Origin of the sequence: Xanthomarina maritima (genome assembly GCF_008084905.1) — a bacterium.
Lineage (GTDB): Bacteria > Bacteroidota > Bacteroidia > Flavobacteriales > Flavobacteriaceae > Xanthomarina > Xanthomarina maritima.
In genome coordinates, this window is sequence record NZ_VSFC01000002.1 from 33,912 (window position 1) to 207,076 (window position 173,165).

Annotated in this window: 149 protein-coding genes, 1 tRNA gene and 2 pseudogenes; 88 read left to right on the forward strand and 64 right to left on the reverse strand. The window is 31.2% G+C overall.

All coding sequences use genetic code 11. From position 1 onward, the window contains the following. On the reverse strand, nt 1-2,012 hold a 2,012-nt coding region (locus FVF61_RS00190), incomplete at its 3' end, for a fumarate reductase/succinate dehydrogenase flavoprotein subunit (RefSeq protein ID WP_148452307.1). Nucleotides 2,013-2,026: 14 nt separating this feature from the next. Next, complete coding sequence (locus FVF61_RS00195) at nt 2,027-2,698, reverse strand: succinate dehydrogenase cytochrome b subunit (protein ID WP_148452028.1); 672 nt, start codon at nt 2,696-2,698, stop codon at nt 2,027-2,029. 266 nt (nt 2,699-2,964) lie between these two features. On the opposite strand from FVF61_RS00195, the gene FVF61_RS00200 reads away from it, so the two are divergent. Beyond that, entirely contained in the window at nt 2,965-4,254 is a 1,290-nt protein-coding gene (locus tag FVF61_RS00200) for an aminopeptidase P family protein (protein WP_148452030.1), read from the forward strand. A 159-nt stretch (nt 4,255-4,413) separates the two neighbouring features. Further along, complete coding sequence (locus tag FVF61_RS00205; RefSeq protein WP_148452032.1) at nt 4,414-5,454, forward strand: DUF481 domain-containing protein; 1,041 nt, start codon at nt 4,414-4,416, stop codon at nt 5,452-5,454. On the opposite strand, the gene brnQ is transcribed toward FVF61_RS00205, so the two are convergent. Further along, a complete protein-coding gene (brnQ, locus tag FVF61_RS00210; RefSeq protein WP_148452034.1) occupies nt 5,437-6,738 on the reverse strand; it encodes a branched-chain amino acid transport system II carrier protein in 1,302 nt (433 codons plus the stop codon). The genes FVF61_RS00205 and brnQ overlap by 18 nt on opposite strands. A gap of 42 nt (nt 6,739-6,780) precedes the next feature. Here brnQ and FVF61_RS00215 point away from each other — a divergent pair, with 42 nt between their 5' ends. Both FVF61_RS00215 and FVF61_RS00220 read left to right on the forward strand, forming a co-directional pair. After that, nucleotides 6,781-7,557: an alpha/beta fold hydrolase gene (locus FVF61_RS00215; RefSeq protein WP_148452036.1), complete on the forward strand. Its 777-nt coding sequence runs from the start codon at nt 6,781-6,783 to the stop codon at nt 7,555-7,557. A gap of 59 nt (nt 7,558-7,616) precedes the next feature. Then, on the forward strand, nt 7,617-7,886 hold the full coding sequence (locus FVF61_RS00220) for a hypothetical protein (protein ID WP_148452038.1): 270 nt from the start codon (nt 7,617-7,619) through the stop codon (nt 7,884-7,886). Here FVF61_RS00220 and thiL read toward each other — a convergent pair. Beyond that, nucleotides 7,876-8,922 carry a thiamine-phosphate kinase gene (gene thiL, locus FVF61_RS00225; RefSeq protein ID WP_148452040.1) on the reverse strand — a complete coding sequence of 349 codons (1,047 nt, stop codon included), beginning with the start codon at nt 8,920-8,922 and terminating at the stop codon, nt 7,876-7,878. The two genes, FVF61_RS00220 and thiL, sit on opposite strands and share 11 nt — an antisense overlap. 269 nt (nt 8,923-9,191) lie before the next feature. On the opposite strand from thiL, the gene FVF61_RS00230 reads away from it, so the two are divergent. From FVF61_RS00230 to FVF61_RS00315, 18 genes are all read left to right on the forward strand, one after another. Beyond that, nucleotides 9,192-10,673 carry a choice-of-anchor B family protein gene (locus FVF61_RS00230; protein ID WP_148452042.1) on the forward strand — a complete coding sequence of 494 codons (1,482 nt, stop codon included), beginning with the start codon at nt 9,192-9,194 and terminating at the stop codon, nt 10,671-10,673. Nucleotides 10,674-10,687: 14 nt separating this feature from the next. Beyond that, nucleotides 10,688-12,025 carry a hypothetical protein gene (locus FVF61_RS00235; protein WP_148452044.1) on the forward strand — a complete coding sequence of 446 codons (1,338 nt, stop codon included), beginning with the start codon at nt 10,688-10,690 and terminating at the stop codon, nt 12,023-12,025. A gap of 1 nt (nt 12,026) precedes the next feature. Beyond that, nucleotides 12,027-12,809 (forward strand): MbnP family protein, encoded by a 783-nt coding sequence (locus tag FVF61_RS00240; RefSeq protein WP_148452046.1) that lies wholly within the window; start codon nt 12,027-12,029, stop codon nt 12,807-12,809. Next, nucleotides 12,809-13,876, forward strand: coding sequence for a cytochrome-c peroxidase (locus tag FVF61_RS00245; protein WP_148452048.1), 1,068 nt, complete (start codon nt 12,809-12,811; stop codon nt 13,874-13,876). The genes FVF61_RS00240 and FVF61_RS00245 overlap by 1 nt, the downstream gene beginning before the upstream one ends. Nucleotides 13,877-13,884: 8 nt before the next feature. Further along, on the forward strand, nt 13,885-14,367 hold the full coding sequence (locus FVF61_RS00250; protein ID WP_148452050.1) for a DUF4251 domain-containing protein: 483 nt from the start codon (nt 13,885-13,887) through the stop codon (nt 14,365-14,367). 164 nt (nt 14,368-14,531) lie between these two features. After that, nucleotides 14,532-14,861, forward strand: coding sequence for a HesB/IscA family protein (locus tag FVF61_RS00255; RefSeq protein WP_148452052.1), 330 nt, complete (start codon nt 14,532-14,534; stop codon nt 14,859-14,861). A 9-nt stretch (nt 14,862-14,870) separates the two neighbouring features. Then, the gene (gene sufB, locus FVF61_RS00260; protein WP_148452054.1) at nt 14,871-16,319 is read left to right on the forward strand and encodes a Fe-S cluster assembly protein SufB; all 1,449 of its coding nucleotides are present in this window, start codon (nt 14,871-14,873) and stop codon (nt 16,317-16,319) included. 27 nt (nt 16,320-16,346) lie between these two features. Continuing rightward, complete coding sequence (locus FVF61_RS00265) at nt 16,347-16,730, forward strand: hypothetical protein (protein ID WP_148452056.1); 384 nt, start codon at nt 16,347-16,349, stop codon at nt 16,728-16,730. Between the two features lie 76 nt (nt 16,731-16,806). Beyond that, complete coding sequence (sufC, locus tag FVF61_RS00270) at nt 16,807-17,559, forward strand: Fe-S cluster assembly ATPase SufC (RefSeq protein WP_148452058.1); 753 nt, start codon at nt 16,807-16,809, stop codon at nt 17,557-17,559. 9 nt (nt 17,560-17,568) lie between these two features. Then, the gene (sufD, locus tag FVF61_RS00275) at nt 17,569-18,882 is read left to right on the forward strand and encodes a Fe-S cluster assembly protein SufD (protein WP_148452060.1); all 1,314 of its coding nucleotides are present in this window, start codon (nt 17,569-17,571) and stop codon (nt 18,880-18,882) included. Between the two features lie 6 nt (nt 18,883-18,888). After that, nucleotides 18,889-20,103: an aminotransferase class V-fold PLP-dependent enzyme gene (locus FVF61_RS00280; protein WP_148452062.1), complete on the forward strand. Its 1,215-nt coding sequence runs from the start codon at nt 18,889-18,891 to the stop codon at nt 20,101-20,103. Nucleotides 20,104-20,274: 171 nt separating this feature from the next. Beyond that, nucleotides 20,275-21,336 carry a zinc metalloprotease gene (locus tag FVF61_RS00285; RefSeq protein ID WP_148452064.1) on the forward strand — a complete coding sequence of 354 codons (1,062 nt, stop codon included), beginning with the start codon at nt 20,275-20,277 and terminating at the stop codon, nt 21,334-21,336. Nucleotides 21,337-21,422: 86 nt separating this feature from the next. Then, on the forward strand, nt 21,423-22,196 hold the full coding sequence (locus FVF61_RS00290; RefSeq protein ID WP_148452066.1) for an META domain-containing protein: 774 nt from the start codon (nt 21,423-21,425) through the stop codon (nt 22,194-22,196). Between the two features lie 51 nt (nt 22,197-22,247). Beyond that, nucleotides 22,248-22,670: a SufE family protein gene (locus FVF61_RS00295; RefSeq protein ID WP_148452068.1), complete on the forward strand. Its 423-nt coding sequence runs from the start codon at nt 22,248-22,250 to the stop codon at nt 22,668-22,670. Beyond that, the gene (locus FVF61_RS00300; protein ID WP_148452070.1) at nt 22,670-22,996 is read left to right on the forward strand and encodes an SUF system Fe-S cluster assembly protein; all 327 of its coding nucleotides are present in this window, start codon (nt 22,670-22,672) and stop codon (nt 22,994-22,996) included. The genes FVF61_RS00295 and FVF61_RS00300 overlap by 1 nt, the downstream gene beginning before the upstream one ends. 70 nt (nt 22,997-23,066) lie before the next feature. Next, complete coding sequence (locus FVF61_RS00305) at nt 23,067-23,579, forward strand: DUF2480 family protein (protein WP_148452072.1); 513 nt, start codon at nt 23,067-23,069, stop codon at nt 23,577-23,579. 125 nt (nt 23,580-23,704) lie between these two features. Next, a complete protein-coding gene (locus tag FVF61_RS00310) occupies nt 23,705-24,649 on the forward strand; it encodes a DUF3078 domain-containing protein (RefSeq protein ID WP_148452073.1) in 945 nt (314 codons plus the stop codon). A 100-nt stretch (nt 24,650-24,749) separates the two neighbouring features. Continuing rightward, a complete protein-coding gene (locus FVF61_RS00315) occupies nt 24,750-25,670 on the forward strand; it encodes a DUF3078 domain-containing protein (protein ID WP_148452075.1) in 921 nt (306 codons plus the stop codon). A 45-nt stretch (nt 25,671-25,715) separates the two neighbouring features. On the opposite strand, the gene hflX is transcribed toward FVF61_RS00315, so the two are convergent. Next, nucleotides 25,716-26,927 (reverse strand): GTPase HflX, encoded by a 1,212-nt coding sequence (gene hflX, locus FVF61_RS00320; RefSeq protein WP_148452077.1) that lies wholly within the window; start codon nt 26,925-26,927, stop codon nt 25,716-25,718. A 75-nt stretch (nt 26,928-27,002) separates the two neighbouring features. Between hflX and FVF61_RS00325 the strand changes: the two genes are divergently transcribed. Next, nucleotides 27,003-27,968, forward strand: coding sequence for an endonuclease/exonuclease/phosphatase family protein (locus tag FVF61_RS00325; RefSeq protein WP_148452079.1), 966 nt, complete (start codon nt 27,003-27,005; stop codon nt 27,966-27,968). Between the two features lie 7 nt (nt 27,969-27,975). Here the strand turns inward: FVF61_RS00325 and FVF61_RS00330 are convergent, their stop codons facing one another. The 3 genes from FVF61_RS00330 to FVF61_RS00340 form a co-directional block, all read right to left on the reverse strand. Next, nucleotides 27,976-28,353, reverse strand: coding sequence for a hypothetical protein (locus FVF61_RS00330; RefSeq protein ID WP_148452081.1), 378 nt, complete (start codon nt 28,351-28,353; stop codon nt 27,976-27,978). A gap of 74 nt (nt 28,354-28,427) precedes the next feature. After that, a complete protein-coding gene (locus FVF61_RS00335; RefSeq protein WP_148452083.1) occupies nt 28,428-29,858 on the reverse strand; it encodes a DUF5689 domain-containing protein in 1,431 nt (476 codons plus the stop codon). Nucleotides 29,859-29,894: 36 nt separating this feature from the next. Further along, complete coding sequence (locus FVF61_RS00340; RefSeq protein WP_148452309.1) at nt 29,895-32,687, reverse strand: carboxypeptidase regulatory-like domain-containing protein; 2,793 nt, start codon at nt 32,685-32,687, stop codon at nt 29,895-29,897. Nucleotides 32,688-32,826: 139 nt separating this feature from the next. On the opposite strand from FVF61_RS00340, the gene FVF61_RS00345 reads away from it, so the two are divergent. Continuing rightward, nucleotides 32,827-33,879 (forward strand): endonuclease/exonuclease/phosphatase family protein, encoded by a 1,053-nt coding sequence (locus tag FVF61_RS00345; RefSeq protein WP_148452085.1) that lies wholly within the window; start codon nt 32,827-32,829, stop codon nt 33,877-33,879. A gap of 60 nt (nt 33,880-33,939) precedes the next feature. On the opposite strand, the gene FVF61_RS00350 is transcribed toward FVF61_RS00345, so the two are convergent. From FVF61_RS00350 to uvrC, 10 genes are all read right to left on the reverse strand, one after another. Then, nucleotides 33,940-34,380: a hypothetical protein gene (locus FVF61_RS00350; protein ID WP_148452087.1), complete on the reverse strand. Its 441-nt coding sequence runs from the start codon at nt 34,378-34,380 to the stop codon at nt 33,940-33,942. A gap of 105 nt (nt 34,381-34,485) precedes the next feature. Further along, complete coding sequence (locus FVF61_RS00355) at nt 34,486-37,026, reverse strand: TonB-dependent receptor (RefSeq protein ID WP_148452089.1); 2,541 nt, start codon at nt 37,024-37,026, stop codon at nt 34,486-34,488. A 162-nt stretch (nt 37,027-37,188) separates the two neighbouring features. Further along, a complete protein-coding gene (gene pgi / locus FVF61_RS00360; RefSeq protein ID WP_148452091.1) occupies nt 37,189-38,832 on the reverse strand; it encodes a glucose-6-phosphate isomerase in 1,644 nt (547 codons plus the stop codon). A 4-nt stretch (nt 38,833-38,836) separates the two neighbouring features. Then, entirely contained in the window at nt 38,837-40,132 is a 1,296-nt protein-coding gene (locus FVF61_RS00365; protein WP_199757237.1) for a peptidoglycan DD-metalloendopeptidase family protein, read from the reverse strand. After that, entirely contained in the window at nt 40,090-41,013 is a 924-nt protein-coding gene (locus FVF61_RS00370; RefSeq protein ID WP_148452093.1) for a tryptophan 2,3-dioxygenase family protein, read from the reverse strand. Before FVF61_RS00370 ends, FVF61_RS00365 begins: the two co-directional genes overlap by 43 nt. Beyond that, nucleotides 41,013-41,795, reverse strand: coding sequence for a DUF3108 domain-containing protein (locus FVF61_RS00375; protein ID WP_148452095.1), 783 nt, complete (start codon nt 41,793-41,795; stop codon nt 41,013-41,015). Before FVF61_RS00375 ends, FVF61_RS00370 begins: the two co-directional genes overlap by 1 nt. A 147-nt stretch (nt 41,796-41,942) precedes the next feature. Then, nucleotides 41,943-43,103: a 4-hydroxyphenylpyruvate dioxygenase gene (gene hppD, locus FVF61_RS00380; protein WP_148452097.1), complete on the reverse strand. Its 1,161-nt coding sequence runs from the start codon at nt 43,101-43,103 to the stop codon at nt 41,943-41,945. A gap of 14 nt (nt 43,104-43,117) precedes the next feature. Continuing rightward, nucleotides 43,118-44,272, reverse strand: a complete 1,155-nt coding sequence (locus FVF61_RS00385; RefSeq protein ID WP_148452099.1) for a homogentisate 1,2-dioxygenase — start codon at nt 44,270-44,272, stop codon at nt 43,118-43,120. A gap of 238 nt (nt 44,273-44,510) precedes the next feature. Next, entirely contained in the window at nt 44,511-46,742 is a 2,232-nt protein-coding gene (locus FVF61_RS00390) for a patatin-like phospholipase family protein (RefSeq protein WP_148452101.1), read from the reverse strand. Next, nucleotides 46,742-48,532: an excinuclease ABC subunit UvrC gene (uvrC, locus tag FVF61_RS00395; protein WP_148452103.1), complete on the reverse strand. Its 1,791-nt coding sequence runs from the start codon at nt 48,530-48,532 to the stop codon at nt 46,742-46,744. The genes FVF61_RS00390 and uvrC overlap by 1 nt, the downstream gene beginning before the upstream one ends. Before the next feature lie 112 nt (nt 48,533-48,644). On the opposite strand from uvrC, the gene FVF61_RS00400 reads away from it, so the two are divergent. Genes FVF61_RS00400 through FVF61_RS00415 form a run of 4 tightly spaced genes read left to right on the forward strand, consistent with a single transcriptional unit; the run spans nt 48,645 to nt 51,498 of the window. Beyond that, nucleotides 48,645-49,070: an ATP-dependent zinc protease family protein gene (locus FVF61_RS00400; RefSeq protein ID WP_148452105.1), complete on the forward strand. Its 426-nt coding sequence runs from the start codon at nt 48,645-48,647 to the stop codon at nt 49,068-49,070. Then, nucleotides 49,067-49,939 carry a 30S ribosomal protein S6--L-glutamate ligase gene (gene rimK / locus FVF61_RS00405; RefSeq protein WP_148452107.1) on the forward strand — a complete coding sequence of 291 codons (873 nt, stop codon included), beginning with the start codon at nt 49,067-49,069 and terminating at the stop codon, nt 49,937-49,939. The genes FVF61_RS00400 and rimK overlap by 4 nt, the downstream gene beginning before the upstream one ends. A gap of 5 nt (nt 49,940-49,944) precedes the next feature. Next, nucleotides 49,945-50,919 (forward strand): succinylglutamate desuccinylase/aspartoacylase family protein, encoded by a 975-nt coding sequence (locus FVF61_RS00410; RefSeq protein WP_148452109.1) that lies wholly within the window; start codon nt 49,945-49,947, stop codon nt 50,917-50,919. Between the two features lie 12 nt (nt 50,920-50,931). After that, the gene (locus FVF61_RS00415) at nt 50,932-51,498 is read left to right on the forward strand and encodes a 5-formyltetrahydrofolate cyclo-ligase (RefSeq protein WP_148452111.1); all 567 of its coding nucleotides are present in this window, start codon (nt 50,932-50,934) and stop codon (nt 51,496-51,498) included. Here FVF61_RS00415 and FVF61_RS00420 read toward each other — a convergent pair. The 9 genes from FVF61_RS00420 to panC all read right to left on the reverse strand — a co-directional run bounded on the left by FVF61_RS00420 (nt 51,495) and on the right by panC (nt 61,631). After that, nucleotides 51,495-52,115, reverse strand: a complete 621-nt coding sequence (locus FVF61_RS00420; protein WP_148452113.1) for a lipoprotein signal peptidase — start codon at nt 52,113-52,115, stop codon at nt 51,495-51,497. The two genes, FVF61_RS00415 and FVF61_RS00420, sit on opposite strands and share 4 nt — an antisense overlap. 83 nt (nt 52,116-52,198) lie before the next feature. Continuing rightward, nucleotides 52,199-52,819, reverse strand: a complete 621-nt coding sequence (locus FVF61_RS00425; RefSeq protein WP_233586633.1) for a DUF4097 family beta strand repeat-containing protein — start codon at nt 52,817-52,819, stop codon at nt 52,199-52,201. Between the two features lie 139 nt (nt 52,820-52,958). After that, nucleotides 52,959-53,342, reverse strand: a complete 384-nt coding sequence (locus FVF61_RS00430) for a TraR/DksA family transcriptional regulator (protein WP_148452115.1) — start codon at nt 53,340-53,342, stop codon at nt 52,959-52,961. Between the two features lie 4 nt (nt 53,343-53,346). Beyond that, complete coding sequence (ileS, locus tag FVF61_RS00435; RefSeq protein ID WP_148452117.1) at nt 53,347-56,751, reverse strand: isoleucine--tRNA ligase; 3,405 nt, start codon at nt 56,749-56,751, stop codon at nt 53,347-53,349. A 70-nt stretch (nt 56,752-56,821) separates the two neighbouring features. Then, nucleotides 56,822-58,180 carry a DNA repair protein RadA gene (gene radA / locus FVF61_RS00440; protein WP_148452315.1) on the reverse strand — a complete coding sequence of 453 codons (1,359 nt, stop codon included), beginning with the start codon at nt 58,178-58,180 and terminating at the stop codon, nt 56,822-56,824. A gap of 33 nt (nt 58,181-58,213) precedes the next feature. After that, the gene (locus tag FVF61_RS00445; RefSeq protein WP_148452119.1) at nt 58,214-59,362 is read right to left on the reverse strand and encodes an alpha/beta hydrolase; all 1,149 of its coding nucleotides are present in this window, start codon (nt 59,360-59,362) and stop codon (nt 58,214-58,216) included. Between the two features lie 66 nt (nt 59,363-59,428). Next, entirely contained in the window at nt 59,429-60,415 is a 987-nt protein-coding gene (locus tag FVF61_RS00450; protein WP_148452121.1) for a lysylphosphatidylglycerol synthase transmembrane domain-containing protein, read from the reverse strand. Nucleotides 60,416-60,418: 3 nt separating this feature from the next. Then, complete coding sequence (panD, locus tag FVF61_RS00455; RefSeq protein ID WP_148452123.1) at nt 60,419-60,769, reverse strand: aspartate 1-decarboxylase; 351 nt, start codon at nt 60,767-60,769, stop codon at nt 60,419-60,421. A 13-nt stretch (nt 60,770-60,782) separates the two neighbouring features. Further along, a complete protein-coding gene (gene panC, locus FVF61_RS00460) occupies nt 60,783-61,631 on the reverse strand; it encodes a pantoate--beta-alanine ligase (RefSeq protein WP_148452125.1) in 849 nt (282 codons plus the stop codon). Nucleotides 61,632-61,739: 108 nt separating this feature from the next. Here panC and FVF61_RS00465 point away from each other — a divergent pair, with 108 nt between their 5' ends. Genes FVF61_RS00465 through glmS form a run of 3 tightly spaced genes read left to right on the forward strand, consistent with a single transcriptional unit; the run spans nt 61,740 to nt 66,020 of the window. Then, nucleotides 61,740-62,549: a glycogen/starch synthase gene (locus FVF61_RS00465; RefSeq protein ID WP_148452126.1), complete on the forward strand. Its 810-nt coding sequence runs from the start codon at nt 61,740-61,742 to the stop codon at nt 62,547-62,549. Between the two features lie 24 nt (nt 62,550-62,573). Then, entirely contained in the window at nt 62,574-64,166 is a 1,593-nt protein-coding gene (locus tag FVF61_RS00470) for a DUF4270 domain-containing protein (protein ID WP_148452128.1), read from the forward strand. A gap of 6 nt (nt 64,167-64,172) precedes the next feature. Next, nucleotides 64,173-66,020: a glutamine--fructose-6-phosphate transaminase (isomerizing) gene (gene glmS, locus FVF61_RS00475; RefSeq protein ID WP_148452130.1), complete on the forward strand. Its 1,848-nt coding sequence runs from the start codon at nt 64,173-64,175 to the stop codon at nt 66,018-66,020. 4 nt (nt 66,021-66,024) lie between these two features. Here the strand turns inward: glmS and FVF61_RS00480 are convergent, their stop codons facing one another. Genes FVF61_RS00480 through FVF61_RS00485 form a run of 3 tightly spaced genes read right to left on the reverse strand, consistent with a single transcriptional unit; the run spans nt 66,025 to nt 68,876 of the window. After that, nucleotides 66,025-67,413, reverse strand: a complete 1,389-nt coding sequence (locus FVF61_RS00480; protein WP_233586634.1) for a sulfotransferase domain-containing protein — start codon at nt 67,411-67,413, stop codon at nt 66,025-66,027. Then, nucleotides 67,413-67,556, reverse strand: a complete 144-nt coding sequence (locus tag FVF61_RS14205) for a hypothetical protein (RefSeq protein ID WP_199757238.1) — start codon at nt 67,554-67,556, stop codon at nt 67,413-67,415. Before FVF61_RS14205 ends, FVF61_RS00480 begins: the two co-directional genes overlap by 1 nt. A 6-nt stretch (nt 67,557-67,562) precedes the next feature. Next, on the reverse strand, nt 67,563-68,876 hold the full coding sequence (locus FVF61_RS00485) for an arylsulfotransferase family protein (protein ID WP_148452132.1): 1,314 nt from the start codon (nt 68,874-68,876) through the stop codon (nt 67,563-67,565). Between the two features lie 251 nt (nt 68,877-69,127). Between FVF61_RS00485 and FVF61_RS00490 the strand changes: the two genes are divergently transcribed. The 5 genes from FVF61_RS00490 to FVF61_RS00510 all read left to right on the forward strand — a co-directional run bounded on the left by FVF61_RS00490 (nt 69,128) and on the right by FVF61_RS00510 (nt 78,936). Further along, nucleotides 69,128-71,878, forward strand: a complete 2,751-nt coding sequence (locus FVF61_RS00490) for a TonB-dependent receptor (RefSeq protein WP_148452134.1) — start codon at nt 69,128-69,130, stop codon at nt 71,876-71,878. A 19-nt stretch (nt 71,879-71,897) separates the two neighbouring features. After that, entirely contained in the window at nt 71,898-73,412 is a 1,515-nt protein-coding gene (locus FVF61_RS00495) for an SGNH/GDSL hydrolase family protein (RefSeq protein ID WP_148452136.1), read from the forward strand. A 181-nt stretch (nt 73,413-73,593) separates the two neighbouring features. After that, nucleotides 73,594-75,102 (forward strand): F0F1 ATP synthase subunit beta, encoded by a 1,509-nt coding sequence (atpD, locus tag FVF61_RS00500; RefSeq protein WP_148452138.1) that lies wholly within the window; start codon nt 73,594-73,596, stop codon nt 75,100-75,102. Nucleotides 75,103-75,138: 36 nt separating this feature from the next. Then, complete coding sequence (locus tag FVF61_RS00505) at nt 75,139-75,432, forward strand: F0F1 ATP synthase subunit epsilon (protein ID WP_148452140.1); 294 nt, start codon at nt 75,139-75,141, stop codon at nt 75,430-75,432. A 99-nt stretch (nt 75,433-75,531) separates the two neighbouring features. Then, entirely contained in the window at nt 75,532-78,936 is a 3,405-nt protein-coding gene (locus FVF61_RS00510) for a T9SS sorting signal type C domain-containing protein (RefSeq protein ID WP_148452142.1), read from the forward strand. Between the two features lie 50 nt (nt 78,937-78,986). On the opposite strand, the gene FVF61_RS00515 is transcribed toward FVF61_RS00510, so the two are convergent. The 8 genes from FVF61_RS00515 to FVF61_RS00550 all read right to left on the reverse strand — a co-directional run bounded on the left by FVF61_RS00515 (nt 78,987) and on the right by FVF61_RS00550 (nt 86,880). Further along, nucleotides 78,987-80,798, reverse strand: coding sequence for a sodium:solute symporter family protein (locus tag FVF61_RS00515; protein ID WP_148452144.1), 1,812 nt, complete (start codon nt 80,796-80,798; stop codon nt 78,987-78,989). Between the two features lie 33 nt (nt 80,799-80,831). Next, the gene (locus FVF61_RS00520; RefSeq protein ID WP_148452146.1) at nt 80,832-81,272 is read right to left on the reverse strand and encodes a LexA family protein; all 441 of its coding nucleotides are present in this window, start codon (nt 81,270-81,272) and stop codon (nt 80,832-80,834) included. 7 nt (nt 81,273-81,279) lie between these two features. Then, nucleotides 81,280-82,536 (reverse strand): Y-family DNA polymerase, encoded by a 1,257-nt coding sequence (locus tag FVF61_RS00525; protein WP_148452148.1) that lies wholly within the window; start codon nt 82,534-82,536, stop codon nt 81,280-81,282. Between the two features lie 70 nt (nt 82,537-82,606). Next, a complete protein-coding gene (gene pyk, locus FVF61_RS00530) occupies nt 82,607-84,049 on the reverse strand; it encodes a pyruvate kinase (protein WP_148452150.1) in 1,443 nt (480 codons plus the stop codon). After that, nucleotides 84,049-84,534 carry an IPExxxVDY family protein gene (locus FVF61_RS00535; RefSeq protein WP_148452152.1) on the reverse strand — a complete coding sequence of 162 codons (486 nt, stop codon included), beginning with the start codon at nt 84,532-84,534 and terminating at the stop codon, nt 84,049-84,051. Before FVF61_RS00535 ends, pyk begins: the two co-directional genes overlap by 1 nt. 99 nt (nt 84,535-84,633) lie before the next feature. Beyond that, nucleotides 84,634-85,374, reverse strand: a complete 741-nt coding sequence (rnc, locus tag FVF61_RS00540; protein ID WP_148452154.1) for a ribonuclease III — start codon at nt 85,372-85,374, stop codon at nt 84,634-84,636. Between the two features lie 8 nt (nt 85,375-85,382). After that, a complete protein-coding gene (gene fabF / locus FVF61_RS00545) occupies nt 85,383-86,633 on the reverse strand; it encodes a beta-ketoacyl-ACP synthase II (RefSeq protein ID WP_148452156.1) in 1,251 nt (416 codons plus the stop codon). 13 nt (nt 86,634-86,646) lie between these two features. Further along, complete coding sequence (locus tag FVF61_RS00550; protein ID WP_148452158.1) at nt 86,647-86,880, reverse strand: acyl carrier protein; 234 nt, start codon at nt 86,878-86,880, stop codon at nt 86,647-86,649. A 187-nt stretch (nt 86,881-87,067) separates the two neighbouring features. Here FVF61_RS00550 and purN point away from each other — a divergent pair, with 187 nt between their 5' ends. The 5 genes from purN (at nt 87,068) to FVF61_RS00575 (ending at nt 92,781) form a co-directional block, all read left to right on the forward strand. Continuing rightward, nucleotides 87,068-87,634, forward strand: a complete 567-nt coding sequence (gene purN, locus FVF61_RS00555; protein WP_148452160.1) for a phosphoribosylglycinamide formyltransferase — start codon at nt 87,068-87,070, stop codon at nt 87,632-87,634. Nucleotides 87,635-87,729: 95 nt separating this feature from the next. Beyond that, nucleotides 87,730-88,371, forward strand: coding sequence for a ribonuclease H1 domain-containing protein (locus tag FVF61_RS00560; RefSeq protein WP_148452162.1), 642 nt, complete (start codon nt 87,730-87,732; stop codon nt 88,369-88,371). Then, nucleotides 88,371-89,819, forward strand: a complete 1,449-nt coding sequence (locus FVF61_RS00565; protein WP_148452164.1) for a flavin-containing monooxygenase — start codon at nt 88,371-88,373, stop codon at nt 89,817-89,819. Before FVF61_RS00560 ends, FVF61_RS00565 begins: the two co-directional genes overlap by 1 nt. A 64-nt stretch (nt 89,820-89,883) precedes the next feature. Then, nucleotides 89,884-90,810, forward strand: a complete 927-nt coding sequence (locus tag FVF61_RS00570) for a PfkB family carbohydrate kinase (protein ID WP_148452166.1) — start codon at nt 89,884-89,886, stop codon at nt 90,808-90,810. 72 nt (nt 90,811-90,882) lie between these two features. Further along, nucleotides 90,883-92,781 (forward strand): amidophosphoribosyltransferase, encoded by a 1,899-nt coding sequence (locus tag FVF61_RS00575; RefSeq protein ID WP_148452168.1) that lies wholly within the window; start codon nt 90,883-90,885, stop codon nt 92,779-92,781. Between the two features lie 451 nt (nt 92,782-93,232). Here the strand turns inward: FVF61_RS00575 and FVF61_RS00580 are convergent, their stop codons facing one another. Next, complete coding sequence (locus FVF61_RS00580) at nt 93,233-93,841, reverse strand: superoxide dismutase (RefSeq protein ID WP_148452170.1); 609 nt, start codon at nt 93,839-93,841, stop codon at nt 93,233-93,235. 123 nt (nt 93,842-93,964) lie between these two features. Between FVF61_RS00580 and FVF61_RS00585 the strand changes: the two genes are divergently transcribed. The 5 genes from FVF61_RS00585 (at nt 93,965) to FVF61_RS00605 (ending at nt 103,479) form a co-directional block, all read left to right on the forward strand. Beyond that, nucleotides 93,965-97,114 carry a UvrD-helicase domain-containing protein gene (locus FVF61_RS00585; protein ID WP_148452172.1) on the forward strand — a complete coding sequence of 1,050 codons (3,150 nt, stop codon included), beginning with the start codon at nt 93,965-93,967 and terminating at the stop codon, nt 97,112-97,114. Between the two features lie 22 nt (nt 97,115-97,136). Continuing rightward, nucleotides 97,137-98,330 carry a glycine C-acetyltransferase gene (kbl, locus tag FVF61_RS00590; RefSeq protein WP_148452174.1) on the forward strand — a complete coding sequence of 398 codons (1,194 nt, stop codon included), beginning with the start codon at nt 97,137-97,139 and terminating at the stop codon, nt 98,328-98,330. Nucleotides 98,331-98,455: 125 nt separating this feature from the next. After that, nucleotides 98,456-99,817 (forward strand): OmpA family protein, encoded by a 1,362-nt coding sequence (locus FVF61_RS00595; RefSeq protein ID WP_148452176.1) that lies wholly within the window; start codon nt 98,456-98,458, stop codon nt 99,815-99,817. Between the two features lie 66 nt (nt 99,818-99,883). Next, a complete protein-coding gene (locus FVF61_RS00600; protein WP_148452178.1) occupies nt 99,884-102,643 on the forward strand; it encodes a PD-(D/E)XK nuclease family protein in 2,760 nt (919 codons plus the stop codon). Further along, nucleotides 102,640-103,479: an alpha/beta hydrolase family protein gene (locus FVF61_RS00605; RefSeq protein ID WP_148452180.1), complete on the forward strand. Its 840-nt coding sequence runs from the start codon at nt 102,640-102,642 to the stop codon at nt 103,477-103,479. Before FVF61_RS00600 ends, FVF61_RS00605 begins: the two co-directional genes overlap by 4 nt. 35 nt (nt 103,480-103,514) lie before the next feature. Here the strand turns inward: FVF61_RS00605 and FVF61_RS00610 are convergent. Both FVF61_RS00610 and FVF61_RS00615 read right to left on the reverse strand, forming a co-directional pair. Continuing rightward, a tRNA-Ala gene (locus FVF61_RS00610) sits at nt 103,515-103,588 on the reverse strand. 8 nt (nt 103,589-103,596) lie between these two features. Continuing rightward, nucleotides 103,597-104,394 (reverse strand): universal stress protein, encoded by a 798-nt coding sequence (locus FVF61_RS00615; protein ID WP_148452182.1) that lies wholly within the window; start codon nt 104,392-104,394, stop codon nt 103,597-103,599. A 57-nt stretch (nt 104,395-104,451) separates the two neighbouring features. On the opposite strand from FVF61_RS00615, the pseudogene FVF61_RS00620 reads away from it, so the two are divergent. From FVF61_RS00620 to FVF61_RS14210, 3 genes and pseudogenes are all read left to right on the forward strand, one after another. After that, a pseudogene (locus FVF61_RS00620) lies at nt 104,452-104,952 on the forward strand (GNAT family N-acetyltransferase). After that, nucleotides 104,949-106,283, forward strand: coding sequence for an MATE family efflux transporter (locus tag FVF61_RS00625; protein WP_148452184.1), 1,335 nt, complete (start codon nt 104,949-104,951; stop codon nt 106,281-106,283). Before FVF61_RS00620 ends, FVF61_RS00625 begins: the two are co-directional and overlap by 4 nt. Before the next feature lie 18 nt (nt 106,284-106,301). Continuing rightward, nucleotides 106,302-106,478 (forward strand): hypothetical protein, encoded by a 177-nt coding sequence (locus FVF61_RS14210; RefSeq protein WP_199757239.1) that lies wholly within the window; start codon nt 106,302-106,304, stop codon nt 106,476-106,478. 101 nt (nt 106,479-106,579) lie between these two features. Here the strand turns inward: FVF61_RS14210 and FVF61_RS00630 are convergent, their stop codons facing one another. Further along, nucleotides 106,580-107,221 carry a 2OG-Fe(II) oxygenase gene (locus FVF61_RS00630; RefSeq protein WP_148452186.1) on the reverse strand — a complete coding sequence of 214 codons (642 nt, stop codon included), beginning with the start codon at nt 107,219-107,221 and terminating at the stop codon, nt 106,580-106,582. A gap of 93 nt (nt 107,222-107,314) precedes the next feature. Here FVF61_RS00630 and FVF61_RS00635 point away from each other — a divergent pair, with 93 nt between their 5' ends. Both FVF61_RS00635 and FVF61_RS00640 read left to right on the forward strand, forming a co-directional pair. Continuing rightward, nucleotides 107,315-107,764, forward strand: coding sequence for a 6-pyruvoyl trahydropterin synthase family protein (locus FVF61_RS00635; RefSeq protein ID WP_148452188.1), 450 nt, complete (start codon nt 107,315-107,317; stop codon nt 107,762-107,764). Between the two features lie 86 nt (nt 107,765-107,850). Further along, nucleotides 107,851-108,603: a UDP-2,3-diacylglucosamine diphosphatase gene (locus FVF61_RS00640; protein WP_148452319.1), complete on the forward strand. Its 753-nt coding sequence runs from the start codon at nt 107,851-107,853 to the stop codon at nt 108,601-108,603. On the opposite strand, the gene nrtS is transcribed toward FVF61_RS00640, so the two are convergent. From nrtS to FVF61_RS00665, 5 genes are all read right to left on the reverse strand, one after another. Continuing rightward, the gene (gene nrtS / locus FVF61_RS00645) at nt 108,600-108,830 is read right to left on the reverse strand and encodes a nitrate/nitrite transporter NrtS (RefSeq protein ID WP_148452190.1); all 231 of its coding nucleotides are present in this window, start codon (nt 108,828-108,830) and stop codon (nt 108,600-108,602) included. The genes FVF61_RS00640 and nrtS overlap by 4 nt on opposite strands. Before the next feature lie 95 nt (nt 108,831-108,925). Beyond that, nucleotides 108,926-110,194 (reverse strand): MFS transporter, encoded by a 1,269-nt coding sequence (locus FVF61_RS00650; protein ID WP_148452191.1) that lies wholly within the window; start codon nt 110,192-110,194, stop codon nt 108,926-108,928. A 73-nt stretch (nt 110,195-110,267) separates the two neighbouring features. Further along, nucleotides 110,268-111,356 (reverse strand): OmpA family protein, encoded by a 1,089-nt coding sequence (locus FVF61_RS00655; RefSeq protein WP_148452194.1) that lies wholly within the window; start codon nt 111,354-111,356, stop codon nt 110,268-110,270. Between the two features lie 23 nt (nt 111,357-111,379). Next, the gene (gene recJ, locus FVF61_RS00660) at nt 111,380-113,071 is read right to left on the reverse strand and encodes a single-stranded-DNA-specific exonuclease RecJ (protein WP_148452196.1); all 1,692 of its coding nucleotides are present in this window, start codon (nt 113,069-113,071) and stop codon (nt 111,380-111,382) included. A gap of 90 nt (nt 113,072-113,161) precedes the next feature. After that, on the reverse strand, nt 113,162-113,584 hold the full coding sequence (locus tag FVF61_RS00665; protein WP_148452198.1) for an OsmC family protein: 423 nt from the start codon (nt 113,582-113,584) through the stop codon (nt 113,162-113,164). A 122-nt stretch (nt 113,585-113,706) separates the two neighbouring features. Between FVF61_RS00665 and FVF61_RS00670 the strand changes: the two genes are divergently transcribed. Next, complete coding sequence (locus FVF61_RS00670) at nt 113,707-114,309, forward strand: carboxymuconolactone decarboxylase family protein (protein WP_148452200.1); 603 nt, start codon at nt 113,707-113,709, stop codon at nt 114,307-114,309. A gap of 79 nt (nt 114,310-114,388) precedes the next feature. Here FVF61_RS00670 and FVF61_RS00675 read toward each other — a convergent pair whose 3' ends face one another. The 3 genes from FVF61_RS00675 to FVF61_RS00685 all read right to left on the reverse strand — a co-directional run bounded on the left by FVF61_RS00675 (nt 114,389) and on the right by FVF61_RS00685 (nt 116,497). Continuing rightward, complete coding sequence (locus FVF61_RS00675; protein WP_148452202.1) at nt 114,389-114,958, reverse strand: uracil-DNA glycosylase family protein; 570 nt, start codon at nt 114,956-114,958, stop codon at nt 114,389-114,391. Between the two features lie 82 nt (nt 114,959-115,040). Then, the gene (gene rsmI / locus FVF61_RS00680; protein ID WP_148452204.1) at nt 115,041-115,712 is read right to left on the reverse strand and encodes a 16S rRNA (cytidine(1402)-2'-O)-methyltransferase; all 672 of its coding nucleotides are present in this window, start codon (nt 115,710-115,712) and stop codon (nt 115,041-115,043) included. Between the two features lie 44 nt (nt 115,713-115,756). Continuing rightward, the gene (locus tag FVF61_RS00685; RefSeq protein WP_148452206.1) at nt 115,757-116,497 is read right to left on the reverse strand and encodes a hypothetical protein; all 741 of its coding nucleotides are present in this window, start codon (nt 116,495-116,497) and stop codon (nt 115,757-115,759) included. 103 nt (nt 116,498-116,600) lie between these two features. On the opposite strand from FVF61_RS00685, the gene FVF61_RS00690 reads away from it, so the two are divergent. From FVF61_RS00690 to FVF61_RS00725, 8 genes are all read left to right on the forward strand, one after another. Continuing rightward, on the forward strand, nt 116,601-117,239 hold the full coding sequence (locus tag FVF61_RS00690; protein ID WP_148452208.1) for a thymidine kinase: 639 nt from the start codon (nt 116,601-116,603) through the stop codon (nt 117,237-117,239). Between the two features lies 1 nt (nt 117,240). Continuing rightward, on the forward strand, nt 117,241-118,347 hold the full coding sequence (gene alr / locus FVF61_RS00695) for an alanine racemase (protein ID WP_148452210.1): 1,107 nt from the start codon (nt 117,241-117,243) through the stop codon (nt 118,345-118,347). Nucleotides 118,348-118,409: 62 nt separating this feature from the next. Then, nucleotides 118,410-118,811, forward strand: a complete 402-nt coding sequence (gene mscL / locus FVF61_RS00700) for a large-conductance mechanosensitive channel protein MscL (protein ID WP_148452212.1) — start codon at nt 118,410-118,412, stop codon at nt 118,809-118,811. Nucleotides 118,812-118,927: 116 nt separating this feature from the next. Beyond that, nucleotides 118,928-119,917 carry an aspartate-semialdehyde dehydrogenase gene (locus FVF61_RS00705; RefSeq protein WP_148452214.1) on the forward strand — a complete coding sequence of 330 codons (990 nt, stop codon included), beginning with the start codon at nt 118,928-118,930 and terminating at the stop codon, nt 119,915-119,917. A gap of 103 nt (nt 119,918-120,020) precedes the next feature. Then, entirely contained in the window at nt 120,021-121,127 is a 1,107-nt protein-coding gene (locus FVF61_RS00710; RefSeq protein ID WP_233586636.1) for an SO2930 family diheme c-type cytochrome, read from the forward strand. Nucleotides 121,128-121,138: 11 nt separating this feature from the next. Further along, nucleotides 121,139-123,583 carry an FG-GAP-like repeat-containing protein gene (locus FVF61_RS00715; protein ID WP_148452218.1) on the forward strand — a complete coding sequence of 815 codons (2,445 nt, stop codon included), beginning with the start codon at nt 121,139-121,141 and terminating at the stop codon, nt 123,581-123,583. 117 nt (nt 123,584-123,700) lie between these two features. Further along, on the forward strand, nt 123,701-125,074 hold the full coding sequence (locus FVF61_RS00720) for a DUF1800 domain-containing protein (protein ID WP_148452220.1): 1,374 nt from the start codon (nt 123,701-123,703) through the stop codon (nt 125,072-125,074). 1 nt (nt 125,075) lies between these two features. Beyond that, a complete protein-coding gene (locus tag FVF61_RS00725) occupies nt 125,076-126,266 on the forward strand; it encodes a DUF1501 domain-containing protein (protein ID WP_148452222.1) in 1,191 nt (396 codons plus the stop codon). A 13-nt stretch (nt 126,267-126,279) separates the two neighbouring features. Here the strand turns inward: FVF61_RS00725 and FVF61_RS00730 are convergent, their stop codons facing one another. After that, nucleotides 126,280-127,413, reverse strand: coding sequence for an ATP-binding protein (locus tag FVF61_RS00730; RefSeq protein WP_148452224.1), 1,134 nt, complete (start codon nt 127,411-127,413; stop codon nt 126,280-126,282). Between the two features lie 35 nt (nt 127,414-127,448). Beyond that, nucleotides 127,449-128,201 carry an SDR family NAD(P)-dependent oxidoreductase gene (locus FVF61_RS00735; protein ID WP_148452226.1) on the reverse strand — a complete coding sequence of 251 codons (753 nt, stop codon included), beginning with the start codon at nt 128,199-128,201 and terminating at the stop codon, nt 127,449-127,451. A 306-nt stretch (nt 128,202-128,507) separates the two neighbouring features. Between FVF61_RS00735 and FVF61_RS00740 the strand changes: the two genes are divergently transcribed. From FVF61_RS00740 to FVF61_RS00805, 14 genes are all read left to right on the forward strand, one after another. Next, the gene (locus FVF61_RS00740; protein ID WP_148452228.1) at nt 128,508-129,578 is read left to right on the forward strand and encodes a DUF4382 domain-containing protein; all 1,071 of its coding nucleotides are present in this window, start codon (nt 128,508-128,510) and stop codon (nt 129,576-129,578) included. Between the two features lie 160 nt (nt 129,579-129,738). Continuing rightward, the gene (locus FVF61_RS00745; protein WP_148452321.1) at nt 129,739-130,740 is read left to right on the forward strand and encodes an AAA family ATPase; all 1,002 of its coding nucleotides are present in this window, start codon (nt 129,739-129,741) and stop codon (nt 130,738-130,740) included. 74 nt (nt 130,741-130,814) lie between these two features. Continuing rightward, complete coding sequence (locus FVF61_RS00750; RefSeq protein WP_148452231.1) at nt 130,815-131,681, forward strand: DUF58 domain-containing protein; 867 nt, start codon at nt 130,815-130,817, stop codon at nt 131,679-131,681. A gap of 14 nt (nt 131,682-131,695) precedes the next feature. Continuing rightward, nucleotides 131,696-133,372, forward strand: coding sequence for a BatD family protein (locus FVF61_RS00755; protein WP_148452233.1), 1,677 nt, complete (start codon nt 131,696-131,698; stop codon nt 133,370-133,372). Beyond that, nucleotides 133,372-134,376 (forward strand): vWA domain-containing protein, encoded by a 1,005-nt coding sequence (locus FVF61_RS00760; protein WP_148452235.1) that lies wholly within the window; start codon nt 133,372-133,374, stop codon nt 134,374-134,376. The genes FVF61_RS00755 and FVF61_RS00760 overlap by 1 nt, the downstream gene beginning before the upstream one ends. Nucleotides 134,377-134,431: 55 nt before the next feature. Beyond that, on the forward strand, nt 134,432-135,469 hold the full coding sequence (locus FVF61_RS00765; protein WP_148452237.1) for a vWA domain-containing protein: 1,038 nt from the start codon (nt 134,432-134,434) through the stop codon (nt 135,467-135,469). 114 nt (nt 135,470-135,583) lie between these two features. After that, complete coding sequence (locus FVF61_RS00770) at nt 135,584-136,441, forward strand: tetratricopeptide repeat protein (RefSeq protein WP_148452238.1); 858 nt, start codon at nt 135,584-135,586, stop codon at nt 136,439-136,441. Between the two features lie 29 nt (nt 136,442-136,470). Next, the gene (locus FVF61_RS00775; protein WP_148452240.1) at nt 136,471-138,246 is read left to right on the forward strand and encodes a BatD family protein; all 1,776 of its coding nucleotides are present in this window, start codon (nt 136,471-136,473) and stop codon (nt 138,244-138,246) included. Beyond that, on the forward strand, nt 138,243-139,001 hold the full coding sequence (locus FVF61_RS00780) for an SH3 domain-containing protein (RefSeq protein ID WP_148452242.1): 759 nt from the start codon (nt 138,243-138,245) through the stop codon (nt 138,999-139,001). The genes FVF61_RS00775 and FVF61_RS00780 overlap by 4 nt, the downstream gene beginning before the upstream one ends. Nucleotides 139,002-139,066: 65 nt before the next feature. Then, complete coding sequence (locus FVF61_RS00785) at nt 139,067-139,360, forward strand: hypothetical protein (RefSeq protein WP_148452244.1); 294 nt, start codon at nt 139,067-139,069, stop codon at nt 139,358-139,360. Nucleotides 139,361-139,473: 113 nt separating this feature from the next. Continuing rightward, on the forward strand, nt 139,474-140,103 hold the full coding sequence (locus tag FVF61_RS00790; protein ID WP_148452246.1) for a carbonic anhydrase family protein: 630 nt from the start codon (nt 139,474-139,476) through the stop codon (nt 140,101-140,103). A 33-nt stretch (nt 140,104-140,136) separates the two neighbouring features. Next, nucleotides 140,137-141,999, forward strand: coding sequence for a SulP family inorganic anion transporter (locus FVF61_RS00795; protein ID WP_199757240.1), 1,863 nt, complete (start codon nt 140,137-140,139; stop codon nt 141,997-141,999). A 172-nt stretch (nt 142,000-142,171) separates the two neighbouring features. Beyond that, entirely contained in the window at nt 142,172-142,807 is a 636-nt protein-coding gene (gene can / locus FVF61_RS00800) for a carbonate dehydratase (protein ID WP_148452250.1), read from the forward strand. Nucleotides 142,808-142,817: 10 nt separating this feature from the next. After that, on the forward strand, nt 142,818-144,683 hold the full coding sequence (locus tag FVF61_RS00805; protein ID WP_148452252.1) for a SulP family inorganic anion transporter: 1,866 nt from the start codon (nt 142,818-142,820) through the stop codon (nt 144,681-144,683). Between the two features lie 35 nt (nt 144,684-144,718). Here FVF61_RS00805 and FVF61_RS00810 read toward each other — a convergent pair whose 3' ends face one another. Continuing rightward, nucleotides 144,719-145,255 (reverse strand): CvpA family protein, encoded by a 537-nt coding sequence (locus FVF61_RS00810; RefSeq protein ID WP_148452254.1) that lies wholly within the window; start codon nt 145,253-145,255, stop codon nt 144,719-144,721. Nucleotides 145,256-145,306: 51 nt separating this feature from the next. Here FVF61_RS00810 and FVF61_RS00815 point away from each other — a divergent pair, with 51 nt between their 5' ends. From FVF61_RS00815 to FVF61_RS00825, 3 genes are all read left to right on the forward strand, one after another. Further along, a complete protein-coding gene (locus FVF61_RS00815; protein WP_148452256.1) occupies nt 145,307-145,663 on the forward strand; it encodes a hypothetical protein in 357 nt (118 codons plus the stop codon). A gap of 63 nt (nt 145,664-145,726) precedes the next feature. Next, the gene (pheS, locus tag FVF61_RS00820; RefSeq protein WP_148452258.1) at nt 145,727-146,746 is read left to right on the forward strand and encodes a phenylalanine--tRNA ligase subunit alpha; all 1,020 of its coding nucleotides are present in this window, start codon (nt 145,727-145,729) and stop codon (nt 146,744-146,746) included. A gap of 2 nt (nt 146,747-146,748) precedes the next feature. Then, nucleotides 146,749-147,144, forward strand: coding sequence for a hypothetical protein (locus FVF61_RS00825; protein WP_148452260.1), 396 nt, complete (start codon nt 146,749-146,751; stop codon nt 147,142-147,144). A 21-nt stretch (nt 147,145-147,165) separates the two neighbouring features. Here FVF61_RS00825 and FVF61_RS00830 read toward each other — a convergent pair whose 3' ends face one another. The 3 genes from FVF61_RS00830 to FVF61_RS00840 form a co-directional block, all read right to left on the reverse strand. Beyond that, entirely contained in the window at nt 147,166-148,041 is an 876-nt protein-coding gene (locus FVF61_RS00830) for a DUF1295 domain-containing protein (RefSeq protein WP_148452262.1), read from the reverse strand. Next, nucleotides 148,038-148,787 carry an MBL fold metallo-hydrolase gene (locus tag FVF61_RS00835; RefSeq protein ID WP_158635168.1) on the reverse strand — a complete coding sequence of 250 codons (750 nt, stop codon included), beginning with the start codon at nt 148,785-148,787 and terminating at the stop codon, nt 148,038-148,040. Before FVF61_RS00835 ends, FVF61_RS00830 begins: the two co-directional genes overlap by 4 nt. A gap of 90 nt (nt 148,788-148,877) precedes the next feature. Then, nucleotides 148,878-149,879: an NAD(P)H-dependent glycerol-3-phosphate dehydrogenase gene (locus FVF61_RS00840; RefSeq protein ID WP_148452266.1), complete on the reverse strand. Its 1,002-nt coding sequence runs from the start codon at nt 149,877-149,879 to the stop codon at nt 148,878-148,880. A 130-nt stretch (nt 149,880-150,009) separates the two neighbouring features. On the opposite strand from FVF61_RS00840, the gene FVF61_RS00845 reads away from it, so the two are divergent. The 3 genes from FVF61_RS00845 to FVF61_RS00855 all read left to right on the forward strand — a co-directional run bounded on the left by FVF61_RS00845 (nt 150,010) and on the right by FVF61_RS00855 (nt 152,510). Beyond that, nucleotides 150,010-150,948, forward strand: coding sequence for a nicotinic acid mononucleotide adenyltransferase (locus FVF61_RS00845; RefSeq protein ID WP_148452268.1), 939 nt, complete (start codon nt 150,010-150,012; stop codon nt 150,946-150,948). Nucleotides 150,949-151,116: 168 nt separating this feature from the next. After that, nucleotides 151,117-151,614: a peptidoglycan-binding protein LysM gene (gene lysM / locus FVF61_RS00850; protein WP_148452269.1), complete on the forward strand. Its 498-nt coding sequence runs from the start codon at nt 151,117-151,119 to the stop codon at nt 151,612-151,614. Between the two features lie 302 nt (nt 151,615-151,916). Beyond that, nucleotides 151,917-152,510 carry a hypothetical protein gene (locus tag FVF61_RS00855; RefSeq protein WP_148452271.1) on the forward strand — a complete coding sequence of 198 codons (594 nt, stop codon included), beginning with the start codon at nt 151,917-151,919 and terminating at the stop codon, nt 152,508-152,510. Between the two features lie 77 nt (nt 152,511-152,587). Here FVF61_RS00855 and nadD read toward each other — a convergent pair whose 3' ends face one another. Genes nadD through FVF61_RS00870 form a run of 3 tightly spaced genes read right to left on the reverse strand, consistent with a single transcriptional unit; the run spans nt 152,588 to nt 154,668 of the window. Beyond that, nucleotides 152,588-153,166 (reverse strand): nicotinate (nicotinamide) nucleotide adenylyltransferase, encoded by a 579-nt coding sequence (nadD, locus tag FVF61_RS00860; protein WP_148452273.1) that lies wholly within the window; start codon nt 153,164-153,166, stop codon nt 152,588-152,590. Between the two features lie 3 nt (nt 153,167-153,169). Next, nucleotides 153,170-153,763: a guanylate kinase gene (gene gmk, locus FVF61_RS00865; protein ID WP_148452275.1), complete on the reverse strand. Its 594-nt coding sequence runs from the start codon at nt 153,761-153,763 to the stop codon at nt 153,170-153,172. A 47-nt stretch (nt 153,764-153,810) separates the two neighbouring features. Next, nucleotides 153,811-154,668 (reverse strand): YicC/YloC family endoribonuclease, encoded by an 858-nt coding sequence (locus tag FVF61_RS00870; protein ID WP_148452277.1) that lies wholly within the window; start codon nt 154,666-154,668, stop codon nt 153,811-153,813. Between the two features lie 117 nt (nt 154,669-154,785). Between FVF61_RS00870 and FVF61_RS00875 the strand changes: the two genes are divergently transcribed. Continuing rightward, nucleotides 154,786-155,265, forward strand: a complete 480-nt coding sequence (locus FVF61_RS00875; RefSeq protein ID WP_148452279.1) for an acyl-CoA thioesterase — start codon at nt 154,786-154,788, stop codon at nt 155,263-155,265. On the opposite strand, the gene FVF61_RS00880 is transcribed toward FVF61_RS00875, so the two are convergent. After that, nucleotides 155,254-156,150 carry a DMT family transporter gene (locus FVF61_RS00880; protein WP_148452281.1) on the reverse strand — a complete coding sequence of 299 codons (897 nt, stop codon included), beginning with the start codon at nt 156,148-156,150 and terminating at the stop codon, nt 155,254-155,256. The two genes, FVF61_RS00875 and FVF61_RS00880, sit on opposite strands and share 12 nt — an antisense overlap. After that, nucleotides 156,143-156,496: an arsenate reductase family protein gene (locus tag FVF61_RS00885; RefSeq protein ID WP_148452283.1), complete on the reverse strand. Its 354-nt coding sequence runs from the start codon at nt 156,494-156,496 to the stop codon at nt 156,143-156,145. Before FVF61_RS00885 ends, FVF61_RS00880 begins: the two co-directional genes overlap by 8 nt. Nucleotides 156,497-156,603: 107 nt before the next feature. Here FVF61_RS00885 and FVF61_RS00890 point away from each other — a divergent pair, with 107 nt between their 5' ends. After that, nucleotides 156,604-157,059, forward strand: a complete 456-nt coding sequence (locus FVF61_RS00890) for a DinB family protein (protein ID WP_148452285.1) — start codon at nt 156,604-156,606, stop codon at nt 157,057-157,059. Here FVF61_RS00890 and FVF61_RS00895 read toward each other — a convergent pair. After that, nucleotides 157,054-157,770 carry a DUF3298 and DUF4163 domain-containing protein gene (locus FVF61_RS00895; RefSeq protein ID WP_148452287.1) on the reverse strand — a complete coding sequence of 239 codons (717 nt, stop codon included), beginning with the start codon at nt 157,768-157,770 and terminating at the stop codon, nt 157,054-157,056. The two genes, FVF61_RS00890 and FVF61_RS00895, sit on opposite strands and share 6 nt — an antisense overlap. Before the next feature lie 87 nt (nt 157,771-157,857). Here FVF61_RS00895 and FVF61_RS00900 point away from each other — a divergent pair. Further along, nucleotides 157,858-159,000 (forward strand): annotated as a pseudogene (locus FVF61_RS00900) (cystathionine gamma-synthase); the annotation flags it as partial. Between the two features lie 55 nt (nt 159,001-159,055). On the opposite strand, the gene FVF61_RS00905 reads toward FVF61_RS00900, so the two are convergent. Continuing rightward, entirely contained in the window at nt 159,056-159,874 is an 819-nt protein-coding gene (locus FVF61_RS00905) for a THC0290_0291 family protein (protein ID WP_148452291.1), read from the reverse strand. 237 nt (nt 159,875-160,111) lie between these two features. On the opposite strand from FVF61_RS00905, the gene gdhA reads away from it, so the two are divergent. The 4 genes from gdhA (at nt 160,112) to FVF61_RS00925 (ending at nt 167,070) form a co-directional block, all read left to right on the forward strand. Further along, nucleotides 160,112-161,455: an NADP-specific glutamate dehydrogenase gene (gene gdhA / locus FVF61_RS00910; protein WP_148452293.1), complete on the forward strand. Its 1,344-nt coding sequence runs from the start codon at nt 160,112-160,114 to the stop codon at nt 161,453-161,455. A 115-nt stretch (nt 161,456-161,570) separates the two neighbouring features. After that, nucleotides 161,571-163,913 carry a type IX secretion system anionic LPS delivery protein PorZ gene (gene porZ, locus FVF61_RS00915; RefSeq protein ID WP_148452295.1) on the forward strand — a complete coding sequence of 781 codons (2,343 nt, stop codon included), beginning with the start codon at nt 161,571-161,573 and terminating at the stop codon, nt 163,911-163,913. Beyond that, the gene (gene recO, locus FVF61_RS00920) at nt 163,913-164,635 is read left to right on the forward strand and encodes a DNA repair protein RecO (protein WP_148452296.1); all 723 of its coding nucleotides are present in this window, start codon (nt 163,913-163,915) and stop codon (nt 164,633-164,635) included. Before porZ ends, recO begins: the two co-directional genes overlap by 1 nt. Nucleotides 164,636-164,652: 17 nt before the next feature. Continuing rightward, complete coding sequence (locus tag FVF61_RS00925) at nt 164,653-167,070, forward strand: TonB-dependent receptor (RefSeq protein WP_148452298.1); 2,418 nt, start codon at nt 164,653-164,655, stop codon at nt 167,068-167,070. A gap of 140 nt (nt 167,071-167,210) precedes the next feature. On the opposite strand, the gene FVF61_RS00930 is transcribed toward FVF61_RS00925, so the two are convergent. Beyond that, nucleotides 167,211-172,466 (reverse strand): InlB B-repeat-containing protein, encoded by a 5,256-nt coding sequence (locus FVF61_RS00930; RefSeq protein ID WP_148452300.1) that lies wholly within the window; start codon nt 172,464-172,466, stop codon nt 167,211-167,213. 117 nt (nt 172,467-172,583) lie between these two features. On the opposite strand from FVF61_RS00930, the gene FVF61_RS00935 reads away from it, so the two are divergent. Then, on the forward strand, nt 172,584-173,054 hold the full coding sequence (locus tag FVF61_RS00935; protein WP_148452302.1) for a regulatory protein RecX: 471 nt from the start codon (nt 172,584-172,586) through the stop codon (nt 173,052-173,054). Nucleotides 173,055-173,165 lie beyond the last annotated feature (111 nt).

Below are 173,165 nucleotides of genomic sequence, written 5' to 3' on the forward strand. Positions count from 1 at the left end.
TACTTATACGAACGTTGCTTCAACTCAATATCTTTAAATTCTAAATCTTCTTTATGAAGCACAGCATCACTTGGCTCTCCTTTAAATTCCCAAGCTGCTACGTAAGCAAAATTCTCATCGTCTCGTTTTGCTTCTCCTTTTTGTTCGCCACTTTCTTCAACAGCATCTTCTCTAAAGTGTCCACCACAAGATTCTTCTCTATGTAAGGCATCTTTTGCAAACAATTCTCCTAATTCTAAGAAATCTGCTACACGACCTGCTTTTGCAAGCTCTTCATTATATTCTTCATTAGTTCCTGGAACTTTAACATCTTTCCAGAATTCTGCACGAAGTTCTTTTATTTCCTGAATAGCTTCAGTTAATCCTTTTACATTTCTTGCCATTCCAACTTTATTCCACATAATTTTTCCAAGTTTTTTATGGAAGTGGTCTACAGAATGAGTTCCATTATTATTTATTAAATGGTTGATACTATCTCTAACACTTTTCTCTGCTTCGTCAAATTCTTTAGTATCTGTTGAAATTTTTCCTGTTCTAATATCATCTGCCAAATAATCTCCAATAGTATAAGGCAATACAAAATAACCATCGGCTAAACCTTGCATTAAAGCAGAAGCTCCAAGTCTGTTGGCACCATGATCTGAAAAGTTGGCTTCACCTATACAATACAATCCAGGAACCGTAGTCATTAAATTGTAATCCACCCAAATACCTCCCATGGTATAATGTACAGCTGGATAAATCATCATAGGTGTCTCGTATGGGTTTTGATCTACGATTTTTTCGTACATCTGGAATAAGTTTCCATATTTATTTTTTATAACTTCTTGTCCTAGTTTTTTCACCAAAGCAGCATCATTAGCATCTAAATGTCTAACTGTTGCTTGCTCTTTTCCATAACGTTCTATGGCAGAAGCAAAATCCAAAAACACAGCTTCTCCTGTTGCATTCACACCAAAACCTGCATCGCAACGTTCTTTGGCTGCACGAGATGCCACATCACGAGGTACTAAATTTCCAAAAGCAGGATAACGACGCTCTAAGTAGTAATCTCTATCTTCCTCTTTTAAATCTTTTGGCTTTAATTTTCCTGCTCTGATAGCTTCAACATCTTTCATGTGTTTAGGAACCCATATACGTCCATCGTTTCTTAAAGACTCAGACATCAACGTTAATTTAGACTGATGGTCTCCTGAAACTGGAATACAAGTTGGGTGAATTTGAGTGTAACAAGGATTTGCAAAGTAGGCACCACGTTTGTGAGCTTTCCAGGCTGCTGTTACATTTGATCCCATGGCATTAGTTGAAAGGAAGAAAACGTTTCCATAACCTCCAGTTCCAAGAACTACAGCATGAGCTGAATGTCTTTCAATGTCTCCAGTAATTAGATTACGTGTAATAATACCACGAGCTTTCCCATCTACAACAACCACGTCTAACATTTCGTGACGGTTGTACATTTTTATTTTTCCACGACCTATTTGACGGTTCATAGCAGAATAAGCGCCTAATAATAATTGTTGCCCTGTTTGTCCAGCAGCATAAAAGGTTCTTGAAACCAAAACTCCACCAAATGAACGGTTATCTAGTAACCCTCCATATTCTCTTGCAAACGGAACTCCTTGTGCAACACATTGATCAATAATATTTGCTGAAACCTCAGCTAAACGATAAACGTTAGCTTCACGAGAACGATAATCTCCACCTTTTACAGTATCGTAAAACAATCTGTATGTGGAGTCACCATCTCCTTGATAATTTTTTGCAGCATTAATTCCTCCTTGTGCAGCAATTGAATGCGCACGTCTAGGAGAATCTTGAAAACAAAATGCTTTTACGTTATAACCTAGTTCTGCCAAAGTTGCAGCAGCAGAACCACCTGCTAAACCTGTACCAACCACAATAACATCAATGTTACGCTTATTAGCTGGATTTACTAGATTGATATGATTTTTATAATTAGTCCATTTGTCTGCAATTGGACCTTCTGGTATTTTAGAATCTAAAGCCATATTTAGATATTTTTTTAGTGATTAAAATGATGAACTAACGCAATAACGATAAATCCTAGTGGAATTAAAATAGCATACGCTTTTCCAAAACCTTTTAATCCTTTTGTGTATTTGTTATTTGCTCCTACAGATTGGAATGCAGAGTTAAAACCATGTAATAAGTGAAGTGCCAAAAACACAAACCCTATACAGTATAAAGCCACACGCCAAATTGGAACGAATTTTTCTTGTAATTCATGGAAATATCTAAATTCTCCATTGTGCATTCCAGACATATCACCAACAATATACTTTGTATTGATTTCTGGAATCCAAAAATCTATAAAGTGAATGATTAAGAAAATTAAGATAAATAGCCCACTATAAATCATGTTTCTGCTCATCCATGTTGAATTAGCAGCCCCATTATTTTTGGCATAATTAATATTTCGTGCTTTTTTGTTTTTGATTTCCAATACAAAACCCATGATGAAATGAAAAATCACACCAAAAATTAATATAGGTTGAATGACATATTGTATCAACCAAAAAGTTCCCATAAAGTGTGAAATCTCATTAAATGTATCGGCACTAATAATTGAGGTAAAGTTAATTACAAAATGCTGTAGTAAAAAAATCATTAGGAAGAAAGCCGAAAGTGCCATGGCAAATTTTCTTCCAATCGAAGAATTCAAAATTCCGCTCATTGTTGAAGTTTAATTTATATCAAACAAAGATACACTTCCAATCAGTTTTAGACAAAATTGAAACAATTTAATGTCTGTATTTAGAATGATTTTAAACAGATTGAAGATTTGAAACCTATAATTATTAACAACATACCAAGGTAAAATTTATGTTTCAGTTAAATTTATAATAAATTGATTCGTCTTTTTTATAAGCCAAAAGGAAATACGTATTTTTGAGAATTAATAAGATTTCTATCATTTACGGAAATAAAAATAAAAACTTCATGAAATACCATTTAATCAACAACAAACTCTTTATAAAAAATCGTAAAAATTTTACTGCTAAAATGAAACCTAATAGTTTGGCTGTATTTAATTCAAACGATATTTATCCTATTGGTGCAGATAGCACCATGCCTTTTGAACAAAATAGAGATCTATTCTACTTAAGTGGTGTCGATCAAGAAGAAAGTATTTTGGTACTGTTTCCAGATTGCCCAAAAGAACAACATAGAGAAATATTATTCTTAAAAGAAACCAACGACCATATTGCAGTATGGGAAGGCGAAAAATTAACCAAAGAAGCTGCTTTATCAACTTCAGGGGTTAAAACTGTTTATTGGTTGCAAGATTTTGAGAAAATTATGTTTGAGTTAATGTCTCAAGCAGATACAGTTTATATAAACACAAACGAACATTACAGAGCCAATGTTGAAACCGAAACAAGAGAAGACCGTTTTAATAAATGGTTGAAAGAAAAATATCCTGCTCATAGCGTAGCTAAAAGCAATCCTATCTTACAACGTTTACGTTCTGTGAAAGATTCTTTAGAATTAGAATTATTACAACAGGCTTGCGATATTACTGAAAAAGGTTTTAGACGTGTTTTAAATTTTGTAAAACCAAATGTTTGGGAATATGAAATTGAAGCCGAATTTTTACATGAATTTATTAGAAATAGATCTAGAAAATTTGCTTATACACCTATTATTGCTTCTGGCAACAATGCCAATGTATTACATTATATTGAAAATAATCAGCAATGTAAAGCTGGCGATTTATTGCTTATAGATGCAGGAGCAGAATATGCTAATTATTCTAGTGACATGACTAGAACTATTCCAATTTCAGGAAAATTTACCAAACGTCAAAAAGAGGTTTACAACGCTGTAAATCGCGTGAAAAATGAAGCCACTAAATTATTGGTTCCTGGTACTATCTGGGCAGATTACCATGTGGAAGTTGGTAAATTAATGACTTCGGAATTAATTGGCTTAAAATTATTAGACAAAGCTGATGTGAAAAATGAAAATTCAGATTGGCCAGCTTATAAAAAATATTTTATGCATGGCACATCACATCATTTGGGATTAGACACTCATGACTACGGGATTTTAACAGAACCTATGCAAGAGAATATGGTGTTTACTGTGGAGCCTGGAATCTATATACCTGCTGAAGGTTTTGGTATTCGATTGGAAGACGATGTGGTTATTCAGAAAAAAGGAGAGCCTTTTAACTTAATGCGAAACATACCTATTGAGGTCGATGAAATTGAAGATATCATGAACTAACATTCATTTTAGATTATAATAGCCTTAATAAAAATGAAAATAATCAGAATTAAACTTAATAAACCTCATGAAAATTAATCTCATGAGGTTTTATATTTACAATCAATTTTTATTTACTAATAAATAAAGACTAAATTTACTTTTGAAAAAAATCAAATCTTGAATAAATCTACACTTTATATATTTCTATTTTCTTCATTTTTAGTCATTCCTTTTAAAAAAGTAATGGCTCAAAAAACAGATACCATTTACCATGTAAATAAAAACATCTTAACAGGAGAGCTTAAAAGTTTGTCATATGGGGTAATTTCATGGAAAATGGATGGCATGGGAACTATCAGCTTAGAAAATATAAAAGTAAACACGATTATATCTAAAAAACAATTTGAAATTAAATTAAAAAACGATGCCATTTATTTTGGATCGCTTGGTGCATCTGAAACATTTGGCACTGTAAATATCATTACAAAAAAGGAGAAAATATTAGTTACAGTAAGTGATATTGTTGAAATCTACCCCATAAAGAGTAGCTTCTGGCTAAAAATAAGTGGTGATTTTAGTTTAGGATTTAACTATTCTAAAGGTAGTGATATAGCAAATCTAGCCTTTTCTGGCGATTTAAATTATAGAAAAAAGAAAGCTTATTTTGAAGTGGCCTGGGATCAAAACAACACTTATCAAGCAGACACTTTAGGTTCTAGAAAAGCTGATATTTCAATGGCTTGGCAAAGATTATTAAAAAAGGGATGGTCAACACAATTATCAATTGGATTTAGTCAAAACTCTGAGTTAGGATTAAAAGAAAGATGGGGAATTGATTTAATGGGGTTAAAGGATCTATCCTATAATAATTGGAATAGATTTTATGCAGGAACAGGTATTAATTTAACACATGAAATTCCTTATGGAGGATCATCAGAACAAAATGACATTGCTGGAATTTTTCAGCTGGTTTGGAGAGTTTACAAATATAAATCTCCAAAATTATGGGTTGATTCTGATATTAGTTACTTACCCTATTTTACGGATTCTGGAAGACATAGAGTTGTTTTTAATCTAAACCCAAAAATTAATTTATTAAGTGATAATTTTAAAGTTGGATTAACATTTTACTACACTTACGACAGCAAACCTCCAGCAGATGCAGCCTCTACAAATGATTATGGTGTAAATTTTCAATTATCATATTCTTTCCATTAACAACTTATTTTTTTTGTTTAATTGATTCGTATACAAATAACAAAGAATAAAGGTAATTATTGCTGGTAAAACCCAACCCAAACTAAAATTTCCATATGGAATTACGTCTATTAATGGTTGCACATTTTCTATTGGAATTATAAATTTCAAAAAATCTGGAATACTAAATATAGACGTTATTAATACCACAGCTCTAAACGCCAAAATTGAAACATATTTATTTGGAATAACGTTTAGTATAATTAAAACAATAGTTATTGGATAAATAAACATAAGTACTGGTAATGCAATATCAATTATAAACCCAACATTAAAACTGCCAACTAAAACACCAATTAAACAACCTAAGACAGCTGTTATTAAATATGCAGTTTGAGAACCTTTAAATAAAGCTTTAACATAATCACAAGTTCCAACAACTACACCTACAGCAGTAGTAAAACATGCCAATGCTACTAAAACACTAAGAAATAAAGTACCTATATGTCCTAAAGTAAATCTGCTTAACCCTGTTAAAACTTCTATTCTAGTTGCATTTTCTGAAAATTCTGTTTGAAACAAAGAGCCACTCAAAATCAAGCCAGCATATATAACTAGTAATCCTGTACCTGCAATCCAACCAGATTTAGTTATTAATTCTTTTTTTTCGTTATAAGTAATATTCCCTTTTAAATTTAATGAAATTACTATAACTGCTCCAACAACTACAGCTCCAATAGCATCAAAAGTTTGATAACCCTCTAAAATTCCTTTTGCAATTGGTGCTTCTATAAAAGTTTGACTAACTGCTACTGGAGACGTAACTATTCCTATAAATATTATTAGTAATAATATAATACCAATTAATGGTGTTAAAAATTTTCCGATTAAATCTAAAATTTTTGAACGATTTATAACAAATACAAAAACTAATGCGAAATATATAGTACTTGTTAATAATGCACTAGTTGTAAAAAAAGGAGCAACAGCAATTTCGTGAGTTACAGATGCAGTTCTAGGAGCAGGTAAAGAAATAGCTATTACATATACCAAGAAACAATAAACAGAACTAAATAATGGAGATACTTTCTTTCCAAAATCGTACATGGTGCCTTGTAGTCTTGCATGCGCTAAAATCCCTAATATTGGAATTAAAACAGCCGTAATTGCAAACCCGAGAGTTACTATAAACCAATCGTTTCCTGAAGTATAACCTAAATAAGGAGGTAGAATTAAATTTCCGGCTCCAAAAAATAATGAGAAAAGTGCAAATGATGTAACAAGAACTTCTTTTGTATTATTCATAAACCTACTAGTCTTTATATCTTTGCACAAGATAAGTTAAATATGATTTTAGAATACAAAGACATTCAAATTAATTATTATGTTGAAGGAAATGGAGATGCCATTGTTTTGCTTCATGGCTTTCTTGAAAATAGTAGCATGTGGGAAAATTTAATTCCTGAAATTATTAAAACTCATCAAATTATTTCAATAGATCTATTAGGGCATGGAAAGACAGAGTGTCTAGGTTACATACATAGCATGGAACTTATGGCTGAAGCTGTTGAAGCTGTTTTACAACATTTAAAAATTAATAAATCTATAATTATAGGTCATTCTATGGGTGGATACGTTGCCTTAGCATATGCTGAAAAAAATCCTGATGCTTTAAATGGATTATGCTTAATGAACTCAACATTTGGAACAGATAATGAAGAACGAAGGATGCTAAGAACTAGAGCTAATAACATGGTAAAAACTAATTTCGAAAATATGGTAAGAATGTCTTTTACCAACTTATTTAGTAATAAAAGCAAAATTTTATATAGGAGAGAATTAGAAACAGCCCTTAATGAAGCTTTAAAAACTCCACTACAAGGTTATATTGCTTGTAATGAAGGGATGAAAATTAGAAAAGATAGAACGAAGTTTTTTAAAAACCTTCCAGTAAAAAAATTAGTTATTATTGGAATTCAAGATCCAATAATTAATCCAAATGCTATTAAAAAACAACTCAAAAAGTCTGATGTAGAAATCATAGAATTTCCTGATGGGCATATGTCTCATATAGAGAATATGAAAGAATTATCCTACTTTATAATGCATTTCATCGAAAAATAACTGCTTTTCGACTATTATATTGCTTTTTTATTTAAGTTAGAGTTCCAAATCCAACTAAAATGAATAAATCTACTAACAACAGAAATCCTTTTAAAATTTATTGCGACCTTTTTGGGCACAATTATGAGGTATCTAAAAAAATTACCTCACACGTAAAAGAATACACGTGCAAATGTTGTAAAAAAGAACTTACTACTAATAGTAATGGAAACCTAATTGAACTGACTCCAAAATATAAAGAGATAAACAATTTATTAGAAGACTTTTACAATAGACGTATGATGTATCTAAAAAACAAAACATTCGTTCATCAGTTAACTAACTACTAAACGAATTCCATCCTTGGGCTTTTAAAGGAATACTAGTTTCTGCTCTAGTAATTAAATGCATGCCTGCGCTTTTCTCTTTTATAAAACCTATAACTGTAAGATTTGGATTTGCTTTTATCTTCTCAAAATCTTGTTGAGATATAGTAAATAATAACTCGTAATCTTCTCCACCATTTAAAGCAACTGTAGTACTATCAATATTAAATTCTTCACATGTTGAAATAACTTGAGGGTCTAAGGGAATTTTATTTTCATACAATTCACATCCAACTTCACTTTGTTTACATAAATGCATGATTTCAGAAGATAGCCCATCACTAATATCAATCATTGAAGTTGGTTTAACCTCCAAATCCTTTAATAATTTAACAATATCTTTTCTTGCTTCAGGCTTCAATTGCCTTTCAATAATGTACGTATAGTTTTCTAAATCTGGTTGATTTTGTGGATTCACTTTAAAAACTTCTTTTTCTCTTTCCAATACTTGTAATCCCATATAAGCTGCACCAAGATCTCCACTAACAACTAATAAATCATTAGGTTTTGCCCCACTTCTATAGGCAACTTCGTCCGTTTTAACACTACCAATAGCTGTTATAGAAATAATTAATCCAGTAGTCGAAGACGTAGTGTCTCCACCTACTACATCCACATTATAAATTTTAGCAGCTGTTTCAATCCCAGAATACAATTCTTCTAGAGCTTCTAAAGGAAATCTATTAGATACTGCAATAGAGACTGTAACCTGCTTAGCCTCTGCATTCATAGCATAAACATCAGATAAATTAACAATCATGGCTTTATATCCTAAGTGCTTTAAAGGCATGTAACTTAAATCAAAATGTACGCCTTCTACAAGCATATCTGTAGTTACTACTATTTGATTATTTTTTAAATCTAAAACAGCAGCATCATCCCCTATTCCCTTTATTGTTGAAACATGATTAATTTTGAAGTTTTTTGTTAAGTGATCAATAAGTCCAAATTCTCCTAGTTCACTTAATGGTGTTTTACTCTGGTTTTTATCTTCTATCATGATGCAAAAATAAGAAGCTATTTTAAATGTCAATGCATAATAAGTTGATAATTACTCAAATAATTTAATAAATGATTTTAACATTTAACACAAAATTAGATGAGTATATAACTTCTTTTTGCATTATTCTGTTATTTTTGTGGAAATAAACCTATCTACTTAAAGAATATATTTTATAGATTATAAAAATTTTCGTTAAACAATATTCTTTTATTTGAATTCGTTTATTCTTATTACCCTAACTCAAACTAATACAAAAAAACTTGCTAATGTTTACTTTTAAAAAACAGTTAACCTTTTTAAAAATCTTTTTATTTGGATGCATTATTTTAACTTGCTTTCAAGCTTGCGATGATGAGCCTGTTGATCCAATAATTATTGTTGACACAGATGATGATGGTATTCCTAATGCTACTGACAACTGTCCTAACGAATTCAATCCAAATCAAGAAGATTCTAATGACAATGGTATAGGGGATGCATGTGAAGAAATTACTGAAAATGATTTGGATAATGATGGTATTCTAGACGATATTGACAACTGTCCTCTAACTCCAAATCCTGGACAAGAAGATTCAGATAACGATGGTATTGGTGATGTTTGTGATGACACACCTTTTGTAACTCCATTATATGCTTGTGAAAACGGGATGGCCGGACCTTATTCTTGTAATAATTACGACTTAATGGGTTACATTTCAATAGAAGAATTAGCTGAGACTGGAGCTGAAGGAAACGATTCTTGGGGTTGGACAGATCCAACAACTAATAAAGAATATGCATTAGTTTGCTCTACTCAAGGAACAGCTTTTGTGGATATTTCAGATCCAACTGCTCCAATTTTACTTGGTAAATTAGCAAGCGCAAATCCTGGAAATAGTGGGAATGTTTGGAGAGATGTTAAAACATATAATAATTATGCTTTTATAGTAAGTGAAGCTTCTGGGCATGGTATGCAAGTATTCGATTTAACAAGGTTAAGAGATGTAGCAAATGCGCCAGAAACATTTACTTCAGATGCTCACTTTACAGGTTTTGGAGCTGCTCATAATATTGTAATTAATGAAACATCTGGTTATGCTTACATTGTAGGAAGTAATGTTAATTCAGGAGGTCCTTTATTTATTAATATTCAAAATCCTACAAATCCAATTAATGAAGGTAGTTTTCCTGGATATTCTCACGATGCTCAAGTAGTAACTTATAATGGACCAGATCCAGATTATGCAGGACAAGAAATTTTAATTGGCTCGAATGGAAGTGAATTAGTTATTGCAGATGTTACAGATAAAAGTAATCCAACTCCAATCTCTACAGTAACTTACAACAATATTGGATATGTGCATCAAGGATGGTTTACAGAAAATATGGAATATTTCATTCTAGGTGATGAAACAGACGAGTTAGGATTTGGTAATAATACTAGAACCATAGTGTTCGATTTCGCAGATTTAGACAACCCAACCTTACATATGAATTATAATGGCCCAACAGCTGCTATAGACCATAATGGATATGTAAAAGGTAATGACTATTATTTATCTAATTATTCAGCTGGTTTAAGAATTATTGACATTTCAAATATATCATCAAACTCTATGGAAGAAATAGGATATTTTGATACTTATCCTGAAAACAACAATACTAGTTTTAAAGGCGCATGGAATGTCTATCCATATTTTGCAAGTGGTAACATTATTGTAAGTGATATAAATAGAGGTCTATTTATAGTTAGAAAAAGTGGCACATAATAATAAACTATTCCATGTTTTTTAATAGAAACATAACAATCGTATTACTATTTTCAATACTTTCAATCATTTGTAGTTGTGAATCTGATAACAATCAAGACAATCCTCAACATACGGTAGATTTTGTAAACACATATGGTGGTTCTAAAAACGATCGTGCACAATCCATAACAAGTACTACAGATGGAGGCTATGCCATTTTAGGCTACACACAAAGTAGTGATGGTGATATTTCAGATAAACCAATAGAAGGTTATGATTATTGGGTTTTAAAATTCGACTCTAACAATTCCATTCAATGGTCAAAGACCTATGGTGGAACCGAAGACGATAGAGGCAATAAAATTATTCAAACACCTGAAGGAGGCTATGCTATTTTAGGTTATACTTATAGTAGTAATCAGGATGTAACAGAAAATGCAGGTTTACAAGATTACTGGTTAGCAAAACTAGATGCCACAGGTAACATTATATGGCAAAAGTCTTATGGTTATTCAGGATTAGATAATGGTATTTCTATCACTCAAACTAGTGATAGCGGTTTTTTATTAGTAGGAGTTCTTGATGTAACTGCTTCTGGTGGAGCTGGCAACACTAAGCTGAACACCTCCAAACATGCAGGTGGTGACTATTGGGCAATAAAAATAGATTCTAATGGAATCATTCAATGGAGTAAATACTATGGTGGCTCTTTTACAGATACACCATACGATGTTATTAAAACGGAAGACAATGGATACATAATTATAGGTTCTTCAGATAGTAACGATGTAGATATTTCAAACAATCTTGGTGAATACGATTTTTGGGTTATTAAAATAGCAGCTACAGGAGAGCTACTTTGGGAGAAAAATTATGGTGGTTCACAAATTGATGAAGCTAGATCTATAATAGATACTAATGATGGCAATTATTTAATAGTTGGCGACTCAAGAAGCAACGATTTTGACGTTTCTCAAAATTTTGGAGGCGCAGATGTTTGGGTTATTAAAATAACACCTTTAGGCGAACTCATCTGGGAAAAATCTTTTGGTGGTAGTAGTTTCGATGTCAGTCGTTCTATAAAAAAAACTCAAGATAATGGCTTTCTAATTTCTGGAAGTTCACGTAGTGCAGATGGCAATTTAACAAGAAATCAAGGTCAAAACGATGCTTGGTTATTTAAAATAAATTCTGAAGGCTCTCTAATTTGGCAGAAATCAATTGGAGGATCAAATATAGATTATACTTACGACGTTACTGAATTATATGATAGTTCAATAATAGCCGTTGGCGAATCTGAAAGTATAGATGGTGATGTTTCTGAAAACAAAGGATTTTCAGATGTATTAATTATTAAAATAACTAACTAAAATGAAAAAAATATTTGCTCTTTTATTCTTTTGTTTCGTTTTAATTTCGTGTAAAAATGACGACGATAATATAGATTGTTGTTCACAACCTATAGTTACAGATGTCACATTTACATTCTCACATAATTGGGAAGATACCGAAGTAACTGAAAACGATTTTAACACAATGCAATACATAAATGCCAATGGTGAAGTTTTAACCATAGCAAGAATAAGATACCTATTATCCCGTTTCGAATTAGTGAATACAAATGGAGAAAGCTTTCCTTTAACAGGCTACAAATTAATTGATTTATCTAATCCTGAAAGCTTTACATTCAACACAACTATTTCAGATGGCACTTTATATCCAGGGCTTTATACCTTAAAATTTGTTTATGGTTTTAATGAAGAAGACAATATAGATGGTGCTTATCCAGATTTAAATTCAGCTTCATGGAATTGGCCTGCTATGCTTGGTGGTGGCTATCACTTTTTACAGTTCGACGGCATGTATAATGTAGACACGACATCTAGCCCTTTTAATTACCACAATGGAACAGCTAGAATTAGTGATGGTAATTATGAACAGAACTTTGTGAGTTTTGAATTTTTCCCTGAAGTTGAAATTAATTACAATACAACTATTGAAATAAAAATGGACATTTCTGAATTCTTTAAAAACCCGATTACTTGGGATTTAAATCAATACAACACACCACTAATGCCTAATTACGATGCACAAAAAATGATGCAACAAAATGTAGGTTCGGTTTTTTCTATAGGTCAAATAACACAAGAATAATGAAAAAATGGCTAATATATAGTGTCCTTTGTATCTGTTTGTCATGTTCTAACGAACCTACAGATGCAGATACAGATGCTTATGTGCCAACACCAAGTCCTCTAGAAATTCCAGAATTATTTGAGAATTTAATTATTGCTCCTGTTCTACCAATAGATAATCCTCAAACGGTTGAAGGCATTGCACTTGGTAAAAAATTATTCTTCGACCCAATACTCTCTGCAGATAATACGCAAGCATGTGCATCTTGTCATGCACCACAAAATGCCTTTACAGATTCTACTAGATTTAGTATTGGAATAGATGGTATAGCAGGAAACAGAAATTCAATGCCTTTATTTAATATGGCTTGGAATTACGATGAATTGTTTTTTTGGGATGGACGTGCTTTTAGCTTAGAACACCAAGCTATAGAGCCTGTTACAAATCCTATTGAAATGCATAACACTTGGGATGTTGTTGTTAGCAGACTTCAACAAAACGATGAATATCCCCAGTTATTTGAAGCTGCATTTGGAGATCAAACAATCACAAAAGAATTAGCAACAAAAGCCATTGCTCAATTTGAAAGAACGCTTATTTCTGCAAATTCAAAATTCGATAGATATTTACTAGGAGATGCGACATTAACTCAACAGGAACAAAACGGATTAAATGTTTTTATGGATGAAAATCGAGGTGATTGTTTTCATTGTCATGGAAATCCTAATAATCCCCTTTGGACAGATAACATCTTTCATAACAATGGTCTAGACGCAACATTCTCAGATCTTGGTTTAGGAGAGGTTAGTGGAGATCCTGCAGATAATGGAAAATTCAAATCTCCTTCCCTTCGAAATTTAGCGTTTAGTGCTCCTTATATGCATGATGGTAGATTTAACACTCTAGATGAAGTTATAAATCATTATAGTGAAGGCTTAGTAGATTCTCCAACTATTGATCCTTTAATGAAAAAAGTAGATGAAGGTGGAGTCCACTTAACTCCTCAAGATAAATCAGACCTTAAAGCCTTCTTACTTTCCCTTTCTGATCCTTCATTTATAAACAATCCAGACTTTCAAAATTAAAATCATTTATGAAGCAATTTTTTATAATCACATTTATAATTTTGATTGGAAATAATCTAACAGCTCAAACTAAAAAAGAATTAAAAAAGCTGCAAAAAATTGAAGATTATCAAAACAATAAAACCATTGTAGAATCTGGAGAGTATTTCTTTAAAGCAACTTTGATAACACCACTAAATCACAGAACTTTTAACATTCTTGATGATAATGGAGTTCTTATTATTAAAGAAAAAATGATGAAGGCAGATATACCTCACATTTCAAAGGACTCTATTAGAACGCGAGTTATTTCGCATAATGAAATCTTAGAATATAACGTTGAATATAAAGAGAAAAAGAAAAAAATAATTGTCTCATTTACTACAAAAGGCGAAGGTGAAAACTTAGATATACTTCTTAAAATTTCTGATGATAATAAAGCTGACTTATATTTATCAAGTGAAAGAATTGATCCTATTAGCTATTCTGGAACTATTAGTTATATGAAATAACTTTTATTCGCTAATTTTTTAAATAATTATTGATTGTAAAATATATTGATATTGTTATAAAATATTTCTATAGATCTATCTATTAATATCATGTTAGGTTCTATGGGAAAATTAGACTTATATTGTATCTTTGCGTTTCTATTTAGAATTAATCTATTTTAATTATGATTAAAGTGTCCGAAATTGCTAAGAAAAAAGTCATGGAACTAATGACAGAAGATGGCTATAGCTTAGCAACAGATTATGTTCGTGTTGGTGTAAAAAGTGGTGGTTGTTCTGGTTTATCATACGATTTAAAGTTTGACAAAGAACAACAAGAAGAAGACAAGGTTTTTGAAGATAATGGCGTGAAAATAATTGTCGATAAAAAAAGCTTTTTATATCTAATTGGAACTACTCTTGATTATTCTGGAGGTTTAAATGGTGTTGGCTTTGTTTTTAATAACCCTAATGCCAATAGAACTTGTGGATGTGGAGAATCATTCTCATTATAAAAAATAAAAATGAATAAGTATACTGAAGACGATTTAAGAGAAGAATTAAAAACCAAAGAATACGAATATGGTTTTTACACTGATATAGAATCAGACACTTTCCCTATTGGCTTAAATGAAGATATTGTTAAAGCTATTTCTCTTAAAAAAGAAGAACCAGAGTGGATGACTGAATGGCGTTTAGAGTCTTTTCGTGCTTGGAAAGAAATGATTGAACCTGAATGGGCAAATGTAAATTATGTGAAACCCGATTTTCAAGCTATTTCATACTATTCAGCTCCAAACAGCAAACCAAAATATGATAGTTTAGATGAAGTCGATCCAGAACTTTTAGCAACTTTTGAAAAATTAGGCATTTCTCTTGACGAGCAAAAAAAATTGGCTGGTGTTGCTATGGATGTGGTGGTTGATTCTGTTTCAGTAGCTACAACATTTAAGAAAACTCTTAACGAAAAAGGAATTATATTCTGTTCTATAAGCGAAGCTATTAGAGAACATCCTGAGTTGGTTAAAAAATACATTGGTACTGTTGTACCTCAAAAAGACAATTTTTATGCTGCTTTAAATTCAGCTGTGTTTAGTGATGGGAGTTTTTGTTACATTCCAAAAGGCGTTCGTTGTCCTATGGAACTATCAACCTATTTCAGAATCAACCAAGCAGGAACAGGACAATTTGAACGTACACTTTTAATTGCAGACGAAGATAGCTACGTTAGTTATTTGGAAGGTTGTACAGCTCCAAGCAGAGACGAAAATCAATTACATGCTGCAGTTGTGGAACTAATTGCTCTAGAAGGAGCCGAAATAAAATATTCAACGGTTCAAAACTGGTATCCAGGAAACTCTGAAGGGAAAGGTGGAGTATACAACTTTGTAACTAAAAGAGGAATTTGCGAAAAAAATGCCAAAATTTCATGGACTCAAGTAGAAACAGGTTCAGCAATTACCTGGAAATATCCAAGTTGTATTCTAAAGGGAGATAATTCGGTTGGCGAATTTTATTCTATTGCTGTAACAAACAATTTTCAACAAGCAGATACTGGAACTAAAATGATTCATTTGGGTAAAAACACCAAATCGACCATTATTTCCAAAGGAATTTCAGCTGGAAAATCTCAAAATTCGTATAGAGGATTAGTACAAATAAGCTCTAGAGCAGATAATGCTAGAAATTTTTCTCAATGTGATAGCTTATTAATGGGTAACGAGTGTGGCGCACACACGTTTCCCTATATAGAAGCTAAAAACAAATCAGCTATTATAGAACACGAAGCTACAACAAGTAAAATTGGTGAAGACCAAATTTTCTATTGTAACCAACGTGGTATTGATACTGAAAAAGCCATTGCATTAATTGTAAATGGATTTAGTAAAGAAGTGCTTAATAAGCTTCCAATGGAATTTGCTATAGAAGCTCAAAAATTATTAGAAATTTCTTTAGAAGGAAGTGTAGGATAAAAAAATATCATGCTAAAAATTATAAAAATGAAAAAACTATTCATCTTACTTTTAACAATTACAACATTATCTAGTTGTAAGAACGATGCTAAAACTGAAACCGTCGATAATAATGACTTGACTTTAATTCAAGGAGATTTTGTTTATTATGCAGATGCCGCAGTTATACAAACGCGTCAAGATGTATATGGAGTTATTATTGACGAAAAAATGCTTGAATTAGACAAGCAAGTAAAACCATTTAAAGTGGAAATAACTGATATGATTCCTGTAGAAATTAAAGGAAAATTAATTCCTAAACCTGAAGGAGAGGAAGGATGGCCTTTTAGAGTAGAAATAGTTGAAATTATCAAGGTTAGTAAACCAGACCCAAACAAAAATGATGTCGTTAAATTAGGAGGCGAAGAGTAAACTAAAACAACTAGAGATTAAATAATTAAGACAATTAAAAGATTTCTGATATTCAGAATCTAAAGATTAAATACATATGTTAAAGATAAAAAATCTGCACGCTAGTGTTGAAGACAAGGCTATTTTAAGAGGTATTAACTTAGAAGTTAAGCCAGGGGAAGTTCATGCTATTATGGGACCAAATGGTTCTGGTAAAAGTACTTTAGCTTCAGTAATTGCAGGAAAAGAAGAATATGAAGTTACAGAAGGACAAATTCTTCTTAATGATGAAGATATAGACGAATTAGCAGCTGAAGAAAGAGCTCATAAAGGCATCTTTTTATCGTTTCAATATCCTGTTGAAATTCCTGGAGTTTCAGTTACAAACTTTATGAAAACAGCTATTAACGAAACTCGTAAAGCTAAAGGTCTTGAAGATATGCCAGCAAACGAAATGCTGAAATTAATTAGAGAAAAATCTGAATTATTAGAAATAGACCGTAAGTTTTTATCTCGTTCTTTAAACGAAGGATTTTCAGGTGGTGAGAAAAAAAGAAATGAAATTTTTCAAATGGCTATGCTAGAACCAAAACTGGCCATTCTTGATGAAACAGATTCTGGTTTAGATATTGATGCTTTGCGCATTGTTGCTAATGGTGTTAATAAATTAAAAAGTAAAGATAATGCTGTCATTGTAATTACACACTATCAAAGACTTTTAGACTATATCGTTCCAGATTTTGTACATGTATTACACAATGGAAGAATTGTAAAATCTGGTGGCAAAGAATTAGCTCACGAATTAGAAGAAAAAGGATACGACTGGATTAAAGAAGAAGTGAAAGCCTAATAAAAGCAAATGGAATTAAAAGAAAAATTGATATCATCCTTTTTAGCATTCGAAAATCATGTGGATATAGATTCACCTATTCATGATGTTAGAAGCGAAGCTATAAAAATATTTGAAACTCAAGGTTTCCCTACTAAAAAAGAGGAAGCATGGAAATACACTTCTTTAAATAGTATTTTAAAACATGATTATAGTGTTTTCCCTAAAAATGAAAATACCATTGAATATAATGATGTAAAGAAGTATTTTATTCATGATATTGATAGTTATAAAATTGTATTTATTGATGGGAAATATTCATCACATCTGTCTCAAACAACTCATGATGGAATTGATGTTTGTTTAATGTCATCTGCTTTAAACAAGCCAAAATACCAGCTAATTATTCAAAACTATTTTAACAAAATAGCTTCAAAAGATAGTTTAACATCTTTAAATACAGCTTTCTCTCAAGAAGGAGCTTATATTCAAATTCCAAAAAACAAAGTGGTTGATAAGCCTATTCAAATCATCCATTTTTCTACTGGGAACGAATCAGCATTAATGCAACAACCAAGGAATTTAATTGTTGTTAACGAAAATTCACATGTTCAAATTATTGAACGTCATCAAAGTTTAACTGAAAATCCTGTTCTAACAAACAGTGTTACAGAAATCTTTGCAAACAAACGTGCTATAATAGATTATTATAAAGTTCAAAACGATAATGAGCATGCTTCCTTAATAGATAATACATTTATTAACCAGAAACAAGAGAGTCATTGTTCTGTACATACGTTTTCATTTGGTGGAAAATTAACACGCAATAATCTCAATTTCTATCAAAATGGCGAACGCATAGATTCTACTTTAAAAGGTGTCACTATTATTGGCAACAAGCAACATGTAGACCATAACACATTGGTACATCATATAGAACCAAATTGCGAAAGTCATCAAGATTATAAAGGCATTTTTAACGATAGCTCTACAGGAGTTTTCAACGGAAAAGTAGTTGTAAACAAAGAAGCTCAAAAAACAAATGCGTTTCAAGCAAACAACAATATTTTAGTTAGCGATAAAGCATCTATAAATACTAAGCCTCAATTAGAAATTTTTGCTGACGATGTAAAATGTTCTCATGGATGTACTATTGGACAATTAGACGAAAACGCTATGTTTTACATGCGTTCTCGAGGCATTCCAGAAAAAGAAGCTAAAGGCTTATTAATGTATGCTTTTAGTAATAACGTATTAAATTCAGTTAAAATTCCAGAAATCAAACAACGCATCACTAAAATTATTGCCACTAAATTAGGTGTTAATATTGGGTTTGATTTATAAAAAATTATGTTTAAAATTGAAGACATAAGAAAAGACTTCCCTATACTCTCAAGAAAAGTACATGGCAAACCTTTAGTGTATTTAGACAATGGAGCCACGTCTCAAACTCCTATTCAAGTGATAAATACAATTGTAGATTATTATTCTAATTACAATGCAAATATTCACAGAGGTGTACATACACTAAGTCAGGAAGCCACAGATAAATACGAAACAGCCAGATATAAAATCCAGAACCATTTTAATGCCAAACATGCACATGAAATTATCTTGACTTCTGGCACTACAGAAAGCATTAATTTGGTAGCTCATGGTTTTGCCTCTTTATTAAAAAAAAATGATGAAGTTATAGTTTCTTCCTTAGAACATCATAGCAATATTGTGCCTTGGCAAATGTTATGTGAAAAAACAGGAGCTTTCTTAAAAGTTATTCCTATGAATGATGAAGGGGACTTAGTTATGGAGGAATACGACAAGTTACTTTCAAAAAAAACCAAACTGGTTTTTGTAAATCATATCTCAAATGCTTTAGGAACCATTAACCCTATTAAATATATTATTGAAAAAGGACATCAAGTTGGAGCAGCCGTTTTAATTGATGGAGCTCAAGCTTGTCCTCATATCAAACCAGATGTTCAAGAGTTAGATGTCGATTTTTATGTAGCATCTGCCCATAAAATGTGTGGCCCAACAGGAGTTGGAATGCTTTACGGAAAAGAATCTTGGCTTAAAAAATTACCTCCTTATCAAGGTGGTGGAGAAATGATTGCTGAAGTTACTTTTGAAAAAACAACTTATGCCAACTTGCCTCATAAATTTGAAGCAGGAACACCAAACATTTGTGGAGGCATTGCTTTTGGTACAGCTATCGATTATTTAAACAACATTGGTTTCGACAATATTGCAACTTATGAACATGAGCTTTTAGAGTATGCAACAAAAAAACTTTTAGAAATTGAAGGCTTAAAAATTTATGGTACGTCTAAAAACAAAACCTCAGTTATTTCATTTAACTTAAATGGTATTCATCCGTACGATGTTGGCACCATTCTAGACAAATTAGGAATTGCCGTAAGAACAGGTCATCATTGTGCACAACCTATCATGGCATATTATAAAATCCCTGGAACCGTAAGAGCTTCTTTTGCATTTTATAATACCAAAGAAGAAATTGATGTTTTAGTTGAAGGTGTAAAGAAAGCAAAAATGATGCTTTCATAATCTAAATTTATTCAAATACTATATTTAAACACCCTTCGAGGTGTTTTTTTTATTTATACAAATAATCTAAATATTGCATTTCATCGAAAAATAAATTAATTTTTTACCAATTATCAATCCATTTTAACAAATTATTATATATTCATCAAAATTTTAACTAAATACCCAAATATGAAAAAAACAATTCTAGGAATGGCAGCTCTAGCCATGCTATTTTCTTCATGTAGTGAAGATCAAAATCAAATCGATAACACAAATCAATCTAAGGTTGATATGAGTGATTTTTATGTTTACACTGATGCAGATGTAGACGAAACATCAAGAATTGCTGAAGGAAAAGGCAAATCTTGCTATTCGATGGTTAATCTAAACAGACAGTTAAATGAAGATTCTGATTTAGAACAAAAAATGTTTGATATTGAATATCAATCTAGAAGTTTTATGGCTTCAAAAAAACCAGATGGCGCTGGCAATGGAAATGGTGGAGGTGGAAATGGTGGTGGAGAACCTACACCAGATAATTTAGGAATTATAAACATTCCTGTGTATGTACATGTTATTTATAGCAATTCACAAGAAAATATTAGTGATAACCAAATTAATTCTCAAATTAGTGTTTTAAATAACGATTTTAGAGCAAGCAATAATGATGTAAACCAAGTACCTTCTGAATTTTCAGGTCTTGTAGCTGACTCTGAAATTAACTTTACTTTAGCTGGAACATTTAGACACTCAAATTCAAGAACATCTTGGGGAACTAATGATGCTATGAAAGCTGCTTATCCTCCAGTTTCACCAAGTACTCATTTAAATGTTTGGGTATGTAATATTGGTGGTGGCATTTTAGGATATGCGCAATTCCCTGGAGGAAGCTCATCTACAGATGGTGTCGTAATTTCTCCGCAATATTTTGGAACAACTGGTTATGTTTCTGCTCCTTTTAATAAAGGTAGAACTGCTACTCATGAAGTTGGTCATTATTTAAATTTACGCCATATTTGGGGTGATGGGAATTGTAGAAGAGATGATTTTGTTTCTGATACACCTTCTTCAGATGGACCAAATTATGGTTGCCCATCTTACCCAACTGTTAATTGTCGTTCAAATGATATGACAATGAACTATATGGATTATACAGATGATGCTTGTATGTACATGTTCTCTGAAGGTCAGAAATCTAGAATGAGATCTATATTTGCTTCTGGTGGACCTAGAGCTGCCATGGCAAATTAATATTAATTTTTATAAATATTTAAAAGACGCCAAGTTTGGCGTCTTTTTTGTTTATTATATTTACATATATTTAAAATCTATTATAAATGAAATATCTTACTCTTATCCTTTCCGTTTTTACATTTATGTCTTGTGGGAATTCTAAAAATGCATCAGCTATGCAAAATAATAAACAACCCAATAATTATATTACTGGAACATATCAAGTTATATTCATTGACTCTAATAATGTATCAGAATATAAATTAACTATTGAATTTAACGAAAGTACTAAAACAGTTTCTGGTTTTTCTGGATGTAACCGTTTTACAGGAACTTATATATTAGATGAGAATAAAATTACTATTGGACCTCTAGCTGGAACGAGAATGGCTTGTATGGAAACTATAAATAATATTGAAACGAGTATGCTTGAAGCTCTATCAAATGTAAATACAATTCATGTTAATAATCAAACATTAACTCTTCTAAAAGATAAGGACGTTTTACTTCAAGCGTCACAAGAAAATGCTTATGTTTTAGAATATACTGCAATGTCTAGAGGTTTATTTAATCAATATATTTTTGAAAACGGAAAACTTTCAATACAAAAAGACAGAGCATCTTCTCTAGAAATTAAAACATGCTCACAAGAAGACATAAACAAACTCTTAAATGAGTTAAACTCTTTAGAATTAGAAAAAATAAACTCTTTAAAAGCACCTAGCGAAAAAAGATTTTATGATGGTGCAGCCATTGCCATTTTAAAAATTACTTATCATGGTAAAACCTACCAAACTCCAGAATTTGATCATGGAGATCCTAACTCTTATATTGCTTCTTTAATTTCATCATTTTTAGGGCTTGCTGAAAAACAGTAAATAATTGATTAGAAGTAATACTTATTGTATTTTTGTGAAAAATAATTAAAAGTGACCATTCAAGAAATTCAAAACGACATTAAAGACGAATTTTCTATGTTTGACGACTGGGAGGAACGTTATCAATATATGATTGATTTAGGGAAAACATTACCTTTAATCGAACCGAAATACAAAACTGATGACTATATAATTAAAGGCTGTCAAAGTAAAGTTTGGGTTCATGCAGATTTGATTCATGACAAAATCGTTTTTACTGCTGATAGCGATGCCATTATTACAAAAGGCATTATTGCTATTTTAATTCGTGTGTTTTCGAATCAACATCCAAAGCACATTATTGAAGCCAATACAGATTTCATAGATGACATAGGTCTAAAAGAACATTTATCGCCAACTCGAGCTAACGGATTGGTGAGTATGATAAAGCAATTAAAAATGTATGCCATTGCATACCAAACACAATTACAATAATGAGTGAAACAACCATAGATACAAACGCATTAGGAGAAAAAATAGTAGCTGTTTTAAAAACTATTTACGATCCTGAAATTCCAGTAGATATATATGAATTAGGGCTTATATATGATGTTTTTGTAAACGAAGATTACGATGTAAAGATTTTAATGACATTAACAACACCTAATTGTCCAGTTGCAGAAACTTTACCATTAGAAGTTGAAGAAAAAGTTAAATCGTTAAACGATGTAAAATCTGCAGAAGTAGAAATTACTTTCGATCCACCTTGGACACAAGAATTAATGAGTGAAGAAGCCAAGTTAGAACTTGGTATGCTTTAAAAAAATATTCTATTTTCAGTTGCAGTATTCAATAAGGCAACTTAACGACTACACAACCAACAACAAAAATTTGGAAGAAGAAATCAAAAATCGCGTAGCGAACAGCAAACTAATAGTCTTTGACTTAGAAGATTATTATCCTGAAGGAAAACGAGTGCTTTTAGATATAAAAGACTGGCTTTTTGAAGGTTTTGTGTTGCGAGAAAAAGACTTTAGAAAACAGTTAAAAAATCATAATTGGTCTCAATACAAGAATAGCTTTGTAGCATTAACTTGTTCTACAGACGCTATTATTCCAGCTTGGGCTTACATGTTAATTATTATTGAATTAGAATCTTTTTCACAAAGAACTATAATTGGCAATTTAGAATCTTTAGAAACATCTATATATCAAGACATAATCCAAAATTTAAATCTTGAAGCATATAAAAACAAACCTGTTATAATTAAAGGTTGTTCTAACAAACCTGTTCCCAGAAATGCATACATCCTGATTTCAGAAAAGTTAAAACCTCTTGCGTCATCTATTATGTATGGAGAAGCTTGCTCATCTGTTCCATTATATAAAAAAGCAAAATCTTAAAAACACAAGATTTAATTAAAATCCTTAAACTTATATAAATCACTTCATTTTTTTTGATTAAAACTATGTAACTAATATATTTGCAAGCTTTTATAAATTATTTAATCCTTAAAAACTATTAAAAAATGACAAAAAAACTACTTTCAATTCTAGTTTTAATATTTACTATTTCAACTGGATACTCTCAAACAAAAGAAGAATTAAAAACTGAGCAAGCAGCAAAAAAAGATTCTATCAAAGTCTTACAGAGTAGCGTAGAAAATTTACAAAAACAAATTGATACTTATCCAGGATGGAAGTTTGGTGCTTTTGGAACAATTGGAGCAAGTTTTTCAGAATTTAACAATTGGTATGGACAAGGAACGCCAAACAATTCTGCTGGAAATATTACAATTACAGCCAATCCGCATGCTAAATTAGATAAAGAAAAATACTTTTGGTATAATACTGCTATTATTAACTTAAGTTGGGTGAAATTTGATGACAAAGACGATCCAAATGACGATGATAGTTTTAGAGAAGCTAGCGATGTATTTACTGTAACCTCTCTTTTTGGTTATAAAATTGCTAAAAATTTAGCAGCTTCTACTTTAGCAGAATATAGAACAACATTAATAAACAATTTTAACGATCCAGGTTATTTAGATATAGGTGTTGGTATTACTTGGACTCCTGTTGAAAATTTAGTTGTTGTTGTACACCCAATTAACTATAACTTTGTATTTGCTGAAAATGATGCCATTTTTGAATCGTCTTTAGGTGCAAAAGTAGTTGCTAACTACAATCGTGCTTTTGGAGATTTAAAATTTAACTCCAACCTTTCGGCTTTTATTAGTTATGAAGATTCTGACTTATCAAACTGGACTTGGATAAACTCTTTAAGTTACACGGTTTGGAAAGGTATTGGCCTTGGATTTGAATTAGGTTTAAGAGATAACAAACAAGAAGCAGTTAATTTTGCAAATAATCAATGGGTAAATGGAGGTGAAGTAGGTTCTGAACCAAATTTTGATAATGTAGATAATGAATTACAAGTTTATACCACTTTTGGTTTAAGTTATAATTTCTAAGAAAACCATGTACGATATAAAAACGCCTTTTTAGTTATATACTTAGCTAGAAAGACGTTTTTTTAATTTAAACGTATTTCAATTATTAAATTTATTAACTATGAAAAAAATAATACTCGCTCTAGTACTTATTATTAATGCTAGTATCATGAACGCTCAGGATGTAACAAAAGCAACAGACACATTAGAAGGTTGGTCTCACGATGGTAAAATAACCTTATTAATTAACCAATCTGCTTTTTCAAACTGGCAACCTGGTGGTGACAATAATATGGCCGCAAACGTGAATATAAATTACGATATAGACTATGTAAAAGGGCCCTGGTTATGGGATAATAAAATTCTGGCTAGTTATGGAGTAACCATCAACGACGATGATGGGATGCGTAAAACAGATGACAGATTAGAACTTAACTCTATTCTTGGTCGTTCTATGAATAAAAAATATTGGAGCTTTTCTTTCTTTATGAATTTTAGAACACAATTTAGTGATGGTTACGATTATAACGACGATTTTATTGGTGATAATGAAGCTTACCCAACGTCAGGTTTTTTCAAACCTGCTTATTGGAGCTTTGGACCTGGTTTTTTATGGAAAAAAAGCAAGAATCTAAGTGCCAATTTTGCTCCTCTAACCTCAAAATTTACTTTTATAACAAGTGAGATATATACGTTAAACGATGATGATGAAAATAATCTATTCTACGAATCTAGCAATGACGTAGAAACCTATGGTGTAGCTCCTGGAAAGTCCTTATTATATGAATTTGGATTTAACTTTCGTGGTTATTACAAGTTTAATATCATGAAGAATATTTCAATGGAAAACATTCTTAGTCTCTACTCTAACTATTTAGATAAGCCCATGAATGTAGATATAGATTATACTATGAATATAGTTATGAAAATTAACGATGTCTTTTCAACAAACCTAACCTTTCAAACCGTTTATGACGATAATGCTTATCAAGGGTTTCAGATTCGAGAAGTTTTTGGTTTAGGTTTAAATGTTAATTTCTAATCTTATTTATTGTTATAAAAAAAGCGCCAAATTTTGGCGCTTTTTTTATTCTTGTTCATTATAATCTGGATATAAGAAATGATTATAAGGAAATCTGGTTACATGTATTTCTCTCACCTCATCGTATACACGCTTTTTAAAATCATCTAGATTTTGTTTATTTAATGCTGAAATAAATAAGGCATTATTTCCAACCCGATTCATCCATGTTTTTTTCCACTCTTGTAACGTATAATGTGCTTCTGTTCTTTCAATTTCAAGATTAGTTTCATCGAAAGGCTCAGGTTTATATGCATCAATTTTGTTAAAAACCATTATAGTTGGCTTGTCTGAGCTTTTTATTTCACCTAAAATCTTATTTACAGATTCTATATGATGCTCAAAATTAGGATGAGAAATATCTACAATATGAAGCAACAAATCGGCTTCACGAACTTCATCTAGAGTACTTTTAAAACTTTCTACCAATTGTGTAGGTAATTTTCTAATAAACCCTACCGTATCACTTAATAAAAAAGGTAAATTTTGAATAACCACTTTTCTAACTGTAGTATCTAAGGTAGCAAATAGTTTATTTTCAGCAAATACATCGCTTTTACTAATCACATTCATTAAAGTAGATTTTCCAACATTTGTATAACCCACCAAAGCTACTCGAACCATTTGTCCACGATTGCCACGTTGAACTGCCATTTGCTTATCTATGGTCTTAATTTTATCTTTTAAAAGTGCAATTTTATCTCTAACAATACGTCTATCTGTTTCAATCTCTGTTTCACCAGGTCCACGCATTCCAATTCCACCTTTCTGACGTTCTAAATGTGTCCACATACCTTTTAAACGAGGTAATAAATACTCGCATTGTGCTAATTCTACTTGGGTTCTAGCATAGCTTGTTTGTGCACGTTGTGCAAAAATATCTAGAATTAAATTCGTTCTATCTAATACTTTACATTCTAATATTTTACTAATATTTCGTTCTTGTGCTGCAGATAATTCGTCGTCAAAAATGGCAGTACCAATATCGTTTTCGCTAATAAATTTTCTAACATCTTCTATTTTACCAGTTCCAATAAAGGTTTTTGGATTTGACATATCCATTTTTTGTGTAAACCTTTTTATCACTTCTCCTCCTGCAGTATAAGTTAAGAACTCCAATTCATCTAAATATTCTTTAGACTTTTCTTCATTTTGTTCTTTTGTTACAACTCCTATTAAAACAGCTTTTTCTAATGCTATGTCTTTCTTTTCAATCATACTTAAAAATAAAGAACAAAGTTACATAATTGTAAGCATTTTAATTTTTATATTTTTGTTCTTTAATAGATTTTAATGAACTCCTCTAAAAAAGACTCTTCTATTTTTTTATCTCATACCATTGCATTTTACAATACTGAAAATTTGTTTGATATTTACGATAGTGAAAAAACTATAGATTCAGATTTAACACCAACTGCAGATAAAAGATGGACAGCTAAACGTTTTAGAAAAAAAATAAATAACATTGGATTTACAATTGCTAATATTGGTAAAGATGAAACCAACAAACATCCTGCATTAATTGGTCTAGCTGAAGTTGAAAATGGATCTGTTATCAATAATCTAATTTTATCCAGTCATTTAAAAAGTTATAATTATAATTACGTGCATTATAATTCTAAAGATGAACGTGGTATTGACGTTGCTTTAGTATTTGACCCTTCTGTTTTTAAAGTAGAATCTTCTCAACCTTTTTCTATAAAATTATTTAATAACGCTGGAAAACCAGATTACACAAGAGATATTCTATTAGTTACTGGAGTGTTGGAAGGAGTTAAAATACATATTATTTTAAATCATTGGTCTTCAAGAAGAGCAGGAACTAAAGAAACTGAACATAAACGTTTAGCTGCTTCAAATAAAGTAGGTGAAATTATTTCTAATTTAAAAAATACAGATAATCAATCAAAAATAATAGTCATGGGAGATTTTAACGAAGATCCTTTTAGTTATAATGTAAAACGTTTAGTTGATGGATTTCAATTATACAATCCTATGGAAAAACTTCGTTCTTATAGTAGAGGAACCTCCAATCACAATAGGCAATGGAATGTTTTTGACCAGATATTTTTTACTGATAATTTATTCAACCCTCAGGAGAGTTCTCTCCAATTTGAAAATGCTGATATTTTCGATGCAGATTTTCTAAAAAATCCTAGGGGTAAATATAAAGGAACACCTTTTAGAACTTATGTTGGAAAAAAATATCATGGCGGTTATAGCGACCATTTTCCTGTATACATTACCTTAAAAAAATAGTTTTTTATTAAACAGCCTGCCAAATAATTGCTGCTAATAATACACATGCAACTGGAAGCAACCAAAGCAGAAAAATAGAATAGTTTTGCGATTTAGTTTTTAGCATTTTTGCATTAAGTACTTTGCGCTTTCTTCCTGCATATTGCATCCAGTTTTTAAAAAATATAAAAATTGAAACCATAACAAATAACATCCATGCCTTATCTTGAGACATGGTTTCCATGTTCATCTGATTAAAAAATCCAGCGAAAAAAACACCTAATAAAAGCAAAATTGAACATTGTAAAATAGAAATATACATTGTTGCCAGCTGATTAGCTTTTTTACTTTTAGCATCTTTATAATACTTAAATACGTTAAAAAAGAGAGAATCGAAAAAGGTCATAATTTATATAAGGATTAGAATTAAAAAAACCTGCTAGAATTCTAGCAGGTTTTTTTATGAAATTATATTAATTTTTATTGACCAGTAATTGCAACATTATCTACTCTTAATGTCATGTTTTCGTTACTTGTATCACTTCCTGTATAAACAAAAGCTATATATGCTGTACCAGAATAAGATGATAAATCAATGTTTCCAGAATCTTTAAAACTATTCCAAGAATCTGAATCTATATCATAACTTGCAGTAAAAGCTAAAGCTGTCCAAGTTGAAGTGCTAATATTTGCAGGAACACCATCATAATCTGTAGAAACGTAAACTTCTAAAGGCTCATGTCCAGCATCTGGATAAGCATGTGCTGTTTGGAATGTTAAAGTTTCACCATCATATGAATCCATATCAACTCCTGGAGTAATTAACCAAGCAATATTGCTTGCATTTCCAGAACCAAAAGGATTAAACTCTGCATAACCATTTCCTTGATAAACCTCTTCTCTCCATACTCGAGAGCCAGCTTCTGCAAAATTAGTCCATCCTGGTAAGTCTAGATTTGTACCATCTATTGCGCTATCAAAAGTTTCTTGAAAAATAGTTTCATCTAAAGAGCATCTAGTTCCTTCCATATCTACATCTGCCACATCATTTAAAGCTAATATACGTGTACTACCATCAAAAGTTTTATTTACAATAGCTTTTATTGAACCGTTTCCAGTTGGTAATAAATATTCTTTAAAGTTAGCAAAAGAACTAGTCTCTAAAGATAAAGTTGAATAATTAGCACCATTACAAACCTGCATTATTCTTTGAGTATCAAAAACTTGAACAGGATCGAAATAACTTTCGCCATTTAAATCATCAGCAAATTCTACATTATCCACTTGAACAAAAACTCCTACTTGTTGATCTGTAAGTCCAGAAAAAGTAACCAATAAAGGAATAATTTCTTCAGTCACTTGAGAACGTAATAAATTTGTTCCTATTTGATTTTGATTTATTCTTGTTACAGTACCTCCATATTGGTCAAATTCAGTTCCTCCACCAATTGTGTATATTCCATTTCCTGTACGTTCTTCGCCAATAAATAATCCTTTTAAGCTTACATAAACTTCACGTCCTTTATTAAATTGATTATAAGAATCAACCTGTTCAAGGATAATTTTTAAAGCTCCTGTTGGGTTTTCTGGACTATCTTGAATAAAGAACTCTTTGAAGAAATTACCTGTTTGATCGCTAGAAGACACATATCCTTTTACATAAATATCATTTTCTACTTCAAAAGGAATAGCATCATCATTATCTCCATCATTATTAGGATCAGAGTTATATAGTGCTTTTACATAAGCCATATCAACTTCTGTTGCTGTTGCTAATAAATTATTTAATGCAGCATTTTCTTCATTCCCTAAACTATTAGGAACTGTATAATCGTCGTCTTGAACACAAGATACAATAGCGAAAGTCACTATCAATCCTAATATTACTTTTAAAAATTTATTTGTTTTCATGATAATAATTTTTAATTAATTTTTCTTTTTCTTTTTTTAGAATCTAAAGTTAACATTTACAAAATAAGTTGTACCACGTCCATACCAATATTTTGATCCGAACACAGGTTTATCGTTGCTTTTATCTGCTAATAGCTCTTCGTAATTTGCATTTCTTCCTTGTTCAAAACCACCTGTTTTATAAACTTCGTCTAACAGGTTATTAATACTAGCAAAGAAACCAATATAATAATCTCCGATTTTCCATGATTTTCCACCTGTAAGATTTACAACCATGTAACTATCAAATTCTTCTTGCTTTAATAACTCTCTAGCTACATCTGGATCATAATTATTATATGGTAATCCATCGCTATCTAAATAGAAATTTTCTGTTCTAGTTAATGGGCTAATGTCTACATAGGTATTTGAGAAAAAGTTAGCTGTTGCTCCAAACCACCAATAGTCAGGATCTCTATATTCAAAACCTACAGAATACGCTTGTTGTGGACCTCCAGCAACTTTATAATCTTTTAAATTAGAAGTAAAAGTGTCTGTTCTTCCTCCTATATCAACAAAACTAGATGAAGTTAAATATAAATTTGGGTTATTAGAATACGTATATTGACCTACAGAAGCTGCACCTTTTAATAAGATAGTTGGTGTTACTTGTGCTTCAATTCCTAATTCTCCACCAATATGTTGTTTATCTACACCTTGTAAAACTTCCTGAACAAAAGCAGAAGTTTCATTAAGTTGAACACTTGCATTAGTTAAACCATCTGCATAATAGAATGCAATTTCATTAGCATCTTCTATTTTAGAATAAAAACCAGTAAGTTTTGCTTTAACAATTGGAGATCTAAAAATATAGCTAATATCTGCAGAGGTTATTTTTTCTTCAGTAATACCATCAACTATGTTATTATTTTCTCTTGAGTTAGAATACGTGTTTCTAATAGAAGGTGCTTTTGTTATATATCCAGCATTAAAATCTATTAAATGTTTACCTGTAATTTTATAAGTTACTCCACCTTTAGCTCCAATTCCTGTAAAGGATAATTTTTTCCCTTTACCTGAAGAATCATCTGTAAGAACATTACCAGCATCATCTGTAGTAATATATGCTTCATTTTGCCATAAACCATCTCTTTGGTAAGTTGTATTTGTTAGGCTAGCCGACACAAAGAAGTCTACTTTGTTATATTTAAATTGCGCTTGAGCATATCCAGAAATAATATCGGAATTTATATTGTAATTGTATCTATATTTATCTCCTTCACCTAAAACTCTATCAGGGTTTTGATAATCGTATTGAAAACCATCAAAAGAATCTACATTTAAATATCCTACTGTAGAACCTAATAAATCGATAATTTCACCAAAGTTTTCAGACTTAAATCCTTTGTAAGTTACAGCAGCATTTAACATAATATTTTCGTTAAGCTCTGTATTAAAAATAGAATTAACCGATAATTGAGTATCATCACTTCTATCTTCATAAAGCACATAAGCACCATTTAATCCAACTGATGAATTAGTAACATTTGCATCTAAAATTCTGTACCAATCAATTTGACCATCGTTAATAAAATTCTGTTCAGCTTGATATGCACCTGCATAATCTGGTCCATCTGGATCTGCTAAGAAATAACTTGGTAATAATTGATAGTATGCTGGACTAGGATTAGCTCCTCCTCCATAATCTAAACGGCTGTTACCTATTTTACCAAATTGGTATCCTACATTCGTATTTAAACTAGTTTTACTATTAATATCCCAATAATGATTTAACATAAAAATTGGTTCTTCTACTTCTTTGATACGTGAATTTTTCTTTTCACCATCTAACCAACCCCAATACTCATTATATTTAATATCTCTTAAATCATAAACTTCTTGTGTATTTGGAGAAGATTTCCCTCTACGATTAGGTGTGTATATAGACGTAAAGTTTATGCTGTGTTTCTCATTAATAACTTTTTCAACTGAAGCAAAAAGTGAATTAGCATCATACAATGTAGCGTCTTGATATCCTTCATTTCCCCAACGTCTTGTTGCCATAAAAGTAAAAGCCCAACCTCCATCTAATAATCCTGAAGAGTAACTTCCCATTATTCTATTTGTATAACTTCTGTTTGATGAAGAATAGGTTACACGACCACCTTCTCTATATTGAGAAGCTCTAACGTTCATGTTAACTGTTCCTAAAACACCACCAAAGTTATAAGTAGAAGGGTGTAAGCCTGTAGTTAATTCTTGATTTCTAAGCACATCGTTTAACCCTCCCCAATCACTCCATTGTGGTCTACCATCGTACAGTTTATTCATTTCAATTCCGTTAATTAAAACAGAACCATTTTCTGAATCTAGACCTCTTACTTTAAAGAAAGATGAGCTAAACTCGAATGCTGCAGTACGTTGAAAAACATCTAATGAAGATTGTAGAAGTCCAGATATATTATCTAAACCACTATCATCATTATCAAGTTCGTCGTCTGTTAATGTAATTGTGTACAAACCTGCATCAGAAACATCTTTTGTTAAAGTCATATCTGTAATATTAACGGTTTGTCCTTCGTTAACTACAATTGGGTACCTCTTTGGATAATAACCGCTTTTAGAGATAATTAAAACTTGTTCTCCTACTGGAACTTTTTGCAGGAATTCAAATTCTCCTTTATCGTTAGTTTCTACTGAAATTACTGTACCTTCTATAGCTACAGTTACATTTGGAATTGGTTCAAAAGAAATAGCCTCTGTGACACTTCCCTTTACAACAGTTTCTTGACCTACCGCTGTAACAACTGAAAAAATACCAAAAAGAAAAATAAATAAACTTTTTTTCATACTTGAATTTATAGTTAATAGTTCTTTTTGCATTAAATAATAATTAATTAAAGCGTGCAAATTTACATTATTTATAATAAATATTTACTTTTGGCAGAAGTTTTGTATTAACATAACAATAACATAACAAATTGATTAGATGAAAAATTTGAAATTTTGGGTTTTAACCTTATTTATAGCATCATTATTAAACGTAAATGCTCAAGAAAAAAAGATTTTTAAAATCCATACCATTGCTTTTTATAATTTAGAAAACTTATTTGATACCATAAACGATCCGAATAAATTTGACGAAGCAAGTCCAATTATGGAGATGAAAGGAGATATACAAACGGTATATAAAAAGAAAGTGCATAATATGGCTCGTGTTTTATCTGATATTGGTGCAGATGTTACTAACAATTCTCCAGTTATAATAGGTGTTTCTGAAATTGAAAACAGAGAAGTAATGGAGGATGTTATTAATGATCCTTTGTTACTTGATAAAGATTATGGAATAGTGCATTACGATTCTCCAGATGCTAGAGGAATTGATGTAGGCTTATTTTATCAGAAAAAACTATTTACACCTTTATATACTAGTAGTCATGAATTAGTAATTTATGATGATGATTCTAGAGAACGTGTTTACACAAGAGATCAATTGCTTGTAAGTGGAAAACTTGAAGACGAAATGGTACATGTTATTGTTAATCACTGGCCTTCAAGGCGTGGTGGAGAAGCTAGAAGTAGACCAAAACGTGTTGCGGCAGCTAAATTGAACAAAAAAATTATTGACTCGTTACAAACTATAGATCCTTATGCTAAAATATTTATCATGGGTGACTTGAACGACGATCCTACAAATGCTAGTGTTAAGGAAGTTCTAAAAGCTGAAAAAGAAAAAGAAGATGTTGGTTTAAAAGGCATTTATAATCCAATGGAAAGTTTCTATAAAATGGGATTAGGTTCTAATGCATACAGAGATAGTTGGAGTTTATTCGATCAAATTATGGTTACCCAACCATTTCTTGAAAAAGATTATACTTCTTTTAGATTTTATAAAGCTGGAATATATAATAAAAACTATCTAGTAAATAAAAAAGGAAGGTGGAAAGGCTATCCCTTACGTAGTTTTGCAGATGGAGGCTTTACAGATGGTTTTAGCGACCACTTTCCTGTATATGTTTTTGTAATTAAAGAAATAAACTAAATATAAATAAAAAAAAGCGACTCAATGAGTCGCTTTTTTTTATTTAACTTATATAATATCTTATGCTAACCAAGTACTCCAAGGGATTCTTGATAAAACCAATACTAAAGCTATGGTATAAAACACAGCTAAAGTTTTAAATTTAGCTTCAGATAGCAATTTCTTTTTGTGTTTAGAATATCCAATAGTTATTAAAGCAATTGCTATAATGTTTACAAGTGGATGTTCTATTAAATACAATCTGTCTACAGAATTTTTCATAATTTCACCCATACCAGATTCGCTAAACAAACTAAATCTAGGTGATACAAAATATAGTATTAAACCTAACAATAATTGAATATGAGACACTATTAAGGTGAACAAAGCAATTCTAAAATCTTTTGCTTCATATTCTTTATTACCCGCTTTTCTTACTATGCTATTTACTACAGCAATTACTAAAATTATAAGCACTAAATATGCCCAATAAGAGTGAAGCATTTTTACCATGTTGTACATACTTTTATATATTTTATGATTAAAGAAACAAATGTAATAATTAAAATGCATAAAAAAACCTCTTCATATGAAGAGGTTTTTTGTGAAATATAATTTTTTAAAATACTAGAAGTTAAAACGGATACTTGTATTCCAAGTTCTTCCGTAACCAAAACGTCCTGTATTACTTGTATTAACACCTTTATAGTTTTCATCAGGGTTTGAAGAAGCAGCTGTGTTTCCATTTACAGATTCTAAATACACCTCATCAAATATGTTGTTAATATTAACACGGAATTGTAATGAGTTTCTATCATCTTTTCCTACTAACATTTTATAAGATAAACCTGCATCAACAGTATTGTATGATGGCATAGCAATTGTTGGTTCTGTTAAAGATCCTGTTGAATACATGTCATTATAGAAATTCCAGTTTGCATCTACACTAAATCTTGGTAAGAATTCGTAATCTGCTAAAATTCCTCCAGTTACTTGAGCAGCTCCACCCACATTAAATCCATCAATTTCTACTTCTAATTCACTACCAACTTCAGTTCCATCTTCATTAAATGTTCTTTGAGTTGCATTATCTTTATATTGCCAGTCTCCTAAAGAAATAAAACCATTAACTCTTAAATTGTGTAAAGGCTGTGTAAACACCTCTAACTCAACTCCCATGTGTACTTGTTTTACTCCAAAAGTTTGAAAGCTTAAGTAATCAACACCATCAAGACCATTATTTCCAACTAGAGTTCTGTTACCCCAAGTTGTATGGTATAAATTTAAGTTTGCTTGAATTCTTTCTCCTCCAAATTGATAACCAGCTTCAAAACCAGTAATTTCTTCATTTTCTATCTCAGGATCATACAATTCATTACTTCCTCTATCATCCACATATAATATGTCATGGAAAGGTTGACGAGAATAAAAACCTGCATTTACAAACACTTTATGCATATCTGTAATTTCGTAAGCAGCACCAGCTTTTAAGTTAAAGCCAATGTTATTTACTTTACTCCCTTCTTCTCCTTTACCAGGAGTCGAAGTGTTTAAAAACTCTGTTCTTACGTGAGATTGATTAGAAAGAGCTCCTTGAAAAAATGCAGATAATTGATCTTTAGAATACTCTAACTGTGTAAAGATTCCTGCATAGTTAATTTGCTCTTCGTAATCGTATCCAAAACGTTGTAGATGATCTGTGTTTGGGTCAAAGAACACAGTCCAAGGATTAATTCCACCTGCTTCAGCTAAGTAATATGTTTCTCCTCCACTATAACCTGAACTGTAACTTACTGAATCAATCGTCATGAATTCTCTTACATCTCTAAAGTGGATTCCGTTGTATAAACGTACATCTGCACCAACGTTAAAGTTTAAGTTTTCTGTTAATTGGTTGTTATAATTAGTTACTAAACCATACCAGTTGTGGTTGTTGTTAGAACCTCTTGCATAAGTAACTTCTCCATTAGAAGTTTGTGCTTGAGCAAAAGAACCTCTACCCATAGAGCCATATAAAACTGTTGAAAGTTCAGATTTATCATTAATCGTCCAATCCCAGCTTAAGTTAGCTACTGGTTTGTGGTAAATATTTCTACCACCTGGATACACGCCACCATGTAAATTGTTATCGCTATTTACTCCAGTAAAATTCCAAGAGTTATATCTTCTACCGTTGTCTAAAAAGTCTTGAATATCTCCACTTCCAGCAGCTGCATGCCATTGAGGCGCACCTGTTAACATAAAGTTAATTGCGTGATTATCGTTTGGTTGGTAACCTACAGAAATATAATAAGTTTGTCCTTGACCTTGTGTGTAGTTTACATATCCATCACCTTGCCAGTAACCAAATAGAGCTCCAAAAGACCATCCTTTTTCATTAACTCCAGTAGAATAATAAGCAGTTGATTTAATATAGTTATCGTTTCCAACCATTTGTTGAAAGAAACCACCTTCTTTTCTGTCGATAGTTTTAGTTACAATATTTACTGTTCCACCAACAGATGAAATAGCTAATTTTGAAGCTCCTAAACCACGTTGAACCTGAACAGCATTAGCAACATCTAATACACCAGACCAGTTAGACCAGTACATTTTACCATCTTCCATTCCATTAATTGGTTGTCCATTTAATAAGAAAGCTGTGTTTGTTTGATCAAAACCACGTAAATACAATTGTCCATCTCCAAAACCACCTGCTTGTACACTTTGTACAGAAGGAGTTGATTTTAAAACTTCTGGCAAATCTGAGTTACCAGCTTTTTCTCTAATTTGATTTGCAGTAATTGTAGAAACAGCCACTGGTGTTTTTCTGTCTTCTGCTAAATCGATAATACCACTACCAATAATAACAACTTCCTCTAAAGAATTATCTGAAGATAAAGTTACTTCACCAAGGCTAGTACTGCCACTAAATTTCACTACTACTTTACCATAACCTACATAAGAAATTTCAATTTCTCCTTCAGTAGATTCAGTAATTAAAGTAAAATAGCCATTGAAGTCTGAAGACACACCATTAGTTGTACCTTTCTCAATGATATTTGCACCAGGAAGTGGTGCATCCATTTCGGCATCCATAATTGTACCTGTTACGGTAGTCTGTGCCATTGAAAATGCAGTGAACATTAAAGTTACTGCTAAAAATAATAATCTTGTAATTTTTTTCATTGTATTAAAAAGATTTGTTTCTAAATTTTTTGCAAAATTACATTTAATTAATCGATAATTATTATGTAATTGTTAAGAATTTTAATACAATGAATTTAATTAATAATAGTGTAGCTGTGACTCTTCAATAAATAATTCTATTAACATGGTTTTCAACATGTTTTATGTTAAATTTTTATAATAATACAATAATTTAAGGGTGGAAGCGTCATGATTTGCAAAAGTGTTATTTTTCATTTTTTCTAAAATATTTCCAGCCAACTGTTTTCCTAATTCAACTCCAAATTGATCGAAACTAAAAATATTCCAGATAATACCTAGAACAAATATTTTGTGTTCGTATAAAGCAATCAGTTTTCCTAAACTTTCAGGTGTTAATTTTTTAATGAAAATAGTATTTGTTGGTTTGTTACCTTCAAAAACTTTATAAGCTAGTATTTTATTAATTTCTTCAGCAGAAAGACCTTGATCTTTAAGCTCATTTAAAACGTCTTCTTTAGATTTTCCATTTAAAAGCGCTTCGGTTTGAGCAATAAAATTTGATATTAATTTATCTTGATGCTCTTTGTTTCCGTGAAGACTCTCTACAAACCCAATAAAATCTGAAGGAATTAATTTAGTGCCTTGATGAATTAATTGAAAAAATGCATGTTGAGAATTTGAGCCTGGTTGTCCCCAGATAATAGAACCTGTTTGATAATTAATTGGGTTCCCATTTCTATCAATACTTTTCCCATTACTTTCCATAAAACTCTGTTGAAGATAGATGCTAAACCTATTTAAATATTGAGAGTAAGGAATGATAGCTTCTGTTTCAGATTTAAAGAAGTTATTGTACCAAACACTTATTAAAGCTAAAATTACTGGAATATTATTTTCTAATGCTTCAGATTTAAAATGCTTATCCATTTTATTAGCTCCTAAAAGAAGCTTATTAAAATTATCAAACCCAACAGAAAGACTAATTGAAAGTCCAACTGCACTCCACAGTGAAAATCTACCTCCAACCCAATCCCAAATTGGGAAAATGTTAGATTGGTTTATACCAAAACAGTTGGCGTCTTCGATATTTGTGGAAACAGCAACAAAGTGTTTTGAAACAGCCTCTTGGTTAGCAGATTTTAAAAACCATTCTTTAATAGTTTTTGCATTAGTAAGGGTTTCCTGAGTAGTAAAAGTTTTTGAGACAATTACAAAAAGTGTGGTTTCAGGGTTTAATTTTTTAATTACTTCATTAATATGATCTCCATCAATATTACTTACAAAATGTGTATTTAAGTGATTTTTGTAGAATTCTAAAGAGCTTACTACCATTGAAGGCCCTAAATCTGACCCACCAATACCAATATTTACAACATCTGTAAATGCCTTTCCTGTAAACCCTGTTTTAGAACCGCTTTCTATTTGATTGGTAAAGTTTTCAATTTTCTTTTTAACTTCTGAAATTTCAGGAATAATATTTTGTCCGTTTACAAGAATTTTTTCATTTTCTCCAGCTCTTAAAGCAGTATGTAATACAGCTCTATTTTCTGTTTCATTAATATTTTCACCTGAGAAATAGCAATCAATAGCTTCTTTTAATTTAACCTCTTGTGCTAATTGAAATAATAGACTTAAAGTTTCTTGGGTTATTCTGTTTTTAGAAAAGTCTATATAAAAATCTTCCCAAATAATAGAAAAATTATTTGCTCTATTTTCATCTAAAGCAAACATGTCTTTCATTTGAATGCTTTGAATCGATCGAAAATGTTCCTGAAGTTTTTTCCAGGCAACTGTAGATGTTGGATCAATCTTTGGTAGAGCCATGAAATTAATTTACCTGTGTAATTAATTTATTTGAAGGCTTTTTATCTCCTTCATATTTAATAGTATCTATCTGAACCTTTAAAGGAGCAATATATTCTAAATATTTAGCTTTTAAGTTTTTGGAAATTGGTTCTGCTTCTGGTAGTTTTTCTTTAAATGGATCTACCTGTTGCCCATTTTTCCAGAAACGATAACAAACATGTGGTCCTGAAGTATTTCCTGTCATACCAACCCAACCTATAACATCTCCTTGCTTTACATACTGACCAGCCTTTACGTTTTGTTTTTTCATATGAAGGTATTGAGTCTCATATGTTGAATTATGCTTAATTTTTACATAATTACCATTGCCTCTAGTATATGCAGATTTTGTTACTGTACCATTTGCAGTAGCGCGAATAGGCGTTCCAACATTTGCTGAAAAATCTGTTCCTTTATGTGGTCTGATTTTGTTACCATACAAAGCTATTCGCCTTCTTAGGTTATATCTAGACGATATTCGTTTATATTCAACAGGTGCTTTTAAAAAAGCACGACGTAAATTGTTGGCTTCTTCGTTAAAGTAATCTTTAAGTCCTTTGATACTATCTGTTTCAAACTCGAAAGCATAAAAGTCTTCTTTTTTATGTTCGAAAACTGCAGCTTTAATGTTGTCTATTCCTGCATAAATAGTATCATCTATATACTTGTCTGTATAAATAACTTTAAACCTATCTCCTTTTTGAAGTCTTGTAAAATCGATAGTCCAAGCATAAATATCTGACATTTTATATGCTAAAACAAAACTAATTCCTTGCTCGTCTAGAGTTTCAGAAATGTTACTAGTTATAACACCAGCCACTTCTTTCTCCACATATTTAATAGGTTTTCTACTAGTATATGCATGAATAGAATCTTGAAAATTTAATACTATATATTCTTCTCTGTTAGGTTGGTAAATAAAACATTTTGGTTCTTGCAACGTGTCTTTCGTGCAAAGAATGGTATAAGGTTTTCCTATTTGAAGTTTTCTAATATCAAAACTATCTCTTGCTTTTTCTGCAATTTGAAAAATTCTTGGGTAGCCTATTTTATTGCGCTGCATAATTTCGCCAAAACTATCTCCTGCACGAACCGTATCTCTTTTTACGTAAAAATCGTTTAGATTGAAGCCAAATTCGTAGATGTCTTCTGGTATTATTTCAGCTATTTCTTCTTCAATAATTTGGGGTTTATCTTCTTTGCAACTATTTAATCCTATAATAATTGCAAAAATAATTAAACATTTTTTCCCCAATCTTGTAATTCTTGTTTGGTCCATAATTCTGGAAAAAATATTCTTCTTTGATATTTTGGATGCATATATTTTACCCATTCACTTCCTCCTGTTGCTTCAGCTGTTTTTCCACCAATATTTAAATAGTGATTTGCTGTGTTATAATGTGCCATGACCCATTTTATATTTACGGTATAATCATAATGACGCATGGCTTTTACTAAATCTTGATTTTCTCTAACTTCCTGTGGTAATTCTTTAAACTTTGTCCACAGATTATTTGTGTTATAGAATTTGGCAAATCTAATAAATTCATCTTTGTAACGTTCTTCAAAAACTGTTAATAAATAGCTTTTTTTACCTGTTTCGTAATCTTTTCCAGCAGCTTGCCAATATAAATGATTAAATGCGTGTTCAAAAGACGTATTTCTATCAATTGTTTCTCTAAATCTATTATCTATTAAATTGATGAGTTCTGTAGAAGCTAATTCAATTTTTCTATATTGGGCACTTTGAAATCCACTAGCTGGAGTTAATGTATTTCTGAACTTATTGTATTGCTCTACTTCCATACCATCTTTCATAATTTCGAAAGAAGATGTAAGCATGTCGAAATATCTACTAACTCGCATCAATTTATTTGAAAAAAACTCAGGCTTAATATGAACTGTATTAGCTACCTGATCTATTTCCCAAAGTATCATTTTAAACAGCAATTCGTTGATTTGATGATACATGATAAATACCATTTCGTCAGGTAGTACTGTACGTTGCGTTTGAAGGTCTAAAAGCGCATCAGTTTGTATATAATCCCAATAATTTATGGGTTTACTATAAAGCATTCCTTTTAAATGCACATCCAGATCTTGTCCAATGGCATTAAATTTCTCTTTTAATTGGCTGGTTAATTCTTTGTCTAAATCCATTAATCTTCTACAACTATTTTAAATGGGTGTTTTAATCCTTTAAATGCGTCTAAATCTGCTCTTAAAGATCCAACAGCTAAATCTGCTTGGATACGTAAAGGTACTTTATTTTTATCATTTGAAACCCATAGGGTTAAGCTTTCTTCTTCTTTAAAGACTCTTCCTGCCATGACATAAGGTCTAAATTTTAAAGCTTTTATTTTTCCAAACTCGGTATCAATTAATTCTTTTCCTAAATATTTTAATTTAAACCCATAATTTTCTTCATCAAAGAACATATTTACATGTACTTCTCCACCAATTCTTAAATTTTTAATATCTAAATTATCTCTTAAATAGTAAAAAGTAGAAATCATATCTTGAATATTAGGCTCAGTATCAAAAACTGATTGCCTATTATGTTTTATATTATTAACATAAGCCTTATTTATATCTTGATCGAATGTAATTTCTATATTTTTAGTATGTCCTCCTTCATCAATATTTCGAATAAATTTATAAGGCACTATTTTTTGTTTGTCAAAATAACTTTCATATCTGTCTTCAACCTTAAAAAACCATTTAATAGCTCCTGTTGTCCAGCCTTTACCAACTACGTGATAAACAGGTTTGTTTTTATATATGGCATCTTTTACCGTAATAGTAGCTTCTCCAGCTTTTAAAAAACCACTATAGCTCATTTCAAAACGAAACCACTCTCCTGCACCAAATGAACTTTCATTTTGAGCAAAAAGAGGTTGCATTAAAAAAAATACTATAATATAAAGAAGTGTCTTATTCATATTTTATATATCTGTAATTGTAACTTATTGAATACATTTTTATTGCCTGTTTCCAATATTACAATTACCATTCCAAATGTATAAAACAAAAAAACTCTATCAAGAATTTTGTTAGAGTTTTTAGGCACTTATTTAGTTAAATTTTTGTTATAAAGTCCCTCTTAATTCTTGCTCTCTTTCTATAGACTCGAATAGAGCTTTAAAATTTCCGGCTCCAAAACCACGTGCTCCCATTCTTTGAATAATTTCGAAGAAAAGTGTAGGCCTGTCTTCAACAGGTTTAGTGAATATTTGTAAAAGATAACCTTCTTCATCTGCATCAATCATGATAGAGAGTTTTTGAAGCTCATTAATATCTTCTTTCATCATATCCATATGTACACCTAAACGTCTAGGAATATCATCGTAATAAGCTTGAGGTGGGGGAGGTAAAAATTCAACTCCTCTTGCTTTTAGTTGGGATACGGTTTTGATAATATCGTCTGTAGCCACAGCAATATGTTGTACTCCAGAATCTTCATAAAAGTCTAAATATTCTTCTATTTGAGATTTTTTTGCAGCCTTAGCTGGTTCGTTAATTGGAAACTTAATTCTTCCATTTCCATTACTCATTACTTTAGACATTAAGGCCGAATATTCTGTGTGTATTTGTTTGTCATCAAATGATAAAAAGTTTACAAACCCCATTACATCTTCATACCATTTAACCCATTTGTTCATTTGTCCCCAACCCACATTACCAACCATATGGTCTATATATTTTAAACCTAATGGCTCTGGATTATAATCGCTTTTCCATTCTCTAAATCCTGGCATAAATATGCCTTTATAGTTTTTACGTTCTACAAACATGTGAACCGTTTCTCCATAAGTATAAATTCCAGCTCGAACTACTTCACCATGCTCGTCTGTTTCAACTTTTGGTTCCATGTAAGATTTTGCTCCTCTCTTTGTGGTTTCTTCATATGCACTTCTAGCATCTTCTACCCAAAGAGCTACTACTTTTACGCCATCTCCATGTTTTACAATATGATTATTAATTGGAGATTTACTATTTAGTGGAGTTGTAAGCACTAATTTTATTTTGTCTTGTTTTAAGACATAACTTACTTCATCTCTAGATCCCGTTTCTAACCCTTTGTAAGCAAAAGATTGAAATCCGAAGGCTGTTTTATAAAAATGTGCTGATTGTTTTGCGTTGCCTACATAGAATTCTACATAGTCTGTACCTAATAATGGAAGAAAATCTTGAGCACCTTCAAATATTTTCTCTAATCCATAATCTACTGATTTTACTTCTTTACTCATTGTTTTCTGTTTTATTAAAGCCAAGATTTAAAATAATCTTCATCTGCTATTTTTAATGCTTCTTCTGTTACTTTAAGTGGTTTAAAAGTATCCACCATAACTGCTAATTCGTCTGTTTTAACTTTTCCTATGCTGCGTTCTGCAGCTCCAGGATGTGGCCCATGTGGTATTCCAGCAGGATGTAAGGAAATATGTCCTGCATCGATATCATTCCTGCTCATAAAATCACCATCTACATAATATAAAACCTCATCACTGTCTATATTGCTATGATTATATGGAGCTGGTATTGCTAATGGATGATAATCGTATAATCTAGGGACAAAACTACAAACTACAAATGCATCTGTTTCGAAAGTTTGATGTACTGGAGGTGGTTGATGAATTCGGCCTGTTATTGGTTCAAAATCGTGAATTGAAAATGCGTATGGATAGCTATAACCATCATACCCAACCACATCGAATGGATGTGAAGCATATACCATTTCAAACATATCGTCTTGTTTTTTAACTTTCATTAAAAAGTCTCCAGACTCGTTATATGTTTCTAATTCTTGTGGTTGACGAATATCTCTTTCGCAAAATGGTGAGTGTTCCAATAATTGCCCAAACCAATTTCTATATCTTTTAGGTGTATAAATTGGTCTTCTAGATTCTACAATAAATAATCTGTTGTCTTCTGTATCGAAATCTATTTTATAAATAATTCCTCTTGGGACTAGGAGATAATCTCCATATTTGAAGTTTAAATTTCCTAAATGTGTTCTTAGTTTTCCAGTGCCTTTATGGATAAAAATTAATTCATCTGCATCTGAGTTTTTATAAAAATAATCTGTAGTCGATTGTTTTGGTGCTGCAAGAATAATACTGCAATCACTATTGGTTAAAACTGTTTTTCTGCTTTCTAAATAATCGTTTTCTGGTTTAATTTGAAACCCTCTAAACCGATAGGATTGGATGCTGTTTTCCTTAGCTATTTTTGGGGCTACACAATATTGTTTATTAATAGACTTAACCTGTGTTGGTCTTTGTTCATGATATGAGTTAGTAGACATCCCATCGAAACCTATAGTGCCAAAAAGTTGTTCGCTATAAAGGCTGCCGTCTGGTTTTCTAAATTGTATATGTCTTTTAGGAGGTATGTTTCCTAGTTTATGATAAAATGGCATGTTTGTAAGTTTAAAAGTTTTAAGCTAAATAGTCTTATTTCTATAAAGTATTTAACTCTTTAAAATAATTAATATAAAGATACAATTAGGTCTGCTTATTCTGGATTTCTTTTTATAAGAAACTGAAGATAACTTAATAAATTATTCCAAAATGTTTTCATAGTTCTACAAATATCGGAATTTTTTATGATATTTTAATTTTACCTATGAATCAATATTTTCAGAAAATACTAATTTTTTAAAACCAAAAACCTAGATTAAAAAACCAAATACTGTCTTTAGTTTCTGGAGAATAGGTGTATTTTAATTCAATTGGACCTAATATTGTCTCCATAGAATAGCCTACAGCATATCCTGAATAATCCGGAGAAGTAATCCATTCGCCATCATCAAAAATATTATCAGCAATATTCGAATAGTTTGCTGCTACATTGATGTGGTTTTTTTTAAATATTTCGTAGTCTAGTGTAATAACTCCTTTAACAAAACTATTTCCTGCAATAGAAATAAAATCGTAACCATAGAACGATTCAAAATTGTTTATAAAATCATTTCCATAACCACCAAGAGCAAAATCTAAGTAAGGGTTATCATTTTCACCAATATTAAAACCACCTTGAGTTGTAATGTTTGCAGTAAATTTATCTGAAAAACTATAAGCATAACCAATTGTTGCTTTTGCTATAGAAAATTGATTGAAATTGTTATTGAAATCTGAAGAATATAAATATAAATGAAAATCGCCATCAAAAAGCACACCTTCGTTTGGAAAGTACTTATTATCATAAGTATCGATTTTTAGTTTACCAAAAAGACTTAAATAATCGCTGTTTTCAAAAACAGTTTCATCTTCATTAGTTCCAGTTAAAACGGTTTCAGTAGTAATTTGCAACCTTTTATGTTCTGCTCCAAGGGTTAATGACATATCTTTTCTAAATAAAGTCTGTAAATAAAACTGATTGGTAAGGTCTTTTAATTCTACGTCTAATTTATTAACGTTTAATATTTCTAACTCTTCATCTGTTAATAGGGCATTGGCAGGAATTACTTTTTTAAACTGATTGAATTTTGATTTTAATCCGATACTCCAATAAAATCCTTTATCTATATAATATTCAAAATTATACCTAAGGTTGTCTCCAACAATAAAGTCGAATGTAAGCACATCATTTTTAAAAAGTAATTGTTTTTTAGTCAAGTTTATTAATGCTGCTGTTTTATACAAATCATCATAATGAACAGCAAACTTAAAAAAAGTTGTAATAGAGCTTTCTTTTAATGTAATATACATATCATAGCCCTGCCCATTTGTTGAAGGTTTTAGTTTATTAATAACACTTTCGAAATTATTTGTTGCAGCTAAATTATTAACACCATCTACATATTGATTATATTTAATTTTTACGTTTTGTTTAAACTGCAGCTTACCAATAACATAAGCGCTTGTGTATTTTTCATTTCCGGAGATAATAATGGAGTTGATTTGAATACTATCTACAGGATGGATGTAAATATGTTTAGCTGGTTTTTGTTTTTGCATGGATGCAATATGCTTTAAAGCATCTATTTTTTTTTCAGCTGCAAGTTCACCATTAGCAATTATGTCTTTTCCATCGCTAAATGAAATAACTGTATATTCTGTAATATCTGGTTTTATATACACATCTGTTTCTTTAGATTTCTTTTTCATATCATTAATTGTTCTATAATTATTGATTTGAAGAAGAATTTCAGGAGCAGATTTTAAATCGTCTCTTGTAGCTAATCCATGTTGTACATCTACACCAATTATTAAGTTCATTCCTTTAGCTTTTAACTCATCAATAGGATAATTATTCACTACTCCTCCATCTATTAAAAGTTGGTTGTCTATCATTACAGGCTGAAATAAGGATGGGAATGCACCACTTGCTGTTATTGCTAAAGGCAAACTACCACTGTCTAAAATAACAGCTTGACCTGTTTCGACATTTGTTGCTAAACAGAAAAACGGAATAGGGAGTTTGCTAAAATCATCTATTTCACTAACATGTAAAGTTAGTTTTGATAGTAAACTAAGCATGTTTTGTCCACGAGATAAAGCTGTAGGCAATTTTATTTTAAAATGCTCGAAAGGTAATGTTAAAGCATATTTTTCAGAATTATCTCTTTCGTAAAACGTTTTTGAAGCTCTAGGTAAATCGTCGTTAATAATTTTATCGAAATTAACATCTTTAAAAATAGAGTCGATGTCTTTTCCTGAATAACCAGAAGCATATAGAGATCCAACAATGGCTCCCATACTTGTTCCAGCTATATAATCTATTTTAATTCCTAAACTATCAATAACTTTTAGCACACCAATATGTGCTAATCCTTTTGCTCCTCCTCCACTTAGAACTAAACCAACTTTTACGTCGACCTTTTCTTGTTCTTGCGAAATAGTGCCTAATGATAATAATAATAATATGACTAGAAATAAATACTTCATTATTTGTGATAGTAATTATAAATTTTATTGGCTCTTGAAGCTCCTACAACATCTTCTAACTCATCTAACTTTGCATTTGCAATACGTTTTACAGATTTAAATTCTTTCAATAATTCTACTATGGTTTTTTCTCCAATTCCTGGAATAGTTTCCAATTCTGTATTTAGAGCAGATTTGCTTCTTTTATTTCTGTGATGCTCTATCCCAAATCTGTGGGCTTCGTTTCTTAATTGTTGGATTATTTTTAAAGTTTCACTTTTTTTATCTAAATATAAGGGAATTGGGTCGTCTGGATAAAATAATTCTTCTAAACGTTTCGCAATTCCGATGATTGCAATTTTTTTTCTTAATTGTAACGCATCTAAGCTTTTTAATGCTGAAGATAATTGTCCTTTTCCTCCATCAATAATTATTAATTGAGGCAGAGATTGCTTTTCGTCTAACATTCTCTTATAACGTCTGTATACGACTTCTTCCATGGATGCAAAATCATCAGGACCTTCAACTGTTTTAATATTAAAATGTCGATAATCTTTTTTACTTGGTTTTCCATTTTTAAAGACCACACAAGCAGCCACTGGATGAGTACCTTGAATATTAGAATTATCGAAACACTCTATATGTCTTGGTTCTTCTTTTAGACGTAAATCGGATTTCATTTGGGCCATTATTCTATTAGCATGCCTATCAGGATCTACAATTTTTACTTGTTTTAATTGCTCTAATCTATGGTATTTGGCATTTCTAATAGATAAATCTAGAATGTGCTTCTTATCTCCTAATTGTGGAACAGAAACTTTTACTTTTTTACCTAAATTAATTTTAAAAGGCACATAAATTTCTTTTGATTTTGAATGAAAGCGTTGTCTTAATTCAACAATTGCTATCTCTAACAAATCTTTGTCTGATTCTTGTAATTTTTTCTTTATCTCTAAGGTATGTGAACGTATTATGGAACCAAAAGATAATTGTAAAAAATTAACATATGCATAACTCTCATCACTAACTATTGAAAACACATCTACGTTACTTATTTTAGGGTTTACAATGGTAGATTTTGCTTGATAGTTTTCTAAAACTTCTATTTTTTCTTTAATTACTTGAGCATCTTCAAATTGCATAGATTTGGAAAAATGAACCATTTGCTGCTTAAACTGTATAAGAGAATCTTTAAAATTTCCTTTTAATATATCTCTAATGGCATTAATTCCTTCATTATAATCTTCAAGGGTTTGTAATCCTTCACAAGGCCCTTTACAATTGCCCAAATGGTATTCTAAACACACTTTATATTTTCCAGAATCAATTTTTGTTTCAGATAAATCGTAATTACATGTTCTTAATTTAAAAAGTCCCTTTATTAAATCCAGTAAGGTGGTTACTGTTTTCATACTGGTATATGGCCCAAAATATTCACTGCCATCTTTAATTACTCTTCTGGTTGAAAACACTCTTGGAAAACGTTCATTTTTAATACAAATCCAAGGATACGATTTATCATCTTTAAGGAGTACGTTGTATCTTGGTTGATGCTTTTTAATTAGGTTGTTTTCTAAAAGCAAGGCATCTGTTTCCGAATTAACAACAATATGTTTAATGCTTGCAATTTTTTTTACAAGCACTTTGGTTTTTCCGTAATCGTGTTGTTTTGTGAAGTAAGAACTAACTCGTTTTTTTAAATTCTTTGCTTTACCTACATATAAAATAATTCCATCTGCATCAAAATACTGGTATACTCCTGGCTCATTTGGCAAGGTTTTTAGTTGTATTTCTAATGTAGGTTTGCTCATATATCCAAAGATAATATATATCTGCAAAAACCATTCATTTTAATACTATTTTAGAATGTGAAATAACATTCGATTTTTCATTACCTTGCAAGCCTCATTAACACCATTCTTTATGCCTAAGAAAGTAATTGGAAGAATTGACAAAGCAGATTTTCCTCTTCTAGATTTATATGATATTGATATAAAGGTAGACTCAGGAGCATACACTTCTTCTATACATTGTCATAAAGTAAAAGTAGAAGATGGCTTACTTAAATGTACGTTTTATGATAAAGGGCATCCACTATACAACGGTAAAGAAATTGTTTTTAAAACCTATGATATTGCCAAAGTAAAAAGTAGTAATGGTATAGTACAGGAACGTTATAAAGTAAAAACTACCATTCTAATTTTTAATAAAAAATATAAAATTAATTTAACACTAAGTACAAGAGACGACATGAAATTTCCAATATTAATTGGAAGACGCTTTTTAAACAAAAAATTTGTAGTTGATGTCAGTTTAAAAAACTTATCTTATCAAAAAAAGAACAAATGAATATTGTAATATTATCTAGAAACCCTCATTTATATTCAACAAAACGTTTAGTTGAAGCTGCCCAACAACGAAAACATCATGTAGAAGTTATTGACCCTTTAAAATGCGAAATAATCATTGAGAAAAAAAATCCAGCCATTTTATACAAAGGAAAAACCTTAGAAAATATTGATGCTATTATTCCTAGAATTGGAGCGTCAGTTACATTTTATGGTACTGCAGTTGTTAGACAATTTGAAATGATGAAGGTATTCTCTACTGTAGAATCTCAAGCTTTAGTTCGTTCTAGAGATAAATTAAGAAGTTTACAAGTATTGTCTCGTGCAGGTTTAGGGATGCCAAAAACAGTGTTTTCTAATTACACCAAAGATGTGGCTGAAGTTATTGAGTATGTTGGTGGAGCGCCTTTAGTTATCAAACTTTTAGAAGGAACCCAAGGATTAGGTGTGGTCTTAGCAGAAACTAATAATGCTGCAGAATCTGTACTTGAAGCTTTTAACGGACTGCAAGCAAGAGTGATTGTTCAAGAATTTATAAAAGAATCTAAAGGTGCAGACATTAGAGCTTTTGTTGTAGATGGAAATGTGGTTGGAGCCATGAAACGTCAAGGAAAAGAAGGCGAGTTTAGATCTAATTTACACAGAGGTGGTACAGCACAAATTATTCAATTAACAGATGAAGAGGAGAATGCTGCATTAAAAGCAGCCAAGTCATTAGGCTTAGGTATTTGTGGTGTAGATATGTTACAATCTGCTCGTGGACCATTAATTCTAGAAGTTAATTCTTCTCCAGGTTTAGAAGGCATTGAGGCTGCAACCAAAAAAGATATAGCTAAAGTTATTATCCGTTTTATAGAGCGAAATGTTTAATTTTTATGGCTTCAGAATACAAAAAAATAATCTCTATTTTAGGACATGATATTCCGTTAGGAACTTCAAAAGAAATAAATTTTAATATTGCTAAGCTTCACACTGCTACAAAAATTGAGGCTCCTGTTATTATTGAACGATCAAAAAAACCTGGTCCAACTATTTTATTCACTGCTGGATTACATGGAGATGAAATTAATGGCGTTGATATTGTTAGACAACTTATTTCAAGAAAAATTAATAAGCCTAAAAGAGGAACTATTATTTGTATTCCCATCCTAAATGTTTTTGGTTTTTTAAATGGATCTCGATTTTTTCCAGATGGCAGAGATCTAAACAGATCTTTTCCTGGGTCAGAAAATGGTTCTTTGGCAAGTAGAGTAGCACACAAGTTAATGCATGAGGTTATTCCGGAAGTAGATTTAGTAATTGATTTTCATACTGGAGGAGCTAGTAGGTTTAATGCTGCTCAAATTAGAATTGTAGATAACCAACCACAACTTGATGAGTTAGCAAATATTTTTGGAGCTCCTTTTGTTTTATATTCTAAACATATTGTAAAATCATTTAGAAATGCTTGTTTCCAATTAGAGAAACCAGTTTTATTATATGAAGGAGGAAAATCGTCTTTTGTAAACGATAATATTTCTAAAGTTGGAATAGAAGGAGTAAAACGCATTTTATCTCATTTCGACATGCTTAATTCTAAAATCAAATCTAATCCACCTAAAATAGGAACTGTTTTTGTTGAAAAAAGTAAATGGATACGTGCTAAAAAATCTGGCATGTTTAAAGCCAAAATAGCTATAAATACAAAAGTAAAAGTCAATGATGTTTTAGGACAAATTACAGATCCTTTTGGTAAAATACACCATACAGTAAAATCTACCATAGATGGCTATGTAATTAATGTAAATGAAGCAGCATTAGTTTATCAAGGAGATGCTTTATTTCATGTAACTAAAATAATAAGGAGCTAATATTAGTTACTAATGACTAAGACCGAATTACGAAAAACATACCAACTTAAACGTCAGAAATTATCTTCTGAAGAAATTCATGATTTTAGTTTACAAATTGCAAACAAGCTATTAACTTTACCTATTTGGGATTATTCTTTTTATCATCTCTTTCTTTCTATTCAAGAACAAAAAGAAATAAACACAGATTATATTCTTAATATACTTTCTGGAAAAGATAAAAACATCGTAATTTCTAAAAGCGATTTTTCTACAGGAACAATGAATCATTTTCTTTTAACAGATAATACAGTTATCAAAAAAAGCAACTACAACATTCCTGAACCTCTTGATGGTATAGAGGTTCCAAATGAAAAAATTGATGTGGTTTTTGTGCCACTTCTAGCTTTCGATTTGCAAGGACACAGAGTTGGTTATGGCAAAGGGTTTTACGATAGATTTTTAGCTAAATGCAAACCCGAAACTATAAAAATTGGCTTGTCTTTTTTTGAAGCTGAAACAAAAATTGAAGATGTTTTTGAAGGTGACATGGCTTTGGATTATTGTGTGACGCCAAATCATATCTATACGTTTAATTAGTCTTTTGAAAACGCCTTCTTATTAAAGAAAATAAGCAAACCAAATCCTGTGCTTATGGCTACATCTGCTACATTAAAAACAGGTTCGAAAAAGGTAAAATATTTGCCTCCATAAAAGGGTAACCATTCTGGCAAATAGCCTTTCCAAATAGGGAAATACAACATATCTACCACTTTACCATGTAATAAGCTATCGTAACCACCTTCTGTTGGCAAGAAAGAAGCTACTTGTCCAAAACTATCGTTAAACAACACACCATAAAAAACGGAGTCTAGAATATTACCTAAAGCACCTGCAAAAATGAAAATTATAGCCCAAATCAAAATTTTAGGACTATCTTTTTTTATAACATCATACAACCAGTATCCAATACCAAAAATGGCCACAATTCTAAAAATGGTTAAAGATAATTTGGCTGTTCTATCGGAAATAAAAGAAATAAAATCGCTTAGTTTCGTTCCCCAAGCCATGCCATCGTTTTCAACAAAATATATTTTAAACCATGAAAAAACCTTTAATTCTTCACCAATTACAAAATGCGTTTTAATATAGATTTTGCTTATTTGGTCTATTAATAAAATTAGAATAATGAAAAGTGTGGCTTTTTTTATGGTCATATTATTTAACACGCTTTCTTGTCTTACAGACTAAGAAGAGGTTTTTTTACATTAATAGAAGATTTTTTTCAAAAATAGACATATTATTCAGTTTTGGTAACAGTTATGTTGCCATTTATTGAATTTAAAATAATTTCCCTATTGCCTTCAATTAAAACCTCTTGATTAACATTTCCGTGTTTACTTGAGGCCTCAACAATAGCTTGATTGGTTTCTACCTCAACATCTCCATGGATGGTATTTACCAATAAGTTTCCCTGAAAATTATTGGCTTTAAAAGATCCATTCATTAATTCTATTGTTACATGATTATAGTTTCCAGACAAAAATACCGAAGCAATATTACTTGAAATGGATATATCTAATTGCTCTGGAATGAGAAAGATTAATTCAATAGAAATAAGTTTGTGAGCGCTCAACTTATCGTTATCAGCAACAAATAAAGGTTGATATACACTTGAAACATGCAATTGATTGTTTTTAATTTCAGTTAATAAAACCAACTGTTCGCTATGTTCGCCTTCCGCTAAAGATTGTATGGATATGGTATTGGTTTTTGTTGTTTCCATACGAATTTTAAAAACCGAACTTCCATCAATAACTAAAGTTGAAATCCCTTCAGAAGTAAAGGTTTTTTCAGTAGTTTTTTGTGCATAAATTTGCAAGGCATAAAACATGATAATTATAGATAGAATAGGCTTCATAGAATGAATATTCTTTAGCTTTTTATTTTATAATAGTTAAAAAAAACGCTTCAAAAATTGAAGCGTTTTAAAATGATATTGTCAAAAAGCCAATGACTTTTTCAATTGACGATGAGAATTATTTAGTCATGCAGGACTTTTACTGTTGCATATTTTTTGCTTCAATACTTAAGGTAGCATGAGGCACTAATTTTAATCTCTCTTTACTAATTAATTTACCAGTAACACGACAAACTCCGTAGGTTTTATTTTCAATTCTAATTAGGGCATTTTTAAGGTCGCGAATAAACTTTTCCTGTCTAATTGCTAATTGTGAATTTGCTTCTTTGCTCATGGTTTCACTACCTTCTTCAAACGCTTTAAAGGTAGGAGACGTATCATCTGTACCATTATTTAAGTCGTTCATGTAAGCGCTTTTAATTAAATCTAAATCGTGTTTTGCTTTTACTATTTTTTCTTGGATTAGCCCTTTAAATTCAGCTAAGTCTTTGTCTGAATATCTTACGTTTAATTCATCTGCCATGTTCTTAATGTTTTTGAATAAATAATCTGGTGTTTACATCTTCGAATACAACTTCTATCCCATTATTTATTTGATCTATAATTTCTAATTCTTCTGTTAAAGTTTCTGCTTTTATATACGCTATATTTGAATGAACAGCTTCCACTATTTTTTCATCTTTTTGTAATACAACATCTATTCTGTCTGTTACTTCAAATCCTGATTCCTTACGTAAATTTTGAATACGATTAACGAGCTCACGAGCAATCCCTTCTTTTCGTAAATCTTCAGAAATGGTGACATCTAAGGCTACTGTTAATGCACCTTCGTTAGCAACAAGCCAACCTTCTATATCTTGAGATGCTATCTCTACATCTTCAAGTCCTAAAGTAATACTTTTTTCGTTAATTACAACCTCTATTTTGCCATTTTGCTCGATTTTTTTGATATCTTCAGAGGTAAACCCAACAATGGTGTTGGCTATCAATTTCATATCTTTACCAAATCTTGGACCTAGCGTTTTAAAATTTGGTTTAATTTGCTTTACCAAGATATCTGATGCATCATCTAAAAGCTCAATTTCCTTAACGTTTACTTCATGCTTAATTAAATTGGCAACTGCTAGAATCTCATCCTTTTGTTGTTTGGAATCAATAGGAATCATAATTTTTTGCAAGGGTTGACGTACTTTAATTTTTTCTTTAGCTCTTAACGATAAGACTAATGAAGATATTGTTTGAGCAGCTTCCATTTTACGTTCTAAACTCTTATCTACAAAGCTTTCATCATATACAGGAAATTCAGCTAAATGTACACTTTCAAAAGCTTCTTTATTTGTTACCGAATTTAAATCCAGATATAATTTATCCATAAAGAAAGGTGCAATTGGCGCTCCTAACTTAGCAATAGTAACCATACAGGTATAAAGCGTTTGGTAAGCCGAAATTTTATCTTGTTGATAATCTCCTTTCCAGAAACGTCTTCTACTTAAACGAACAAACCAGTTACTCACATAATCTTGAGTGAAATCTGAAATAGCTCTTGCAGCTTTTGTAGGCTCATAATCTGCATAAAACGCATCCACTTTTTCAATTAATGTGTGCAATTCTGAAAGAATCCATCTGTCGATTTCTGGTCTTTCTTCTAAAGGAATATCTGCTTCGGCATAGCTAAAGTTATCTAGATTTGAATATAATGTGAAGAAAGAATAGGTGTTATAAAGAGTTCCAAAGAACTTACGTTTTACTTCCTCAATACCATCTACATCAAATTTTAAGTTATCCCAAGGATTCGCATTGGCAATCATATACCAACGAGTAGCGTCTGCTCCATAAGTGGACAAAGTCTCGAATGGATCTGTCGCATTTCCAAGACGTTTGGACATTTTTTGTCCGTTTTTGTCTAAAACTAATCCATTTGAAACGACATTTTTATAAGCAACCGAATCAAAAACCATGGTTCCAATAGCATGAAGTGTATAGAACCAGCCACGAGTTTGATCAACTCCTTCAGCTATAAAATCGGCTGGAAAAGATTCATTTTTATCAATTTTTCCTTTATTTTCAAACGGATAATGCCATTGTGCATAAGGCATAGAACCCGAATCGAACCAGACATCGATTAAGTCTGCCTCACGTTTCATAGGTTGACCAGAAGAAGATACTAATACAATCTCGTCTACAATATTTTTATGTAAATCGATTTTCGCATAGTTTTCATCTGAATTGTTTCCTATTTCAAAATCTTCAAAAATATCTTTTGAAAGGACTCCTGCTTCAACAGCTTTGGCCATTTCACTTTTCAATTCTTCAACAGAACCAATACAGATTTCTTCTTTCCCATCTTCGGTTCTCCAAATTGGCAATGGAATTCCCCAATAACGAGAACGTGATAAGTTCCAATCGTTGGCATTTGCTAACCAGTTTCCAAAACGTCCTGTTCCAGTTGATTTTGGTTTCCAATTAATGGTTTCGTTTAATTCGAACATGCGTTCTTTAACGTTTGTAACCTTAATAAACCAAGAATCTAATGGATAATATAAGATAGGTTTATCTGTTCTCCAACAGTTAGGATAACTGTGTTTATATTTTTCAACCTTAAAGGCTTTGTTTTCTTCTTTTAATTTAATGGCAAGTTCAACATCTACCGAACGTTCTGGTTCTTCACCTTCGTTGTAATATTCGTTCTTAACATATTTTCCAGCAAATTCACCCATTTCTAATCTGAATTTCCCTTGTAAATCAACAAGAGGAACCAAATTCCCGTTTTCGTCTTTTACCAATAATGGTGGTACTTCTGGAGTCGCTTGTTTAGCAACCAAGGCATCGTCTGCTCCAAAAGTTGGTGCTGTATGTACGATTCCTGTTCCATCTTCAGTAGTAACAAAATCTCCTGAAATAACTCGAAAGGCATTCTCTGGATTATCGTTTGGTAAAGCATAAGGCAGTAATTGTTCGTAGGTGATTCCTACTAAATCTTTCCCTTTAAATTCTTTTACAACGTAATATGGAATTTTCTTGTCACCTGATTTATATTCTAATAATTCAGGTTTTGATTCAACTCTTTTAAACTTTCCGTCGAATTGGTTATTCACTAAAGGTTTCGCTAAAACAACATTGATAGGTTCAAACGTATATTGATTGTATGTTTCTACTAATACGTAATCTATTTTTGGCCCAACGGTTAAGGCAGTATTACTAGGTAAGGTCCAAGGCGTAGTTGTCCATGCTAAAAAGTAAATGGTTCCTTCGTTTTGTAAAAAGTTTGGAAGTGAATTTTCATTAGCTTTAAATTGTGCAACAACTGTTGTATCAGTAACATCTTGATAGGTTCCTGGTTGATTCAACTCATGCGAGCTTAATCCAGTTCCTGCTTTTGGAGAATACGGTTGAATGGTATAACCTTTGTAAAGCAAACTTTTATTGTAAATTTCCTTTAACAACCACCAAACAGATTCCATATATTTAGGTTCGTAAGTAATGTATGGATCGTCCATATCTACCCAATAACCCATTTTTTGAGTTAAGTCGTTCCAAACATCTGTGTAACGCATCACTGCTTTTCTACAGGCTGCATTATAATCTTCAACAGTAATGGTTTTACCAATATCTTCCTTGGTAATGCCTAATTCTTTTTCAACACCAAGTTCTATTGGTAAACCATGTGTGTCCCAACCTGCTTTACGTTTTACTTGGAAGCCTTTCATGGTTTTGTATCGAGGAAAAATATCTTTAATAGCACGAGCTAGCACGTGATGTACTCCTGGAAGTCCATTAGCCGAAGGAGGTCCTTCGAAAAACACAAACGGTTTGTTGCCTTCTCTAGTGGTTACACTCTTTTCAAATATGTTGTTTTCTTGCCAATAAGCGCTTATGTCGTTCGCTACATTTGGCAAGTCAAGTCCTTTATATTCAGGGAATTTTGTACTCATGATATCATTCATTCTTTTCGACCTGCGAAAATAATGATTTTTAGTAAAATAGGCATTGAATTATAGGTTTTTAAACTATAAAGTTTACCAAATCCTCAATTTTAGAAATCAATTGAATTTTAATAACCGTATTTTTTAAGGATATTTTATTGTATTTAGATACAAAAATGGTTGAGAAGCCTAATTTTTCAGCTTCTAGAATACGTTGTTCTACACGTTGCACAGGACGGATTTCTCCTGATAAACCAACCTCAGCTGCAAAACAAATATCTTTTTGTAAAGCTTCGTCTTCGTTTGATGATAAAATAGCTGCAACCACTGCTAAATCGATTGCTGGATCGTCTACTGTGATACCTCCAGTAATATTTAAAAATACATCTTTGGCACCTAATCTAAAACCCGCTCTTTTTTCTAATACTGCTAAAAGCATGTTTAAGCGTTTGGCATTAAAACCAGTGGCCGAACGCTGTGGTGTACCATATACAGCAGTACTAACTAAAGCTTGCACTTCTATCATTAATGGTCGCATACCTTCCAATGTCGCTGCTACGGCATTTCCTGAAAGCTCGTCGTCTTTTTTGGAAATCAATATTTCACTCGGGTTTGACACTTCCCTTAATCCTGAACCTTGCATTTCGTAGATACCTAATTCGTTTGTCGATCCAAATCGGTTTTTGTTGGCTCTTAAAATTCTAAAAACATGATTTCTGTCGCCTTCAAATTGCAAAACGGTATCGACCATATGCTCCAAAATTTTTGGCCCTGCAATGTTACCATCTTTGGTTATATGACCAATTAAAATAACTGGAGTTGCTGTTTCTTTTGCAAATTTTATGAGTTCTGTAGTACATTCTTTAATTTGAGAAATACTTCCTGAAGACGATTCTATATAATCACTATGTAAAGTCTGAATTGAGTCAATTACAACAATATCTGGTTCTAAAGCTTCAATTTGCTTAAAGATGTTTTGCGTTTTTGTTTCGGTTAGAATGTAACAATTACTGCTATCTGGATTGATGCGTTCTGCACGCATTTTTATTTGTTTCTGACTTTCTTCACCAGAAACATATAACGTCTTATAAGTCAATTTTAAAGCTATTTGAAGCAACAAGGTGCTTTTGCCAATGCCAGGCTCTCCACCTAATAATATTAAAGACCCAGGAACAATACCACCTCCAAGCACGCGATTAAATTCTTGATCGCTTGTTGCCATTCTAGCATCTTGAGAGGCGTCAATTTCATTAATTAATAAAGGTTTTGAAACTCTTTTTGAGACAGATGTTGGTGTTTTCCAATCGCTTTTTTCTGCTTTTTGAATAACTTCTTCAGCAATAGTATTCCACTCCTTACAAGCTGTACATTGTCCTTGCCATTTTGAATATTGTGTGCCACAATTTTGGCAAAAAAAAGTTGTTTTTACTTTAGCCATGTTTCCTTTCCGAGACATCGGAAATCTTTTTAATTAGTAACCGAAATCTGCTTTAATTTCATCTGCTTTTTCCAATACCAAATCTTTGGTTATGCCTCCAATTTCTTCTAAAGCAAAGGCAGATTGATAGGTTTTCATTGCTTTTTTTGGTTCTCCTGTTTCTTCATAAAAACGTGCTAAATAATAAGTTCCTAACATGGTTTCAGGATATTGTTTTCTGGCAATTTTTCCCAAATCTTCATAATACTGAAATTGTTCTGTTTTTTCAATAGCAGCTTCAATGGCTTTAAAATCGTTTATTAAAATTTGCTTGTCGATTCCAAATAAATCCAGAATGGTTTGATATTTTTCTTCAAGATAAACAACTGGAGAGGAATCCAGTTTTAAAATTGTGTCCTTGTATTCTGTTTTGCTTATTGGTTGATACACTAAAAATATTTTCTGTAAAGCGTCTGGAATTATATAAGCTGGCAACGAATAATGAGAAGGCTCTTCAAGCTTTTTATAATTGTAGAGAATATTCTTATTATCTATTCCTGTTATTGCAGTATTTAATGTTTCTGTATCTGATTTTATAGAAGCCACATCATTATCTGAAGTTGCTAAGTAATAAAATAGTTTTGTTTCAAATTTTGTAAGTCTTTCAGGGATATAAGTAGTCATATCTGGAGCTAAATCAGGACTAATTACAATATAGGCTTTAAATAAGGGATCCCCTTTTAACAAGTAATAATTGATAAAGTTAGCGGTTTCTCCATGACCAATAGCTACGCGAAAACCTTCAGTTCTATATGTTCTCTCTATATGAGGCATTAATTCCATGCCTATAAATTCAAAAAAAGCAGCACCTGATTCAATTGGCAACGAGTTTTGTTCAGAATAATATACGTCTGAACTTCTAGTATCAATTTGGTTAACACCAACGACTATGGCATCAGGCATATCTTCCCAATATGAATAATAATCTGCATTTCCTGCTACAGCTTCAAACATATAATCGCCATCAAATACCACGATAATAGGGTATTTTTTATCAGGATTGGCATCATAACCTCTTGGTAGTTGAATTTTTATTTCTCGGGTTTCATTTAATTTTGAAGAATTAAACGGTTCGTAAATAACTTGTGCTTTTATAATTTGAACACAAATAAAAAAGACTAGTAAGTAGATGTGTTTTTTCATTTTTACATGGTTAAGGTTGCCATGCAAGGTAATAAAATACCTATAAGATTTAAAATAAATAGTTGTTTAAACTATATCTTTATTTTTATCGATTTCAGCTTTTTTGTTTTTATTAAAAATAGGCAATAACATTAAAGACAAACCTCCTCCCAAAACAAGCAATAAAGTTTGAGATGTCCATACTATCCAACCAAATGCAATACTTGGAGCTTCTGGAATTGCGAACAGCGAAAATGCTGCATAAACTGCAATGGGATAAGAACCTATGCCTCCATTGGTAGCTGCAATACTAAAGCTTGCTGAAATAAACCCAATTAAAATAGCTCCAAATGGAGTGTTATGGAGTTCTGTTAATGAAAAGGATGTAACATAAAACATGGCTATATACATGCTCCAAATAAAAATGGTATGAGCTATAAAAGCCCATTTCTTCTTCATTCTAAAGATGCTTAATACGCCTTCTAAAAGTCCAGAAACAAAATTTCTAATATTTAAAGCAAAGCTCGAAGTACTGGCTTTTAAAAACTTAATACTTATATAAACCAAAATTAATAAAACAAACAATCCAATAACCATATGTAAGGGATTGAATTTTTGAATAAAGAACTGGTAAATAAAATCGAATTGAATAAAAAGTGTGATGATGATGATAAGCATCATCACCAATAAATCTGCTACACGCTCAGCTACAATAGTACCAAAACCTTTTTCAAATGGCACACCTTCGTAAGTTGTTAAAATTGAGGCTCTAGCAACTTCTCCAGCTCTAGGAATGGTATAATTTATTAAATAGGCAGCAAAAACAGCCATAACACTATTCCCTAAACTTACCTTATAACCTAAAGGTTCTAATTGAAACTGCCATCTGTAAGCTCTGGACAAATGACTTAACAAACCACATAACATCCCTAAAAATATCCAGCTATAATTGGCGTTTTTAAAATACGTTAAGAGCTCGTTCAAGGGCACTTTAGATAAAGAATACCATATTAAAAAAACTCCCAACAATATTGGGAGTCCTATTTTAAGGTATTTCTTTATTGTTGGACTCAAATATTATATAAGTTTATTTGTTGCTTCGTCTGGAAATACTAAAGCAGGTTTAAACACTTTAGCTTCTTCTATATTCATAAAAGCATATGTTATTAAAATAAGTGTATCTCCAACAGCAACACGTCTAGCTGCTGCTCCATTTAGTGTAATTTCTCCACTATTTCTAGGACCAGGAATTACGTATGTTTCTAAACGTTCTCCATTGTCGTTATTTACAATTTGAACTTTTTCACCTTGAATAATATTGGCAGCATCCATTAAATCTTCATCGATAGTAATACTACCAATATAATTTAAGTCTGCACCTGTACATTTTACTCTGTGAATTTTAGATTTTACAACTTGTATTTGCATGTGGCAAAGGTAATTAATTTAGTGCGATATTATCAATTAGTCTGATATCGTCAGCATAAACCGCTATAAACGCACGATATGATTTTTTCTTAGATTTTCTTTTTACAGATTTTAATGTTTTTGTATCTGCTATATTAAAATATTCTAATGTTAATAATTTATGAGTTTCAAATTGTTTTTCAACCCATTCTGTAACTTTATTTGCACTTTCTGTGCCAAACTTTTTTTTGGCAGATATTAGTGTTTTATATATAAATGGAGCTGCTTGTTTATATGCTTCTTTTAAGCGAACATTTCTAGAACTCATGGCCAAGCCATTTGGATCTCTATAGATATCGCAGCCAACTATATTTACAGACATCTTGTGTTTGTCAACTAACTTTTTAATAATCATTAATTGTTGGAAATCCTTTTCCCCAAAATAGGCATTATCTGGTTCTACTGTTTCTAATAAACGTTTGACTATTGTTCCAACTCCATCAAAATGTCCAATTCTAAATTTACCTTCCATTTCAAATTCTAATCCATCAAAAGAAAAATGTTCGGCAACTGTATTTCCTTCATAAATATCTTCAACAGTTGGCGCATAAATAATAATATCTTTAGAAATTGTATCTAACAAATTAATATCAGCCTCTAAGGTTCTTGGATATTTATGCAAGTCTTCTTTTTTATCAAATTGTGTAGGATTAACAAAAATACTTACAACAACTACGTCGTTTTTTTTAAAACCTTCTTTCACTAAAGATAAATGACCTTCATGTAAAGCTCCCATAGTAGGTACAAAGCCAATAGACAAATTTTTCGCCTTGATTTGTTTGATGTAATTTTGAATTTGAGTTTTATCTGAAAAAATCTTCACCTTTAATAAAATATTAACGCGTGCAAACTTAATATTTTACAATGAATCTGCATAAATTTTTGTACTTTTGCGTGTTTTTTATTTTGAATTACCAAAAGCAATAAGTTTATGAAAGATAAGAGGATATTATACGTATCATCTGAAGTTGTGCCATATTTACCAGAAACCGAAATTTCTTCTATGTCCTTTGAAGCGCCTAGAATGGTCAATCAACAAGGTGGACAAATACGAATTTTTATGCCTAGATATGGCAATATTAATGAAAGAAGACATCAATTGCATGAGGTAATTAGATTATCTGGAATAAATCTAGTTATCAATGATTTAGATATGCCATTAATTATCAAAGTAGCCTCTATACCTAAAGAGCGTATTCAGGTTTATTTTATAGATAACGACGAATATTTTAAAAGAAAAGCAACTTTAACAGATGAAGATGGCACCTTATTTCCTGATAATGATGAACGTGCTATTTTCTTTGCAAAAGGGGTTATTGAAACTGTTAAAAAATTAAATTGGTCGCCAGATATTATTCATGTTCATGGTTGGTTGGCATCTTTATTGCCAATATACCTAAAACAATATTATAGAGATGAGCCGTTATTTAATGAAAGTAAAATAGTTACCTCTATTTACAATCAAAGTTTCGATGGTTCGTTAAATAAGGATATGATTAATAAAGTGAAGTTTGATAATATTGAAGAAGATCTTATCAAAGAATTAGAAAAGCCAACTTATAACAGTTTAATGAAAATTGCTATTGATCATTCAGACGCGTTAATTATTGGTTCTGAAGAGATTCCAGATGAATTAAACAAACATTTAGAAAATTCCAAAAAACCTGTTTTAGATTTTAAATCAAAAGATGAATTTGGAGAAGCTTATGTTGAATTTTATAATACTCAAGTTTTAGGCTAAATCCTAAATCATCCTAATTAAATTATGAAAAGAAAAATTGAAGCCTTAAAATTTATAGGCGTTTTAACACTTGCTTTACTTACTTTTATTGCTTGCGATAATGACTATAATTCACTAGAGAGTGACATTCAAGGTATTGAAAATTTCCATACAGATAATGATGTATTTCCAATTGTAGCATATAACAAAAAAGTAAACCCAGTACAAACAAATAATTTACCATCAAACTTTTTAGGTGTTTATACTGACCCTATTTACGGACAATCTGTAACAAATATTATAACACAAGCATTTCCTTCTTCCTCAAATGCATATGACCCAGATTTTGGTACAAATCCGGAATTTACATATGCTTATTTAACTATTCCATATTATTCTAAACAAATAGGTGAAGAAATATATACGTTAGATTCTCTTTATGGAGATGCTCCAGTTAAACTATCTATTTATAGATCAAACTATTTCTTAAGAGATTACAATCCTGATACAGATGATGCTATTGCACAATTATATTACTCTAACAATTATGAATACGATAATTTTTTAGGTGAATTACTTTATCAAGAAGAAACATTTTTCCCTAGTGCTTCTGAGCAGATTATTGAAGAGGAAGATGAAGAAGGGCAATTAGTTGAAGTTGATAAAATTGCTCCAGCTCTTAGGGTTCCACTTTTAAATCCAGGTGGAAATTTTTGGGAATCTTTATTGTTTGACAAACAAGGAATGCCTGAGTTAAGTAATTCTAACAATTTTAAAGATTATTTTAGAGGATTGTATATTAAAACAGAACCCGTAAATGGAGATGGTAATACTATCATGCTTAATTTACTAAGTTCAGCCGCTAATTTAACAGTATATTATAACAATGAAGTTGAAAATGAAGATGGTGAGGTTGAAATAGTTAGAAATAATAAATTTATTATGACTTTCAGAGGTAATCGAGCAAATGTTATCTATAATGACCCAACAAATACAATAATTGATGATGCCAACAACAATGCTGATGAAGTTAATGGAGACCAAAATTTATATTTAAAAGGAGGTGAAGGATCTATTGCTGTAGTAAATTTATTTGAGGACCCTACTGTTCTAGATGATTTTAATTTACTTTACAAAGATAGCGAAGGCAACCCAACTCGTTTAATCAATGAAGCTAATTTAATATTTTATGTAGATCAATCTGCAACAGTTAACATGTTAGAAGATCAAGAGCCAAATAGAGTAATTCTTTATGATATGAAAAACAATGTTCCAATTGTGGATTATTTTTTCGATTTAACTACTAATACTACTGATCCTATTAATTCTAAATTAAATTACTCTTCTATTTTAGAAAGAGATGCAAGTGGAAGAGGGGTTAAATATAAAATTAGATTGACAGAACATTTGAACAATATTTTATTAAGAGATTCAACAAATTTTGAATTAGGGTTGTATCTTACTACTAATATTAATGAAATTAGTAATTCTGATGTATTAAATGAAGAAGATTTAATAGGTATTCCTATGGGAACTGTTCTTGCTCCTAAAGGAACCGTCCTTTATGGCAGTAATTTAAATGTTCCTGAAGATAAAAGAGTACAATTAGAGATTTATTATACAGAACCTGATAATTAACAAACTATGTGTGGAATTGTAGGATACATTGGTCATCGTGATGCCTTCCCTATTATTATTGAAGGACTTAAAAGATTAGAATATCGTGGTTATGATAGTGCTGGAATTGCACTATTTGACGGAACTGATCTTAAAGTTACTAAAACTAAAGGTAAGGTTGTCGATCTTGAAGATCGAATTAAAAATGAAATCACAACTAATGGAACTCTTGGAATAGGACACACACGTTGGGCAACACATGGGGTTCCAAACGATGTTAATGCCCATCCTCATTATTCAAATTCTGGCAATTTAGTAATCATTCATAATGGTATTATTGAAAATTACGAATCACTTAAAAAAGAACTTTCAAAAAGAGGTTATACATTTAAATCTGACACAGATACCGAAGTGCTTATAAACTTAATTGAAGACGTAAAAATAAAAGAGAACGTCAAATTAGGAAAAGCTGTTCAAGTTGCATTAAATCAAGTTGTAGGAGCATATTCTATAGCTGTTTTTGATAAAAATAAGCCAGATGAGATTGTTATAGCTAGATTAGGTAGTCCTTTAGCTGTAGGAATTGGAGAAAACGAATTTTTTATTGCTAGTGATGCATCTCCTTTCTTAGAATACACCAAAAATGCTATTTATTTAGAAGACGAAGAAATGGCAATTATTAGAGCTAATAAAGAAATAAAAATTCGAAAAATTAAAGACGATTCTTTAGTAGATCCATATGTTCAGGAATTACAAATGAATCTAGAGCAAATTGAAAAAGGTGGTTACGACCATTTTATGCTTAAAGAAATCTTCGAACAACCTAATGCTATAAAAGACACTTATAGAGGCCGTATGCTTGTTAAAGAAGGCATAATTAAAATGGCTGGTGTAGATGATAATATTGAAAAGTTTTTAAATGCTAACAGAGTTATCATTGTAGCATGTGGAACGTCTTGGCATGCAGGTCTTGTTGCTGAATATATTTTTGAAGATTTAGCAAGAATCCCTGTAGAAGTTGAATATGCTTCAGAATTCAGATATAGAAATCCTGTAATAACAAATAAAGATGTAGTTATTGCTATATCACAATCTGGTGAAACTGCAGACACATTAGCCGCTATCAAACTAGCCAAAGCAAATGGTGCATTTGTTTTTGGAGTTTGTAATGTAGTTGGCTCTTCTATTGCTAGAGAAACTCATGCTGGTGCATATACTCATGCTGGTCCTGAAATTGGAGTAGCTTCAACAAAAGCCTTTACAACCCAAATTACGCTTTTAACTTTAATTGCTTTAAAATTAGCTAAAGTAAAAGGAGAAATTTCAAATACTAATTATAGATATCATCTACAAGAATTAGAATTAATTCCTGAAAAAGTTCAAAAAGCTCTTGAATCAGACGAGCATATAAAAGCAGTTGCATCTATTTACAAAGATGCTAGAAATTGTTTGTACTTAGGGAGAGGTTATAATTTTCCTGTAGCTCTTGAAGGTGCTCTTAAACTTAAAGAAATATCTTATATACATGCAGAAGGATATCCTGCTGCAGAAATGAAACATGGACCTATTGCATTAATAGATGAGAACATGCCAATTGTTGTAATTGCAACTAAAAAAGGGCACTACGAAAAAGTAGTTAGTAACATAGAAGAAATTAAAGCTAGACAAGGGAAAATTATTGGTATTGTAACAGAAGGCGATACCAATGTTAAAAAATTAGCCGATCATGTTATAGAAGTTCCAGAAACCTTAGAGTCTTTATCTCCTTTACTTACTACTATTCCATTACAGCTTTTATCTTATCACATTGCTGTCATGTTAGGTAAGAATGTTGATCAACCAAGAAATTTAGCAAAATCAGTAACTGTAGAATAAGGAATTAAACCTTTAATTTTCTAAGTTTTAATTTTTGATAAATACTATCTGTTGCTTCCAATAGTTTTGGATCACAATTTGAAGTGTCAATTTTTCTTGTATTTGTAAATGGTTCTATATTAGAAAAATCAAAAGTCATATTCATGTATTTTTCAATAAACTGTAGTACTTCTTTAGGTTTATTTAAATAGTCTTCATATTCTATTAGAAGGTAATTTTCATCAACTAAATTTATTAAATAACTATAATAATTCAGCCAAATACTTAACCAATAGTTTAAAGTGTTTTTATCGTATAAAATAATTGGTTCATCATCACCAAACTTAAATACTTTTTGGTTTTGTCCAAATTCATGATGTCCTAACCAATTTAAATAGGTTTGTATAAACTCATCTTCATTTTGAAATTCTGAAAAACGTTTATGTTGATTCAATAAAGAATAGGCATGCTCTTCAGGTTTTCTAAATAAATAAATGATCTTAAAATCTTTATTAAATTTTCGCAAAGATTCATATCTTAAAATAATATTATTGTTTTTTGAAAGATATGTTGATTCGTTGTCCTGACGTACTAATGATTGATACTTGATGTAATTCTTATAAACTTCTTCAGAAATATCATGTCTTTCTAAATAATAGTTAGAAATAAAACTATCATTCAGAAACACTTTAAAAAAATATTCTTCAAGTGCTTCAATAGTGTTTAAACCAAATAACATTTTATCCCCATGTTTACGTTCTTTTAGGGTTACCTTTTTGGGATCATACATCTTTTTCCAAAGATTTGGCGCTAGCAATAATGGCATGTTAGAATAATCTAAAGAACTAAAAGCAGCAGCTTTAAATAACTGATCTGTTAGACTTGTTGTACCAGCTCTTGCTAATCCCGAAACAATTAAAAAAGTGTCTTTATCTTGTATTTTTTCACCTTTTTTAAATCTATTATCAAAAGAGAATAACATTCTAGATAGATTATAGTTGTTTAAAATTAGCTTATGAAAAAGAATGGATGCCTCAGAATAATCTTCAGTTGGTTTTTTTCTTTTTATAAGAAATGGAATAATAGTACCTATAGAAAAACTTATTATAACCCAAATAGAGCTTAAATCTAATTCTTGAGAATTCATATTCTTAATTAGCTTAAAAATATAAACTGGTAAACAAGTTAATACAACTATTACTCCAATTAAGCCAATAGTTATTCCTAAAGAAATTAACATGGCTTTTAAAGCCGCTATTAGTTTTTTCTGTTTAATTGTTTCGTCCTCCTTAGATAATACAGCATTAGATAAAAACAGTGTGACTTCTAATGCCGTAAAAAAATGTTTTCGGAAATAAATAAGTAGACTAGAAAAAATAACTCCTGAAAAACCTACTAATATGAAATAAATCATTAATTTTTTCTAAATATTTTTCTAAAAAATTGCTTGATTGGAATCCATAAAACAACACCAAAAGCAAAAAGCACCAATAATATAATAAAGACAATTATTAAAAGTGTGCCGAGACCTATTCCAGGACCAATGTATAATGTCATAATTTTTTATTTTAAAGATTTCAACTCATCATCTAAATAAGTTGTTGTCCAATTAGGTAAATAATGGTAGCCTTCTATATCACTTTTTATCGTAGTTTTTAAAACCACACCAGAATGATTTACAACCCATAAAATGCCTGACCCTTGTTCTTCGAAAAACAAGTCTCCATTTGGTAGTATGCGATATAAACCTTCGGCTCCAGTGAAAATATGATGTTTTTTAAACTGTTCTTCATACAGAGGACTATAAGTATCTTCCTCAAAGTTATAAATTAGAACATTCGAATGGTTTATTTTTCGTTTAACAGATTGATTTGCTTGTTTAAATTCAATTTCATTATAAATTATTTGAGTTACAATAGTATTATTATTTAAAATGCCAATGGAATTTGGTGATATAATATCTACATCATGTTGAAAAGTAAATGGTCCTTCAATTACTTTAATTACTTTATTTGTTGAAGGTCGAAATTGAATAATAATTGAGTTACTTCTAAAACTTAAAAATAAATCTCCTTCATTAAAAAATTCTGAACTTTCTAAAACTGGCTCGATATCATTTAAATGAAAAGGATCATTAACATAAGGGCTTTTATTTATTAAATGATCTAGACTATTTTCAAGAAAAATTTCAGTAATCGATTTACTATAAAGTGTTTTTCCAGAATTAGCATCTACTTTTACTATTAAATCATCACGATAATTAGTTATTTGTTCTTCAACAGAAACCTTCATTGGTACAATTATTCCATTATCGTGTTTCACAGCAGGAATCCACATATTTCCAATTGAATCTAAATTCATAGCATGATGAAATATAAAATCATTATTAAACCACTTTTCTTTAGAATTAGAATCCATTCTAAGTAATCCTGGTCTTTCATTACAAGATATTATAATATCAAAATTATGCATTAGTGTTGCTGGATATAATCTATCGTTTCCATCTACTTTATAAGCCTCAGAAAGTCTATTAACAGGTACATCCCATTCGTGTTTAATTGTATTATCTCTAAAGTTTTTTAATTCAATTTTAAAGGCATCACCTTGTCTATAAGAATACAATCCATATAAATTATAATTTAAATTATTAACATCTAAAAGGTCTGTTTCTTTTGTTTTAATATAATAATCTGGAGCTCTAAAAATATATGTATATGTTTTTTTAATATTTGATAAAACTTCAGAAAATGATTTTATTGGATTAGTAAAAGGTCCTAAACTACGTTCACCTAAACTTACATTTCTAATTATACCACTCCAAACCATCAAGAAAAAAAGAATGATTATAACTATAGCAATTTTCTTAACTACTTTCATATTAATACATCTAAATTCTAACAAATATAAAATAAAAATTAACTCAACTAATTATGTAATAAAATTCATAACATGAATGAAACTTCATTAAAACATTAAGATTTTGTAAGAAATTAGTTCATTTTAATTATAATCAAAATAAATTATTTGTTATGCGTGCATAATTTTAAAAAAACTGCATTATGTTTTCATAATATTAATTATATTGCCTTTTATAATTAACTAAATTAATAATTAACTAAAACTATAAAATGAAATCAATCCTTTCACTTTTATTGTTGTTTTACTGTGGATTAACATTTTCACAAACAACAATTTCAGGAATAGTTACAGATGAGAATAGTCAACCAATTCCTGGAGCAAACGTCATTATAGTAGGAACATCGAGTGGTACAGTTACCGATTTCGATGGAAACTACTTCTTAACTGTTAGTCAAGAGCCACCTTTTACATTACAAGCAAGCAATATTGGGTTTAGTACAGAATCTCAAGACGTAACAGCTAATAACCAAGAAATAAACTTTATTCTAAAAGAAGGAACTTCATTAGATGAAGTTGTAATTTCTGCTTCTAGAACTCCAGAAAGAATTTTCGAATCACCTGTAACTGTTGAAAGATTTGGTCTTAAAGAAATTAAAAATACCGCTTCTGCAGATTTTTATAATGGATTAGAAAACTTAAAAGGTGTAGACATCAACACAAACAGTTTAACATTTAATTCTATTAACACTAGAGGTTTTGCCACTTTTGCTAATACGCGTTTTATGCAGTTAGTAGATGGTATGGACAACTCTACACCAGCCTTAAACTTCCCTATAGGAAATTTAGTTGGTATGATAGAGACAGATGTTCAAAGTGTGGAGTTACTTCCAGGTGCTGCCTCTGCTTTATATGGTGCAAATGCCTTTAACGGAATTCTTTTCATGAGAAGTAAAAATCCATTTGATGTACAAGGAATCAGTGGTTATTATAAACAAGGAATTACCTCCCAAGATGCTGCTGGTGATAACACTTATAGAGATTTAGGAATAAGAATTGCGCATAAGTTTAGCGATAAATTTGCTGCTAAAGTGAACTTTGGTTGGTTAAAAGGAACTGACTGGGTTGCTAACAATTATCAAGGAAAACCAGGTACTGGAAATACTAGAGCAAGCTTAAATTACGATGGATATAACATCTATGGAGATGAAGTATCAGCTAATATAAGAGCAGCTTCTGGTGGATTAGGAATAATACCAGATGTTGTAGTAAGTAGAACTGGATATGAAGAGTCTGATTTAACAGATTACAATGCTGAAAGTGTAAAAGCAGATTGGGGACTTTACTATCGTCCTTGGGCAAACGATTTTGAAATTGCCTATGTTGGTAAGGTTGGTACAGGTTCTACCATTTATCAGGGCTCTAATAGATATAGTATTGATGGATTTTTCCAACAACAACATAAAATTGAATTAAGAAATGACAATTTTTTTGTTAGAGGTTATGTTGTAGCTGATAAAGCAGGAGATTCTTACGATATGACAGTAACTGGTATTCAAATAAATAGAGCTTGGAAAAGTGATGAAGCTTGGTTTGGAGATTATATAAATGCCTTTGCTGGTGCTACTTTAGGAGGAGCAACTGAAGACGAATCCCATGCAATAGCTAGAGCTACAGCTGAAACTGGACGTTTTGAACCTGGTTCATCCCAATTTAATGAAGCTTTTAATAGAAGTATTAATGACCCAGAATTAGCTACTGGTTCTAAATTTCAAGATGAATCTAAATATTATCATGGAGATGCTAATTATAACTTTAGTCACCTTTGGGATGTTGCCGAAGTTCAAGCTGGTGGTTCATTTAGACAATATGATTTAAATTCGTCTGGAACAATCTATACAGATTACGATGGTTCTATTCCTTATTCTGAATATGGAATCTATGCACAAATTCAAAAACAATTTGACTTAAACGAAAGTTTAGAGTTAAAACTTACAGGTTCTGCTCGTTATGATAAATCCGAATTTTTTGATGGCTTTGTTTCACCTAGAATTTCTGCTGGTTTAACTGTAAACCAACACCATAATATTAGAGCCTCATTCCAAACAGGATTTAGAAACCCAACGACTCAGGATTTATTTATTGGTTTAGATGCTGGTCCTTATGTCCTTCTTGGTAGTGCTGCAGATAATTTAGATAGATATTCTGATGATTATCCTGTTAGTGCTGCTGGTCAAATTGGTTTAGGGCAACCAGCTTCAATTACTCAAACAGGTGCAGCTGCATATACAAATTCTTACTCTCGCTCTTCTGTTGAAAATTTTGCAAATTCTACAAATCCAGCAGATTTAGAAATTGGAAATCCTGATTTAGTTAAACCTGAACAAGTAACATCATTCGAGGTTGGTTATAGAGGCAAATTAGATATCATTACAGTAGATTTAAGCGTGTATTACAATAAATATCAAGACTTTATTTCTAACGAGTATGTAATTGCTCCTTTATATGGTACAGTTGGAGACAACTCATTATCACTTGCAGCACTTGCTAATGATGATTACCAAGTGTATCAAACATATACAAATTCACCAGCAGATGTAAAATCTTATGGTGGTTCTATAGGTGTTGCACTTAAAGTGTTTGGTGATTTCGATTTAGATGGAAGCTATACCTATGCTAAACAAGATTTTGATCAAGCTGCTTATCCAGATTTCAGAACAAGTTTTAATACTCCAGAACATAAAGTTAAAGCTTCATTTGGCCATACTGAAGTAGTTAAAAATTTAGGTTTTAATGTGGCTTGGAAATGGAGTGATTCTTATTATTGGGAAGCTACTTTTGGAGATGGAGACATTCCTTCTTACCACACTTTAGATGCTCAAGTTAACTATAGAGTTCCTAAAATTAAATCTACTTTTAAATTAGGTGCTTCAAATGCTTTAGGACAAGAATACTACACTGCTATTGGTACTGGAAGTATTGGTTCTATTTATTATGCATCATGGACAATTAATAACTTATAATAACATGAAACAAATTATTATGAAAACAAAATATATATGGTTACTTGCTGTTCTTTTAAGTTTTGCAGCTTGTAATAACGATGATGATTCATCTTCAACAACAGAAACCTTACCTCCATTAACTGCTGGAGATGCAGATTTTTCTAATTACGTAGCTGTTGGAGCATCTTTTACTGCTGGTTTTTCAGACAATGCCTTATTTATTGCTACACAAGAAAATTCTTTTCCAAATATTTTATCGCAAAAATTTGACATGTTAGGTGGTGGAAGTTTTACACAACCACTTATGAATGATAATATAGGTGGACTACTATTTAATGGGATGCAAATGCCTGATGGTAGTTATGCACCAAGATTATATTTTAATGGCTCAGGACCTGCTGGTTTACCAGCAACTCCAACAACTGAAGCAACTACTGTATTGGGTGGTACTTTTAATAACATGGGTGTTCCTGGAGCAAAAAGTTTTCATTTAGGTGTTGAAGGATATGGATTTGCAAACCCTTATTTTGGGCGTATGGCATCTAACCCAATGGCCAGTGTAATGGTAGATGCAGTAGCTCAAAACCCAACATTTTTCACTTTATCTGAAATAGGTGGAAACGACGTATTATCTTATGCAACTTCTGGTGGAACTGGTGTTGACCAAACAGGTAATTATAATCCAGCTACCTATGGAGTTAATGATATTACAGACCCGATAGTATTTGCTACTGCATTTAATGCTGCAGTTGATGCCTTAGTGCTAAATGGTGCTAAAGGAGTTGTAACAAATGTTCCTTACATTACTAGTTTACCTCATTTTACAACTGTTACATATAATCCTATTCCTTTAGATGCTGGGACTGCTGCTGTAGTAAATGGTGCTTATGCTGCTTATAATGGTGGAATTGTTCAAGCATTTGCCTATTTAGTTGGGATTGGAGCAATCTCTCAAGAAGATGCTGATGCAGAAATTGCACAAAGAACTATTATGTTTGAAGCATCTGAAACGAATGCTGCTGTAATTTTGGATGAAGATTTAACAGATTTAACTGGAATCAATCCACAATTAGTAAGCATGAGACAAGCAACTGCTGATGATTTAATTGTATTACCTGCAATGAATTTTATAGGAACAGAAGCTGTGCCTGGAAACCCACTTACAGTTAATGGGGTAGCAATTCCTTTAGCAGACAAATGGGTGTTAACCCCAGAAGAACAACAGGCTATAAGAATAGCTACAGATGCATATAATGCAACTATAGAATCTGTTGCTACAGCAAATGGATTGGCTTTAGTTGATTTTAAAGGAATCTTACAACAAGCATCTACTACTGGTATTGAATCTGGAAATTATATATTAAATACTGTTCTAGTTAGGGGTGGTTTAGTTAGTTTAGATGGTATCCATCTTACTTCTAGAGGTTATTCAGTTATGGCTAACGAGATGATGAGAGCAATTGATGCCACTTATGGTTCTAACTTTGAAGCTTCGGGTAATTTTGTAGATTGTGGGGAATATCCAACAAATTACAGTCCTACACTTCAATAATATAGATTAAAATACAATTATTCAACGCCTTCTTCCAACACTTTGGAAGAAGGCGTTTTTTATGAATAAAAAAGGCGAAAAAATAGCTATTATTTTTAAATTAAAACTCATATATTTGCAGCGCGAAAAACTAGGTGTTTTTCTTAATAAAAAATTTAGCAAATAATTAAACATAATAGTAATGTCTAAAGTTACAGGTAAAGTTGCACAAATAGTAGGTCCAGTAATCGATGTAGAATTCGGAGCAGGAGCTGAACTTCCAAAAATTTACGATTCATTAGAAATTAGAAGACCTGATGGTTCTATTTTAGTATTAGAAGTACAATCTCACATTGGTGAAGATACTGTTCGTACTATTGCTATGGATTCATCGGATGGTTTAAGTAGAGGAACTGAAGTTCATGCTACTGGAGCTCCAATACAAATGCCAATTGGTAATGATGTATATGGTCGTCTTTTCAATGTAATTGGAGATGCAATTGATGGTTTAGGTGATTTACCTAAAGCTGGTGAAGCTGGATTACCAATTCACAGACAAGCACCTAAATTTGAAGATTTATCAACGTCTACTGAAGTTTTATTTACTGGTATTAAAGTCATCGATTTAATTGAACCTTACGCAAAAGGAGGTAAAATTGGTCTATTTGGTGGTGCTGGTGTTGGTAAAACAGTATTAATTCAAGAGTTGATTAACAATATTGCAAAAGGTCATGGTGGTCTTTCTGTATTCGCAGGAGTTGGTGAAAGAACTCGTGAAGGAAACGATTTACTTCGTGAAATGTTAGAGTCTGGAATTATCCGTTATGGAAAAGATTTCATGCATTCTATGGAAGAAGGTGGATGGGATTTATCTAAAGTTGATAAATCAGTAATGAAAGAATCTAAAGCTACTTTCGTATTTGGACAAATGAATGAGCCTCCTGGAGCTCGTGCTCGTGTGGCCTTATCTGGTTTAACAATTGCTGAATATTTCCGTGATGGAGCAGGTGAAGGTCAGGGAAAAGATGTACTTTTCTTCGTAGATAACATTTTCCGTTTTACACAAGCTGGTTCTGAGGTATCTGCATTACTTGGCCGTATGCCTTCTGCTGTAGGTTACCAACCAACATTAGCAACTGAAATGGGTGCAATGCAAGAACGTATTACTTCAACAAAAAGAGGATCTATTACATCTGTACAAGCGGTTTACGTACCTGCAGATGATTTAACGGATCCTGCACCTGCAACTACATTTGCCCACTTAGATGCTACAACCGTATTATCTCGTAAAATTGCAGAGTTAGGTATTTATCCTGCTGTGGATCCATTAGATTCTACGTCAAGAATTCTTACTGCTGATATTTTAGGAAAAGATCATTACAACTGTGCACAAAACGTAAAAGAGTTATTACAACGTTATAAAGAATTACAAGATATTATTGCCATTCTTGGTATGGAAGAATTATCTGAAGAAGATAAACTAGCTGTATCTAGAGCAAGACGTGTACAACGTTTCTTATCACAACCATTCCACGTAGCAGAACAGTTTACTGGTATTCCTGGTGTTTTAGTAGATATTAAGGAAACAATCAAAGGATTTAACATGATTATGGATGGTGAATTAGATCACTTACCTGAAGCAGCGTTTAACCTTAAAGGTTCTATTGAAGAAGCCATTGAAGCTGGAGAGAAAATGCTTGCAGAGGCATAATTCAATTAATAATTATCAATTGACAATTATCAAATTATGTATTTAGAAATTGTATCACCAGAAGCAACCCTATTTAGTTCAGAAGTAGATTCTGTAGTTGTGCCTGGAGTTAATGGTGAGTTTGAAATGTTAAAAGATCACGCTCCTATTGTATCTCTTTTAAAAGAAGGAACTGTAAAAATTCATACTCATACTCAAAGTCATTTAGTATTTGATGAATTACATGCAGAAGTTATTCCTCATAATGACGACGATAAAATCTTAACTCTAAAGATTAAATCTGGTACAATTGAAATGAAAGATAATAAAGTAATTGTACTAGCTGACTAAACAGTTAATACTCTACATATTAAATAATTATAAACTCTGCAATTTGCAGAGTTTATTTTTTTATATCATATTTGTTTTATTCTAACCAAATCAAAATCTATGAAAAATAAACTACTTGCTTTAATATTATTACTTTCCTTTTGCTCTTTTTCTCAAGAAAATTGGCAAAACATGATGTTTGATAGAAATGCTAATTTCAATGACATAAAAAAGGATTTTCAAAAATATTATCAAAAAAATGTTATTAATACCAATAAAATTCCAAAAGGAAGAGGAATTAAACAATTTAAAAGATGGGAGTACTATTGGGAAAACAGAGTAGATGAAAATGGAAATTTTCCAAGTGAAGGTCATGTTTTAAATGAAATAACACGTTATAAAAATTCACAATCAAATACTTTAAATAGAGGTTATTCAACAAATTCTGGGAATTGGGAACTAGTAGGGCCAATAGTTTTACCAGATAATGGAACTGGACAATTAAATGGAAATGGTCGAGTAAGTTGTATTGCATTTCACCCAACAGAATCAAATACAATATTCGTTGGTGCACCTTCTGGAGGATTCTGGAAATCCACAGATGGAGGAATTACTTGGGAAGAATTCTCTAATGGTCTTGTTCGTTTAGGTATTTCTAGCATTGTAATTCATCCAACAAATCCTGATATTATATATCTTGGAACTGGAGATAAAGATGGTGGAGATGCTCCAGGTTATGGTGTTTACAAAAGTACAGATGGAGGACTTACCTGGACTAGTAGTAATACTGGAATGGGAAATAGAACAGTTTATGAAATTCTTATGAATCCTTCTAATTCAGATATTCTAGTTGCTTCAACAAATGGTTCTCGAATTTATAAAAGTATAGATGCTGGTTTAAATTGGACATTTACTTCTACTAGTTCTTCAATGAAAGATATTGCATTTAAACCTGGTGATTCTAATACTATTTATGCATCTGGAACTACTGTTGATATCTCAACAAATGGAGGGGTTTCATTCTCTCAAGTTACGAATGGTGTACCCAATAATGCGCAAAGAATTGCTTTAGCTGTATCACCTAATCAATCAAATTGGGTTTACTTAATTGCAGGGAATGGTAATGGTTTAATGGGAGTATATCGTTCTATAGATAGTGGTGTAAGTTATTCAACTAGGACAGCTACTCCAAATATTTTAGGTTATGAAACAGATGGTTCTGACTCTAACAGCCAGGCTTGGTACGATTTAGTTATCGCTGCCGATCCAACAAATGCTAATATTATTTATACAGGAGGAATTAATATATGGAAATCTGTAGATGGTGGAGCTAATATGACAATAAGTTCTTATTGGGTAGGTCCTAGTGGACCAACAGATGGTGTCCATGCTGATCAACATGTATTAGAATTTTCACCTTACACTAACGAAATATATAGTGGAAATGATGGTGGAATATATTATTCGTCAGATAATGGTATTATCTGGAATGACATTAGTAGTGGTTTAGCAATTGCTCAAGTGTATAAAATTGGTGTATCTCAAATGACAGAAGGTACAGTAATTAATGGATACCAAGATAATGGGACAGCTATAAATAGAGGTTCTATTTTCAGTACTGAAATAGGTGGAGATGGTATGGAATGTATTATAGATCCTACAGATGATGCTTTTATGTATGGAGCATTATATTATGGTGATATTCGACGTTCAACAAATGGAGGGTTATCATTTTCTACCATTGCTGAAGATGGCGTAAATGGTATAAACGAAACTGGTGCTTGGGTAACTCCATATAAACTAGATCCAAACAATTCTGCTAGAATGTTTGCTGGATATGACAATGTTTGGCGTTCAGACGATGTTAAATCTCCTGCAACAAACGCAATAGTTTGGACACGAATTTCAAATTTTGGAGGCACTTCAAATATGGTCGATTTAGCCATTGCTCCTTCTAATAGTAATGTCATGTACGTTTCAAGAAATGGAACTAATAAATTCTATTTTTCAAACAATGCTTTATCAGCAACACCAACATGGACAAACTTAACTGCAAACTTGCCTTCAAATTCTGAAGCAAAAGATATTGAGATTGATCCTACAGACGAAAATCATTTATTTATTGCCTTAGGAAATAACATTTACGAATCTATAGACGCTGGAAATAGCTGGACAGATGTATCAGGAACTTTACCAAATATTTCATTAAATACGATTGTTATTGATGCTTCAAGTCCTATTGAAGCTATGTATGTAGGAATGGATGTTGGTGTTTATTATAAAGATAACACCCTTTCAGATTGGACTCCTTTTTATACTGGCTTATCAAATTTAGAGATTACAGAGTTAGAAATTCATTCAAATACTACAGATTGTAATAGCAAGTTATATGCTGCTACGTATGGACAAGGACTTTGGATAAGTGATTTAAAAGATCCTGGAAATGTAGCTCCAACAGCATGTTTTAATATAAGCTCTATAGAAGGATGTGTTGACTCAGATTTTATATTAACGGATAATTCAGATTACAACCCAACATCTTGGAATTGGAGTATTACTCCAGAAACTTATAATTTTATAAATGCTACATCAGCAACTTCACAAAACCCTGAAGTATCTTTTACAGATTCAGGAACATATACTGTTGAATTAACAGCTACAAATGTCAATGGTTCAAACACAACTACAAAAGTAGATTATATTAATATATATCCTGGAGCTGGAGCTACAAGTTTTAATATAGATTTTGAAGCTGAAGCCTTATGTGGAACTGCATCAGATTGTGAAACAACTTCTTGTACATTGTCTTCAAACTTCTGGACTAATTTATCAAACGGAAATGAGGATAATATTGATTGGAGAGTAGATGAAGGAGGCACTCCCTCTATTGGTACTGGTCCAACTGTTGATTATAATCCTGGAACTTCTATTGGTAATTATGCCTATTTAGAAGCATCTAGTTGTTTTGGTCAAACTGGAATCTTAGAAAGCTCTTGTATGATAATTGATCAGATTTATGATTTAACATTTGCCTACTATATGTTAGGAGAAAATATGGGTAGTTTACATCTAGACGCTTTTGTAGATGGAATTTGGCAAGAAGATATTATTACAGCTATTTCAGGAGAACAAGGAAATCAATGGCTTATTGCAACTGCAGATTTAACACCATATAATGGAAAAACCATTAAATTACGTTTTAGAGGAATTACTGGTTCTGGTTTTGAATCTGATATTGCTTTAGATGATATCCAGTTAATATCTGATCCCCTCTCCATAATAGAGAATCAAGAAAGTACAAATGGTATCACTATTCAAGGTAATGAATATATAGAAGTCCATTCTAAAAAAGAATCTATTAAAAGCATTGTTGTTTATGATATTTTAGGAAGACAATTATTCGAAGAAGACAATATTAATAACAATACATTTAATATCAAGTCTATTAAGAAATCGAATGCTATATTAATAATGAAAATTACTTTAAATAATAATTCTATTGAGAATAGAAAGATTTTATTTTAATGGAAGAATTTAATCTAAACAAAAAAGCCATACAAAAAGTATGGCTTTTTTTATAAGACATTTACTTTAATCTTTTTCCAGAGTTTTATAAGTAAAAATCCAAAAATTATAGCAGATCCAGTTAATAAAAATGCATTTATGTATTCGCCATAAATAAAATAACCTGTTGCAAACATCGCACTATAGATTAGAGCACAACCAACCAGCATTGCTAAAATTCCAGAAGGCACAGACCATCCTTCTTTGTTATTTACCAATTCAATATTTTCCTCTCTAGCTTCCGAAACAATTTTTTGCCAACCTGGACCACCTGGTTGTATCTTTTTATAGAACTTCTGTAAAACCAATTTGCTTTCAGCTTGAGTTAAAAACGTTACAGATACCCAAACAATAGTCGTAAATAATACAATTATTGGAAATTTTGCCCAAGACGGTAAAAGTCCATCCGTTCCAAAAAAGTAAGTTCCTAATTCAGTAAAATTTAATAGTATTGAAACTATTCCGGAAACAAACATGGCTGATATTTCACTCCAAGCATTAATACGCCACCAAAACCAACGCAAAATAAAAATCAAGCCTGTTCCAGCTCCAAACATTAAGATAATATCAAATAGCTGTAAAGCATTTGTAAGGACTAAAGCTAATAAAGCACTACAAACCATTAAAACTACAGTAGCCATTCTTCCTACTGCAACTAACTGCTTTTCTGATGCATTTCTGTTGATCTGTTGATTGTAGAAATCGTTTACTATATAAGATGCTCCCCAATTTAAATGTGTGGAAATGGTACTCATATAAGCAGCTACTAGTGAAGCCAAAACCAATCCCAGCAAACCACTTGGTAATTTAGTCAACATAGCTGAATATGCTAAATCATGGCCTAATTTATCTTCTGCCACTAAAGGAAAAGCTTCATGAATACTTGCTATATCTGGAAAAACAACTAACGAAGCTAAAGCCACTATAATCCATGGCCATGGACGTAAGGCATAATGCATGATGTTAAAAAAGAACGTTGCGCCTATGGCATGATTTTCGTTTTTTGCTGCCAACATACGTTGCGCTATATAACCTCCACCTCCAGGCTCTGCTCCAGGATACCACGAACTCCACCATTGTACAGCCAATGGAATAATCAATAAAGTAATAAGCGCTTCGGTATTGCTGAAATCTGGTAAAATGTTTAGTTTATCTACTACGTTTTCATGTTGAAGTAATGCGTCTAATCCACCTACTTCTGGCAAGCCTACTAAGTAATAAGCAGCACCTAAAGCTCCAGCCATAGCTGTAAAAAACAAAATAAAGTCTGTATAAACAACACCTTTAAAACCTCCTAAAGCACTAAATATAACAGTTATAGTTCCTGCATAAATAACCGTTTCCCATGGCTGTAAGCCTAACATAATGGCGCCAATTTTTATTGCAGCTAATGTAACAGCAGACATAGCAAGAATGTTAAATATAATCCCTAAATAAATGGCACGAAAACCCCTTAAAAAACGTGCAGGAGCTCCACCATAACGCAATTCATAGAATTCTATATCTGTATTAACATTAGATTTTCGCCATAACTTAGCATACACAAAAACGGTTAAAAGTCCTGTCAACAAAAAAGCCCACCAAACCCAGTTTCCTGATACACCATTGGTTCTTACAATGTCTGTTACCAAGTTAGGTGTATCAGTAGAAAAAGTAGTTGCTACCATAGAAACGCCTAATAACCACCAAGGCATATTTCTTCCAGAAAGAAAATATTCGGCTGCACTTTTCCCAGATTGTTTAGAAACGTAAACACCTATAAATAGTGTTATAGCAAAAAATACAATAATTAAAATAACATCAAGCGAAGATAATTCTACCATAAGTTTGTAGTGTTTCCTTTTTAGATTTCTAAGTTATACTTTTTTAATGACATTGGTTACTATGCCCCAAATAACAAAATCGTTTTCTTCGGTAATTTGTATAGGCTCGTAGTTAGGGTTTTCTGGTTGTAACCAGACACCATCTTTTTCGACACGTAAACGTTTTACGGTAAATTCTCCATCCAAGAAACATACAGCTATTCTATTGTGTGCTGGCTCTAGACTTCTATCGATTACTAATAAATCGTTATCGTCTAATCCTGCATCTATCATACTTTGTCCACTAACACGAGCATAGAATGTGGCTAATTTATTTTTTACCAAGATGTTATCTAAAGAAAGACGTTCTTCTTTAAAATCTTCAGCTGGTGAAGGAAATCCAGCAGAAATCCCTGTGTCGAAAAAAACGGTTTCAGAATGCTCTGAAAAATCAGGAGTGAAAAAGGTTAGGGTTTTATTTATATGTCGTATCATGGTATGTTTATTTCACTTTTAGAATCTCATTTATATTGGTTGTATATCTTGGCGATAATCGTTCCTGACGCATTTTCCAAGTACGCTTTAAGTCTTGGTTTGCTAGTTTCAATTTGTAATCGCCATACTTTGTATTAAGTTTATCTATTGTATCCATTAAAGGTTTGTGCTTTGGGTTTTCGTGTTGAAATAAATGAAGTTGATGATTAAAAGTAGGAACTAATCCCATCACTATAACACCAGCACGTTTGTATTTTATACCTTTTTTAAATATAGTGTTTACTGATTTTACTGCTTCAGTGCTTATAACAAGTGAAGAATCTGTTGCAAAGGGTAACTTTATCATTCTACTTGCACGATGTTGTGGTTGCTCTTTTCTATGGGTATCACTACTTAAAGTTATTAAAATAACATGGCAACTACTTTTCTGTTTTCGTAATTTCTCTGCACAACTGGTTGCAAAGGTTGACACACGTTCTTTAATATTATCGATATCTGAAAAAGTATATTCAAAACTTCTTGTAGTTGCAATGGCCTTTTTAGATGCTATTTCATCTAATTGCAAAGTTGGAATACCTTCTAGATCTTTCTTTAAACGCCACTCGGTTATAGAGAAATTTTTTCTAACCCACTCATCGGAAAGCTCTGTAAACTGATAGGCTGTATTAATGTGCTTTTGTTTCAAGCGTTTTTGTAAGGCTCTACCAATTCCCCAAACATCTTCAATTTTAAGCCATTTAAGTGCTTTGATTCGTTTTTTATCTGAATCTATAACATAAACACCTCTTGTTTCATCTGGAAATTTACGCGCTATTTTATTGGCTACTTTGCTTAAGGCTTTTGTTGGTGCTATACCTACACAAGTTGGAATGCCTGTCCATTTTAAAATGCGTTTTCTAATTTGAGTTCCGTAATCTTTAAAATTATAATTATCGAACCCTTTAAATTGCAAGAAAGCTTCGTCTATACTATACACTTCCATATCTGGAGTAAACTGCATTAAAATACTCATCACACGACTACTCATGTCTCCATAAAGAGGATAATTTGAAGAGAAGACCTGAATGTTGTGGTCTTCAAAAAACTTTTTATGTTTAAAAGCTGGTGCTCCCATTGGTAAGCCAAGTGTTTTAGCTTCGTCACTTCGCGCAATCACACAACCATCGTTATTACTTAAAATAGCAATGGGTTTATTGCGTAAACTTGGATTAAAAACACGTTCGCAAGAGGCATAAAAGTTATTGCAATCTACAAGAGCATACATGGTTTTAAAGATATTGAATATTCCATTTTATTTTTAATGGATTCCAACAACTTTTAAACATTCTTTTTTGTTATAAGCTACAGCTAGTAATTTCAGTTACTCGCAAAGTATTTACCATCCCTTTTGCTTGAATTGGCATAGCTGCTAAACTAACAAGCATATCTCCAGTTTCTAAATATCCTTTTTTACAGGCTATGGCATTTACATCTTCAATGGTTTCGTCTGTACTTACAAACTTGTCGTAATAAAATGCCTTTACTCCCCAAAGAAGATTTAATTGTGTTAATATACGTCTATTAGAAGTAAACACTAAAATATGTGCACTTGGTCTCCAAGCAGAAATTTGGAAAGCTGTATAACCACTATTAGTTAAAGTTGAAATAGCTTTAGCGTCAATTTCATTTGCCATATTTGCAGCATGATAACAAATAGATTTTGTGATGTACCTTTTAGTACGAATATGTGGAGGTATCTGTGGTACTTTTATTAAAGATGAATCTTCAACACTTTTAATAATATTAGACATTTGTCTAATAACTTGAACTGGATAACTACCAACGGAAGTTTCTCCAGATAACATAACCGCATCTGCTCCGTCCATAACTGAATTGGCTACATCGTTTACTTCTGCACGTGTTGGTGTTAAGCTAGAAATCATGGTTTCCATCATTTGTGTAGCAATAATTACCGGAATTCTTGCTTGTTTGGCTCTTAACACTAATTTCTTTTGAATTAACGGAACTTCTTCTGCAGGAATTTCCACACCTAAATCGCCTCGAGCTACCATTAATCCATCGCAATAAGCTACAATTTTATCAATATTTTCTACAGCTTCTGGCTTTTCAATTTTAGCAATAATTGGAATTTTATGATCGCTATGTGTTTTAATTAACTCCTCTAATTGCATTAAATCTTCAGCGTGTCTTACAAAAGACAAGGCCATCCAATCTACTTTTTGCTCTATTGCAAATAATGCATCTTCAATATCTTTTTCTGTAAGTGCAGGTTGCGAAATATTTGTGTTTGGTAAGTTTACTCCTTTTTTAGAACGCAAAGGACCTCCTTGTATTACTTTTGCTTTTACCTCGCTTTTTTTATCTGTAGATATAACTTCAAAAATTAATTTTCCATCATCTAATAGGATCGTTTCTCCTGGTTTTGCATCTTGAGGGAATCTATCATAGGTCATGTAAACTCTTTGTTTAGTTCCTTCAAAACGTTTTCCTGTTGCAAAAACAATTTCATCGCCTTCATTAACAAAAACCTCTCCTTTCATGGTTCCAACTCGAAGTTTTGGCCCTTGTAAATCGGCTAGAATAGCAGCATTGTAATCAAATTCTTCATTTAATTCGCGAATTATTTTAATTCGCTCTTTAACATCGTTATAATCTGCATGAGAAAAGTTTATTCTAAACACATTTACTCCCTCATCTAGCATACCTTTTAATATTTCTTTTGTGCTAGTTGCTGGTCCTAAAGTGGCAACAATTTTGGTTTTTTTTCTTTTTAACATTAATTAAAAATTAAATTGTTTTTTGATTTAAGTTGATCTATATCTACTTGATAAGCTGTAACAATATGTGCAATATCTTGAATATTATTTATAATTCTATGACTTCTTTTTGGACTTAATTGTTCGTCGTTTATTTTAAGTAAAAAGTTTATTTTTTTATGTTCTGGCAGTAAGTAAAAAGTTTCTGTTAACTTACTATTGTCTTTAAACAAGCTATTTCCTATTGCCTTATTTGTTGTTTCTATTTTACAAATATTAGAAACCAAATTCCAGGTTACTAGTTGTTTATTATCCTCCCATTCAAATATTGAATAGTAGGAATTATTATTAAAATCTAAATCTTTTCTTCTTCGTTTTAAATTGATATTTAGTTTAGAATTTATTAAATAAGCAAGTCTGTAGTCTTCAATAGATGTGTGTATGCCTATAAGAGTGAAGCTTGCTTCTTCAAAAAAATCTTCTAAACTAAGTTTCTTAATTGCCATAAATTACATTGTTTTGTAAATATAAGACATATCCTTTTTATTAATATTAGGTTTTATTTAATCTTAACAGTAATGTAATTTTTAAGTAATATGAAAAAACTAGAAATCTTTAGAGATTTGTTTTTGAAACACAAAAAAAGCACGTTTTGATGCTTTCTCTTCTGCTTTCTTTTTTGAAGTTGCTCTAGCTTTAGAAACTACCTTGTCATTGATGGATAGTTTTACTGAAAAATGCCTAACATCATCGTTTCCAGTATCCTCATAAACATTATAGTCGAAGGTTTTCTTTTCTTTTTGACACCATTCAATAAGTAAGCTTTTATAGCTTATAACTTTTCCTTCCAACTGCTCTATATCTACATAAGGGATAATAACTTTTTTGTAGATAAATTTCTCGCAATATTTATATCCTTTATCAAGAAAAATAGCACCTATTAATGCTTCAAATAGATTGCCATGAATATTATCTCCAAATTGTCCCTTTGGAATTTTACTTTCAACTAAACTTATTAGATTTAAATCTCTACCTAACTCGTTTAAATGTTCTCTACTTACAATTTTAGAGCGCATTTTGGTTAGATATCCTTCATCACCACTTGGTACTTCAATGTATAAGTGAGAAGCAATAACAGCACCTAACATGGCATCTCCTAAAAACTCTAGTCTTTCGTAATTTATAGTATTACCTTGACTATCTTTAATATTCATAGAACGATGTGTAAATGCCGTTTTATAAAATTTTAAAGATTTAGGTTTGAAGCCTAGAATTTTATTCATTGACACAAAAAAATTCCCGTCAATTTTTGAACGGGAATTTAATATGTTTCGAATGTTTTTCATTCGCTAGTTTAATCTAATTTTTTGAATAATACGCAGGCATTGTGTCCACCAAAACCAAAGGTATTACTCATGGCAACTTTAACGTTTCTTTTTTGAGCTTTGTTTAATGTTAAATTTAGTTCAGGATCAATATTTTCATCAACAAATTCATGGTTAATTGTAGGTGGAACCATACCATGTTCCATAGCTAATATAGCAGCAATAGACTCTATTGCTCCTGCAGCTCCTAACAAATGACCAGTCATAGATTTTGTTGAGTTAATATTGATGTTTTTTGCATGATCTCCAAACACTTCAGAAATAGCTTTTAATTCAGCAACATCTCCTAAAGGTGTTGAAGTACCATGAGTGTTGATATGATCAACCTCTTCTGGTTTTACACCTGCATTTTCTAAACAATTTTTCATTACAGCAATAACTCCAATACCATCTGGATGAGGAGCTGTCATATGATAAGCATCAGAAGATAATCCTCCTCCAAGCACTTCTGCATATATTTTTGCGCCTCTTGCTTTAGCATGTTCGTAATCTTCAAGAATAATAGCTCCTGCTCCTTCTCCTAAGACAAAACCATCTCTGGTTGCGTCAAAAGGTCTAGAAGCTGTTTCTGGGCTTTCGTTTCTTGTCGATAAGGCATGCATGGCATTGAATCCACCCATTCCAGCAATGGTTACAGCTGCTTCACTTCCACCAGTAACAACAACATCACAATGCCCTAAACGTATATAGTTTAAAGCATCAATCATAGCGTTAGCAGATGAAGCACACGCAGATACAGTTGTATAATTTGGTCCCATAAACCCATGCTTAATAGATATGTTACCAGGCGCAATATCTGCAATCATTTTAGGAATAAAGAACGGATTAAATCTTGGTGTTCCATCTCCTTCAGCAAAGTTTAAAACTTCTTCTTGAAATGTTTCCAGACCTCCAATTCCTGCTCCCCAAATAACTCCTACTCTTAATTTATTAATAGCATCTAAATCTAATTTAGCATCTGCAATGGCTTCATCAGAAGCGACCATAGCATACTGCGTAAATCGATCCATTTTACGTGCTTCTTTTCTATCAAGAAAATCGGTTGCGTTAAAGTTTTTTAATTCACAAGCGAATTTCGTTTTGAACTTTTCAGTATCAAAATAGGTTATTGGTGCAGCTCCACTTTTTCCACTTATTAGAGCTTCCCAATATTCGTCTTTGGTATTGCCTATAGGTGTTAGTGCGCCTAAACCAGTAATTACAACTCGCTTTAATTCCATAAATTTGTGTGAATTATTTTGCTGCTTCTATATAAGAGATAGCTTGACCAACTGTCGCAATATTTTCAGCTTGATCATCTGGAATTTGGATATCAAATTCTTTTTCGAATTCCATTATTAATTCTACAGTGTCTAATGAATCTGCTCCTAAATCGTTTGTGAAGCTAGCTTCAATAACAACTTCGTTTTCATCAACACCTAATTTGTCTACGATAATCGCTTTTACTCTTGATGCAATGTCTGACATAATCTTTTAATTTTAAGTTTTAATTAGTTGGCAAAAATAAAAAACTTTATTTTTAAAACACACCTTTAATCTAAAAATGTGTTGGTAATTTACTAAAATAACCTTGAAGTATTTCAATTTTGACTTCTAATTGTTAATTTTTATTCTTTTTTTTGTCTGAATAATCTATAAACATCTTAGTCTGTAAATGAAACGTATTGTAATTTTTGCGTCCGGAAGTGGAACTAATGCTGAAAATTTAATTAAGTTTTTTCACAACAGAGATCATGCTTCTGTTATTCAGGTATTGACCAACAATCCTCATGCCAAAGTTTTGGATCGAGCAAAAAAACTAAACGTTAGCGCTTTATCTTTCAATAAAATAGCTTTTACAAAAACTAAAGATGTCTTAAACTTACTAAAATCTAATAATCCAGATTTAATAATATTAGCTGGGTTTTTATGGAAATTTCCAGAATTCATTTTAAAAGAATTTCCAAATAAGGTCATTAATATACATCCTGCGTTATTACCAAAATATGGTGGAAAAGGCATGTATGGACATTTTGTTCATGAAGCTGTAGTGGCTAACAAAGAAGTAGAGACTGGTATTACCATACATTTTGTGAATGAGAATTATGATGAAGGAGCTATTATATTTCAAGCTACTTGTGAAGTTTCACATACAGATACTGCTGAAAATGTTGCTGCAAAAATTCATGAATTAGAAATGGAGCACTTCCCAAAAGTGGTAGATAGGTTACTAAAAAATTAATTGAATGTCATGCTGAGCTTGTCGAAGCATCTTCTATAGATTCTTCATTTTATTCAGAATGAGAAAAAAGATTTCTAATTACGCACAAACTAAAGATGTCAAAAAAAAAGAAAAAATATTACACCGTTTGGAAAGGCAAACATACAGGAGTTTTTGAAACTTGGGATGATTGTAAGGCACAAATAAAAGACTTTGAAGGTGCGCAATACAAATCTTTTGAAACTTTTGATGCTGCTAAAAAAGCTTTAAAAGGTAATTATAAAGATTATATTGGGAAATCTAAAAAATTCACTTCTAGCCTATCAGAAGAGCAACTTAAAAAAATAGGTCAGCCTAATTATCATTCTATTTCAGTGGATGCAGCTTCTAGTGGTAATCCTGGGATAATGGAATATCGAGGTGTGGATACAAAATCCAAAAAGCAACTCTTTATTCAAGGGCCTTTTGCTGAAGGAACTAATAATTTAGGAGAATTCTTAGCTTTAGTTCATGGATTAAGCTTTCTAAAAAAACACGATAGTGATCGAATTATTTACACAGATTCTAAAACTGCCATGAGTTGGGTACGTAAAAAAACATGCAATTCTAAATTAGAACGTAACGAAAAAAACAAACCTGTTTATGATTTAGTTGATCGAGCAGTAAACTGGCTTAATACAAATAGTTATAAAACAACCATAGTAAAGTGGGAAACCAAAGCATGGGGAGAAATTCCAGCTGATTTTGGAAGAAAATAATGCATAATAAATTCACAGACATCATAATAGTTGGCGCTGGATTATCAGGCATTGGCGCAGCTTGTCACCTTACAAGAAAAAATCCAAATAAGTCTTACGTCATTCTTGAATCAAGAAAAGCCCTTGGAGGCACTTGGGACTTATTCAAGTATCCAGGGATTCGTTCAGATTCAGATATGTACACTTTTGGCTACTCATTTAAGACTTGGGATGCAGCAAAATCTTTTGCAGACGCTCCTTCCATTTTAAATTACTTAAATGAAGCCGTTAATGAGTACAATGTTAAAGATCATATTGTTTATGATAAAAAAGTAATCTCTTACAACTTTAATTCTAAATTAAAAATTTGGACAGTAACTGCTTTAGATACGTCAACTAATCAGGAGATTATATATCAATCGCAATTTATTTTTAACTGTAGTGGATACTATAATTATGACCATGGTTATACACCAAAATACAAAGGCATTGAAAACTTTACAGGTAAGTTTGTACACCCTCAAAAATGGCCAAAAGATTTTGATTATAAAAATAAGAATGTGGTGGTTATAGGAAGTGGAGCAACTGCAGTAACCATTGTTCCAGAAATTGCCGAAGATGTAGCTCATGTTACAATGCTTCAGAGGTCTCCTACTTATATTGGTGCTTTACCAAATAAGGATGGTGTAGCAAGGTTTATTAAATTTGTATTTCCAAAAAAAACAGCACATAAATTAATTCGTTTTAAAAACGTGTTGTTAGATATGTTGTTTTTCAACTCTTGCAGAAAATGGCCTAAAACCATGAAGAATTTCCTTGTCAAGAAAGCCAAAAAAGCCTTAGGTGATTTTCCAGTTTCTCCTCATTTTACACCTAACTATAACCCATGGGAACAACGCTTTTGCTTAGCTCCAGATGGTGATTTATTTAAGGTTATTAGAGAAGGAAAAGCTTCCGTTGAAACAGAACATATTGAACATTTTACCAAAGAAGGTATTTTGTTAAAATCTGGGAAAACACTTAAAGCAGATATCATAATTAGCGCTACAGGCCTTAAAATTTTACCTTTTGGTGGTGTTAAAATGTATTTAGATGACCAATCCATTGACTTTTCAAAATCATTTGTTTACAAAGGGTGCATGCTTAGCAACATTCCTAACCTATTTATCTTTGTAGGATATACAAATGCTTCTTGGACGCTAAAAAGCGACCTGACCAGTGAATATATCTCAAGAGTTTTAATGTACATGGATAAAAACGATTATCAAATTATTGAGCCTGTTGTTAAAAACAAAAATTTGAAATCAACACCCTTGCTCAATTTGAATTCAGGATACATCCATAGGGCAAAAAATGAATTACCAAGTCAAGGTGATAAGGCTCCATGGCGCGTATATCAAAACTATATTTTAGATTACAATATGTTGCGAATTGACAAAGTCAATCATAAGCAAACTCATTTTTACTAAACAAAATATATTGCTGAATTTGTATCTAAAAGACTTATATTTGCAGCAAATTTTATAACGCTTTATGAGCAAATTAGTTATTGTTGGTACCGTAGCCTTTGATGCTATTGAAACACCTTTCGGGAAAACCGATAAAATTCTTGGTGGCGCAGCTACCTTTATTGGTTTAGCAGCATCACAATTTAATGTTGATGCAGCAGTTGTATCTGTTGTTGGAGGAGATTTTCCTCAGGAATATTTAGACTTGCTTTCAAATAAAAACATTGATATTTCTGGAGTAGAAATAATTAAAGAAGGTAAAACATTTTTTTGGAGTGGAAAGTATCATAACGATATGAACACTCGCGATACTTTAGCAACAGAACTAAATGTTTTAGCCGATTTTAATCCAGTAGTCCCTTCAGATTATAAAAATGCTGAAGTAGTTATGTTAGGAAATTTACATCCTATCGTCCAATTGGGTGTATTAGAACAAATGGAGACAAAACCAAAGCTCGTTATTTTAGACACTATGAACTTTTGGATGGATTGTGCACTGGAAGAACTTCATAATGTTATTAAAAAAGTTGATGTTATAACCATAAATGATGAAGAAGCTAGACAATTAACTCATGAATATTCATTAGTAGTTGCTGCAAGAAAAATTCATGAAATGGGTCCAAAATATGTGGTGATTAAGAAGGGAGAACATGGTGCCTTATTATTTCATGATGACAACGTGTTTTATGCACCTGCTTTACCATTAGAAGAAGTTTTTGATCCAACTGGAGCTGGAGATACCTTTGCTGGTGGGTTTGCAGGATATTTAGCAAAAACTGAAGACGTTTCTTTTGAAAACATGAAGAATGCTGTAATTTACGGATCAACTTTAGCCTCCTTTTGTGTAGAAAAATTTGGTACAGAACGTATGACTGATTTGAAAAGTAATGAAGTACATCAACGCTTAGAGCAATTTAAGAGTTTAACACAATTCGATATAGAATTAACATAAACCAACGCGCTCTAAATTGAGCGCGTTTTTTGATTTTTAAAACAACAACTACAACAAACAATATAACTTACAATGAGCGACGCTTTAAAACACGAATGTGGTATTGCACAAATTAGACTTTTAAAACCTCTAGAGTTTTATAAGGAAAAATATGGCACAGCTTTTTACGGAGTGAATAAAATGTATTTAATGATGGAAAAACAGCACAATCGAGGTCAAGATGGTGCAGGTTTTGCCAGTATTAAATTAGACACCAATCCTGGAGATCGTTATATAAGTCGAGTACGCTCTATTGCTCAACAACCTATTCAGGATATTTTTGCCCAAATAAACGACAGAATTAATAAAGAAATGTTAGAACATCCTGAATTTAAAGAGGATGTAGCTCTTCAAAAAAAGCATCTTCCTTATATTGGTGAAGTCCTTCTTGGCCATGTTAGGTATGGAACATTTGGCAAAAACAGCGTAGAAAATGTTCATCCTTTTTTAAGGCAAAATAATTGGATGCACAGAAATTTAATAGTTGCCGGAAACTTTAACATGACTAATGTTAATGAGTTATTTGATGGTTTGGTAAGAATTGGGCAACATCCTAAAGAAAAGGCTGATACTATAACCATTATGGAAAAAATTGGTCATTTTTTAGATGATGCAGTAGCAAAAAAATATAAACAATTAAAAAAAGAAGGTTATAGTAAAAATGAATGCTCTCCTTTAATTGCAGACCGCCTTAATGTGGCAAAAATATTAAAACGTGCATCAAAAAACTGGGATGGAGGTTATGCTATGGCTGGGCTTTTAGGTCATGGAGATGCTTTTGTTTTAAGAGATCCAGCAGGTATTAGACCAGCATATTATTACAAAGATGATGAAGTTGTAGTAGTAGCTTCAGAACGTCCAGTAATTCAAACTGTATTTAATGTAGATTTTGATGATGTAAAAGAACTAGAACCTGGACACGCTATTATCACAAAAAAATCTGGAGAAGTTTCAATTAAAAAAATCATTGAACCCTTAGAGCGTAAAGCGTGTTCTTTTGAACGTATTTATTTTTCAAGAGGAAGTGATGCAGAAATTTATCAAGAAAGAAAAAAACTGGGCAAATTACTTATGCCAAAAGTTCTAGAAGCTATTGAAAATGACACTAAAAATACCGTGTTTTCTTATATTCCAAATACAGCTGAAACTTCATTTTTTGGAATGATAGAAACTGTTGAAGATTTTCTTAATAAAAGAAAAACACAAGCTATTTTGGATGGCAAAGGAGGCTTATCTGCAGAAAGAGTTAAAGACATATTAAACGAAAGACCTAGAATTGAAAAAATAGCCATTAAAGATGTTAAACTAAGAACTTTTATTACTGAAGATAGTAGTAGAGATGATTTAGTTGCACATGTTTATGATGTGACTTATGGAGTAATTAAACCAACCGATAATCTAGTTATTATTGACGATAGTATTGTAAGAGGAACAACTCTAAAAAAGAGTATTATTAAAATGATGGATAGATTACATCCTAAAAAAATAATTGTAGTTTCATCTGCTCCTCAAATTCGTTATCCAGATTGTTATGGAATTGATATGGCTAGACTGGAAGATTTAATTGCTTTTCGTGCTATGTTAGAATTATTAGAAGAGAACAATAAGTATCATTTAGTTAGAGAAGTTTACGAAAAATGTAAAGCACAAGAAAATCTAGAAGATAAAGATGTAAGGAATTTTGTTAAAGAATTATATTCAGAATTTACTGCTGATGCTATTTCAAACAAAATTGCAGAATTAATTTGTGATGAAACTGTAAACGCTAAAGTAGAAACTATTTTCCAACCCATAGATAATTTACATAAAGCTTGTCCGAAAAATTTAGGCGATTGGTATTTTACTGGTAACTATCCAACCGTTGGAGGTAACAGAGTTGTAAACAGAGCTTTTATTAATTTTTACGAAGGAAATAAAGAACGAGCATATTAGATAAGATCTTAATTTTTAACGTTTTATCTAACAAATACGTGCTTTTATCTGAAATATTTGCATTTCATCTAATATATAAAAAAAATAAATAAAATAAAACTACTTTAGACTCACCATAACATAAGTAGGTTAAGTTCATGGTAGATTTGGGGCAAAAAAAGGTGAACTCTCGTTCGCCTTTTTTTATTTTTATATTTCTACTTCAATAACAAAAGTTTTACTTAATCTCTTATTAATAACTCTTTTAGACTAATATTTAAGTAGTTTATCTATTAATTTTCTTTAATCTAAAATAACAATCATATATTTGTTGTTACCATAACATAAGTAGGTTAAGTTTATGGTAGATTTGGGGCAAAAAAGGTGAACTCTCGTTCACCTTTTTTCATTTTCAAACAAAAAAAAGCAAACCTAAAAGTTTGCTTCTCAAATTCATTTTATAAGTTTTAACTTATTTTGCTTCAGCATATCTTCTTTCAACTTCATTCCAATTAATTACATTAAAAAATGCATTAATATAATCTGGTCTTCTATTTTGATAATTTAAATAATATGCATGTTCCCAAACATCTAACCCTAAAATTGGAGTTCCTCCACAAGTAACTCCAGGCATTAATGGATTGTCTTGATTAGGTGTAGAGCAAACTTCTACTTTTCCTCCTTTATGCACACATAACCATGCCCAACCAGAACCAAATTGTGTTGCTGCAGCTTTACTAAATGCATCTTTAAAAGCATCTACTGAACCATAAGCTGCAATAATAGCATCTTTTAGTTCTCCAGATAAATAACCTTTCCCTTCTGGATTCATTACGTCCCAAAATAAAGAATGATTATAAAACCCTCCACCATTATTTCTAACAGCTTTATTGTTCATATCTAAATTAGTAAGTATGTTCTCTATAGATTTTCCTTCTAAATCAGAACCTGCTATCGCATTATTTAAATTATTTGTATATCCTTGGTGGTGTTTTGAATGATGTATTTCCATTGTACGAGCATCTATATGAGGCTCTAAAGCATCATATGCATATTTTAATTTCGGTAATTCGAAAGCCATAATATTTAATTTTTTAGTGTTAATAATTAATTCTTTCAAATTTACGGATAAATCATAGCAATTAAAAATAATAAATACCTATCAAATCATCGATAGTTTTTATCTTGTGTAAAATTTTACTTCATGAATGGTCAGAGTTCTTTTTTAGTCTATAATGCTTCAGCAGGTAGTGGAAAAACATTTTCGCTAGTTAAAGAATATCTAAAGATTATTATCAAGTCTCCTTTTAACGACAAATTTAAACACATACTTGCTATTACCTTTACTAACAAGGCTGCTAGTGAGATGAAAGATCGTATTATAGATACGTTAAAATCTTTTTCGTCTCAAACTATTTTAGAACATCCTAATGATATGTTCCAAATGATTTGTAGCGAATTACAAATGACTCCTTTAGCGGTTCATGAAAAATCGAAAACTTTATTAAACACCATTGTTTATAATTATGCTTTTTTTGATATTTCTACCATTGATGGATTTACTCATAAAATAATAAGAACATTTGCATACGATTTAAAATTACCATTAAATTTTGAAGTAGAATTAGATCAAGAAGTCCTATTAACTGAAGCTGTAGATAGATTAATTGCAAAAGCTGGAACAGATAAAGAACTAACTAAAGTTTTAATTGATTTTGCAATTGAAAAAACAGATGATGATAAAAGTTGGGATGTTTCTTACGACTTTTATAAAGTTTCTAAACTACTTATAAATGAAAATGAAATTCCATTTATAAATGCTATAAAAAACAAAACACTTGAAGATTTTAAGAGTTTTAAAATATTTTTAAAACAAGAAATTGTTCAAACTGAAAATTCTATAGTTAAAATTGCTCAAAAAACATTAACATTAATTGATGAAGCAGGTCTCGAATTTAAAGACTTTTCAAGAAGCACACTTCCAAACCATTTTAAAAAGGCTTCAAATTTAGAATTAAATAGTCTTTATGATAATAAACTTGAGGAGAATATCTCTAACAGAACTGGCATCTACAATAAAACTTTAGAAGCGTCTATAGCTAATACAATTGAACAAATATTGCCAGAAATTGAAGTTTTTTATAAAACTATAAAAGCACAAGTTTATAATTTAAAATTTCTAAAAGCATGTTATAGAAACATCACTCCACTTTCTGTTTTAAATGCCATAAACAAAGAATTAAATACCCTTAAAATAGAACAGAATAAAGTTTTAATATCTGAATTCAATAATCTAATAAGTAATGAAATAAAAGAACAACCAACGCCTTTTATTTACGAACGTTTGGGTGAAAAATTCAGTCATTATTTTATTGACGAATTCCAAGACACATCTGTTCTACAATGGGAAAATTTAATCCCATTAATAGACAATAAATTATCACAAGAAAATTTAAATACAGAAAAAGGATCCTTAATGATTGTTGGTGATGCCAAACAGGCAATTTATAGATGGCGTGGAGGAAAAGCAGAACAATTTATAGATTTATTTAATAATACTAACCCTTTTCAAATAAAAAAAACAATTGTTAATCTACCACAAAATTTTAGAAGCTATCAGGAGATTATAAATTTCAACAATAGCTTTTTTAAATTTTTGGCTGAATCTATTTTTAGCGAAGAAATTCATCAGAATATATACAATAATGCTAAACAAACAATTACCAAAAATCATAACGGTTTTGTTAGCATAGATTTTTTAGATATCAATAGAGAAGATGATATTGATACCATTTATACTGAAAAAACACTTGAAACCATTAATTTTTGTTTACAAAACGGATTTGTGTTAAGTGATATTTGTATTCTAGTTAGAAAAAACAAACAAGGTGTAGCAATTGCTGATTATTTAAACGAACATAAAATTCCTCTTATTTCATCTGAAACTTTATTGTTAAAAAACTCTCCTGATGTTGAATTTGCCATTCATTTTCTGAAACTATTATTACAACCAAAAAATAATGAAATAAAAATTCAGGTTCTTAATTATCTTGCAGAAACTCTTCAAATTGAAGCAAAGCATGCGTTTTTCGAAAAACACATAAATTTAAACTTAAATGTGTTATTTGCTTCTCTTCAAGAATACAATATCTATATACAGCTTAATAATTTATTACAATTGTCTTTATTTGAATTGGTTGAATCAATTATTAGATCCTTTAATTTAGTAGAAACATCCAATGCTTATATTCAATATTTATTAGACTTAGTTTTTGAATATACCCAAAAAACCCAGCCAGATTTATTAGGATTTATTGAATACTATGAAAAAAAGAAAGACAAATTAAGTATTGTTTTACCACCTGGACAAGAAGCAGTTCAAATAATGACTATCCACAAATCTAAAGGATTGGAGTTTCCTGTAGTTATTTTTCCTTATGCTGATTTAGATATTTATAAAGAAAATGAACCAAAAGAATGGTTCCCATTGAATCCTGAAAATTTTCAAGGTTTCAATTATTCGCTTCTAAATTTTTCAGGAGATTTTGAGAATTTTGGCGAAATAGGAAATCAAATCTATAATAGAAGACGTGCTAATCTTGAATTAGACAACATTAATATCTTGTATGTAGCATTAACCAGAGCAGTAGAACAACTATTTGTTATTTCTAAAAAAGATGTAAATAATAAAGGTGAAATTAAAACTCAAACATATTCCGGTTTCTTAATCAATTATTTAATTCAATTAAATCTTTGGAATAACAATCAATCCTATTATACTTTTGGAAAACCAGAGAAAAGTTCTGAAAAGAAGTCTTTATCAAAAAATACAATAGAACAAAAAGTATTTATTTCTTCTCCAAAACACGAACATAATATTAAAATAGTCACTAATTCTGGTTTATTATGGGATACGCATCAAAAAGAAGCTATTGAAAAAGGGAATCTCATACACGAAATTATGTCTCAGATTAAAACAGAAACTGATATAGATTTTGTGATAAATGAGTTTATATTTTCAAATATCATCAATAAAGAACAAGCTTTAATTTTAAAAGAAATAGTGCTTCAAATAGTATTACACAAAGATTTAACTCTTTATTTTTCTGATAATGTAATTATATATAATGAAAGAGATATTATATCTAAATCTGGAGAGATAATTCGTTTAGATAGATTAGTGATAAACAACAAAAATCAAGCAATTATAATAGATTACAAAACAGGAATCGAAGATCCTAAACATTTAATTCAATTAAATAAATATGAAAATATTCTATTAGAAATGAATATAAAAACAATAAAAAAGATACTTGTATATATAAATGAAGGAATTCAAATAAAAGAATTTTAAATTTGCAAAAAACAACCAAGTCATGTACGGAAAATTAAAAGAACACTTAGAAAACGAAATTCAAGAGATAAAAGATAATGGCCTGTTTAAATCTGAACGTATTATTACTTCGGCTCAAGGAGCAGAGATTACCCTAAATACAGGTGAAACAGTTTTAAATTTTTGTGCCAATAATTATTTAGGTCTTTCTTCTCACCCAGAAGTTATTCAAGCAGCTAAAGATGTCATGGATACTCATGGATTTGGCATGTCTTCTGTTCGATTTATATGTGGAACACAAGACATTCACAAAGAATTAGAACATAAAATTGCTGAATTTTATGATACAGAAGACACTATTTTATATGCTGCAGCATTTGATGCAAATGGTGGTGTTTTTGAACCTTTATTTGGTGTAGAAGATGCCATTATTTCAGATTCTTTAAATCATGCCTCTATTATAGATGGAGTAAGATTATGTAAAGCTGCAAGATATCGATACCAAAATAACGATATGGCAGATTTAGAAAATCAACTAATTGAAGCCAACAAAAATGGAGCACGTTTTAAAATTATAGTTACTGATGGTGTATTCTCAATGGATGGATTGGTAGCGCCTTTAGATAAAATTTGTGATTTAGCAGATAAGTATGATGCTTTAGTAATGATTGATGAATGTCATGCAGCAGGATTTATAGGTAAAACAGGTCGTGGCACACTTGAAGAGAAAGGAGTTTTAGACAGAATAGACATTATTACTGGAACTTTAGGTAAAGCATTAGGCGGTGCCATGGGTGGATATACAACAGGCAAAAAAGAAATCATTGAAATTTTACGTCAACGGTCAAGACCCTATTTATTTTCAAACTCTTTAGCACCTGCAATTGTTGGTGCATCAATTAAAGTGTTCGACATGTTGAGGAATGATACCACTCTAAGAGATAAATTGGAATGGAACGCTGAATACTTTAAAAAAGGCATGAAAGGTGCAGGTTTTGATATTATTGATGGTGATTCTGCAATTGTTCCAGTTATGTTATATGATGCAAAATTAGCCCAAACTATGGCTAATTTACTTTTAAAAGAAGGGATTTATGTTATAGGATTCTTTTTTCCAGTTGTACCTAAAGAAAAAGCTAGAATAAGAGTTCAGCTTTCAGCAGCACACGAAAAAGAACATCTTGATATAGCAATAAAATCTTTTATAAAAGTTGGAAAACAACTTGAAATTATTTAAAATTTTTAGACAATTGAGCAGATTTTAGGTAAAATATTCAATATTTTTCTATATTTGTCTTTGTTAATAATATTTAACAACTTACTTTTGCTTACAATTAACACTTAAAAATTAAATTTTTGAATATGAAAAATCTTAGCAGATTATTGTTCGCAATGTTGCTTATGTTAAGTTATAGCAGCATTAATGCACAAGATGAAAACAATCCATGGGCTATTAACGTTGGAGTAAACGCCGTTGATTTCTATCCAACAGGTGAAGACGCTCCACTTGGAGATTTCTTTGATGAGTACTTTAATGCTCGTGATCATTGGAATATTTTACCTTCTTTATCTAGTGTCACCGTTTCAAGGTATTTTAGTAATGGTTTCTCTTTTGGAGTAACTGGTTCTATGAATAAAATTGAAAAATTTGGTGATTCAGATGTAAAAAACTTATCTTATTATGGAGCAGATGGAACTGTAAGTTATAGTTTCATGGAATTAATTAATTCAAATGTAGTTGAGCCTTACCTTGGAGTAGGTGGTGGTTACACTTGGGTAGACAAGATTGGAGCTGGTACTTTAAATGGAGCTATAGGTCTTAATTTATGGTTTACAGAAAATATTGGCTTTTCTTTCCAAAGTACTTACAAACATGCTTTCGAAGATTATTTATCTTCACATTTCCAACATTATGCAGGTTTGAAGTTTAAATTTGGAGGAAAAGATACTGACAGTGATGGAATCTACGATATTGATGATGCTTGTCCAGAAGTTCCTGGTTTAGCTGAATTTAATGGTTGTCCAGACTCAGATGGTGATGGTATTGAAGATAGTAAAGACGATTGTCCAAACGAAGCTGGTTTAGCTGAGTTTAATGGATGTCCTGATACAGATGGTGATGGTCTTGCTGATCCTAATGATGACTGTCCAACAGTTGCTGGTTCAAAAGAATTAAACGGTTGTCCAGATGCTGATGGTGATGGAATTGCTGATAAAGATGACAAATGTCCAAATGAAGCAGGACCTGCTGCAAACAATGGATGCCCTTGGCCAGATAGAGATGGTGATGGTGTAGCTGATAAAGATGATTTATGTCCAGATATAGTTGGTACTGTTGCTAACGATGGATGCCCAGAAGTAACTGAAGCTGTTAAAAAGGCTTTAAATGCTTATGCTAAAACTATCTTATTCGATACTGGTAAAGCGTCAATTAAAGATCAGTCTGCTGGTGTATTAGATAATATAATAGGTATTTTAAATGAGTACCCTAATGCTAAATTCAACATTGAAGGACATACTGATAGTGTTGGTAGTGAAGCGTTAAATCAAAAATTATCTCAAGAAAGAGCTAGTTCTGTAATGAACTACTTAATTTCTAATGGAGTTGCTTCTAACAGATTAAATGCTCATGGTTATGGAGAATCTAGACCATTAGATTCTAATAAAACGGCAGCTGGAAGAGCTAACAATAGAAGAGTAGAAATTAACTTACATAAAGATTAATTAGAACTCTTTTAAATTATATAAAAAAACGCCTCGAAATATCGAGGCGTTTTTTATTTTTATATTATGACAACATTTATTTACGAGGTATTAAAAGAGCTGTATGATAAAAATGAAAATCTTTCAAATATTACTTTTATATTACCTAGTAAGAGAGCTGGTGTATTTCTTAAACATCAAATAAAAAATGTTTCTAATAAAACTATATTTTCACCTAAAATTATAAGTATTGAAGAGTTCACTAAAGAACTTTCGCAATTAAAACTTATTTCCAATACTGAATTACTTTTTGAATTTTATAGCATTTATATTGATTTAACGAAAGAATCTAACCAAGATAATTTTGAAACCTTTTCTAAATGGGCACAAATTATTCTGCAAGATTTTAATGAAATTGATCGTTATCTAATTCCCCCAAAGCAAATATTTTATTATTTAAATGCTATTCAAGAAATAAATCATTGGTCTAAACAAGAAAACAAAACCGAATTAATACAAAACTATTTATCCTTTTGGAATCAACTTTTTGACTATTATACTCAGTTTTCAGAACATTTAATAAATAAACATATTGGTTATCAAGGTCTAATATATAAAGAAGCAGTTTCAAACATCGAATCATATATTCAAAACAATTCAGATGTTAAAATAATTTTTTTAGGCTTTAATGCTTTGAATAAAGCAGAAGAAACCATCTTTCAAGAATTGCTACAAAGTGGATTAGCAGAAATCTATTGGGATTTAGAACAAACTTTTTATGAAAACCCAATACACGATGCTAGTTTGTTTATAAGAAACTATTATCAAAACTGGTCTTATTATAAATCAAATCAACTCAAATGGATTTCAAATAATTATATCCAAAAAAAAAATATTTCAATTTATGGTATTCCTAAACATATCGGGCAAGCTAAACAAATTGGTTCCATATTAAAAGACCTAACAAATACAAAACTAAATTTAAGTCATACAGCTATTGTTTTAAGTGAAGAAACATTATTACTTCCTGTTTTAAATTCATTACCATCTTCAATAGATGCTTTAAACATAACTATGGGAATGCCTTTAAAATCGGCTCCAATTGCATCCCTTTTTGAAAAACTATTTTATTTACATAAAACATCCTATAAATCTTTTTATTATAAAGATGTTATAAGTATTCTTTCTCATCAAAATATAAGTTGTTTGTTTGAAACTGATGATAAATCTAAAGTTTCAGAAATAATAGAAACCATTCAGATTAATAATTTAGTTTATCTAAATAAAGAGCAATTAAATACTCTCTGTAAGCCATTTGAAGAAATTATAGATATTCTGTTCTCCAGTTGGGAGAATAATGCTGAAAAAGCTTTAAATCAAACCATAAATCTAGTATATAAAATTAAAAGCTGTTTAGAAAAAAACAAAAAAGAACAGATTTTAACTTTGGAATATCTTTTTAGATTTAATGAATTATTTAACGAACTAATAAGGTTGAATTCTATCTATTCACATTTGAATAGTATTAATACACTATTCGAAGTTTATAAAAATTTATTAAGTACTGAAACCCTTGATTTTAAAGGAGAACCATTAGAGGGCTTACAAATTATGGGTATGCTAGAATCCCGAGTTTTAGATTTTGAAACTGTTATCATTTCATCAGTAAATGAAGGTATTCTACCATCAGGAAAAAATCATAATTCCTTTATCCCTTTTGATGTGAAATTACAGTATAACCTACCAACTTTTAAAGAAAAAGATGCTGTTTATTCATATCATTTTTACCGATTAATTCAACGTGCTAAAAATATTCATATTTTATATAATACGGAATCTGATGCACTTAATGGTGGAGAAAAAAGTAGATTTATTACGCAATTAGAGTTAGAGGGACTACATAATATTTCTCATTATTTAGTGCTACCTAATGCAAATCCTACTATTAAAAAACTAAATCAAATTAAAAAGGATGATCTTGTTTTAGCTCGATTGAAAGAAATTGCTGAAAAAGGATTTTCACCTTCATCTTTAACCAATTACATTAGAAATCCAATTGATTTTTATAATCAGAAGATTCTAAAAATTAGAGAATATGACGAGGTTGAAGAAAACATTGCGGCAAATACTTTAGGAAATGTTATACATAATACCTTAGAAGATTTTTATAAACCTTTAGAAGGCAAACAACTTTCAATTGAGAATATTAATCAAATGAAAAAAATGGTAGATGCTAAGGTTACGAATCATTTTAAAGAATTTTATAAAGAAGGTGATATTACTAAAGGTAAAAACCTTATTGTTTTTGAAATTGCCAAACGATATATAAATAATTTTTTAAACCTAGAAATTGAAGAATTAAATAATGGAAACCAAATATCTATTGTTGCTATTGAAAGTGATAATAGAATTTTAGTAGAAATAGAGGAATTAAATTTCCCTGTTTATATAACAGGAAAAGTAGATCGTGTAGATCTATACAATGGCATGACCAGAATTATGGATTATAAAACTGGAAAAGTCCTTCAAAATCAAGTGGAAGTTATAGATTGGGAAGAATTGACAACAGAATATAACAAATATAGCAAATCGTTTCAGGTGTTATGTTACGCCTTTGCCATGTTTAAAGACCACAAAGTCCAATTACCTATAGAAGCAGGTGTTATGTCATTTAAAAATTTAAGCTCAGGTTTTTTAAAATTCGCTAAAAAAGAAAGCCCTTACGACAGGAATAAGAACACACTTATTACTGAAGAAACATTACAGTGTTTTGAAATAGAATTAAAAAAACTCATACTTGAAATCTGTAATCCTGAAATAGCTTTTATAGAAAAAGAAATAAAATGACACAAAGAAATCTTATACTATACAGGGAAACTCAAAAACCCATTGTTTGGGATGCTAATTATAACGAAACAGGAGAACCTAAAACTTTAGTTATTTTTTGCCATGGTTATAAAGGGTTCAAAGATTGGGGAAGTTGGGATTTAGTAGCAGACTATTTTAAGAAAGAAAATTTCTTTTTTGTGAAATTTAATTTTTCACATAATGGAGGAACAGTCGAAGACCCTATAGATTTTCCTGATTTAGATGCATTTTCTGAAAACAATTACACCAAAGAACTCCAAGATTTAGAAGACATATTAAATTACTTGTTATCTGATGACAATCCGTTTAAAAATGAAATAAATATCAATCATATTGTTTTAATTGGCCACTCTCGAGGTGGAGGTATTGCAACTATTTATGCTTCGGAAGATTCAAGAATCACAGATTTAATTACATGGGCAAGTGTATGCGATTTTGCTAAAAGAACTACAACAATTGGCAATTTAGATCAATGGAAAAAAGATGGAGTAAAGTATGTATTAAACGGAAGAACCAAACAACAATTGCCACATAAGTATCAGTTTTATGAAGATTTTAAAGTCAATGAAACTCGTTTAAACATTGAATTGGCAACCAAAAAATTAAAAATTCCACATCTTATTGTTCATGGAGATTCAGATTCATCTGTTTCTTATGATGAAGCCAAAATGTTGCACACTTGGAACCCAAAGAGCAAGTTAGTTATTATAGAAAATGCCAATCATGTTTTTGGTTCAAAACATCCTTGGGAAAACAAAACACTCCCAAATGAATTAAAGGAAGTTGTTAAAAAAAGCATTTCTTTTATAAAATAAAAAAAGTCTTAATAAACATTAAGACTTTTTATTCGTGGAGAATATCGGATTCGAACCGATGGCCTCTACGCTGCCAGCGTAGCGCTCTAGCCAACTGAGCTAATCCCCCAAATTATTTTATTTCATCCCACTTAAAACTAAAACTGGTAACGTTGTACTCTGAAAATCTTTTTTCAATATGGTATTGTTCTCCCAAAGCTTTGTAAAAAATCCTCGTTTACGTCTAACTACGCATAACAAATCTGGATTGTTGTCTTTGTAATGTTCTAATACACCTTGAAAAGTAGTCGCATTTTCTGAGTAAGTTGTATTTGTAATTAACTTAGATAAACTTTCATTAATTTCAAAATCTCCTTCGTTATGATATGGCGTTTTAACCAATAATAAGTTTACTATAGATTTATATTGTTGTTTAATGCGAATTAAAGGTATTAAAGCTTCATCCTTTTTAATAATTGCCGATTTTAAAGCCATTAAAATATAAATTATAGGTCTGTATTTATAACCTTCAGGAACTATTAATGCAGGAATATTGGTTTGTTTTATTATTTTTCCAGAGGTTTTACCTAAATACACTTCTTCTCTTACAGAGTTTGTTCTAGGTTCGATTAAAATTAAATCAATTTCTAAAGATTTACATACTAATTCTAAAGTATCAACTAATTTCCCTTTAAAAGTTTTTATTTTAACTTCAACATCTTTAGTATCTACTTTTGCAACATGCGATTTTAAAAACTCTAAACTTTCACGCTCTAAAATATGGTCTATTTTAATCATTGTTCCAGCTTTTGTATACACATTATAAACTTGTACAACATATAATTTTGCGCCAAATGCTTTAGCAAAATCTACTGCATATTGTAAATGACTTACGGCATTTTTAGACGATCCAACTGGAACTAAAATATTCTTCATAATCAATAATTAAAAACTAAATTTACACGATAATTTATGCAAAAGTAAACATTAAAAATGATTCGGAAAGCTACTTATAAAGATATTGATAGCATTTTAGATATTACAAAAGCTTGTGCTGCATTTATGATAGAAAATGACATTTACTAATGGAATGAATTATATCCTAACAAATTAGCTTTCGAAAATGATATATTAAGAGATGAATTATTCGTATTGGAAAATAAAAACATGATTATTGGCTGTATTGTTATTTCAACATTTATGGATGAAGAATATATTCCTATTAAATGGTTTACACCTAATAAAAACAATCTATATATTCATAGATTGGCAATTCATCCAAAAGTTCAAGGAAAAGGGTTTGCGCAAGAGCTTATGGATTTTGCTGAAACATTAGCTATAAAAAACAAAATAGTCTCAATTAGATTGGATACCTTTTCTCAAAACAAACGAAACCAAAAATTTTACGAACTTCGCAATTATAAACGTCTAGGAAATATTTACTTTCCAAAGCAAAGTGAACATCCTTTTTACTGTTATGAATTAGTCTTGTGAGCACAAACATCAGTTTAAAACATATTAACAAATTAGCCATTCCAGCATTAATTTCTGGCGTGTCTGAACCTATTTTATCTATTACAGATACTGCCATAGTTGGTAATATGGACTTCAATGCAACCGAATCTTTAGCAGCTGTTGGCATAGTTGGAGCTTTTATTTCGATGCTTATTTGGGTTTTAGGACAAACTAGAAGTGCTATTTCTTCTATCATGTCTCAATATGTTGGAGCAAATAATCTAGATAAAGTTAAAAATTTACCTGCTCAGGCTATTTTCATTATTACTTCATTAAGTATCTTAATTATTTTAGTGACTTACCCTTTTGCTGAACAAATTTTTAAACTTTATAATGCTTCAAATGTTATTTTAGACTATAGTGTTATTTACTATAAAATTCGTGTGTTTGGTTTTCCATTTACATTATTTACCATTGCTGTTTTTGGCACATTTAGAGGACTACAAAACACCTATTATCCAATGATAATTGCCATTGTTGGCGCAGCTTCAAACATTATTTTAGACATTATTTTAGTTTATGGAATTGATGGTGTTATTCCAGCCATGCACATTCAAGGAGCTGCTTACGCAAGTGTTATTGCACAGTTTATTATGGCCACGTTATCCATTTATTATCTGCTTAAAAAAACACCAATTACCCTAAGACTAAGTTTCCCTTTTAACAAAGAAATCAATCGATTCATTATCATGATTCTTAATTTATTTGTTAGAACATTGGCTTTAAATGTTACTTTATATTTTGCTACAAGTTTTGCAACTGGCTATGGGAAAAACTATATTGCTGCTTATACCATAGCAATTAATTTATGGTTTTTAGGTGCATTTGTAATTGATGGCTATGCTAGTGCAGGAAATATTCTTTCAGGAAAATTGTTAGGAGCAAAAGATTATAAATCCTTAATTTTATTGAGTAATAAGCTCATTCGTTATGGCGTTTATTTAGGAGTTACTATGGCAATTATTGGAGGTGTCTTTTATTCTTCAATTGGTAATATTTTTACTAAAGATCCTGAGGTTTTAAATCAATTTGAAAATGTATTTTGGATCGTTCTAGCCATGCAGCCTATATGTGCAATTGCTTTTATTTTTGATGGCATGTTTAAGGGTTTAGGTAAAATGAAAGACTTAAGAAACCTTTTATTACTTTCTACTTTCTTGGTTTTTGTGCCTTTTCTATTCTGGTTAGACTCTTTAGATTTAAAGTTATATGCCATTTTTATTGCTCTAACTTTTTGGATTATAGCTAGAGGCTTTCCATTGGTTATAAAATTTAGAAAAGAATTTTTACCACAATCACAAAACCATTAACTTTAACAAAAAATAAAAATGTTCTCTATAATAAGCTTACTTCAAGAAGTAGATATCAATGAAAAAATAAAAGAAGCTCCAAATGACTCTTATGAAATTGGTGTTTTTATAGGAAGTATGTTACCTTTTGTGACCCTTGTAATTATAGCTTATTTGCTATTTAGGTATAATAAAAATAGAAAAAATAACGAATAATATGGATTTTTTAAACTTTTTAGGAGGAAACGGATTGTTTCTAGTTTTGGCAGTAGTACTCATAATTATTTATGTGTATAACCGAAGAAAAAATCGTTAATCTAGCGCGTTTTTAACCAACCTGTAATACTCATTCTTTCAACATTTACAGGTTTTACTTCGTGTTCTATAATCTGACTTTCAAAAATAACGAGACGACCAGGAAACGGATAAATTACTTTTTCGACTTCTTTACCATTTTCATCTAAATACAACACCAATTCACCTCCATTCTCTGGCAACCAACCATCTTCATTTAAATAACATACAATGGAAAGTTTTCGTCTATCGTCGTTTTGAAACGTATCTATATGTCTTTTATAAAAAGTGCCTTCTGGATATAAAGCATAATGAAACTCTTTATGTAGAATACCTAAAAAGCAGGTTTTATTTAAATAATTTATCAAATTGTTAATCTTATTAAAGAATATCATTTCAGCCTCATTGGCTTTCAATTCATCTATCCATAAAATAACATCTCCTCTAATAGATTTTACAATAACTTCGTTCACTCGATTACCTATAGCAGCTTTTTTAAAAGCATCTTCTTCATGTTTTTCAATTAAAGATTGTCTTAAAATAGATACGTCTTCAACCGTAAAAAAATCTTCTACAATACAATATTGTTGTGTTAAAATATTTTCAATAATACGCTCATATTGAGGGTTTTCAACAAAGTCAATGTCTTCAAAAAGCTGATTCATTTTAAATAAAAATTTTAAAAAGTGCGCAAATGTAGACTAAAATCTAATTGCTTTTACAAAACAACTATCTTTGCATTAATAATAATGTTTACAATGAGTAAAATTAGAATCACCAAACAATTCTCTTTCGAAACTGGTCACGCACTATATGGCTACGATGGAAAATGTAAAAATGTTCATGGACATAGCTATAAACTATCTGTAACAGTAATAGGAAAACCAATCTCTGATACACATAACGTAAAATATGGAATGGTTATAGATTTTAGTGATCTTAAAAAAATAGTTAAAGACGAAATAGTAGACGTCTTTGATCATGCTACTGTTTTTAATAAAAACACACCACATGTGGAGTTGGCTAAAGAACTTGAAGATAGAGGTCACAATGTACTATTGGTAAATTATCAACCAACCAGTGAAATGATGGTGATTGATTTTGCTGAAAAAATTAAAAACCAGTTACCTGGCCATATTACTTTACATTCTTTAAAGCTTCAAGAAACAGACACCAGTTTTGCGGAATGGTATGCGAGTGACAACTAGTTTGCAGTCTCAATTTACAACAAACTCACATTACAATTAGTCATTCGTGAATTCGTGGCGAATTTATTTATATTTACATCATGCAAATTCAAATTCCAGAAGGAAAAAAAATTTATTTCGCTTCAGACAATCATCTTGGAGCTCCAACACAAGAAGCATCACGTCCTCGTGAACAAAAATTTGTTGCTTGGTTAGATGAAGTAAAGCATGATGCGGCTGCAATTTTTTTAATTGGTGATTTATTCGATTTTTGGTTTGAATACAAAACCGTAGTACCAAAAGGTTTTACTAGAACTCTTGGGAAACTTGCTGAAATAAGCGATTCAGGAGTTCCTGTTTATTACTTTGTTGGTAATCATGATCTTTGGATGAATGGTTATTTTGAAGAGGAATTAAACATTCCTGTTTATCATGAACCAAAAGAATTCACTTTTAACAATAATACATTTTTAATTGGTCATGGAGATGGTTTAGGACCTGGAGATAAAGGTTATAAACGTATGAAAAAAGTGTTTACCAATCCATTTAGCAAATGGCTATTCCGTTGGTTGCATCCAGATTTAGGTGTGAAATTAGCACAATACATGTCTGTTAAAAACAAACTGATTTCAGGTGATGAAGACGCTAAGTTTTTAGGCGAAGACAACGAATGGCTTGTGCAATACTGCAAGAAAAAACAAGAGGAAAATCACAGAGATTATTATGTGTTTGGACACAGACATTTGCCTTTAAATATAGACCTAAACGAAACCTCTAAATACATCAATCTTGGCGATTGGATAAGCTATTATACTTATGGTGTTTTTGATGGAGAAGTTATGGAGTTGAAAGAATATTAATCTATTCTTTGTTCATTTAATTTAACTTTTACTGAAGCATAAGTTGAAACTAAATAAGGTACAGTAAAAGTGATAAAAAACTTTAACAAGTTAAGATGTTTAAAGTCTAAAGTGATCAAGTTTTCACCTTGATTAATTAAATTTAAAATCAAACCAACAACAAGCGCTACTTTTATAGAGGAAATTACAATTTCTTTCTCAATCGCAATATCAACAGCTCTTTTCATTCTATTAATTCTTTACTTTTATTATTCTGCAAAGATATAGAACATTATGAAAGGGATTCCTAATAAAACCTTAAGACTTGTTTTATAAGTTTCATTTAATCATCCTTCTCATGTTCCTCAATATCTTTTCTTAAATCCAGCTTTCTAAACGCAGGAGACACAATTCCAGTTGTAATTACTGTAAGAAGTGTCATGGTTCCTCCAAAAACAACAGCTGTAACGGTTCCCATAAGTTTGGCAGTAACACCACTTTCAAAAGCACCAAGCTCGTTTGAAGAACCAACAAACATAGAATTAACCGAAGACACACGACCTCTCATGTGATCAGGTGTTTTAATTTGTAAAATGGTTTGTCTAATAACCATAGAAACGCCATCTGTTACACCACTAAAGAAAAGTGCAACTACCGAAATCCAAAAAATTGATGATAACCCAAAAACGATAATACAAACCCCAAAGCCAAAAATAGCACCAAGTAATTTCATTCCAGCATTTTTACTAATTGGTAGATATGCTGTAGCTAGCATGGTTAAAAAAGCTCCAACTGCTGGAGCAGCTCGTAACACTCCAAAACCTTCACTTCCAACTTTTAAAATATCTTGAGCAAAAACTGGAAGTAAAGCTACTGCGCCACCAAAAAGTACGGCAACCATATCTAAAGTTATGGCTCCTAAAATAGCTTTTGTTTTAAATACAAATCGGACACCTTCTTTTAAACTCTGCATGACAGGTTCGCCAATTTTAGGGTTTAAAATAGGTTTCTTTTTAATTCTGAATAATACTATTAATGAAAACATTACTAATCCAAAAACAATACATAAAGACCAATGTACACCAATAATACTTATTAAAACACCAGCAGTTGCAGGACCCAAAACGGAAGCCATTTGCCAAGTCGAGCTACTCCAAGTAGCAGCATTTGGATAAATTTTCTTCGGAACAATTAATGCGACTAAAGAGAAAATAGTTGGTCCAAAAAACGATCTCAAAAATCCTCCAAAAAAGACCAAGGCATAAATGCCATATAAAATGGTTTTTGTAGACCAATCTGCAACAATCCTAGGCCACGTTAATAGGAAAAGCCCTAAGCTTATTAGTGAAAATAAGGAAATACACAAAGCCAATAAATTTCGTTTCTCTTTTTGATCCACAATATGTCCTGCGAACAAAGCCATAGATAAGGCTGGAATAATTTCCATAAGACCAATAATCCCAAGAGACAATGGATCTTTAGTTAAACTATACACTTGCCATTCTATGACGATAAATTGCATAGACCAGGCAAAAACCAAAGCAAAACGCAACACTAAAAAAATGTTGAATTCTTTAATTCGTAAGGCTGCGTAAGGATCTTTTTTTGCCATGTACACTTCCTGCGAAGGCAGGAATCTTTTTATTTAAATATTATACAAATGTATATTAGAATAAAGTCTAATTTTAGTTTTTTGTTAGTTTAAAGGCAACTCGCCTATTTAAAGCACGACCCTCTTCAGTATTATTTGTGGTTATAGGGAATCTATTTCCAAAACCTTGAGCTGTTATTCGTTCAGGTTTTAAGCCTTTTGAAATTAAATATAAAGCAACTGTTTTTGCTCGAAGCAGCGATAATTCATCATTTCTTTCTTGAGTACCAACTTGATCTGTGTGTCCAAAAATTTCAATTTTTAAATTTTTATGACATTCAAGATAATTATACAATTGATTCAGTTCTTTTTTGGATGATTCTAATAAATCAGATTTATCGAAATCAAACAACACGTTTTTAAGTGTATAAACCTTATTTCTCTCTATTTGTTGATTTTCTTCAATACCAATTATTGAAACAGGCTTTGGATTTTCAATTTCAAAAGAGGTTACACTTATGTCATCAATATAATAATAAGCTGCATCCGGATTTTTTGATTCTTGTATTTTTATGGATGTTACTTTTTTGTTTTTATCGAAATTACCAATGATAAAAAACTGCTCAAAACCATTAGCTACATATTCGAAAGTTACTTTTTCCCATTGTTCTTTTTCTATATAATATTCGATGCTATGTATTAAAATGAAATGACTTTTTTCAACTTCTATTAAAACTTCATTTATATCAATGGTTTTGTCTATTTGATTATTTAATGATTCATTTAAAAACAAAACTCCTAAATCTTTAATAGCGTGGCTTGAATTTTCAGCTAAACTTAGATAAAATGATACGGTATATTTTTTGTCTTTTATTAATGTTTCAGTAAATTCTCCTTGAATATATTCACGATAATCTTCAGGAGCCATAACATATATTCCTGCATAAGCTTCTCCAGTCATTGGTTTTTGGTTTCCAAAGAAATTTACAAAACCAACAGCCTCACTGCAAGAATGAAAATAATCTGTGGAACCAAAATTTGGAATTGACCAGCCTAAGACATTATTATCGAAATTCCCTAAAAGTTCTGAACAATATTTAGAATCTTCAAAACTTGGATTTAGAACTAGGTTTTGAGAATGACATATAATAAAATTGAAAAACAGGATGTAAATTGTTCTCATAATTTCTAACAATTCAAGACATATTAACCTCTAATATCTCTCAATTTTAATTGAAGCGATGTGTTGCCTTGCCAATGGTTTTCATCAATTGAATAGACAGCTTTAAAAGGTTTTTTGTTTTCAATTAGACTTAGTTTGTCTCCAAGATTAAAACCAATGCAGACTATTTTTTCTCTTCCAGTTTGAGTAACTGTCATACGTAAATGCTTGTCGTCTTCTCCTACACATTTGCCATAACCTGTGTCTTTTAAATTTTCTGACATGAAAATAGGCGTCATATTTCCTGGTCCAAAAGGCGCAAATTGACTAATAATGCGCCATAATTTATCATTTACATCAACTAAATCTATTTGCATATCCACTTTAATCTCAGGAACAAGCAGATGTTTGTCAATGGTTCGCGAGACTTCATCTTCAAAAGCTTGTTTAAAGGCTTCATAGTTTTCTTCTTTCAACGTTAGACCTGCTGCATATTTATGACCTCCAAATTGTTCGATATGTTCTGCACAAGCCTCCAAAGCATTATACACATCAAAACCAGAAACTGAACGTGCTGAAGCGGCTAATTTATCTCCACTTCTTGTAAACACTAAAGTTGGTCTATAATAAGTTTCTATAAGTCGAGAAGCCACAATACCAATAACACCTTTGTGCCAAGTTTCATGATACACAACGGTTGTAAAACCTTTTTGTTCTTTATTGTTGTCTATTTGTTGAAGTGCTTCGTTAGTAATACGTTGGTCTGCTTCTCGTCTGTCTGTGTTAAAAGCTTCTATTTCTTCAGCATAAGTTTCAGCCAAATCAAAATTGGTTTCACTTAATAAAGTCACAGCATAATTACCGTGTTTCATACGACCTGCTGCATTGATTCTAGGAGCCACAATAAAAACAACATCTGTAATAGTAAGTTCTTCTTTTTTTACTTGATTAATTATCGCTTTAATTCCAGGTCGTGGATTATTATTTATTACTTGTAATCCAAAATAAGACAATACTCTGTTTTCTCCAACAATTGGCACAATATCTGCACCAATGGCTGTTGCAACCAAATCTAGATATTGAACTAAGTCTTCAACAGATTTATCTTTTTTTGAAGCCAATGCCTGAATAAGTTTAAATCCAACACCACAACCACAAAGTTCTTTGAACGGATAGTTACAATCGTCTCTTTTCGGGTCTAAAACTGCAACAGCATCTGGAAGGTCTTTTCCTGGTCTGTGATGATCGCAAATAATAAAATCGATGCCTTTTTCTTTCGCATAGGCTACTTTATCTATTGCTTTCACACCACAATCTAAAGCGATAATCAAGGAAAAATCATTATCATGTGCAAAGTCAATACCGTTTATGGACACACCATAGCCTTCGTCGTATCTATCTGGAATGTAAGTAGCAACATGAGTTGTTCTTGTTTTTAAATAGGTAGACATTAACGCAACCGAAGATGTTCCATCTACATCGTAATCGCCAAAAACTAAGATGTTTTCATTATTAGACAAGGCCATTTCGATGCGTAAAACTGCCTTGTCCATATCTTTCATTAAAAACGGATCATGCAAATCGTCTAAACTTGGTCTGAAAAATGTTTTAGCATCTTCATAAGTTTCAATACCACGTTGCAAAAGTAAAGTAGCCACAATGGCATCAACTTGAAGTGATTTTTGTAGGGAAGCTAATTTTTCAGCCTCAGATTTTGGTTTAAGAGTCCAACGCATTTTTTATAAATTGTAAAAGAATTAAAGTGTTATGCTGAGCTTGTCGAAGCATAAAATAACGATTCTTCAATGCTTTCTGAATGACAAAATCTACTTATTATGATAATGAATTGAGGTTTTTACTGTTGAAAACTTGCGAAACATTTCCATAACACCACAGTATTTTTCAATAGATAAATCCACTGCTTTTTGTATTTTACTCTCTTCTAAATTTTCGCCATAAAAATGATATTCTACTGAAACTGCATAGTAATATTTTGGATGGTCTTCTGTCAATTTCCCATAAGTATCCATTCTAAAATCTGAAATATTTACTTTCATTTTATCTAAAATAGAAACCACATCCAGACCAGAACATCCTGCTAATGCTGAAAGCATCATAGCTTTTGGGCTTAAACCAGAATTATGTCCACCATGCTCTGGTTTAGTATCCATTAATACGGTTTTACCATTTGGGTTATCGGATTCAAATTGTAAGTTTCCTTTCCAGTGAGTTGTTACTTTATTTGTCATTTTAATAGTTTTAAGTTAGGAGTGCCTAAATTACTTAAAGTAGTTGTTTAAGACTTTAATTACTTATAACTTTAGCAAACTTTAAGAACTCTTTTATCAAAAATACCAATAAAAATTAGACTATGCCATTAGTAACGCCATTATCAGCAGAACATGATTTAGAAACCAAAGAATTAGCAGAATTCTTTAATGAAACTCTAGGATTTTGTCCGAATTCGGTTTTAACCATGCAACGAAGACCAGCCATTTCTAAAGCCTTTATTAACCTCAACAAGGCTGTTATGGCAAATGAAGGCAGAGTCACTTCTGCTTTAAAACGTATGATTGCCTGGGTTTCTAGTAACGCAACAGGTTGTAGATATTGCCAAGCACATGCCATTCGTGCTGCCGAAAGTTATGGTGCAGAACAAGAACAACTAGATAATATTTGGGAATACAGAACACATCCAGCTTTTAATGTAGCCGAACGTGCTGCTTTAGATTTTAGTTTGGCTGCCAGTCAGGTCCCAAACGACGTGAATGCTGATATTAAAAAACGTTTATACGAGCATTGGGATGAAGGCGAAATTGTAGAAATGCTAGGCGTTATTTCACTTTTTGGCTATTTAAACAGATGGAACGATTCTATGGGAACAAGTATTGAAGAAGGTGCTGTAGAAAGTGGTTATAAATACTTAGGAAAGCATGGTTACAATGTTGGAAAACACGATGGCTCACAATATTAGATTCTTAATTCCTGTGTAGGCAGGAATCTAGATTCATTAAAAATATTAAATAAAACCTTATTTGAGATAGTGAGACTTTTTAAATCAATGTCTTTACTCTTTCCTGCAACTCAGGAATAACCTCCTCCTTGAACCAAGGATTCTTAATCATCCAAAACCGGTTTCGAGGACTTGGATGTGGCAAAGGCAAATAGCTTGGTAAATAGGTTTTGTATTCGGCAACCGTTTCAGTTAATGTTCGTTTTGCTTTTTCTTTTAAATAGTATTTTTGAGAGTACATGCCAATAAGAATAACCAATTCCAAGTTAGGCATTTGGTCTAATAATTTTTGATGCCATTGTGGTGCACATTCTGGCCTTGGAGGTAAATCGCCACTCTTGCCCTTTCCTGGATAACAAAATCCCATAGGAACTAGTGCTATTTTAGACTCATCGTAAAATACTTCTTCGGTTATATTAAGCCATTTTCTTAATTGTTTACCACTTGGATCATCCCAAGGAATCCCAGTTTTATGAACACTTGCTCCTGGAGCTTGGCCTATAATAATGATTTTAGAATATGAATTTGCAGAGACAATAGGTCTTGGATCTAAAGGCAAATGCGCTTTACAAATGGTGCATTGACTGATGTCTTTTAGTAATTCCTTCATTTTGATAAAACTGAGCGTCATTCTGAATTTATTTCAGGATCTCTTTATGTGAAACATAAACAAATTCAGTTTGACGAGTACATCACTTCTTCCCTCCAACCACAACAACAATTTCTCCTTTAGGTGGTTTGTTTGTATAGTGTTCCAGGACTTCCTTAGCTGTTCCTCGAATAGTTTCTTCGTAGAGCTTGGTTAGTTCGCGAGAGACAGAAACAGGTCTTTCTTCCCCAAAATACTCACAAAAATGTGTAAGGGTTTTAATGAGTTTGTGTGGGCTTTCGTAAAAAATAATGGTTCTGGTTTCTTCAGCTAAAAGCAAGAGTCTTGTTTGTCTGCCTTTTTTAACTGGTAAAAACCCTTCGAATACAAATTTATCGTTTGGCAATCCACTATTTACTAATGCTGGAACAAAAGCTGTGGCTCCAGGAAGGCAATCTACTTCAATGTTATTTTCAATACAAGCTCTAGTAAGTAAAAACCCAGGATCTGAAATGGCTGGCGTTCCAGCATCACTAATTAATGCCATAGTGACACCACTTTTAATTTTATTAATCAACCCTTCAACTGTTTTATGCTCGTTATGCATATGATGCGATTGCGATGGTGTAGAAATTTCAAAATGTTTTAATAATTTTCCTGAAGTACGTGTGTCTTCTGCCAAGATTAAATCGACTTCTTTTAAAACTTCAATAGCTCTAAAAGTCATGTCTTTTAAATTTCCTATTGGTGTTGGAACGATAAAAAGTTTACTCATAATATTTTCAGTGAACCTTTCTGCCAAATGGCAGAAATGAGAATCTAGTTAAATTTACTTTCAAGAATTTCCATAAAACGAGTTTCAAATTCCTCTTTATCTTTCCAGTTATTATAATCTGGTTTTACCACATTTTGAATTAAATTTTCTGCTTCATTAAAAGATCTAGACGTGTTAATTTGTGAAAGTACACGATCGTAATCTGCAGCTTTTCCATCGAATAAATGTTTTATAAACGCCAACTTATCATTTAACCCAATATGTAATCCACCACTTTTAAGTTTATCGTTTAAAGATTTTTTAACTTCATCTTTTGTTTGAACTTTATCAACTGGGTCGAATTCTGGAATCTCATTAAATCCAGCAGTTAGTTCTTCAAAATCGTTTTTATGGTTTTGTTTATTAGGAATGGCTTTTTCAAAAATGGCATCTACATGTTGTGCTTCAAGTGGCATTTGTGCAACCATATCTTTAATTTTTTCAATAGCAGGCTCCATAATATCATCTTCTTCAACTTCATCTAAATTAATATAGGTTTTATTTTCAAACTCTATATTATCACTTACTTTATTATTAAAAGCAGCGTCTAGCATACCAAAGAAAGAAGAATCGCTACCTATGGTTGGTAAATCGTTATCAAAATTCTCTTTAGCGAATTTTAAAACGGTTAGTTTTTCATAAAGTGCAGCAACTTCTTTGTGCATTAAGTCTACATCATCTTTTCCTTTTAACTTCAAAATTCTATGAGCAATGCTCATTAATTCTGCCTCCAGTTTCTTCTTCATAACTTTTAAAATTTAATCTATTTTATGCTTTTGATTTTTAATAAATTTACGCCACCTTTATACAAAACGAAATTTTACTTTGTTTTAGTGTTAAAATTACAAAATGTTTCTCGAAAATACAGTAAATCATAAAGAACAATTTGGTTGGATTGAAGTAATCTGTGGTTCTATGTTCTCTGGAAAGACAGAAGAATTGATTCGTAGGTTAAAGCGTGCCCAATTTGCAAGACAAAAAGTTGAGATTTTTAAACCTGCTATAGATGTTCGATACGATGAAGATATGGTAGTGTCTCATGATTCCAACGAAATTCGTTCTACACCAGTTCCAGCAGCTGCCAATATTCCTATATTAGCTGATGGTTGTGATGTGGTAGGTATTGATGAAGCGCAGTTTTTCGACGATGAGATTGTTCGAGTTTGTAACGACTTAGCAAATAAAGGAGTTCGTGTTATTGTTGCAGGATTAGATATGGATTTTAAAGGCAACCCGTTTGGTCCTATGCCAAATCTAATGGCAACTGCAGAATATGTTACAAAAGTACATGCTATTTGTACCAGAACAGGAAATTTAGCGCAATATAGTTATAGAAAATCTAAAAACGATAATTTGGTGTTGTTAGGAGAAGTAGATGAATACGAACCTTTAAGCAGAGCTGCATTTTATAAAGCTATGATGAGAGATAAAGTTAGAAACATGAAGGTAAATGATGCCGAGGAAATCTCTCCAAAATCTGATAAATAGCATGTCAAAAACACAAGAAACAGTCCTTGAAATAGATTTAAAAGCACTGAAACATAATTTTGATTATCTAAAATCCAGAATTTTAAAAGATACTAAATTTTTAGTTGTAGTTAAAGCTTATGCTTATGGTAGCGATGCGAGAGAAATTGCTGCTTATTTGGAAAATCTTAATGTAGATTACTTTGCAGTAGCCTATACAAATGAAGGTGTGGCCTTGAGAGATGCTGGTATTATAAAACCTATTCTGGTACTACATCCACAACCCATAAATTACAAAACAATAATTGACCGTTGCTTAGAACCAAGTTTATATAATTTTAATAGTTTTAATAAATTTATTGCTGTTGCTTCTGAAGAAAATCAGAAAAATTATCCCGTTCATATCAAGTTTAACACTGGTTTAAATAGATTGGGTTTTAAAGCATTAGATATTGAAGAAATTCATAACAAATTAAAAACCACATCAGCTGTTAAAGTAAAATCTATTTTTTCTCATCTAGCTGCAAGTGAAGACTTAACCGAAAAAAAATTTACATTAAATCAAATTCAAATTTTTAAAACTATTTCTGACAAATTTATAAGCAAGGTTGGCTACAAACCCATGCTTCATTTATGTAATACATCAGGAATTTTAAACTATCCAGAAGCACATTTGGATATGGTTAGATCTGGTATTGGGATTTATGGTTTTGGAAACTCAGAAAAAGAAAACAAACATTTTTCACCAGTTGTCACCTTAAAATCTGTTATCTCACAAATTCATAGCATAGAAAAAGGTGAGACAGTTGGTTATAATAGAGCTTTTAAAAGCGATAATTTAATTAAAACTGCAACTATTCCCATTGGTCATGCAGATGGTATTGGTAGACAATATGGCAATGGCAAAGGCTTTGTAACCATTCATGGAAAACGTGCTTATATTGTTGGAAACGTTTGTATGGATATGATTATGGTTAATGTTGCAGACATAGACTGTAAAGAAGGAGACGAAGTAATTATCTTTGGGGAAAATCCAAACGCTTCAGAATTTGCTGAAAGAGCAAATACCATTTCATACGAAATAATTACAGCTATTTCACAACGTGTTAAACGATTGATTATTAAATAATTTCAATTTTGATTTTTTTTATCTAAATTAGTCACTTACACTAACTATATAAAAAACTAATTATGTTAAAAGAATTTAAAGAATTTGCCATGAAAGGCAATTTGGTTGACATTGCTGTAGGTTTCGTCATGGGAGCTGCTTTCAACAAAGTTGTTGCTTCTTTTACAGGAGGCATTGTTTCTCCACTAATAGGATTGATATTCAATTCAGATTTTAAAGATTTAAAATATAAATTACAAGACGGCACTTTAAATGATGCTGGAGAAATGGTAGGAGAAGTTTACTTGGAATATGGAACGTTTCTAACCAATGTTATCGATTTTATTATAGTAGCTTTTGTCATGTTTATGGTAATAAAAGGTATTAATAAAATGAAGAAAAAAGAAGAACCTGCTCCTGCTCCACCTGCTGGACCATCAGACAATGATCTTTTAAAAGAAATTAGAGATGCATTGAAAAAATAGGTTTAGAAATTAACTAGATTTAAAAAAAACAGCTTCAATTTGAAGCTGTTTTTTTATGCTTTTTTTAGAAATACTACCTAAATTAATTTATAAATTTGCAAGCAAATATATTAAATATGAAAGTAGCATTAGTAGGTGTAACAGGAATGGTTGGAGAAGTGATGTTGGAAGTTTTAAAGGAAAGGAATTTTCCTGTAACGGAATTAATACCAGTCGCTTCAGAAAAATCTGTTGGTAAAATTATTTCTTTTAAAGATAAAGATTACAAAGTGGTTTCATTAGATACTGCTATTTCTATGCAACCTGACATTGCTTTATTTTCTGCAGGTGGAGAAACTTCCTTAGAATGGGCTCCAAAATTTGCTAAAGTTGGAACTACTGTCATCGACAATTCTTCTGCTTGGCGAATGGACTTAAACAAAAAATTGATTGTTCCTGAAATTAACGCTAGCTCTCTTACTAAAGAAGATAAAATTATTGCTAACCCTAATTGTTCGACTATACAAATGGTCATGGTATTAGCTCCATTACATAAAAAATACAAAATAAAACGTATAGTTGTTTCTACCTATCAGTCAATTTCTGGAACAGGAATGAAAGCTATTAAGCAATTAGAAAACGAACTTGCTGGCGTAAAAGGAGATATGGCCTATCCCTACCCAATTCACAAAAATGCTTTGCCACATTGCGATGTGTTTGAAGATAATGGGTATACCAAAGAAGAAATGAAACTGGTTAGAGAAACTCAAAAAATCCTTGACGATAAAAGCATTTCAGTAACAGCTACAGCTGTTCGTATACCAACTTCTGGTGGACATAGTGAAGCTGTAAATGTAGAGTTTGAAAACAATTTTGAAGTATCTGAAATTCGTTCTATTCTAAACAATACATCTGGAGTCGTGGTACAAGATAATATTGATGTTAATATATATCCCATGCCAATTTATGCCAATGGAAAAGACGATGTATTTGTTGGAAGAATCCGTAGAGACGAGTCTCAGTCAAACACTTTAAATTTATGGATTGTAAGCGATAATTTAAGAAAAGGAGCTGCAACTAACACCATACAAATTGCTGAATATTTAGTTAATAATAAATTGATTTAACAATAATTCATAGCATTTATTAAATTTTCTCACTATTTATAACTGATTTATATCGAATCAGTTGTGTTTTTTACTATATTAGAAGCCTCTTTTATTATAGCTGGTGAAAAATTACTTAAAACTTCTTTTATTTTTATTTGTTAGCATTGGAATTTATTCATGTGCATCAGATGATGACTATGTTTCAAATCCAGAACCAACTCCTATTCCAGTGCCAACATCTCCTGTTAACTTTAACATAGACGAAGTGCCTTATCAAACACTTTCAGAATATAATTTTTATGAAGGTGAGATGAAATATTTGACTCCTGTCTATGGAGTAATTCCTTATGAGCTTAGCTCTCCATTATTTTCAGATTACGCACATAAGCAAAGATTTCTTTGGATGCCTAATGATGTTAGTGCAAGTTATGTAAGTGATAGTGACATTTTCGATTTCCCAATTGGGACTATTTTAATAAAGAATTTTTATTACGATAAAGTACTGCCTAACTATAATACTAAAATTATTGAAACCCGATTAATGATTAAAAAAGCAGAAGGTTGGGTTTTTGCTGAATATATATGGAATGAAAATCAAACGGAAGCAGATTTAGATCTAAACGGAAGAGATGTTTATATTCAATGGGATGAAAACAGCGTAACAAATAGTGTAAATTTTAGAGTCCCTTCAGAAGCCGAATGCCATACTTGCCATAAAACTGGTGATGTTTCCATACCAATTGGTCCAAAACCTAGAAATATAAATATGCTTTTTAACTATGGAGATGGAACTAAAAATCAATTACAAAAATGGACTGAAATAGGTTATTTAGAAGATACTTATCCAGACAATATAGAATCTTTAATAAGCTGGGAAGATACATCACAATCTTTAAATTTAAGAGCAAGGTCTTACTTAGATATTAATTGTGCTCATTGCCATTCAGAAGAAGCACATTGCGCATACAGACCTGTAAGATTCGATTTTGAATCTACTTCTAACCCCATTAATTTAGGAATTTGTGTAGAGCCAGATACAGAAATAGTTGGGGCAGGTTTAACACATATAGTAAATCCTGGATCTCATGATAGATCTGTTTTATATTATCGATTAAATTCAATTGAAGAATCCGAAAGGATGCCTCTTTTAGGCAGATCACTTAAACATGAAGAAGGTGTTCAATTAATAAGAGAATGGATTAACTCATTAACAACACAATGCAATTAAATAATTAAACCATGAAAAAAATTATCTTTTTATTAGCTATACTTTTAAGCGGCTTTTGCTCAATAGCACAAGTTTTAAATCAAAATGCTAATTGGCCCAATTCTAACTGGACATTAGCAGGATCTTATGATTCTGATCCTTCAATTTTTACAGGAGATCCTACAGATTCATCTACTCATTTTTCTTATGATGATGATGAAGCTGGTTCTGGTTCAGTAAATAATGTGGCTGTTCAATCTCCTATCATTAATTTAACTAACGCATTTAATGCAGGAGAAACTACTATAAAAGTCACTTCAACTTATGTTTTAAATGTCTATCAAACAGAAACCATTACTTTACAATATTGGGATGCAGATGCAAATAATTGGTTGAATTGGGGAACTCCTTATGGAACCGATACAACAAATCCTCCTAATGTAAATTTTTGTTCAGGTACCTTCGACCCATTTAATAGTGTTGATTTAAATATATCTTCGTTTACAAGCACGCAATTATCCGGTTTTAGATATCGTATTTTTTATAATGATAATGGTTCTTTTGGTTGGGGAATGTGTTATGCATCTCCTACTATAACATCTTCCACTCCACCAGCTTGTATGCAGGTTTCAAACTTAAATGTAAGTGGTGTAACTTATAATTCTGCAAATATTAGTTGGCAGGCTGGAGATATTGAGACGTCTTGGCAAATAGTAGTTCAACTTGCTGGAGCAACTCCACCAACGTCTGGAATAGGAACAAATTTAAACAACCCTTTTCCTGCAACAGGATTAAATCCAAATACAAATTATAAAGCTTATGTTAGAGCTAATTGTGTAAGCGATGGTTTTAGTGAATGGGTATCCATTAGTTTCACAACTAACGATCCTCCTCCAAGTCCTGGAGATTTTGTATTTATTATAGATAATAATATTTCTATGAGTGGAACTAGTTATGCTGTTGTTGATATGAATAATGATGGTCTAGACGATTTAATTGCTGCCACATCATCAGGTATTAATATTAACCATCAAACGGTAGGAGGCTTCACTCTAACAAATTATAATGCAAGTGCATCTTATGGTCCTTCTTGGAGTATTGCTTCAGGAGATTTAGATGGCAATGGTTATAACGATTTATTATATGGAGCAGGAAGTGGTGTTTCAATTATAATGGCTAATAACAATGGCACATCTTATTCAGAATCTCAAACTTCAACTTCTTACGTGTTTTCTCAACGTTCAAATTTTGTAGATATTAATAACGATGGAGACTTAGATGCATTTGTTTGTCATGATGTACAACCTAATGTGTATTTTATTAATAAAGGTGCAAGTCAGGGATATAATTTAGATTTTTATCAAGGTCCATCTACAATTGTTCCAAATGGATTAGGAACACATCCAAATGGTGGAAATTATGGAACTGTTTGGATTGATTATGATAATGATAGAGATATTGATATGTTTATTGCAAAATGTCGTGGTGGAAATGTAACTCATAAAATTAACGAATTATGGAGAAACGATAGAAATGGAATGTTTGTAAATGTTGCAACTGATGCCAATCTTGCTGATCCTATACAAACATGGTCCTCTGCTTGGGCAGATTTTGATAATGATGGAGATATGGATGTCTATGTTGGTGCAAGTTCTGGATCAGATGGAGCTCATAAATACATGCTAAATGATGGAGATGGAACATTTACAGATGCTACTGCAAGTGCAAATGTTGGTAGCGCTCCATATGGAATTGAAAATGCTCCTGGTGATTTTAATAACGATGGCTATGTAGATATTCTTTCAAATGGAAGAATCTTATTAAATAATGGTGATAATTCGTTTACAGTAATATCAACAGACATGCCACCAAGTGGTGCTATTGGAGATATTGATGGAGATGGTTTCTTAGATGTTTTTAATGGTAATCTTTATAAAAACAATGGTGGAAATGGAAATAACTACATAAAGATTCGTACGCAAGGTGTACAAAGTAATTATAATGGAATTGGAGCTAGAATAGAGATTCATACAGATTCTGGAACTCAAATTAGAGATGTTAGAAGTGGTGAAGGTTTTGAATATATGAGCTCTCTAAGTGTTCATTTTGGATTAGGAACTGATACTTCTATTAATAATATGGTTATTTATTGGCCTTCTGGAACTGTAGATAATATATTAAGTCCTAATATTAACATGCTTCATACAATTATTGAGGGGCAATCTTTAACTGTTATTGATGAAACGCTTTCAGACTTAGTAATGTACCCAAACCCAACTGAAAACTCAATTAACTTTAAAGCTTCAGTTGATCTTTCTAATAAGGTTGTAACTGTATTTGATATTACCGGAAAGAAAATATTTAGCTCAAAACTATTAAATAATTCTATAGATGTTTCTCAACTTAATAGTGGTATGTACATTATTAGATTAGAAGAAAAAGGAAAAGTAGTTAACTTGAAATTTATTAAAAAATAATCTAAATAATATGATTTAAAAAGTCACTTAATTGAGTGGCTTTTTTTTATTTTATACTCTTTGGAAGGGTTTTTGCGAATGTATTAATAAATCTACGTATATTATTTAATTAGGTTTATGACTATAAAACACATACAACATTTATATTGGCGAGCAGGATTTGGAATCAATCCAAATCAGCTTCAATTGCTTTCTATTAAAAATAGAGAACAAAATATAGATGAGTTATTTAGACAATCAAACAGTTACAATCCTTTATTTATAAACACTTCAGAATTCGACACTCTAACTTTTGAGGAATTTACTAAAACCAACAAAATCCATAGAGCTTATATAGAAAAAAGCAAACTAAAAGTTAAAGAGCTTAATCATGCATGGATTGATAAAATTTCAAATTCTAAAGAAATTCTTCGCGAGAAAATGACTTTATTTTGGGCAAATCATTTTGTATGCCAAGACAGATTCATTTTATATATTCAGAAGTATAACAACACACTTAGATATCATGCTCTTGGGAATTTTAAAGATTTTATTAAAGACATCTCTAAAGAACCTTCCATGATTAATTATCTGGATTTAAAACAAAACAAAATAGGAAGACCAAACGAAAATTTTGCAAGAGAACTTTTAGAATTATTTACGCTTGGAGTTGGTAATTATTCAGAAGATGATATCAAAGAAATAGCAAAAGCATTTACAGGTTATAATTATGATTTTGAAGGAGATTTTGTTTTTAAAGAAAATCAACATAACAATGATTTTAAGTATGTATTTGGCAAATCAGGCCATTATGATGGAGACGATATCATTGACATTATTTTAGAACAAAAACAATGTGCTCGATTTATTTGTACAAAACTGTATCAATATTTTGTAAACACAACCTTAAATGAAAATTATATTGAAGATATGACGAATATATTTTACCCAAATTATAATATCGAATCTGTTTTGCGTTATATGTTTACTCAAGATTGGTTTTATTATTCAAAAAACATTGGAAATAAAATAAAATCGCCAATTGAATTAATTGCTGGATTATCTCATACAATTCCAGTTACATTTAAAGAAACAGACCAGATAATTAACATTCAAAGAATGCTAGGGCAAATGCTATTATATCCACCAAATGTAGCTGGATGGAAAGGTGGAAAAAGTTGGATAGATAGTAATACCCTGATGATTCGGTTAAAACTACCTTCAGCTTTGTTATCAAATGCAAAAATTTCAACAAAAGAGGAAGGTGATTTTTATGATACATATAGCAAGTATTACGAAAACAGAAAAGGTGACACCAAAATTAAAGTTTCAGCAAATTGGGATGTTTTCAAGAAGAATTTTCAACATGTTAAAGTTGAAGAACTACAGGGTTATTTATTACAGTGTTCAATAAACTTAGGTACTCAAGACTATTTAAATCGTTTAAGTAAAAAAAGTAAAGAAGCATATTGTGTGCAACTCATGTCATTGCCAGAATATCAAATGTGTTAAAATGAACAGAAGAAAATTCATAAAAAATTCATCACTTGCTAGTAGTTTACTCCTAATACCTAGCTTTGTAAAAGTTTTTAGCAATTATATTACTCAAGAAACTAGTTATAAACGCTTAGTAATTATCCAACTTTCTGGTGGAAATGATGGCTTAAATACACTTATTCCTTTTAGAAACGACAATTATTATAGAGCAAGACCTACAATAGGGTTAAAAAAAGAAAACATTATAAATTTAGACAACGAACTGGGTTTTCACTCGAGTTTAATGCCACTTAAAAAACTATACGATAATGGTTACTTGTCAATAATTAATAATGTAGGTTATCCAAATCCAAATAGATCACATTTTAGAGCTACAGATATCTGGCAAACAGCTAGTCATTCCAATCAATATTTACAAAGTGGTTGGATAGGCAGATATTTAGATAGCTTCAATCAGAATCCGTATGCTGCAATAGAAATAGACGAAAGTCTATCCTTAGCCTTAAAGGGAGAAGTTCAAAATGGAATGGCTATTAAAAATCGTTTTATTTTATATAAATCAACTCAAGACCCATATTTAAAAAACATTACAAAACATTATGATGAATCCCATTTAAACGAGCATAATCTAGGATATTTATACAAAACCATGATAGACACGGAATCTTCTGCTAAATATATTTTTGAGACAAGTAAAACCATTGCTCCTTCAAAAGAGTATCCGAATCATCCATTTTCTAATCAATTAAAAACAACAGCTCAATTTATTAATTCTGGCTTGAAAACTCGAGTTTTTTATGGTTCTTTAAATGGTTTCGACACGCATGTTAATCAAATAAATACACATAAAAGGCTTTTAAAAGTTTATGCAGATAGTATAGAAGCATTTGTAAAAGATTTACAATCTAAAAACACTTTTAAAGACACCTTAATTTTAACTTTTTCTGAATTTGGTAGACGTGTAAAACAAAATCGAGGGAATGGAACTGATCATGGGTCTGCTAATTCTCTATTTATAATTGGTAAGAATTTGAAAAAACCTGGAATCTATAACAAAATGGGCAGTTTAGATGATTTAGATGATAATGGAGACATAAAATTTGAAATAGATTTTAGGACTATTTACGCAACCGTTTTAAAGAAGTGGCTTAATGTAAATGACGAAATTGTATTGAATCAATCCTATTATCAATTAAATTTTATATAACGCCTTATATAAATTAACTATACTTTACTTTTCTTAAAATTCTAACCGATTCTTTATAAAGAGTGTACATCTCTTCACTATAATTTTTTAAAAATGGTTTTGCTTCATGAAGTTTATCTATGGCTTCATGAAACAGATTTAAATAACAGATAAGATAAGTAGCTGGTAAATTTTTTAAATCTTCGGTTTCATTTTTATCAAGTGATAACCCTTTTTTTAGCTTGTCTAAAATTGCATTATTTGTATTATAAATATGATGAAGTACTTTTTTATCGAACTGTGGAGCTTCAAATATTAAAGTGGTTTCAATATTGTAACTTACATTATTTGAGAAATTAATAATGGTTTCTTCTAGGGGATAATATTTATAAGAATTTTGAAGTCCTAAATTGACGTATTCAATAATCTTAAAAGAATCCTCATCATAAGATATAGAAACTTCATCTAAAGTTGAATAAAATAGTCTTACTTGTTCATTTATTAATTTAATGTCAACCCGAGAATAAAACACTTCATTTTTAACCGATTTTTTAAGTCCAGCCCAACACAATACAAAATACTCTTTAAACACTTTATATTTTGGATTGTAATCTTGTCGCGTATTTAAAAAATCAAAAACACCATCAAGTGTATGTTCAATATTGTTTTGCGAATGACTCTCGATAGCAGAAACAATAGCAGAATTAACGTCTTTAATTTCAATATCAAAAACTTTAGGCATGCTCATGCTTCCATCTCTAAAAAACACCGATCCTCCATAATATTTCCAAATGTTTTTTCTAAGCGATGTAATTTTATCTATAGACCTAATAGTTACTAAGCCTACAACTTTATCGTCTGGTAAATGAGGGAATGGAATGTTTTCGTACTGAACAATTGGTGGATGTGTTAAATAAGCATTAATAAGATTTTGAATTTTACTATCATCAAAAAAATCAACACCAATTATGTTATTATCTTCGTCTTCAACACCAATAACAATATATGAGTTGTTTTTGGGATTACTATTTGAAAGTGCGCAAACATGTTTTAAAAATTTGGCCTTACCTTCTTTATGACTAATATCTATAACGCGTTTCTTATCATAAAAACTATTTTCGTCATTATGAGCCAATAGATTTTTAATAAGTAGGCGTTTGTTAATCATAGCAACTTCCCTCGAAAGAGAGAATCATTTTTTAATTAAAATTCTTTCTTTATTATAGTAGATGATGCTTGTGCTGTTGGAAACACTAATAAATCGGCAATATTTACATGAGGTGGACGCGTAATAGTAAAATAAATAATTTCAGCAATGTCTTGAGGTTGTAAAGCTTTATAGCCTTTATAAACATTCTCTGCCATAGCATCTCCTTTAAATCTTACTTGCGAAAATTCAGTTTCTACCAAACCCGGATTTATTGCACAAACTTTTATTCCATATTCGTTTAAATCAATTCTCATCCCTTCAGTAATGGCTAGTACAGCATGTTTGCTAGCACAATACACATTCCCTTTGGGATAAACTTCTTTTCCTGCCGAAGATCCAATATTAATGATATGTCCTGTTTTACGTTCTATCATTTTTGGAATGATAGCTTTACTTACATATAATAATCCTTTTACATTTATATCCATCATGGCATCCCAATCTTCTATATTTCCACTTTGTATTGGATCCAATCCATGAGCATTTCCTGCATTGTTAATTAAAATATCGATATTTTTAAAGTCTTCAGGAAGAGATTCTATGGCTTTAAAAGTTTCGTTTTTATCTCTAACATCAAAATTTAGTGTGTACACTTCAGTTTGTTTTTTTAATGCTTTTTGGATGGTCTTTAGTCGTTCTTGTCTTCTGCCACATAAAACTAATTGAATTCCATGTTTAGCAAATTCATGGGCTGTTGCTCTTCCAATTCCACTAGTAGCACCAGTTATTAAGGCTGTTTTTTTCATAAAGATATTAATAGATGTAATAATTAGTTATAAAATTACTTATAACTCTATTAAATTTTGAAAACAGTTGTGATTTTTTTAAAAAAACTTAATTATTAAAAATTAAGAACTAAGTTTTAACAAAATTTTATAATTCCAATTTTTAAAAACAATTAACCATATACTTATCTCTTTTATAAGCCTTTGAGATATTTTTTAATGAATATTTCTACTAATTATTGGTTGTAATTATTTAAAACAGAAATTTAAATAATCCATATAACTAAGCCTATACGTAAATATTACTATAATCTAAAAAAACATATTATGAGAACATTCAATCAATTAAAAATCTATTTTCTAACATTACTAACTGTTACGTTTTTTAACTGTAATGATGATGACTCATCTTCTATAGAAGAACAAGGTACTTCAAAAATATCAGTAAGACTTGCAGATAATCCAGGAGATTATGACAATGTATTTGTTGATGTTATTGATGTTATGGTAAAAGTAAATGATGATAGTACAGGAGAAAATGGTTGGCAAAGTGCTGGACCTATTAATGCTGGTATTTATGACTTGTTAGAACTAACTGGTGGTTTAAGTGTATTGTTAGTTAATGAGTTTGAAGTGCCTTCTGGAACCTTAAATCAAATTAGATTGGTTTTAGGTGAAGATAATACAATAGTTATTGATGGAGAGACATTCCCATTAAACACACCTAGTGCTCAACAATCTGGATTAAAAATTAATATCAATGAACAGTTATTCCCAGGTTATACATATGATATTCTCTTAGATTTTAATGTCGATCAATCTATAGTTATTGCTGGCAACTCTGGAAATATTAATTTAAAACCAGTAATTACAGCTAGTACGCAATATACATCAGGTAGTATTCAAGGTGCTGTTACTCCATTCGACTTTCAAATAATGGCTTCTGTAGAAGTAGGTGGAGAACTTATATCTGCTTATACAGATGATAGTGGAGTTTTCTTAATTCATGGTGTTTCAGAAGGAACTTATTCAGTAACTATTACGCCAGATCCTACTTCAGGTTATGGTCCTACAACTGTAGATAATATCCAAGTTGTAAACGGTCAAACTACAGACATTGGTTTAATAGAATTGCAAATGTTACCTCAGGTTGGGGCAATTACAGGTACTGTATTAAACCCAGATGTTATGGCTACGGCATCTATAGATGTTAATGGAACTATGGTTTCTGCAGACACAAATGATTTAGGTGTTTTCATTTTAGAAGATATTCCTGTTGGAATTTATACAGTAACTATTACACCAGATCCTGCTTCAGGTTTATCTGCAACAGAATTCCTAGATGTTGAAGTAGTACAAAATACAACTGTTGACCTAGGAGATATTACTTTAAACTAATAAAAAAGCAAAATATATTTAAATAAATGTTAAAGAGCAGCACTAATAGTGCTGCTCTTTATTTTTTAACCAATTCTTAACAACAAAACAGCAAAAATTTTAACAATTTGCAGGGCTCAATTAAGGATGCTATATTCGAGCCTTTAAAAATTAAAAAATGATGGAAGATACAAGTACAATTGATATTAAGACAATTAACGAGAAAATTGAAAAGGAAAGTGCTTTTGTTGATTTACTTACGTTAGAAATGAACAAAGTAATTGTAGGCCAGAAACACATGGTCGAAAGATTACTAATTGGTTTACTTGGACAAGGACATATTTTATTAGAAGGTGTTCCTGGTCTTGCTAAAACCTTAGCAATTAATACCCTTTCTCAAGCAGTAGATGGAAGTTTTAGTAGAATCCAGTTTACTCCAGATTTATTACCTGCTGATGTAGTAGGAACATTAATCTATAACATGAAGCAAAATGATTTCACTATTAAAAAAGGACCTATTTTTGCAAATTTCGTATTAGCAGATGAGATTAACAGGGCTCCAGCAAAAGTACAATCTGCATTACTTGAAGCTATGCAGGAAAAACAAGTTACTATTGGTGATGAAACCTTTATTCTAGACAAACCATTCTTAGTAATGGCAACTCAAAACCCAGTAGAACAAGAAGGAACTTATCCGTTACCTGAAGCACAGGTTGACCGTTTTATGTTAAAAACTGTGATTGATTATCCTAAAATGGAAGAAGAACAAATGATTGTTCGTGCCAATTTAAAAGGTGCTTTTGAAAAAGTAAATCCTGTTGTTTCCGTTCAACAAATTCTTAATGCTCAAAAAGCTGTTAGAGAAGTATATATGGACGAGAAAATAGAAAAATACATCCTAGATATTGTGTTTGCAACACGTTATCCTGAAAAATATAAACTTGCCGATTTAAAACCATTAATTTCGTTTGGTGCATCGCCTCGTGGAAGTATCAATCTTGCAACTGCTGCAAAATGCTATGCGTTTATTAAACGTCGTGGTTATGTAATTCCAGAAGATGTTCGTGCTGTAGTTCACGATGTACTTCGTCATAGAATTGGAATTACTTACGAAGCTGAAGCTGAAAACATTACTTCCGAAGACATCATCAATAAAATTGTAAACGAAATAGAAGTACCATAGGATTTAAGGTTTGAGAAAGACGAATCACGATTTAAGAAATCGTAAATCAAAAATCTACAATCGAAAATTGAAAGATGGATACTAAAGAATTACTAAAAAAAGTACGAAAAATTGAGATTAAGACACGCCGTTTGTCTGATCATATTTTTGGAGGCGAATATCATTCTACCTTCAAAGGTCGTGGTATGACTTTTTCTGAAGTAAGACAGTATCAATATGGAGACGACGTAAGAAATATCGATTGGAATGTTACGGCTCGTTACAACGAACCACATATAAAAGTTTTTGAAGAAGAACGAGAACTAACCATGATGCTCATGGCAGATGTTTCTGGTTCGGAGTTTTTTGGAACTGAAGCCCAATTTAAAAATGAGATTGTAACAGAAATTGCTGCAACTCTTGCATTTTCGGCTACTCAAAACAACGATAAAATAGGATTAATTCTATTTTCAGATGAAGTTGAACTGTATATTCCTCCAAAAAAAGGTCGTTCTCATGTACTTCGAATTATTAGAGAACTCATCGAATTTAAACCAAAAAGCAAACAAACAAATATTGTTGAAGCTTTAAAATTCTTATCGAATGTCATGAAGAAAAAAGCTATTGTATTTATGCTAAGCGATTTTATTTCAGACGATTATATGCACACCCTTAAAATAGCTGCAAACCGTCACGATGTTACTGGAATTAGAATTTTCGATAAACGTGAAGAGGAAATTCCAAACCTTGGAATGGTTCAAATGCAAGACGAAGAAACTGGAGAATATATGTTAGTCAATACGTCTTCTAAATCTGTAAGACGTAATTACAGTAAATATTATCATGAAAAAGTAGAATATTTTAAAGAAAGTTTTACAAAATCTGGTGCTGGAACTATAGATTGTAGGGTAGATGAAAGCTATGTAAAAAAATTACTTGGATACTTTAAAAGAAGAGCTTAACAGATTATAAATTTATGAATAACGATTTAAGACATAAGATTTTTTCCAATTCGAGCTTTAACTTTAAAGCTTCGAGTCTCTTTTCTATATTCTTTTTTCTCTTTACTTTGTTTTCATATGCTCAAGTAACTTCTACTATAGACTCTACAGAAATTAAAATAGGTGAACAAATTACTTTTAGAGTTGAAGTTGAAGCAGACACTACAGATTTAGTCGTCTTTCCTGAGGGGCAAACATTTTCTCCTTTAGAAATGATTGAATCTTATAAGGTAGATACTACAAAAAAAGATGCTACTTATCAACTAATTAAAAAATATGGTTTAACACAATTTGATTCTGGCAGATATACCATTCCAAGACAAAAAATTCTAGTTGGCGATAAAACATTCTTTACAGATTCATTAAAAGTTTTTGTAAACAACATAGCATTAGATACAACCGAACAAGGTTTATACGACATTAAGCCATTTATTGAAGTAGAAAAAAGTGCAAGCGATTGGTGGAAAACTCTCCTAATTATTTTAATAACAATTAGTATTGTAAGTAGTTTGTTATATTGGTTTGTTTGGCGTAAAAAGCCTTTAACAAAAGAAGAAGAGATTGCTTTACTTCCACCTTATGAACGAGCTAAATTAGCATTGAAAAAACTAGATGAAAGTCATTATTTAGAGCATTCAGAATTAAAAGAATATTATTCAGAATTAACTTTTATTATTAGAAAATATCTAGATGAAAAAGTTTACGATCGTGCACTAGAAAGTACAACCGACGAACTAATCTACAGATTGAATTTACTTAAAGATGGTAATCAAATAGATATTCCAAAAGAAGATATTAAAAATTTAGAGAGTATATTAAAACGTGCCGATTTAGTAAAATTCGCAAAGTCTGCTCCAGATATTGAATTAGCTAAATTAGACAGAAACACAATTGATTTAGAAATAGATCATGTAAAAGAAGCTTTACCAGAACCAACAGAAGAGGAAAAACTTTTAAATCAGCAATACAAAGAAGAACAAGCACGCAAGAAAAAGCGTAAAAAGAAACTAATTACTGGTGTTGCCATTTTAGGGTTACTTATAGCTATTTTTGTTGGATTTGGTTTAAAATATGGATTTTCTTATGTAAAAGACACGCTTATTGGTCACGATAGCAAAGAGCTTCTTGAAGGAGATTGGGTAAGAAGTGAATATGGTGTGCCACCTATTGAAATTTCAACTCCAAAAGTGTTAAAACGTATGACTTTAGATGAATCTAATTCTAAGTCTGCAAGTGTAAACACATTAGCATTCTCTTATGCAACAATTCAAGATGTATTTAGTATTTCGTTAAGTACAACTACATTTCAAAAGCCTGCAGAAGGAGAAGAAAAATCAGAAATTGATCCAATTAAAATTGCTGAAGAAAGCATTACAAAATTAGAAAAAGAAGGAATTACAGATATTTTTGTTAAACAAGAAAAATTTGCAACACCAAATGGTGCAGAAGGATTAAAAACATTTGGGACTTTAAAAATTCCTTCAGGAGCAGAAAATTATACAGAAGCTCATTATGCTTTGCTTCAATTTATTTCAGATAATTCTGAAGTTTTACAGCAAATAATGATTACTTGGGCTATGGATGATACTTATGCAGATAGCATGTCAGAAAGAATTATAAGTTCAATTGAACTTAAAAAAGCAGCACAATAATGTTTGAAGGAATCGAATTTTTAAATAAAGAATTTTTCTGGTTGTTTTTATTACTTCCATTAGCTATAATATGGTATCTATTTAAGTATAAAAAACAAACAGCCGAGCTTAAAATATCAAGTATCAAAGGGTTTAAAATTGGTTCATCTATCATACCAAAATTTAAACATCTTCTTTTTATTTTACGCTTATTAGTATTGGCATTATTAATAACAGCCTTAGCAAGACCTAGAACAGTAGACGTATCTACAAAAACTAAAACAACTAGAGGTATCGATATTGTTATGGCAATAGATGTATCTGCAAGTATGTTGGCAAAAGATTTACGACCAAATAGATTAGAAGCTTTAAAACAAGTGGCTGCTCAATTTATAAAAGAAAGACCAAACGATAGAATTGGGCTAGTTGAATATGCTGGAGAAAGTTACACTAAAACACCTATTACTAGCGATAAAGCAATTGTATTACGTTCTTTAGAAAGTATAAAATACAACACGATAATTGAAGGAGGGACAGCTATTGGAATGGGTTTAGCAACTTCAGTAAACCGTTTAAAAGATAGCAAAGCTAAAAGCAAAATAATCATTCTACTTACAGATGGTGTTAATAATTCTGGATTTATAGATCCTAAAATTGCTAGCGAATTGGCCGTAGAATATGGTATTAAAACATACACCATTGGTTTAGGTACAAATGGTATGGCTTTAACACCAATGAATATTTTACCAAATGGTAATATTCAATATGGTCGAGCTCAAGTTGAAATAGATGAGGAATTACTGAAAGAAATTGCGGAAGTAACTGGAGGAAAATACTTTAGAGCGACTAATAATAAAAAACTAGCTGAGATTTATGAAGAGATAAACAAGCTGGAAAAAACAGAAATTGAAGAGTTTAAATATTATAACTACGAAGAAAAATATAGACCATTAATATTATTAGCTGGCATGTTATTACTCTTTGAGCTGTTATTACGGTTTACAATTTTCAGAAGTTTTGTATAAAAAAGTATTCGTGGAAAACAGATAAAAAAATCCACAAAAAACAAATAAACATTTAATGTATCAATTAGAAGAAAAAATATGGTTTTGGGTTTTAGCGATTATTCCTGTATTAATCCTATTCTTTTTGGTGCTTCAACTTTGGAAACGCCATGCGCAAAAGAAATTTGCAGATATAAAACTATTAAAAAAATTAAGCCCAAACCAATCGCTTTTTAAAGCCATATTAAAACTTGTTGTATTATGTTTGGCAATAGCATCATTAGCAATAGCTTTGGTAAATCCTAAAATTGGAACCAAACTAGAAACCGTTAAACGCGAAGGTGTAGACATAGTTTTTGCAGTTGATGTATCGAAAAGTATGCTAGCTGAAGATATTGCGCCAAACAGATTAGAAAAAGCAAAACAATTAGTTACACAAATTATCAATAATCTAGCAAGCGATCGTGTTGGAATTATTGCTTATGCTGGAAAGGCATTTCCGCAATTACCAATTACAACAGATTATGCTTCGGCAAAAATGTTTCTTCAAAACATGAATACAGACATGTTATCTTCACAAGGAACTGCCATTAACGAAGCAATTGAATTAGCTAAAACTTATTATGATGATGACGAGCAAACCAACCGAGTTTTGATTATAATCTCAGATGGTGAAGACCATAGTGAAGATGCAGCCAAAGTAGCTGAAGAAGCTAGCGAAGAAGGCATAAGAATTTTTACAATTGGTGTTGGTAACGAAAAAGGAGGTCCAATTCCAATTAAGAGAAATGGCATTATTCTAAATTATAAAAAAGATAATAATGGTGAAACTGTTATTACTCGATTAAATGAGGAAACACTTAAATCAATTGCAGAAGAGGCTAATGGAGCCTATATCAATGGAGAGAACACGAATGATGTTGTAGAAAACATTAGAGATATTCTTAATAAAATGGACAAAAAAGAATTTGAAGCTAAACAATTTGCAGATTTTAAAGATCAGTTTCAATGGTTTTTGGCTTTTGCAATAGCCTTTTTATTTATAGATATCTTTTTATTAGAACGAAAAACATCTTGGTTAAAAAAGTTAAATTTATTTAACGAAAATCTATAAATTTTATCAAATTACATCTCGTTTGGTATCCCAAAATTTTATAAAAGCTTTAACTATCAGTCATACAAGTGTTTTATATATTTGAAATTGCTTAAAGAAGAAGATAAGTAAAAAATGAAACAACTATTAATTTACATATTTACTATTATTTCTGTTACTGGATTTTCTCAAGACAAAGACCAAGAAAAGGAACGATTAGAAGCTTTAAAAAAAGCTAATAATTATGTATATGAAGGTAATGAGTTAGCCGTTAACGACGATTTTGTTTCAGCAGAAATGGCATATAGAAAAGCTATTTCTAAACAGCCAACTACTGTTGCAGGTGCCTATAATTTAGGAACTTCTTATTATAATGAAGGTAGCTTTACCGAAGCTTTATATAGACTACAACAAGCCACAAAAAGTGCAACTTCAAAAGAAGAAAAACATAAAGCATTTCATAATATTGGTAATATTTTGATGAAAAATAATCAATGTCAAGAAGCTGTAGATGCTTATAAAGACGCCTTGAGAAATAACCCAACTGACGATGAAACACGTTATAATTTAGCATTAGCTAAAAAATGTGCTGAAGATCAAAAAGATAATCAGGAACAACAAGACGATAATAAAGACGACCAGAATAAAGACCAGGATCAGGATCAAAATCAAGACGAAAACAAAGACAACCAAGATAAACAAAATCAGGAAGAAGGAGATAATAAAGAAGACCAGCAAGACAAAGGTGATCAAGATAAAAAAGATGGAGAAGACGAAAAAGATGATGAAGGAAAACCTAAAGAGGATAAACAAGATCAAGGCAAAGGTGAAGATCAAGAAAAGCAACAACCAAAACCTCAACAAGGACAATTGTCTCCTCAACAAGTAAAAAATTTGTTAGAAGCCATGAACAATCAAGAACAAAAAGTTCAAGAAAAAATGAATGCCGAAAAACAAAAAGGAGTAAAAATTCAAACAGAAAAAGATTGGTAATCTAAACTCGAGAACTCTTATCTGTAAAAATGAAATTATTAAACTATATATCATTAATTCTAATTGTACTTAGTACTAGTATTGCTAGCGCTCAAATATCATTTGAAGCGAAAGTAAGCAAGAAAAAACTTGGTATTAACGAAAGACTACGTGTAGATTTTGAAATGAATCAGGATGGAGATAATTTTAATCCTCCAGATTTTCAAAATTTCACAGTTATTGGTGGTCCAAACCAAGCTGTGAGTACCTCTTGGGTTAATGGGAAACGATCTTATAAAAAAACTTACAGCTATTTTTTGTCTCCAAAACAAAGAGGGACATTCTCAATAAAACAAGCTTCTATAGAAATAGATGGTGACGTTTATAAAACCTCACCAATTACTATTGTTGTTACTGCTGCTGTTAATAATCCAAACGATCCAAATAATCCTGAAACTATCGCAGCAGATAACATTCATTTAGTTGCAGAGGTTTCAAATACAAATCCTTATTTAAACGAAGCCATTACAGTTGTATATAAACTTTACGTATCTCCAGATACTGGGGTTAGTAACTGGAGAGAAAAAGACAATCCTAGGTATAATGATTTTTGGAGCCAGAATATAGATATTAAAGGACTTAAAGTTCAAAATGGAACTTATAAAGGTGAAGATTATAGATTTGTTGTATTACGTAAAACAGTACTTTATCCTCAAAAAACAGGAAAGTTAGAGATTGAACCATTAAGTTTAGATGTTACTATAGAAGTGCCTACAAACAGAAGAGATATTTTTGGTGGAAGGTTAATGACTCAAGGTCATAAAACCATTTCTGCAGGTAGTAGAACTATTAATGTAAAAGAATTGCCTCTAAATGGAAAACCAGCAGATTTTACAGGAGCTGTTGGTGATTTCGAGTTTAATGTTATAACTACTAAAACAGAATTAAATGCTTCAGAATCTTTACAAGCTAGAGTTGAAGTAAAAGGAAACGGAAATTTAAAATTATTTGAATTGCCAAAGTTAACCTTGCCAAGTTCATTAGAAGTTTATGAGCCTGAGCATACAGAAAATGTTTCAACAAATTTAAATGGCATGCAAGGTGGTATCTCAGATAGTTATACTATAGTTCCACAATTTAAAGGGAAATACCCAATTCCAAGTATTTCTTTCTCTTATTTCGACTTAAAAACTGAATCTTATAAACGTATTTCTTCAGGCGAAATAGTAATCAATGTCCTTGAAGGTCCAACTAATACAACTTCTTCAGATAACAATATAGCTTCTGTTAACAATGGAAAACAGCCTGTGGTTGTTAATAACCAGCAATTTGCATTTATAAAAACTAATACTAATTTAACTGCAATAAAACCAAATTACTTTTTTAAGTCAACAGGTTTTTGGACCGGATTATTATTACCTCTTTTAGCAATACCATTAGCATTAATAATTAGAAAGAAAAAACAAGAACGTGATGCAGATGTAGTTGGTAATAAAATTAGAAAAGCTGATAAATTGGCTAAGAAATATTTAAGCGAAGCTAAAAAAGCATTAGGTAAAAAAGAAGCATTCTATGTGGCTTTAGAAAAAGCATTACATAACTATTTAAAAGCTAAATTAAATATAGAAACTAGCGATTTAGCTAAAGATAAAATTGAAAACCTATTAACAAGCAGACAGGTTAACAACATTATTGTATTAGAGTTTATACAAATTTTAAAGAACTGCGAATTAGCTCGTTATACGCCTATTACAAATGTAGAAATGCAGCAAGATTACGATAAAGCAGCTTCAACCATTTCAGCCATAGACAAACAATTTAAATGAAACAGTTAGTTTACATATTTGCATTTTTATTGAGCTTTTCATCTATAGCTCAAAATGGCTCTTTATTCGAACAAGGTAACGCGTTATATAACGAGGGAGATTTCGATCAAGCCATTTTAAAATATGAAGCCATTTTAAATAATGGAGAACACTCTGCAGAATTGTATTTTAATTTAGCAAATGCACATTATAAATTAAATCATATTGCTCCTAGTATTTTTTATTATGAAAAAGCTTTGCAACTTGCTCCTAACGATAGAGAAATACAAAATAATGCAGCATTTGCTCGAAATATGACTATAGACGCTATTGGTTCTGTTCCTGAGGTTGGGTTATCTAACTATATAAAGAACATAACCAATAAATTGAGTTTTGACTCTTGGGCTAAAATTTCTATTATTTTTGTATGCTTATTTGTAGCTCTTTTTCTATTCTATTATTTTGCGTATTCAACCACAAGAAAAAGAGTATCTTTTATAAGCAGTATGGTTTGTGTTGGATTAACATGTATCACAATAGCTTTTGCTTTTCATAAATTTAATTTAGATAAAAAGAATCGTCCAGCTATTGTATTTGCTCAGGAAAGCCAAGTAAAAAGCGAACCAAATTTACGCAGCACTGAAGCTTTTATACTACACGAAGGTACTAAGGTTCAAATTTTAGATACAGTTAATAACTGGAAAAAAATTAAACTTTCAGACGGTAAAACCGGCTGGATTATAAATGATGATTTAAAAGCATTAAGTGATATTTAATATTCAAATAACACGTTAAGAATTTAAAACATTATATTTGCAATCGTATATATTTAAAAAATAAAATGTCAAAAAAAGTAGTTTCTATATGTTTATCAGTAATTTTTTTACTGTTTATAGTTACGCCAACTGTTATTATGATAGTTGATGATTCTATTGACATTTCTATTATATACTCTACTTCCGAAGAAGAAGAAAGAGGACATGAAAAACTTAAAGATGTTTTATATTCAAAAGAAGTTTCAAATGAATCAGATTTGGTATTTACTTCTGCTGAAAATAATTTAGGTTATTGCTTCAAAAAATATCCTAAACCTCATTTAAACCTCATCTCACCTCCTCCTCAAAAGAACATTTAATAAACTCTATTTTAGGTTGTTCAGTCAACCTATGATTATTAAAAAAACAGCTTTTTAATCAACTATATGATTGAAAAAAGTACTAATTATTATATGTTCAAAAACTATTAAAAATGAAAGCACATACTAGAGAAACACAGGCAACAATGACACCAGAAAAGTCATTACATTATTTAAAAGAAGGAAATATTAGATTTCAAAATAATTTAAAAGCAAACAGAAACTTATTAGAACAAGTTAACGATACCAGTGATGGACAATTTCCATTTGCTACTATTTTAAGTTGCATTGATTCTAGAGTTTCAGCAGAATTGGTTTTTGACCAAGGATTAGGCGATATTTTTAGTGTTCGTATTGCAGGAAATTTTGTAAACCAAGATATTTTAGGAAGTATGGAGTTTGCTTGTAAACTTGCTGGCACAAAACTTATTGTGGTGTTAGGTCACACAAGTTGTGGTGCTGTAAAAGGTGCTTGCGATGATGCTAAACTTGGTAACTTAACAGGTATGTTAGCAAAAATTAAACCAGCAGTAAAAGCTGTAACAGAGCCTCAGGACAAAAATTTAAGAAACTCTTCTAACCTTGACTTTGTAGATCATGTATCTGAGAAAAACGTGCAACTAACTATTGAAAGAATTATTGAAGAAAGTGATGTTTTAGCTGATATGCAAAACAATGGAGAAATTATGATTGTTGGAGCTATGTATGATATAAATACAGGAGCAGTAACTTTTTATGAGTAATATTTTCTTTAACTTAAAATTAAACTAACATTTATGAAAAACTTATTCTCAAATATTAAAGGTGATGCCTTTGGAGGAATTACTGCTGGTATTGTGGCTTTACCATTAGCACTTGCCTTTGGTGTATCCTCAGGGTTAGGTCCTACAGCCGGACTTTATGGAGCTATTTTTATTAGCTTTTTTGCAGCACTTTTTGGTGGAACTAACACACAAATATCTGGACCTACTGCTCCTATGACTGCTGTTAGTATGGTTGTAATAGCTGGCATTATTGCAACTAACGATGGAGATGTTAATAAAGCTTTGCCTGTAATATTAACTGTTTTCTTATTAGCTGGACTTATGCAAGTAGGTCTTGGTGTACTCGGTCTAGGTAAATATATAAGATATATTCCATACCCTGTAGTTTCTGGTTTTATGACAGCAATTGGAGTTATAATATTATTAACTCAAGTGTTACCTTCATTAGGTTACTACCCAAAAGAAGATGCAGAATATGTAAACCAATTTAAACCTCAAGCCGAAGAGGTTATTTTAGAAAATATCTTAAAAGAAGAAGCTGGTGAAGGTATTCTAGTATTGGAAGATTTTCAAGAAACTATTTCTAGAGCTGGAGAAATTTCACAAGAAGCTATTTTAAAAGAATCTCAAACGCTTGCTGCAAAAGAAGCTTCTGGAGCATTAGGTGCTATAAAAGCAATGCCTAGAGCTCTTCAAAATATTAATTGGTTAGAACTTATTTTGGCTTTAGGAACTATTTTTATTATTTATGGTTTTAAACGCATTACAAAAGCTGTACCAAGCACATTAGTCGCATTAATAGTTATGTCTGGAATAGCCGTTGGTTTTGGCCTAGATTATAGACCTATTGAAGAAATTCCAAGTGGACTTCCAATACCTAATCTAGAAATATTTACTAGCTTTAATTTAAATAGCATTATGCCATATATTTTTACGGCATTAACTTTAGCTCTATTAGGTGCAATAGATTCTTTACTAACAAGTGTTGTTGCCGACAATATGACTAAAACAAAACACAAACCTAATAAAGAATTAGTTGGTCAAGGAATTGGTAATAGTATTGCTGCCGTTTTTGGAGGTATTCCTGGAGCAGGAGCAACAATTAGAACCGTAGTAAACATTACTTCTGGAGGGAAAACAAAACTTTCTGGAATGATAGCAGGTGTTATGTTATTAATAATCTTATTAGGGCTTGGACCAGTTGCATCAAAAATTCCAGCAGCTGTTTTAGCAGGAATTTTAATAACTGTAGGTATTGGTGTAATGGATTATAAAGGTCTTAAAGCTATTCCAAGTTTACCAAGAGATATTAAAATAGGACCATTTAAATTAAGTTCAGAAGTTATGATAATGCTAATTGTATTACTGCTTTCTACTTTTTGGAACCTTGTTTATGCTGTAGGAATTGGTTTAGTTATTGCATCCTTAATGTTTATGAAATTAATTGGCGATTTAACAGCTGAACGAAGTGATGTGAAGCCTCTTAAAGAAGAAGCTTGGAAAGATGAAACAAATTTCCCAGAACGTTTAAAAGAAGAGGTTTTTATCAAACATTTAAAAGGACCTTTGTTCTTTGGTTCAACTAGCGAATTTCAACAACTTACTGCACAAATTCCAGATACAGCCTCGTATGTTATTATGCGTTTAGGACGTATGCAATATATGGATCAATCTGGACTATATGCAATGGAAGACATGTTATTAGATTTGAAAAAGAGAAATATAGATGTTGTTTTTGTTGGTCTTTTAAAACAACCAAGATATATGATGGAACGTATTGATATTATTCCTGACTTCATTCCAGAAGAGCAGATTTTTACAACATTTAAAGACTGTGTGAAATGGATTAAAGAACACGTTAAGGATAAACATTAAAGAAGGTTAGAAGTTATAAAAAGCCACTCATCCTTTATATTAATTTAGGAATGGAGTGGCTTTTTTAGTTGCTAAACTTCTTATATTTTGTTTACTTTTTCTATTTCAATACTTATATAATTAATAATAGTATCTTTAAAAAAACTAACACTAACACTTCAAAATTAAGTTTATGAGTGATTTTTATAAAAGTTTATTAGAAAACAACAAAAAATGGGTTGCCGATAAATTAAAATTAGACGATAACTATTTTCTTGATTTATCTAAAGGTCAAACCCCTCCACTATTATGGATTGGTTGTGCAGATAGTAGAGTACCTGCAAATGAAATTATTGGAGCAAAACCAGGAGAAGTTTTTGTTCATAGAAACATAGCAAACATGGTTTTGCATACAGATATGAATATGTTAAGCGTGCTTGATTATGCTGTTAATGTCCTAAAAGTAAAACACATTATAGTTTGTGGTCATTATGGCTGTGGTGGTGTTAAAGCTGCCATGGGAAATGATTCTATAGGACTAATTGATAACTGGGTTCGACACATTAAAGATGTTTATAGACTTCATAAAAATGAATTAGATGCTATAGAAAACGAAACTGAACGCTTCAATAAATTTGTTGATTTCAATGTTATAGAACAAGTGTTCGATCTTTCTAAAACATCTATTGTTCAATCTGCATGGAAAAATGGACAAGAACTTAGCTTACATGGTTGGGTTTACGCTTTAACCTCTGGAGTGGTAAAAGATTTAGGTGTAAACATTAGTAACGATTCTGAATTAGACGACGTTTATCAACTTAATTTTTAAAATAATTGAAATGAAAAACTTTTTCTCAAACTTTAAAGGTGATGCCTTTGGTGGTATTACAGCAGGAATAGTTGCTTTACCTTTAGCTTTGGCTTTTGGTGTATCTTCTGGTTTAGGCCCAAGTGCTGGTCTTTATGGAGCCATTTTCTTGAGCTTTTTTGCTGCATTTTTTGGTGGAACTAATACACAAATTTCTGGTCCTACTGCACCATTAACAGCAGTAAGTATGGTTTTAATCTCTGGACTTCTTGCTTTAAATGAAGGTGATGTTAGCAAATCGCTTCCAATTATTTTAGCCGTTTTTATTTTAGCTGGTGTCATGCAGGTTGCTCTAGGTCTTTTTGGTTTTGGGAAATATATAAAATACATACCATATCCTGTAATTTCAGGATTTATGACAGCTATTGGACTAATTATATTAATCACACAAATACTACCTGCCATTGGTTATTATCCAGGTGAAGATGTAGAATTAGTCAATCAATACAAGCCACAAGCTGAAGAAATGATTCTAAAAGACATTCTAAAAGAAGAAACGAATGAAGGTATTTTAGTTTTGAAAAACTTCAATGAAACCAACAATCGAGCGCAGCAAATAACTGAAGAAGACATTTTAAAAGAGTCTCAAATATTAGCAGGAAATTCAGCTACAAGTGCTTTAGGGTCTGTAAAAGCTATTCCAAGAGCCTTACAGCACATTAATTGGTTAGAACTCCTATTAGCACTAGGTACAATCTTTATTATTTATGCCTTTAAACGCATTACAAAAGTAATTCCTAGCACACTTGTAGCACTTATTATTATGTCTGGAATTGCAGTAGGTTTTGGCTTAAATTATAGACCTATTGAAGAAATTCCTGGAGGTTTTCCTATTCCTAATTTAAGAATCTTTACAGAATTTAATTTTGGGAATCTTTCACCTTATATTTTTACAGCATTTACTCTTGCCATTCTTGGAGCTATAGATTCATTATTAACTAGTGTTGTTGCAGATAATGTTACTAAAACAAGACACAATCCAAACAAAGAACTTATTGGACAAGGAATTGGGAATAGTATTGCTGGTTTATTTGGAGGATTACCAGGAGCTGGAGCCACCATTAGAACCGTTGTAAATATTAATGCTGGAGGAAAAACAAGGCTTTCAGGAATGATCTCTGGTGTGATGTTGTTATTAATCCTTCTTTTATTAGGTCCCGTAGCCTCTCAAATCCCAGCTGCAGTTTTAGCAGGAATACTCATTACTGTTGGTATTGGTGTTATGGATTACAAAGGACTAAAAGCCATACCTAGCATGCCAAAAGACATGAAAATTGGTCCAATAAAAATAAGTTCAGAAGTGCTAATCATGATAGTAGTATTACTACTTTCTACTTTTTGGAATCTAGTATATGCTGTAGGTATTGGGTTAGTAATTGCATCTTTAATGTTTATGAAAAAAATTGGAGATCTTACATCAAAACGTTCTGATCTTAAATCATTAGCTAATGAAAAAGCTTGGGATGATGAAGCCAATTTTCCTGATTATTTAAAACAAGAAGTGTTTATAAAACATATAAAAGGGCCTTTATTCTTTGGTACTACAAGCGATTTCCAAATTCTTGCTGATCAAATTCCTAAAACAGCATCTACAGTCATTATTAGAACTGGAAGAATGGCATATATTGATCAATCTGGTTTATACGCTTTAGAAGATGTTTTAATCGATTTAAAAAAGAAAAACATAAATATTTTAATTGTTGGTTTATTAGAACAACCAAGATATTTAATGGAACGTATAGATATTATTCCAGGTTTAATCCCTGAAGAATACTTGTTTGCTAATTTTAACGATTGTTTAAAATGGGTTAAAGCAAACGTTAAAAACAAAGTCTAACTCTACTAAAAAAGCTACTTAATAAGTGGCTTTTTTTAATTTACATTTTCAGGGTTTTCTTGTTCTGAATTATTTTCTTCATTACCTGGTTCTACATTTACAATACTTGGAAAAATCATTGGTGCTAAAGTTTTAACAGGCTTATAAAGTGTGGAATCCTCTATATTATCTTCATCAACAAAAAGAATGGTTTTATTCATTTTATCAAAAATAATTAATACTATACTTAAAATTAAACCAATTTTTAAAGCTCCAAAAACACCACCTAGTATTTTATTAAATAATCCTAAAGCAGCAAAATCAGCTAATTTGGTTAATGCTTTTCCAGCTAAAGAAATAACTAAAACTATAACAACAAAAGTAATAGCAAAAGCTGTAATGTTTACCGTTTGTTCACTCCAATCTACTTGTTCTACAAGTATTTCTGCAGCATAATTACTAAAATGTATGGCTCCATAAATGCCAGCAATTAATGCAACTAAAGAAGCAATTTCAACAAAAAAACCTTTCAAAACCCCTTTTACCAATCCAAAAAGTAATAAAGCAGCCAAAACAATATCTAAAACATTCATATTAATAGATTTTAAACAAATATAAATTAACTTTGCAACTTTAAAATTATTATGTCAAGAGACGAACAATTAAAACATCGATGGGATTTGATAGTAAGCAAACTATCCAATCAATTTGCCGATGGAGATATGTTAGATTTAGATGCTATTATTTACCTAATTGGTGTACAAGAATTAGGTCAGTTACACAATAAATTTAAAAAAGATCATAAACTAGATCTGATGCATATTGCTATTTGCAGGCTTTTAGAACCTTATGGGTTTTATGAGTTCGATTTTTTTGACGAAGAAGGTTGGCCTCACTATAAAGTAAAAGAACAACTTCCTAGTTTAAAAGCTGGAGAACAAAGTGTTTTAATGAAAGAAGCAATTGTAAGTTATTTTCTAGAAACTCAATTTATAGATTAATCTTAGACCTTACCTTCAAATTATTTTGAAATCACTAAATTTGCACTCATTTTCAACGATATCATGATAGATAAGATAAAAGAACTCATAGCTGAAGCTGAAGCATTTCAAACTCAATCTAAAGAAGAGATTGAAGCTTTCCGTATAAAATATTTAGGTAAAAAAGGCTTGTTAAACGACTTTTTTGCTGAGTTCAAAAATGTAGCAAACGATCAGAAAAAAGAATTTGGTCAGGTTATCAATGCTCTTAAAAAAACGGCTGAAGATAAAGTCAATGTTTTAAAAGAAGAGCTTGAAAGCAAAGAAGAAGTGAAAGGTATTTATGGCGATTTATCTCGTCCTGGAGAGCCTATAGAAATTGGAGCAAGACATCCAATATCTATTGTAAAAAATCAGATTATCGATATCTTTTCTCGTATTGGTTTTAATGTTAGTGAAGGTCCGGAAATCGAAGACGACTGGCACAACTTTACAGCTTTAAACTTGCCAGAATATCATCCTGCAAGAGATATGCAGGATACGTTTTTTATTCAAACCAATCCAGATATTTTATTACGTACACATACTAGTTCGGTTCAGGTGCGTTATATGGAAAACAACAAACCACCAATAAGAACTATATCTCCTGGTCGTGTTTACAGAAACGAAGCTATTTCGGCTCGTTCACATTGCTTCTTTCATCAAGTAGAAGGTTTATATATAGATAAAGATGTGAGTTTTGCAGATTTAAAACAAACCTTACAATATTTCACAACCGAAATGTTTGGAAAATCTAAGATTCGTTTACGTCCTTCGTATTTTCCTTTTACAGAACCAAGCGCAGAAGTAGATGTGTATTGGGGACTTGAAACAGAAATAGATTACAGAATTACTAAAGGAACAGGTTGGTTAGAAATTATGGGGTGTGGGATGGTTGACCCTAATGTTCTTGAAAACTGTGGCATCGACTCTAAAGAATATTCTGGATTTGCTTTTGGAATGGGAATAGACAGAATTGCTATGTTACTTCACCAAATTGGAGATATCCGATTACTTAGTGAAAACGATGTTCGTTTTTTAGAGCAGTTTAAGTCGGCATTATAATTTTGAAAAAAGACATTAAAATTCCTAAGGTAACCGATGTTTACATTGCTGTTGTAAACGAGTATAACGACATCTATAAAACTCAAGATTGGAACGCCTATATTATTAACGATAAAGATGTTGATTTAGAAATGATACTTATTGTAACTTCAGGTTATAATGAGGACAAAATAACCTCAACTTTTAGAAAAAAATTAGAAAAGCTTCCAGCAAAAAGTTATGCTAAAATAGAATTGATGCAAGAAAACTTATTTGCTTTAAATAACACCTTTAAAGTTTCTTTTTTTGAAGGAAACATTATGTATGACAAAACGTTTCTGTTTAGAAAAAACACCATTAATTTAAATGCTTTGCAGCCTATTCCATTAATGGATGTAAAAGGTGTTTTGATGAAATAGCAAATTGATAATATAATTTGTTTACTTCTTTTTTGGGAAAGGTATTAATACAGAAACCTCTCTTTTATATTTTTTAAAAGCTTCAGGTCTGTTTTTTAACATTTGTTTTTCTTTCATAGGTATGGATGCAAATAAAAACATTAAGAGCATACCTATTGATCCTAATGAAGTGTGCCAAGGAGCATTAAAAGCTAATCCCATTCCTAATAATCCAAACCAGAAAAGAATTTCACCTAAATAGTTAGGATTTCGCGAATAAGACCAAATTCCTGTATTTAAAATATCGGCTTTATTTTTAATTTTTCTCTTTCTGAAACCATCTAATTGATTATCTGCAATGTATTCAAAGCATACACCTAAAAATGAAATGAACGCTCCAAAATAAAACAGAAAAGGGTTTTGCAAATCACTAAAATCGAAAACCCAAAATAATGGCCACATCCCTAAAAACACTATTATCGTTGGATAAAGATGAATGGCTAGAAAGTTAATAGGCTGAAAATATTTACCAAATTGATTTCTAAAATTAACATACCTCCAGTCTTCATGATGCCAACCTGAAAATCCTCTTGCCCAACTTAAAGTTAGTCTCCATGACCACAAACTAACTACAATGGCACAAACCCATTGATAGATTTCCCAATTGGACCCTCCAAAATAAAAGAACCAAAAAAGGATAAAAAAGAATGGTATTACACTCCAATAAGCATCGTAAACACTGCTATTCTTTTTAATAAGTGAAAAAACAAAGGTAGCAATTGTCATAACCAAATCGGCATAAAGAAATCTCAAAACAGATTCTTCATGGCCTAATAAATAGTATGAAATCCAGCCTAAAACTCCAATTATAAGATACATAATGGTTACTTCAATAAGGGCCTGAGTTTTTTTGCTCATGTTATTTGAATAAGATTATAATGATTCATTTCAAGGTAGCGATCTTCTAACCAAGAAAGCTTTAAAAGATTTTCAGATGATGATGGTCGTTTGATACTTGCAAATTTGGAAACAATACCTTTTACATATTTGTCTTCATCATGCGTTGCCACAACATTTTTAGGAGCAATGGTATCGCATAAATGCTTTACTCCTTTTAGTCCTGGCGATACTAATCCTCCAAGGAAAAATGGTAGTTTATAATAATTAAAAGGTGTAATTAAGAGTTGAAAAGGAGTTGAGGATTTTATTTGTTCTAAATCTTTGTCGCTAAAATTAAATCCATGTGTAGATACAAAAACACTTTCTTTTCCATCATCGAGAATAAAGGCGTCATAAATAGGATCTATCTTTCTTTTAGTAGCTAAAAATGTAACCTTATGATTATTGATTTTGGTTGTATTATTTTTAGAATCTAACCCTTCTATTTTAGCAGAAGGAAATAACTTCTTTAGTTTTTTCTCCAAAGACTTTGGTCCAATTATATGTTTTGGATTTAATTTTTTAAGCGTTTCTTCATGAAAATGGTCAGGGTACTTTTGAGTAATCAAAATGCTGTCAAAAGCAGGTAAGTCTTTATACGCTATAGGAGGTGTTCTATGCCATTGCATGTTAAACCAGCCAAAATAATCCACTTCAGTTCCTTCCAACCAAGGATCAATCAATATTTTCCAGCCACTCATATCCATAAAAAATGAGTTATCCATATTGAGTCTTTGCAAATATATCATGTTAGCAATCTCTTTTCTTACTGTAAAAATCGAAGTACGGCTAATTTTCTGAGAATATCAATTAGACTAATCCAACTTATCAGCCAATTTTTTAAATGTCATTTTTGGATCTTTTCCTTCATATAAAACTGCATAAACAGCATTTATTATTGGTATTCGAGTTTTCTTTTTATTGGTTTCATTTATTAAATAAGCACTTTTGGTAGCATAATAACCTTCTGCAACCATACTCATTTCCATTTGTGCAGACTTAACCGTATATCCTTTTCCAATCATATTTCCAAACATTCTGTTTCTGGAAAAAACAGAGTAACCAGTTACTAATAAATCGCCTAAATAAGCCGAATTATTAATGTTTCGTTTCATTTTATGAGTTTTCTTTATAAACCGTTTCATTTCCCGAATAGCATTACTCATTAACACACTCTGGAAGTTATCTCCATAACCCAAACCATGTGCAATTCCAGCAGCAATAGCATAAATATTCTTCAACATAACAGCATATTCAGTTCCAATAACGTCGTCGCTAATTTTTGTTTTTATGTAATTACTAGATAATTTATCTGCAATTTCTTGGGCTTTTTTAGCATCTGCACAAGAAATAGTTAAATAAGACAAACGTTCAAGGGCAACTTCTTCGGCATGACAAGGTCCGGCAATTACTGCTATGTTTTTAAATGGGATGTTATAAATATCATGAAAATGTTCTCCTACTAATAAACCAGATTCTGGAATAATTCCTTTTACAGCAGACACAATGGTTTTATTTGAAACATCTGTTGTTAGCTTTTCTAATTCTGAATGCATGAAGGCAGAAGGAATAACAAAAATCAACACATCTGCATAGGCTGCCATTTCATTAATGTCATTACTTAACTTTAATTGATTTAAATGAAACTCGACAGAACTTAAATAACTTGGATTGTGTTGTTCTTTTAAAATGTGTTCTTTAGTATAAACACTTCGCATATACCAACCTACTTCATCTAAATTTTCGCATAACATTTTCACAATAGCTGTTGCCCAACTTCCCGATCCAAAAACAGCATATTTTAATGGCTTATCCATATTTTATCTTAATATTTTAACATCAAAAATACATAAAATTTGAATCTTTCTTGGTAACTAAAATGAAAGCCTCTAATTTTTTGGCACGTGTTTTGAAATTGTTTATTTAGAAATCAAAAAACGAGGACTTATGAAATCGATAAAACTACTTTTAGGATTTGCTTTAATTGCAACACTATTTACAGCTTGTTATACAGACGATGTTTACGTTTCAAATAACAATCCTCCACCACCTCCATCTATTTCATTGAATCAATTATTAAACTCTTACGAGTTGTGGTATGTAGATATCAATGAAACTATTGGTTATGGACAAACGCCTTTCTTACAAATGGCATTTACTATTTCGTTTAGAAATGGCACGTTATACGCTAACAACAATTTAGTAGGTATTGGAAGTCAAGGCAATGGTTTTGGAATTCCAGTTGGAAATTACGATGCTTATGAGACAATTTTAGACGTGTATCACCTAATTGATGGTTTTGAAACATTTGATGTGTATCAAATTAATACAAACACCATTGAATTATACAATCCATATAATGATACCTCTTATTTTTTAAGAGGATATCAACGTTCTAATTTCGATTACGATTTTGTGTTTTACGATAATATTCATTATTTCTTACAAGAATATGAAGCTTGGGAAAAAACTTATACAAGTCTTGCTGGTGAAATAAACGAGTTTGATAACGAAAACTATTTACAGTTTTTAGCTGGTGGAAACGACTCAGAATTTAGATCTTCTCAAGATTATAATATTGGAAATCCTGAAAACATTTATTGGGATTATACTGGAGTTTATGGCGTTGGAAATACAAATAACATGTATTTAAAAACCTTGACTTTAAATTACGATTATTATGGAAATGAATATTTTGATTTGAGAGTTATAAATGATGCTAGAATTGAATTGTTTCATTCATCTTCTGGCACAACTTACGAATTTACTGGTAGAGGTTACATTCAATTTATGAAGAATGAAGAAGGTAAGAAAACCGAAAAACCTAAGATACGTAAATTTAAAAACAGGAAAAAAGAAAACCCTAGAGAAAGTTCTAGAGATTAAATAAAATTTGGTTAGTTAAGTTAGTTAATTGGTAAGAAGCTGTTTGAAGTAAAATTCAAGCAGTTTCTTTTTTCTGGTATGTTTATTGCATTATTAATTTAAAAAAGGTTAAAAAAAATCTTTTTTAACTTTACAATAATTAATAAAACATTTAATACACAGACAATTATGGGATTATTTACATTTATTAAAAATGCAGGAGCAAAAGTTTTTGGGATTGGAAAAACAAATGCTGAAGAAGCTGCCGAAAAGACTGCTGATGCAGCAGCTGTAAAACTGAAACGAGAAACAGCAGCAGCAAATAAATTAAAAGAAACAATAAGCGATTTAGGATTAGAAGTTGAAAACCTGAATGTCTATATAAGTGATGATCAAGCAACAGTTACAGGAGCTGCTTTTAACCAAGCAACCAAAGAAAAAGTGGTTTTAGTAGTTGGAAACTCTAATGGAATTGCTACTGTGGACGACCAAATGACGGTTGAAAATCCGGAACCAGAAGCGCAATTTCATACAGTTATAAGTGGAGATACCTTAGGTAAAATAGCTAAAAAATTCTATGGAAACGCTATGAAGTACCCAGTGATTTTTGAAGCAAATAAGCCAATGCTTAAAAACCCAGATTTAATTTATCCAGGTCAAGTATTACGAATTCCTGCTTTAGATTAAATTATATTCAATTTAGAAAGACATACTAAAAATCTTATAATAAAAGCATTCTAAAAAGGATGCTTTTTTATTTTAATTTAGCCTTTAATACCTTTGTTTACTTGGTAGGCTAACACATAAAACAGATATACTTATTTTGTAATATACTACAAATCAATTAGATGTGTTATTTCGTCCATTAAAAATGTAGTTTTATCCGATTTATATTTTTTAAACGAAAAAACAATCTAAATCATCGAAAATTTATGGTTAATAACATGATTGCATATAGATTTGACCCTATAACCCAAATTTATCATATCATGAAAACTATCAAATTACTATTCTTATTTTTATTATCAATTACAGTTTTAAACTGTAGTACTGAAGAAATTTCTAATCAAGAAATCAACAAGAATCCAAACTTTAGAGTAACAGAAAGCACTTCAAATTTTTCTTTTCGAGAATCATTAGATGAACCTTGTACTTCAACAAGATTAATGGCAGGTCAAAATTATGATGCAGGAACTGTAACTGTTGATACAGATGGTGTAGATTTAATTATACGTTATACCACTAATTCTGATTGGTCAATTAATGCAACTCATTTGAGTATTGGAAACTGTGGCGAGCAAACTATTCCAACAACTGGTGCAGGTAATCCAAAAATTGGACATTTCGAACATGGTACAACACATGCTACTGGTGTGAATATAGTTGAATACTATATTAACAAAGATGCTTTAAACGATTTATATTGTTTTGCAGCACATGCTGTAGTTACAGGTCCAAATGGAGAGGAAACTGCTTGGGCAGAAGGTTTTGATTTTGGAGGAAATAGCTGGGCAATGTATGTAGAAGCTAGACAATCAGATTGCGATGTTAGTGGTACTAATAATTCTGGTCCTGCAAAATAAACATATAAATAACTTTAAGTTTAAAAAAGCCAACTCAAATGAGTTGGCTTTTTATTTATTCTATAGAGTGTATAGACTTATTTATAAAAATTCATTTCATCTAGATATTCCCACACATGTTCTGGTAACATAGGTTTGACATTTTTATTTTCTTTAATAGAATTTCTTATAAAGGTTGAAGAAAGTTCCATAATTGGTGCATGGACATGATGTATTTTTTTATGTCCATCAAATTGCGTTTCTACTTTTCCTTCAGACAAACGTGGATAGACATACACATCATGATTTTCCAGAATCAATTCATAATTTTTCCATTTATGAAAACTTTTTAAATTGTCTTCTCCCATAATTAAACAGAACTCGTAATCTGGAAATTTTTCTTCTAAATGTACTAGAGTATTTATGGTGTAATTTGGTTGAGGCAAGTTAAACTCAATATCGCTTGGACTTAAAGTATCGTAATCTTTTGTTGCTCTATATACCATTTCTAAACGTTGATAATTATCAAGTAAAGAACTTTTCTTTTTAAACGGATTATGAGGTGTAACTACAAACCAGATTTTATCTAAATTACTATGTTCTACCATATGATTGGCAATAACCAAATGTCCAATATGAATAGGGTTGAATGAGCCAAAATAGAGTCCGATTTTCATAATTTATTTTTTCTCTTCAACAAAATTACCAACCAAAGCTTTAGCTTCTTTAAGTGCTTTCTCTAGATTATCGTTTTCAATAATAACGTCGAATAAAGGAGCTGTAGCAAGTTCAGCTGAAGCTTTAGCTATTCTCATATTAATTTTATCTGCACTTTCGGTTTGACGCTTTTTCAATCTTATTTTAAGTTCGTCAATACTTGGAGGTTTCACAAATACAGCAAGAGTTTCGTTTGGATATTTTCTTTTAATACGCAAACCTCCAGAAACATCAATATCAAAAATAACATGTTTCCCTCTTGCCCAAATGCGTTCCACTTCGGTTTTTAAAGTGCCGTAAAAATTATCGCGATAGACTTCTTCCCATTCCAAAAATTCGTCATTCTTAATTTTACTTTTAAATTCTGAAGCCGACAAAAAATAATAGTCTTTTCCATGAATTTCTTTACCTCGTTTTTCTCTGGAAGTTGCCGAAATAGAGAATTCTAAATTTAATTTGTCTTGTTTTAAAAGGTGTCTTACAATGGTTGTTTTTCCAGAACCTGAAGGTGCAGAAAACACAATGAGTTTCCCTTTTTTTAAATTGATGTTTGTCACTTAATATATTTTTATTGAAAACACTTATAATATTACTTTATAATTTACTAAAGCACATTTAATAATTGCTCTTTAATCTTTTCAAGTTCATCTTTCATTTGAACTACTAGCTTTTGCATTGGTGCATAATTACTTTTAGATCCAATGGTGTTTATTTCCCTTCCAATTTCTTGTCCAATAAACCCCAATTTTTTTCCATTCGAATCGTCTGAGCTTAAGGCAGAATTAAAATAATCTAAATGATTTTTTAAACGTACTTTTTCTTCAGTAATGTCAAATTTCTCAATGTAAAACATAAGTTCCTGTTCAAACCTGTTTTCATCTACTTTTTCTTTTAATTCTTCAACACCTTTACGTAATCGCTCTCTTACTCCATTTATTCTTTCAGGATCCAATTCAATTACTTGTTCAAGTAGAACTTCAATATTCTTTAATCGAATTCTAAAATCAGCTTCAAGCGCTTTTCCTTCATCTAGTCTATAAGTATCTATGTTTTTTAAAGCTACATTTACTTCGCTTAAAATTGATTTCCACTCGTCTTCATCTATATCGTCACGTTCTGTATTTAATGCATCAGGAAAACGAACAGCCATTTTTAAAAGCTCTGTTTCATCTCCATCTACAACCTCTTTTAATTGTTTTATATATTGTTTAACAACACTTTTATTTAATTGGGTTGTGGTTTCTTCACCAGTCATTTCAACATAAATTGAAAAATCTATTTTACCTCTTTCTAATTCATTGGCAATAAGCTTTCTTAAACTAAGTTCTTTTTCTCTGTAGATAGATGGCATTCTGGCATTCAAATCTAGGTTTTTACTGTTAAGTGATTTTATTTCAATCGTAATTTTTTTGGTTGGCAATTGCAAAACAGATTTGCCGTAACCTGTCATTGAGTGTATCATAAACTTATTTTATAGTTGTACAAAGGTAGTTAAAACTGAGAGCTTAGAAAATACTAATTTTATTATTCATGCATAGTAAGATTATGTAGTTTTGTGTTAATAAAAAAATAATTCTATATGTATACAAAACAGTTTGAAATTAGATGGAGTGATGTGGATGCGAATAGGCATTTAGCAAATAGTGCTTATACTAATTTTATGAGTCATACCAGGATGGCTTTTTTTATAGAAAAAGAATTTGATATGAAGACTTTAGAAGTATATAATTTAAGCCCTGTAGTTTTTTATGAGCATATGTATTATTTTAAAGAGGCTTTTTTAGGACAATCAATAACTGTTAGTTTAGAAGTTACTGGTTTAAGCGAAGACGGTATGTTTTTTAGATTCGACCACAATTTTTACAACGAAAAAGGAGAAAACATAGCACATTGTGAAATGATTGGAGCTTGGATTAATTTTTCTACTAGAAAACTAATTGGATTACCTAAAAACTTATTAGAAAAGGAAAATACCTTTCCTAAATCTGAAAATTTTAAAATATTAACTAAAGAAGACACTAGGGTTGCAGATAAAATGCCTGTTCATTTAACGACTTAATTTGGGTCTTTTAGTAACCAAATAAACTCCTGTAAAAATTAATGTCGCAGCAATAACCTTAACTATATTCATAGTATCACTTCCTATAAGCAAAGCAAAAATACTAGCAATTACTGGTTGTATATATAAAAACGTACTCACAGTTGACGCTTTTAAATGTCTTAAAGCAATAGGGTTTAATAAGTAAGTGAAAAAAGTAGCTCCTATTACTACAAATAATACTGAAAATAGAATATAAGGCGTAAAAGAGGACCAAACAACTTGCGAGAATTCGCCATATCCAAAAGGGAAAACTAATATCAATCCAAATAAAAACAACCATTTTATAAAAGCTAGTGGATAATATTTTTGGGTAAGCTTTTTAATGATTATTAAGTAAATACTATAAGAAACTGCATTTATAAAAACCAATAAATTTCCTAATAGAATATTGTCTCCTGCTTGAGCCGATTTTCCATAAACCGATAACACAATAGCTCCTAAAAAACCAAGAAGAATGCCAACAATTTTTAATCCTGTAATTCTTTCTTTTAAAAAGAATGCCGATAAAACCAGTACCACAATAGGCACAACAGTCATAATTACTGAAGCATGAATAGGCGTTGTATATTCTAAGCCTTTAAAGAAAGTTAGCATGTTTAAGGCAATCCCAAATATGGAGGCAAAAAACAAAATCAGAAAGTCTTTGCGTGCAATTTTTTGTTTAGGTGTAAATAGGCTTAAAACCCAAAATAATATAGCAGCTCCTAATACTCTAAGAAAGATAAAACCAAAAGGTCTTATAAAGCCTTCGTCAATAACATCGTTAGCAAATGTAAAGGTAAAGCCATAGATAACTTGAACCAAAAACACACCAATTAAGGCAAAGATTCTGGTTTTATCCATGTATCATTTGTTTGGCATGTTCGATTACTTTTTTAGAATTCCCAATAAAAATATGATTGTTAAAAATAATTACTGGTCTACTTAAAAAGGTATAATGTTCAAGAAGATAATGTTTATAATCTGGTTCTTTAAGGTTCTGGTTTTTTAAATCCATTTCTTTATATAGCTTCGCTCTTTTACTAAAAAGTGCTTCATAAGTTCCTGCCAGCTGTTTCATTATATCAAGCTGTTTTACAGTTATTTCTTCACTTTTAATATCTTGTAAAACAAAGTCTGAGGACAAGTTTAACTCTTCTAATATACGCAAACAGGTATTGCAAGTTTTTAAGTAGTAAACCTTTTTCATTTTATGCTCATGAAAATGAGTAATTATTGAATTAAACTATATTTTAATTATACAAATAACGCCCATTTTTATTGAAAAATAATTACTTTTAAATAAAAATTAAAATCATGGATTGGGCATTCGATATTACTATTAAAAATAGAACTTTATTCAAATCATTTTTAGAGACTTTTACATTAGAGGAACTAAATAAAGTGCCAAAAGGGTTCAATAACAATATTATTTGGAACATAGCTCATACAGTAGTTACCCAACAATTATTGGTGTATAATTTATCTGGAGTTCCTATGCTTTTATCTCATGAAATGGTGGATATGTATAGAAAAGGAACCAAACCCGAAAGAGATGTTACCTATGCTGAAGTAGATTTAATAAAAGGGTTATTATTCTCTACTATTGAAAAAACAAAAGAAGATTATAACAATCATATTTTTGAAAAATATAATGAATACACAGTAACTACAAAAAGCACCTTAACCAATGTTGATGAAGCTATCGATTTTAACAACTTTCATGAAGGCATCCATTTAGGATATATTTTAGCCTTAAAAAAATCATTATAAAAAGTTTAAAGTATTCTGTAAGTCTTCCCAAGGAATATTTATTTCTGTAACACCAGAAGAGTAAGGTGCAATTTCATAAGTGTTGTAAAGTAAAATAGCACCTTCGTCGTTGAAGCCTATATTTTCAGGTAATTTAAAATTGTCTGGTTCGAAATACAGCTCTTTTTTATAAGCTATTTCTTCATTAAAATAGTCTTTAGCAATCTCAGTAAAATTTATGTAATCTTGAAATAAATCTTCATTTTTTAATTGTTTTCCAGTATACACATCAAAATTTAAAAATTCGATGATTAAATTTCCGTGAGCACCTCCTGTATTCAAATAAGTTGTAATGGCTATTGAAACAATTTCATCAGATTGATACATAATTTCACCATCAATCTGTGCATCCCATTCCATAATGCTTTCTGGGAAATCTGCTTTAAACGTAGTATATTCTTTATTGAACAAATCAATACTCTCAGAAACGGTCATTGAAGATGTAGAGTTTTCTTCTCCAACATTTAAGGAAGAAATAATAACTAAATTAATCCTTTTATTAATCACATTAGAAACTTCTTCGTCACCAAATGCTTCTGGAATATTAATTTCTACAATTTTATTAGTACTTGTTGTTACATTAATTTCTTTAAATTCTATCGTTTTTTCTTCTTTACACGTTTGGGATAATAAAGAAATAATCAAAGTATATACTAAAAATTTAAATCTCATAGAACAGAAAAATTAAGTTCATGTTAAAGATAATTAATGCATTTGAATAGCCCGAATTAAACTGTAACTTTATTAAAAAAATTTAAGCACATGAAATTCAATACAAAAACAATCCATGGAGGACAAGAACACGATCCAGCTTATGGATCTGTAATGCCTCCAATTTATCAAACATCAACTTATGCACAAACAACTCCAGGAGGACACAAAGGTTATGAGTATTCAAGATCCCATAATCCAACTAGAAACGCTTTAGAAAATGCTTTTGCAAGTATAGAAAATGGAACTTATGGCTTGGCTTTTGGTTCTGGGTTAGCAGCTATAGATGCCGTTTTAAAATTATTAAAATCTGGAGATGAAGTTATTTCTACAAACGATTTGTATGGTGGGTCATATAGATTATTTACTTCAATTTATAAGAAATTTGGCATCAAGTTTCATTTTATTGGTATGCAAGAAGCTTCAAATATTGAAGCATATATTAATAAGAATACAAAGCTTATTTGGATTGAAACTCCAACAAACCCAATGATGAATATTATTGATATTAAAGCTTGTGCTAATATTGCAAAAAAACACGATTTGCTATTAGCTGTAGATAACACCTTTGCAACTCCTTATTTGCAACAACCTTTAGATTTAGAAGCTGATATTGTCATGCATTCAGCTACTAAATATCTTGGTGGACATAGCGATGTAATTATGGGAGCTTTAATTGTAAAAGATAAAGAACTAGCAAATAAATTATATTTTATTCAAAATGCAAGTGGAGCTATTTGTGGTCCTCAAGATTGTTTTTTGGTATTAAGAGGAATTAAAACACTTCATGTTAGAATGCAACGTCATTGCGAAAATGGCAAAACTGTAGCTGAATATTTATCAAATCATCCCAAAGTAGAAAAAGTATTTTGGCCTGGATTAGAAAGTCACCCTAACCATCAAATTGCTAAAGCACAGATGAAAGGTTTTGGAGGCATGATTTCTTTTACAACAAAAGGAAATAATTATGAAGAAGCCATTAAAATTGTTGAGAAATTGAAAATATTTACTCTGGCAGAATCTTTAGGTGGTGTTGAATCTTTAGCTGGACATCCTGCAAGTATGACTCATGCTAGTATTCCAAAAGAGGAACGCGAAAAAACAGGTGTTTTAGATTCACTAATAAGACTAAGCGTTGGTATTGAAGATGTGGATGATTTGATTGCAGATTTAAAACAAGCTATTAATTAAAATGCATAAAAAAACCAAGAGAGTATCTTGGTTTTTTATATTGTCTTTAAATTTTTTAATCTAGATAATAAATATATCCAAAATTCAACCAAAGTAACCAATCATTATACTTATTAGATTCTAACTGATGATTAAAACCATCAATCCAGTCACTTCCATAATATTGCCATCTCATATCAAGCATTAAATCAGAAAGAGGGGTCAGTTTATATCTAACACCAACACTTGTCACAAGAGACCAAGTACTTCCTCCATCTAAATTTATTGGATACTCTCTTTGTTCTCCTAAAGGCACATTAGGCAAAAAAGCATCATCTTCATACCAATAAGAATAAATATTATTTTCATTTAATACATCACCTAAAGTAGAACTAGAATCAGGATTATATGCCGTATAGTGTATTCCTAAACTTATAAAAGGTGCAAAACGATAGCTAAATGCTTGAAAAGAACGAATACTTAAAGGAAAGTATTCTAATTGCATACCAATATCAAAATTATTTGCTTCACCAGTATGAGCTCTTAATTTTGCTGCATTTACAGAAGTTCCCTGTGCCCATTGTCCATGATGGTCAAGCTTTGTTTTGTTGTAAGATATTTCACTTCTTAATTTAAAGTGATCATTAAAATAAGTGTCCGTAGAATAACAATTACAATCTGCTCGATATGCAAAATTTATATAATGAATAAGACCAATACCAAATCCTGAGTTTCCATAATTAGTGCCTTCATCATGACGAACACCATAATCAGAACGAAACTGTACAGGACCTACAATAACACCAACCTCATGCGAAAAACCAAGTTGAGAAAAACTTGTTTGAGGCATAATAAGTAGGAAAATAATTACGATAAATTGTTTCAAATTGAACATAAAATCTTTCAATAAATAGAATATATCATTAAACAAATATATAAATATCCGACAAACCAACAAATAAATCGGGTAAATGTCGATTTGTTTGAGGCTCAGTATATAAAACGGTTAAATCTAATAATTTATTCTTCAAATAACATTGTGAAAAATAAAAAAATAATATATAATTTTTAAAGTTAATGTATATTTGCCTTTAGAAATAAAAATACGACATCACAATTAAAAATAAATTAAATGAAAAATAAAATAGATGCCTTTTTAAACCTTGTTAAAGAAAAGAACGGACATGAACCAGAATTTTTACAAGCAGTACATGAAGTTGCCGAAACTGTAATTCCATTTATCGAAGCTAATCCAAAATATCAAGATAAAATGTTGTTAGAGCGAATGGTTGAACCAGAACGCACTATTATATTTAGAGTACCATGGATTGACGATCAAGGCAAAACTCAAGTAAATAGAGGTTTTAGAGTAGAATTCAATTCTGCCATTGGACCTTACAAAGGCGGTTTAAGATTTCATCCATCTGTAAACTTAAGCATTTTAAAGTTTTTAGGATTTGAACAAGTATTTAAAAACTCTCTTACAACACTGCCAATGGGTGGTGGTAAAGGTGGAAGTGATTTCGATCCGAAAGGAAAAAGCGATGTTGAAGTGATGCGTTTTTGCCAATCATTTATGACTGAGTTATTCCGTCATATTGGTCCAGACACAGATGTTCCTGCAGGAGATATTGGTGTAGGTGGTAGAGAAGTAGGTTACATGTTTGGACAATATAAAAGGCTTAGAAATGAATTTACAGGAGTTTTAACTGGTAAAGGCATTTCTTTTGGTGGCTCTTTAATTAGACCTGAAGCAACAGGATATGGTTGCGTATATTTTGCTAAAAATATGCTAGCTACTAAAAATGATTCTTTTAATGGAAAAATAGTAGTTGTTTCTGGTTCTGGAAATGTAGCTCAATATGCTTGTGAAAAAGCTACTGAACTTGGTGCTAAAGTGGTAACATTATCAGATTCTTCAGGATACATTTATGATGCTGATGGAATTGATGCTGAAAAACTAGCTTTTGTGCAAGAAATTAAAAATGTTAATAGAGGAAGAATAAGTGAATACTTAAGCAAATATCCTTCTGCTAAATTCCATGAAGGCTCAAGACCTTGGAATGTATCATGTGATGTTGCAATGCCATGTGCAACTCAAAATGAATTGAATGAAGAAGAGGCTAAAATGCTTATTAAAAATAATGTAACAGTTGTTGCTGAAGGTGCAAATATGCCAACAACTCCAGAAGCTATTGCTGCATTCCAAAATGCTAAAGTGATGTTTTCTCCTGGAAAAGCTTCCAATGCTGGAGGTGTAGCAACATCAGGTTTAGAAATGAGTCAAAACTCTTTGAGGTTAAATTGGACTCGTGAAGAAGTTGATTCTAAACTAAAACAAATTATGGATAATATACATGAATCTTGTGTGACATACGGAACTCAAGAAGATGGATATATAGATTATGTAAAAGGTGCTAATATTGCAGGATTTGTTAAAGTTGCAGATGCTATGTTAGGTCAAGGCGTAGTATAGTTTGTATTTAAAAAATAAAAAAAGCTTCCAATTAGGAAGCTTTTTTTATTCAAAATATATGTTTTATAAATAAAGCTCGTTATATATAGATATATTCGAAAGGTTAAAAGATAGTATGAAAAAAAGAATCTTCTTATTGTTTATTATATTTTCATCAATAAATTCTATTGCTCAAGATTATTCAGCACTTTGGAAAGGATATTTTTCTTATTTAAATGTTAGAGATGTTTCACAAGGTAATGGCAAAATTTATGTAGCTGCTGAAAATGCTATTTTCACTTATGAAGTAAACTCTAATGAAATTGAAACCATAACAACAATTAATGGATTGTCTGGTGAACAAATTTCAACCATACATTATAGTGAAGCTTATGAAATGTTAATTATAGGGTATGATAATGGATTAATTGAAATCGCATTAGAAAACGATGAAAATATTTTAACCGTAGTAGATATTTTAGATAAACCAACCATTCCACCTAATAATAAAAAAATTAATCATTTTTTAGAATATAACGAGTTTGTATATATCTCAACAGATTATGGTATTTCTGTTTACGATATGTCAAGACTAGAATTTGGTGACACCTATTTTATAGGCAATGGTGGTTCGCAAATAATAATCAATCAAACTACTATTTCAGGAGATTATATTTATGCAGCGTGCTATAATGAAGGAGGATTAAAAAGAGCTCTTATTTCGAGCCCAGATTTAATAGATTATCAACAATGGGATTCTTTTGGAGGAATAGAAAACTTTATGGGTATAGTATCAACCCAAAATGGGAAGGTTTATACTATCAGATCAGATAGAAGAGTATATGAGGTGATTGGTACTAATCTAAATTTTATACTAAGAATTCCTAATAGCGCTGTATTAGATTTTAGAGAAATAGATAATAAATTATTAGTAACGAATAAGTTAAATTCCTATTTATTTAATGATGATTTTGTAGAAGAAACCGTTATTTCAATTCCATTAGATTATCCTACACAATTTACAGTTACTACTATCGAAGAAGAATATTTGTATATAGGAACCGAAAACTATGGCATATTAAAAATAGCCTCCCTTAATCAAACAGACGCAACCGAAATTCATCCAGATGGACCTTTATTAAACAGTCCTTTTGCAATTCAATCCATACCAAATAATCTTTGGGTAACTTATGGAGATTATACTTTAACTTATAGCCCATCTCCTAAAAAAAGTAGAGGCTTTAGCCACCTTGTTGATGAAGCATGGACTAATGTCCCTTTTGATAGTGTTCTTGGTGCTAATAACTTAAATAAAATTGCAGTGAATCCTTTTAATAATCAGCAAGTATTTATTAGTTCCTTTTTAAACGGTCTTTTGGAAGTAAATAATGATTCACCAACTATATTGTATGACGAAACCAATAGCGCCTTAAGTTCTCTTTCTACAACTTCGAGTAATGTTAGAGTAAGCGCTTCGGTTTTTGACATAAATGGTGTATTGTGGACTATGACAGGTAGGGTAGCTAAGCCATTGGTTTCTTACGATCCCAATTCGGATCAATGGCAAAATTTCGATTTTACTAGTTTAATTCCAGATCCATTTAATGGAGAATGGGGTTACAGTGATATTAAAATAGATAATAATGGAACTAAATGGATTGGTGGATATAACTATGGGTTAATAGGTTTTAATAATAATAATGGTATTCAAATAAATAATATAAGTACTGAAGAACAAAACATGCCCTCATCTTTTGTGTCATCAATAGCAATTGATAAAAGAAATCAAATCTGGATTGGAACCATTCAAGGATTACGCGTTTTATATAATACTTCAGATTTTTTCACAAACCCTTCTATAGAAGCAAGTTCAATTATTATCTTGGATGATGGTGTTCCTCAAGAATTATTATTCCAAACTTTTGTGGCAGATATAGAGGTTGATGGATCCAATAATAAATGGATTGCAACAATTGGTGCTGGATTATATTATTTTTCTTCAGATGGCCAAGAAACCATTTTTCATTTCACAAAAAATAACTCACCATTACCATCAAATAATGTAGTCGATGTGGCATTAGATCAAGCAAATGGAATTGTTTATATTGCTACAGATAAAGGACTTGTTTCTTATGGTTCTGGTGGCTCTCAAACAGAAGAAACTCTAGAAAATGCATTTATTTTTCCTAATCCTGTAAGACCAACTTTTGATATTAATAACAAAAAAGTGAAAATTAGAGGTATAACTGACAATATGAATATTAAAATAACGGATATTGAAGGTAATCTTGTTGCAGAAGCTCAATCTAATACAAACTTGCGTTATCAAGGATATAATCTAGAAATTGATGGTGGTACTGCTTATTGGAATGGAAAAAATTTAGGGAACAATACCGTAGCTTCTGGTGTGTATTTAATTATGCTAAATGATTTAGATAGTTTCGAAACCAAGGTTATAAAATTATTGGTAGTCAGGTAATGTTAACAACTACAAATGCCATTGTTTTATCTAAAATTAAATACAGGGATAACGACCTTATCATTAAGTGTTATACTCAAAAATTTGGCCTTGTTAGCTATATCATAAGAAACGCTTCCTCTGCAAAAAAAGGAAATTCTAAAACGGCTTATTTCCAATTACTATCCCAATTACAATTAGTCACTTTACATAAACAAAATAGGTCTCTACAAGACATTAAAGAAATAAAATCAAACTATCTATACAGTAGTTTGCAAACACATGTAATCAAAAATTCCATCGTTTTCTTTTTAGCTGAAGTATTATCAAGCACACTAAAAGAAGAAGAACCAAATGGATATGTATATGCTTACCTGGAAACAACCCTTCAATGGCTTGACACACATGACGAATATTCAAACTTTCATTTGTTGTTTTTATTAAAATTAACCAAACATTTAGGTTTTTATCCAGAAATGGCAAAAAACCAAGAACTTTATTTTAATTTAAATGAAGGAAGATTCGAAAATAATAAGACTAATATATATACTGTTTCAGGTGAAAATATTATTCTTTTAAAACGTCTTTTAGGCACAAATTTTGATGAATTAAATTCAATTAAAATAAACTCAAAACAAAGGCAGTCTTTTTTAAAAATGATGCTTTTATATTTTGAATTGCATTTAGATGGGTTTAAAAAACCTCAATCTATGCAAATTTTTAATCAAGTGTTTAACACATAGCTATTTAACCAACTAAAATGAAATTTATAATATCATTTCTTGTTTGGGTTTTTTTTGTTGTCACTATTCAAGCTCAAGAAATTCAAATTTTAGAACAAGAATCTAGACAACCAATTCCTGGTGTTTCAATTTATAATTCTTCTAAAAACAAATCCGTAATTTCAGATTTTGATGGTAAAGCATTTTTAGATAGTTTTTCAGAATTTGAAACTATTTATTTTGAAAATTTTCTGCATGTAAAATTACAAACCAATAAAAATCTAATTATAGCAAATAACCATACGGTTATATTAGAAGCAAAAGTCGAAGGACTTGATGAGATTGTAATTTCTGCTTCAAAATTTGAACAAAGTAAAAGAGATATTCCTCAAAAAATAATAAGTATTGATGCTAAAAAAATTCAATTAGTAAATCCACAAACAAGTGCCGATTTATTAGAAAGCACAGGAAATGTCTATATACAAAAAAGTCAACTTGGTGGTGGAAGCCCAATGATTAGAGGGTTTTCAACAAACAGACTCCTTCTTACAGTAGATGGAGTAAGGATGAATAATGCCATTTTTAGAAGTGGCAATCTTCAAAATGTTATATCTATTGACCCTTTTACAATTCAAAATACCGAAATTACATTAGGAGCTGGCTCTGTGGTTTATGGAAGTGATGCCATAGGTGGTGTTATGAGTTTTTACACCAAAAAACCTCAGCTTTCATATTCAGACGAAACCTATTTTAAAGCCAATGCTGTTGCTAGATATGCAACAGCAAATAATGAAAAAACTGGCCATTTAGATTTTAATTTCGGTTTAAAAAAATGGGCTTTTTTGAGTAATATAAGCTATTCCGATTTCGATGATCTACGAATGGGAAGTCATGGTCCAGACGATTATTTAAGACCTGAATATGTTGTTACTAACAATGGTGTGGATGAAACGCTAGATAATAACAATCCTGAAATTCAAGTACCAACAGGATATAGCCAAATTAATTTTTTGCAAAAAGTACGTTACGAACCTAAAAACAATTTAAGTTTCGATCTAGGTCTGTTCTACACCACTACTTCCGATTATTCTAGATACGATAGATTAATAAGATATCGTGGTGATGAGTTGCGCTCTGCTGAATGGTATTATGGACCTCAACAATGGTTTATGGCAAATTTTCAAATGACCAAATTAAGCAGTCGCTCTAATTTATATAATAAAGTACAATCCACACTTGCTTACCAAAATTTTAAAGAAAGTAGAAACGATAGAGACTATCAATCAACTATAAAAAACATTAGAAAAGAAGCAGTAGATGCTTTTTCATTTAATGCCGATTTCGAAAAATTATTGTCGCCTAAAACCGAATTGTTTTACGGAGCCGAATATGTCTATAACAAAATAACCTCTACTGGAAAAGAATTAGATATTGATATGGATATAGCCATTCCAACGGTTTCAAGATATCCAAATGGTTCCAATTGGCAATCCATGGCAGCATATACCAATTTAAAATTCAAACCAAGCGAGAAATTCGTGCTTCAATCTGGCGTGCGTTATAACCATATTTTTATGCATGCAGATTTTACTGAAAACAACCAATACCTAAATTTACCATATAATGAAACCAATTTAAATTTTGGAGCTTTAACTGGAGCTGCTGGAATAAGCTGGCTCCCTAACGATATCATTCAATGGAAATTAAATATATCTACGGCTTTTAGAGCACCTAATATAGACGATGTTGGAAAGGTATTCGATTCTGAACCAGGCTCTGTAGTTGTGCCAAATCCAGATTTAAAAGCTGAATATGCTTATGGTGCTGAGTTAGGATTAACCTTAAATTTTAATAACCTTTTAATTTTAGATTTAGCAACCTATTATACTTATTTAGATAAGGCCTTAGTGAGAACAGATTATAATTTAAATGGTGAAGCCGAAATTATCTACGATGGAGAACTCAGTAATGTACAGGCCATTCAAAATGCAGCGAGTGCTGATGTTTATGGTTTTGAAGTTGGTGTTAGAATTAATTTTTCAAAACAATTTAGATTAACATCTCAATATAATATTATTGGTGGAACAGAAGAAGACGAACAAGGTGAAAAAATTCCTGTTAGACATGTAACACCTTATTTTGGTAATACACATGTTGTTTGGCAAAACAAGAAGTTTTTAATTGATACTTTTGCAGAATATAATAATGAGTTGTCTTATAATCAAATGGCTCCTTCAGAAAGAGAAAAAGATTATATCTATGCCTTAGACGAAAATGGAGATCCATATGCGCCTTCTTGGTACACGCTTAATTTAAGAACTCAATACCAAATTACTAAGACTGCAACTGTAGTAGCTAGTTTAGAAAATATTACAGACCAACGCTATAAAACATATTCCTCTGGAATTGCCTCTCCAGGAAGAAACTTTATTATTTCTTTAATTTATAGTTTATAGATATATAATAAAGTAGAATCAAAAAGCCACTACAAAACAGGTTTTGTAGTGGCTTTTTCTGTCACATTGAGCTTGTCGAAGTGCTGCCACAGTTTACTAAATGTGCCATTAACTAAACTGCAAACAACTAAACAACAAATTTACTTACGTTTTACAACTTTTTTAGTAAGCACTTGACCATTAGCTAAAGTTACTTTAGCAACATAAGTAGCTTGACTTAAGTTAGAAAGATTGTAAGTTTCAATAGAGCTTTGTCCATTTAGCTTGTAAATAGTTCTTCCTAAAAGATCGATTAATTCTACCGTTTTTATTTCATACTGACTAGGAACCTTAAACTGTACTTCTCCATTTTGTAACTCAATAATGGTTAAATTAGTTACAGAAAGTGCTTCTTCGTTTATAGATAAGAAAGAATCTCTAAAGACAATTTCAAAACGCTCGTTAAATTCACCAATTTCTGAAGTGAACGTATAATCGCTAGCACTTAAATCATGAATGACATTCAATAATTTATCTTTAAGGTAAATAGTGTTTTCATTCATAAACTCACCTTCTAATTGAGCAATTGAAAACTTATATAATGTAGGTACAGTAATTGTTGTATTAAAACCAATTGATATAATTTCGTCGAGGGTTAAACTTTCTGGAAACTTTCCTTGAATTGCAAATTTGCCATCTTCATTCTCAATAAGAGAATAAAAGGTTGAGTATAGTCCAGTTGACATATTTCGTGGCACATCATAGCTCCAACTATCTTTAGAATTAGTAGCTCCATCAACATAAGCAATTAAGAGTTGACTGAAAACACCATTGTCTGATGTAAGGTTAACCCAAAGTCTATTGGCTTGATCTCCTAATGTTTCGGTATCATTATTAGTTCTATAAAACACATCGTTACTTGTGCCATCTCTCATTCGCATATCATTGTTAAAAGTAATTGAATTAGTTGAAAGACCTTTTACAAAAAAACCTTGTCCCGAAGGAATAAAATCATTAGGAGGTGTACCGATGGCTCCTCCTGCAATATTCCCACTTCCTGCAGAGATTACTGCATAATCATTTTGATTAAAATTCAGAACTTCATTTCCAGGGTTGATATCTTCTGGTGGAGCAGATTGTGACCAGAGAAACGCAGCACCATCTATAATGGTATTGTTTGAACCAAAGTTGAATAATAAGTTAAAATCTATAGCAGAAGGATATGGATTACCAATTAAATTCCAATCGTTATCTCCAAAATACCCATTTATTACAATACTTTTAGTAATATCTCCTGTATTAAAGTCACCTGTAAATAGATTGGTATTATTATAAGGAAACCCTGGTGGAGAAGTAGCAGTTATTGCATATCCACGACCAGCCTCCATTGATCCTGTGGCTATCTGCCAATCATTACCATTATCATCTATGTCATCTGGAACACCATTAGTTGTACCATCTGTATGTTGATCTAAATAGTTCGCCGTTTCAAAATAAAATCGTCTGTTACCTCTAGGATTAGGAAAAACGGCAGTAATATCTGCATTTACAACTGGTGAGCTCCAATAGGTATAATGATAATTATAACCATCATCAAAAAAGTTAGAAGTTTGCTTCGTGACATTTGCAGTCCCAGTACCATTGTTAGTAAATGTGCCAGCATTTGCACCGACACCATCCTGTACAAAAGCACCATGTGTTTGAACCGTAATGGTTCCGTTATTGACAACGTTGTTTACAACTCTTACATAATGAGAGTCGGTAACATTTAATGTGCGATTTACACCAGAGTTTATAATAAGTTGGCACGCATCGATATTTCCATTTAACGTGGTATCATATAAGCCATCAATAACAGCAATAGTATATTCATCTGGAGCACCATTATCCCAAGCACCTGAAGTCCAAGTCGATGTGTTTAATTCAATTTTTATGGCCTCGCTAGCAGTATAACAACTACTACCTTCACTCACTTCACAATAGAATTGAAAATTCGTTTTAGAAAGTATATGGTCGATAGATAAGGTACTTTGAGTAGTTGAATTAACTACCGTATAATCTCCTCCGGTACTTATAGAATTCCATACGTCATTAATACCATCATAATAATACCATTGAAACGTTAAATTATATGAATCTGTACCATAAATTCCTGTATATCCTTCAGTTGCACTAGCTGTAATTTCAAAGGTACTACAAGTAGTTGTTGGTACACTTAAAGATATTGAAGGTGTTCCACTTTCAAAATTAGGAGCTTGTCCTGCACCAACACAATATGGAGATGAAGGATAAATATCTGTAAAAGCCCAGTCTGCAGCATTATATGTAGCAACAGGTTTGTTAGTCGCACTTAAATCTCTTAGATAACGATATCCTACAAGATTTGCTGTATGTAACTGATCAATGGTTATATAGCTTCCTGAACCATTATTTTTTCTTAGTTCTACACCATCATTTGCATTGAAACCTATTAGTGCTGTCTCATATGGCGTTGGATAATCTGTACAGTTACTACCATCTATCCAAATACGGTACACTTCTCCTGGAGCTAATGTTCCTGAAGGAGAATGCCATAAAGAATAAGGAAAACTAGCAGTATCCGTATAATCAGTGCTTCTGTAAAATCTATATTCACTTAAGTCTTTAGTTTCTAACGTTCCATTAAAAATGGTAATCATACCTCCATTTCCCCAAGCTCCACCTGAACCATCTATATTTTGATCTTCATCAAATAATTCATAAATAAATAAATCCGTAGGAGGAGGCGTTATATTTGTCTGGCAGCTCAATTCTTGATCTATGACATCAAAAGGGAAAGCCGTATCACAAACAAGAGAATTGGTTTCAATAATAATGCTTCCATCAACAGCATTATTAGGGATTTGTATTATTATTTCATTAGCATTTTGTGAAATTGGTGTCAATGTTATTGAGTTAATGCTTACAGTTGCAGTTCCTAATTGACTTCCTGAAATAGTTACATAGGTTCCAATAGGTCCGGAAGACAAGTCTATAGTGGTTGTAATAGTGGGTGGTGTGCAAGGTGTACAATACACTTTAACATCATCTAGATACCAGCTATTAAATGTAGAGTTAAACCTAAAACGAACATTTGCTTGAGACGCTAGGTTTACACCAGAAACGTCGGTTAAATCAACTAATTCTGTTTTTCCTGCTTCTGTAACACTAAAACTATGTAGAGGCAACCATGCTCCTGCACCAATTCGATAATCTACTGTAGCAGTATTGCCATCACCTGAATTTGAAGCATCTTGATAAAACTCTAATATAGTAGGATAATCGGTTTGTGGTGTAGTAATCGCATCGTTTGTACCAAATACTCTACAAGGTTCTGATGCTCCTGCATGTACTCCAGTAGTTTCTGCTATTGTTCCACTGTTTGACCAACCAGTATTTGGAAAACCAACAAAATCTTCTTCAACACAAGGCGAACCACTATGTACAAACAATACAGCTTCATCAGATAAGGTATTACCACACGAATTAGTTGCCACTATTCTATAAATATATCCATGCATACTAATATTGACGCCCAAAACGGTAAGCGTTGTTGCGTTTGTTCCAGTATTTGTCCAAGTTGCACCATCATTTGTACTAACTTGCCATTGATAACTTACTGCTCCAGTAATAGTTGCAGAAAAAGTAGCAGTGCCACCATTTGCTACATTAATATTATCCGGTTGATCTGTAATTTCCGGAAGATTACTAATGGTAACAGTATATGGGCCAACAACTCCGGATGACCAACATGATGTAAGTGTATTGTAAGCTCTTACATAAAAATCACCATCTATTGTCACATCTAAAGTATTTGCTGCATCATAAGTAGTGTCAATGCCATTAGCATCTGTTTGCCAGTAATAAACAATATCTGTAGGTGCAGAACCTGAAAAAGCCAATTCTGCAGTTTCACAAAAGTCAGGAGCATCAATACTTGAAATTGTACCTGAAGGGTCAGTTGGTGGTGTGCATGGAGTTCCACAGTAAACTTCTAAATCATCTAAATAAATTGAATTGTTTTCTGTTACCATATATAAACGCATATCAACATTACTAAAACTTGATATGGATGATAAATCGAATGTGTATTGTGCATAGGAAGTACCTGTAACAGTTTGAGCAGTAATTGGAACATCTGTCCACGTTCCAGCATTATCATACTGAACCTTTATTTGACTGCCTGATCCACCAGATAATCTTGCCCAAAAAGATAAAGACATAGGGTTGCTTGTTGAAGGTAATTCTAACCAATCCCCAACATCATTAAATCCAATTTTTCTTGAACCACTATTAGCACTACCTGTACTAGCATAACAACCGTCTGAATCATAATCTCCATCAGGAGTAGTGTTTGTCCAGGAAGCTGCACCAGATTGATTACTCCAGCTATCAGCATCTTCAAACCCTGTAGCTAGACACGGTCCAACATACACATCCCATTGCGCATATAAAGTAATATCGGTAGAAAAATTATAAGATGCTCCATCTGCATATGTAGTACCACTCCCATTAGCAGCAGTATTCCAACTGTTAAAGGTAAAACCTGCATTGGTAAATGTATTGCTAGTTAAGTTTGCAGCTATACAATCCATTTGTGGGGACATTGTACCAGTACCACCATTGTTATTAAATGTTACTGTATTAGCTGTAGATATCCACTGCGCGTATAACGTGGTACTTGCTGTAATTGTAAAAGTGTTGCCTGAGCTATAACCTGTTCCAGAACCATCAGTAGCAGTATTCCAGTTGTTGAATGTACTACATGTATTGGTTAAAGAACCTATGTTACCTAAAACCGTTACGGTATCTCCAGAAGTATATGGATTATTAGTGTCAATTGGAACAGAACCACCTGTGTTGCCATTACCATTGTAAGTGACTGTTGGTCCTGCAGGTACTGAGTTATCAGTAATTGTATAATCATCTACGTAAACAATCTCTGCACCATCAAAGCCACTTTGGTCATAAAATCGTAAACCAAATTCCTCACTTGTAGAAGTTGCTGTAAAAGTTGTAGTTATTTCTTGCCATGATGTAGTATTAGAATTTGTTGAATAGTTTCCATATCCACCATTGTAGAAAAAACGAGCCCTCATATTTCCTTCTGTGTGCCTAACCCAAACTGATACCGTATAAACATGTCCATTGATTAAAGTCACAGTTTGTCTTAAATCTGTATTCCCATGATCGATTGTAGTGACATTTATACTAGCAGAGGAGCTTCCTCCATGAACAATTGTTGTTTCTTCAGACGTGGTAATTCCACTATCAATTGTTGTCCAGCCTGTTGGAGTTGAACCAGACCAAGTTTCAAAATCACCGTTAACTATCTGCCCAAAACCAGACAAAACAAAGCACAAGAATGCTGCTAATGCAAGGGAGTATTTTTTAATCATAGTTAGTAATTAATTTTTTCACTTGCCAAAACAAGCCTACAAATATAATACAAATTACAGATAATACCATGTGTTGCAACTAGTTAATTGTTAACAAATTGTTATTATCTTGCAGCCATGAAACCCATTAAAACATACACTTTAGAAGAAGCCAAAGGAACTCTTGAAAACTACTGTGCCTACCAGGAACGTTGCCATAAAGAGGTGGTTAAAAAACTACAAGATATGCGTATGATTCCAGAAGCCATAGATGTGGTTGTAGTGCATTTATTAAACCACGATTTTTTAAACGAAACTCGTTTTGCAAAAACCTATGCTCGTGGTAAATTTCGAGTTAAAAAATGGGGTAGAAAACGTATTACCTTAGAATTAAAAAAACGAGATATCTCTGCTTTCAACATTAAAGAAGCCTTTAAAGAGATTTCAGAGGCAGACTATTTACAAACCTTTCACGAATTAGCAGAAAAAAAAGCACAAATAATTACTGAAACTAATGTGTATAAAAAACGCAAAAAACTTGCTGATTATTTGTTGTATAGAGGATGGGAAAGCCATTTAGTGTATGATAAAGTCAATGAGCTGTTTTAGCTATTCTTAATTAAGACTAATTAAGAAGATTATCAATAGCATTCTATGTGTCTTATCATAAAAATAGGTATTGTCTTGTCCTGAAATAGCTATACACAAAACAAGTGTATG

Bases quoted from the DNA above. Each gene is read 5' to 3' on its own strand.
- FVF61_RS00310 (WP_148452073.1), top strand. From the start codon at position 23,705: ATGACAAAAAAACTACTTTCAATTCTAGTTTTAATATTTACTATTTCA.
- FVF61_RS00815 (WP_148452256.1), top strand. From the start codon at position 145,307: ATGTCAAGAGACGAACAATTAAAACATCGATGGGATTTGATAGTAAGC.
- gdhA (WP_148452293.1), top strand. From the start codon at position 160,112: ATGAAAAATAAAATAGATGCCTTTTTAAACCTTGTTAAAGAAAAGAAC.
- FVF61_RS00765 (WP_148452237.1), top strand. From the start codon at position 134,432: ATGTATCAATTAGAAGAAAAAATATGGTTTTGGGTTTTAGCGATTATT.
- FVF61_RS00195 (WP_148452028.1), bottom strand. From the start codon at position 2,698: ATGAGCGGAATTTTGAATTCTTCGATTGGAAGAAAATTTGCCATGGCA.
- FVF61_RS00280 (WP_148452062.1), top strand. From the start codon at position 18,889: ATGTTTAAAATTGAAGACATAAGAAAAGACTTCCCTATACTCTCAAGA.
- FVF61_RS00400 (WP_148452105.1), top strand. From the start codon at position 48,645: ATGCCTAAGAAAGTAATTGGAAGAATTGACAAAGCAGATTTTCCTCTT.
- FVF61_RS00495 (WP_148452136.1), top strand. From the start codon at position 71,898: ATGAAAACAAAATATATATGGTTACTTGCTGTTCTTTTAAGTTTTGCA.
- FVF61_RS00560 (WP_148452162.1), top strand. From the start codon at position 87,730: ATGTCAAAAAAAAAGAAAAAATATTACACCGTTTGGAAAGGCAAACAT.
- FVF61_RS00770 (WP_148452238.1), top strand. From the start codon at position 135,584: ATGAAACAACTATTAATTTACATATTTACTATTATTTCTGTTACTGGA.
- fabF (WP_148452156.1), bottom strand. From the start codon at position 86,633: ATGGAATTAAAGCGAGTTGTAATTACTGGTTTAGGCGCACTAACACCT.
- lysM (WP_148452269.1), top strand. From the start codon at position 151,117: ATGGGATTATTTACATTTATTAAAAATGCAGGAGCAAAAGTTTTTGGG.
- FVF61_RS00690 (WP_148452208.1), top strand. From the start codon at position 116,601: ATGTTTCTCGAAAATACAGTAAATCATAAAGAACAATTTGGTTGGATT.
- FVF61_RS00780 (WP_148452242.1), top strand. From the start codon at position 138,243: ATGAAACAGTTAGTTTACATATTTGCATTTTTATTGAGCTTTTCATCT.
- FVF61_RS00200 (WP_148452030.1), top strand. From the start codon at position 2,965: ATGAAATACCATTTAATCAACAACAAACTCTTTATAAAAAATCGTAAA.
- FVF61_RS00630 (WP_148452186.1), bottom strand. From the start codon at position 107,221: ATGAATCAGCTTTTTGAAGACATTGACTTTGTTGAAAACCCTCAATAT.
- porZ (WP_148452295.1), top strand. From the start codon at position 161,571: ATGAAAAAAAGAATCTTCTTATTGTTTATTATATTTTCATCAATAAAT.
- FVF61_RS00480 (WP_233586634.1), bottom strand. From the start codon at position 67,413: ATGATTTATTTCATATTAGTAGGTTTTTCAGGAGTTATTTTTTCTAGT.
- FVF61_RS00885 (WP_148452283.1), bottom strand. From the start codon at position 156,496: ATGAAAAAGGTTTACTACTTAAAAACTTGCAATACCTGTTTGCGTATA.
- FVF61_RS00665 (WP_148452198.1), bottom strand. From the start codon at position 113,584: ATGACAAATAAAGTAACAACTCACTGGAAAGGAAACTTACAATTTGAA.
- FVF61_RS00330 (WP_148452081.1), bottom strand. From the start codon at position 28,353: ATGACCTTTTTCGATTCTCTCTTTTTTAACGTATTTAAGTATTATAAA.
- FVF61_RS00355 (WP_148452089.1), bottom strand. From the start codon at position 37,026: ATGAAAAAAATTACAAGATTATTATTTTTAGCAGTAACTTTAATGTTC.
- purN (WP_148452160.1), top strand. From the start codon at position 87,068: ATGAAACGTATTGTAATTTTTGCGTCCGGAAGTGGAACTAATGCTGAA.
- FVF61_RS00240 (WP_148452046.1), top strand. From the start codon at position 12,027: ATGAAAAAAATATTTGCTCTTTTATTCTTTTGTTTCGTTTTAATTTCG.
- rimK (WP_148452107.1), top strand. From the start codon at position 49,067: ATGAATATTGTAATATTATCTAGAAACCCTCATTTATATTCAACAAAA.
- FVF61_RS00880 (WP_148452281.1), bottom strand. From the start codon at position 156,150: ATGGATAAAACCAGAATCTTTGCCTTAATTGGTGTGTTTTTGGTTCAA.
- rsmI (WP_148452204.1), bottom strand. From the start codon at position 115,712: ATGAGTAAACTTTTTATCGTTCCAACACCAATAGGAAATTTAAAAGAC.
- FVF61_RS00235 (WP_148452044.1), top strand. From the start codon at position 10,688: ATGTTTTTTAATAGAAACATAACAATCGTATTACTATTTTCAATACTT.
- nadD (WP_148452273.1), bottom strand. From the start codon at position 153,166: ATGAAAATCGGACTCTATTTTGGCTCATTCAACCCTATTCATATTGGA.
- FVF61_RS00730 (WP_148452224.1), bottom strand. From the start codon at position 127,413: ATGATTAACAAACGCCTACTTATTAAAAATCTATTGGCTCATAATGAC.
- FVF61_RS00855 (WP_148452271.1), top strand. From the start codon at position 151,917: ATGAAAACTATCAAATTACTATTCTTATTTTTATTATCAATTACAGTT.
- radA (WP_148452315.1), bottom strand. From the start codon at position 58,180: ATGGCTAAAGTAAAAACAACTTTTTTTTGCCAAAATTGTGGCACACAA.
- FVF61_RS00300 (WP_148452070.1), top strand. From the start codon at position 22,670: ATGAGTGAAACAACCATAGATACAAACGCATTAGGAGAAAAAATAGTA.
- FVF61_RS00505 (WP_148452140.1), top strand. From the start codon at position 75,139: ATGTATTTAGAAATTGTATCACCAGAAGCAACCCTATTTAGTTCAGAA.
- FVF61_RS00650 (WP_148452191.1), bottom strand. From the start codon at position 110,194: ATGGCAAAAAAAGATCCTTACGCAGCCTTACGAATTAAAGAATTCAAC.
- FVF61_RS00570 (WP_148452166.1), top strand. From the start codon at position 89,884: ATGAGCAAATTAGTTATTGTTGGTACCGTAGCCTTTGATGCTATTGAA.
- nrtS (WP_148452190.1), bottom strand. From the start codon at position 108,830: ATGAAAAGAGCTGTTGATATTGCGATTGAGAAAGAAATTGTAATTTCC.
- FVF61_RS00875 (WP_148452279.1), top strand. From the start codon at position 154,786: ATGTATACAAAACAGTTTGAAATTAGATGGAGTGATGTGGATGCGAAT.
- FVF61_RS00410 (WP_148452109.1), top strand. From the start codon at position 49,945: ATGGCTTCAGAATACAAAAAAATAATCTCTATTTTAGGACATGATATT.
- FVF61_RS00745 (WP_148452321.1), top strand. From the start codon at position 129,739: ATGGAAGATACAAGTACAATTGATATTAAGACAATTAACGAGAAAATT.
- FVF61_RS00565 (WP_148452164.1), top strand. From the start codon at position 88,371: ATGCATAATAAATTCACAGACATCATAATAGTTGGCGCTGGATTATCA.
- hflX (WP_148452077.1), bottom strand. From the start codon at position 26,927: ATGATTGAAAAGAAAGACATAGCATTAGAAAAAGCTGTTTTAATAGGA.
- FVF61_RS00835 (WP_158635168.1), bottom strand. From the start codon at position 148,787: ATGGATAACTCATTTTTTATGGATATGAGTGGCTGGAAAATATTGATT.
- FVF61_RS00805 (WP_148452252.1), top strand. From the start codon at position 142,818: ATGAAAAACTTTTTCTCAAACTTTAAAGGTGATGCCTTTGGTGGTATT.
- FVF61_RS00420 (WP_148452113.1), bottom strand. From the start codon at position 52,115: ATGACCATAAAAAAAGCCACACTTTTCATTATTCTAATTTTATTAATA.
- FVF61_RS00595 (WP_148452176.1), top strand. From the start codon at position 98,456: ATGAAAAATCTTAGCAGATTATTGTTCGCAATGTTGCTTATGTTAAGT.
- FVF61_RS00790 (WP_148452246.1), top strand. From the start codon at position 139,474: ATGAAAGCACATACTAGAGAAACACAGGCAACAATGACACCAGAAAAG.
- FVF61_RS00580 (WP_148452170.1), bottom strand. From the start codon at position 93,841: ATGGCTTTCGAATTACCGAAATTAAAATATGCATATGATGCTTTAGAG.
- FVF61_RS00635 (WP_148452188.1), top strand. From the start codon at position 107,315: ATGAGTAAAATTAGAATCACCAAACAATTCTCTTTCGAAACTGGTCAC.
- FVF61_RS00655 (WP_148452194.1), bottom strand. From the start codon at position 111,356: ATGAGAACAATTTACATCCTGTTTTTCAATTTTATTATATGTCATTCT.
- FVF61_RS00905 (WP_148452291.1), bottom strand. From the start codon at position 159,874: ATGTTCAATTTGAAACAATTTATCGTAATTATTTTCCTACTTATTATG.
- FVF61_RS00750 (WP_148452231.1), top strand. From the start codon at position 130,815: ATGGATACTAAAGAATTACTAAAAAAAGTACGAAAAATTGAGATTAAG.
- FVF61_RS00870 (WP_148452277.1), bottom strand. From the start codon at position 154,668: ATGATACACTCAATGACAGGTTACGGCAAATCTGTTTTGCAATTGCCA.
- FVF61_RS00830 (WP_148452262.1), bottom strand. From the start codon at position 148,041: ATGAGCAAAAAAACTCAGGCCCTTATTGAAGTAACCATTATGTATCTT.
- FVF61_RS00895 (WP_148452287.1), bottom strand. From the start codon at position 157,770: ATGAGATTTAAATTTTTAGTATATACTTTGATTATTTCTTTATTATCC.
- FVF61_RS00795 (WP_199757240.1), top strand. From the start codon at position 140,137: ATGAAAAACTTATTCTCAAATATTAAAGGTGATGCCTTTGGAGGAATT.
- FVF61_RS00485 (WP_148452132.1), bottom strand. From the start codon at position 68,876: ATGAAAGTAGTTAAGAAAATTGCTATAGTTATAATCATTCTTTTTTTC.
- FVF61_RS00775 (WP_148452240.1), top strand. From the start codon at position 136,471: ATGAAATTATTAAACTATATATCATTAATTCTAATTGTACTTAGTACT.
- FVF61_RS00550 (WP_148452158.1), bottom strand. From the start codon at position 86,880: ATGTCAGACATTGCATCAAGAGTAAAAGCGATTATCGTAGACAAATTA.
- FVF61_RS00890 (WP_148452285.1), top strand. From the start codon at position 156,604: ATGGATTGGGCATTCGATATTACTATTAAAAATAGAACTTTATTCAAA.
- FVF61_RS00340 (WP_148452309.1), bottom strand. From the start codon at position 32,687: ATGAAAAAAAGTTTATTTATTTTTCTTTTTGGTATTTTTTCAGTTGTT.
- sufB (WP_148452054.1), top strand. From the start codon at position 14,871: ATGAATAAGTATACTGAAGACGATTTAAGAGAAGAATTAAAAACCAAA.
- pgi (WP_148452091.1), bottom strand. From the start codon at position 38,832: ATGGCTCTACCAAAGATTGATCCAACATCTACAGTTGCCTGGAAAAAA.
- FVF61_RS00215 (WP_148452036.1), top strand. From the start codon at position 6,781: ATGATTTTAGAATACAAAGACATTCAAATTAATTATTATGTTGAAGGA.
- sufD (WP_148452060.1), top strand. From the start codon at position 17,569: ATGGAATTAAAAGAAAAATTGATATCATCCTTTTTAGCATTCGAAAAT.
- FVF61_RS00335 (WP_148452083.1), bottom strand. From the start codon at position 29,858: ATGAAAACAAATAAATTTTTAAAAGTAATATTAGGATTGATAGTGACT.
- FVF61_RS00365 (WP_199757237.1), bottom strand. From the start codon at position 40,132: ATGGACCAAACAAGAATTACAAGATTGGGGAAAAAATGTTTAATTATT.
- FVF61_RS00465 (WP_148452126.1), top strand. From the start codon at position 61,740: ATGAAAGATAAGAGGATATTATACGTATCATCTGAAGTTGTGCCATAT.
- FVF61_RS00685 (WP_148452206.1), bottom strand. From the start codon at position 116,497: ATGAAGAAGAAACTGGAGGCAGAATTAATGAGCATTGCTCATAGAATT.
- FVF61_RS00675 (WP_148452202.1), bottom strand. From the start codon at position 114,958: ATGAAGGAATTACTAAAAGACATCAGTCAATGCACCATTTGTAAAGCG.
- hppD (WP_148452097.1), bottom strand. From the start codon at position 43,103: ATGAGTAAAGAAGTAAAATCAGTAGATTATGGATTAGAGAAAATATTT.
- FVF61_RS00230 (WP_148452042.1), top strand. From the start codon at position 9,192: ATGTTTACTTTTAAAAAACAGTTAACCTTTTTAAAAATCTTTTTATTT.
- FVF61_RS00575 (WP_148452168.1), top strand. From the start codon at position 90,883: ATGAGCGACGCTTTAAAACACGAATGTGGTATTGCACAAATTAGACTT.
- FVF61_RS00470 (WP_148452128.1), top strand. From the start codon at position 62,574: ATGAAAAGAAAAATTGAAGCCTTAAAATTTATAGGCGTTTTAACACTT.
- recJ (WP_148452196.1), bottom strand. From the start codon at position 113,071: ATGCGTTGGACTCTTAAACCAAAATCTGAGGCTGAAAAATTAGCTTCC.
- FVF61_RS00350 (WP_148452087.1), bottom strand. From the start codon at position 34,380: ATGTACAACATGGTAAAAATGCTTCACTCTTATTGGGCATATTTAGTG.
- FVF61_RS14210 (WP_199757239.1), top strand. From the start codon at position 106,302: ATGTTCTCTATAATAAGCTTACTTCAAGAAGTAGATATCAATGAAAAA.
- pheS (WP_148452258.1), top strand. From the start codon at position 145,727: ATGATAGATAAGATAAAAGAACTCATAGCTGAAGCTGAAGCATTTCAA.
- FVF61_RS00250 (WP_148452050.1), top strand. From the start codon at position 13,885: ATGAAGCAATTTTTTATAATCACATTTATAATTTTGATTGGAAATAAT.
- FVF61_RS00735 (WP_148452226.1), bottom strand. From the start codon at position 128,201: ATGAAAAAAACAGCCTTAATAACTGGTGCTACTAGTGGAATTGGAAGA.
- brnQ (WP_148452034.1), bottom strand. From the start codon at position 6,738: ATGAATAATACAAAAGAAGTTCTTGTTACATCATTTGCACTTTTCTCA.
- mscL (WP_148452212.1), top strand. From the start codon at position 118,410: ATGTTAAAAGAATTTAAAGAATTTGCCATGAAAGGCAATTTGGTTGAC.
- FVF61_RS00535 (WP_148452152.1), bottom strand. From the start codon at position 84,534: ATGGCAATTAAGAAACTTAGTTTAGAAGATTTTTTTGAAGAAGCAAGC.
- FVF61_RS00375 (WP_148452095.1), bottom strand. From the start codon at position 41,795: ATGAATAAGACACTTCTTTATATTATAGTATTTTTTTTAATGCAACCT.
- FVF61_RS00390 (WP_148452101.1), bottom strand. From the start codon at position 46,742: ATGAAGTATTTATTTCTAGTCATATTATTATTATTATCATTAGGCACT.
- sufC (WP_148452058.1), top strand. From the start codon at position 16,807: ATGTTAAAGATAAAAAATCTGCACGCTAGTGTTGAAGACAAGGCTATT.
- FVF61_RS00785 (WP_148452244.1), top strand. From the start codon at position 139,067: ATGTCAAAAAAAGTAGTTTCTATATGTTTATCAGTAATTTTTTTACTG.
- FVF61_RS00445 (WP_148452119.1), bottom strand. From the start codon at position 59,362: ATGAAAAAACACATCTACTTACTAGTCTTTTTTATTTGTGTTCAAATT.
- FVF61_RS00670 (WP_148452200.1), top strand. From the start codon at position 113,707: ATGCCATTAGTAACGCCATTATCAGCAGAACATGATTTAGAAACCAAA.
- FVF61_RS00935 (WP_148452302.1), top strand. From the start codon at position 172,584: ATGAAACCCATTAAAACATACACTTTAGAAGAAGCCAAAGGAACTCTT.
- FVF61_RS00430 (WP_148452115.1), bottom strand. From the start codon at position 53,342: ATGGCAGATGAATTAAACGTAAGATATTCAGACAAAGACTTAGCTGAA.
- FVF61_RS00525 (WP_148452148.1), bottom strand. From the start codon at position 82,536: ATGTATGCTCTTGTAGATTGCAATAACTTTTATGCCTCTTGCGAACGT.
- FVF61_RS00930 (WP_148452300.1), bottom strand. From the start codon at position 172,466: ATGATTAAAAAATACTCCCTTGCATTAGCAGCATTCTTGTGCTTTGTT.
- alr (WP_148452210.1), top strand. From the start codon at position 117,241: ATGTCAAAAACACAAGAAACAGTCCTTGAAATAGATTTAAAAGCACTG.
- FVF61_RS00220 (WP_148452038.1), top strand. From the start codon at position 7,617: ATGAATAAATCTACTAACAACAGAAATCCTTTTAAAATTTATTGCGAC.
- FVF61_RS00385 (WP_148452099.1), bottom strand. From the start codon at position 44,272: ATGCCATTTTATCATAAACTAGGAAACATACCTCCTAAAAGACATATA.
- FVF61_RS00325 (WP_148452079.1), top strand. From the start codon at position 27,003: ATGAACTCCTCTAAAAAAGACTCTTCTATTTTTTTATCTCATACCATT.
- FVF61_RS00715 (WP_148452218.1), top strand. From the start codon at position 121,139: ATGAAAAAAATTATCTTTTTATTAGCTATACTTTTAAGCGGCTTTTGC.
- recO (WP_148452296.1), top strand. From the start codon at position 163,913: ATGTTAACAACTACAAATGCCATTGTTTTATCTAAAATTAAATACAGG.
- ileS (WP_148452117.1), bottom strand. From the start codon at position 56,751: ATGAGTACAAAATTCCCTGAATATAAAGGACTTGACTTGCCAAATGTA.
- FVF61_RS00705 (WP_148452214.1), top strand. From the start codon at position 118,928: ATGAAAGTAGCATTAGTAGGTGTAACAGGAATGGTTGGAGAAGTGATG.
- FVF61_RS00755 (WP_148452233.1), top strand. From the start codon at position 131,696: ATGAATAACGATTTAAGACATAAGATTTTTTCCAATTCGAGCTTTAAC.
- FVF61_RS00265 (WP_148452056.1), top strand. From the start codon at position 16,347: ATGAAAAAACTATTCATCTTACTTTTAACAATTACAACATTATCTAGT.
- FVF61_RS00370 (WP_148452093.1), bottom strand. From the start codon at position 41,013: ATGGATTTAGACAAAGAATTAACCAGCCAATTAAAAGAGAAATTTAAT.
- FVF61_RS00490 (WP_148452134.1), top strand. From the start codon at position 69,128: ATGAAATCAATCCTTTCACTTTTATTGTTGTTTTACTGTGGATTAACA.
- FVF61_RS00600 (WP_148452178.1), top strand. From the start codon at position 99,884: ATGACAACATTTATTTACGAGGTATTAAAAGAGCTGTATGATAAAAAT.
- FVF61_RS00720 (WP_148452220.1), top strand. From the start codon at position 123,701: ATGACTATAAAACACATACAACATTTATATTGGCGAGCAGGATTTGGA.
- FVF61_RS00760 (WP_148452235.1), top strand. From the start codon at position 133,372: ATGTTTGAAGGAATCGAATTTTTAAATAAAGAATTTTTCTGGTTGTTT.
- rnc (WP_148452154.1), bottom strand. From the start codon at position 85,374: ATGAAAAACATTCGAAACATATTAAATTCCCGTTCAAAAATTGACGGG.
- FVF61_RS00615 (WP_148452182.1), bottom strand. From the start codon at position 104,394: ATGAAGAATATTTTAGTTCCAGTTGGATCGTCTAAAAATGCCGTAAGT.
- FVF61_RS00725 (WP_148452222.1), top strand. From the start codon at position 125,076: ATGAACAGAAGAAAATTCATAAAAAATTCATCACTTGCTAGTAGTTTA.
- pyk (WP_148452150.1), bottom strand. From the start codon at position 84,049: ATGTTAAAAAGAAAAAAAACCAAAATTGTTGCCACTTTAGGACCAGCA.
- can (WP_148452250.1), top strand. From the start codon at position 142,172: ATGAGTGATTTTTATAAAAGTTTATTAGAAAACAACAAAAAATGGGTT.
- FVF61_RS00345 (WP_148452085.1), top strand. From the start codon at position 32,827: ATGAAAAATTTGAAATTTTGGGTTTTAACCTTATTTATAGCATCATTA.
- FVF61_RS00415 (WP_148452111.1), top strand. From the start codon at position 50,932: ATGACTAAGACCGAATTACGAAAAACATACCAACTTAAACGTCAGAAA.
- FVF61_RS00290 (WP_148452066.1), top strand. From the start codon at position 21,423: ATGAAATATCTTACTCTTATCCTTTCCGTTTTTACATTTATGTCTTGT.
- panD (WP_148452123.1), bottom strand. From the start codon at position 60,769: ATGCAAATACAAGTTGTAAAATCTAAAATTCACAGAGTAAAATGTACA.
- FVF61_RS00515 (WP_148452144.1), bottom strand. From the start codon at position 80,798: ATGGTAGAATTATCTTCGCTTGATGTTATTTTAATTATTGTATTTTTT.
- glmS (WP_148452130.1), top strand. From the start codon at position 64,173: ATGTGTGGAATTGTAGGATACATTGGTCATCGTGATGCCTTCCCTATT.
- FVF61_RS00425 (WP_233586633.1), bottom strand. From the start codon at position 52,819: ATGAAGCCTATTCTATCTATAATTATCATGTTTTATGCCTTGCAAATT.
- FVF61_RS00285 (WP_148452064.1), top strand. From the start codon at position 20,275: ATGAAAAAAACAATTCTAGGAATGGCAGCTCTAGCCATGCTATTTTCT.
- FVF61_RS00520 (WP_148452146.1), bottom strand. From the start codon at position 81,272: ATGATACGACATATAAATAAAACCCTAACCTTTTTCACTCCTGATTTT.
- FVF61_RS00740 (WP_148452228.1), top strand. From the start codon at position 128,508: ATGAGAACATTCAATCAATTAAAAATCTATTTTCTAACATTACTAACT.
- FVF61_RS00605 (WP_148452180.1), top strand. From the start codon at position 102,640: ATGACACAAAGAAATCTTATACTATACAGGGAAACTCAAAAACCCATT.
- thiL (WP_148452040.1), bottom strand. From the start codon at position 8,922: ATGATAGAAGATAAAAACCAGAGTAAAACACCATTAAGTGAACTAGGA.
- FVF61_RS14205 (WP_199757238.1), bottom strand. From the start codon at position 67,556: ATGACATTATACATTGGTCCTGGAATAGGTCTCGGCACACTTTTAATA.
- uvrC (WP_148452103.1), bottom strand. From the start codon at position 48,532: ATGAGCAAACCTACATTAGAAATACAACTAAAAACCTTGCCAAATGAG.
- FVF61_RS00255 (WP_148452052.1), top strand. From the start codon at position 14,532: ATGATTAAAGTGTCCGAAATTGCTAAGAAAAAAGTCATGGAACTAATG.
- FVF61_RS00315 (WP_148452075.1), top strand. From the start codon at position 24,750: ATGAAAAAAATAATACTCGCTCTAGTACTTATTATTAATGCTAGTATC.
- FVF61_RS00245 (WP_148452048.1), top strand. From the start codon at position 12,809: ATGAAAAAATGGCTAATATATAGTGTCCTTTGTATCTGTTTGTCATGT.
- atpD (WP_148452138.1), top strand. From the start codon at position 73,594: ATGTCTAAAGTTACAGGTAAAGTTGCACAAATAGTAGGTCCAGTAATC.
- FVF61_RS00845 (WP_148452268.1), top strand. From the start codon at position 150,010: ATGAAATCGATAAAACTACTTTTAGGATTTGCTTTAATTGCAACACTA.
- FVF61_RS00925 (WP_148452298.1), top strand. From the start codon at position 164,653: ATGAAATTTATAATATCATTTCTTGTTTGGGTTTTTTTTGTTGTCACT.
- FVF61_RS00840 (WP_148452266.1), bottom strand. From the start codon at position 149,879: ATGGATAAGCCATTAAAATATGCTGTTTTTGGATCGGGAAGTTGGGCA.
- FVF61_RS00810 (WP_148452254.1), bottom strand. From the start codon at position 145,255: ATGAATGTTTTAGATATTGTTTTGGCTGCTTTATTACTTTTTGGATTG.
- kbl (WP_148452174.1), top strand. From the start codon at position 97,137: ATGTACGGAAAATTAAAAGAACACTTAGAAAACGAAATTCAAGAGATA.
- FVF61_RS00585 (WP_148452172.1), top strand. From the start codon at position 93,965: ATGAATGGTCAGAGTTCTTTTTTAGTCTATAATGCTTCAGCAGGTAGT.
- FVF61_RS00510 (WP_148452142.1), top strand. From the start codon at position 75,532: ATGAAAAATAAACTACTTGCTTTAATATTATTACTTTCCTTTTGCTCT.